The sequence below is a fragment of the Solwaraspora sp. WMMD937 genome (assembly GCF_029581175.1).
Taxonomy (GTDB): domain Bacteria; phylum Actinomycetota; class Actinomycetes; order Mycobacteriales; family Micromonosporaceae; genus Micromonospora_E.
In genome coordinates this window covers 5639637-5870322 of the sequence record NZ_CP120738.1, presented here as the reverse complement: position 1 = coordinate 5870322, position 230686 = coordinate 5639637, and the positions used below count along the sequence as shown (strand labels likewise).

The 230686-nt window shown below is 71.1% G+C and carries 208 protein-coding genes, 1 other RNA gene, 1 pseudogene and 3 CRISPR repeat arrays (2 of these 213 only partly in view); of the genes and pseudogenes, 122 read left to right on the top strand and 88 right to left on the bottom strand.

From position 1 onward, the window contains the following. The 6 genes from O7621_RS25865 to O7621_RS25840 form a co-directional block, all read left to right on the top strand. Positions 1 to 942, top strand: partial view of a bifunctional RNase H/acid phosphatase gene (locus tag O7621_RS25865; protein ID WP_282234733.1) — the 3' portion only. The gene continues 288 nt to the left of window position 1, outside the view; 942 of the gene's 1230 nt are visible here — the last part of the coding sequence; its start codon lies off the left edge, out of view; the stop codon is at positions 940 to 942. 76 nt (positions 943 to 1018) lie between these two features. Next, complete coding sequence (locus tag O7621_RS25860) at positions 1019 to 1780, top strand: sulfite exporter TauE/SafE family protein (RefSeq protein ID WP_282231634.1); 762 nt, start codon at positions 1019 to 1021, stop codon at positions 1778 to 1780. Between the two features lie 221 nt (positions 1781 to 2001). Further along, positions 2002 to 2616: a histidine phosphatase family protein gene (locus O7621_RS25855; RefSeq protein WP_282231633.1), complete on the top strand. Its 615-nt coding sequence runs from the start codon at positions 2002 to 2004 to the stop codon at positions 2614 to 2616. A 173-nt stretch (positions 2617 to 2789) separates the two neighbouring features. Next, positions 2790 to 3207, top strand: an RNA gene (gene rnpB, locus O7621_RS25850) — RNase P RNA component class A. Between the two features lie 99 nt (positions 3208 to 3306). Then, a complete protein-coding gene (locus tag O7621_RS25845) occupies positions 3307 to 3462 on the top strand; it encodes a hypothetical protein (protein WP_282231632.1) in 156 nt (51 codons plus the stop codon). A gap of 441 nt (positions 3463 to 3903) precedes the next feature. Further along, a complete protein-coding gene (locus O7621_RS25840; protein ID WP_282231631.1) occupies positions 3904 to 5331 on the top strand; it encodes a cellulose binding domain-containing protein in 1428 nt (475 codons plus the stop codon). A gap of 241 nt (positions 5332 to 5572) precedes the next feature. Here O7621_RS25840 and O7621_RS25835 read toward each other — a convergent pair whose 3' ends face one another. After that, complete coding sequence (locus O7621_RS25835; protein WP_282231630.1) at positions 5573 to 6229, bottom strand: dienelactone hydrolase family protein; 657 nt, start codon at positions 6227 to 6229, stop codon at positions 5573 to 5575. A gap of 234 nt (positions 6230 to 6463) precedes the next feature. Then, positions 6464 to 6907 carry a DUF1801 domain-containing protein gene (locus O7621_RS25830; RefSeq protein ID WP_282231629.1) on the bottom strand — a complete coding sequence of 148 codons (444 nt, stop codon included), beginning with the start codon at positions 6905 to 6907 and terminating at the stop codon, positions 6464 to 6466. A gap of 163 nt (positions 6908 to 7070) precedes the next feature. Between O7621_RS25830 and O7621_RS25825 the strand changes: the two genes are divergently transcribed. Beyond that, positions 7071 to 7559, top strand: coding sequence for an NUDIX hydrolase (locus O7621_RS25825; RefSeq protein WP_348775264.1), 489 nt, complete (start codon positions 7071 to 7073; stop codon positions 7557 to 7559). Between the two features lie 1282 nt (positions 7560 to 8841). Next, entirely contained in the window at positions 8842 to 9165 is a 324-nt protein-coding gene (locus O7621_RS25820) for a hypothetical protein (protein ID WP_282231628.1), read from the top strand. 251 nt (positions 9166 to 9416) lie between these two features. Here O7621_RS25820 and O7621_RS25815 read toward each other — a convergent pair whose 3' ends face one another. After that, positions 9417 to 9617 carry a DUF397 domain-containing protein gene (locus O7621_RS25815; RefSeq protein ID WP_282231627.1) on the bottom strand — a complete coding sequence of 67 codons (201 nt, stop codon included), beginning with the start codon at positions 9615 to 9617 and terminating at the stop codon, positions 9417 to 9419. After that, positions 9614 to 10495: a helix-turn-helix transcriptional regulator gene (locus O7621_RS25810; protein ID WP_282231626.1), complete on the bottom strand. Its 882-nt coding sequence runs from the start codon at positions 10493 to 10495 to the stop codon at positions 9614 to 9616. The genes O7621_RS25815 and O7621_RS25810 overlap by 4 nt, the downstream gene beginning before the upstream one ends. Before the next feature lie 354 nt (positions 10496 to 10849). Here O7621_RS25810 and O7621_RS25805 point away from each other — a divergent pair, with 354 nt between their 5' ends. Then, positions 10850 to 11230, top strand: a complete 381-nt coding sequence (locus tag O7621_RS25805) for a DivIVA domain-containing protein (RefSeq protein ID WP_282231625.1) — start codon at positions 10850 to 10852, stop codon at positions 11228 to 11230. A 296-nt stretch (positions 11231 to 11526) separates the two neighbouring features. On the opposite strand, the gene O7621_RS25800 is transcribed toward O7621_RS25805, so the two are convergent. The 4 genes from O7621_RS25800 to O7621_RS25785 all read right to left on the bottom strand — a co-directional run bounded on the left by O7621_RS25800 (position 11527) and on the right by O7621_RS25785 (position 15157). Then, positions 11527 to 12879, bottom strand: coding sequence for a cellulose binding domain-containing protein (locus tag O7621_RS25800; RefSeq protein WP_282231624.1), 1353 nt, complete (start codon positions 12877 to 12879; stop codon positions 11527 to 11529). Between the two features lie 122 nt (positions 12880 to 13001). Further along, positions 13002 to 13358: a hypothetical protein gene (locus O7621_RS25795; RefSeq protein ID WP_348775333.1), complete on the bottom strand. Its 357-nt coding sequence runs from the start codon at positions 13356 to 13358 to the stop codon at positions 13002 to 13004. 309 nt (positions 13359 to 13667) lie between these two features. After that, on the bottom strand, positions 13668 to 14285 hold the full coding sequence (locus tag O7621_RS25790; protein WP_282231623.1) for a DUF4232 domain-containing protein: 618 nt from the start codon (positions 14283 to 14285) through the stop codon (positions 13668 to 13670). Between the two features lie 17 nt (positions 14286 to 14302). After that, positions 14303 to 15157, bottom strand: a complete 855-nt coding sequence (locus O7621_RS25785) for a hypothetical protein (RefSeq protein ID WP_282231622.1) — start codon at positions 15155 to 15157, stop codon at positions 14303 to 14305. A gap of 533 nt (positions 15158 to 15690) precedes the next feature. Between O7621_RS25785 and O7621_RS25780 the strand changes: the two genes are divergently transcribed. Continuing rightward, entirely contained in the window at positions 15691 to 16209 is a 519-nt protein-coding gene (locus O7621_RS25780) for a hypothetical protein (protein ID WP_282231621.1), read from the top strand. Positions 16210 to 16304: 95 nt separating this feature from the next. On the opposite strand, the pseudogene O7621_RS25775 reads toward O7621_RS25780, so the two are convergent. Continuing rightward, positions 16305 to 16544, bottom strand: a pseudogene (locus O7621_RS25775) (heavy metal translocating P-type ATPase); the annotation flags it as partial. A 385-nt stretch (positions 16545 to 16929) separates the two neighbouring features. On the opposite strand from O7621_RS25775, the gene O7621_RS25770 reads away from it, so the two are divergent. The 5 genes from O7621_RS25770 to O7621_RS25750 all read left to right on the top strand — a co-directional run bounded on the left by O7621_RS25770 (position 16930) and on the right by O7621_RS25750 (position 24669). Then, positions 16930 to 19314 carry a tetratricopeptide repeat protein gene (locus O7621_RS25770; protein ID WP_282231620.1) on the top strand — a complete coding sequence of 795 codons (2385 nt, stop codon included), beginning with the start codon at positions 16930 to 16932 and terminating at the stop codon, positions 19312 to 19314. A 110-nt stretch (positions 19315 to 19424) separates the two neighbouring features. Beyond that, entirely contained in the window at positions 19425 to 20324 is a 900-nt protein-coding gene (locus O7621_RS25765; RefSeq protein WP_282231619.1) for a sugar ABC transporter permease, read from the top strand. After that, entirely contained in the window at positions 20321 to 21214 is an 894-nt protein-coding gene (locus tag O7621_RS25760; RefSeq protein WP_282231618.1) for a carbohydrate ABC transporter permease, read from the top strand. Before O7621_RS25765 ends, O7621_RS25760 begins: the two co-directional genes overlap by 4 nt. 25 nt (positions 21215 to 21239) lie before the next feature. Further along, positions 21240 to 22574: a sugar ABC transporter substrate-binding protein gene (locus O7621_RS25755; protein ID WP_282231617.1), complete on the top strand. Its 1335-nt coding sequence runs from the start codon at positions 21240 to 21242 to the stop codon at positions 22572 to 22574. A gap of 76 nt (positions 22575 to 22650) precedes the next feature. Continuing rightward, on the top strand, positions 22651 to 24669 hold the full coding sequence (locus O7621_RS25750; protein WP_282231616.1) for a beta-galactosidase: 2019 nt from the start codon (positions 22651 to 22653) through the stop codon (positions 24667 to 24669). 42 nt (positions 24670 to 24711) lie between these two features. Here O7621_RS25750 and O7621_RS25745 read toward each other — a convergent pair whose 3' ends face one another. Beyond that, positions 24712 to 25755, bottom strand: a complete 1044-nt coding sequence (locus tag O7621_RS25745; RefSeq protein WP_282231615.1) for a LacI family DNA-binding transcriptional regulator — start codon at positions 25753 to 25755, stop codon at positions 24712 to 24714. Positions 25756 to 25909: 154 nt separating this feature from the next. Between O7621_RS25745 and O7621_RS25740 the strand changes: the two genes are divergently transcribed. Both O7621_RS25740 and O7621_RS25735 read left to right on the top strand, forming a co-directional pair. Further along, on the top strand, positions 25910 to 26668 hold the full coding sequence (locus tag O7621_RS25740; protein WP_282231614.1) for an HAD family hydrolase: 759 nt from the start codon (positions 25910 to 25912) through the stop codon (positions 26666 to 26668). A gap of 197 nt (positions 26669 to 26865) precedes the next feature. Then, positions 26866 to 27069: a hypothetical protein gene (locus O7621_RS25735; protein ID WP_282231613.1), complete on the top strand. Its 204-nt coding sequence runs from the start codon at positions 26866 to 26868 to the stop codon at positions 27067 to 27069. Between the two features lie 11 nt (positions 27070 to 27080). Here the strand turns inward: O7621_RS25735 and O7621_RS25730 are convergent, their stop codons facing one another. Beyond that, complete coding sequence (locus O7621_RS25730; RefSeq protein WP_282231612.1) at positions 27081 to 27617, bottom strand: hypothetical protein; 537 nt, start codon at positions 27615 to 27617, stop codon at positions 27081 to 27083. A 10-nt stretch (positions 27618 to 27627) separates the two neighbouring features. Here O7621_RS25730 and O7621_RS25725 point away from each other — a divergent pair, with 10 nt between their 5' ends. The 3 genes from O7621_RS25725 to npdG all read left to right on the top strand — a co-directional run bounded on the left by O7621_RS25725 (position 27628) and on the right by npdG (position 30126). Then, positions 27628 to 27765, top strand: a complete 138-nt coding sequence (locus tag O7621_RS25725) for a hypothetical protein (RefSeq protein WP_281550792.1) — start codon at positions 27628 to 27630, stop codon at positions 27763 to 27765. Positions 27766 to 27866: 101 nt separating this feature from the next. Further along, complete coding sequence (locus O7621_RS25720; RefSeq protein WP_282231611.1) at positions 27867 to 29333, top strand: RNB domain-containing ribonuclease; 1467 nt, start codon at positions 27867 to 27869, stop codon at positions 29331 to 29333. A 97-nt stretch (positions 29334 to 29430) separates the two neighbouring features. Continuing rightward, positions 29431 to 30126 carry an NADPH-dependent F420 reductase gene (gene npdG, locus O7621_RS25715; RefSeq protein ID WP_281550790.1) on the top strand — a complete coding sequence of 232 codons (696 nt, stop codon included), beginning with the start codon at positions 29431 to 29433 and terminating at the stop codon, positions 30124 to 30126. Between the two features lie 59 nt (positions 30127 to 30185). On the opposite strand, the gene panB is transcribed toward npdG, so the two are convergent. Next, positions 30186 to 31088 (bottom strand): 3-methyl-2-oxobutanoate hydroxymethyltransferase, encoded by a 903-nt coding sequence (panB, locus tag O7621_RS25710; protein ID WP_282231610.1) that lies wholly within the window; start codon positions 31086 to 31088, stop codon positions 30186 to 30188. Between the two features lie 129 nt (positions 31089 to 31217). Then, the gene (locus O7621_RS25705; protein WP_282231609.1) at positions 31218 to 33029 is read right to left on the bottom strand and encodes an NAD+ synthase; all 1812 of its coding nucleotides are present in this window, start codon (positions 33027 to 33029) and stop codon (positions 31218 to 31220) included. A 340-nt stretch (positions 33030 to 33369) separates the two neighbouring features. On the opposite strand from O7621_RS25705, the gene glnA (O7621_RS25700) reads away from it, so the two are divergent. Both glnA (O7621_RS25700) and O7621_RS25695 read left to right on the top strand, forming a co-directional pair. After that, positions 33370 to 34722 carry a type I glutamate--ammonia ligase gene (gene glnA, locus O7621_RS25700; protein WP_123602782.1) on the top strand — a complete coding sequence of 451 codons (1353 nt, stop codon included), beginning with the start codon at positions 33370 to 33372 and terminating at the stop codon, positions 34720 to 34722. Between the two features lie 76 nt (positions 34723 to 34798). Continuing rightward, positions 34799 to 35224, top strand: a complete 426-nt coding sequence (locus O7621_RS25695) for a DUF350 domain-containing protein (RefSeq protein ID WP_282231608.1) — start codon at positions 34799 to 34801, stop codon at positions 35222 to 35224. A 110-nt stretch (positions 35225 to 35334) separates the two neighbouring features. Here O7621_RS25695 and O7621_RS25690 read toward each other — a convergent pair whose 3' ends face one another. Both O7621_RS25690 and O7621_RS25685 read right to left on the bottom strand, forming a co-directional pair. Continuing rightward, complete coding sequence (locus O7621_RS25690; protein WP_282231607.1) at positions 35335 to 35841, bottom strand: hypothetical protein; 507 nt, start codon at positions 35839 to 35841, stop codon at positions 35335 to 35337. A gap of 116 nt (positions 35842 to 35957) precedes the next feature. Further along, on the bottom strand, positions 35958 to 36869 hold the full coding sequence (locus O7621_RS25685) for an LD-carboxypeptidase (protein ID WP_282234730.1): 912 nt from the start codon (positions 36867 to 36869) through the stop codon (positions 35958 to 35960). 226 nt (positions 36870 to 37095) lie between these two features. On the opposite strand from O7621_RS25685, the gene O7621_RS25680 reads away from it, so the two are divergent. Genes O7621_RS25680 through mptB form a run of 3 tightly spaced genes read left to right on the top strand, consistent with a single transcriptional unit; the run spans position 37096 to position 42491 of the window. Then, positions 37096 to 37854, top strand: coding sequence for a type 1 glutamine amidotransferase (locus O7621_RS25680; protein WP_282231606.1), 759 nt, complete (start codon positions 37096 to 37098; stop codon positions 37852 to 37854). Positions 37855 to 37861: 7 nt separating this feature from the next. Then, positions 37862 to 40945, top strand: a complete 3084-nt coding sequence (locus O7621_RS25675; RefSeq protein WP_282231605.1) for a bifunctional [glutamine synthetase] adenylyltransferase/[glutamine synthetase]-adenylyl-L-tyrosine phosphorylase — start codon at positions 37862 to 37864, stop codon at positions 40943 to 40945. Then, positions 40938 to 42491 carry a polyprenol phosphomannose-dependent alpha 1,6 mannosyltransferase MptB gene (gene mptB, locus O7621_RS25670; protein WP_282231604.1) on the top strand — a complete coding sequence of 518 codons (1554 nt, stop codon included), beginning with the start codon at positions 40938 to 40940 and terminating at the stop codon, positions 42489 to 42491. Before O7621_RS25675 ends, mptB begins: the two co-directional genes overlap by 8 nt. A gap of 99 nt (positions 42492 to 42590) precedes the next feature. On the opposite strand, the gene glnA (O7621_RS25665) is transcribed toward mptB, so the two are convergent. Beyond that, positions 42591 to 44015, bottom strand: coding sequence for a type I glutamate--ammonia ligase (gene glnA / locus O7621_RS25665; RefSeq protein ID WP_282231603.1), 1425 nt, complete (start codon positions 44013 to 44015; stop codon positions 42591 to 42593). Positions 44016 to 44277: 262 nt separating this feature from the next. On the opposite strand from glnA (O7621_RS25665), the gene O7621_RS25660 reads away from it, so the two are divergent. After that, positions 44278 to 44622 carry an RDD family protein gene (locus O7621_RS25660; RefSeq protein WP_282231602.1) on the top strand — a complete coding sequence of 115 codons (345 nt, stop codon included), beginning with the start codon at positions 44278 to 44280 and terminating at the stop codon, positions 44620 to 44622. A 54-nt stretch (positions 44623 to 44676) separates the two neighbouring features. Here O7621_RS25660 and O7621_RS25655 read toward each other — a convergent pair whose 3' ends face one another. From O7621_RS25655 to O7621_RS25640, 4 genes are all read right to left on the bottom strand, one after another. Continuing rightward, on the bottom strand, positions 44677 to 45366 hold the full coding sequence (locus O7621_RS25655) for a DUF4191 domain-containing protein (RefSeq protein ID WP_282231601.1): 690 nt from the start codon (positions 45364 to 45366) through the stop codon (positions 44677 to 44679). 44 nt (positions 45367 to 45410) lie between these two features. Then, complete coding sequence (lipA, locus tag O7621_RS25650; protein WP_282231600.1) at positions 45411 to 46352, bottom strand: lipoyl synthase; 942 nt, start codon at positions 46350 to 46352, stop codon at positions 45411 to 45413. A gap of 122 nt (positions 46353 to 46474) precedes the next feature. After that, entirely contained in the window at positions 46475 to 47116 is a 642-nt protein-coding gene (gene lipB / locus O7621_RS25645) for a lipoyl(octanoyl) transferase LipB (protein WP_282231599.1), read from the bottom strand. Positions 47117 to 47167: 51 nt separating this feature from the next. Then, positions 47168 to 49030: a DUF2079 domain-containing protein gene (locus tag O7621_RS25640; RefSeq protein WP_282234729.1), complete on the bottom strand. Its 1863-nt coding sequence runs from the start codon at positions 49028 to 49030 to the stop codon at positions 47168 to 47170. 167 nt (positions 49031 to 49197) lie between these two features. Between O7621_RS25640 and O7621_RS25635 the strand changes: the two genes are divergently transcribed. Genes O7621_RS25635 through O7621_RS25625 form a run of 3 tightly spaced genes read left to right on the top strand, consistent with a single transcriptional unit; the run spans position 49198 to position 51604 of the window. Continuing rightward, a complete protein-coding gene (locus tag O7621_RS25635; protein WP_281550777.1) occupies positions 49198 to 50178 on the top strand; it encodes an ATP-binding protein in 981 nt (326 codons plus the stop codon). A 21-nt stretch (positions 50179 to 50199) separates the two neighbouring features. Continuing rightward, positions 50200 to 50592, top strand: a complete 393-nt coding sequence (locus O7621_RS25630) for an SCO5389 family protein (protein WP_282231598.1) — start codon at positions 50200 to 50202, stop codon at positions 50590 to 50592. Next, entirely contained in the window at positions 50582 to 51604 is a 1023-nt protein-coding gene (locus tag O7621_RS25625) for an LLM class flavin-dependent oxidoreductase (protein WP_282231597.1), read from the top strand. Before O7621_RS25630 ends, O7621_RS25625 begins: the two co-directional genes overlap by 11 nt. A 27-nt stretch (positions 51605 to 51631) precedes the next feature. On the opposite strand, the gene O7621_RS25620 is transcribed toward O7621_RS25625, so the two are convergent. The 3 genes from O7621_RS25620 to lpdA all read right to left on the bottom strand — a co-directional run bounded on the left by O7621_RS25620 (position 51632) and on the right by lpdA (position 55872). Next, entirely contained in the window at positions 51632 to 52534 is a 903-nt protein-coding gene (locus O7621_RS25620) for a TIGR01777 family oxidoreductase (RefSeq protein WP_282231596.1), read from the bottom strand. Between the two features lie 136 nt (positions 52535 to 52670). Further along, the gene (gene sucB, locus O7621_RS25615) at positions 52671 to 54464 is read right to left on the bottom strand and encodes a 2-oxoglutarate dehydrogenase, E2 component, dihydrolipoamide succinyltransferase (RefSeq protein ID WP_282231595.1); all 1794 of its coding nucleotides are present in this window, start codon (positions 54462 to 54464) and stop codon (positions 52671 to 52673) included. A gap of 19 nt (positions 54465 to 54483) precedes the next feature. Continuing rightward, positions 54484 to 55872, bottom strand: coding sequence for a dihydrolipoyl dehydrogenase (gene lpdA, locus O7621_RS25610; protein ID WP_282231594.1), 1389 nt, complete (start codon positions 55870 to 55872; stop codon positions 54484 to 54486). A 257-nt stretch (positions 55873 to 56129) separates the two neighbouring features. On the opposite strand from lpdA, the gene O7621_RS25605 reads away from it, so the two are divergent. Then, positions 56130 to 56465, top strand: coding sequence for a hypothetical protein (locus tag O7621_RS25605; RefSeq protein WP_278170383.1), 336 nt, complete (start codon positions 56130 to 56132; stop codon positions 56463 to 56465). Between the two features lie 57 nt (positions 56466 to 56522). Here the strand turns inward: O7621_RS25605 and O7621_RS25600 are convergent, their stop codons facing one another. After that, positions 56523 to 58112: a leucyl aminopeptidase gene (locus O7621_RS25600; RefSeq protein WP_282231593.1), complete on the bottom strand. Its 1590-nt coding sequence runs from the start codon at positions 58110 to 58112 to the stop codon at positions 56523 to 56525. Positions 58113 to 58247: 135 nt separating this feature from the next. On the opposite strand from O7621_RS25600, the gene gcvT reads away from it, so the two are divergent. Beyond that, positions 58248 to 59375: a glycine cleavage system aminomethyltransferase GcvT gene (gene gcvT, locus O7621_RS25595; RefSeq protein ID WP_282231592.1), complete on the top strand. Its 1128-nt coding sequence runs from the start codon at positions 58248 to 58250 to the stop codon at positions 59373 to 59375. A gap of 28 nt (positions 59376 to 59403) precedes the next feature. Here gcvT and O7621_RS25590 read toward each other — a convergent pair whose 3' ends face one another. The 3 genes from O7621_RS25590 to O7621_RS25580 form a co-directional block, all read right to left on the bottom strand. Beyond that, positions 59404 to 60708 (bottom strand): DUF2314 domain-containing protein, encoded by a 1305-nt coding sequence (locus tag O7621_RS25590; RefSeq protein ID WP_282231591.1) that lies wholly within the window; start codon positions 60706 to 60708, stop codon positions 59404 to 59406. Between the two features lie 178 nt (positions 60709 to 60886). Next, positions 60887 to 61684 (bottom strand): adenosylcobinamide-GDP ribazoletransferase, encoded by a 798-nt coding sequence (locus O7621_RS25585; protein ID WP_282231590.1) that lies wholly within the window; start codon positions 61682 to 61684, stop codon positions 60887 to 60889. Beyond that, positions 61681 to 63384: a bifunctional adenosylcobinamide kinase/adenosylcobinamide-phosphate guanylyltransferase gene (locus O7621_RS25580; protein ID WP_282231589.1), complete on the bottom strand. Its 1704-nt coding sequence runs from the start codon at positions 63382 to 63384 to the stop codon at positions 61681 to 61683. The genes O7621_RS25585 and O7621_RS25580 overlap by 4 nt, the downstream gene beginning before the upstream one ends. 167 nt (positions 63385 to 63551) lie before the next feature. Between O7621_RS25580 and O7621_RS25575 the strand changes: the two genes are divergently transcribed. Both O7621_RS25575 and O7621_RS25570 read left to right on the top strand, forming a co-directional pair. Continuing rightward, positions 63552 to 63752, top strand: coding sequence for a hypothetical protein (locus O7621_RS25575; RefSeq protein WP_123602758.1), 201 nt, complete (start codon positions 63552 to 63554; stop codon positions 63750 to 63752). A 1-nt stretch (position 63753) separates the two neighbouring features. Further along, positions 63754 to 64554, top strand: coding sequence for a site-2 protease family protein (locus tag O7621_RS25570; RefSeq protein WP_282231588.1), 801 nt, complete (start codon positions 63754 to 63756; stop codon positions 64552 to 64554). 106 nt (positions 64555 to 64660) lie between these two features. On the opposite strand, the gene O7621_RS25565 is transcribed toward O7621_RS25570, so the two are convergent. The 6 genes from O7621_RS25565 to nadA form a co-directional block, all read right to left on the bottom strand. Then, a complete protein-coding gene (locus O7621_RS25565) occupies positions 64661 to 65659 on the bottom strand; it encodes an aldo/keto reductase family protein (RefSeq protein ID WP_282231587.1) in 999 nt (332 codons plus the stop codon). 125 nt (positions 65660 to 65784) lie between these two features. Continuing rightward, positions 65785 to 67911, bottom strand: a complete 2127-nt coding sequence (locus O7621_RS25560) for a WG repeat-containing protein (protein ID WP_282231586.1) — start codon at positions 67909 to 67911, stop codon at positions 65785 to 65787. A gap of 218 nt (positions 67912 to 68129) precedes the next feature. Beyond that, a complete protein-coding gene (locus O7621_RS25555; protein ID WP_282231585.1) occupies positions 68130 to 68462 on the bottom strand; it encodes a hypothetical protein in 333 nt (110 codons plus the stop codon). A gap of 863 nt (positions 68463 to 69325) precedes the next feature. Continuing rightward, on the bottom strand, positions 69326 to 69943 hold the full coding sequence (locus tag O7621_RS25550) for a DUF3043 domain-containing protein (protein ID WP_282231584.1): 618 nt from the start codon (positions 69941 to 69943) through the stop codon (positions 69326 to 69328). 179 nt (positions 69944 to 70122) lie between these two features. Beyond that, positions 70123 to 71478, bottom strand: coding sequence for a UDP-N-acetylglucosamine 1-carboxyvinyltransferase (gene murA, locus O7621_RS25545; RefSeq protein ID WP_348650145.1), 1356 nt, complete (start codon positions 71476 to 71478; stop codon positions 70123 to 70125). 350 nt (positions 71479 to 71828) lie between these two features. Continuing rightward, complete coding sequence (gene nadA / locus O7621_RS25540; protein ID WP_281550760.1) at positions 71829 to 72998, bottom strand: quinolinate synthase NadA; 1170 nt, start codon at positions 72996 to 72998, stop codon at positions 71829 to 71831. Positions 72999 to 73067: 69 nt separating this feature from the next. Here nadA and O7621_RS25535 point away from each other — a divergent pair, with 69 nt between their 5' ends. The 3 genes from O7621_RS25535 (at position 73068) to O7621_RS25525 (ending at position 75934) form a co-directional block, all read left to right on the top strand. Then, positions 73068 to 74234 carry a glycerate kinase gene (locus tag O7621_RS25535; RefSeq protein WP_282231583.1) on the top strand — a complete coding sequence of 389 codons (1167 nt, stop codon included), beginning with the start codon at positions 73068 to 73070 and terminating at the stop codon, positions 74232 to 74234. A gap of 181 nt (positions 74235 to 74415) precedes the next feature. Then, positions 74416 to 74784: an iron-sulfur cluster insertion protein ErpA gene (gene erpA / locus O7621_RS25530; protein ID WP_278170370.1), complete on the top strand. Its 369-nt coding sequence runs from the start codon at positions 74416 to 74418 to the stop codon at positions 74782 to 74784. Positions 74785 to 74956: 172 nt separating this feature from the next. Then, positions 74957 to 75934: a carbohydrate kinase family protein gene (locus O7621_RS25525; protein WP_282231582.1), complete on the top strand. Its 978-nt coding sequence runs from the start codon at positions 74957 to 74959 to the stop codon at positions 75932 to 75934. Positions 75935 to 76097: 163 nt separating this feature from the next. On the opposite strand, the gene O7621_RS25520 is transcribed toward O7621_RS25525, so the two are convergent. Both O7621_RS25520 and O7621_RS25515 read right to left on the bottom strand, forming a co-directional pair. Continuing rightward, positions 76098 to 76298 carry a DUF397 domain-containing protein gene (locus O7621_RS25520; protein WP_282231581.1) on the bottom strand — a complete coding sequence of 67 codons (201 nt, stop codon included), beginning with the start codon at positions 76296 to 76298 and terminating at the stop codon, positions 76098 to 76100. A gap of 14 nt (positions 76299 to 76312) precedes the next feature. Continuing rightward, positions 76313 to 76771 carry a DUF5753 domain-containing protein gene (locus O7621_RS25515; RefSeq protein WP_282231580.1) on the bottom strand — a complete coding sequence of 153 codons (459 nt, stop codon included), beginning with the start codon at positions 76769 to 76771 and terminating at the stop codon, positions 76313 to 76315. A 79-nt stretch (positions 76772 to 76850) separates the two neighbouring features. Here O7621_RS25515 and O7621_RS25510 point away from each other — a divergent pair, with 79 nt between their 5' ends. Further along, on the top strand, positions 76851 to 77111 hold the full coding sequence (locus O7621_RS25510) for a hypothetical protein (protein ID WP_282231579.1): 261 nt from the start codon (positions 76851 to 76853) through the stop codon (positions 77109 to 77111). Between the two features lie 10 nt (positions 77112 to 77121). Here O7621_RS25510 and O7621_RS25505 read toward each other — a convergent pair whose 3' ends face one another. The 3 genes from O7621_RS25505 to O7621_RS25495 all read right to left on the bottom strand — a co-directional run bounded on the left by O7621_RS25505 (position 77122) and on the right by O7621_RS25495 (position 79568). Then, entirely contained in the window at positions 77122 to 77727 is a 606-nt protein-coding gene (locus O7621_RS25505; RefSeq protein ID WP_282231578.1) for a class I SAM-dependent methyltransferase, read from the bottom strand. Between the two features lie 240 nt (positions 77728 to 77967). Further along, positions 77968 to 78192, bottom strand: a complete 225-nt coding sequence (locus tag O7621_RS25500) for a sulfurtransferase TusA family protein (protein WP_282234728.1) — start codon at positions 78190 to 78192, stop codon at positions 77968 to 77970. Between the two features lie 62 nt (positions 78193 to 78254). Beyond that, the gene (locus O7621_RS25495; RefSeq protein WP_282231577.1) at positions 78255 to 79568 is read right to left on the bottom strand and encodes an aminotransferase class V-fold PLP-dependent enzyme; all 1314 of its coding nucleotides are present in this window, start codon (positions 79566 to 79568) and stop codon (positions 78255 to 78257) included. Between the two features lie 155 nt (positions 79569 to 79723). On the opposite strand from O7621_RS25495, the gene coxB reads away from it, so the two are divergent. Together coxB and O7621_RS25485 are read left to right on the top strand one after the other, a co-directional pair. Next, on the top strand, positions 79724 to 80563 hold the full coding sequence (coxB, locus tag O7621_RS25490) for a cytochrome c oxidase subunit II (protein WP_281555641.1): 840 nt from the start codon (positions 79724 to 79726) through the stop codon (positions 80561 to 80563). 9 nt (positions 80564 to 80572) lie between these two features. Beyond that, entirely contained in the window at positions 80573 to 80998 is a 426-nt protein-coding gene (locus O7621_RS25485; protein WP_123602747.1) for a cytochrome c oxidase subunit 4, read from the top strand. 543 nt (positions 80999 to 81541) lie between these two features. Here the strand turns inward: O7621_RS25485 and trpD are convergent. From trpD to O7621_RS25470, 3 genes are all read right to left on the bottom strand, one after another. Beyond that, complete coding sequence (trpD, locus tag O7621_RS25480) at positions 81542 to 82624, bottom strand: anthranilate phosphoribosyltransferase (RefSeq protein WP_282231576.1); 1083 nt, start codon at positions 82622 to 82624, stop codon at positions 81542 to 81544. Positions 82625 to 82714: 90 nt separating this feature from the next. Next, positions 82715 to 83122, bottom strand: coding sequence for a hypothetical protein (locus O7621_RS25475; RefSeq protein ID WP_278170359.1), 408 nt, complete (start codon positions 83120 to 83122; stop codon positions 82715 to 82717). 73 nt (positions 83123 to 83195) lie between these two features. Next, entirely contained in the window at positions 83196 to 84101 is a 906-nt protein-coding gene (locus O7621_RS25470; RefSeq protein WP_282231575.1) for a cytochrome c oxidase assembly protein, read from the bottom strand. Positions 84102 to 84208: 107 nt separating this feature from the next. Between O7621_RS25470 and O7621_RS25465 the strand changes: the two genes are divergently transcribed. The 5 genes from O7621_RS25465 (at position 84209) to O7621_RS25445 (ending at position 89127) form a co-directional block, all read left to right on the top strand. Further along, positions 84209 to 84808, top strand: a complete 600-nt coding sequence (locus O7621_RS25465) for a heme-copper oxidase subunit III (protein WP_282231574.1) — start codon at positions 84209 to 84211, stop codon at positions 84806 to 84808. 79 nt (positions 84809 to 84887) lie between these two features. Beyond that, complete coding sequence (locus tag O7621_RS25460) at positions 84888 to 85748, top strand: cytochrome c (RefSeq protein ID WP_278170356.1); 861 nt, start codon at positions 84888 to 84890, stop codon at positions 85746 to 85748. Next, positions 85745 to 86851, top strand: coding sequence for a Rieske 2Fe-2S domain-containing protein (locus tag O7621_RS25455; protein WP_282231573.1), 1107 nt, complete (start codon positions 85745 to 85747; stop codon positions 86849 to 86851). Before O7621_RS25460 ends, O7621_RS25455 begins: the two co-directional genes overlap by 4 nt. Next, positions 86848 to 88512: a ubiquinol-cytochrome c reductase cytochrome b subunit gene (locus tag O7621_RS25450; protein WP_282231572.1), complete on the top strand. Its 1665-nt coding sequence runs from the start codon at positions 86848 to 86850 to the stop codon at positions 88510 to 88512. Before O7621_RS25455 ends, O7621_RS25450 begins: the two co-directional genes overlap by 4 nt. Before the next feature lie 222 nt (positions 88513 to 88734). Next, positions 88735 to 89127 carry a peptidase inhibitor family I36 protein gene (locus O7621_RS25445; protein ID WP_282231571.1) on the top strand — a complete coding sequence of 131 codons (393 nt, stop codon included), beginning with the start codon at positions 88735 to 88737 and terminating at the stop codon, positions 89125 to 89127. Between the two features lie 147 nt (positions 89128 to 89274). Here the strand turns inward: O7621_RS25445 and O7621_RS25440 are convergent, their stop codons facing one another. The 5 genes from O7621_RS25440 to O7621_RS25420 all read right to left on the bottom strand — a co-directional run bounded on the left by O7621_RS25440 (position 89275) and on the right by O7621_RS25420 (position 94772). Beyond that, positions 89275 to 89562, bottom strand: coding sequence for an Lrp/AsnC ligand binding domain-containing protein (locus O7621_RS25440; RefSeq protein WP_282231570.1), 288 nt, complete (start codon positions 89560 to 89562; stop codon positions 89275 to 89277). A gap of 55 nt (positions 89563 to 89617) precedes the next feature. Then, positions 89618 to 90478, bottom strand: a complete 861-nt coding sequence (locus tag O7621_RS25435; RefSeq protein ID WP_282231569.1) for a sugar phosphate nucleotidyltransferase — start codon at positions 90476 to 90478, stop codon at positions 89618 to 89620. Further along, positions 90475 to 91062 carry an NUDIX domain-containing protein gene (locus tag O7621_RS25430; protein ID WP_282231568.1) on the bottom strand — a complete coding sequence of 196 codons (588 nt, stop codon included), beginning with the start codon at positions 91060 to 91062 and terminating at the stop codon, positions 90475 to 90477. Before O7621_RS25430 ends, O7621_RS25435 begins: the two co-directional genes overlap by 4 nt. A gap of 43 nt (positions 91063 to 91105) precedes the next feature. Then, positions 91106 to 92887, bottom strand: a complete 1782-nt coding sequence (locus O7621_RS25425; RefSeq protein ID WP_282231567.1) for an HD domain-containing protein — start codon at positions 92885 to 92887, stop codon at positions 91106 to 91108. 124 nt (positions 92888 to 93011) lie between these two features. Beyond that, a complete protein-coding gene (locus O7621_RS25420; protein ID WP_348775332.1) occupies positions 93012 to 94772 on the bottom strand; it encodes a DEDD exonuclease domain-containing protein in 1761 nt (586 codons plus the stop codon). Positions 94773 to 94958: 186 nt separating this feature from the next. On the opposite strand from O7621_RS25420, the gene O7621_RS25415 reads away from it, so the two are divergent. The 4 genes from O7621_RS25415 to O7621_RS25400 all read left to right on the top strand — a co-directional run bounded on the left by O7621_RS25415 (position 94959) and on the right by O7621_RS25400 (position 99219). Next, the gene (locus O7621_RS25415; RefSeq protein WP_282231566.1) at positions 94959 to 96353 is read left to right on the top strand and encodes an NYN domain-containing protein; all 1395 of its coding nucleotides are present in this window, start codon (positions 94959 to 94961) and stop codon (positions 96351 to 96353) included. A gap of 143 nt (positions 96354 to 96496) precedes the next feature. After that, positions 96497 to 96730 (top strand): hypothetical protein, encoded by a 234-nt coding sequence (locus O7621_RS25410; RefSeq protein ID WP_282231565.1) that lies wholly within the window; start codon positions 96497 to 96499, stop codon positions 96728 to 96730. Between the two features lie 108 nt (positions 96731 to 96838). After that, positions 96839 to 98098: a M48 family metallopeptidase gene (locus tag O7621_RS25405; protein WP_282231564.1), complete on the top strand. Its 1260-nt coding sequence runs from the start codon at positions 96839 to 96841 to the stop codon at positions 98096 to 98098. After that, a complete protein-coding gene (locus O7621_RS25400; protein WP_282231563.1) occupies positions 98095 to 99219 on the top strand; it encodes a glycosyltransferase family 4 protein in 1125 nt (374 codons plus the stop codon). The genes O7621_RS25405 and O7621_RS25400 overlap by 4 nt, the downstream gene beginning before the upstream one ends. Positions 99220 to 99275: 56 nt before the next feature. On the opposite strand, the gene O7621_RS25395 is transcribed toward O7621_RS25400, so the two are convergent. The 5 genes from O7621_RS25395 to O7621_RS25375 all read right to left on the bottom strand — a co-directional run bounded on the left by O7621_RS25395 (position 99276) and on the right by O7621_RS25375 (position 106212). Further along, complete coding sequence (locus O7621_RS25395; RefSeq protein ID WP_282234727.1) at positions 99276 to 100946, bottom strand: EAL domain-containing protein; 1671 nt, start codon at positions 100944 to 100946, stop codon at positions 99276 to 99278. 94 nt (positions 100947 to 101040) lie between these two features. Beyond that, positions 101041 to 101850: an SAM-dependent methyltransferase gene (locus O7621_RS25390; protein WP_282231562.1), complete on the bottom strand. Its 810-nt coding sequence runs from the start codon at positions 101848 to 101850 to the stop codon at positions 101041 to 101043. 177 nt (positions 101851 to 102027) lie between these two features. Continuing rightward, positions 102028 to 102696, bottom strand: a complete 669-nt coding sequence (locus tag O7621_RS25385; RefSeq protein ID WP_123602728.1) for a response regulator transcription factor — start codon at positions 102694 to 102696, stop codon at positions 102028 to 102030. Between the two features lie 7 nt (positions 102697 to 102703). After that, positions 102704 to 104344: a GAF domain-containing sensor histidine kinase gene (locus O7621_RS25380; RefSeq protein WP_282234726.1), complete on the bottom strand. Its 1641-nt coding sequence runs from the start codon at positions 104342 to 104344 to the stop codon at positions 102704 to 102706. 71 nt (positions 104345 to 104415) lie between these two features. After that, positions 104416 to 106212 (bottom strand): AMP-dependent synthetase/ligase, encoded by a 1797-nt coding sequence (locus tag O7621_RS25375; protein ID WP_282231561.1) that lies wholly within the window; start codon positions 106210 to 106212, stop codon positions 104416 to 104418. Positions 106213 to 106384: 172 nt separating this feature from the next. Between O7621_RS25375 and O7621_RS25370 the strand changes: the two genes are divergently transcribed. From O7621_RS25370 to O7621_RS25345, 6 genes are all read left to right on the top strand, one after another. Then, positions 106385 to 106846, top strand: a complete 462-nt coding sequence (locus O7621_RS25370) for an SRPBCC family protein (protein WP_278170342.1) — start codon at positions 106385 to 106387, stop codon at positions 106844 to 106846. Between the two features lie 77 nt (positions 106847 to 106923). Further along, positions 106924 to 107568 carry a hypothetical protein gene (locus O7621_RS25365; RefSeq protein ID WP_348775331.1) on the top strand — a complete coding sequence of 215 codons (645 nt, stop codon included), beginning with the start codon at positions 106924 to 106926 and terminating at the stop codon, positions 107566 to 107568. Between the two features lie 106 nt (positions 107569 to 107674). Next, the gene (locus O7621_RS25360; protein WP_282231559.1) at positions 107675 to 108622 is read left to right on the top strand and encodes an ROK family glucokinase; all 948 of its coding nucleotides are present in this window, start codon (positions 107675 to 107677) and stop codon (positions 108620 to 108622) included. Between the two features lie 24 nt (positions 108623 to 108646). Further along, the gene (locus tag O7621_RS25355; RefSeq protein WP_282231558.1) at positions 108647 to 109423 is read left to right on the top strand and encodes an endonuclease/exonuclease/phosphatase family protein; all 777 of its coding nucleotides are present in this window, start codon (positions 108647 to 108649) and stop codon (positions 109421 to 109423) included. Between the two features lie 37 nt (positions 109424 to 109460). After that, positions 109461 to 110864, top strand: a complete 1404-nt coding sequence (locus O7621_RS25350) for an NAD(P)-binding domain-containing protein (protein WP_282231557.1) — start codon at positions 109461 to 109463, stop codon at positions 110862 to 110864. Next, positions 110861 to 111679, top strand: a complete 819-nt coding sequence (locus tag O7621_RS25345) for an alpha/beta fold hydrolase (RefSeq protein ID WP_282231556.1) — start codon at positions 110861 to 110863, stop codon at positions 111677 to 111679. Before O7621_RS25350 ends, O7621_RS25345 begins: the two co-directional genes overlap by 4 nt. Before the next feature lie 23 nt (positions 111680 to 111702). On the opposite strand, the gene O7621_RS25340 is transcribed toward O7621_RS25345, so the two are convergent. From O7621_RS25340 to O7621_RS25330, 3 genes are all read right to left on the bottom strand, one after another. After that, the gene (locus O7621_RS25340) at positions 111703 to 113115 is read right to left on the bottom strand and encodes a trehalose-6-phosphate synthase (RefSeq protein ID WP_278170335.1); all 1413 of its coding nucleotides are present in this window, start codon (positions 113113 to 113115) and stop codon (positions 111703 to 111705) included. Positions 113116 to 113279: 164 nt separating this feature from the next. After that, positions 113280 to 114359 carry a DUF308 domain-containing protein gene (locus tag O7621_RS25335; protein ID WP_282231555.1) on the bottom strand — a complete coding sequence of 360 codons (1080 nt, stop codon included), beginning with the start codon at positions 114357 to 114359 and terminating at the stop codon, positions 113280 to 113282. 150 nt (positions 114360 to 114509) lie between these two features. Continuing rightward, complete coding sequence (locus tag O7621_RS25330) at positions 114510 to 118091, bottom strand: adenylate/guanylate cyclase domain-containing protein (protein ID WP_282231554.1); 3582 nt, start codon at positions 118089 to 118091, stop codon at positions 114510 to 114512. Between the two features lie 218 nt (positions 118092 to 118309). On the opposite strand from O7621_RS25330, the gene O7621_RS25325 reads away from it, so the two are divergent. Then, the gene (locus O7621_RS25325) at positions 118310 to 118504 is read left to right on the top strand and encodes a hypothetical protein (RefSeq protein WP_282231553.1); all 195 of its coding nucleotides are present in this window, start codon (positions 118310 to 118312) and stop codon (positions 118502 to 118504) included. A gap of 60 nt (positions 118505 to 118564) precedes the next feature. Here O7621_RS25325 and O7621_RS25320 read toward each other — a convergent pair whose 3' ends face one another. Next, positions 118565 to 119257 carry a Crp/Fnr family transcriptional regulator gene (locus O7621_RS25320; protein ID WP_123602718.1) on the bottom strand — a complete coding sequence of 231 codons (693 nt, stop codon included), beginning with the start codon at positions 119255 to 119257 and terminating at the stop codon, positions 118565 to 118567. Positions 119258 to 119615: 358 nt separating this feature from the next. Here O7621_RS25320 and O7621_RS25315 point away from each other — a divergent pair, with 358 nt between their 5' ends. The 5 genes from O7621_RS25315 (at position 119616) to O7621_RS25295 (ending at position 124774) form a co-directional block, all read left to right on the top strand. Continuing rightward, a complete protein-coding gene (locus tag O7621_RS25315) occupies positions 119616 to 120122 on the top strand; it encodes a polyadenylate-specific 3'-exoribonuclease AS (protein ID WP_282231552.1) in 507 nt (168 codons plus the stop codon). A 177-nt stretch (positions 120123 to 120299) separates the two neighbouring features. After that, positions 120300 to 121328 (top strand): 6-phosphofructokinase, encoded by a 1029-nt coding sequence (locus O7621_RS25310; protein ID WP_278170326.1) that lies wholly within the window; start codon positions 120300 to 120302, stop codon positions 121326 to 121328. Between the two features lie 137 nt (positions 121329 to 121465). Further along, positions 121466 to 122284 carry a pyrroline-5-carboxylate reductase gene (gene proC, locus O7621_RS25305; RefSeq protein ID WP_282231551.1) on the top strand — a complete coding sequence of 273 codons (819 nt, stop codon included), beginning with the start codon at positions 121466 to 121468 and terminating at the stop codon, positions 122282 to 122284. Between the two features lie 384 nt (positions 122285 to 122668). Then, positions 122669 to 123019: a DUF2203 domain-containing protein gene (locus O7621_RS25300; RefSeq protein ID WP_123602715.1), complete on the top strand. Its 351-nt coding sequence runs from the start codon at positions 122669 to 122671 to the stop codon at positions 123017 to 123019. Positions 123020 to 123175: 156 nt separating this feature from the next. Beyond that, positions 123176 to 124774, top strand: a complete 1599-nt coding sequence (locus O7621_RS25295; RefSeq protein ID WP_282231550.1) for a glycosyl hydrolase family 18 protein — start codon at positions 123176 to 123178, stop codon at positions 124772 to 124774. Positions 124775 to 124843: 69 nt separating this feature from the next. On the opposite strand, the gene O7621_RS25290 is transcribed toward O7621_RS25295, so the two are convergent. Together O7621_RS25290 and O7621_RS25285 are read right to left on the bottom strand one after the other, a co-directional pair. Beyond that, on the bottom strand, positions 124844 to 125644 hold the full coding sequence (locus tag O7621_RS25290) for an ABC transporter ATP-binding protein (protein WP_282231549.1): 801 nt from the start codon (positions 125642 to 125644) through the stop codon (positions 124844 to 124846). After that, positions 125637 to 126542, bottom strand: coding sequence for an ABC transporter permease (locus O7621_RS25285; protein ID WP_278170320.1), 906 nt, complete (start codon positions 126540 to 126542; stop codon positions 125637 to 125639). Before O7621_RS25285 ends, O7621_RS25290 begins: the two co-directional genes overlap by 8 nt. A 264-nt stretch (positions 126543 to 126806) precedes the next feature. On the opposite strand from O7621_RS25285, the gene O7621_RS25280 reads away from it, so the two are divergent. Further along, complete coding sequence (locus O7621_RS25280) at positions 126807 to 127478, top strand: TetR/AcrR family transcriptional regulator (RefSeq protein WP_282231548.1); 672 nt, start codon at positions 126807 to 126809, stop codon at positions 127476 to 127478. On the opposite strand, the gene yicI is transcribed toward O7621_RS25280, so the two are convergent. The 4 genes from yicI to O7621_RS25260 are packed head-to-tail and all read right to left on the bottom strand — an operon-like array spanning position 127444 to position 132910. Continuing rightward, positions 127444 to 129726, bottom strand: coding sequence for an alpha-xylosidase (yicI, locus tag O7621_RS25275; RefSeq protein WP_282231547.1), 2283 nt, complete (start codon positions 129724 to 129726; stop codon positions 127444 to 127446). The genes O7621_RS25280 and yicI overlap by 35 nt on opposite strands. A 22-nt stretch (positions 129727 to 129748) precedes the next feature. Further along, positions 129749 to 130603, bottom strand: a complete 855-nt coding sequence (locus O7621_RS25270; protein ID WP_282231546.1) for a carbohydrate ABC transporter permease — start codon at positions 130601 to 130603, stop codon at positions 129749 to 129751. A gap of 1 nt (position 130604) precedes the next feature. Next, positions 130605 to 131540, bottom strand: coding sequence for a sugar ABC transporter permease (locus O7621_RS25265; RefSeq protein ID WP_282231545.1), 936 nt, complete (start codon positions 131538 to 131540; stop codon positions 130605 to 130607). Between the two features lie 59 nt (positions 131541 to 131599). Then, positions 131600 to 132910, bottom strand: coding sequence for an extracellular solute-binding protein (locus O7621_RS25260; RefSeq protein WP_282231544.1), 1311 nt, complete (start codon positions 132908 to 132910; stop codon positions 131600 to 131602). A 313-nt stretch (positions 132911 to 133223) separates the two neighbouring features. Here O7621_RS25260 and O7621_RS25255 point away from each other — a divergent pair, with 313 nt between their 5' ends. The 3 genes from O7621_RS25255 to O7621_RS25245 are packed head-to-tail and all read left to right on the top strand — an operon-like array spanning position 133224 to position 136302. Continuing rightward, positions 133224 to 133832 carry a hypothetical protein gene (locus O7621_RS25255; RefSeq protein ID WP_282231543.1) on the top strand — a complete coding sequence of 203 codons (609 nt, stop codon included), beginning with the start codon at positions 133224 to 133226 and terminating at the stop codon, positions 133830 to 133832. 9 nt (positions 133833 to 133841) lie between these two features. Continuing rightward, positions 133842 to 135248, top strand: coding sequence for a 3-deoxy-7-phosphoheptulonate synthase class II (locus O7621_RS25250; protein WP_282231542.1), 1407 nt, complete (start codon positions 133842 to 133844; stop codon positions 135246 to 135248). A gap of 31 nt (positions 135249 to 135279) precedes the next feature. Beyond that, positions 135280 to 136302: a GntG family PLP-dependent aldolase gene (locus tag O7621_RS25245; protein WP_282234725.1), complete on the top strand. Its 1023-nt coding sequence runs from the start codon at positions 135280 to 135282 to the stop codon at positions 136300 to 136302. Here the strand turns inward: O7621_RS25245 and O7621_RS25240 are convergent. Together O7621_RS25240 and pknB are read right to left on the bottom strand one after the other, a co-directional pair. Beyond that, positions 136299 to 137189, bottom strand: coding sequence for a deoxyribonuclease IV (locus tag O7621_RS25240; RefSeq protein ID WP_282231541.1), 891 nt, complete (start codon positions 137187 to 137189; stop codon positions 136299 to 136301). The genes O7621_RS25245 and O7621_RS25240 overlap by 4 nt on opposite strands. Position 137190: 1 nt before the next feature. Next, the gene (gene pknB / locus O7621_RS25235) at positions 137191 to 139272 is read right to left on the bottom strand and encodes a Stk1 family PASTA domain-containing Ser/Thr kinase (protein WP_282231540.1); all 2082 of its coding nucleotides are present in this window, start codon (positions 139270 to 139272) and stop codon (positions 137191 to 137193) included. A 224-nt stretch (positions 139273 to 139496) separates the two neighbouring features. Between pknB and O7621_RS25230 the strand changes: the two genes are divergently transcribed. The 4 genes from O7621_RS25230 (at position 139497) to O7621_RS25215 (ending at position 142431) form a co-directional block, all read left to right on the top strand. Further along, entirely contained in the window at positions 139497 to 139892 is a 396-nt protein-coding gene (locus O7621_RS25230) for an Rv2175c family DNA-binding protein (protein ID WP_282231539.1), read from the top strand. Between the two features lie 5 nt (positions 139893 to 139897). Continuing rightward, the gene (locus tag O7621_RS25225; protein WP_282231538.1) at positions 139898 to 140338 is read left to right on the top strand and encodes a lycopene cyclase domain-containing protein; all 441 of its coding nucleotides are present in this window, start codon (positions 139898 to 139900) and stop codon (positions 140336 to 140338) included. Then, complete coding sequence (locus O7621_RS25220) at positions 140335 to 140727, top strand: lycopene cyclase domain-containing protein (RefSeq protein ID WP_282231537.1); 393 nt, start codon at positions 140335 to 140337, stop codon at positions 140725 to 140727. The genes O7621_RS25225 and O7621_RS25220 overlap by 4 nt, the downstream gene beginning before the upstream one ends. 315 nt (positions 140728 to 141042) lie before the next feature. Next, positions 141043 to 142431, top strand: coding sequence for an RNA-guided endonuclease TnpB family protein (locus O7621_RS25215; RefSeq protein WP_282231536.1), 1389 nt, complete (start codon positions 141043 to 141045; stop codon positions 142429 to 142431). A 22-nt stretch (positions 142432 to 142453) separates the two neighbouring features. On the opposite strand, the gene O7621_RS25210 is transcribed toward O7621_RS25215, so the two are convergent. Further along, a complete protein-coding gene (locus O7621_RS25210; protein ID WP_282231535.1) occupies positions 142454 to 143536 on the bottom strand; it encodes a polyprenyl synthetase family protein in 1083 nt (360 codons plus the stop codon). Between the two features lie 60 nt (positions 143537 to 143596). Between O7621_RS25210 and metF the strand changes: the two genes are divergently transcribed. Further along, complete coding sequence (metF, locus tag O7621_RS25205) at positions 143597 to 144514, top strand: methylenetetrahydrofolate reductase [NAD(P)H] (protein WP_282231534.1); 918 nt, start codon at positions 143597 to 143599, stop codon at positions 144512 to 144514. 41 nt (positions 144515 to 144555) lie between these two features. Continuing rightward, positions 144556 to 145233: a CDP-alcohol phosphatidyltransferase family protein gene (locus tag O7621_RS25200; protein ID WP_282231533.1), complete on the top strand. Its 678-nt coding sequence runs from the start codon at positions 144556 to 144558 to the stop codon at positions 145231 to 145233. A 17-nt stretch (positions 145234 to 145250) separates the two neighbouring features. On the opposite strand, the gene crtI is transcribed toward O7621_RS25200, so the two are convergent. The 6 genes from crtI to O7621_RS25170 are packed head-to-tail and all read right to left on the bottom strand — an operon-like array spanning position 145251 to position 150699. Next, on the bottom strand, positions 145251 to 146789 hold the full coding sequence (crtI, locus tag O7621_RS25195; RefSeq protein ID WP_282231532.1) for a phytoene desaturase family protein: 1539 nt from the start codon (positions 146787 to 146789) through the stop codon (positions 145251 to 145253). Positions 146790 to 146816: 27 nt separating this feature from the next. Continuing rightward, positions 146817 to 147992 carry a glycosyltransferase family 2 protein gene (locus O7621_RS25190; RefSeq protein ID WP_282231531.1) on the bottom strand — a complete coding sequence of 392 codons (1176 nt, stop codon included), beginning with the start codon at positions 147990 to 147992 and terminating at the stop codon, positions 146817 to 146819. Continuing rightward, positions 147989 to 148825, bottom strand: a complete 837-nt coding sequence (locus O7621_RS25185; protein ID WP_282231530.1) for a carotenoid biosynthesis protein — start codon at positions 148823 to 148825, stop codon at positions 147989 to 147991. The genes O7621_RS25190 and O7621_RS25185 overlap by 4 nt, the downstream gene beginning before the upstream one ends. Beyond that, on the bottom strand, positions 148822 to 149424 hold the full coding sequence (locus O7621_RS25180; RefSeq protein WP_282231529.1) for a GNAT family N-acetyltransferase: 603 nt from the start codon (positions 149422 to 149424) through the stop codon (positions 148822 to 148824). The genes O7621_RS25185 and O7621_RS25180 overlap by 4 nt, the downstream gene beginning before the upstream one ends. A gap of 13 nt (positions 149425 to 149437) precedes the next feature. After that, positions 149438 to 150214: a monooxygenase gene (locus O7621_RS25175; RefSeq protein WP_282231528.1), complete on the bottom strand. Its 777-nt coding sequence runs from the start codon at positions 150212 to 150214 to the stop codon at positions 149438 to 149440. Next, positions 150211 to 150699, bottom strand: a complete 489-nt coding sequence (locus tag O7621_RS25170; RefSeq protein WP_281550697.1) for a YbaK/EbsC family protein — start codon at positions 150697 to 150699, stop codon at positions 150211 to 150213. The genes O7621_RS25175 and O7621_RS25170 overlap by 4 nt, the downstream gene beginning before the upstream one ends. A gap of 108 nt (positions 150700 to 150807) precedes the next feature. Between O7621_RS25170 and O7621_RS25165 the strand changes: the two genes are divergently transcribed. From O7621_RS25165 to O7621_RS25155, 3 genes are all read left to right on the top strand, one after another. Next, positions 150808 to 151290, top strand: a complete 483-nt coding sequence (locus O7621_RS25165) for an NUDIX hydrolase (protein WP_282231527.1) — start codon at positions 150808 to 150810, stop codon at positions 151288 to 151290. Positions 151291 to 151663: 373 nt separating this feature from the next. Further along, the gene (locus tag O7621_RS25160; RefSeq protein ID WP_282231526.1) at positions 151664 to 152269 is read left to right on the top strand and encodes a hypothetical protein; all 606 of its coding nucleotides are present in this window, start codon (positions 151664 to 151666) and stop codon (positions 152267 to 152269) included. A 47-nt stretch (positions 152270 to 152316) separates the two neighbouring features. Then, positions 152317 to 152856, top strand: coding sequence for a GNAT family N-acetyltransferase (locus O7621_RS25155; protein WP_282231525.1), 540 nt, complete (start codon positions 152317 to 152319; stop codon positions 152854 to 152856). Here the strand turns inward: O7621_RS25155 and O7621_RS25150 are convergent. After that, entirely contained in the window at positions 152834 to 153718 is an 885-nt protein-coding gene (locus O7621_RS25150; RefSeq protein ID WP_282231524.1) for a diacylglycerol kinase family protein, read from the bottom strand. The two genes, O7621_RS25155 and O7621_RS25150, sit on opposite strands and share 23 nt — an antisense overlap. A 10-nt stretch (positions 153719 to 153728) precedes the next feature. Beyond that, positions 153729 to 154766 (bottom strand): EamA family transporter, encoded by a 1038-nt coding sequence (locus O7621_RS25145; protein ID WP_282231523.1) that lies wholly within the window; start codon positions 154764 to 154766, stop codon positions 153729 to 153731. A gap of 118 nt (positions 154767 to 154884) precedes the next feature. Between O7621_RS25145 and O7621_RS25140 the strand changes: the two genes are divergently transcribed. Genes O7621_RS25140 through O7621_RS25130 form a run of 3 tightly spaced genes read left to right on the top strand, consistent with a single transcriptional unit; the run spans position 154885 to position 157561 of the window. Further along, a complete protein-coding gene (locus O7621_RS25140) occupies positions 154885 to 155895 on the top strand; it encodes an ATP-binding cassette domain-containing protein (RefSeq protein WP_282231522.1) in 1011 nt (336 codons plus the stop codon). Then, positions 155892 to 156722 carry an ABC-2 family transporter protein gene (locus O7621_RS25135; RefSeq protein WP_282231521.1) on the top strand — a complete coding sequence of 277 codons (831 nt, stop codon included), beginning with the start codon at positions 155892 to 155894 and terminating at the stop codon, positions 156720 to 156722. The genes O7621_RS25140 and O7621_RS25135 overlap by 4 nt, the downstream gene beginning before the upstream one ends. Before the next feature lie 2 nt (positions 156723 to 156724). Continuing rightward, positions 156725 to 157561: an ABC-2 family transporter protein gene (locus tag O7621_RS25130; RefSeq protein WP_282231520.1), complete on the top strand. Its 837-nt coding sequence runs from the start codon at positions 156725 to 156727 to the stop codon at positions 157559 to 157561. A 13-nt stretch (positions 157562 to 157574) separates the two neighbouring features. Here O7621_RS25130 and O7621_RS25125 read toward each other — a convergent pair whose 3' ends face one another. Next, a complete protein-coding gene (locus O7621_RS25125; protein ID WP_282231519.1) occupies positions 157575 to 157892 on the bottom strand; it encodes a DUF2087 domain-containing protein in 318 nt (105 codons plus the stop codon). 432 nt (positions 157893 to 158324) lie between these two features. On the opposite strand from O7621_RS25125, the gene O7621_RS25120 reads away from it, so the two are divergent. Beyond that, positions 158325 to 158945, top strand: a complete 621-nt coding sequence (locus tag O7621_RS25120) for a C39 family peptidase (RefSeq protein WP_282231518.1) — start codon at positions 158325 to 158327, stop codon at positions 158943 to 158945. 68 nt (positions 158946 to 159013) lie between these two features. Here O7621_RS25120 and O7621_RS25115 read toward each other — a convergent pair whose 3' ends face one another. Continuing rightward, the gene (locus tag O7621_RS25115; RefSeq protein ID WP_282234724.1) at positions 159014 to 159271 is read right to left on the bottom strand and encodes an FCD domain-containing protein; all 258 of its coding nucleotides are present in this window, start codon (positions 159269 to 159271) and stop codon (positions 159014 to 159016) included. 11 nt (positions 159272 to 159282) lie between these two features. Next, positions 159283 to 160242 (bottom strand): intradiol ring-cleavage dioxygenase, encoded by a 960-nt coding sequence (locus O7621_RS25110; RefSeq protein WP_282231517.1) that lies wholly within the window; start codon positions 160240 to 160242, stop codon positions 159283 to 159285. A gap of 137 nt (positions 160243 to 160379) precedes the next feature. Here O7621_RS25110 and O7621_RS25105 point away from each other — a divergent pair, with 137 nt between their 5' ends. The 4 genes from O7621_RS25105 to O7621_RS25080 all read left to right on the top strand — a co-directional run bounded on the left by O7621_RS25105 (position 160380) and on the right by O7621_RS25080 (position 173508). After that, entirely contained in the window at positions 160380 to 161612 is a 1233-nt protein-coding gene (locus tag O7621_RS25105; RefSeq protein WP_282231516.1) for a hypothetical protein, read from the top strand. A gap of 65 nt (positions 161613 to 161677) precedes the next feature. After that, a complete protein-coding gene (locus O7621_RS25100; RefSeq protein WP_282231515.1) occupies positions 161678 to 162256 on the top strand; it encodes a hypothetical protein in 579 nt (192 codons plus the stop codon). A gap of 139 nt (positions 162257 to 162395) precedes the next feature. Next, the gene (locus O7621_RS29260; RefSeq protein ID WP_348775263.1) at positions 162396 to 173138 is read left to right on the top strand and encodes a LamG-like jellyroll fold domain-containing protein; all 10743 of its coding nucleotides are present in this window, start codon (positions 162396 to 162398) and stop codon (positions 173136 to 173138) included. Between the two features lie 7 nt (positions 173139 to 173145). Continuing rightward, positions 173146 to 173508, top strand: coding sequence for a hypothetical protein (locus O7621_RS25080; RefSeq protein WP_282231514.1), 363 nt, complete (start codon positions 173146 to 173148; stop codon positions 173506 to 173508). A 466-nt stretch (positions 173509 to 173974) separates the two neighbouring features. On the opposite strand, the gene O7621_RS25075 is transcribed toward O7621_RS25080, so the two are convergent. Both O7621_RS25075 and O7621_RS25070 read right to left on the bottom strand, forming a co-directional pair. Continuing rightward, positions 173975 to 174184 (bottom strand): DUF397 domain-containing protein, encoded by a 210-nt coding sequence (locus O7621_RS25075; RefSeq protein ID WP_282231513.1) that lies wholly within the window; start codon positions 174182 to 174184, stop codon positions 173975 to 173977. Positions 174185 to 174201: 17 nt separating this feature from the next. Continuing rightward, entirely contained in the window at positions 174202 to 175095 is an 894-nt protein-coding gene (locus O7621_RS25070) for a helix-turn-helix transcriptional regulator (RefSeq protein ID WP_282231512.1), read from the bottom strand. A 240-nt stretch (positions 175096 to 175335) separates the two neighbouring features. Between O7621_RS25070 and O7621_RS25065 the strand changes: the two genes are divergently transcribed. The 12 genes from O7621_RS25065 to O7621_RS25010 all read left to right on the top strand — a co-directional run bounded on the left by O7621_RS25065 (position 175336) and on the right by O7621_RS25010 (position 183701). Further along, positions 175336 to 175698 carry a zinc ribbon domain-containing protein gene (locus tag O7621_RS25065; protein WP_282231511.1) on the top strand — a complete coding sequence of 121 codons (363 nt, stop codon included), beginning with the start codon at positions 175336 to 175338 and terminating at the stop codon, positions 175696 to 175698. Positions 175699 to 175787: 89 nt separating this feature from the next. Continuing rightward, positions 175788 to 176426 carry a GPP34 family phosphoprotein gene (locus tag O7621_RS25060; protein WP_282231510.1) on the top strand — a complete coding sequence of 213 codons (639 nt, stop codon included), beginning with the start codon at positions 175788 to 175790 and terminating at the stop codon, positions 176424 to 176426. Further along, positions 176419 to 176799, top strand: coding sequence for a hypothetical protein (locus O7621_RS25055; RefSeq protein ID WP_282231509.1), 381 nt, complete (start codon positions 176419 to 176421; stop codon positions 176797 to 176799). The genes O7621_RS25060 and O7621_RS25055 overlap by 8 nt, the downstream gene beginning before the upstream one ends. A gap of 62 nt (positions 176800 to 176861) precedes the next feature. Continuing rightward, the gene (locus O7621_RS25050) at positions 176862 to 176993 is read left to right on the top strand and encodes a hypothetical protein (protein ID WP_278170260.1); all 132 of its coding nucleotides are present in this window, start codon (positions 176862 to 176864) and stop codon (positions 176991 to 176993) included. 100 nt (positions 176994 to 177093) lie between these two features. Continuing rightward, positions 177094 to 177687 carry a GNAT family N-acetyltransferase gene (locus O7621_RS25045; protein WP_282231508.1) on the top strand — a complete coding sequence of 198 codons (594 nt, stop codon included), beginning with the start codon at positions 177094 to 177096 and terminating at the stop codon, positions 177685 to 177687. 8 nt (positions 177688 to 177695) lie between these two features. Continuing rightward, positions 177696 to 178361, top strand: a complete 666-nt coding sequence (locus O7621_RS25040) for an endonuclease V (RefSeq protein ID WP_282231507.1) — start codon at positions 177696 to 177698, stop codon at positions 178359 to 178361. 204 nt (positions 178362 to 178565) lie between these two features. Next, positions 178566 to 179903: an acyltransferase gene (locus tag O7621_RS25035; RefSeq protein WP_282231506.1), complete on the top strand. Its 1338-nt coding sequence runs from the start codon at positions 178566 to 178568 to the stop codon at positions 179901 to 179903. Between the two features lie 188 nt (positions 179904 to 180091). Beyond that, positions 180092 to 180748, top strand: a complete 657-nt coding sequence (locus O7621_RS25030) for a hypothetical protein (RefSeq protein ID WP_282231505.1) — start codon at positions 180092 to 180094, stop codon at positions 180746 to 180748. Between the two features lie 40 nt (positions 180749 to 180788). Next, a complete protein-coding gene (locus O7621_RS25025; RefSeq protein WP_282231504.1) occupies positions 180789 to 181292 on the top strand; it encodes a sigma-70 family RNA polymerase sigma factor in 504 nt (167 codons plus the stop codon). Continuing rightward, positions 181282 to 182082: a PT domain-containing protein gene (locus O7621_RS25020; RefSeq protein WP_282231503.1), complete on the top strand. Its 801-nt coding sequence runs from the start codon at positions 181282 to 181284 to the stop codon at positions 182080 to 182082. Before O7621_RS25025 ends, O7621_RS25020 begins: the two co-directional genes overlap by 11 nt. Before the next feature lie 155 nt (positions 182083 to 182237). Further along, positions 182238 to 182780, top strand: coding sequence for a hypothetical protein (locus tag O7621_RS25015; protein ID WP_282231502.1), 543 nt, complete (start codon positions 182238 to 182240; stop codon positions 182778 to 182780). Between the two features lie 252 nt (positions 182781 to 183032). Beyond that, positions 183033 to 183701: a C39 family peptidase gene (locus O7621_RS25010; RefSeq protein WP_282231501.1), complete on the top strand. Its 669-nt coding sequence runs from the start codon at positions 183033 to 183035 to the stop codon at positions 183699 to 183701. Between the two features lie 142 nt (positions 183702 to 183843). On the opposite strand, the gene cas6 is transcribed toward O7621_RS25010, so the two are convergent. Together cas6 and O7621_RS25000 are read right to left on the bottom strand one after the other, a co-directional pair. Next, on the bottom strand, positions 183844 to 184671 hold the full coding sequence (cas6, locus tag O7621_RS25005; RefSeq protein ID WP_282231500.1) for a CRISPR system precrRNA processing endoribonuclease RAMP protein Cas6: 828 nt from the start codon (positions 184669 to 184671) through the stop codon (positions 183844 to 183846). A gap of 148 nt (positions 184672 to 184819) precedes the next feature. After that, the gene (locus O7621_RS25000) at positions 184820 to 186844 is read right to left on the bottom strand and encodes a cellulase family glycosylhydrolase (protein WP_282231499.1); all 2025 of its coding nucleotides are present in this window, start codon (positions 186842 to 186844) and stop codon (positions 184820 to 184822) included. 382 nt (positions 186845 to 187226) lie between these two features. Between O7621_RS25000 and O7621_RS24995 the strand changes: the two genes are divergently transcribed. The 5 genes from O7621_RS24995 (at position 187227) to O7621_RS24975 (ending at position 194297) form a co-directional block, all read left to right on the top strand. Beyond that, positions 187227 to 190751, top strand: coding sequence for a ThuA domain-containing protein (locus O7621_RS24995; RefSeq protein WP_282231498.1), 3525 nt, complete (start codon positions 187227 to 187229; stop codon positions 190749 to 190751). 165 nt (positions 190752 to 190916) lie between these two features. Next, entirely contained in the window at positions 190917 to 191453 is a 537-nt protein-coding gene (locus O7621_RS24990) for a YlcI/YnfO family protein (RefSeq protein ID WP_282231497.1), read from the top strand. 93 nt (positions 191454 to 191546) lie between these two features. Then, positions 191547 to 192392, top strand: coding sequence for a DUF4097 family beta strand repeat-containing protein (locus O7621_RS24985; protein ID WP_282231496.1), 846 nt, complete (start codon positions 191547 to 191549; stop codon positions 192390 to 192392). Positions 192393 to 192414: 22 nt separating this feature from the next. Further along, positions 192415 to 193437 carry an ATP-binding cassette domain-containing protein gene (locus O7621_RS24980; RefSeq protein ID WP_282231495.1) on the top strand — a complete coding sequence of 341 codons (1023 nt, stop codon included), beginning with the start codon at positions 192415 to 192417 and terminating at the stop codon, positions 193435 to 193437. Next, positions 193434 to 194297 carry an ABC transporter permease gene (locus O7621_RS24975; protein ID WP_282231494.1) on the top strand — a complete coding sequence of 288 codons (864 nt, stop codon included), beginning with the start codon at positions 193434 to 193436 and terminating at the stop codon, positions 194295 to 194297. Before O7621_RS24980 ends, O7621_RS24975 begins: the two co-directional genes overlap by 4 nt. A gap of 22 nt (positions 194298 to 194319) precedes the next feature. On the opposite strand, the gene O7621_RS24970 is transcribed toward O7621_RS24975, so the two are convergent. Next, complete coding sequence (locus O7621_RS24970; RefSeq protein ID WP_282231493.1) at positions 194320 to 197169, bottom strand: BTAD domain-containing putative transcriptional regulator; 2850 nt, start codon at positions 197167 to 197169, stop codon at positions 194320 to 194322. 253 nt (positions 197170 to 197422) lie between these two features. Between O7621_RS24970 and O7621_RS24965 the strand changes: the two genes are divergently transcribed. Genes O7621_RS24965 through O7621_RS24955 form a run of 3 tightly spaced genes read left to right on the top strand, consistent with a single transcriptional unit; the run spans position 197423 to position 207224 of the window. Further along, on the top strand, positions 197423 to 198388 hold the full coding sequence (locus O7621_RS24965; protein WP_282231492.1) for a 50S ribosomal protein L11 methyltransferase: 966 nt from the start codon (positions 197423 to 197425) through the stop codon (positions 198386 to 198388). Next, positions 198385 to 205635 (top strand): non-ribosomal peptide synthetase, encoded by a 7251-nt coding sequence (locus tag O7621_RS24960; protein ID WP_282231491.1) that lies wholly within the window; start codon positions 198385 to 198387, stop codon positions 205633 to 205635. Before O7621_RS24965 ends, O7621_RS24960 begins: the two co-directional genes overlap by 4 nt. Next, complete coding sequence (locus O7621_RS24955) at positions 205632 to 207224, top strand: MFS transporter (RefSeq protein ID WP_282231490.1); 1593 nt, start codon at positions 205632 to 205634, stop codon at positions 207222 to 207224. The genes O7621_RS24960 and O7621_RS24955 overlap by 4 nt, the downstream gene beginning before the upstream one ends. 96 nt (positions 207225 to 207320) lie before the next feature. On the opposite strand, the gene O7621_RS24950 is transcribed toward O7621_RS24955, so the two are convergent. Both O7621_RS24950 and O7621_RS24945 read right to left on the bottom strand, forming a co-directional pair. Further along, positions 207321 to 208181 carry a hypothetical protein gene (locus tag O7621_RS24950; RefSeq protein ID WP_282231489.1) on the bottom strand — a complete coding sequence of 287 codons (861 nt, stop codon included), beginning with the start codon at positions 208179 to 208181 and terminating at the stop codon, positions 207321 to 207323. A gap of 48 nt (positions 208182 to 208229) precedes the next feature. After that, positions 208230 to 208629: direct repeats of the CRISPR family, unit length 36 nt; unit sequence GTTTCAATCCGGTGCGGTTTTCGTGTGCTCGGGGAC. A 332-nt stretch (positions 208630 to 208961) separates the two neighbouring features. Continuing rightward, the gene (locus O7621_RS24945; protein WP_282231488.1) at positions 208962 to 210125 is read right to left on the bottom strand and encodes a hypothetical protein; all 1164 of its coding nucleotides are present in this window, start codon (positions 210123 to 210125) and stop codon (positions 208962 to 208964) included. A 322-nt stretch (positions 210126 to 210447) separates the two neighbouring features. Here O7621_RS24945 and O7621_RS24940 point away from each other — a divergent pair, with 322 nt between their 5' ends. From O7621_RS24940 to O7621_RS24900, 9 genes are all read left to right on the top strand, one after another. Beyond that, complete coding sequence (locus tag O7621_RS24940; protein ID WP_281550654.1) at positions 210448 to 211065, top strand: E2/UBC family protein; 618 nt, start codon at positions 210448 to 210450, stop codon at positions 211063 to 211065. Further along, a complete protein-coding gene (locus tag O7621_RS24935; RefSeq protein WP_282231487.1) occupies positions 211065 to 211598 on the top strand; it encodes a hypothetical protein in 534 nt (177 codons plus the stop codon). The genes O7621_RS24940 and O7621_RS24935 overlap by 1 nt, the downstream gene beginning before the upstream one ends. Further along, entirely contained in the window at positions 211586 to 212755 is a 1170-nt protein-coding gene (locus O7621_RS24930; RefSeq protein WP_282231486.1) for a ThiF family adenylyltransferase, read from the top strand. Before O7621_RS24935 ends, O7621_RS24930 begins: the two co-directional genes overlap by 13 nt. A 94-nt stretch (positions 212756 to 212849) precedes the next feature. Further along, positions 212850 to 213116: a CRISPR direct-repeat array (repeat unit 37 nt; unit sequence GTTTCAATCCGGCGCGGTTTTCGTGTGTCCGGGGACC). Positions 213117 to 213421: 305 nt separating this feature from the next. Next, a complete protein-coding gene (locus O7621_RS24925) occupies positions 213422 to 214330 on the top strand; it encodes a reverse transcriptase domain-containing protein (protein ID WP_282231485.1) in 909 nt (302 codons plus the stop codon). After that, positions 214327 to 215319 carry a CRISPR-associated endonuclease Cas1 gene (gene cas1, locus O7621_RS24920; RefSeq protein WP_282231484.1) on the top strand — a complete coding sequence of 331 codons (993 nt, stop codon included), beginning with the start codon at positions 214327 to 214329 and terminating at the stop codon, positions 215317 to 215319. Before O7621_RS24925 ends, cas1 begins: the two co-directional genes overlap by 4 nt. 5 nt (positions 215320 to 215324) lie before the next feature. Then, positions 215325 to 215603 (top strand): CRISPR-associated endonuclease Cas2, encoded by a 279-nt coding sequence (locus tag O7621_RS24915; RefSeq protein WP_282231483.1) that lies wholly within the window; start codon positions 215325 to 215327, stop codon positions 215601 to 215603. Next, the gene (locus tag O7621_RS24910; protein WP_278114760.1) at positions 215600 to 215890 is read left to right on the top strand and encodes a CRISPR-associated endonuclease Cas2; all 291 of its coding nucleotides are present in this window, start codon (positions 215600 to 215602) and stop codon (positions 215888 to 215890) included. Before O7621_RS24915 ends, O7621_RS24910 begins: the two co-directional genes overlap by 4 nt. Before the next feature lie 81 nt (positions 215891 to 215971). Then, positions 215972 to 216271 carry a type II toxin-antitoxin system Phd/YefM family antitoxin gene (locus O7621_RS24905; protein ID WP_278114762.1) on the top strand — a complete coding sequence of 100 codons (300 nt, stop codon included), beginning with the start codon at positions 215972 to 215974 and terminating at the stop codon, positions 216269 to 216271. Continuing rightward, the gene (locus tag O7621_RS24900) at positions 216268 to 216510 is read left to right on the top strand and encodes a type II toxin-antitoxin system RelE/ParE family toxin (RefSeq protein ID WP_278114764.1); all 243 of its coding nucleotides are present in this window, start codon (positions 216268 to 216270) and stop codon (positions 216508 to 216510) included. The genes O7621_RS24905 and O7621_RS24900 overlap by 4 nt, the downstream gene beginning before the upstream one ends. A 144-nt stretch (positions 216511 to 216654) precedes the next feature. On the opposite strand, the gene O7621_RS24895 is transcribed toward O7621_RS24900, so the two are convergent. Continuing rightward, positions 216655 to 216852, bottom strand: coding sequence for a DUF397 domain-containing protein (locus tag O7621_RS24895; protein WP_282231482.1), 198 nt, complete (start codon positions 216850 to 216852; stop codon positions 216655 to 216657). A 253-nt stretch (positions 216853 to 217105) separates the two neighbouring features. On the opposite strand from O7621_RS24895, the gene O7621_RS24890 reads away from it, so the two are divergent. The 7 genes from O7621_RS24890 to O7621_RS24860 all read left to right on the top strand — a co-directional run bounded on the left by O7621_RS24890 (position 217106) and on the right by O7621_RS24860 (position 220184). Continuing rightward, the gene (locus O7621_RS24890; protein ID WP_282231481.1) at positions 217106 to 217966 is read left to right on the top strand and encodes a helix-turn-helix transcriptional regulator; all 861 of its coding nucleotides are present in this window, start codon (positions 217106 to 217108) and stop codon (positions 217964 to 217966) included. A gap of 14 nt (positions 217967 to 217980) precedes the next feature. Continuing rightward, on the top strand, positions 217981 to 218175 hold the full coding sequence (locus O7621_RS24885; protein ID WP_282231480.1) for a DUF397 domain-containing protein: 195 nt from the start codon (positions 217981 to 217983) through the stop codon (positions 218173 to 218175). Positions 218176 to 218392: 217 nt separating this feature from the next. After that, a complete protein-coding gene (locus O7621_RS24880) occupies positions 218393 to 218719 on the top strand; it encodes a DivIVA domain-containing protein (RefSeq protein WP_282231479.1) in 327 nt (108 codons plus the stop codon). 73 nt (positions 218720 to 218792) lie between these two features. After that, positions 218793 to 219011, top strand: coding sequence for a hypothetical protein (locus O7621_RS24875; RefSeq protein ID WP_278114772.1), 219 nt, complete (start codon positions 218793 to 218795; stop codon positions 219009 to 219011). A gap of 36 nt (positions 219012 to 219047) precedes the next feature. After that, positions 219048 to 219305, top strand: coding sequence for a hypothetical protein (locus O7621_RS24870; protein ID WP_282231478.1), 258 nt, complete (start codon positions 219048 to 219050; stop codon positions 219303 to 219305). A 139-nt stretch (positions 219306 to 219444) separates the two neighbouring features. After that, positions 219445 to 219900, top strand: a complete 456-nt coding sequence (locus O7621_RS24865) for a hypothetical protein (RefSeq protein WP_282231477.1) — start codon at positions 219445 to 219447, stop codon at positions 219898 to 219900. Then, positions 219900 to 220184, top strand: coding sequence for a hypothetical protein (locus tag O7621_RS24860; protein WP_282231476.1), 285 nt, complete (start codon positions 219900 to 219902; stop codon positions 220182 to 220184). Before O7621_RS24865 ends, O7621_RS24860 begins: the two co-directional genes overlap by 1 nt. A 212-nt stretch (positions 220185 to 220396) precedes the next feature. Here the strand turns inward: O7621_RS24860 and O7621_RS24855 are convergent, their stop codons facing one another. The 3 genes from O7621_RS24855 to O7621_RS24845 form a co-directional block, all read right to left on the bottom strand. Then, the gene (locus O7621_RS24855) at positions 220397 to 221236 is read right to left on the bottom strand and encodes an IS5 family transposase (protein ID WP_282230447.1); all 840 of its coding nucleotides are present in this window, start codon (positions 221234 to 221236) and stop codon (positions 220397 to 220399) included. Positions 221237 to 221330: 94 nt separating this feature from the next. Then, a CRISPR array of direct repeats spans positions 221331 to 221589; the repeat unit is 36 nt; unit sequence GTTTCAATCCGGCGCGGTTTTCGTGTGTCCGGGGAC. A 615-nt stretch (positions 221590 to 222204) separates the two neighbouring features. After that, the gene (locus O7621_RS24850; RefSeq protein WP_282231475.1) at positions 222205 to 223482 is read right to left on the bottom strand and encodes a helix-turn-helix domain-containing protein; all 1278 of its coding nucleotides are present in this window, start codon (positions 223480 to 223482) and stop codon (positions 222205 to 222207) included. Positions 223483 to 224261: 779 nt separating this feature from the next. Then, positions 224262 to 224468 (bottom strand): DNA-binding protein, encoded by a 207-nt coding sequence (locus tag O7621_RS24845; protein ID WP_233605958.1) that lies wholly within the window; start codon positions 224466 to 224468, stop codon positions 224262 to 224264. 135 nt (positions 224469 to 224603) lie between these two features. Between O7621_RS24845 and O7621_RS24840 the strand changes: the two genes are divergently transcribed. The 4 genes from O7621_RS24840 to O7621_RS24825 all read left to right on the top strand — a co-directional run bounded on the left by O7621_RS24840 (position 224604) and on the right by O7621_RS24825 (position 225830). Then, positions 224604 to 224885, top strand: coding sequence for a DivIVA domain-containing protein (locus tag O7621_RS24840; protein ID WP_282231474.1), 282 nt, complete (start codon positions 224604 to 224606; stop codon positions 224883 to 224885). 113 nt (positions 224886 to 224998) lie between these two features. Then, positions 224999 to 225247: a hypothetical protein gene (locus O7621_RS24835; protein WP_282231473.1), complete on the top strand. Its 249-nt coding sequence runs from the start codon at positions 224999 to 225001 to the stop codon at positions 225245 to 225247. Continuing rightward, positions 225244 to 225435: a hypothetical protein gene (locus tag O7621_RS24830; RefSeq protein WP_282231472.1), complete on the top strand. Its 192-nt coding sequence runs from the start codon at positions 225244 to 225246 to the stop codon at positions 225433 to 225435. The genes O7621_RS24835 and O7621_RS24830 overlap by 4 nt, the downstream gene beginning before the upstream one ends. 266 nt (positions 225436 to 225701) lie before the next feature. Next, positions 225702 to 225830: a hypothetical protein gene (locus O7621_RS24825; protein WP_278114792.1), complete on the top strand. Its 129-nt coding sequence runs from the start codon at positions 225702 to 225704 to the stop codon at positions 225828 to 225830. Between the two features lie 545 nt (positions 225831 to 226375). Here the strand turns inward: O7621_RS24825 and O7621_RS24820 are convergent. After that, positions 226376 to 227509: an SAVED domain-containing protein gene (locus O7621_RS24820; protein ID WP_282231471.1), complete on the bottom strand. Its 1134-nt coding sequence runs from the start codon at positions 227507 to 227509 to the stop codon at positions 226376 to 226378. A 157-nt stretch (positions 227510 to 227666) separates the two neighbouring features. On the opposite strand from O7621_RS24820, the gene O7621_RS24815 reads away from it, so the two are divergent. Beyond that, positions 227667 to 230126 (top strand): hypothetical protein, encoded by a 2460-nt coding sequence (locus tag O7621_RS24815; RefSeq protein WP_282231470.1) that lies wholly within the window; start codon positions 227667 to 227669, stop codon positions 230124 to 230126. Between the two features lie 30 nt (positions 230127 to 230156). On the opposite strand, the gene O7621_RS24810 is transcribed toward O7621_RS24815, so the two are convergent. After that, positions 230157 to 230686, bottom strand: the end of a protein-coding gene (locus O7621_RS24810) for a TIGR03986 family CRISPR-associated RAMP protein (RefSeq protein WP_282231469.1). Its footprint extends 2044 nt past the window's final position; only the last 530 of its 2574 coding nucleotides appear in the window; the start codon falls outside the window, past its right edge; it ends in the stop codon at positions 230157 to 230159.

The window sequence follows — 230686 nt, the reverse complement described above, 5'->3', positions numbered from 1 at the left end:
GCGCAGGCCGCCACACTGGTCCGCGAGTTTGACTCGGTCAGGTTCAGCTGGATCCCCCGGGAGCAGAACAAGCGCGCCGACACCCTCGCCAACCAGGCGATGGACCAGGCCGCCGGCAAACCGGCCAGGGCCACCAAGGCTCCGCCGGCACCGGCCGCGTCGGCTGCGTCTGCGGCTCCGGTCGCTTCGGCTGCCGCTGCGGCCCCAGCGGCCTCCGTCGGGTCGGTCGTCGAGGTCCAGCCGTCGATGTTCGCCGTCGCCGGGGCCGGTGACGCGCCGGCCGCCTCCTGGGAGCCGCCGACCACCGCCACCGCCACCCGGCTCATCCTGGTCCGGCACGGCGAGACCGGGCTGAACAAGCAGAGCCGCTACTCCGGTCGCGGCGACGTACCGCTGTCCGAGCAGGGCGCGGCGCAGGCCACCGCCGCCGCCGCGCGGATCGCGGTGATCCGGGCCAAGGTCGACGTCATCGCCTGCTCACCGCTGTCGCGCTGCGTCGACACGGCACGGGCGATCGCCGCCGAGGTCGGCGACCCGCTGGTACGCCCCGAAGCCGACCTGATCGAGTGCGACTTCGGCGAATGGGAGGGTCGCACCTTCGCCGAGGTACGGGAACGCTGGCCGGCCGAGTTGACCGCCTGGCTCGCCTCCACTGAGCTGTCCCCGCCCGGCGGGGAGTCGTTTGCTCAGGTCGCCGGCCGGGTCCGTCGGGTGGTGCGGGAACTGCTCACCACGTACCAGGGAAAGACCGTCGTGGTGGTCTCGCACGTCTCCCCACTGAAGATCATGCTGCGGGACGCGCTCGGTGCCGGGGACGCGCTGCTGCACCGGCTCTACCTCGACCCGACCGGCATCTCGGTGATCGACACCTGGCCGGACGGCGGCGTGGCGGTGCGTACCGTCAACGACACCGCCCACCTCGCCGGCATCGCCACCCCCTGACGCCGGGGTCGCCGCTGCTGGCGTTGGCCTGGCCACCGCCTGACCCGGGCGGCCGGTGCGCCGCTAGCCTCGCAGGATGGATCTTCCCGCGCTCGCGTTGCTGGTCGGGGCCGGGCTGGCGGCCGGCACCGTCAACGCGGCGGCCGGCGGCGGCTCGTTGATCACCTTCCCGGCGCTGATCGCCGTCGGGCTGCCGCCGGTGTCGGCGAACGTCACCAACGCGATCGCGGTCTGCCCCGGCTACGTGGCCAGCACCGTCGGCAGCCGCGACGACCTGCCGCGCCGCCGCGGACTGTGGCGCCTCGTCCCGACCGCCGTCGCCGGGGCGGTCCTCGGCTGCGTCCTGCTGCTGATCACCCCGCCCCGGGCCTTCGAGCTGATCGTGCCGTTCCTGGTGATCAGCGCGGCGGCGGTGCTCGGCTTCCAGAACCAGCTGCGGCGTGTCGTCGGTGAACCCCGCGACCTGCCAGCCGGGCGCGAACAGATGTCACTGCAGGCGATGACCTTCTTCTGCGCCGCGTACGGCGGATACTTCGGTGCCGCGCTCGGGGTGATGCTGGTCGCCGGCCTGGCCTTGGTGCTCGACGAGGCGCTCAACGGCGTCGTCGCGCTGAAGAACCTGCTGTCGGCGGCGGTCGGGGTGACCACCGTCGCCGTGTTCGCCGTCTTCGGCCCGGTCGACTGGGTCGCGGCGGTGACGGTCGCCCCGGCCACCATCGTCGGCGGCTACGTCGGCGCGCGGGTGGTGCGCAAGCTGCCGCCGACCGTGCTGCGCTTCGGCATCGTCGCCTTCGGCGTCGGTATCGGCGTCCTGCTGCTGGCCCGCGCCCTGCGCTGACCCGCTCTCGGCGCGCTCACCGCCGGGTCTGCTCGTCCTGCCCGCGCTGACCGCTGAGCCTGCTTTCTCCTGCCCGCGCCGACCGCCACTCCGCCGGATCCGCGCTCGAGTTGAAGGCCAGATACCCTCTCTGCCGCCGGTAAGGTTGCTGACCTTCAACTCGTGCGCGAACTCCTGCGGCCCGGGCCCACTGACGGCGACGGGGCCGGGATGATGATCGGATGGCGCGGACGCTGCTGTACCTGGTCCGGCACGGCGAGCAGGACAGCGACGAGACCGGGTCCGACCCAGGCCTGTCGGAGCTCGGCCGGCGCCAAGCGCGCCGGCTCGGTCAGCGTCTGCGTGCTGTGCCGTTCCACGCCGTCCACCACGGTCCGGCGGCGCGGGCCGCGCAGACCGCCGAGGAGATCGCGGCTTTCCTACCGGGGGTCCCGGTGCACGAATGTCGGTTCGCCGCCGACGTGACGCCGGTGCCGGCTCCCGGGCGCGCCGACCAGGCGGTGCCGCAGCGGTACGCCGATTTCGTCGACGCGGTCCCGGAACAGGAGCGCGACCCCGGCGCGGTACGGGCACAGGCAGCGGTGAACCACTGGGGGCGGGTCGGCGACGTCGACCGGCACGAACTGGTGGTGACGCACAACTTCGTGATCGGCTGGGCGGTCCGGCATGCGCTGGACGCGCCGTACTGGCGGTGGCTCGGGCTGAACCAGTTCAACTGCGGCTTGACGATCGTGCAGTGGCGCAGCGACGCTCCGCCGACCCTGGTGAGCTTCAACGACATCGGCCACCTGCCGCCGGGCGAGCGCGGCCAGCCACCGGTGGAGTTGCTGACCTGAGCCGCCTGGCTGTTGCCTGGCTGCGGGCATAGGTCATGCGGTGGATTTAGAAGGATTTGGCCGGTATATCGACCATAATCCTTCTAGATCACTGTTCTGGGCTGGTCGTGGTGGCCTGCCGGGCCTGCGGGCGGGAATGATCGTGGGCTGCGTACGATTGATCCTCGGACGGACGAGTCGACCGGGCGGCCGCGTCAGCGGGGGACATGTCCCCTGTTGCCGAGGAACGTCCGGACTCCACAGGGCAGGGTGGTTGCTAACGGCAACCCGGGGCGACCCGCGGGACAGTGCCACAGAAAACAGACCGCCGGGCGGTGAAACGCCCGGTAAGGGTGAAACGGTGGGGTAAGAGCCCACCAGCATCCCGGGTGACCGGGATGGCTCGGTAAACCCCACCCGGAGCAAGGCCAAGAGGGCCGGTGTCGCGAGACGCCGACCTGCGCAGGCGTTCGAGGGCTGCCCGCCCGAGTCTGCGGGTAGGCCGCTGGAGCCTGCCGGCGACGGTAGGCCTAGATGGATGGCCGCCCCCGCTGCGCGACCGGGCAACCGGCGCGTACGGGACAGAATCCGGCGTACAGGTCGACTCGTCCGTCCCACTCAAGTTCGGCATAGATCGCACCATATGCGCTCCGCCGGCTGCGTCAACAGGGCGGGCGTTGGCGTTCGTGCCAGAGCCCTATCGTCGGTGGGGTGTCCGACATCCTGCAGATCGGCTCCCTCGCCGTCCCCGTTGGTGCCCTCGTCGTCTACGCGGTCGGGTTCGTCTTCCTCTACTGGGTCATTCGCCTTGCTGTCCGGCACGCCATCCGAGACGCCGACCGGCGTCGGTCAGGCGACCGGCAGTAGCTCCGAGAGGTGGATCGGTCGGCCGGGGCTGTTACCGAGTGGCTGGAACTGCTTGACGATCGACGTCGCCGCAGTTAATCTCCTTCATAGCTGAATATCTATGCGCCGTGTGATCTGTGCTTCGTTGAGGGCATCCGTCGGCCGGTGACCGGGCCGCCGTTCCGACGGTTCACGGCTGTGTGTTCAGCGCGAACGGAACGGTATGCGGCCCACCGCTTCCGGTTGGCTTTCGGTGCCACAGGGCCGGGATCGCCAGCGCATCCGAACGGCATGGGCATTGCCGACGGATCTGTGTACCTCGGGAACTGTGTTCATCTGAGTCAGACTTCGCTGACTTCTGGCCGCGTCCATCGCAGTAGAACCAGGAGGCACTTCGTGAAGAACGTTGGGACCAGCGTTTTCACAACACGCCGTCCACCAGGTATGACGACCGTGCTTGGTGTGGCTGTCACCCTCGCCGCTGTCGGGGCACTCGCCGTGTCCGGCATGTCGGCTGCCGCTGTTCAGGCCCCGGCCGACGAACCAGCGGCATCAGTGTTGGCAAGTTGCGATGACCGGCTGTTCGGCTGGGCGTCAGTGTCGGCGAACGGTGTCGCCACGACGACCGGCGGCGGCAACGCCACCCCGCAGACGGTGACATCGCTTAGCGACCTTCGGCAGTACGCCAACGACTCGACCCCACGCGTGCTACGGATATCCGGCACGATCAGCACTGGGTCGTCGGCCGTGGAGGTCGGCAGCAACAAGACCCTGATCGGCGCAGACTCCAACGCGACGATCCGTGGTGGCATCAACATCAACGGCGGTAGCAACATCATCATCCGCAACTTGAACGTGCAGGGCGGCGGCCAGGGCAGCAGCCCGGCCGACACGATCGCCGCGCGTAACGCCCACCACCTATGGTTCGACCACCTGAACCTGTGGGACGCCAGCGACGGGTTGCTGGACCTCACCCGAGGCGTCGACTACATAACGGTGTCCTGGGTCAAGTTCTGGTACACCAACAGTTCCCACTCGCACAGGCTGGCCAGCCTGGTGGGTGGAGGCTCGACCCACGGCGACACCGACAGCGGAAAGCTGAACGCCACCTACCACCACAACTGGTTCGCTGATCTGGTTGACCAGCGTGGACCACGAATGCTGTTCGGCAAAGGCCACGTCTACAACAGCTACTACAATTCCCCCGGGAACGCGTACGCCATCGGCACCGGATCGTACGCCTCCGTCCTCGTGGAGAACAACTACTTCAAGGACATACGGGACCCGCACCGGTTCCAGGACTCGAACCCCACGTACATCACCGCGCGGGGAAACGTCTACGACAACACCAGCGGTCGGCGTGACACAGGTGCCCAGGGTAGTGGCGTCACTCCGTTCACGAACCCGCCGTACAGCTATTCGCTCGACGCGGCAAACGACGTCCCCGGCATTGTCACCGCCTGCGCGGGCCCGAGACTGTCCGGGACGCCGCTGCCGCCCACCACAGCGCCGCCCACCACGGCACCGCCGACGACGGCGCCGCCCACCACGCCACCACCGACGACCGCGCCACCAACCACCGCGCCACCAACCACAGGTGCCTGCAGCGCCTCTTACCAGACCGTCAGCTCGTGGCCCGGTGGCTTCCAGGGCGAGGTGGTCGTACGAGCAGGAAGCACAGCGATCAACGGCTGGACCGTCCGCTGGACCCTCGGCAGCGGGCAGACCATCAGTCAGCTATGGAACGGTAGCCTCAGCACCAGCGGTTCCAGCGTCACGGTACGTAATGTGGACTACAACGGCACGCTGCCGGCCGGTGGCACCGCGACCTTCGGGTTCCTCGGCTCCGGCTCACCGTCTTCGCCGTCGCTGACCTGTTCCAGCCCGTGAGATGCCGCTGGGCCAGGTGCCTTCGGCCCATGCCTCTGCCCGAGGCCCTGGCCCAGCAGCGCTCCGCCGGTCACGGACCGTTCGTCCGCGTCGCGTCAGGAGCCGTACGGGGCAGCAGGTGATCGAGTGCCGCGTTCGCGCAGGTACGCCGGACCCGCCGTCTCGAGGACGGCAACCGGGTCTGCTGAGCCCGAGTCGATCCGGACGGGTGCCAGCTTCGATCAGTGCTGGTCAGTGCTGGTCAGTGCGGCAGGAGGTGCCGGGTGAAGAACCGTACCGTGCTGTCCAGCTCGTGTTCCGGGAGCCGGTCGGCGTGCCGGCCCGGGTTGGCGTGCAGCGTCTTCTCGGTCGAGCCGAACGCGTCGAACAGGGCCAGGCTCTGCTCCCGGGGCACCCGTTCGTCGTCCCACTGGATCAGGAACTCGACCGGCACGGTGACGCGAGCCGCAGCTTCCAGCGTGGATGAGGCGGCGGCACCGCCGAGACCGAGGACCGCCGCCCGCACTCGCGGTTCGGTGGCGACGAACGGTACGCCGAGCCCGCAGCCCAGCGAGACTCCCCAGTAGCCGACCGGCCCGGCGTCGAGGTGGTCGAGGACGGCCTGCCACTCGGAAACGGTCTGCTCGGCGACCAGGGCGTGGAAGTCGGCGAGCAGCGCGGCCAGGTCGCTGCCGGAGCTGGCAGCGGTCTGGATCTCGGTGGCGATGCGCTGGTAGCGCTCGTCGGTCGGACGGTCGCCGTGGTTCGGAGCGTCCATGCAGACGGCGGCGAAGCCGCTGGACACGAAACGGTGGGCGCGGTGCAGGACGCCGGGAGCGGTCTTGTGCTGGCCGCCGCCGTGGCCGATGACGATCACCGGCGGTCGGTCGGATCCGCTGCTGGCTGAGGTCCAGAGCACAGCGGGTACGCCGTCGACGGCGAAGTGTTTTCCTGGATGTTGTGCATGCGCGGTACGCGCCTTTCGAGAGCCCTGTGCGGGCGCTCCCTAGACCATGCGGGGGAGGGAGTCCCGACCTGTCACAGCGTTGATCGGACTCACCTCCTCGGGCAGCAGTCATGCACGGCGCAGCGATCGTACCGCAATCCACCCCGTCACCGGCGCTCCGCTTTCGGCCGAAGGCGTACCTGCACGTCAGCTCACGGCCTTTCTGACAAGGGTGGCGATGGTCTCTGCGGCCTGCTCGCTGAGCTGGGCGACGGCGAAGGACGTCGGCCACAGGCCGCTGTCGTCGGCGAGGTTGGCGGCAGCGGTGCAGCCAAAGGTGGAGTAGGGCTCCTTGTCCGCGTGTCCGCTACGGAAGAAGCACACGACCTTGCCCTTCCTCGCGTACGCCGGCTGGCCGTACCAGAGCTTCGGGGACAGGTCGGGGGCGTTGGTGGTGACGATGGCGTGGATGCGTTCGGCCAGTGCGCGGTCCGACGGTTCCATCTGGACGATCTTCGACAGCACGTCGAGCTCCTCGGCGGCTGCCTTGCTGCCACGACCGCGGGTCGTCTCCTTCTTGAGTTCTGCGGCGCGTTCCTTCATGGCGGCGCGCTCGCCCTCGGAGAAACCGTCAGTGCCTGCCTTGCCCATCGTGTCGCTCCTTGTCGTTGTCGGGTGTGACCGAGGGTCACGCTAGCCGTGCTGCAGCGGCTGGTGCTTCTCGATTCCTGATCGGTACGGGCGGCCCGGCGCCATGAGCCCTGCCGGGCGGAAGCCGCCGTCAGCTGGACATTGAGGCGGTTAACCTCCGGTGGTGAGCTCCCCGCCGGACGATTACACAGCGACGTTGCCGCGCAAGCGGATGGGTGCGGCCGTGCTGCTGCGCGACCGTGACGGTCGGATCCTGCTCGTCGAGCCGACGTACAAGGACTACTGGGAGCTGCCAGGTGGGGTGGTGGAGGCCGACGAGTCGCCGTACCAGGCGGCGGTCCGTGAGCTGGCCGAAGAATTCGGCCTGACGGTCGCTCCCGGCCGGCTGCTGGTGGTCGACTGGGTGCCGCCTCGCACCGGCCGCACCGAAGGGGTCATGTTCGTGTACGACGGCGGTGTCCTGGACGCATCGCAGACCGACGCGATCCGGCTTCCGCTGCAGGAGTTGCGCAGCTGGGCGTGGTCGACCTTGCCGCAGGCGCAACAGCGGCTCTCGTCGCTGCTGGCTCGGCGGGCCGCCGCCGCTCTCGAAGCGGCGACGGACAGCGGGACTGTCTACCTTGAGGGCGGGAATCAGGTCGGGGGACCGTAGGGCGCGCGGAGCAACGTCGCGCAGCCCGATCGGTAGAGGCTGTCATGGACTACTCCTCACGGCGCAATCCGACACTCCGCAGGAGGTCCGCTACAGTCCTCGGCCACAGAGCCTCATCCGCGACCTGCTCGCCCCCGACACGCGGAACGCTCTGCCGGGCATCAGGGAAATCGCCACTCACGTCGGTGTGGTTCCCTGATAGGGCGGCGTCAGAGAGGCGATGGCCGCCACCGAGGGCCGAGCATTCCGACCCTCACGAACGATTTGTTGCTGAGGACATCGCTGTCATGCTGTCATGAAGGTGTCAGGAAACTTGCTCAAGTTTTGCCATTCGCTTGTATTAATTAGACCCTTACCATCTGGGGTAAGGAATATCCTTCGTCAAGATTGAGGTGTGATGCGTAGGTTAAGTGTAGTTTCTGCTTTTACAATCATGTCGTTGCTCACCTTTTTGGTTGCGCCAGCGCATGGCCAAGAGTTGAATCCTAGGGATCAATTTAGTCAGGAGATTAAGAATGATCAGTGCGCTGTCTCTGAGGATTTCAGAGAGGGGGCTTGGTTTTGCCCTTCTCCGGTTAGCTCTAGAGCGTTGAGGATGAAAGCGGAAGCTGGCAATGGTCTATCTGTTGCCAATGGGGTTTGTGCTGCGATTGGGTGCTGGTATATTGGTACCGCCACATATGCGTACTTTGTTGGAAGTGGATCATATGGGTATGGTGGAACGAAGCTCGGTGACACGGACTTCTATATCGAAGACCATTTGATAGGGGGCGGAAATACGCGATCAAGGCCGTTCAGATTCGAATCGACCCGCGCGGTTTACCGCGTTCTCGCAGAAGGTGAACGACTGTACTTCAGTTCGGCCCAGCCTCAGGGTGCTCCAGTAAGTGGAGGTACGTATAATCAGTGGGGATGGTCTGGACCGTATGCTGCGAATCAACTTGTCCAGTGCTTTGGTTCAGCTGGGTATACCGCGTATGAAGCTACTGTTGCCCATGGCGGTATTGTTCATCAGTACAACTGGTCCGATACACAGTACCCCGGCCGATACTACCTGTGGGTCAAAAGCCCTAAGTTCCATCGCCAGAGCAATGGTAACTATCGGTTCGACAGCACTCCGCAGATGGGGTTGAATTGGTATGCATCTGGCTGGAGTAGTTGATACGCTTGTCGTTGCTTCGGTCGTCATTGATCTGAATAATCGCGGCGTCCGTAATATCTACTCCGAGTGAAGGTGTCCAAGTGGCTTGACTTCTCGGTATATGTGTGAGATACCTGGTGCGTGGAGAAGAAGGTGCGAAGAGCGTTCGCTGACTATCTGCCGGAAGACCTGCGGGGGGTTGAGATTGATTCGGCGCTACCAGTTGGGCGACCACGTATTGGTCATGGAATCGTCTACGTCTATCCGCCGCAGCCGGGTAGCAAAGAAGTGGCCTGGCACGCAATGTGGTCGGATCAGTTTCTCGATCCTGACGGGACCGGCAACATCGTAGGGCAGTTGGCAATCGAAGGCGACAGGTTAGTGGTTATTGAATGGGCTCAATCACAACCGGCTGCCCAGAAGTTGGTCTTTTCGGTTGAAGATGGAGAATGGGTAGATTTGTAGAAACAGATTTTGCTGGGTCGCCACATATCGAGCCAGAATGTGGGGATTAGCGAGGTGGTCGAGCATGGCCTCCCAGCCGGATTTCGCTCGGTCTCCGGTGCCGGCCGGAGTATCGATGGGGCGGTACGGGTCCGAGATGTCCGGCGGCGAGCCGGGGCACACTGCGGCGTACAGGGCAGTGGCCATGGCTGGCGTTGGCGTGACCGCGCCGGATACCTGGCGCGGTCACGCATCCGCAACTCGGGCTGGTCTCACTCGCCCCGCAGCGACGTGGTGAAGGACGCCCAAGCGGTGGGGGAGAATGCGAGCACGGGGCCGGAACGGTCCTTGCTGTCCCGTACCGCGATGGCGGCTGCCAAGTTGTCGGCGACCTCAACGCAGTTCCCGTTGCCGCCGGAGCGGCTGCTCGTGCGCCACTCGGCCTTCTCCAGTTGCCAGTTCTTCATCGTCATCTTCCCTTCTCGTCCATGCGGTCGATGGACTTCTTGATCATCCTGACCGACCCTGCTGGGTCGACCGCTGCTGCGCGGAGGTACTCGAACAGCGAGCTGTAGCTGGCGATCTCAGACGGACTCTCCAGGAACATCGCGTTGACCCGGTTCTCGATGTAGACGAGCTCCGGATCATACGGGTCGGGAAAGTCCATCAGGGCGAACGCGCCGTGCATGCCAGCGTGGGCACCAACCTCGTACGGCAGCACCTGGAGGGTGATGTGGGGTTGCTTGGTCATGTCGGCGAGGTGGCGTAGCTGGCCGCGCATCACGTCGACCCCGCCGACCTGGCGATGGATCACGCCTTCGTCGATGATCGCCCAGAGCTTCAGCGGCGTGTCCTTGGTGATCGACTCCTGGCGTTTCATCCGAGCCTCGACGCGATGCGCCACGTCGGATTCGCTGCACTCGGGCAGCACTCCTGCGGTGACGGCTCGGGCGTACTCCTCGGTCTGCAGCAGGCCTGGCACGAACAGCGGCTCGTAGTTGCGGACGCTGCGGGCCTCGGCCTCGAAGCTGATGTAGGCGCTGTACTCGTCCGACAGGACTTCCTCGTACGCCTGGAGCCAGCCCAGCTGGTTCGAGTCCTTGAGCAGGTCCAGCAGCTCTGTGCGCTGTTGCCCGTCGCTGATGCCGTAGAGGTCGAGCAGGGCGAGGACGGTCCGCTTCTGCGGTCGCACCTTGCCGGTTTCGATCCGCCACAGGGTTGCGCTGTTCATGTGGGTCTTCTCGGCGGCGTCTTCGCGGGTGAGCCCTGCGTCGCTGCGCATCCCGCGCAGCTGGTATGCCAGGCGGCGCAGGCGAACAGTCGGCAGGTGCTTGCGCGCGGCCACGTCCATGCTCCCCTCACTCCCTCTCAGTGTGCGGGTCCCGCGTCGGCAGGACAACATCAGGGCATCCTCAAGACTCTCGAAAGCAAGTCTTGCATACGCGACCCGTGCTGAGGCAGTATGACACCCGGTAGTCGCATCATGGAATGTCGATCTACTGACCTGCGGCCGGTGCTCTGGAACCTGAGCAGGTTGTAGGGACGCACATCCCCACCCACCTGGGCACCGGCCGGCGTCGCGGCAAGGCGGCCGGCCGGCGCCCCGACCGAAGAGGGGGTAGGTCCTCGTGGAAGTCGGTGCGCTGGTCGGCGCGGTCCTGCTGGGATTCCTGGCTGGACTGTTCGCCTTCAAGGTGAAAGTCAGATGGTGTCCCTGGTGCGGCCGGACGACCTGGCCCGGACCGCCGCCACCGGAGGGAGAAGCACTGTGACCAGGTCATTCGGCCGGCACCGGCCGCCGGTGGTCAGCGTCAACGGCGAGACGTACGAGGGGGACGCCGCGCCGGTCCCGCTGACCGCCGAGCAGGTGGCCCGGGTGCGCTTCCGTACCCGCTGGCGGGGCCTCGACCCACGGCACGTCGCGGCGTACGTCGCCCAGGTCGCCGCCGAGCTACGCCGCCGCGACCAGAGCATCGCCCAACTCGTCGACGAGTTGTCGCTGCTCAAGCAGGCGCTGCGGGACTGGCAGAGCGATCAGGCCCGGCTGCCGTACGTCGGTGAACTCGACATCGACCCCGGCACCTGAGCCGGGTGACGTGCTGGCGATCGGGCCGCCGCCAGCGTCCAGTTCGCTGGTGACCGGGGCTTCCGGTTCCGGGTCACCGCCGTCGACAAACGCTGGACCTACGCCGACTGGGTGTGGCTCACCGGCTACGTGCTCGACCGCGACGGCACAGCCGTCGACCGACGGGAGATCTTCGTGCAGCGGGACGGGCTGCGCCTACTCTACCGGCGGAAGCGGTGAGCGCCGGTCCGGGGCGACGACGGCCAGTTGTTGTCGTCGCCCCGGACCGTTCAGTCGCCCTGGACCGTTCAGTGGGATCAGGGACTGGTGCAGGTCACTGTGGACGGCGTCGACGGCGATCCGGAGCCGAGGAAGCCGAAGGTCGCGGTGCCGGCGGCCGGCAGCGAGCCGTTGTACGACACGTTGCGTACCGTCACGGCGGAGCCGCTGGTGCTCAGCGTGCCGTTCCATATCTGGGTGATGCTCTGGCCGCTGCCGAGACTCCACCCGACGGTCCAGCCGTTGATCGCCGAGCTGCCGGCCCGGACGGTCACCTCACCCTGGAAACCACCCGGCCACGACCCGATGGTCTGGTAGGTGGCAGTGCAGGCACCCGACGGCGGGGCCGTCGTGGGTGGTGCAGTCGTCGGGGGAGCGGTGGTCGGTGGCGCCGTCGTCGGTGGCGCGGTCGTCGGCGGTGCGGTGGTGGGGGACGGGGACGGCAGGCCCGGCGGGACGAGCGGGCAGGTGTTGCGGTACTGCAGCACCCCGGAGGAGTCCATCAGTGGGCAGAGGAACTGGGTGTACCGCAGGTCGTTGTCGAGGAAGATCTTGACCCAGGGGATCATCGTGCGCATCAGCAGCGTGTTCGGCCGGGTCGGGAAGCTGTGGTCCAGCCCGGCGGCCTCGATGTACGCACCTTCGGTCGTCGACGGCAGCCCGTTGTAGAGGTTGCTGACCGACGACGGGGTGGTGACCGTGTCGTATTGTCCGGAGTAGAGCAACGCCGGAACCTGCATGTTGGTCAGGTTCTGCGACGGGGAGAACGGCGTGAAGCCGACCGCGGCCTTCAGTGCTGGCCGCCGCAGCGCCGCGCTGAACGCGCCGCCGCCGCCCATCGAGTGACCCGCGACGGCGAGCCGGTTCGGGTCGACCCGGCTGCGCACCGAGCTCTGCCCGGTGAGGTAGTCCAGCGCGGCCAGCAGTTGGGTGCCCCGGGCGGTGTCGAAGTCGTTGCGGTCGTTGGTCTCGATGCCGATGACGACGAAGCCCTGCGAGGCGAGCCGGGGCCCCATCCAGGCGAGTTCGACGGAGAACAGCGCGGTGTAGCCGGGGGAGATGGCGATCGCGCCGAAGGTGCCCTGGCTGGTGTCGGTCGGGTAGTAGATCATGCCGCCGTTGAAGCCGTACCCGGGCGGGACGCTGACCTGCGCGGTGGCGAACGGTCCGTTGGGTGCGGCGACGCTCGCGGGGGTCGGGTCCGGACCCCGCTGGTACGGGTTGTCCGCCGCGACCGCCGCCGGACCGGCTGCCACGATCCCGACGGCTAGCCCGAGGGTGGCCGCTGCTGCTGCGGCGAGCAGTGTGTACGGACGTCGGCGGGCCAGCCGTCGGCCGGTGGGTACCCGGCCGTCGGTAGGCGGCGGATGGGCGGTGCCTGATCTGGACATCGGATGTCTCCTTGACCGTGTGGCGTCATCTCAACGATGAATATCGATGTGAGCGGTCACATTACCCACCACGTGAGCTGGTCATCAATCGTCGATCGGCCCAGGTCCAATTCCGACATTTGTCAGAACGAGGTCTCGCCGTCCAGAATCTGGCACAGAAATTTTTCGTCAGACATCCAGTTGCTCGCGGCCAGGGTGCCGAGCAGCCGCAGTGCCTCGGCGCTGCGACTGCTCGGCTCGGCGCGGTACCCGATCGGCTGCTGACCACGGGCTCCACGCACATCGAACGCGTGGTACGTCAATGTCAACTCACCGACCACGCTGTGCCGGAACGACTTCGCCTCATGGGTCTTGCCCCGCACGTCGTAGCGCTGCCACAGCCGGCGGAACTCCGCGTTGCCCGCGCCCATCTCCTCGACCGGGTCGTGGGCCCGCCGGTCGTGCGGGTCGTGACCGAGGGCGAGGCGCAGGTTCGCCAGGATGCCTCGGCGGAGCGAGCCAGTCGACGAAGAAGGTCCTGCCGGCCCCGTCCAGGAACGTCATCCGCCAAGCTGTCCGGCTCGGTGTAGTCGGCGTAGAACGCGTCGGCCGGATGGTCGCGGGCGTCGGTGTCCGGGTCGAGCGCCCTGGCAACGGCGTCCAGCACTGGCGCCGACGGGTGACGCTCCCGGCCCTGCTCCAGCCGGGCGGCTGGTCGACGTCGACATCGACGAACTACGCCGTACGGTGACCGCCTCCCGCGACGCGATCCGCCGGAGGGTTGCCGGGTAGCGGCGACCTGAACTCGGTCACCAGGCGACGACGCCCTGGGTGGACGGCTGGATCGAGCCGATCTGCACGTCGGCGACCGGCAACTCGCCGACTGCCTCTTCGCCGTCCAGACCGACGGTCCGGGCGACCACCGTCGTGCTGTCCCCGGGCGCGCCGACCCGGACCGTGGTCGCCACCGCGCAGTCGGTCGACGCCGGGTCGCAGGTGGCCCACTTGACGCCGGCGAACGCGGACTCACCCGGGTCCAGGTCGGTGGCGACCGGCGGCCCCGGCTGCTCCACCTGTCGCTGCGCCACGTCGACCGGGCTGCGGTCGGCGCGCTCGAAGGCCAGCGTCACCCAACCGTCGAGCTGACACGGTGCCGCTGAGTCGTTGGTCAGCGTCAGCATCGCCACCCCGGCCTTCTGGAAGATCACGTCGACAGCCAGGTCGGTACTGGCGCAGGCCGCCGTGCCGCCGTCATCCGGAGCGTCGGATCCGGCACCGGACGGGTCCGCTCCGACGGTCGGCGCCGCGCTGGCGGTCGGCGCCGTGTCGGTGGTCGGCTCCGCGTCGGGTGCGGCGTCGCCGCAGGCGGCGAGGGTCAGTGCGGCGGGGATCAGACAGGCCACAGCGGCGGTACGGGCAACACGCATGGAGGGCTCATTCCTGCTCACATGTCCGGGTAGCACCACGATGCCAGATGTGCCAGGTCCTTCGCTCCGCCGGTGGACACCCGCTCCGGCGCGGGCCGACCGTCGACAGGCGCAGCGATGTCGCGGGCGATCCGGCGTACCCCGGTGGTGGCGTCCAACCGCGACGTCCACATCTGCCAGCGGTCCGACCCACGGCCGCGTAGCCGCCGGTCGACGGTCCCGTCCACTTCGGCGGCGGTCGGCTGGGCGGTGAACCCTCCGTCGAGGAACTCGACCAGGCCGTAGCGGCACCCGCCCCGGTCGTCTACCCGATGGCAGTACGCCAGCACCCAGGCGTCCTCGCGGCAGCGTACGGCGTACAGGTCGCCGGCGCGGGCCTCACCGCGCAGCGCCACCGGCAGCGGCGCCGACCGGGCACCACGCCGCGCTGACACCGGCTTCGCCGACGCTGAGGTCGGTGCCGGCGGCCGGTCAGCTGGCCGGGGGAGGTGTCCGAACAGTCGCCGCACCAGCGACTCGGTCACCCCGTCGGCGGCCCGCCAGAACGACAGCGGCGCGTCCACCTCGACCCGGCTGCTCGGCCGCCGATCCCGCTCACGGGCCGTGGTGAACGCGGTCAGCATCCCCGGATGGTCCGCCGCCTGCAAAACCCCGACGAAGGCAAGATCCTCCAACAGCGACCGGTACGCCCACTTGTCGGCTCCGGGTAGCAGCCCGGCGGCCCGGAGCGCCTGCACCGCCCCGCCGGCCCGGGTGGTCGGCGGCAGCGACCGGATCACGTCGAGGATCTCGTGCAGCACCCACACGTCGTACGGCTGCGGTGCCGGCAGCGGCGGGGCCGCCGACTCCAGGGCGAGCAGGTAGCCGCACACGTCGACGGTACGCGGTGCACGTGTTGCCCGGCGTCGTCGACGTGGCTGTTCGCGGCGGCGTACACCCTGCCCAGAAACCCGATGATCTCGCCTTGGTCCACGCGCCCCGAGGCTACCGCCGCCCCGCCACCGATCGATCGCCGACGCTGGTGCAAAAGTGCACCGCCTTCAGGTGGGCTGCAGGACACCCACCCCTGGAGGCACCCCTGTGAACCGCGCTACGTCCATGTCCCACCACCCTTCAACGGGGCTACGTCATGGTCAGACGGGGCCGCCACCCCAAAAAGGAGATCGCCGATGCGCTGCGCAACGCTGAGCAGGCCGGTCTGCGCGTCACCGAGGTGCACCGTGGCCATCGGTGGGGCGAGGTGAGGTGCGGTGTCTGTCAGGACAGCCGGGGCGTGTGGGCGACACCCCGTGACCCTGCCACGCACGCCAAGCAGATCGACCGCTTCGCCGCAGGTCACCATGGCTGCAGCGCGTAGATTGGGTCGGTATGGCGGGGCCGGTCGGCCCGGATGTGGAGTACGACGATGACCATGCATACCTTCACCCTCGTGCTCGATCGAAGTCCGACAGACGACGAGGTCGATGCCCTGTTCGTCGCCGGATGTGACGACGCGGCCTTCGGCGTCGAGGGCGGACTCCCCGTCGCGGAGTTCGACCGGCAGGCGGACACCATCGCGGACGCGATCGCGACAGCGGTTCGAGCCGTCGAGTCGGTCGGCCTCACCGCGCTGCGGCTGATCGACCAGGACGTGGTGACGCTGGCGGACATCGCGCAGCGGGTTGGCCAGAGCCGGGAGTCGATCCGTCGGTACGTCACCGGTGAGCGTGGCCCCGGCGGTTTCCCGCCGCCAGTCAATCCGGCCCGCGACCGCGCGCTGTTCTACCGGTGGAGCGAGGTCGCCCCCTGGGTCAGCCGGCACCTCGGAATCAGTGTGCCGCAGGTCGACCCGTCGCTCGTCGTGGCCAACCTGGTGCTGCAGGCTCGGCAACACCGTGGCCAGGTGCCGCACATGGCGGCGCTGGCGGATCTGTTGGCGGCCTGAACCAGGGTCATTGCCGACCTGGGTCACGGCGTGCCGGGTGACGACGTGGCGGGTCGGCGGCGGCCGGGGCGCAGCGCGCGCAGCGTCGGGGCGGTCAACCGCAGGCCCCGGTCGCCGGCGGCCCGGACCACCGCGCCGGCCAGTACGTGCGGGAAGAGCTGTTCCACCGAGGCGGCCAGCCGTAGCAGCTCGGTCGGGTCGGCTCCGTCGCCGGTGACCACGTCGGCGGTCTCCGGCCGACCTGTGGTCAACGTCCCGGTCTTGTCGACCAGCAGGGTACGGGCGTGGCCGAGCTGCTCCAGCACACCGCCGTCGCGGACCAGCACGCTGCGACGACCAGCGCGGCGTCCGGCGTCCGGCGGTCGGCTCGTCGTCCACCAGGCCAGTCTGCCGGCCGGCGGGCCTGGCGGTGGGCGGTACGCCGGGAACGAACACGCGGGTGACCGGGGCCCCGTCCGGTCACCCGCCGCCTGACCGTAGTAAGCCGTCGCTACCCGCGAACCCGCGTGGACCAGTACATCGGCCGGCATCCTCTCTGTCCGGTGTGCATCCGTACACGTTCAGGGTGCGTTGTCGACCGGGGGCAGGAGGGTGATCACGATCATCTCCGTACATCGGCGTACATCGACTAGCATCCGCTGCGGAGCGGGTCGTCGCACGGCGGGTCGCCACAGTGCTGGCTGACCAGTGAGGGTCGTGAGAGTCGCGATGGTGCATAGAGTGGACACGCGGCCGCCCGACCGGCTGGTACGCGACGCCGCCGGGGTACGGACAGTGGACGACCTCGCCGCGTTGCTGAGGGCGTTGCGGCGGCGGCACGCCCGCCGCGAGGGCCAGCGGGTGCTGTCCTACCGGGTGCTGGCCACCCGCGCCGGCTGGTCGCACACGGCGGTGGCGGAGTATCTCACCGGGAAGACGCTGCCGCCGACGGACCGGTTCGACGTGCTGGTCGGGTTGCTCGGTGCCAGTCCGATCGAGCGGGGGGTGCTGGCCAGCGCCCGGGACCGGGTCGACGAGCGCCGTCGCGTCACCGTGCCGGCGGAGCCGGCGGTCGACCCGGTGGTCCGGGTGGTGCCCCGGCAGCTACCGCCCGCGCTGGGTCACTTCAGCGGCCGCCGTACCGAGATGGCTCAGCTTGACCGGCTTGCGCCGGACACCGGGCCGGCGCGGCGGACCGCCCCGGCCGGTACGGTCCGGATCGTGGCGGTCAGCGGCACCGCCGGGGTCGGCAAGACGACCCTCGTCGTGCAGTGGGCGCACCAGGTCGCCGACCGGTTCCCCGACGGGCAGCTCTACCTGAACCTGCGTGGGTTCGACCCGGACGGGGCGGTGACCGAGCCGGCGACCGCCCTGCGGCTGCTGCTCGACGCGCTCGGCGTACCGCCGGCCCAGGCGCCGACCGATCTGGACGCTCAGGCCGCGTTGTACCGCACCACCTTGGCCGATCGTCGGCTGCTGATCGTGCTGGACAACGCCCGTGACAGTGCTCACGTACGGCTGCTGCTGCCCAGCTCGCCGCAGTGCCTGGTCGTGGTGACCAGCCGGAACCAGCTCACCGGCCTGGTCGCCGCGCACGGTGCCCAGCCGTTGTCCCTCGACCTGCTGCATCCGGTGGACGGGGCGGAGCTGTTGCGGCGGCGGATAGGACAGCAGCGGTGCGCCGCCGAACCGGCGGCGGTGGACGAGATCGTCGCCCGGTGCGCCGGCCTGCCGTTGGCGTTGGCGGTGGTTGCGGCGCGTGCCGTCATCGCGTCGCAGATCCCGTTGGTGGCACTCGCCACCGAGTTGCGGGCCGCCCAGCATCGCCTTGACGCGTTGGCGCCGGACGACCCGCAGCTCGGGGTACGTGCCGTCTTCTCCTGGTCCTACCAGGCGCTGAGCCCTTCGGCCGCGCAGTTGTTCCGGCTGCTCGGCGTCCATCCCGGTCCGACCGTGTCGGCCCCGGTGGCCGCGAGTCTCGCCGGTCTGCCGGTGGCGCGGGTGCGACTGCTGCTTGCCGAGCTGGTCCGGGCGAACCTGCTCAACGCGTACCCCGGTGGACGTCACGGTCTGCACGATCTGCTGCGGGTCTACGCCGCAGAGCGGGCCCGGCAGCTGGAAACCGGGTCGGCGCTCGACGCCGCCCTGCGGCGGCTGGTCGACCACTATGTCCACAGTGCCTATCATGCCGACCGAACCCTGCAGCCGAACCCCGCTCCGCCGGTGCCCGGTCCGGCCCGCCCCGGCGTCGTCGCCGAGTACCCGGCGGACAGCGAAGCGGCCCTGAACTGGTTCACCATCGAGCAGACCAACCTGGATGCGGTCTTCGACGCGGCTGTCGTCGCCGGGCTGGGGGCCGAGGCGCTGCACCTGACTCAGGTGGCGTACACCTATCTGGACCGGGGTGGGCACTGGTCGGCGCTGACCGTCATGCAGCGGTCCGCGTTGCAGTTGGCTCGGCGGGTCGGCGACATCGCCGCGGAGGCGGTGGCGAATCGCAACCTGGCCCGCGCGTACCTGCGGACCAACCGGCACGCCGAGGCGCATCATCACCTTGAAGCTGCCTTGGAGCTGGAGCAGAGCCGGGGGGATCTCGCCCGGCAGGGGCTCACCCACCTGCACCTGTCGTTGCTGCGGGAGCGCCAGGACCGGCACCGCGACGCGTTGGCGCACGGGCGGACGGCGTACGAGTTCTACGCGGCGGCCGGCGACCGGCGGGGGGAGGGCAAGGCCCTCAACGTGGTCGGCTGGCAGCACGCCCAGCTCGGCGAGTTCGCCGAGACGCTGGACTGGTGCGGTCGGGCGTTGCGCCTGCTGCGGGAGTTCGGGGACGGACCCGGGCAGGCGACCACCTGGCACAGCCTGGGGTACGCGTACCAGCATCTCGGTGACCCGGACGAGGCCGCTGTCTGCTACCAGGAGGCGCTGGAGCTGTTCCGTCGGCTCGGTGACCGGCATCTGGAGGCGCTGGTGCTGAGCAGCCTGGGTGAGGTCGGGCACGACACCGGGGACCTGGCGGCGGCCGAGGCGTGCTGGGGTGCGGCGGTGCGCATCCTGGACAGTCTGCGGCATCCGGACGCCGAACCGGTCCGCGCCCAGCTGAACGGGTTGACCGGCCGGGGTTGACGCGGGGCCGGGGCGGTGCAAACATCGGACCCCGATGTTTGCGCAAACATCACGTGGCTGTGGTCGATGTTTGCGCAAACAACGCCTCCGGCTACCAAAGGTTGGGCGTGATGACCATTCCTCAGGCGCGACCCCGCAGGCTGCCGCGCCGGCGCTCGCTGGCCGGCTGGCAGTTCGTCGCGCCGTTCATGCTGGTCTTCGCGCTCGTCTTCATCGCGCCGATCGGCTACGCGATCCACCTCAGCCTCTACCGGCGGCAACTGATCGGCGGCAACTCCTTCGTCGGGCTGGACAACTACCAGCGGGCGCTGACGGACCCGCAGTTCTGGTCGGCGCTCGGCCGGGTGGCCGTCTTTCTCGCCGTCCAGGTGCCGATCATGCTCTTCCTCGCGCTGCTGGTGGCGCTGGCCGTCGACAGCGGCCGGTTGTACGGCAGGAGCTTCTTCCGGGTCGCGGTCTTCCTGCCGTACGCCGTACCGGCCGTCGTCGCCACGTTGATGTGGGGCTTCATGTACGGCACCCGGTTCGGGCTGGTCGGCAACATCAACGACGCGCTCGGCGTGACGCTGCCCGACCCGCTGCACCCCGACCTGGTGCTGCTGTCCATCGGCAACATCGTCACCTGGGAGTTCGTCGGTTACAACATGGTCATCTTCTATTCGGCGCTGCGTGTGGTGCCGACGGCGCTGTACGAGGCGGCCGAGGTCGACGGCGCCGGTCAGCTGCGGGTCATCCGCGCCATCAAACTGCCGGCCATCCGGGGCGCACTGGTCGTCGCCACCATCTTCTCCATCATCGGCAGCTTCCAGCTGTTCAACGAACCGAGCATCCTGCAGCACCTGGCACCCAACGCGATCACCACCTACTTCACCCCCAACCTGTACGCGTACTCGCTGTCGTTCTCCGGGCAGCAGTACAACTACTCGGCAACTGTCGCCATCGTGATGGGTCTGGTGACCATGGCGATCGCGTACCTTGTCCAGCTGCGCGGCATCCGGGAGGGGCAGTGACGCCCGGCCCCGCCCGGGTGCGGCGGCCCGCCCCCACCCGGGAGCGCAGACCCGGACGTAGCCTGACCCTGACCGCGCTGACCGGGATCGTCCTCGTCTACAGCCTCGTCCCGCTCATCTGGCTGCTGGTCAACGCCACCAAGTCGCAACAGGGCCTGTTCTCGTCGTTCGGTCTGTGGCTAGCCGACGACCTCGCACTGTGGGACAACGTCGTCGAGACGTTGCGCTACGACGACGGGATCTTCCTCCGCTGGCTGGGCAACACCCTGCTGTACGTGGTCGCCGGGGCCGGCGGCGCCACCCTGCTCGCCACCCTCGGCGGGTACGGCCTGGCCAAGTTCGACTTCGTCGGCCGACGGGCGGTCTTCGCGATCGTCATCGGCGCGGTCGCCGTGCCCGGCACCGCACTGGCCGTGCCGACCTTTCTGATGTTCAGCCGTCTCGGGCTGACCAACACGCCATGGGCGGTGATCATGCCGTCGCTGATCACACCGTTCGGGCTCTATCTGATGTGGGTCTTCGCCGCCGAGGCGATCCCCGACGAGCTGCTGGAGGCGGCGCGCTGTGACGGGGCGAGTGAGATGCGCACCCTGTTCCAGATCTGCCTGCCGCTGCTGGCTCCCGGCATCGTCACGGTGCTGCTGTTCAGCATGGTCGCCACCTGGAACAACTACTTCCTGCCGCTGATCATGCTGAAGGACCCGGACTGGTACCCGCTGACCCTCGGCCTGGACGCCTGGAACGCCCAGGCCGCCACCGCCGGCGGTCAGCCGGTGTTCCACCTGGTCATCACCGGGTCGCTGCTGACCATCCTGCCGCTGTTGGCGGCCTTTCTGCTCCTGCAGCGCTACTGGCAGTCGGGGCTGGCCGCCGGCGGCGTCAAGGAGTGACCACCCATCACCGAAGGGACACCCCATGAACGGCACCACTGTGCGGGCGGTCGCGGTCGCCGCGGCGGTCACCCTGGCGCTGGCCGGTTGCGGCTCCGGCGACGACCCGACCGGCTCCGCCGGTGACGAGCAGGTCTCCGCCGCCGACGTGCAGGCCGCCCTGGAGGCCGGCGGCGAGTTGACCGTCTGGGCCTGGGAGCCGACCCTCGCCGAGGTCGTCACCGACTTCCAGACCGCCTACCCGAAGGTGACCGTGGAGCTGGTCAACGCCGGCACCGGCGACGACCAGTACACCGCCCTGCAGAACGCGATCGCCGCCGGCGACGGGCTGCCCGACGTCGCCCAGATCGAGTACTACGCGCTGCCGCAGTTCGCCCTCGCCGGGTCGGTCACCGACCTCACCGGCTACGGGGCCGGCGACCTGGCCGACACCTTCACCCCCGGACCCTGGTCGTCGGTGACCACCGGCGGCGGCGTCCACGGCCTGCCGATGGACTCCGGCCCGATGGCGCTGTTCTACAACCAGGAGGTGTTCGACGAGCACGGCATCGACGTGCCGGCCACCTGGGACGAGTACGTCGACGCCGCCCGTGAACTGCACCGGGCCGACCCGCAGGTGTACATCACCAACGACGTCGGCGACGCCGGCTTCACCACCAGCCTGATCTGGCAGTCCGGCGGTCAGCCGTTCCAGGTCGACGGCACCGAGGTGCGCATCGACTTCACCGACGACGGGTCGACCCGGTTCGCCGACACCTGGCAGCAGCTGATCAGTGAGGACCTGCTCGCCCCGGTCAGCTCGTGGAGCGACCAGTGGTACCAGGGGCTGGCTGACGGGACCATCGCCAGCCTCGCCACCGGCGCCTGGATGCCGGCCAACCTGATCTCCGGCGTCGCCGACGGTGCCGGCAAGTGGCGGGTCGCCCCACTGCCGCAGTGGGACGCCGGTGGCACCGCCAGCGCCGAGAACGGCGGCAGCTCACTGGCCGTCCCGTCGGCTGCGGCGAACAAGGCCCTCGCGTACGGCTTCATCGAGTACGCCAACGCCGGCGACGGGGTGCAGATCCGGGTCGACGGCGGTGCCTTCCCGGCCACCACCGCGCAGCTGCAGTCGCCGGAGTTCCTCGGCGCCGAGTTCGCGTACTTCGGCGGGCAGCAGGCCAACGAAATCTTCGCCGAGTCGGCCGGCAACGTTGTCGACGGCTGGTCCTACCTGCCGTTCCAGGTGTACGCCAACAGCGTGTTCAACGACACCGTCGGGCAGGCGTACGTGTCGGACAGCCCGCTGACCGAGGCGCTCGACGCCTGGCGGGACACCTGCGTCAGCTACGGCACCGACCAGGGCTTCACCGTCAGCTGACCCGGCGCGGCCCGGCACCGCCGCGATGGCCGGTGCCGGGCCCGCGCACCCACCCCCCGGAAGCGAGGAGACGTACGTGGCATTCGGTGGCGACTACCGCTGGCTGCGCTGGCCGGGCAACGGCGGCCCCCGGATCGGCTACGGTGCCGACTACAACCCCGAACAGTGGCCCCGGTCGGTCTGGGACGACGACGTGGCGGCGATGCGCGCCGCCGGGGTGAACATCGTCTCGCTGGCCATCTTCTCCTGGGCACGGCTGCAGCCCGGCCCGGACGAGTTCGACTTCGCCTGGCTCGACGACGTGATGGACCTGCTGCACGCCAACGGCATCGCCGTCGACCTGGCCACCGCGACCGCTTCGCCGCCGCCGTGGCTGACCGCCGCCCACCCGCAGATCCTGCCGGTCGACCGGCACGGTGCCACCGTGTGGCCCGGTGCCCGGCAGCACTGGCGGCCCACCTCGCCGATCTTCCGGGCGTACGCGCTGCGCCTGGTCCGGGCGATCGCCGAGCGCTACCGTGACCACCCGGCGCTGGCCGCCTGGCACGTCTCCAACGAACTCGGCTGCCACAACGTGTACGACTACTCCGACGACGCCGCAGCCGCGTTCCGGACCTGGCTGCGGGACCGCTACGGCGACATCGACACGCTCAACCACGCCTGGGGTACGGCGTTCTGGTCGCAGCGGTACACCGACTTCACCCAGATCCTGCCGCCCCGGCAGGCCGCCTCCTACCCGAACCCGACCCAGCAGCTGGACTTCAAACGGTTCTCCTCCGACGCGTTGCGGGAGCACCTGCGCGCCGAACGCCATGTGCTGCGGGCCGTCACCCCGGGCGTGCCGGTCACCACCAACTTCATGGTGATGGGGGAGTCGTCCGGGATGAACTACGCCGACTGGGTGAGTGACGTCGACTTCGTCGCCAACGACCACTACGTGCGCCCGGGACCGCAGGCCCTCGACGAACTGTCCTTCTCGGCGAACCTGACCGGCAACCTGGCCGGCGGACGGCCCTGGTTCCTGATGGAGCACTCCACCAGCGCCGTCAACTGGCAGCCGGTCAACCTGCCCAAACGCGCCGGGGAACTGGCCCGGGACTCGTTGACCCATGTGGCGCACGGCGCCGACGCGGTCTGCTTCTTCCAGTGGCGCCAGTCGGCGGCCGGGGCGGAGAAGTACCACTCGGCGATGCTGCCGCACGCCGGGGCCGACAGCGACCTGTTCCGCGCGGTCGCCGAGCTCGGCCGCACGCTGTCCGACCTGGCCGGTGTCGCCGGCAGCCCGCGCACGCCGGCACCGGCGGCGATCCTGTTCGACTGGGAATCGTGGTGGGCCTGCGAGCAGGACTCCCATCCGACGTCGCGGCTGCGGTACCGGCAGGAGGCGCTCGACTGGTATTCGGCGTTTCTCGCCCTCGGTATCCGGACCGACGTGCTGCCGGTCGCCGCCGATCTCTCCGGGTACCGCCTGGTGGTCGCCCCGATCCTGCATCTGGTGGCGGCGGCGCTCGCCGACCGGCTGCGCGGTTACGTCGCCGCCGGTGGTCACCTGGTGACCACCTACTTCTCCGGCATCGTCGACGAGCACGACCACATCTGGCTGGGCGGGTACCCGGGGGCGCTGCGGGATCTGCTCGGCCTGCGCATCGAGGAGTTCGGCCCGCTGCCCGACGGCGCACAGGTGCTGCTGGACACCGGCGCGACCGGGCAGCTGTGGACCGACCGTGTCACGGTGACCGATCCGCAGGTCGAGGTGTTGGCGGCGTACCGCACCGGCGAGTACGCCGGTCGGCCGGCGGTCACCCGCCGTACGGTCGGTGCCGGTTCCGCCGGCTACGTCTCCACCCGGCTCGGGGTGTCCGATCTGGCCGGTGTGCTGGCGCGGTTCGTGGCGGCCGCCGGGGTGCGCAGCGACCTGCCGGAGCGGCTGCGTGGCCGGGTCGAGTTGGCCGTCCGGGGCGAGCACTGGTTCCTGATCAACCGGACCGACGAGCCGGTGTCGTTGGCCGACGTGGCGGGCGTACCGCTGGTCGGTCCGGCCGAGACGCTGCCGCCCCGGGGGGTCTCGGTACGGGCGGTGCCGACGGCGCACTGACCGGTCGTGGGATCCGGTCAGTGCGCCGTCGGCGCCGCTGGGTCAGCGTGCCGTCGGCGGGGCGGCGGTGCTGGCCCGGACCACCAGGCGGGTCGGCACCAGGGTGGTGCCGGTCTGCGCGGTGCCGGTGCGGACCTGGTGCAGCACCGCCTCGACGCAGCGCCGGCCGACCTCGGCGAAGTCCTGGTGGACGGTGGTCAGTGGCGGGATGAACGAGCCGGCCTCGGCGATGTCGTCGAAGCCCACCACGCTGACGTCGCGGGGCACCACCCGGCCGCGGTCATGCATGGCCCGCAGCACCCCGAGCGCCATCTGGTCGTTGGCAACGAAGATCGCGGTGCAGTCCGGTTCGTCGGCCAGCTCGAGACCGGCCCGGTAGCCGGCCTCGGCCGACCAGTCGCCGCGGCGCAGCGCCGGCACCTGGCGGCCGGCCTGCGACAAGGTGGTACGCCATGCGGCCGCCCGCCGCTCTGCGGCGTACGACTCCGGCGGTCCGGCGACGTGCCACACCGTACGGTGGCCGAGGTCGAGCAGGTGCCGGACGGCCTGCCGGGCACCGTCGGCCTGGTTGGTGTCGACCACCCGGTAGCGGTCACCGGCATCCGAGTCGACCACGACGAGGTGCACGTCGGGAGGCAGCAGCACGGTGCTGGTGTCGAGCAGGTGCACCTCCATGATCACGATGACCGCGTCGACCGCGAGTTCGCCGAGCCGGGTGAAGGCACCGAGCACCCGGTCCTGGGTGGGAGCGGCGACCGGGATCAGCGTGATCACGTAACCCTCGGCTGCGGCGTGGGTGGCGATCGCCTCCACGGTGTGGCTGTTGCCGGTGGTGGACAGGGTGAAGGTGATCACGCCGATGGTGCGGAACTCGCCGTACTTGAGTGCCCGGGCGGCGCTGTTGGGTCGGTAGCCGAGCTGCTGCATCGCGGCGACGACCTGCTCGCGGGTGCTGGGGACGACCCCCGGGTGCCCGGTGGACACCCGGGAGACGGTCTGGGTGGAGACCCCGGCCAGCCGGGCCACGTCGGCCATCGACACCCGGCGTCGGCGACGCCCCGGCGGGTCGGGTGCGGTCGAGCTCATCGGGCGTCGACACCTTCCTCTCCCGGTGTTGGCGATGTCCGGTGCCGGGGGTACGCCGGAAGCCGTGCTGACACTAGCAGTGCTCGCTATGTTTGCGTAAACATGGCGGGATCCGGAGTCGCCGGCGAGCCCGCCCGCCGGGGATGATGGTCGGATGCTGCCCACCCCTCGCGCCCTGCTGCTCGATTTCGGCGGTGTCCTCGTTGACGCCCCGTCCATGGCACCGCGGCCGGTCCACCTGGTCGACCGGCTTCGCGCGCTCGTCGGCGACGCGTTGTCCGCCGAACGGATCACCCGGTCGCTGATCGACGGGCAACGCGAGTACGCCGCCTGGCGGGACCGGGTCGGCGAGCAGGACCGCCCCCGGGAGTACGGCCACGAACAGGTCTGGCGGGAGTTCATCACACCCGGCTGGCCGGCCCCGGCCCGCGACGCGGTGCTGCGCGAGGCGACCGCGTTGAGCTACGCGTGGACCCGGCGAGCGGACTGGGCGGTACGCCCCGGTATCCGTACCGCGTTGGACGTCGCCGCCGACGCCGGTGTGCCGCTGGCGATCGTCAGCAACACGTTGTGCGGTGCCGCGCACCGCGACTTCCTGGACGCCGTCGGTCTTGGCGACCGGTTCGCCGTACAGATCTACAGCGACGAGGCCGGGGTGCGTAAACCCAACCCTGAGGTCGCCTGGCTCGCGGCGCGGGCACTCGGCGTACCGGTGGCGGACTGCTGGTTCGTCGGGGACAGCCCGGCCCGGGACATCCCGTGCGCCCGGCGGGCCGGTGCCGGTGCCGCAGTGCTGATGGTCTCGGCCCGCACCGGTCGGGAACGCGGCCAGCCCGACGGGGTGCCGGACGTGACCGTCGATGACGGCCACGGGCTGCGGCGGCTGATCGAGACCGCGTTCGCGACCGGTTGACCTGGCTCGGTCTCCGCGACGGCACCGGGTCCGCTCCGCCCAGGATGGACTCGGCGCGGGCTTTGCCGGCCTTTCGTATCGAGCCGTCAATTGCCGGCATGGGAGCCGGCAGCAATGGCGCACGTCTATTATGGAGAAGCAGCGACATTTTGGGCGAAACGGTGGCGCTTTGCCGTTTTTCCGTGCACAGTGTTTTCATGAGCGACAGCGGACCTGATGGCGAGTACTTCTGGTGCCTCCGTCATCAGCGCGTGGAGTCCGGGGCGGACCTGTGTGCCGCCAAGTACCGGCTCGGTCCCTACGCCTCGAAGGCCGAAGCTGAGCAGGCGCTGCAGCGGGTGTCGGAACGTAACGAGGAGTGGGAGACCGAGGACGCCCGCTGGACCGGGGAGCAGGGCTAGGCCGGTCCGGCCTACCTGGGTCGGATTCCGGAGACTCCACTGTCTCCATAGGGGACAAATCTATTGAAAGTCCGCAAGGAGGAGAAAGCCATGGTTGCTGGCACCAAAGCCGCGACCCGTCCCGCCACCCGGCGGGCGTCGAGCACCGCCACCACGAAGACGGCGGCGAAGAAGACAAGCCCGGCAGCGAAGAAGACGTCCGCACGGAAGGCGTCCGCGACGGCGGCAAAGAAACCCGCTACGAAGAAGACCAGCCCGACGGCGAAGAAGGCAGCGGCAAAGAAGACCAGCCCGGCGGCGCGCAGGACGACGGCCACCGCGCGCAGGACCAGTCCAGCCAAGAAGGCGACGGCCACAACGCGCAAGACCACTCCAGCCAAGAAGACGACAGCCACCGCGCGCAAGACCAGCCCGGCGAGGAAGACCGCGACCGCAGGCAAGAGTACGGCCGCGAAAACCACGGCGACGACGACCGCGACCAGGTCCACGCCGGCCAAGGGCACCACCGGCCGGGCCGGGAAGAAGGTCGCCGCCGCGACGAAACGCACTGCGGGCCGGGTGCAGCGAGCCACTTCACCGAAGAACGCCACCCCCGCCCAGCGGGGTACCGCCAAGAAGGCAGCGGCCACCCGGAAGACCGCGAAGAAGACCACCAAGAAGGCCGGGACCCAGACCGCCCGCAAGGCCGGCCGCTGACCCGGGGGCGCATACCGGCCACCGCATCCGCGCACCGTGTCCGGCCGGCCGCCGCCGTACCACCGACGCGTCACGTGGCGGCCGGCTGGTAGGAATGGTCCGTGCCGTTGCCCCGCCTGACCGCGCCCCGGATCGACTTCGGCGCGTTGCGCCGCGAGCTGGAACTGCCCACCGCGTTCCCGCCCGCGGCGCAACGCGAGGCGGACGAGGCGGCGTCGCGCGTACCGCCGCCGGAGGCCGACCTCACCGACATCCCGTTCGTCACCCTCGACCCGCCCGGGTCACGCGACCTGGACCAGGCGATGTGCCTGACCGACCGGGCCGGCGGCGGCTTCCGGATCCGGTACGCGATCGCCGACGTCGCCCGGTTCGTCACCGACGGCGGCCCGCTGCAGGCCGAGACCTGGCGCCGTGGACAGACCATCTACCTGCCCGACGGAACCATCCCGCTGCACCCACCCAGCCTCAGCGAGAACGCCGCCAGTCTGCTGCCCGACGCCGTCCGGCCGGCCGTCGTGTGGACGCTCGACCTGGCCGCCGACGGCGCACTGGTCGACACCCGGCTGGAACGCGCCCGGGTCCGCAGCCGGGCGCAGCTCGACTACCCGACCGTGCACGCCGCACTGACCGCCGGTCGGCTCGCTGAGCTCGCCGAGCCGATCGCCCGGCTGCCGCGCATCGGCGGGCTGCTGAGCGCGCGGGCGGCGGCGCGGGGCGCGGTCGCGCTCCCGCTGCCCGACCAGGACGTCGAACCAGCCGGCCACGGCTGGCGACTGGTGCTGCGTCCACCGCTGCCGATCGAGGAGCACAACGCCCAGATCTCGCTGCTCACCGGAATGGCTGCCGCCGACATCATGCTGCGGGCCGGCGTCGGTCTGCTGCGTACCATGCCGGCACCGCAACCGGCGGCGGTGGCCCGGCTGCGGGCGGCGGCCGGTGCCCTGGGTGTCTGGTGGCCGCCGGGCGCGGCCGTCGGTGAGGTCACCGCCGGAGTAGACGCGGCACAGCCGCGCGGCGCCGCGTTCCTGGACCACGCCGCCGAGCTGCTGCGCGGTGCCCGGTACACCGCGTTCGCCGGCCAGCCGCCGGGAGAATCCGGCCACGGCGGAGTCGGTGCCCCGTACGCCCACGTCACCGCGCCGTTGCGGCGGCTTGCCGACCGGTACGCCACGGAGGTCTGCCTGGCGGTGACCGCTGGCCGGGAGGTACCCCCGTCGGTCGCCGAGGCGCTGCCCCGGCTGCCGGAGGTGATGGCCGGCACCGACCGGACCGCCAGCGCGGCGGCCCGCGCCGCGATCGACTTGACCGAGGCGGTGCTGCTGGCGAACCGGGTCGGTGCGGAGTTCGACGTCGCGGTGCTGGACGCCGACCCGGGCACCGCGAAGCGGGCGCCGCGCGGCACCGTCGCCCTCGACGAGCCGGCGGTCATCGCCCGCTGCACCGGCGCTCCACCGGTCGGCGAACGGGTCCGGGTCCGGCTGGTCACCGCCGACCCGGCCAGCCGGCGGGTGATCTTCCGGTACCCGGCCGACGAGCCCGGGCCGGTCCCCGTCGCGGACGGCGGCTGACCACATCTCGGAGCAGGTGGTGGCCGGTGCGGAACCGGGTGGTGGTCGACGTCACGGTCCGGTCCCGTGCGGCCGTGCGGTGGGTGAGGATGAGCGGATGGGATATGACGCCAGCACACTGCCCGACGTCTCCGGCCTCACGGTCGGCATCATCGGCGGCACCGGCGACCAGGGACGGGGCCTGGCGTACCGGCTCGCCCGCGCCGGTCAGCCGGTCCGCATCGGGTCCCGCGACGGTACCCGGGCCGCCGCCGCGGCCAAGGAGATCGCCGCCTTGCCCGGGGTCGCGGCCGGAGTGATCAGCGGCGGCGGCAACGACGAGGTGGCCGGCGGGTCCGACCTGGTGATCATCGCGGTGCCGTGGGAGGGTCACGAGGCGACCGTCGCCGCACTGCGCGACCCGCTCGCCGGCAAGATCGTGGTCGACTGTGTGAACCCGCTCGGCTTCGACAAGCAGGGCCCGTACCCGTTGCCGGTGGCGCAGGGCAGCGCCGCACAGCAGGCCGCGGCGCTGCTGCCCGACTCGCGGGTCTGCGCCGCCTTCAACCACCTGAGCGCGCCGTTGCTGGCCGACCCGAAGATCGAGCGAATCGACCTGGACGTCCTGATCTGCGCCGAGGACCGGGAGGCGGCGGCGGTCGTCGCCGCGCTCGCCGCCCGGATCCCGGACATGCGGGGCATCTACGCCGGCCGGCTGCGCAACGCGCACCAGATCGAGGCGTTCACCGCCAACCTGATCGCCATCAACCGCCGGTACAAGGCGCATTCCGGGGTGCGGGTCACCGATCTGTGAGCTCCGCCCAGTCCCGGCGGATCTCGCGATCCGCCGGGCCGGACGGTGACGGCGGTCGGTCAGAAGGTGTGTGCGGCGGTGGGGAACCGGCCGGCACGGACGTCGTCTGCGTACCGGCGGGTCGCGTCGGCGAGCACCCCGGCGAGGTCGGCGTAGGGCTTCACGAACCGCGGGGTCGGGCCGGACCGCATGCCGGACATGTCCTGCCAGACCAGCACCTGCGCGTCGGTCTCCGGGCCGGCGCCGATGCCGACCGTCGGCACCGGCAGGTCGTGGGTGATCCGCTTGGCGACCACCCCCGGCACCATCTCCAGCACCACGGCGAACGCGCCGGCCTCGGCGACCGCGTGGGCGTCGGCGATCACCTCGTCGGCGGCGTCGCCACGGCCCTGCACCCGGTAGCCGCCGATGGTGTGCTCCCGCTGCGGAGTGAAGCCGACGTGCGCCATCACCGGGATGCCGGCCCCGGTCAGCGCGGCGATCTGGTCGGCGACCCGCCGGCCGCCCTCGAGTTTGACCGCGCCGCAGCCGCCTTCCTTCATGAACCGTACGGCGGTGCGCAGCGCCTGCGTCGGCCCCTCCTCGTAGGAGCCGAACGGCAGATCGCCGACGACCAGCGCGCCACGGGTGGCCCGGACCACGGCCCGGACCAGCGGCAGCAGTTCGTCGACGGTGACCGGCACGGTGGTCTCGTGGCCGAACACGTTGTTCGCCGCGGAGTCGCCGACCAGCAGCACCGGGATGCCGGCCCGGTCGAAGATCGCGGCGGTGTACTGGTCGTACGAGGTGAGCATGGCCCACCGTTCGCCGCGTTCCTTGGCGGCGGTCAGGTCACGGGTGCGGACCCGGCGGCTGACCGGTCCGCCGTACAGTGCGACGGCCTCGGCCGGCGTGGCGGGATCGGCCGGCCCGGTGGACGTGGCTGCCTGGCTGGGCCCGGCGCCCGGCGTGGATCGGGACATCGTCGTCTCCTCTCACCCTCGTGGCCGCGGTCGCGGTCCCCGGGGTACGTCCCGATGGTGCCACCGGTGGCACCGGCGCGGAGAGGCTTCAGTGCAGGAATTCACACCTCACCCGGCACCCGGTGGGTCTCATCCGTCGCCGGGCTCCCGCCACCGGTTGGTGATCGGCAGCCGTCGATCGCGGCCGAATGCCTTGATCGATATCTTGGTGCCGGGCGCCGACTGCCGCCGCTTGTATTCGGCGAGGTCCACCATCCGCAGCACCCGGTCGACCAGCGCCGGATCGTGCCCGGCGGCGACCAGGTCGTCGCGGCCGGCATCGCCGTCGATGTAGCCGGTGAGCACTCCGTCGAGGAGCGCGTAGTCGGGCAGCGAGTCGGTGTCGAGCTGACCGGGCCGCAGCTCCGCGCTGGGTGGTTTGGCGATCGAGTTCTCCGGGATCGGTGGTTCGTCGCCGCGTCGCACGGCGTCGTCGTTGCGCCACCGGGCCAGCGTCCACACCAGCGACTTCCAGACGTCCTTGATCGGGTTGAAGCCGCCGACCGAGTCGCCGTACAGGGTGGAGTAGCCGACCGCCAGTTCGCTCTTGTTGCCGGTGGTCAGCACCAGGTGACCCTCCTGGTTGGACAGTGCCATCAGGATCACCCCGCGTACCCGGGCCTGCAGGTTCTCCACGGCCAGCCCGGAGAGCGAGATGTTGGCCAGGAACGGGTCCACCATCGGTTGGATCGGCTCGATCCGGTAGTCCAGGCCGGTCCGTTTGGCCAGTTCGGCGGCGTCGGCCCGGGAATGTTCGGAGGAGAACTGACTGGGCAGCGAGACGCCGACGACCCGGTCCGGGCCGAGCGCGTCCACCGCGATCGCAGCCACCACCGCCGAGTCGATCCCGCCGGACAGCCCCAGCACCACCGAGGAGAAGCCGTTCTTGCGGACGTAGTCGCGCAGCCCGAGCACCAGCGCCGACCAGATCTCCGCCTCGGTCGGCAGCGGCTCGGCGACCCCGCCGCTGACCGGCCCACCCGTCGGGTCGACCGGCCGGTCACCGACCACCACCCGGTCGACGGTCATCTGGTCCGGGCCGTCCGGGGTCTCCGGGGTGGCCGTCGCGTCGGCGGTCTCCGGGGTCGCGGCGCGGTCCTGCGCCGGGGCGTCCGCGGCCGGCAGCGTCAGGTCGTGCAGCAGCAGATGCTCGACGAACTGCGGCGCACGGGCGAGCAGTGTGCCGTCCGCGGCGACGATCATCGAGTCGCCGTCGAAGACCAGTTCGTCCTGGCCGCCGACCAGGTTGACGTACGCCACGGTGGCGCCGGCCTCGGCGGCCCGCCGCCGCACCAGTGGCAGCCGGGCGTCGTCCTTGTCCAACTCGTACGGCGAACCGTTGACCGTGACGACCAGGCCGACGCCGGCGCGGCGGGCGGCGGTGAACGGTCCGCCGGCCTGCCACAGGTCCTCGCAGATGGTCAACGCCACGTCGACCCCGCCGACGCGCACGACGGTCAACGCGGTGCCCGGCACGAAGTAGCGGTCCTCGTCGAAGACGCCGTAGTTGGGCAGGTGGTGTTTGAAGTAGGTGGCAGCCACGGTGCCGCCGTGCAACACGGCGAGGGCGTTGCGCGGACCCCGGCCCGGGTCGGCCTCGGCGCTGATCGCGGCCGGCCCGTCGGCGTCGAGGTAGCCGACCAGCACGGGTACGTCGCCGAACCCGTCGGCGGCCAGGTCGGCGGCGAGTTGCCCGACGCCGGACCGGGCGGCGGCGACGAACGACTCCCGGAACACCAGGTCCTCCACCGGGTAGCCGGTGAGCATCATCTCCGGGAACACGACCAGTTGCCCGCCGGCGTCCACCGCCGTACGGGTGTAGTCGCGGACCAGCCGGGCGTTGCCCGGTAGATCGCCAACGGTGGGGTTGACCTGGGCGAGGGCGATGCGCAGCGTCGGCATGTCGCTATCTTCCCCCAGCGCGACCCCGACCACCCCGCCGGTCGCCGACGCATTGCGGAGGGGACCGGTCAGGTGACTGTGCGGACATGCTCCGGTGCGCCCCGGTGATCGTGGTCTAATATCCCCTTCGTGACGGTTGGCAGTAAAGAGCCGGAATGGTATGGACTGTCGGCTGGCCCCGCCAGGTGCGCGACCGGAGCGGTCCCGTAACGTCGGTGTAACGAGGTCGGTAAAGACTGGGCAGCTCAGGTGGGAGCCGACAGCACCTGGTCCTGCGCTGGAGGGCAGCAGCGCGGAGAATGGAACCGGTCCGGGCAGACCAGTGTCACGAGGGGTAGACGTGGACCGTCAGCAGGAGTTCGTGCTCCGTACTCTGGAAGAGCGCGACATCCGTTTCGTTCGGTTGTGGTTCACCGACGTGCTCGGCACGCTCAAGAGCGTCTCGGTCGCGCCGGCTGAGCTTGAGGCAGCATTCGAAGAAGGCATTGGCTTCGATGGCTCCGCCATCGAAGGGTTCGCCCGGGTCTTCGAGTCCGACATGGTCGCCATGCCGGATCCCACCACATTCCAGGTTTTCCCGTTCGAGGGCGGCGTCAGCGGCGAGAGCGCCCGGATGTTCTGCGACATCCTGCTGCCCGACGGTACGCCGTCCTGGGCCGATCCCCGGCACGTGCTGCGCCGGGCGTTGTCCCGGGCGGCCGACAAGGGCTTCACCTTCTACACCCATCCCGAGATCGAGTTCTTCCTGCTGGAGAACAGCCCGGCCGACGGGTCCACCCCGGTGCCGGTCGACTCCGGCGGCTACTTCGACCACACCACCCACGCGGTGGCCCGTGACTTCCGCCGCCAGGCGGTGCTCGCCCTGGAGCGGATCGGCATCTCGGTCGAGTTCAGCCACCACGAGGTGGCCCCCGGCCAGCAGGAAATCGACCTGCGCTACGCCGACGCGTTGACCACCGCCGACAACATCATGACCTTCCGCCACGTGGTCAAGGAGGTCGCCCTGTCGCACGGCGTCGCGGCGACCTTCATGCCCAAGCCCTTCACCGACCAGCCGGGCAGCGGGATGCACACCCACCTGTCGCTGTTCGAGGGCGAGCGCAACGCCTTCCACGACGCCGGCGATCCGATGAAGATCTCCAAGGTCGCCAAGGCGTTCATCGCCGGACTGCTGGTGCACGCCCGCGAGTACACCGCGGTCACCAACCAGTGGGTCAACTCCTACAAGCGGCTGTTCCCGCAGGCGCTGCCGGACCGGATCACCGAGTCCCCGGCGTACGTGTGCTGGGGGCACCTGAACCGGTCCGCGCTGGTGCGGGTCCCCGCGTACGGCAAGCCGAACTCGGCCCGGGTCGAGGTCCGCTCGCTGGACTCGGCGACCAACCCGTACCTGGCCTTCGCGGTGATGCTCGGCGCCGGCCTCAAGGGCATCGAGGAGGGCTACGAGCTGCCGCCGGGCTCCGAGGACGACGTGTCGGCGCTGTCCGCCGCCGAGCGCAAGGCGATGGGTTACGAGTCGCTGCCGGAGAACCTCTCCGAGGCCATCGAGGTGATGGCCAGCTCGGAGCTGATCGCCGAGGTGCTCGGCGAGCACGTCTTCGACTTCTTCCTGCGCAACAAGCGCTCCGAATGGGAGCAGTACCGCCGCGAGGTCACCCCGTACGAGCGTCGCCGCTACCTCGGCGCGCTCTGAGCAGGCTGGCGCCGCCACGCTATCGTCCCTCCCGACACTCGCCGCCCCCGCGGCGACCCGATCGGGAGGAACGTGCGTGCTGGAGGATCTGCTCACCGGAGCTTGGCAGAGCATCGTCTTCGGAGCGGTCGGCGTCGCTCTGATGGCGGCCGGCTTCGTGGTGGTCGACTGGCTCACCCCTGGGAAGTTGCGCGAGCTGATCTGGGTGCAGCGCAACGGCAACGCGGCGCTGCTGCTCGCCGCCAACCAGCTCGGCGTCGCCGGCATCGTCTTCACCGCGATCCTGACGAGCTACCCGTCGTTCACCAAAGGGCTCGCCTCGACCATCCTCTTCGGACTGATTGGGCTCGGCATCATGGCGTTGGCCTTCACCGTGCTCGACTGGCTGACCCCCGGCCGGCTCGGCGCGGTGATCTGCTCCGACGAGCCGCACCCCGCCGCCCGGGTCAGCGCCGCGTCGCACTTCGGCGCCGCCCTGATCATCTGCGCCTGCATCGCCTGAGCCGGCTCGTCGTCCCCGGCCGCCGCCGGCCGGCGCGAAGACGATCCTGGCGCCGGAGCAACCCCGCGAAGGGTGTTCCGGCGCCAGGACCTTTCGGGGACGGGAGCGGGTCAGGTGCCGTCCGGCGACTCGGCGGCGTCCGGCTCCTCGTCCGTACCGCCCATCGGGCCGCCACGGCCCGGACCACCGCCGCGTCCGGGGCCGGCGAGCACCCCTTCCTCGTACGCCTTGAGCGCCGCGTCGGCCTCGGCCCGGGTGAGCTTCCCATCGGCGACCGCCGCGTCGAGCCGCTCCTGCAGCGCGGCCTGCCGGTCGGCCGTCCCCTCCGGCCGATCTCCGCGTTCGGGCCGGTCGCCGGCCCGCTCCTCACGGATCTTCTCCAGGGCGGCGGTGACGTCGTCGGCGGAGACGCCGAGTTCCGCGGCCAGCGCGTCAGCCAACTCGGTCGTCTTCGCCGCCCGGCGCTCCTCGCCGGTCGATCCGTCGGCACTGGCACCTGCACTCGGCTCGGCGCCCTCCTGCGCGAAGGCGATGGTCGGCGCCGCGATCCCGACGCTGAGCACGCCCGCCGCAGCCAGGCCGGCGAGCGCCCGCTTCCTCGTGATCCTTCTGGACAAAGCGACCTCCGGATGTCGTCTCGGTGTGGTGCGATGACCTGACCGACGGTGCCCGGCTGCCCTCAACGCAACCCGTGCCGAAGCTGTCAGTGGGCTGAGAGTCCGGCCAGCTCAGGTCAGCGCACGGCGGGGGAGACCGTGAGGGTGCCGGCGGCGGCGTCGAGGGTGGCTGGTACGCCGAGGCCGACGGTGCGTGGGGTTTGCCCGTGCCCGAGCGGCAGCCCACCGAGCACCGGTACACCGAGGTCGCCCAGCCGCTCGCCCAGCACCTGCGCGACGTCCACCCCGTGCCGGTCGGCACAGTCGGTGAACTGGCCGACCGCGACCCCGGCCAGGTGCTCCAGCGCACCGGCCCGGCGCAGCTGGGTGAGCAGCCGGTCCACCCGGTACGGCGGCTCGCAGATCTCCTCTATCAGGATTATCGCCCCGGTCAGGTCCGGCAGGTCGGCGGTGCCCACCGAGGCCGCGAGCACGGTCAGGTTGCCGCCGAGCAGGGTGCCGTCGGCCCGACCCGGCACCAGCACAGTCGCGCCGGCCTCGTCCGGTGACCGGGTGAGCACCGTCGGCACCGGCTCCATCAGAGCCCGGCGCAGCGACCCGGCGGACACCGCCGGGGTCCGCTCGTCGTCCCAGGCCGCCACCGGCCCGTGCAGCGTCGCCAACCGGGCACCCCGCCACAGCGCCAGGTGCAGCGCGGTGATGTCCGAGTAGCCGCAGACGACCTTCGGATCCCGGCGTACCGCCGCCATGTCCAGCAGGTCCACCACCCGCTGGGTGCCGTAGCCGCCCCGGGCGCAGACGATGCCCCGTACCGCCGGATCGGCGAACGCCTCGGCGAGGTCGGCGGCCCGCTGCCGGTCGGTGCCGGCCAGGAAACCGTGCCGGCCCAGCGCGTGCCGGCCCAACCGGGGCCGCAGCCCCCAGCCGGCCAGCACGGCCATCCCCCGCTCGACCGGCTCCGCTGCGACCGGCCCACCCGGGGCCACGATCCGGACCTCGTCGCCGGGGCGCAGCGCGGGCGGGTGCAGCGTTGCAGCTCCAGGCCGGACCGGCTCAGCCGCTGGGGAACGCGGCTCACCACCTCGGCGGTCGGCCGGTCGCGGGTCGGTCACCGGCGCGAGACTACGCGAGGTTCCCGGTCCGAACGAGCAGATTCGGTGCCGGTCCGAGCGAGCAGATTTTACGAGTACGCAACCGCGAGCACGCAGGCACCACCTACGGTCACCGCCCCGGCCGATTGGATAGCCTCGACACGTGGGCAGCGCTCTGGTGATCGAGAACGACCCGACCGACGACCTGCGGCGGCTGGGGGAGTGGCTCGCCGAAGCCGGCCTGCCGATCGAGGTGTGCCGCCCGTACGCCGACGACCCGGTCCCGGCCGACCTGGCCGACCGACCGGCGGCGATCGTCCTCGGCGGCCGGCCGTCCGCCGTCGGTCCCGACCCGGCCGCCAGCTGGCTGCCTGCGGTCGAAGGGCTGCTGCGTAAGGCCGTCCGCCACCGGATCCCGACCCTCGGCATCGGGCTCGGTGCCCACCTGCTCGCCACCGCGCACGCCGGTACCGTCGAACGCAGCGCCGCCGGCCCGGAGATCGGGCCCGCGCTGGTCGGCAAGCGCGACGCCGCCGCCACCGACCCGCTGTTCCGGTTTGTGCCCCTCGCACCCGACGTGCTGCAGTGGCACGTCGACGAGATCACCGAGCTGCCCCACGGCGCGGTGCTGCTCGCCGCCTCCACGCACTACCCCCACCAGGCATTCCGCCTCGGTGACCGGGCCTGGGGGCTGCAGTTCCACATCGAGTGCGACCGGGACATGGTCAGCACCTGGGCGGCCGGGTCCACCATCCTGACCGAGCTGCGCCTGCCCGCCGACGTGGTCGTCGACGCCTGCGTCGAGGTGCTCGGTGACATCGAGGAGGTCTGGCAACCGTTCGCTGTCCGGTTCGCCGCGCTCGCCCTCGGCCAGCTGCCCGACTCGGACATCCCCCGGACCCTTCCGCTGCTCGGCAGTTAGGCCCCCGATGACCAGACCGACCAGTGCCACCGGCCGGCTCGCCCGGTACGGCTTCGACGTCAGCGGTACAGACACCGTCCGGGCCGCCGACCTGCTCGGCCCCGACGGGCTCGGGTTGTGGCAGGTGCAGGCGCAGCAGCCGGTCGACCCGCCGGCCGCCGAACTGTTGACCGCGCTGTCCCGGGCCGCCGACCCCGATCTGGCGCTGCGTCAGCTGCACCGGCTCGTCGAGGCGCAGCGGCGCGACGCCGCCGCCGGCGGTAGCGGGGTCGGCGGTGATAACGGTGCCGGCGGGTCGCCGGTGCTCGACGCCCTGCACGCCGACCCGGGGCTGCGACGGCGGCTGATCGCCGTCCTCGGTGCCTCGTCCAGTCTCGGCGACCATCTGGTCGCCAACCCGGACCAGTGGTCGGTGCTCGCCACCGAGAACGGGGTGGCCCCCGCCGCCGACGGTGTCCTCGACGTCGCCCCGGCCATCACCGATGCCGACGCCGCGTCGACCCCGCTGGTCGGCGCGGCGGCAGTCTCCGCGCTGCGCCGGGCGTACCGGTTGGCCCTGTTGCGGATCGCGGCGGCCGACCTGACCGGCGGGCGGTGTCTCGAACAGACCATGGCGGCGTTGTCCGCGCTGGCCGACGCGACCCTGTCCGCCGCGTACGACATCGCCGTCGCCGAGCTGCCCGACGGCAGCGGCCCGCCCTCCCTCGCCGTGGTGGCGATGGGCAAGTGCGGCGGCAACGAGCTGAACTACGTCTCCGACGTGGACGTGATCTTCGTCGCCGCCGACGACGCCGACCTGACTGTCGCCACCACTGTCGCCACCCGATTGATCCACATCTGCGGGTTGGTGGCCTGGCCGGTGGACGCCGCGCTGCGCCCGGAAGGCAACCGGGGGCCGCTGGTCCGTACCCTCGCCAGCCACCTCGCCTACTACCAGCGGTGGGCCCGGACCTGGGAGTTCCAGGCGTTGCTCAAGGCCCGGCCGGCGGCCGGCGACCGTGACCTCGCGCAGGAGTGGATCCGGCTGCTGTCGCCGCTGGTCTGGCACGCCGCCGAGCGTCCGGAGGCGGTCGAGGACGTGCGGGCCATGCGCCGCCGGATCATCGAGAACGTCCCGCCCCGCGAGCTGGAACGCGAGATCAAACGCGGCCCGGGCGGGCTGCGCGACATCGAGTTCGCCGTCCAGCTGCTGCAGCTGGTGCATGGTCGGGTCGACGAGACGCTGCGGGCCCCCGGCACGCTGCCCACCCTGCGGGCCCTGGTCGCCGGCGGGTACGTCGGCCGCGCCGACGGCGAGGCGTTGCTGCGTGGCTACCGGTTCCTGCGCGGCGTCGAGCACCGGCTGCAACTGCAGGGACTGCGCCGTACCCACACCGTGCCGGCCGACCCGGTGGCGCTGCGCTGGCTCGCCCAGGCCCTCGGCTACGCCTCGACCCCCGAAACCGACGTCGTCGAGGCGTTCCGGGCCGACTGGGTCAGTCACGCCACCGAGGTACGCCGGCTGCATGCCAAACTGCTCTACCGGCCGCTGCTCGAATCCGTCGCCCGGGTGCCGGCCGAGTCGCTGCGGATGACCCCGCAGGCCGCCCGGCGCCGGCTCGAGGTGCTGGGCTTCGCCGACCCGGCCGGCGCGCTGCGGCACCTGGAAGCCCTCACCGGCGGCGTCTCCCGGACCGCCGCCATCCAGCGCACCCTGTTGCCGGTGCTGCTGCAGGAGTTCGCCGACGCCCCCCAGCCGGACCGAGGGCTGCTGAGCTACCGGCAGGTGTCCGACAAGCTCGGCAGCACCCCCTGGTATCTGCGGCTGCTGCGCGACGAAGGCCTGGTAGCCGGCCGGCTCGCCCGCACTCTCGGGCTGTCCCGGTACGCAGCCGACCTGCTGGCCCGCGAGCCCGAGGCGCTGCGGATGCTGGCGTCCGACGCCGAGCTCACCCCGCGCGACGCGGCGGTGCTGCGCACCGGCTTCGACGCCGCCGCGGCCCGCCACCTCGGCAGCGGTGGCGGCGAGCCGCCGGATCCGGTCCAGGCGGTCCGCGCGGTGCGGGCCCTGCGCCGCCGCGAACTGCTCCGGCTGGCCTGCGCCGACGTGCTCAACCGGGCCGGCGCTCTGGCCCCGGCCCGGGAGGCCCGGGGCCGGCTCGACGTGGCCGCCGTCGGTGCCGGGCTGTCCGCCGTGGCCGACGCCACGCTCGCCGCCGCGCTGCGGGTCGCGGTCGAGACCGTGCCGCCGCCGGGCGGTCTGCGGTTCGCGATCATCGGCATGGGCCGCCTCGGCGGGTACGAGATGAGCTACTCCTCCGACGCCGACGTGCTCTTCGTCTACGACCCACCGCCCGGCCTCGCCGACGACGAGGCCAGCGCGGCCGCCCGCGCGGTCGCCGAGGAGCTGCGCCGACTGCTCGGCATGCCGGCCCCCGACCCGCCGCTCGGGGTGGACGCCGACCTGCGCCCCGAGGGCCGGCAGGGGCCGCTGGTGCGCAGCCTCGCGGCGTACGCCCAGTACTACGCCCGGTGGGCGAAGGTGTGGGAGGCGCAGGCGCTGCTGCGGGCCCGGTTCGTCTGCGGCGACCCGTCGCTGGGCGAGGAGTTCGTCGCCGTCGCCGACCCGGTCCGCTACCCGGCCGGCGGGTTGAGCCGGGAGCAGGTCGTCGAGATCCGCCGGATCAAGGCCCGGGTGGAGACCGAACGACTGCCGCGCGGCGCCGACCCGGCCACCCACACCAAGCTCGGCCGGGGCGGGCTCGCCGACGTCGAATGGGCGGTGCAGCTGACCCAGCTGCGGCACGGGCACGCGGTGCCGGCGCTGCGTGAGACCCGTACCCTGGTCGCGCTGGCCGCGGCCCGTGACGCCGACCTGGTCGACCGGGCCGACGCGACCGCGTTGCGCGACGGTTGGGTCCTCGCCTCCCGGGTCCGCGACGCGTTGATGCTGGTCCGGGGCCGGGCCACCGACCAGCTGCCCCGGCACGGTGCCGAGCTGGCCGGGGTGGTCCGGTTGCTCGGCGGCACCGACCCCGGCCAGTTCCTCGACGACTACCTGCGGACCGCCCGCCGCTGCCGGGCCGCGGCGGAGCGGGTCCTCGGTGCCTGACCGCTGCGGCGAGCCCGGGACGCGGTACCACCTCATCCGCTACGTCGGCCTGGCCGGCGCGGTCGCCCTCGCGGTCGCCGCCAACCTGGGCGGCGCGCTGCCCGAACCACCGGCCGCCGGCTGGGCGGTCTTCACCAGCGGAACCGGCGCGCTCAGCGTGCTCGCCTGGGCCGGCGGCACCGGCGCGATGACGTGGGCCTGGTGGTCGGCCCAGCACGGCGTGCCGTCGGTACGGTGGGCGTTGACCACCGTCGGCCTCTGGGTGGTGCCGCTGCTGGTGGCACCGCCGCTGGGCAGCCGGGATGTCTACTCGTACGCCTGCCAGGGCTGGATCCTGCGCGACGGCGGCGACCCGTACGCCGGGGTGACCGGGCAGGGCTGTCCCTGGGTCGACGCGGTCGCCCCGCTGTGGCGCGACACCCCGGCCCCGTACGGGCCGCTGTTCGTCTGGCTCGCCGGGCTGGCGGTGGCGGTCGGTGCCGGCCTGACCGGCGCCCTGCTGGCGTTGCGGTTGACCGCCGTGGCCGGGCTGGTGCTGGTGGCGGTTGCGCTGCCCGGCCTGGCCGCCAGGTGCGGCCTGCCGGCCGGCCGGGCGCTGTGGTTGACCGTCGGCTGCCCGGTGGTGCTCATCCACCTGGTGTCGGGGGCGCACAACGACGCGTTGATGGTCGGCCTGCTGGTCACGGCGCTGTGGGTGATCGCCGCCGGATCGGCCCGCCAGTCCGGCGGCGGGACCGGCCGGGCGGGTGCCGGGACCGGCGGCGTCGGTGGTGTGTCGGTGGCGGCCGTCGCCGGTGGGCTGCTGCTCGGGCTGGCCGTCGCGGTGAAGGCGACGGCCCTGGTGGTCGTACCGTTCGCGGCGGTGCTCGCGGTGGCCGGGCCGCGCCGACCGGCCGCCCTGGTCCGGGCCGGGGCGCTGGTGGTGGCGGGGGTGGTCGGCGCGGTCGCGGCCACCACCGCGCTGTCCGGGCTCGGCCTGGGCTGGGTGGCCGGGCTGGCCCGCAGCGGCGACTCACGGCAGTGGATTTCGCCGCCGACCGCCGTCGGGCTGCTGATCGACTACCTGGGGCGGCTGGTCGGGGTGCGACTGGACGCGATCGGGGCGGTCCGCGCGGTAGGCCTGGCGCTGCTCGCCGGTTTCCTCGTGTGGCTGTGGTGGCGGGTGTGGCGTGGCGGTGGTCCGTTGACCGGCTGGCGGGGCCCGGACAGTCGCGCTGTGCCGGTGGCGGACTCCGTCGGCCCACCGCAGACCTGGGACCGGGGGACCGTGGTGTTCGGGGCGGGGCTGGCGTTGGCCGCCACGGTGCTTGCCGCGCCGGTCGTCTACCCGTGGTATCTGAGCTGGCCGTTGGCCTTGCTGGCCGCCGCCGCGTACCGCACCGGGTGGTTCCTGCTGCCGGTGGCGGTCGCCGGTTTCCTGGTCCTGCCGGACGGTTCGGGGGTCGCCGCGCTCACCAAGGCGCCGGGCACGGTCGCCATGTGCGCGCTGATCGTGGTGCTGGTGGTGCGGGCGGTCCGGTCCGCCCGGCGCCCCGGCGCGAGCTGACGGGCGGCTGGAGGAGGTCCGGGCAACGAAACGGCGGTGGGGGCGGGCCTAGGCCCGCCCCCACCGCCGTCGCCCACTGCTGGACCGGCGCGGCCGGAATCAGCAGTCGAAGTACATCGCGAATTCGTGCGGGGTCGGCCGCAGGCGGACCGGGTCGACCTCGTTGGACCGCTTCCAGTCGACCCAGGTGGAGATGAGGTCCGGCGTGAAGACTCCACCCTCGAGCAGGAAGTCGTGGTCGGCCTCCAGCGAGTCCAGCACGGCCGGCAGCGAACCCGGCACCTGCTTGACGTTGCCCCACTCCTCCGGCGGCAGGTCGTACAGGTCCTTGTCGATCGGCGTCGGCGGCTCGATCTTGCTCTTGATGCCGTCCAGGCCGGCCATCAGCATGGCGGAGAAGGCCAGGTAGACGTTCGCCGACGGATCCGGCACCCGGAACTCGACCCGCTTGGCCTTGGCGTTGCTGCCGGTGACCGGGATCCGGGTACAGGCGGACCGGTTGCGCTGCGAGTACACCAGGTTGACCGGTGCTTCGAAGCCCGGCACCAGCCGACGGTAGGAGTTGACCGTCGGGTTGGTGAAGGCCAGCAGCGACGGCGCGTGGTGCAGCAGACCGCCGATGTACCAGCGGGCGGTGTCCGACAGGCCGGCGTAGCCGGTCTCGTCGTAGAACAGCGGCTCGCCGTTGAGCCAGAGGCTCTGGTGGGTGTGCATGCCGGAGCCGTTGTCGCCGAACAGCGGCTTCGGCATGAAGGTCGCGGTCTTGCCGCTGGCCCAGGCGGTGTTCTTGACGATGTACTTGAACAGCTGCAGCTGGTCGCCGGCGTGCAGCAGGGTGGAGAACTTGTAGTTGATCTCGGCTTGGCCGGCGGTGCCGACCTCGTGGTGCGACCGCTCCACGGTGAAGCCGGTGTCGATCAGCTTGCGGACGATCTTGTCACGCAGGTCGGCGTAGTGGTCGACCGGCGGCACCGGGAAGTAGCCGCCCTTGTAGTTGGTCTTGTACCCGCGGTTGCCGCCCTCTTCCTCGCGACCGCTGTTCCACCAACCCTCGATCGAGTCGATGTAGTAGTAGGCCTGGTTCGCGGAGGTCTCGTGGCGGATCGAGTCGAAGATGTAGAACTCCGCCTCGGGCCCGAAGTAGGCGGTGTCGGCGATGCCGCTTGCCGCCAGGTAGGCCTCCGCCTTCTTGGCCACGTTGCGCGGGTCCCGGGAGTACGGCTCCCGGGTGAACGGGTCGTGGATGAAGAAGTTGAGCGCCAGCGTCTTCTCGATCCGGAACGGGTCGATGAAGGCGGTGGCGACATCCGGCAGCAGCAGCATGTCCGACTCGTGGATCGCCTGGAAACCACGGATCGAAGACCCGTCGAAGGCGAGGCCGGTGGTGAAAATGTCCTCGTCGACCGACTCGACCGGCAAGTTGAAGTGCTGCATCACGCCGGGCAGGTCACAGAAGCGTACGTCGACGAATTTCACGCCCTCGTCTTTGAGGTACCGCAGTAGTTCCTCGGGATTGGCGAACACACGTCCTCCTGGCACGTCGCACTGATGGCTATGCTGGTCGCGACGCTATGGCCGCAGGGTTGCCCCACCATGTCTCTAATGTTTCCGCCGTGTTACGTCCGGTGCGGAGCGTGATCCCGACCAATCGTCCCCCGCAGGATACGGCAGACGGCCCAGACTAGTCTGGCCGTTCGTGGGTATCGGAAGGGGGAGCAGCGTGGCGGCTAGCGCAAACGCGGCTGCGGGTGGGGCGACGGACGGCCCGGCGGGGTCGGGTGCCAAGGTGTCCAGCCTACTTCGCCGCACCGGTGCCCTAGTGATTGACTGGCTACTCTGTGTGCTTATCTCCAGCCTGTTTGCCGACCCGGCCCGGTCCGGCTGGCCACCGGTAGTGGTGCTGATCGCCGAGTACGGCATCTTCCTCGGGCTGTTCGCCCAGACCCCGGGAATGTGGCTGGCCAGGATCCGGTGCGTCTCGGACGCCGACGGCGGCCGGATCGGCGTACCCCGGGCACTGCTGCGCGGGCTGCTGCTGGCCCTGGTGATCCCACCCCTGGTGATGGACGGGCGGCGGCGCGGCCTGCACGACCGGGCCGCCGGATCGGTCGTCGTCGCCGTCCCCAGCTGACCTACGACCGCACCGCCAGCCCGCGACCCGGGCCGTCAGTGCGGCGACCGGCGGTCAGCGGCCCCGGGTCTGCCGGAAAGCGCCCTTCGGCGGTCGCATGTTCTTCGGAATGGCGCCCTTCGGCAACTGCGGCCGGGCCGACAACGCGGTCAGCCGCTTGTCCAAGGCGTTGACGTCCTTGCCGGTCAGGTTGCGCGGCAAGCGCATCAGCGTCGTACGCATCTTGCGGATCGACAACTCGCCCTCGTCGGTGCCGATCACGTAGTCGTACAGCGGCGCACTGCCGATCACCTTCGCCAGCCGCCGCTTCTCCTGACCGAGCAACCCCCGGACCCGCTGTGGGTTGCCCTCGGCGAGCAGGATCACCCCGGGCCGCCCGATCACCAGATGGACCATGTCCATCTGGGTGGTCGAACTGACCGCCGGCGTCACCCGCCAGTCACCGCGCATGTTCTCCAGCAGCGAGGCCGCCGCACCCGGCTGGCCCTCGGCGACGTTCATCATCGCCGTGTTCGACCGCAGGTTCAGCACGATCAGTACGGCGAGCAGCGCCACCAGGATGCCGACCGGCAGCCACATCCACCCCAGTCCCAGCGATACCGGCACGGTGATCGCCAGCGGCAGCACGACGGCGGCCACCGCCAGCGGGACGAACCACTTGTCGCGCTTGGCGGTGAACGAGAACACCATGCCGATCTGCTTCAGCCGCTGGCCGAACGACACCTTCTCCTGGGGTTTCGCCATGCGAGGGAGTCTAGTTGCCGGGGGCGAAGCCGTTCACCGGGCGGTCAGCCGACCAGCGGCTGGGCCTCACGCTGGCGCAGCGCCTGCTGGTAGAGCCGGCCGGCGCGGTACGACGAACGCACCAGCGGGCCGCTCATCACCCCGGAGAAGCCGATCTGTTCGGCCTCCTCGCGCAGCTCGACGAACTCCTCCGGCTTGACCCAGCGCTGCACCGGGTGATGCCGCGGCGTCGGGCGCAGATACTGGGTGATGGTGATCAGCTCGCACCCGGCGGCGTGCAGATCGCGCAGCGCCTGCGACACCTCGGAGCGCTCCTCGCCGAGGCCGAGGATCAGGTTGGACTTGGCCACCAGGCCGGCCGTGCGGGCCCGGGTGAGCACGGCGAGCGAGCGCTCGTACCGGAAGGCCGGCCGGATCCGCTTGAAGATCCGGGGCACCGTCTCGACGTTGTGGGCGAGCACCTCCGGTCGGGCGGCGAACACCTCGTCGAGCTGGCCGGCGTCGCCGTTGAAATCCGGGATCAGCAACTCGACGCCGCAGCCGGGCTGCAGCGCGTGGATCTGCCGGACGGTCTCGGCGTACAGCCAGGCACCCCCGTCGGGCAGGTCGTCGCGGGCCACCCCGGTGACCGTGGCGTAGCGCAGACCCATCGCCGCGACCGACTCGCCGACCCGGCGGGGCTCGTCGGCGTCGAACTCGGCCGGTTTGCCGGTGTCGATCTGACAGAAGTCGCAGCGCCGGGTGCACTGGTCCCCACCGATGAGGAAGGTGGCCTCCCGGTCTTCCCAACACTCGTAGATGTTGGGGCAGCCGGCCTCCTGACAGACGGTGTGCAGCCCTTCCCGTTGCACCAGCCCACGCAGCTCGGTGAACTCCGGCCCCATCCTGGCCTTGACCTTGATCCACGGGGGTTTGCGCTCGATCGGGGTCTCGGCGTTGCGGACCTCCAGGCGCAGCAGGCGTCGTCCCTCCGGAGCAATGGTCACCCTTGCCAGCCTACGCCGGCCGATGCCCGCTCGGGCGGCCGGGCGAGCGTGCGGCCGTCGCTCCCCGGGTGAGTTGGCTCACCCGAGGCATCGATCGGCCGGCTGGCCCGGAAGCGGTCGGCTCAGCCGAGCGTGGGCAGGTGCCGTTCGACGACCGGCAGCACTTCGGCGACGGTCACCGGCCGGCCAAGCTCGGCGCTCAGCGAGGTGACACCGACGTCGCGCAGACCGCACGGCACGATCCGGTCGTACGCCGTCAGGTCCGGATCGCAGTTGATCGCGAAGCCGTGCTGGGTGACCCCGCGGGCCACCCGGATGCCGATCGCCGCCACCTTGCGGGCCGGTCCACGGTCGTCGGCCGGCACCCAGACCCCGCTGTGGTTCGGCCCGTCGAGGCGGGTGGCGGCCAGCCCGAACTCGGCGCAGACGTCGATCAGCAGTTGCTCGACCCGGCGTACGTAGGCGACCACGTCGATCGGTTCCGGCAACCGGACGATGGGGTAGCCGACCAGCTGCCCCGGGCCGTGCCAGGTGATCTTGCCGCCCCGGTCGACGTCCACCACCGGGGTGCCGTCCACCGGGCGGTCCCACGGTTCGGTGCGCTTGCCGGCCGTGTACACGCTCGGGTGCTCCAGCAGGAGCACGGTGTCCGGCTCCTCGCCGGCGACCACGGCGGCGTGCAGTCGACGCTGCTCCGCCCAGGCGGTCTGGTAGTCGACGACTCCGGCTCGGACCCCGCGCGCGCGGGGAAGGGTGCTGGTCACGCCGTCCAGCCTAGTCCGTCATCGGTTGGTCGGGCCGGTCCGTGGTCCGGCTCACCAGCCCCCCTCCGGCGCCGGCCAGAGCCAGACGTCGGTGATCCGCTGCGGCGGGCCGAGCAGTTCGGTGGTCGCGGTCAGCAGGGCCTCGGCGTCGACCGGGAACTTCGCCCCGTGCACCCGGTCGGCGAGCACCACCGCCTCGGCGTTCCAGTACCGCAGGTCGGCGCGGGCGGCGGCCCGGTCGGCGTCGGTGATCGGCGGCACCACGCCGGTGCGGGCGACCTCGTGCAGCAGCCCGTCGGTGGCCCGGGGGACCGGTCCGATCCGGCCCCGGCCGTCCGGTCCGCCGGGGCCGAGGAAGAAGCCGGAGGGGATGGCGAACTCGCCCTGCCGGTGCGCGAACGCGTACGCCTGCCAGCGTTGACCGTCGGGGAGCACGTCGAGGGTGAACGGCACCGGGGCGAGCACCCCGCCCTGGCTGACGTGGTCGCGCCAGGCACCCGAGGTGATGAAGTCCGGGATCGGCTCCCGTTCGATGGTGAGCAGACTGACCGGGGTCAGCGGCAGCAGCGCCGCGACGAACGCCGCGGCCCACCACCGGCCGTACCGCGCCTGTCCGGCCGCCCGACGGGTGAGTAGCAGGCTCAGCGTCAGCGCCAGCAGGATGCCGATGACCGGGGTGACCACCATGGCCAGCCGGGCCGGCAGCGCGGCGTTGAACACCGGTGCGCCGGCCAGCGGGGCGTACGGCAGCGGGATGTCGGTGATCGTCCCGCCGATCTTCAGTCGGGGGCCGAGGGAGAGCACCGCGAACACGGCGGCGGTGACGGCGAGGGCCCGCAGCGTCGCTCGCCGACCGGGATCGGCGGCCCGCCAGAGCAGCACCAGGCAGCCGACGGTCAACATCAGCAGCGGTACGCCGAAGAAGCTGTTCTCCTCGGTCTCGTTCGGCGCCAGCCCGGTGCCCAGCCCGGCGACACCGGCGAGCGAGCGTTCCGGGAACGCCCCGTAGGCGAGAATGTCCTCGCTGTGCACCCGGGCGTCGAAACCGGTGCCGTGGAACACCTGCGGGCCGAAGAAGTGCAACCACAACGGGTACGCCAACAGTGTGGTCGCCACGACCGCGGTGAGCGCCAGGCCGCGCAGCAGCCGGGGGAGCGCGTCGCGGACCTCGGCGGCGCGGCTGCGGTCCAGCGCCCAGACGCCGAGGAACACGCCGCAGGCCAGGGCGGTGAAGAACAGGCCCTCGGCGGCGATCGAGAAGGCCGCCGCGACGGCTACGCCGAGGATCAGGCCGTTGCGCACCCAGCCGCCCCGGCCCAGCGGCCGGGCTCCGGGGCGCCCACGCAGCGCGAGGACCCGCCAGACGATGATCGGCACCAGCCAGCCGGCGGTCCAGTTCAGGTGGGCGTTGGCGTGCGACACCATGGCCGGCGCGAAGCCGCAGAACAGTCCGCCGACGGCGGCCGCCAGCCGGGACGGCACGAACGGCGCGCCGTCGTTGCCGGTGGGTAGCCGGGACAGCAGCCAGTACCAGGCGAAACCAGTGCCGGCCAGGTTGAGGGTGAGGATCACCAGGAAGGTCGCCGGTGGCCCGATCAGGAAGGTCAGCGGCGCGAACAGCACCGCGTACACGGTGATCGAGGTGTTGACCGCGAGATTCACCCCGTCGGGAGCGTTGAGCAGGTACGTGAACAACGGGTTCTCGCCGTGGGTCAGCGCGTAGGCGCCATAGCCGAGCAGCCACTCGAACAGCGCCTGGTCGCTGGAGTTGACGGTGATCGCCCGGCTGTCCGGACCGGCCCACAGCCCGCTGGTGACCCAGCCGGCGAGGACCACCGCGACCACCGCGACGACCAGGTCGGCGCGCCACCGGGCCGGGCCGCCGGCCCGCCCTCCCGGACGGCCGCTGGTCACCGGCCGGGTGGTCGCGGCGCTGTCGGGCAGTGGGGACGGAGCGGTCGGCACCGGCGGATAGTACCAATTTCGCCCGACACGCCCGTGCCGTACCTAGGCTTGACGAAGTTATTGGAAATGACTTCCAATGTACGCGTACCTGTTGAGTTGTTTGGGAGAGATCCACGGTGAAGATCTGTTTTGTCGGTAAGGGTGGCAGTGGCAAGACCACCCTGGCGGCCCTGTTCGCCCGCCACCTCGCAGCCACCCCGGTCGGCCCCGACGACGGCCCGCCGCCGCTGCTCGCGGTCGACGCCGACATCAACCAGCATCTCGCCGCGGCCCTCGGCGCCAGCGACGACGAGGCGGTGCTGCTACCGGCGTTGGGCGACCACCTGGCCGACATCAAGGAGTATCTGCGCGGCGACAATCCCCGGATCGGCTCGGCCGCGGCGATGGTCAAGACCACCCCGCCCGGGCGAGGCTCGCGGCTGCTCACCGTCGCCGGGGCCAACCCGATCTACGACGCGCTGGTCCGCGAGGTGGCCGGTATCCGGCTCGCCGTCACCGGGCCGTTCGCCACCGACGATCTCGGCGTCGCCTGCTACCACTCCAAGGTCGGCGCGGTCGAACTGCTGCTCAACCACCTGGTCGACGGTGCCGGTGAGTACGTGGTCGTCGACATGACCGCCGGGGCCGACTCGTTCGCTTCCGGGCTGTTCACCCGGTTCGACGCCACCTTTCTGGTCTGCGAGCCGACGGTGCGCAGCGTCGGCGTCTACCGGCAGTACGTCGGCTACGCCCGCGACTACGGCGTCCGGGTGCACGTCGTCGGCAACAAGATCGACGACGAGTCGGACGTTGACTTCCTGCGCGAGCACGTCGGCGCGGATCTGCTGACCTGGATCGGGCGATCGGCCTTCGTCAAGGCGGCCGAGCGGGGCCGGCACCAGCCGATCACCGCGATGGAGCCGGCGAACCGTGACGCTCTGGACATGATGCGCACAACCGTCGATGCTTGTGGCAAGGACTGGGCCAACTACACCCGGCAGGCGGTGGAGTTCCACCTACGCAACGCCGCCGCCTGGGCCAACGACCGGGTCGGCGAGAACCTCGCCGACCAGGTCGACCCGGAGTTCGTACTCGGACCAGACCTGCTGGTCCGCTGACCGTCAGCGTGAGGAGAAAGCATGTCCCTCGACGTACCTGCCGCCCTGCTGGAGCGGGCCGAATCCGGCCGGGTCGACGACGCCGAGTTCGTCGACTGCGTACGCCAGTCCCTGCCGTACGCCTGGTCGGTGGTGTCCCAGGTGGCCGCCGAGGCCCAGAGCGGCACGGCCGAGTTCGCCGACCACGCGGTGCCGCCGCCCAGCGAGGCCGAGCGTGGCCAGCTGCTGCGGGCGCTGGCCAGCGACGCGATCCGGGGCGGCCTGGAGCGGCACTTCGGCGTCAAGTTCGCCTTCCAGAACTGCCACCGGGTGGCCGCCTTCAAACTGTCCGCCGTCGGCGGCGAGACCTACCAGGAGTTCATCTCCCCGGTGGCCCAGCTGCGCAACCAGTCACCCGAGCTGCGTGACTGCTGAGCCGACCACCACGACGGCGGCCGGCGACCTGAACCAGCCAGCGGTGGACCTGTTCCTGCTGGCGGCGCATGGTCTGCCGGCCACCGTCGGCTACGCACGCGCCGCCGAGGCAGCCGGCCTCGGCGGCGTGTGGCTTGCCGAACACCACTTCGTCTCGTACGGGCAGTGCCCGTCCGCCACCACTCTGGCCGGCTACCTGCTCGGCGCCACCCGTCGGATCGCGGTCGGCACCGCGGCGGCCGTGCTGTCCAACCGGCATCCGGTCGCGCTCGCCGAGGAGACGGTCCTGCTCGACGCGGTCTCCGCCGGCCGGTTCCGGCTCGGGGTCGCCCGCGGCGGCCCGTGGGTGGACCTGGAGGTCTACGGCACCGGCCTGGACCGGTACCGGGACGGCTTCGCCGAGTCGCTGGACCTGCTGGGCCGCTGGCTCTCCGGCGCGGCGACGGTCGGCGCCGACGGTGGGTTCTTCGCGTTCCGGGACGTGCCGGTGGTGCCCCGACCGGCCCGCCCGATCCCGGTCTGGGTGGCGGCGACCTCGCCGGCGACAGTCGACCTGGCCGCCGCCCGTGGGCTTCCGCTGCTGCTCGGGGTGCACGACGACGACGCGGCGAAGGCCGCCCTGCTGGCCCGGTACGCCGACGTCGCCGCCGAGCGCGGGCACGATCCGGCCGCCGTGCCGCACGCCTCGGTGCATCTGATCGGGCTCGCCGACTCCCGGGCCGCCGCCGAACGGGCGCTGCGCCGGACCCTGCCACCCTGGCTGGCCACCACCCGGGAGTACGTCCGGATCGACGGTTCGGCGCCGGCCCACCGGGACCTCGACGCGTACGCCGAGCACCTGCTGCGAATCCACCCACTGGGCAGCGCGGCCGAGTGCGCCGCGCGGCTCGCCGCCAGCGCGGCGACCGTCGGCGCCCACCGGCTGGTGCTGATGGTCGAGGGCGTCGGCCCGGCCGCCACCGGCGAGCTGATCAGCGCCATCGGCACCGATCTGCTCCCGGCCCTGCCCTGACCGCTCTGGACGCCACCCGGCGCCGGGTCACCCCTGCGTCAGGGCGGCGTGCAGCGCGTCCGACAGGTCCGGGTACCGGTACGTGAAGTCGGCCTCGGTCAGCGCCCCGGGCAGCACCCGGGAGGAGCGCAGCGCCTCGGTGGCGAACTCGCCAAGTGCCACGTGCAACGCGAATGCCGGGATCGGCAGCAGCGCCGGCCGGTGCACCGCCGCCCCGAGCGCCTTGCCGAACGCCGTGTTGGTCACCGGCGCCGGCCCGACCACGTTGACCGGGCCGGAGATGTCGTCGTGGTCCAGCAGGAAGGTCACCGCCCGCAGCCAGTCCTGCATGGCGATCCACGGGACCCACTGCCGCCCGCTGCCGAGCTTGCCGCCCAGGCCGAGCCGGAACGGCAGCAGCTGCGGCTTGAGCAGACCGCCGTCGCGGTGCAACGGCAGACCGGTGCGCAGCCGGACCACCCGTACGCCGGCGGTCTCGGCCGGCCCGGTGGCCGCCTCCCAGACCCGGGCCACGTCGGCCAGGAAACCCTCACCGGCCGGTGCGTTCTCCTCGACCGGCTGGTCGCCGGTGTCGCCGTACCAGCCGACCGCTGACGAGTTCAGCAGCACCGCCGGCCGGTCCGCTGCCGCGAGACCGGACATCGTGGTGGCCAGCGTGGTGGTGCTGTCCACCCGGCTGGACCGGATCAACGCCTTGTAGCCGTCGGTCCAGCGCTTGTCGCCGACCCCGGCACCGGCCAGGTTGATCACCGCGTCGATGCCGGTGAACACCGCCGGGTCGAGCTGCCCGGCCGACGGCGACCAGCTGAACTCCGCTGGCCCGCGCGCCGGCCGGCGGACCAGTTGTACGGTCTCGTGTCCGCAGCTGTGCAGGTGGTCGGTCAGTCTGGTGCCGAGGAAGCCGGACGCGCCGGCCAACAGGATGCGCATGCGGACATCTTCGCTGATCGCGGTGGTGCCGGCTGCGGACCACCGCCATTGGGTGCAGAACGGCGGGTGGGTGCCGGCCGGGATCGGCCGGCACCCACCGCTACGGCGACCGGGGTCGCTCGGTCGTGGAACGCCGTCAGGACAGGCCGAGCTCGCCTTCGAACGCACCGGCCTCCAGCCGCTCCTTGACCGCGCTGAGGAACCGGGCGGCGTCCGCGCCGTCGACCAGCCGGTGGTCGTAGGACAGAGCCAGGAAGACCATCGACCGGGGTGCGATGATCTCGCCGAGCTCCGGGTCTTCGACCACGGCGGCGCGTTTCACCACCGCACCGGTGCCGAGGATGGCGGCCTGCGGCAACGGCACGATCGGGGTGTCGAACAGCGCCCCACGGCTGCCGGTGTTGGTCAGCGTGAAGGTGGCACCGGACAGCTCGTCGGGCCCGATCTTGTTGGTCCGGGTCCGCTCGGCCACGTCGGCGATCCGCCGTGCCAGCCCACCGAGGTTGAGATCGCCGGCGTCGCGGATCACCGGCACCAGCAGACCCCGCTCGGTGTCCACCGCCACGCCTAGGTGCTCCCCGTCCGGGTAGGTGATCGTGCCGGCCTGCATGTCGATTGATGCGTTGACCACCGGGTGGGTGCGCAGTGCCTCCACCGCCGCCAGCGCGAAGAACGGCAGGAACGACAGCTTGACGCCGTGCTTGGCCTGGAAGTCGCCCTTCACCCGGGCCCGCAACCGGGCGATCTTGGTCACGTCGACCTCGACGACCGTGGTCAGCTGGGCCGAGCTCTGCAGCGACTCGTGCATCCGCTTGGCGATGACGGTCCGGGTCCGGCTCATCTTCTCGGTCCGGCCGCGCAGCGGGCTGGGTTGGGCCTTGGCCGCCGTCGGCGCCGTGGCCGGTGCCGACGGCTTGGCCTGTTCGGCCTTGGCCCGCTCGGCGGCGGCCCGCGCCTGCTCGGCCGCGGTCAGCACGTCCTGCTTGCGGATCCGCCCGCCGACCCCGGTGCCGCGCACCGAGGCCAGGTCGACCCCCTGCTCGGCGGCGAGCTTGCGGACCAGCGGGGTGACGTAACCGCCGTCACCGTTGGCGCTGGGCGGCGGGGCCGCTGGAGCGGTCTGCTGTGCCGGCGGTGCGGCCTGCGCTGGCGAGGCGGACTCGGTGGCCGGGGCCGGGCTGGCGTACGAGGCGCCCGGCTGGGCCGGCGCGGGAGCGGCCGGCTCCGATTGTGCCGCCGGCTGCGGCTGGGCGGGCTCGGCCTGCGGTGCGGCGGCCGGCTCCGGTGCCGTCGGCGCCGAGGCCCCACCGGGGCTGCCGACCAGGGCCAGTTCGGCACCGACGTCGGCGGTGTCGTCCTCCGGCACCTTGATCTCCAGCAGCGTCCCCGCGACCGGCGACGGGATCTCGGTGTCGACCTTGTCGGTGGAGACCTCCAGCAGCGGTTCGTCGACCTCGACGGAATCACCGACCTGCTTGAGCCAGCGGGTGACGGTGCCCTCGGTGACGCTCTCGCCGAGGGCCGGCATCCGGACCGCGGTGGCGTCGCCACCGGTCGCCGGCGGGGCGCTGTCGGCCGCTGGTTGGGCCGGCGCTGCGGCCGGCTCCGGCTCGGCGGGCTGTTCCTGCGACGCGGGCGCGGCGTTCTCGGCGGGGGCGGTCTGTCCGCCGTCGGACTGCCCGGCGTCGTCCTGACCGCCGTTGATGACCGCGAGTTCGCTGCCCACCTCGGCGGTCTCGTCCTCACTCACCACGATCCGGGTGAGCACCCCGGCCGCAGGCGACGGGATCTCGGTGTCGACCTTGTCGGTGGAGACCTCCAGCAGCGGTTCGTCGACCTCGACCCGGTCGCCTTCCTGCTTCAACCAGCGGGTGACGGTGCCCTCGGTGACGCTCTCGCCGAGCCGGGGCATGGTGACCGATACCGGCATATCTACAAGACTCCTCTAGTCAGGCGTGTGCGTGCAGCGGCTTGCCGGCCAGGGCCAGGTGGGCCTCGCCCAGCGCCTCGCCCTGGGTCGGGTGAGCGTGTACGAGTGGTGCGACGTCGGCCGGGTCGGCCTCCCAGTTGTAGATCAACTGCGCCTCGCCGATCAGCTCGCCGACCCGGGCACCGACCAGGTGCAGTCCCACGACCGGGCCGTCGACGACCCGGACAAGCTTGACGAAGCCGGTGGTCTTGAGGATCTGGCTCTTGCCGTTTCCGCCGAGGTTGTAGTTGTAGGTCTTGACCTTGTCGGCCCCGTACTGCTCCTTGGCCTTCGCCTCGGTCAGCCCGACCGAGGCGAGCTCAGGGTCCGAGTAGGTGACCCGGGGGATGCCGCTCTCGTCGATCACCGCAGGGTTGCGGCCGGCGATCTCCTCGGCGACGAAGATGCCCTGCTGGAAACCGCGGTGGGCCAGCTGCAGGCCAGGCACGATGTCGCCCACGGCGTAGACGTTCGGCAGATTGGTCCGCAGCCGCTCGTCGGTCAGCACGAAGCCACGGTCCATCTTCAGACCCTGCTCCTCGTACCCGAGGTCGGCGGTCACCGGCCCGCGCCCGACGGCGACCAGCAGCAGCTCGGCCTCCAGGGTCTCGCCGCCGGCGATCGTCATCCGGACGCCCGAGTCGGTGCGTTCGACCTTCTCGAACGGCTTGCCGGTCTTGAACCCGATGCCGCGCTTGCGGAACGCCCGCTCCAGCGCCTTGGACGACTCCTCGTCCTCGGCGGCGACCAGCCGGGGCAGCGCCTCGACGATGGTCACGTCGACGCCGAAGGAGCGCCAGACGCTGGCGAACTCTACACCGATCACCCCGCCGCCGAGCACGATCGCCGACGATGGCACCCGGTCCAGCTCCAGCGCGTGCTCGCTGGTCAGAATCCGCTCGCCGTCGACCTCGATGCCGGGCAGGCTGCGCGAGTAGGACCCGGTGGCCAGGATCACGTTGCGGCCGGTGTAACGGGCCCCGTCGACCTCGACGGTGTCCGGGCCGACCAGCCGGCCGGTGCCGGCCACGTAGGTGATCTTCGAAGACTTGATCATGCCCTGCAGGCCCTTGTACAGCCGGCCGACCACGCCGTCCTTGTAACTGTTCACTCCGGCCATGTCGATGCCGACCAGGTCCGCCTTGACGCCGAACTGCTCGGACTCGCGCGCGTTGTCGGCCACTTCGGCGGCGTGCAGCAACGCCTTGGTGGGGATGCAGCCACGGTGCAGGCAGGTGCCACCGACCTTGTCCTTTTCGATCAGGGCTACCGACAGATCGAGTTGTACGGCGCGCAGGGCAGCCGCATAGCCTCCACTACCGCCGCCGAGGATGACCAGGTCGAAGGTCCCGCCGTTCGGCTCACTCACAGTTCACTCCCAGGTCACGTCGCTGCACAGGAGGGCCGTCCCCTGCGTCGTCCCATGGAACGGGCAGACTTTCCCCGGTCATCTTGTCACTTGTAGTGTCTGAACGCTCAACGAGGTGCCCAAGGACACGTGGTCGCAACGTAGGCTTGCCCTGTCCGTCTATGCGCGCGGGCGTTGGACAGCCGGGCCGGCCCGACCGCACCAGGCCGCCCAGACGGCACCTGCGCGGTCTTGTCAGCTGGGGGAGGGGAACGCCGGTGGCGTGGTTTCGTCGGCGCAAGCAGTCGAGCGGGGCACCGGGAGGACGGCCGGCGAATCGGGCCGATCTCGACCATCTCGAGGAGTTCGTCCGCAGCCGCCGCGGGGTCGAGGCGTTCATCGAGCCCCGGACCACGGTTACCGAGACGACGGTGATGCTCATCGCGTACGACGGTGAGTGGACCCGTCGTCGGGTCGACGGCCCGGACACCGCCCGTCGCTTCGCGCACAAGATGGCCATCCCGATATACGACGTGGCGCTGGTCGGCTACCCGCAGCGGATGCGGGACTTCAACGAACGGCGCAAGCGGGCCGACCGGGCCGACCGGGGCTGACGTCCCCGCGTGGGTCGGGTGCCGGCCGGCACCCGACCCACGTCGGGCTGTGACGGGTCAGCCGTTGGCCGCGATGTCCTGCACCAGGTGCACCAGCGTGCGCACCGGTACGCCGGTGCCGCCCTTGCTCCAGTAGCCGAACGGCTCGCCGGAGTGGTAGGCCGGGCCGGCGACGTCGAGGTGCGCCCAGGCGACCCCCTCGCTGACGAACTCGCGGAGGAACACCCCGCCCTGCAGCATGTGGCCGGCCCGGTCCATCGCCGAGTTCACCTGGCAGATGTCCGCCACCTCCGACTCCATGCCCTTGCGGACGTCGTCGGGCAGCGGCATCGGCCAGGCAGGCTCACCCACCGCGTCCCCGCCGGCCCGCACCCGGGCGCACAGCTCGTCGCTGCCCATCACCCCGGCCATCCGTTTGCCCAGCGCGACCACCTGACCGCCGGTCAGCGTCGAAGTCTCCAGCAGGTAGTCGCAGCCGTCCGCGCAGGCCCGGGCCATCGCGTCGGCGAGCACCATCCGGCCCTCGGCGTCGGTGTTGAGCACCTCCACCCGCTTGCCGTCGAACATGGTCACCACATCGCCGGGCCGGTACGCCGTACCCGACGGCATGTTCTCCGCCATCGGCAGGTACGCGGTGACCGGCACCGACGGCCGCAGCGCCGCGATCGCCAGCATCGCCGCCCCGACGGCGGCCGCACCGGCCATGTCCGACTTCATCTCCCACATGCCCTGCGCCGGCTTGATCGACACGCCGCCGGTGTCGAAGGTGATGCCCTTGCCGACCAGCGCGACCCGTGGGGCGTCCGGGGCCGCCTCCGGCGGGGTATAGGAGACGATCACCAGCCGGGGCGGGGCGGCCGAGCCGCCGCCCACGGCGAGGATCCCGCCGTAGCCCCCGTCGACCAGCGCCTGCTCGTCCAGCACCTGCACGGTCAGCCCGGCGGCGACCGCCGCGTCCCGTACCGAATCGGCGAACGCCGGCGGCCGCAGCTCGTTCGGCGGGGTGTTCACCCAGTCCCGGCAGGCGATCACCGCCGCGGCGACCGCCTCCGCCCGGGCCACCTCGGCCTGCACCGCGGGGTCGGCGGCGTCGGTGACGTGCAGGGCGATCGAGGCGACCGGTGCCCGTCGGCCCGGCTGCGGCTGGGTCTTGTAGCCGGCGAACCGGTAGCTACCGAGCAGCGCGCCCTCGGCGACCGCGCGCAGTGCCGCCGGTCCGTCCGCGTCATCCGGGACCGGCAACGCCACGGCGACCCGCGAAGTGCCGGCGAGTGCCCGTATCGCCGCGCCGGTCGCTCGGCGCAGGGTCTCCGGGGCGGGCGCCGCGCCGGTCGGCTCCGGACCCAGCCCGACCGCGACCAGCAGCGGCGGCCCGACCGTACCGAGCGTGGCCAGCTTGATCACTTCGCCAGTGGCGCCGGTGGCGCCGAGCAGACTGAGGGCCTCGGTCAGTCGACCCTCGAACGCGACCGCGATGCTCTCCGCCCCGGTCGCCAGTAACAGGGCGGGCGTCGTGCCCGGCGCGCCGTCCGCCGCCTGGTCTGCGTCTGGCTGGTCCTGACTGTGTACGCCGATCACCAGCGCGTCCACGGCCAGCTCAGCGGGGTCGGTGTCGACCAGGTCCAGGGTTGTGGTGGTTGATGTCACTCGGCGTCTCCGGCAGCTGGGCCGGTTGCCTTGTGGGCGACCGGCGGGTTGGTCTCCGGCGCAACTTGCTCCGCCGGACGGGGTGGTGCCCCGCCGATGCTAGCCACCTGCGGGTCCGCCGGTAAGTTGCCTCCCATGACCGAGGTGACCATGACCGGGGACGGCGCGCCGCGCAGATCCCCGCTGCACGACCGGCACGTCGCGCTCGGCGCGAAGTTCGCGGCCTTCGGTGGCTGGCAGATGCCGCTGGAGTACGCCGGCGGCGGCGTGCTGCGCGAGCACGAGTCGGTGCGTGACACCGTCGGCGTGTTCGACGTGTCGCACCTCGGCAAGGCCCGGGTCACCGGACCCGGCGCGGCGGCGTTCGTCAACTCCTGTCTCAGCAACGACCTGGACCGGATCACCGCCGGCTCGGCCCAGTACACGCTCTGCTGCGACGACGCCACCGGCGGCGTCGTCGACGACATCATCGCCTACCGGTACGCCGACGACCACGTGTTCCTGGTGCCCAACGCGGCCAACACCGGCGAGGTGGTCGGCCGGCTGCGGGCGGCGGCGCCGGGCGGGGTCACGGTGACCGACGAGCACACCGGGCACGCCGTACTGGCGGTGCAGGGACCTGCCTCGGCCGGACTCCTCGCCGGACTGGGGCTGCCCACCGGGCATCCGTACATGAGCTTCGCCGCCGGTCGGCTGGCCGGCACCGACCTGGTCGTCTGCCGCACCGGGTACACCGGCGAGCACGGCTACGAACTGGTGGTGCCGGCCGAGGCGGCGGGCCGGGTGTGGGACCTGCTGCTGGCCGCCGAGACACCGGTCGCCGCGCGGGCCTGCGGGCTGGGCGCGCGGGACACGCTGCGCACCGAGATGGGGTACGCGCTGCACGGTCAGGACCTGACGGTGGCGGTCACCCCGGTGCAGGCCCGGCTCGGCTGGGCGGTCGGCTGGCGCAAACCGGACTTCTGGGGTCGGACCACACTGCTGGCGGAAAAAGCAGCCGGGCCGGCCCGGCTGCTGCGCGGTCTGCAGTCCGTGCAGCGGGCCATCCCGCGACCCGGCATGGCCGTGCTGCTCGACGGAGCGCAGGTCGGTGCGGTGACCAGCGGTACCTTCTCGCCGACCCGCAAGACAGGTGTCGGCCTGGCTCTGCTGGACACCGCCGCGGTGCCGACCGACGGTGTCGAGGTGCAGGTCGACGTGCGCGGCCGGCACACGCCGATGCGGGTGGTGACTCCGCCGTTCGTGCCGTCGTCGGTGCGTTGACTGCCAGCTGCGCTGCCTGCGTCCCGGCTCAGCGCCCGGTCGGGCCCCGGTCGCCCTGATCGAGCACCGATTCGGTCCAACCACCCTCCACCATCCGGTCCCCGCTGATCAGCGCCCAGTCGACCACGTCCGCGGCGTCCACCTCGACCGGGCTGCCGACCCGTACGGTCGGGTCGCAGACCGCGTCGACCGTGCTGGCCGCGTGAATCCGGCCGGGATGCGGCCAGCCGGTGACGCTGGCCCACACGTACTCGTGGCCGTCCGGCGCGGTGAGACCGTACTTGACCAGCAGTTGACCGCCGAGCGCGCGGGCGAGGAACCGGGCCCGGACCTCGCCCAGCGACCGGCGGGCGGTGGTGATCGCCTGCGCCATCGCGTCGCTCTGTCGAGCGTAGTGGATCTCCGGCTGCCCGGCGCCGAAGAGCTCGCCGCAGACCTGGGTGAAATAGTCCCCGGCGTCGCTGTCGGCCACCTGCGGCGGCGGACGGAGGGTGAGGAAGGAGTCGGCCTCCGGATCGGTCGACGGGTCCAGCACGATCCGCAGGAGCGCAGAACCCGCCGAATCGTGCCGGTCCTGGTTGCCGTACGCGACGGCGATGTCGTGGCCGGACACCGGCAGGTTCACCGGCAGCTGGACGAAGGCCGGCGGCTCCGGTTCAGCCAACGCCTCGGTCCAGATCCGCAGCAGCCGTCGGGCGGTCCCGGTCATGATCGCCCCCCAGGCCCGGACGAATCTCGGCGGCACCTGCTGCGCCTGCAGCTCCAGCAGCCCGAACCGACGTAGCCCTTTTGTGGTGAACCAGAGCCCGTCGTCGTCGGGGGAGTAGGGCACCAGGACCCAGTCGACCAGGCGGATCCGTCCGTCGGCGTCGGGCAGCGACCGCAACGCGCCGGCCGGGTCGAGGAACTGCAGCCCGAACAGGTCGATCAGGTCGACGTCGAGCGCGTCGGCCAGCGCCGCGCCGACCGCCCGCGCGGCCCACTCGTGCGCCGGCGGCCAACCCGGCCGGTAGCTGGCCTGGACCACGACACAACGCTGTGCGGTGCGGAGTCGGGCCAGCTGACCGCCGGTGGCCCCGAACGCGGCAAGCAGATCCGGCGGCAGCTCCGGCAGCCGGTCGACCGGGCGGGTCTGCACGGTCATCAGCGGGCTGCCGAGCATCTGCCGGGTCAGGTCACGTACCGGCCGGGACAGCCGGTCACCGAGCCGGTCCACCGCGTCCAGCGCCTCCGGTACGGCCGCGTCCGGCGGTACCACCGGGACCAGGTAGGTGGCGGCCAGCGACTCCGGCACCGGCACCGGCAGCAGCAGGTCGTCCGAACTGGCGGCCATAGGTGCTCCCTGCTCCCCGGGTCGTGCGTCGCTGGCGAGGTGAACGCTACCCGGCACCGGGCCCGTGGCGGCCGAGGTTGCCGATCGCCGTGGCCCGCCGCCGGCTGGCCGGGGTGCGGCTGGTCGGGGCGAGGCCGGCCGGCACGGTCACCAGGTCATCGCGGCGTCGGGCACCAGGTCACCGTACGGTCACCAGGCCCAGGTAGACGGCGGCGGTGGTGAATTCGACCCCGGCGCCCAGCACGTCACCGGTGATTCCGCCGAACCGGCGGACCAGATGGTGCAGCCAGGTCAGCCACAACAGCACCGCGCCCAGCACGACCAGCGGCCCCTGCCAGGGGCGGTCGGGTACGGCGGCGACCGCCACGGCGGCGACCAGGACCGTGCCGGCCGCCACCGCCGGCCACCGCTGGGTGCCGGCCACCAGCGCGCCGAGCCCGTCCGGTCGGGCGGCCGGCACGGCCTGGCGGCAGGCCCAGGTGACCGCGAGCCGGCCTGCCGCGACTGCGGCGGCGACCGTCGCCAGGACCGCCGGCCACGACCGGCCGGCCGGTAGCGACCCGAGCGACGCCGTCTGTGCCAGCAGCACGACGACCAGGGCAACCACGCCGAACGGACCGATGTCCGGCCGGCGCATCACCGCCAGCGCGCCGTCGGCGGGCCGGTGTGAGCCGAGCGCGTCGACGGTGTCGGCCAGTCCATCCAGGTGCAGCCCCCGGGTCGACGCTGCGGCCAGGCCCGTCACGAGCGCTGCGGCGACCAGCGCCGGGGTGCCGGCGGCCGAGAGCGCGAGCAGGGCCATTGCGAGGAGCACGCCCAGCCCGAGGCCGACCACCGGGGCGACCGACATCGCCACGGCCGCCGCCGCCCGGTGCACCGCGCCGGGCCGCAGCGGAAACACGGTGAAGGTGGTGACGGCGAGCCGGACGCCGGCGGAGACGGTGTGCACCGCACCGGTGGGCCGCGCGCCGGTCACCGCACCGGGTCGGCAGCGGCCGGACCGGGGCCGGCCGGCTCCGGTTCGGCGAACGTCGGGTGCTCGTCGAGCGTGTCGGCCAGGGCGAGCGCCGAACGCAGCAGCGGCAACGCGGCCAGCGCGGTGGTGCCCTCACCCAGGTCGAGCCGCAGGTCCAGCAGCGGGGTCAGGCCGAGTACGTCCGCCGCGTGCCGCACGGTCGGCTGCCGACCATGGTCGGGCAGCAGGCACCAGTGCCGGGCCTGGCCGGCGAGATCCCGGCTGACCAGCGCGGCGGCCACCCCGACCGGGCCGTCCAACAGCACCGGGATCCGGTTGGCGGTCGCACCGAGCAGCACCCCGGCGGCCACCGCGACGTCCCCGCCGGCGTACTCCGCCAGCACCTCCCGGGCACCACGGGTGCCGCGCCGGGTGCGGTGCAGCGCGTCACGTACCGCGGCGCACCGTGACATCCACGCGGCGTCGTCGACCTTTCCGTCCGCCGCCGGCACCCGGCCGAGCAGCGCCGCCGGCTCCGCGCCGGTGGTCGCCGCGACGACGGCGGCCGCTGCGGCGGCACCGCCCGCGCCGCAGGCGGCGATGACGATCGCCGCCACGCCGGCCCGGCCGGCCCGCTGCGCCACCTCCCACCCGGTCGCCAACGCGCTGTCCACCTCGTCGGGGGTGAGCGCCGATCGGTGTTCGATCGGGGCGGCGACGGGGGCGGCGACGACGTCGACGACCGCACCGGCGGTGGCGGCCAGCCGCGCCAGCGCCCCGTGGCCGGCGCGGGCCTGGTCGGCCCGGCGCGCGGAGTCCTGCGGGCTGTCGCCGGCGGCGACTCCACCTTCGTGGTCGCCGTGGATCAGCACCACCTGGACCGGGTCCCACGGTCGCGGGCTGACCGCGTCCTGCGTACCGGCGGCGAACCCGATGACGTTTTCGAGCGCGCCGAACCCGGCGCCGGGCAGGTCCAGCCGGCCCAGCCGGGCGACGCCGGCGGTCCGGGTCCGCTCCGCCGGCATCGGCAGGGTCATCCCGGGGGTGATCTGCGCCGCCGTGCCGGAACCAGCGGCCGCCGCCAGCTCCGGGCCGGCCTGCTCCGGGCCGCTCGCCGGCCTAACCTGCTCGGTCTGCTCCGGCCTGGCCTGCTCGGTCGGCCCGGTCGCGGCCAGCCCGGTCGACTTCAGCTGCACCGGCTGTCCGGCCACGACCAGCACCACCGCGTCGGCCACCTCGGCCAGCAGTTGGTTGGTCAGGCCGAGCGCATCCGCGAACGCCCGGCCGACCGGTGTGGACGGCACCAGCGCCAGCCCCACCTCCGGGCTGACCAGCACCAACCGGGCGGGACAGGACCGCACCGCGGCGGCGAGCTCAGCGATGGCGGCCCGGTCGTCGGCCGGTTGCCGAGACGGATCGAGCAGCGCGGCGACCCAGCCGCCCACGTCGTCGACGAGCAGCGTCTCCTCCGCGCGGGCCGACGAGATCGCCTCGATCAACCGGCCGGGATCCCCGGTGGCCTCGTCGGTGTGCCAGTCGGTCGGCCGGCGTGCCCGGTGCTCCTCGATCCGGGCGAGCCATTCGGCGTCGGACGGATCCGCCGCTCCCGTCGCCACGTAACGCACCACCGGATCCCCGGTGACCAGGGACTCGGCGTAGTCGGACTTGCCGGACCGGATTCCACCGAGCACGAGAATGGACTGCCACCCGCCAACGGACATGCCCGTACCTTACGGCGGGCCCGGCCGGCCGTGACCTGCCGGGGCGGTGCCGGCGGTGCTCCGGTGCGGTCGGATGTCACCGGTCGCGGCTAGGCTTGCGGGCATCCATCGCCGAGGGTAGAAGCGCACTGGGTTCAAGCGCACTGAAAGCTAACGGGAGCAGCGATATGCCATGGAGTTGGCGGTACGTGGACGCGGAAGGTCAGCCCGCGCAGGGGCCGACCGAGACGTTCGGCACCCAGGCCGACGCCGAGTCCTGGATCGGCCAGGCCTGGCGGGAGTTGGCCGCGGCGGGCGTCGCCTCGGTCGAGCTGCTGGAGGACGACCGCACCGAGTACCGGATGAGTCTGCTGCCGGCAGGCAAGTGAGATGCGGCCGGAGCCGTCCGACGGGCCGTCGGGTGGCCCGCTGGCCGGTCGGCCGCCGACGAGCCGGCGGCCCAGCCCGGTCTTCCTCGTCCTGGTCGCCCTGGTGGCCGGCAGCGGCGCACTCGCCTGGTCAAGTGAGCGGTACGCCCGGTTGGCCGTCTTCGTGCTGGTGGTCAGCGGCTGGCTGGTCTCACTCTGCTTGCACGAGTACGCGCACGCGCTGGTCGCCTACCGGTTCGGTGACCGCAGCGTGGCGCACCGGGGCTACCTGACGCTCAACCCGTTCAGGTACACCCATCCGCTGCTGTCCGTCGCGCTGCCGGTGCTGGTGGTCCTGCTCGGCGGGATCGGCCTGCCCGGGGGCGCGGTCTGGGTGGACCGGCACCGGATTCCGGGCCGGCTCCGGCACACCCTGGTCAGCCTCGCCGGTCCGGCGGTCAACGTATCCCTGGCCGTGGCACTCACGGTGCCGTTCCTCGTCGGCGTGGATCCGGGCGGCCGACAGGAGTTCTGGGCGGGCATCGCCCTGCTGAGCTTCCTGCAGTTGACCGCCAGTGTGCTCAACCTGCTGCCGGTCCCCGGACTGGACGGCGGCAACATGATCCAGCCGTGGCTGCCGCCGGCCTGGCAGCGCGGTTACCAGGTGCTCGCGCCGTTCGGCTTCATCGGCCTGTTCGCGTTGCTGTGGGACGACCAGATCGGCGGCGCGTTCTTCCAGGCCGTGTTCCGGCTCGGCGACCTGCTCGGGCTGCCCGCCCCGCTCTACAGCTACGGTCTGGCGCTGATCCGGTTCTGGTCTTGACGGCTGCCTGGTCCGGCGGCGGGGTACCCGTGCCGGGCCGAACGCGTCGGCCGGTGTGTCATGCCGCTGCGGTGTGCCGCAGCGGCATGACCTGGCACGGCGCCGGCTACGGCCGACTGGCCGGGCTGACGGTCCGGCCCGGGTCCCGCTCGACGATCGGCTCCAGGATCTCGTCGATGGCCTTCATCAGACCACCGTCCAGCTGGACCCCGCTGGCCTTGACGTTGTCGCGCACCTGTTCGGGCCGGGTGGCACCGATGATGGCCGACGAAACGTTGGGGTTCTGCAGCACCCAGGCGAGGGCCAGCTGGGCCATCGACAGGCCGGCCTGCTCGGCCAGTGGCTTGAGCTGCGCCACGGTGCTTAGCGTCTGGTCGGTCATGAACCGGGCGATGAACGTCGCGCCCCCGGACTGGTCGGTGGCCCGCGAGCCGGCCGGCGGTGGCTGACCAGGCTGGTACTTGCCGGTGAGCACACCCTGACCCAGCGGCGAGAAGACGATCTGCCCGACGCCGAGTTCCTCGCTGGCCGGAATCACCTCGGCCTCGATGACCCGCCACAGCATCGAGTACTGCGGCTGGTTGGACACCAGCGGGATCTTCAGCTCACGGGCCAGGGCGTGGCCCTGGCGGATCTGTGCGGCGTTCCACTCCGAGACCCCGATGTAGTGGGCCTTGCCGGAATGCACGATGTCGGCGAAGGCCTCCATCGTCTCCTCCAACGGCGTGGCGTAGTCGAACCGGTGCGCCTGGTAAAGGTCGACGTAGTCGGTCTGCAGCCGGCGCAGCGAGCCGTTGATCGACTCCATGATGTGCTTGCGGGACAGTCCCCGGTCGTTGCGCCCCTCGCCGGTCGGCCAGAAGACCTTGGTCAGGATCTCCAGCCCTTCCCGGCGTTCGCCACGCAGCGCCCGGCCGAGCACCTCCTCGGCCCGGGTGCCGGCGTACGTGTCGGCGGTGTCGAAGGTGGTGATGCCGACGTCCAGCGCGGCGCGTACGCAGGCGTTGGCTGCCTCTTCCTCCACCTGCGATCCGTGGGTGATCCAGTTTCCGTAGGAGATCTCGCTGACGAGCATGCCGGAGCGGCCTAGGTGTCGGAATTCCATGCCTCAACCCTAGTCGGCCGTCGGCCCGCCGGGGCGTTCGGCATGAGCTTGCGTACAGCGGTAAATCGATCTCGCGATGGTGCCGACGGACCAGTTGTCCGGTACGGGTGCCGAGTACCGCCGCGTCACAGCAGCGGTTTGGTGTCGGCCAGCAGCCGGTCGATCTCGTCCATCACATCCGCGCGGCTGGGCAGCACCGGGTCGATCAGCGGTTCCCCGCGCCGGTCCAACGCCCCCCAGTGTCCGTCGGGGGCCGCGACGAGGAACGCCACCGGATGGATCGCCATCGCCGGATGCACCGGTGGTACGACCATCCGTCCGGACCGGTCGACCACGCCCTTGCGCCCACCCGAGTCGATGATCGCCAAACCCTCGTCGGTGAAGCCGTCGATGTAGCGGCCGTCGGTGAGTGCGGTCGGGAAGCCGCCGAACCGGGGCGGGAGCAGCATCCGGCCGGTCTTGTCGACCGCGCCCCAGCCCCCGCGCCGGACCACCGCGACGCCGCGCCGGAACGGGCGTACGTCCTCGAAGCCGGTCCCGATCACCACGGTGTTGTTCCGGTCGATGGCGATCCAGCTGCCGGTGCCGTCGGCGGTGACCCAGGCGAGTCCGTCGGAGAACGAGCCGACCCCGATGTAGCCGGCGGTCGGCGCGATCACCGTTGTCCCCGACTCGTCGATCAGCTCCCACCACTTGGCCTCCGGCCGGCGGACCCAGGCCACCCCCTCGTGGAACGGCTGGACGTCGGCGTAGCCGGGAGCGATCACCAGCTCGCCGTCGACCCCCGCGTACCCCCATTGCTGGGCCCGGTCGTTGAAGGTCGGTCGCGGCGGACGGTGCAGCCGCAGGATCTCCTCCCGGTCCCGGGGGTACGGCCCCCAACCGTTCTCGGCGACCTTGGCGAACACCGCGTCCAGCGCCAGTTCGGTACGCGCGATCAGGTCCGGATCCTCGACCTTGCGCAGCTCAAGCGCACGTTCGAAGTGGTTGCACGCCTCCATGTAGCGGCCCTGGTCGTAGCAGGACCGGCCGGCATGTTCGTGCATCGTGGCCCGGAGCCGGTCCGGTAGCTCGGCCGAGTTGGCCTCCTCGAACAACCGGTCCGCCTCGGCGAAGTCACCCCGCCACTGCAGCACGTGCGCCAGCCGCGCCTGGGCGATCGCGACCCGGCGTAGCTCCCCGGTCGCCTCGGCGTGCGCCAGGGCCAGTTTGGCGTCGGCCAGTGCCTTGCCGAGGTCGCCGAGGATCCGGGAGACGACCGCCCGCAGACTCAACAGCCGGGCCCGGGTGGCGTTGTCGGTCGCCGGTTCGATCTTCTCGGTGAGCCGGTCCCGGATGGCCCGGAACTCGTCGGGATTGTCCACCAGCTCACGCAGCGTCTCGTGGTGGAAACGCCAGTGGTACGACGACAGCATCTGTTCGGGGTCGCTGAGCTGGGGCTCGGTCTCGTCCGGTGCGGTCTCGGGATCCGGCGCCGGGTCGGGTTCGTCGGCCGGCTGGTCCGGCTGTACGAGCGGGGCCAGCATGGTGGGTGCGCCGAGCGCCGTGGCCGAACCGGCGGCGGTCCCGGTGACCGGTAGGACGGTGTCCGGACTGGCCGGCGGCCCGGCAGGGCCGGAGCCGGACCCGCCATCGTTGTCGTCCGGGGCGGTACCGATCGGATCGTCGGTGAGTCCGGCTGCCGGCTCGGTGGCCGCCGGCTCGGTGCCAGCCGGGTCGATATCGAGTTGGTCGGGCAGCTGAGACGGTCCGCCGTCGCCGTCGCCGTCGCCGTCGCCGTCCGCGGCAGCGGAGGTTTCCGCAGCGGGCGCTGTGTCCGGCCGGGGCAACGCGTTGGCTGGTGGTGCCGGGACGTCCGACAGGACCGGGGCCTCGGCCGGGACCGGGGCCTCCGACGGGACCTGACCGGACGGTGCGGCGGTGGGAGAGACCGTCGGCGGCTCAGCCACGGGTACCGCCGGGGAGACCTGTACCGGTCGCGGCGGTGCTGGCTGGTCCGGCTGCGGGCGCACGATGTACGGCGGCGGGGCGTGCCGCGGCTCGGCCTTGGCCCGCACCACGAACTCCGGTTCGGCGGCATCCTCCCCGCGGGGAACCGGCCGGATCTGCGGGTGCTCGCCGGTCGGCGTCTGTACCCGGAACTCCGGGGGCGGCCCGGCCGGGGCGGAGACCGGGATCGGCAGTTGCTCGCCGGTCTGACCCGGATCCGGTCGGTGGATGCGGCCGTCGGGGCCCGCCCCTGCCGTGGGCATCCGACCCGGCGGTGGCGGGACCGCGCCAGGGATCGGTCGCGTCGGACGCTCCGGGGGCGCTGTGGGACGGGACGGGGCGACCGGATCGGCTGGCCGGGGCGGTGCCGGCGGAGACGTAGGTGCCAGCGTCGGAGTGGGCGTCGGCGGGGGTGCCTGGGCGGCGGGCTTGACCCGGTACACCTCATCCGGTCCCGGCTGCCGGGCGGGCGGCCGGCCGGTCACCCGGCGATCCGGTGCCGGTGCCGGCTGTGCAGTCTGTGCCAGCGGCGGCGGGGGCGCGGGTGCCGCCGGTGGTGGCGCATGCCAGCGCTGCGGTGTGCGGCGCGGGTCGGCGTCCGAGGGCTGCTGTCCGTCCCGGCGAGGGCCGTCCGGTGGGCCTGCCCGGTGGTGCGGATCCCACCGGGACACCGGACCGTCCGGCCGCACCGGGGGCCGTTGGTCACGAGGCTGCGGCCGGTCCCGGTCGAACGGCTCAGCCGGTTGCCACTGGGGCCGGTCCCGATCGACGGGTGGACCACCACGGCGTCGCTCCGGTGGGTGCGGGCGCTCATGGAAGACAGCGTCCGGATGCCGGCGGCGTTGGTGGAACACGTCGTCGGGATGCTGCCGACGGCCGGTCCCATCGGTGTGGGACGGCTGTTGCTGGCCGCCCTCGGCGAACCAGCCGGCGGCCCCGGCGGCTTCCGACGCAGGTTCGTTCGGGCGTGGTGCCTCGCGGTGACCGTCCCGCCGGGCCCGGTCGGCGTCAAACTGCGGCCTGCGGGCCGAGGGCTGGTCTGTCCGGTCGCCGACAGGTGCCCGCCCAGTTCCGGAACCGGACTGGTAGACGTTGGCCCGCCCACGGCTGACACCGCGGCTGGTCGGTTCCCGCTGGGCTGACCGACCCGCGCCGTTGTCGCCGGGGTACCGCTGGCCCGGCAGCGGCACCCATTCGTTGGTCGGATCGGTGACCCAGCCCGGTTCCTGCGGCCGATGGTCCCGCGCCCGGCGCATCGCTTCCCACCGGTCGTCGTCGTCCCAGCTGACGTCGCGATGTCCGTCGGCCGAACGGTCCGGTGCGCCGTCGTCCTCCCACTGCCAAGATTGCCAACGGCGGTCGAAGTACCCCTCGGTCACGCCGGCACCTCGCCGCAGGTGTCGTTACGGGCGGCCCGCCGGGCAGGCGAGAACCGTGTCAGCGGTCCGTGTGGCTCGCTCACGGCGTGTCACCTCGTCGAATACTCGCTGAGCGACCGTGGCAACCCGATCGGGTCCCCCCGGCCCAGTGGCGGCGTGGTTGCGGATGGAGGGTAGCCGCGCGGGCTCGGTCGACGCCACCGAACCGCCCGTACTGAATCGAAACAGTGTCTTTTCCGCCCCGCCGAGGTGCTCCGACTCTCGGGTGCCGTAGCCCGTCCAGCGCCTGCCGGGCAGGTCAGATTCTGTCGCCGAGCTCCACCCGGGGGATCGGGGTGCGCATCCGGCGGAACGTCATCGCGCGCATGATGGCGTAGAAGTACAGGCCGCCCATCCGCTGGTCCGACTTGGGGAACCGTTCCCGCACCAGTTTGCGGATCCGGCGGGAGATCAACACCGAGTCGACGACCACCAGAACGGCCAGCGTCACCCAGAGCAGGTTCGACGCCAGCTGCACCGCCGGTGGCATCGTCGGGCCGGACCCGATCAGGACGAGCAGCGCGCCACCGAAGAACCAGGTGCCGACCGTACGCCGGGAATCCACCACGTCGCGGGCGAGCCCGCGCTCCGGAGCACGGTCGCGCGGCCCGCCCTCGCGGCGGAACTCCTCCGAGATCGCCGCCCGCCTGGCCCGCCGCTGCTCGCGGGCCTCCTGCTTGGTCAGCGGCTTGGTGCTGCCCGCCGGTCGGCGGCCGGCACCCGGCCGCTTCGGGGTGACCACACCGAGTTCCTTCTTGCTCGGCGTGTGGCTGCGGGCACGGGCGGACCCGGCCTCGTCCTGCGACGGGGGAACATCGTCCTCCGGCAGGTCGGCTTCCACGACATCGGCGGACTTGCGGCGAAACAGCGACGGCACGCGTGAAGGGTAGCCAACCAGGTGCGTTACCCGCACCTCGCACCCGGTCGTCGTTCACCGGCCGGCGAACGACGACACCGGACGCCCCGGCCCGGTCCGCTCCGCGAGGGCACGAACCGGGCACGGGTACGTCAGACCCGGGCGAGGACGCGTCGGGTCGGCGACTGGACGCGTTCGGATCAGGGGCGTTCCACGTGGGCGCCGAGATCGGCCAGCTTGGCCTCGAAGTCCTCGTAGCCGCGGTTGATCAGGTCGACGCCGTACACCCGGGAGGTGCCCTCGGCGGCGAGCGCCGCGATCAGGTGGCTGAACCCGGCCCGCAGATCCGGGATGACCAGGTCGGCGGCGTGCAGCTTGCTGGGCCCGGCGATCACCGCCGAGTGCTTGAAGTTGCGCCGACCGAAGCGGCACGGGGTCCCGCCCAGGCACTCCCGGTAGACCTGGATCGTCGCGCCCATCGTGTTGAGCGCCTCGGTGTAGCCCAGCCGCTGCTCGTACACCGTCTCGTGGACGATCGACAGCCCACGGGCCTGGGTCAACGCGACGACCAACGGCTGCTGCCAGTCGGTCATGAAGCCCGGGTGCACGTCGGTCTCCAGGGCCACCGCGCGCAGTTCGTTACCCGGGTGCCAGAACCGGATGCCCCCTTCTTGGCCGGCGCTGCCGACGCGCGGTGGGCGGGCGTCGGTGACCTGGTACGCGCCACCGACCGACCGGAACACGTTCAGGAAGGTCATCATGTCGGCCTGCTGCGCGCCGAGCACGTTGACGTCGCCGCCGGTGGCCAGCGCCGCCGCCGCCCAGCTGGCCGCCTCGATCCGGTCCGGGATCGGCCGGTGCGAGTAGCCGCCGAGCCGGGGGACGCCGTGGATCTCGATCACCCGGTCGGTGTGCACCTTGATGATCGCGCCCATCTTCTGCATGACACAGATCAGGTCGACGATCTCCGGCTCGACCGCGGCGTTGCGCAGCTCGGTCACCCCGTCGGCGAGTACTGCGGTCAGCAGTACCTGCTCGGTGGCGCCGACGCTCGGGTACGGCAGCTCGAACTTGGTGCCGTGCAGACCGTTGGGCGCGGTCAGGTGCAGCCCTTGCGGGGTCTTCTCGACGACCGCGCCGAACTCGCGCAGCGCCTGCATGTGGAAGTCGATCGGCCGGGGGCCGATGTGGCAACCGCCGAGGTCCGGGATGAACGCGTGACCGAGCCGGTGCAGCAGCGGGCCGCAGAACAGGATCGGGATCCGGCTGGAGCCGGCGTGCACGTTGATCTGGTCGAACGAGGCGCTTTCCACATTGGCCGGATCGAGCACCAGCTCGCCGTCCTCAACGCCGTCGCTGACCTTGACTCCGTGCAGTTCGAGCAGGCCCCGGACGATCTCGACGTCGCGGATCCGCGGTACGTCGTACAACCTGCTCGGCTCGTCGCCGAGCAGGGCGGCCACCATCGCCTTGGAGACGAGATTCTTGGCGCCTCGGACCCGGATCTGCCCGTGCAGGGGAGTGCCGCCGTGCACGATCAGGACGTCGTCGGTCAAGGAAACCTCCAGCGCGTCGATGCTGCCGTCTTGTGGGGTGGAGCTGGCCCGGCGAGATGGGATCAACATGTCCCGACCGGCGGTGGGTGAAACCGGACGACCCGCGTACGGAGCCGGCGGTCGGTGGACCTCGGGTGACATCCGGCTACCGGCTGTCACCGGGGAGCATCGAAGATCCGCGCTGCCCGTTCGTCGCCTGAGGCAGCATAGCGCTCTGTGATGAAAGTGGGATCCCGCAGCGGCTGCGATTGGCACGAATTCGGGAACGACGGCACGTATACGTAGGAGCTAGATTACGTTGGGTGATCCGGTGATGCGGTGTCCGCTATCCGATCAGGGAGCCTGTCCGATCAGGGCAGTGCCAGCATCTGGTCCAACGCGACCCGCGCGAAGTGCGCCGTACGCGGCTCGACCGTGATCTGGTTCGGCACCCGGCCGGCGACCAGCTCTTCCAACGCCCACACCAGGTGCGGCAGGTCGATCCGGTTCATCGTCGAGCAGTAGCAGACCGTCCGGTCCAGGAACATGACCTGCTTGTCCGGGTGGGCCAGCGCCAACCGGCGGACCAGATTCAGCTCCGTGCCCACGGCCCACGCCGATCCGGCCGGGGCGGCCTCGATGGTCCGGATGATGTACTCCGTCGAGCCGATCTGGTCGGCGGCGGTGACCACCTCGTAGCGGCACTCCGGGTGGACCAGCACGTTGACCCCGGGCACCCGCATCCGTACCTCGTCGACGCTGCTGCGGGTGAACCGGCCGTGCACCGAGCAGTGCCCCCGCCAGAGCACCATCTTCGCCTCGCGCAACTGCTGCGCGGTCAGCCCACCACCGGGCTTGTGCGGGTCGTAGAGCACACAGTCGTCGGCGTCCAGCCCCATCTCCAGCACCGCCGTGTTGCGGCCCAGATGCTGGTCCGGCAGGAACAGCACCCGCTGACCGCGCTCGAACGCCCAGGTCAACGCGCGCTTGGCGTTCGACGAGGTGCAGACCACCCCGCCGTTGCGGCCGACGAAGCCCTTGATGTCCGCCGACGAGTTCATGTACGTCACCGGCACAGTCGAGTCGGCCGCGCCCGCGTCGGCCAGCGCCTCCCAGGCGGTCTCCACCTGGCCGAGGGCGGCCATGTCCGCCATCGAACAGCCGGCGGCCAGATCCGGCAGCACCACCCGCTGCGCGTCGCCGGTAAGGATGTCGGCGCTCTCCGCCATGAAGTGCACACCGCAGAAGACGATGAACTCGGCCGACGGCCGTGCGGCGGCCTCCCGGGCCAGCTTGAACGAGTCGCCGGTGACATCGGCGAACTGGATGACCTCGTCGCGCTGGTAGTGGTGACCGAGCACGAAGACTCGGTCGCCGAGCGCCGCCTTGGCGGCGGTGGCCCGGGCGACCAGATCCGGATCGCTGGGTGCCGGGAGCTCGCCCGGGCAGTCGACGCCGCGCTCGCTGGCCGGGTCGCTGCCCCGGCCGAGCAGCAACAGAGCGGTCGCGGTGCTGGAAGGCTCAACCCACGTCGAAGTCACGAGATCCATGCTCGCACAGGTCCGCCCGCCTGCGACCAGCCCAAGTGTGGCCTGCCACACTGCCAGACCATGCGGGTCCTGATCTGTCCGGACAAGTTCGCCGGCACCCTGCCCGCCGCCGAGGTGGCCGCCGCCGTCGCCACCGGGTGGCGGGACCGGGCGCCCACCGACGAGCTGGTGCTGCGCCCGTTGTCCGACGGCGGTCCGGGATTCCTCGAGGTGCTGGCCGAGTCGACCGCCGGCCGGCGGGTCCCGGTACCGACGGTCGACCCACTCGGCCGACCGGTACCCGGGGAGATCCTGCTGGTCGACGGCCCGGGGGCCGGGGCGACCGTGACCGCCGGACCGACCGCGTACGTGGAGAGCGCCCAGGCGTGCGGCCTGCACCTGCTCACCGAGGCCGAACGTGACCCGAAACACACCACCTCGTACGGCCTGGGGCTGCTGCTGGTCGCGGCGGTCGAACACGGTGCCCGTCGAGTGGTCGTCGGGCTGGGCGGGTCGGCCACCAACGACGCCGGGGCCGGCATGCTCACCGCGCTGGGGGTCACCCCGCTCGACGCCGCCGGCTACGCCCTGCCGTACGGCGGCGCGGCCCTCGCCGGGGTCGACCGCCTCGACGGCGCACCCCGGCTGCGCGGGGTCGAGCTGGTCGCCGCGACCGACGTCGACAACCCGCTGACCGGGCTGCACGGGGCCAGCAACGTGTACGGGCCGCAGAAGGGCGCAGACCGGGCCGACGTACTGCTGCTCGACGCCGCGCTGCAGCGGTTCGCCGGCATCCTGGTCGCGGAGCTGCCCGGCTGCCCGCCCGAGCTGGCCGCGCTGCCCGGGGCCGGCGCCGCCGGAGGCATCGGCGCCGCGCTGCTCGCCCTCGGCGGGCGGTGCGAGTCGGGCATCGACCTCGTCACCGCGTTGATCGGGCTGCCCGCCGCGCTGGACGCCGCCGACCTGGTGATCACCGGTGAAGGGTCGTTCGACCACCAGTCGCTGCGCGGCAAGGTGGTCGCCGGGGTGGCCGGCGCGGCCCGGGACCGGGGACTGCCCTGCGTGGTGGTTGCCGGCCAGGTGTCCACCGGTCGGCGGGAGTCGGCCGCAGCCGGCGTCACCGAGGCGTACGCCCTGGTCGACCACTTCGGCGGGGAGACCGGCGGTGGGCTGGCGCAGGCGCTGGCCCAGCCGGCGGACGGGCTGCGTGGGATCGCCGCCCGGCTGGCCGGCCAATGGAGCCGCTGACGGCGTGCCGGCGGCCGGGGAACGGTGAGTTCCCGGTGATCTTCCGCTGGTGATCTTCCGGATGGTGGGATGCGCGGCGGATCACGTACGGATTGTGGCCACCCGGATTGGGAATCGTCGCCCGGCCGGTTAGCGTTACCTGATACGGACGAATTCGCACCGTCGCAGGGGAGACCTTCACGTGAGCACATCAGCGCAGTCCGAAACGGCCGAGACCGCCGCCTCGACCACCGTCGTCCTCACCGACGTGGCGGCCGAGAAGGTCAAGGCACTGCTCGACCAGGAAGGCCGCGATGACCTGCGGCTGCGGGTCGCCGTCCAGCCCGGCGGCTGCTCCGGCCTGCGGTACCAGCTGTTCTTCGACGAGCGGTCGCTCGACGGGGACATCGTCGACGACTTCGGCGGCGTCGAGGTCGTGGTGGACCGGATGAGCGCCCCGTACCTGACCGGCGCGAAGATCGACTTTGCGGACCGGATCGACGCTCAGGGTTTCACCATCGACAACCCGAACGCGCAGAACTCCTGCGCCTGCGGCGACTCCTTCCACTGATCCGATCGGTCCGTTCCGGTGCCGTCCGGGGCAGACGTCAGTCCGGCCCTGGGCGGCAGTCGGTCGGTTGTGTGCTGAACGTGCATAGTTGAGGCAGGTGCGGGGTACGGTGGCCCCCGCCCCGGTAAGCTGGCCCGCGCACGATTCCCCACCCCGACACCCGAGGGCCGACATGAAGATCGCCGTCACCGGCTCGATCGCCACCGACCATCTGATGCACTTCCCCGGCCGGTTCGCGGGTCAGCTCATCGCGGACCAGCTGGACAAGGTGTCCCTGTCGTTCCTCGTCGACGACCTGGTCGTCCGCCGGGGCGGGGTGGCGGCGAACATCGCCTTCGGGATGGCCCAGCTCGGTCTGCGTCCGGTGCTGCTCGGCGCGGTCGGAGCCGATTTCGCCGACTACCGTTCCTGGCTGGAACGCCATGGCGTCGACTGCGACTCGGTGCATGTCAGCGAGTTGGCGCACACGGCTCGCTTCGTCTGCACCACCGACGACGACCTGTGCCAGATCGCGTCGTTCTACGCCGGTGCGATGAGCGAGGCCCGCAACATCGAGTTGGCACCGGTCGCCGCCCGGGTGGGCGGCCTCGAACTGGTGCTGGTCAGCGCCAACGACCCCGAGGCGATGCTCCGCCACTCGGCTGAGTGCCGCGACCGGGGCTACCGGTTCGCCGCCGACCCGTCCCAGCAGTTGGCCCGGATGAGCGGCGAGGACGTCCGCCAGCTCATCGACGGTGCGGAGTATCTGCTGACCAACGAGTACGAGCGGTCGCTGCTGGAGAGCAAGGTCGGCCTCACCGGCGACCAGGTGCTCGACCTGGTGACGGTACGGGTCACCACGCTCGGTGCCGACGGGGTGGAGATCACCGGCCGGGGCATCGAGCGGATCCACGTACCGGTGGCCCGTGACGTGGTCGCGGACGACCCGACCGGTGTCGGCGACGGTTTCCGTGCCGGCTTCTTCGCCGCCCTCGGCTGGGGCCTCGGTCTGGAGCGCGCCGCGCAGGTCGGCTGCCTGCTTGCCGCGCTGGTGCTGGAGACCACCGGACCGCAGGAGTACGCCGTCAAGCCGGACATCTTCCTCAAGCGGCTCGCCGACTCGTACGGCGACGCCGCCGCCGACGACGTCCGCCCCTACCTGCCGGCCTGACCAACCGTCTCTCCTGCCGACTGACTGCACCGCCGACCGGCCCGCCCACGACAGCGTCGGCTTGCGCACCCACGACAGCGTCGGTAGCCAAGATCAGGTGAGCGCCATGGACCTCACCTCGCGGTTGAGACGTCCACAGCGCTCACCTGATCTTGGTCTCTGCTCAGCTCACCCGCCGCGCGGTCAGCTGGGTGACGAAGGTGGTCCATTGGTCGGCGGAGAAGTGCAACGTTGGTCCGGTGCTGTCCTTGCTGTCGCGGATCGCGACGGCGTCCGGAAGTACGGCGCACTCGACGCAGTCGCCATTGTTGGCGCTGCGGCTGCTGGTGAACCAGCGGGCGGTGGTCAGGTCGGGGGTGGGCATGACAGCCTCCAGCGCTATGCCGCGTCGGCCAGGTGCCGCAGTTGCGCGCGCCTGGTCTTGTCGCCGTTGACCCGTAGCCGCAGCGCCGCCTCGCCGATCACCGCGTGCAGCGTCAACGGCTCGTCGTCGGTGAGCCGGCGGGCTCTGGCCTGACGGAAGGACACGAACCGTTCAGCGTGGTCGGGCCGGACGAACCCGGTGCCGAGGGTGAGCGCCTGGGCGTACTCTTCGGTCTGGAGCAGGCCGGGGAGCACCATCGACTCGAAGACGAACGCGCTGTCGGCCAGCCCTTCCAACCCTACGTAGGTCCGGAACCAGTCGGGCACGACGTTCGCCCAGGGAGCCCACCAGGTCTTGGCGTCCGATCGTCCGGCCAGCGAGGTGAGCCGCTCGATCGTCGGCTGGTCGGCACCGCAGGTCCGCAGCACCTTGGCGATGTCGTCCGGGAACTGCTGGTAGCGGCCGGTTTCCATGTGCCCGAGCTTGGGTTTGCCGATCCCCGTCTCGGCGGACCGTGTAGTGGGCGGGAACGAGGAGCGAGGGTCGTCGGGGATGGATGACGAGCAGCGCAGGCTGCTGGAAGTCCTGCACGGGGAGCTGCCGGCGCGCTTCGCCATCTGTGCGGAGACCGAGGCCGGCGGTGGAGTGCTCGGCTGGGGGCTGGCGTTCGACGACGAAGCCGTGGTCGTACCGACCAACGGCGGCCTGCCCAACCCGTTCAGCGGCATCAAGGCAGCACTGCGGCTCTACGGGATGGTCCACCCCGTACGGCTGGTGTGGGTCGACCCGCCCGACAGTCGCCAGCTGACCTGAACCGCGGAGGTCAGGCCGGTCGCAGCACCGCGACCAGGAAATCGGAGTCGTCGCGGTACGGGCGCAGGTCCCAGGTGGCCAGCAGCAGGTCCTCGACCAGATCGGCGGCGTGCATGTCGGCCAGGAAGTCGGTGACCGGGTAGCCCCGGTCGGTGCCGAACCCGACCACGATCCGGCCACCGTCGCGCAGGTGCAGCCGCATCCGGCGCAGCACCTCCTGGCGGGTGTCCGGCGCCAGGAACGTCATGACGTTGCCGGCGCTGACGATCGCGTCGAAGCCGTCGGTGATGCCCTGGGCGGGCAGGTCCAGCTCGGCCAGGTCGCCGACCAGCCACCGAGGGCCGGGGTGGTCCTGCCGGGCGGCGTCGATCAGTACCGGGTCCAGGTCCACGCCGACGACGTCGTGACCGGCGGCGGCCAGCGCCGCGCCGACCCGGCCGGGTCCGCAGCCGGCGTCCAGCACCCGTGCCGTACGGGGCAGCATCGCGTCGACCAGCCGCGCCTCACCGTCGAGGTCGGCCCCGTCGCGGGCCAGCGACCGGAACCGGTCGACGTACCACTGTGAGTGCCCAGGGTTGGACTCCAGCAGCTTGCTCCACCCGTTCTGCACGCTCACGCCCGCCATCCTCGCACGCCGGCATCCGGCTGGGCCTGGTGCCGTGGACCAACAGGCCTGGCCGAGCCGGCACGACGTGCGCTCCGCCGGAGGGCGGTTGAGGTGTATCTCGAAGAGGTGTCTCAACCGGCTGTCGAGGACACGCCGATGTGAGGCTGAGATACGTATCAACGAGCAGGTTCGGTATCTCAGCCTCACATCGGTGGCGCCACCATTCGCGCAGTGGGTGCGGCGGACAGCTCAGCTGGTGCGGCGGACGTCGAAGGCGGGGGAGTCGGCGACGGTCGACGCGGCGACGAACTCCTGGCCCCGGATCCGGCACCAGGCCGGGATGTCCAGGGCGGCCGCCGGATCGTCGGCCAGCACCCGGACCACCGACCCGACCGGCAGCTGCGGCAGCCGCCGGGCCAGCGCGATCACCGGCAGCGGGCAGCGCTGACCCAGGCAGTCGAGAGTCTCCGCCACCTCGCTACCAGGTGGCTGCGCCGTCTCGCCGCCGGAGGGCTGCGGTGCCGCGTCGTCGCCGGTCACAGGCCGACCACCCCGGCCTCGGCCCGTAGGTCGGCCACCACCTGCGGCAGCTCGGCCAGGAACCGGTCCACCTCCGCGTCGGTGGTGTCCCGGTGCAGCGACACCCGGACGTTGCCGTGCGACAGCACCCCCATCGCTTCCAGGACGTGTGACGGGCGCAGCGTGGACGACGTACACGACGAGCCGGAGGAGACGGCGAAGCCGCGCCGGTCCAGCGCGTGCAGCAGCGCCTCACCGTCGACGTACAGGCAGGAGAAGGTGACCAGGTGCGGCAGCCGGTCGGTCGGGTCGCCGACCACCTCCACATCGGGCACCGTCGCGGTCACCGTCGCGCGGATCCGGTCCACCAGTGCCGACAACCGGGCGGCCTGCGCGTGCGCCTCGGCGGCCGCCGCGCGCAGCGCCGCCGCCGACGCGACCACCGCCGGCAGGTTCACCGCTCCGGGCGTACGGCCGAATTCCCGCTCGTCGGCCGGGTAGGGCGACTCCCACCGGGTGCCCTTGCGGACCACCAGTACCCCGACGCCCGGCAGCCCGCCCCACTTGTGAGCGCTGGCCGTCAGCACCGACCAGCCGTCCGGCACCGGCATCCGACCTACCGACTGGGCGGCGTCGACGTACAGCGGCACCTCGTGCGCGGCGCAGGCCCGGGCCGCCTCGGCGACCGGTTGGACCGTACCCACCTCGTGGCTGGCGCTGATCAGTGCGGCGAACGCCACACCCGGCCGGGCCACCGCCGCCGACCAGGCGGCCATATCGAGCCGGCCGAGCCGGTCCACCGGCACCGACACCGCCTCGCCGCCGTCGGCGGTGTGCCGCTGCCCGGCGTGCAGCACCGCCGAATGCTCGATCGCCGAGTGCACCAGGTTGCGCCCGACCCGACGCCGCCCGGCGAGACCGCCGAGGACGGCGGCGTGTGCAGCGACCGTACCGCTGGGTGTGAAGGAGATCTCGTCGGTGCGGACCCGCAGCACGTCGGCGGTGACCTCCCGGGCCGCGTCGAGGAGCTGACCGGCCCGGCGGGCCCGGGTGTACAGCTTGGCCGGGTCGGCCCAGCCGTCGGTCAACGCCGCCGACAGTGCCTCCCGGGCGACCGGGTGCAGCGGTGCGGCGGTCGCGGCGTCGAGATAGTCCACAGCCGTCGACGGTACCGGCCGTGGGCTGGCCCGCCGGTGGTCGTGGCGGGTGACAAACCAGACCCCACGCCGATGGTGACCCGTCGGGTCGAGTAATCTGCGACCGTCGGTGACGCCTTTGATCGCCGATGTCGTCACGCGTGGCCAGGTCGATCCGGTTGCTACAGGTGGCATCGGTGGCACCGCGAGGAAGGCAGGACCAGGTGGTCGCAAGCGATTCAGCAGGGCAGCCGTCGGCCGTCGGCCGGCAGCCGACGCACGCACGGCGCGCGCCCGGTCGGCGACAGCTCCGGTTCCGGGCCGCTGGGCTCGGTCTCGGCGGCGCGGCACTGCTCACCCTGCTCACTGGCTGCGACGTCGGGGAGGCGTTCGGCGGCTTCGGCTGGCCGCAGGGCATCACCCCGCAGGCCCACCGGATGTACGACCTGTGGATCGCCTCGGTGATCGCGGCGCTCGCGGTCGGCGTCTTCGTCTGGGGTCTGATCTTCTGGTGCATCATCCGGTACCGCAAGCGCGGCGACCAGTTGCCGGTGCAGACCCGGTTCAACATGCCGATGGAGTTCCTCTACACCATCGCGCCGATCCTGGTCGTCTCGGTGCTGTTCTACTACACGGCCGTCGTGCAGACCGATGTCGACCGGCTCAGCGAGGACCCGGACGTCACCGTCGAGGTCGTCGCGTTCAAGTGGAACTGGCAGTTCAACTACCGCGACGGGGTCGGTGAGGACGCCAACACGGTGGCGTCGACGGTCGGTTCCTCCGACATCATCCCGGTGCTGGTGGTCCCGTCGGAGCGGACCATCCGGTTCGAGGAGACCAGCACCGACGTGATCCACTCGTTCTGGGTGCCGGAGCTGCTGTTCAAGCGGGACGTCTTCCCGGGCAGCATCCGTAACCAGTTCGAGGTGACCATCGAACAGAACGGTGCCTACGTCGGCCGGTGCGCCGAGCTGTGTGGCACGTACCACTCGATGATGAACTTCGAGATGCGGGTGGTCGACCCGGAGCAGTACGACCAGTTCATCGCGGCCAAGCAGGCCGGTAGCTCGACGCCGGACGCGCTGGCCGCGATCGGGGAGGAGCCGTACGCGGTGACGACCTTCCCGTTCGACACCAAGCGTGACGCGCAGAACTTCGGGAACGCGAGCGCCCAGGGCGCGGGAAGCTGAGGGCCGGTCATGAAGACCGAGTGGCGACTGTTCGGCATCGTCGCGGCGTTCCTGCTCGTCGTGTCCGGTGTCTACCCGGCGTGGACCTACGGGCAGCTCGGGCACGTCGAGTGGATCGGCACCACGGCGCTGATCCTGTCCTTCCTGCTCTGCACGATGTGTGGCGGCTTCTTCTGGTTCGTGTCGCGCCGGATCGATCTGCGACCCGAGGACCGGCCGGACGCTGAGATCTCCGACGGAGCGGGCGAGGTCGGCTTCTTCAGCCCGGGCAGCTACTGGCCGTTCGGGGTGGCGCTGGCCGCGACCGTCGCCGGTCTCGGCCTGGTCTTCTGGCAGTGGTGGCTGCTCATCTTCGGGCTGCTCTCGGTGATCGCCACCGCAGCCGGTCTGCTGTTCGAGTACTACACCGGCACCCGGCGTACCGCCGAGCACTGAGCCGGTCGAGCACTGAGCCGACTGTCGCCGGCGTCGGCTGAGCCGGCCGTCGCCGGTTGTTGCGGCGGCGCAGCTTCGCCCCCCAGCCGGCGACGGCGACCAGCGCCGTACCGATGGCGAGGGAGATCGCGCCGACCAGCCCGACAGCTGCGGCCGGTGCTCCGGTGACCGGAAGGTCCTGACTGGCGGACACCGCTCCGGCGAGGACCAGACACAGCGGTCGACGGTGGGTTGGCGGACGGCCTTGACCGCCGCGTGGACGAAGATCACCCGGTAGATCACGTCGGCGACCATGATCAGCGGGAGCAGGAGCAGCAGCTGCCGGTGGTGTAGCCGCCAGGCGGACAGCACCCAGTGCAGGATCAGCAGCAGGTACGCGTAGTCGAAGGTGTTGACCTGCCGCCCCACCCGGTGACCGAGGATGCCCTGAAAGGTGCCCCAGAGCCAGCGCAGATTCTGCTTGTACCAGTCCCGCAGCGAGGTCGGGTCCTGCAACAGCGCGGTGGCCCGGGGCGCGTAGACGACAGGAGTCGCAGCGGGCGGTCAGCCGGCGGTGGTACCCGCAGCCGACTGGGCCACCTGCACCCACCGGTCCAGCAACGCCGCCGCCGCCCCGCTGTCGATCGCTTCGGCGGCGCGACCCAGCTGGGCGCGCATCGTGGCGAGCAGCGCGTCGGCCGGCGCGGCACCGGTCTGTACCGCCTGAGCGGTCAGCGCCGCCGCCGCGTTGACCAGCACCGCGTCCCGGACCGGACCGGTCTGGCCAGCGAGCAGCCGGCGGGTGACATCGGCGTTGAAGGCGGCGTCCCCGCCCCGGAGATCACCGGGGGCGCTGCGGGCAACCCCCAGGTCCTCGGCGGCGTCCACGACCATCGCGCGCACCACGCCGTCGGCGGCGAACCAGACCCTGGTCGGGGCGGCGGTGCTGAGCTCGTCCAGCCCGTCCTCACCCCGCATCACCAGCGCGGTGTCGCCCCGGCTGGCGAACACCTGCGCCATCACCGGCGCCATCCGGGTGTCGAAACAGCCGATCGCCCCGGCCCGGGGCCGGGCCGGGTTGGTCAGCGGGCCGAGGAAGTTGAAGGCAGTCGGTACGCCGATCTCCCGCCGGGTCGTCCCGGCGTGCCGCATCCCCGGGTGGTACCGGGCGGCGAAGCAGAACCCGATGCCGACCTCGGTCACGCACCGGGCCACCCCCTCGGGGCCCAGGTCGAGCGGGATGCCGAAGTGCTCCAGCAGGTCGGCGGCGCCGCACGAGGACGAGGCCGCCCGGTTGCCGTGCTTGACCACCCGGGCACCGGCGGCCGCCGTGACGATCGCCGCCATGGTGGAGATGTTCACCGTGTGGGCCCGATCGCCACCGGTGCCGACGACGTCCACCGTCTCCGCGCGCAGCCCGTCCGGCAGCCCGACCGGCACCGCGTTGGCGAGCATCGCCTCCACCAGCCCGACCAGTTCGGCCGACGTCTCGCCCTTGGCCCGCAGCGCGACGGCGAAGCCGGCGATCTGCGCGGGTGTGGCGGAGCCCGTCATGATCTCGCCCATCGCCCAGGTGGTGTCGGCGGTGGAGAGCTGCTCGCCGGCGAGCAGCGCACTGAGCAGATTCGGCCAGGACCGTTCACCCATGGGGTCTCTCCCAGGTGCGATGGGGCGTGCGTGATGCGGTGCGGGGCGGTGCGGCGGAACGTGGACGGTGCGGCCCGGTGCAGGGGTGGGTCAGGCGGCGGGCAGCTTGCCGGACCGGCCGCGCAGCATGCCGGCGACGGTCTGGCCAGTGGTCACCGGGTCGAGCGGGTGCATCAGGGTGGCGTCGACCTCGGCGAACGAGGCCAGCCAGCGGTCGGCGGCGCGGGCGATCACCACGCAGGTCGGCGGCGCGTCGGCGCGGTCGTCCTTGATCTGTCGGGCGATGCCGAGCCCTCCGCCGGGGGTGGCCTCACCGTCGAGCAGCATCAGGTCGATCTCGTACTCGTCAACCAGCCGGACGCAGCCGGCGTAGTCGGACGCCTCGACGAACTCGACGGTCAGGTCGGTGGCGGGGCGGGTGCCGACGGCCAGCCGCATCCGGTCCCGTACCTGCGGGTCGTCGCTGTAGAGCAGGACGGTGTGCACGCGCTCGGTCATCTTCTCGCTCGACTCCCACCTCGTAGCTGCGCGCTGATCGTACCGTCCGTCCGGGTCGCGTCCGGCGAGCGGGTCAGTCGGCGGCGGCCACCGCGCGGGCCTGTCGCGCCTCCTGACGGTCCAGTTCCCGGTCGATGCGCCGGGCCTCCCGCTCGGACTGGCGCATCCACTGCACCACCAGCACGGCGAGCATGGTGACGCTGACGAACTCCCCGCCGGCCCACAGGATGCCGCCGGCCACCTCCTGGTCGGCCCACGGGTCGGCCCAGGTCAGCCCGAGCGACGGGTACCAGTCGCCACCGAACAGGGTGCTGCTCTGCATGACGGTGAGCCCGAGCACGGTGTGGAACGGCACGGAGAGCACCATCAGCAGCGCCCGGGCCGGGTACGGCCAGCGGCCGGGCAGCGGGTCGAGCCCGACCAGCGGCCAGAAGAACAGGCAGCCGGTCATGATGAAGTGGGCGTGGACGAACTCGTGGGCGAGGCTGCTCTCCAGGGTCAACCGGTACAGATCAGTGAAATACAGCACAAATGGGTTGATCACGAACAGGCCGAAGGCGACCAGCGGAAAGGTGACCACCCGGGCGAACCTGCTGTGCAGGACGGTGAGCAGGCGGCGCCGCGGGTCGCCAGGCAGGGTGCGCAGCGCCAGGGTGACCGGTGCACCCAGCGCGAGGAAGATCGGCGCGATCATCGACAGCACCATGTGCTGGACCATGTGCACCGAGAGCAGCGTGGTGTCGTAGGCGCCGAGTCCGCTCACCGTGACAGCGGCGATGCCACCCAGTCCGGGGCCGAGGAACAGTACGGTGCGTGACACCGGCCAGCGGTCGCCGCGCAGTCGTAGCCGGTGCACCCCGTACAGATAGAGGCCGGCGGCCACGACGAGTGTCAGCGCCAGCCAATTGGTCAGTTGGATCTCGGTGAACAGGGCCGTGACCGTGAACGGCGGGACGGCCATCGCAGCGACATCTGCCACATGACGAGGCTAGGCCAGCGGCCTCGGTCGAGGTTATCCGGCCCACCGGCGGGTCGGGTTTGCCACCCCGCCGTCCGTGGGCACTGACCGGCAGCAATAATGACCGCGTGACTGCGGCCCCAGCGATTGACAAGAGCCGGATCCACTCGCTGACCCGACCGAACATGGTCAGCGTCGGGACGATCGTGTGGCTCTCCAGCGAACTGATGTTCTTCGCGGCGCTGTTCGCGATGTACTTCTCCATCCGTGCGGCGGACTACAGCATGTGGGAGGAGCACACCCCACAGCTGAACATCCCGTACGCGACGGTCTTCACCGCGATCCTGGTGGCCTCCTCGGTCACCTGCCAGATCGGGGTGTTCGCCGCGGAGCGGGGAGACGTGCACGCGCTGCGGCGGTGGTTCACGATCACCTTCGTGATGGGCCTGATCTTCCTGCTCGGCCAGGTCAACGAGTACCGGGAGCTGGTCCACCACGGCATCAAGATCAACGGCGACGGGTACGGCTCGGTGTTCTACCTCACCACCGGCTTCCACGGCCTGCACGTGGCGGGCGGCTTGGTCGCCTTCCTGATCTACATGGTCCGTACCACGATGGGGCGGTTCACCCCGGCCCAGGCGACCTCGGCCATCGTCGTGTCGTACTACTGGCACTTCGTCGACGTGGTCTGGATCGGCCTCTACTTCATGATCTACTGGCTGCAATGATCATCAAGCGGTCACTCACCGTGATGGTGCGGCGTCGTGCCGACCAGGCAGGTCGCAAAACCGACAAGGATTCAGGTCAATGACATCTGACACCCCCGCCGACCGGCGAGCCGACCGCGGACGCGGTCTCCTCGCCCGGCTGCGCAGCGGGCGGGCCACGCCGCGAGGCCGGGGCCGCCGTCGGCTGGGCACCGCGGTCCGGTTGCTCGCCGCGCTGTTCCTGGCCGGCGGTGCGTACACCGTCTTCGCCCCGGGCCTGCAGGCGCAGGACACCCCGCAGCTGTCCCAGGCGGCCGAGGACGGCAAGGCGCTGTTCGACCAGAGCTGCATCTCCTGCCACGGGCGCAACGCCCAGGGCGTCGAGGGACGCGGCCCCAGCCTGATCGGTGTCGGATCGGCGTCGGTGGAGTTCCAGGTCGGCACGGGCCGGATGCCGATGGCCCGGCAGGAGGCCCAGGCCGAGCGCAAGCCGGTGGTCTTCACCGAGGAGGAGATCCGCCAGCTCGGCCAGTACATCCAGGAGCTGGGTGGTGGCCCGCAGCTGCCGGACGGCGAGATGCTGCGTACCGGCGGTGACATCGCCGTCGGCGGTCACCTCTACCGGATCAACTGCTCGTCCTGCCACGCGTTCAGCGGTGGCGGCGGAGCGTTGTCCTCCGGCAAGTACGCACCGAGCCTGGATCCGGCCACCGACCGGCAGTTGTACGCCGCCATGCTGACCGGTCCGCAGAACATGCCGGTCTTCGGGGACAACCAGCTCACCCCCGAGCAGAAGCGCGACATCATCGCCTTCGTGCAGGAAGGGCTGAAGACCGACGGTGACCCCGGCGGGCTGGCCAACCTCGGCCGGTACGGTCCGGTGACCGAGGGCATCGCCATCTTCCTGGTCGGCATCACCGCGCTGGTCTTCGCCAGCCTGTGGATTGCGGGGAAGTCATGAGCACCGACATCGACACCACTCAGCAGCATCGCCAGCCGGCGCCGGTGAGCCTGGACGACCCGCGGCTGACGTCGTTCGACGTACTGCGCGAGGGCGCCCGGCGCGACGACATCGAGATCGTCCACTACGAGCCGCCATTTCCGGTGCCCGGCACCAGGGCGGAACGGCGGATCAGCCGGTTCGTCGCCGGGCTGTTCCTGCTCGCCGGGCTCACCGCGACCGCGTTCCTGGTGGTGTACATCTGGTGGCCCTGGGAGTACGAGCTCGGTGCCGGGATCAGCAAGTTCTACACTCCGCTGCTCGGCGTCAGCCTCGGGCTGACCTTGCTGGCGATCGGTGTCGGCATCCTCACCTGGGGCAAGAAGCTGCTGCCCCACGAGGTGGCGATCCAGGACCGGCACGACGGCCCGTCCAGCCCGGACGACCGCAAGATCACCGGGGGCACGCTCACCTACATGGTCGACGAGCTCGGGGTGAAGCGCCGGCCGCTGCTCGGGGTGTCGCTGCTGGCCGGGTTGGCTCCGGTCGCCGCGGTCGCGGCCGCTCCGCTGGTCGGCGGCCTGATCCGGGATCCGCACACCGACAACCAGATGGCCACTACCGGCTGGGAGCCGGTCGAGACGGTCGGTGGCGGCACCGAGCTGGTCCGGCTGACCAGGGAGGACGGCTCGCCGATCCGACCCGAGGACGTCAGCGTCGGTGGTCAGATGACGGTCTTCCCCGGAATTCCCGGCGGGCACACCAACCGGTACGCCGACTCGCCGACCCTGCTGATCCATCTGCGGCTGGACGACGCCCGGACCGCCCGGGAGAACAACGAGGCGGTGGGCAAGCCCGACTACATGTGGGGCAACTACATCGCGTACTCGAAGATCTGCACCCACGCGGGCTGCCCGGCGAGCCTGTACGAGCAGCAGACCAACCGGCTGCTCTGCCCCTGCCACCAGTCGCAGTTCCTGATCACCGACAACGCCAAGCCGGTCTTCGGCCCGGCCAGCCGTCGGCTGCCGCAGCTGCCCATCTCCGTCGACGACGAGGGCTTCTTCGTCGCCACCTCCGACTACACCGAGATCGTCGGACCCGACTTCTGGGAGCGGCCATGAAACGCCGTAAGTTCGACGCCCGGGCGCTGCCCGGCCAGGCCGCCGGGCAGCTCGACGACCGGTTCCAGGCAGCCACCCCGCTGCGCAAGCTGTTGAACAAGGTCTTCCCGGACCACTGGTCGTTCCTGCTCGGCGAGATCGCGCTCTTCTCGTTCGTCGTCGTCCTGCTCACCGGTGTCTACCTGACTTTCTTCTTCGACCCGTCGATGGAGGAGGTCGTCTACGACGGCAGTTACGCCCCGCTGCGCGGGATCCCCATGTCGGCGGCGTACGCGTCGACGCTGGACATCTCGTTCGACGTCCGGGGCGGCCTGATCATGCGGCAGATGCACCACTGGGGGGCGCTGCTGTTCATGGCGTCGATCGTGGTGCACATGCTGCGGGTGTTCTTCACCGGCGCGTTCCGCAAGCCGCGTGAGGCCAACTGGATCATCGGCTCGCTGCTGTTCTGGGTCGGCTTCCTCGCCGGCTTCACCGGCTACTCGCTGCCCGACGACGGCCTGTCCGGCACCGGGCTGCGGATCGCCTCGGCGATCATGCTGTCCATCCCGGTGATCGGGTCCTGGGTCACCTCGTCGATTTTCGGCGGCGAGTTCCCGGGCACGATCATCATCAGCCGGTTCTACATCGCCCACGTGCTGCTGATCCCCGGGCTGCTGGTGGCGCTGATCAGCGCCCACCTCGGCCTTGTCTTCAAGCAGAAGCACACCCAGTGGCCCGGCCCGGGACGAACCAACGACAACGTGGTCGGTGAGCGGATGTTCCCCCGCTACGCGATCAAACAGGGCGGCTTCTTCATGATCGTCTTCGGGGTGGTCGCCCTGATGGCGGGGGTCTTCCAGATCAACCCGGTGTGGTTGTTCGGCCCGTACGAGGCCGCCGTCGTCTCGGCGGCGAGCCAGCCCGACTGGTACGTCATGTTCCTGGACGGCTCCACCCGGTTGATGCCAGCCTGGGAGTTGACCATCCCGATCGGTGACGGGTACGTGATCCCGCCGCTGTTCTGGCCGACCGTGGTACTGCCCGGCATCCTGGTCATGCTCTCCCTGGCGTACCCGTTCCTCGAAGCGCGGTACACGAAGGACAAGGCCAGCCACAACCTGCTGCAACGGCCCCGGGACGTGCCGGCCCGGACCGCCGTCGGCGCGATGGCCGTCACCTTCTTCATCGTGCTGACCATCTCCGGCGGCAACGACGTGTTCGCTGACAAGTTCTTCATCAGCCTGAACGCGATGACCTGGGCCGGTCGGATCGGATTGATCCTGCTCCCGCCGTTGGCCTACTACGTCACCTACCGGATCTGTCTCGGTCTGCAGCAGCACGACCGGGAAGTGCTGGCGCACGGTGTCGAGACCGGCATCATCCGACGGCTGCCAGACGGCCGCTTCGTCGAAGTGCACCAGCCGCTGGGACCGACCGACGAGCACGGCCACGGCAAGCTGGAGTACGTCGGCTGGGTGGTGCCGAAGAAGATGAACCGGCTCGGCGCGCTCGGCCCGGCGGTCAAGGGCTTCTTCTTCCCGATCGAGAAGCCGGTGCAAGTCCCGCCGCCGGCCCATGTGGCGATCGACCCAGCCGAGGAACAGCCGGCCGAACTGCGGTCGGCTGACAAGGAGAAGCAGCCGGCCGACCGCGAGGAGATCAGCAGCGGCAGTCGCTGACCACCGCGCACCCGGAGTCGACAGAGGCGTCCGCCGAGCAGATCGGCGGGCGCCTCTGTGATCTCACACCTGTACCGGCCGCCCCACAAGCCCTGTCGCCACGGTAGTAGCGGTATCCCTAAGAGACCGCGGTATTCCATTGGTGACGGTTTCTTCTCGACGTAGCGTCATGGTCGACAGCGATCGATCAACCGCAAGGTAGTCGCTCGGAGGAGGAGCTACGTGAAGCTGGCAAGGAAGTTGCTGACGTGGGCCATGGGCGCCACCATGGCCCTGGTAGTCGTGACGCCGTCGCCTGCGCAAGCCGCGTACTGGGACTGTCCGGCCAACGCCATGTGCATGTGGGAGCACAGCGGAGGTAACGGCCTGATGGTCTGGGTATCGGTCAACACCGGCAACCAGCCGGACCTACGGGCATGGAGCTTCGACGACAAGATCAGCTCGGTCCGGAACACTTCTGCCCGGGGCGTCTGCCTTTATCCCGACCTGAACTACGATGGCAACTGGTACATCTTCGTCCCGCCGTACAGCGGCGGTGGCAACGTCGATCCGCTTGCGAACGATCAGATCACTTCGTTTCGCTGGGCACCGTCGACCTCACCGCCCGTCTGCTGACGGGTAGTCGACGTAAGACACCGTACGGTAACGCGGCTGGTCGCCAGGGGTCTGCGGCCCCGACGACCAGCCGCGTCGTTATGGCTCCTGGGCGGCTCTGCCTGCGGCTGCTGCGAGTTCCCGCTGTTGGCTCAGCGTTGTCGCCGGTCAGTCCGCGTCGGCCAGCCCGATGGCGAAGGCCGATTCCAGATCGTGCTGCGAGTAGGCGCGAAAGGCGATGTGCGACTCGGTGCTGAGTACACCCGGAACCTTCGAGATCCGCCCGGCGATCACGTCGGCGATCTGGTCGAACTCCCGCACCCGGACGATCGCGATCAGGTCCACGTGCCCGGCCACCGAGTAGACCTCGCTCACCCCGTCGAGACCGGCGAGCGCCTCGGCCACCTCCGGGATCGAGTCCGTGGCGCAGTCGATCAACACGATGGCAGTGATCACGCAGGTCCTCCGTTTCTCACCGGCGTCCGCCGCCGATGTTACTCAAGCCGGGTGCTCAGCCGGCGGACACCGTCAGATCGCTGCCCACCCGGATCGCGTCGGTCAGCCGTTCCCCCGCATGCACCTGCGCGCCGGGCCACACCACCGAGCGGACCAGCGTCCCCCGTACCACCGCGCCGGCGCCGACGACGGAGCGGTCGACCGGGCCGGTCACCGTGGCCGACGGCTCGACGAGGCTGCGGCCACCCGCCGCGTGCAGATTGGCCGCGAGGTAGTCCGGTGGTGTCCCGGTGTCCAGGTAGGTACCCGGATAGTTGATCACCTGCAGTGCGCCGGCCGCCTCCGCCGGCCGCCACACGGTATGGACCAGCTCGCCGGGGGCGGCCGCTAGTTCGCTGACGTAGCGCCACGGCAGCAGCGAGAAGCCAGCGAACCGGTGCCCGTCGAAGCCGCCCCGTGCGGCCGGGTCGGTGAACCGCTTGCCCAGCAGCCGGACGGTCTCGCCGTCCCAACCGTCGAGCAGTGTCGCGATGTCCGGCCCAGGATCGAGATCTGGATGGGCGAGATAGCCGTCGACATTGCCGACCAGCACACCGCGACCGCCGATCCAGTCGCGTAGCCGGCCGACGCCACCGGCGGTGCCCAACGGGTCTCCTGGCTCCACGGAAAGCTGTGCCCGGTCTCCGACATGGGTCACCACCTGCCGGCCGAGGTAGCAGGCGTTGACCGCGACCGCCGCCGGCCCGGTGAAGCCGAGGGCACCGACTCGGGCGAGGGCCCGGTCCAGCAGCGGTACGTTCCCGACCGGGCAGAGCGCCTTCGGGACGAGACCGGTCAACGGCCGCAGCCGACGGCCCTCTCCGGCGGCGAGGACCACTGCGCAGATCCGGTCCGGTCCGACCACCGGTGCGCTCACCCCGGCTCCTGGCCCGCAGGCGGCTGCCCGGCCGCTGGCGGGCCGGTCTCCGCTGGTACGTCGCTCTCCGCTGGCACGACGAGCGGACCGATGCCGTAGTGCGCCAGCAGCCGGGCGGTCGCCGGGGTCAGCCGGGGCAGGTCGTCGAGCCGGTGCCAGGCGGCTTCGTACACCTCGGCCCCGTCGACCACCAGTTGGGTTCGTGACGCCGCCACAGCGGCTTCAAAGACCACGTCCACCCAACCCTTGGCGTGCACCACGGCGTTCGGCACCGCCGGGCGTAGCTGGTCCGGGGCCAGTTGGATGCCGGTCTCCTCGGCGAGCTCCCGAGCCGCACCGACCACCGGCGCCTCGCGGTGTCGCAGCAGACCGGCGGGCAGTGTCCAGCCCCGGCCGGGTGGCTGGCGCAGCAGCAGTAGTCGGGCGGGTGCCGACGGACCGACTTCGGCATCGGTCACCAGCGTCACGGCGCCGACGATGTACTTCTGCACGGCGAGCCGGACCAACCGCCTACGGACCGGGTGCGGCAACCGGTAGAACACGCCGTACAACAGGGCGCGTGCGGGGGATCGGCGGGTGATCATACTGATCAGGCTAGAGGTAGCCGGTCACCGGCGCCGGGTCAGGTCAGCCGGGCTGGTCGACCAGGGCGATGAGCTGGTCGACGACGGCCTCGGGCTCGATGGTCCGGTCCACCACCGCGACCAGCAGGGTCTCCATGTCCGGGTACTTGAGGTTCTCCGCGAGCTGGCGCAGTGGTTTGTCGTTGGACAACGCCCGGTCGTGTTTGCGCAGAATCAGGCTGACGGTGGCGCGGCCGAGGCGTACCTTGTCGCTGATGCTGATGCCCGGTTCGGAGTGTTCGGCGAACCAGCGGCTGATCTGCATCTGGGCCTGCGGCGACTTGACGAAACCCAGCCACTCCTTTCGTGGCCCGGCTGACGTCGGCGCCGTCCCGGTCGGCTGGTCGTCGCTCTCGGTGAAGATCTCGACCACGTCGCCGTCGGCCAACTCGGAGGCCAGCGGTGCCAGTCGGCCGTTGATCCGGACGGCGAGACAGTGCGCGCCTTTGCGTGGATCCAGCTCGTACGCGAGGTCGACCGGCGTCGACCCGGCCGGCAGCACGATCGGCCGGCCGTCGGTGAAGACCTGGATCTGGGCGTCCACCAGGTCGCAGCGCAGCGAGTGGACGAACTGGTCGGCGTCGATGGTTTCCTGTGACCAGTCGATCGCCCTGCGTAGCCAGGCCAGCTCGTCGGCTCGGGCGGCGGCACGACTGCGGCCGGGCTTGGGGAAGTGGTACGGCGCGGCGATGCCGAACTCGGCAGAGCGGTGCATCGCGTCGGTCCGGATCAGCACCTCGAGTGGACGCTCGTCCGGGCCGATGACCGTGGTGTGCAGCGAGCGGTAAAGGTTGTTCTTCGGCGCCGCGATGAAGTCCTTGAACCTGCCCGGTACCGGTCGCCAGCGGCAGTGGATCGCGCCGAGCGCCGCGTAGCAGTCGGTGTCCGGCCCGGTGACCACGACCTCGATGCGGGGCAGGTCGAACGGTGCCCGGTGGCCCCCGGCGACGGTGTCCTTCCAGATCGAGTAGCGGTGCCGGGGCCGGGCTGCGACCCGGGCGGTGACCTTCTCCCGGCGTAGCGTCACCCGTGCCTGTCCGCAGACGGTGTCCAGGTACGTCGCCCAGCCCGGTCGGTTGGCCAGGTGTTCCTCGATCTGCTGGTAGGCCTCCGGCTCCAGGTGGAACAGGACGATGTCGTCGAGTTCCCGTTTGAGTTTCTGGATGCCGAGCCGGTCACAGAGCGGGACCAGCACGTCCAGGGTCGCCTTGGCGATCCGGGCCCGGGAGGCAGGGGAGCGCACGCCGAGGGTCCGCATGTTGTGCAGCCGGTCGGCGAGCTTGATGACCAGCACCCGGACATCCTTTGCCGCAGCGATGATCATCTTTCGGATGGTCTCGGCCTCGGCGGCCTTGCCGTAGAACGCCTTGTCGAACTTGGTCACCCCGTCGACCAGATGGGCGACCTCGTCGCCGAAGTCTGCGGCCAGTGTCGGCAGGTCGTACGTGGTGTCCTCGACGGTGTCGTGCAGCAGTGCGGCCACCAGGGTGGTGGTGTCCATGCCGAGCCCGGCGCAGATCTCCGCGACGGCCAACGGGTGGGTGATGTACGGCTCGCCGCTCTTGCGGTACTGGCCGGCGTGCATGCTGTCGGCGATCTGGTAGCCGCGGCGCAGCACCGCCGGGTCCGCCGACGGGTGGATCGACCGGTGGACCCGGATCAGCTCGGCGACCGGTTCCGGCGCGCCGGGTGACCAGGACAGCCAGGCCCGCAGGCGGGCGGACAGGGGTGTCGCGGTGGGCAGGAAACGTCCGATGGCGGCGCCGGGACCGGCGTCGACGTCCACGCGGAGACACCTCCTCACCCATCGCCCGGCCGGTCGACCGCCCGGACGCACGCCACGAATCGGGCGTTGGCTGACAGGACTGCACTTCTCTAACAGCCTAAGCGAGCGAGCGTAGTACGATCGGCTACTTGCGGGTGATCGATCGGTCGAGTCTTTGGTCCGCTTCGTCGGCGCCGGCCGTCGTCCGGGCGGCTTCCTCGGCCTTGACCAGCAGATGGTGGAATCGGCCGGCGCCGCGGACCGGCGAGGTCCAGTCCCCGCTCACCCTGACCAGTCGGGTCTGGTCCGGCTCCAACCAGGACAGGATCCGCTCGCTCTCGGCCGCGCTCGCCCGGGGCACCGGGCCGTGCCCGGCCGGCACTGTCTCGGCGGTGGCGCACAGCAACTCGATGGTGGCCCGAGGGTGCTGCCGTGGGGGCGACACGCCGGCGGCGGCGAGCCGACCGTGCCGGACGATCGCCAGCTCCCAGCCGCCGTGCCCGGCCCGTCGTGCCGCGACCAGCTCGGTGATGCGGGTCAGCGCGGTCAACCGCTGCATCCGGACGGTCGCCCGCAGGAACGCGGCCAGCCGGCCCCGGACCACCGCCGCCTCCTCGAACCGCTGCCCGGCGGCGAGCCGGTCGATCCGGGCGAGCAACGTGTCGACCAGTGGCTGCGGGTCGGTTTCGAGGGCCGTACGCAGCGGGGTGACGGCCAGTTCGGCGTACTGCAGCGGGTCGATCCGGTGCTCGCACGGTGCCGGACAACGACCCAGCTCGGCCAGCGCGCAGGCCGGGGTCCGGGTCCGGGTGGACAACCGGTGGGTGCACTGACGCAGTGGCAGCGCGTCGTGGATGCCGGCGGCGGCCAGCTCGGCCGCCCGGCGGGAGGCGAACGGCCCGAGCACGGTGGTGTCGGCCGGTGAGATCGCCCGGACCGCGGACAGCCGTGGGTAGACCTCGTCGGTGACCTTCAACCAGACCATCCGCTCCGGGAACTTCGACCTGCGGTTGTACGGGGGTGCGTGGGCGGCGATCAGCCGCAGCTCACGTACCTCGGCCTCCAGCCGGTGGGCGCATTCGACCGCATCGACCCGCACCGCGGCGGCCAGCATCTCGGACATCCGCGCCCGCCGTTCGGCGGCGGTGAAGTAGCTGCGTACCCGGGTCGCGACGTCGCCCGAGGTGCCGACGTACAGCGGCCGGTCGTCGGCCGCCCGGAAGATGTACACCCCGGGGGAGCGGGGCAACCCGTCGGCGAGGTGCCGCTTGCGTCGCTGGACGTCGCTGACCGCCCGGCTGAATTCGACCGCGTCGCCGATGCTCGTCACCTGGTGCCCGCCGAGCCGGGCGATCAGCCCGTGCAGCACGTCCACGGTCGCTTGGGCGTCGGCCAGTGCCCGGTGGGTGGGACGCCGAGGGGTGCGGAAGTAGCCGGCGAGGGTGCCGAGTTTGCGGTTGGGCACCTCGTCGCGGGTCAGCACCCGGCGGGCGAGGGCTGCGGTGTCCAACACCGTCGGCGCCGGCCAGGGATAGCCGTGCCGGGCGCACGCGGCCTTGAGGAACCCCACGTCGTACGGCGCGTTGTGCGCCACCAGCACCGCGCCGCCGAGAAATTCCAGCAGGCTGGGCAGCACCTGCTCGATCGGCGGCGCGGGAACGAGCATCGCCTCGGTGATGCCGGTGAGCACGGTGATGAACGGCGGCACCGGCCGGCCCGGGTTGACCAGCGTGGCGAAGACGCCGAGCTCCTCCCCGCCGCGCACCTTGACCGCGCCGATCTCGGTGATGCCGCCGCCGTCCGGCGCGCCGCCGGTGGTCTCCAGATCCAGCACGACGAAGGTGGTCTCCCGCAGCGACCGGTCCGCGCCGGTCGACAGCGACTGGCCCGGCCCGGCTGACAGCAGCGAGTCGATCGAGCCCTGGGTGTAGGCCGGTCGAGGTGCGGGGTCAGGCGGTGCCACGTCGCAGACGATAGGACTTGGGTACGACACAGCCGTCCCATGGGTACCATCGGTAACGATCCGATCGACTCTGCGAGATCATTCTTCCTGTCGGGCACGCGGCGGCCACCCGGTGGGAGACTGGGGTGCATGGCCGCACCGGATCCGACCGACGCTCGTCCCGAGGGGGCAGCGCCGACGACCGGCGCCCTGCCCCTGTCCGCCGACCAGCCGGCCGGTGGTCCACCCGCCGAGCCGGTGCTGCCGGAGCCGGTGCGGTCGCGCATCGTCGTGCTCGCCGCCGCCGCGCTGCCCGAGATCCCGACCGACGAGATGCCACCCCAGCTACGCAAGGTCGCCAAGTTCGCGCCGAACCGGCGGGCCCGCTACGGCGGCGCGGCGATCGCGGCAGCGCTCACCAACGATCCGTCGTTGCGGCAGCGGGTGGCTGCCCGCGCGCTGACCGAGGCCGGTGAGCTGGGCACGGCGGTCAGCGAAGGGGTCTCGCCCGCGGCGGCGGACCCGGTCGAGGTCGCCGCCCTGGCGTACCTGATGCGGCCGGCGGGCTGGCGTGAGCTGGTCGACGCCGCCGGTGCGGCGGTCCGGGCCGAGGCCGACCGGGCCGCCGTCGCCGAGCTGATCCGCGATGCCGAGGCCCGCGCCAACCGGGCCGAACATGACCGCACCGTCGCCCGGGTCGAGGTGGAGAAGCTCCGCGACGAGCTGGCCCGGGTTCGCGAGGAGCTGGGCCAGCTCCGCGAGGAGTCCCGGCAGCTGTCCCGCACGCTGCGCGAGGCGCAGGCGCAGCAACGGCGGGCCAACGAACTGCTCGCCACCGAACGCGGCCGCGCCGCGCGGGCCGCCGCCGACCACGACGCGGAGCTGCGGCGGCTGCGCGCCAAGCTCGCCGACGCGGAGCTGACCGCCGGCGCCGCCCGGCAGTCGGCGAAGGAGACCCGGGCGGTCGACGACGCCCGGCTGTGGCTGCTGCTGGAGACGATCGGGCAGGCGGCCCAGGGGCTGCGGCGGGAGCTTGCCCTGGACCCGGCCGACCGGTTGCCGGCCGACTACGTCGCCGACGCGTTCACCGACCGACCGGCGGCGGCGACGTCGACCCGGGCCCGCGACACCGACGACCCGGCCCGGCTGGACGACCTGCTCGCCCTACCCCGGGCGCACCTCGTCGTCGACGGCTACAACGTGACCAAGCGGGGCTTCGGTGAGATGCCGCTGGAGCAGCAACGCAAGCGGTTGATCACCGGGCTCGGTGGGATCGCCGCGCAGACCGGGGACGAAGTGACCGTGGTCTTCGACGGCGCTGAGCGGATGCACGGGTTGCCGCCGGCCCCACGCGGCGTACGGGTGCTGTTCTCCCGCAAAGGGGAGACGGCCGATGAACTCATCCGTCGGCTGGTCCGGGCCGAACCGTCCGGCCGGGTGATCGTGGTGGTCTCCTCCGACCGGGAGGTGGCCGACGGGGTCCGGCGGCACGGCGCGTACCCGATGGGCGCCGACTCGCTGCTGCGTCGACTGGCTCGGTCCTGAGCCGACACCCGGTCGCGCGGAACTGTCGTACCTGATGCTTATCGTCGATGTCACTGGCGGTGGCCGGTCGGCGCTGCTGCGTCGTACGGGGGCCGGTCACCGCCGGCCACTGTCCGATCGCACCGTCACGTGAGGAGACGACCATGCTGATCGACTGTGACACCTGCGCCGTCGAGCGCGGCCCGAGTTGCCGGGGTTGCCTGGTCAGTGCCCTGATCGACAGCCCGGACGCGGTGACCAACCTGGACGCCGGCGAGCGGTACGCGATCGAGGTGTTCGCGCGCGCCGGGTTCGACGTCGAGGTGCTCGGCGGGGCGACGGCCGCGCCGCGTGGCCGCCGGCAGCGCCGGCCCCGGTCCCGAAGACAGGTCGCCTGAGCGATCGACCGGTCCACCTGACAGGATCCGGTCTGTCGCCCGAGTGCGGCCCGGGACCGCGCCGGCACACCTAGGATGGTCGGGCGACCGGCCGGCGGAAGGAGCCCGATGACGCCTCGCGCATGGGCGCTGGTCACCTTCACCGTCCTGGTGGTGGCGGTCGTCGTCGCGGCGGCAGTGCTGGTGCCGTGGCAGCGGCCGCCGGTGCCCCGCGCCGACCAGCTCGCCGCCCTGCGTGAGCTGCCCGTCGACCAGGTCGAGCGGGGGCGGGCCCTGCGGGCGGCGTTGCGCCCGGGTCGCTACGGCGCGATGCTGGCCGGCCTGCTCGTGGCGCTGCTGCTCGGGTTCACCCCGGTCGGTGCCCGGCTGGTGGAGGTCGCCGGCCGGCCGTTCGGCGGCCACTGGGCCGCCCAGGCGTTGCTCGGCGGGCTGCTCGTGGTGTTCCTGGCTGACCTGCTGACCCTGCCGTTCGCCGCCTGGCGGCACCGGATCCTGACCGAGCACGGGCTGGCCACCCAGGGCTGGGCCGGCTGGGGGCTGGACCTGGTCCGGTCGTACGCGGTCGGCGCGGTCATCGCGACGGTGGCCCTGCTCGGCTTCTACACCGTCGTCCGGCTTGCCCCCCGCTGGTGGTGGGCGCTGGCCGCGGCCGGTGCGGCCGCCCTGGTGGTGCTGCTGTCGTTCGTTCTTCCGGTGCTGGTCGAGCCGGTGTTCAACAAGTTCACCCCGATGCCGGACGGTCCGGTGCGCACGCAGCTGCTGGAGCTGGCCGAGCGCGACGGCGTCCCGGTGCGGGACGTGCTGGTCGCCGACGCTTCCCGGCGTACCCGCGCGGTCAACGCCTACGTGTCCGGGTTCGGCCCCACCCGGCGGATCGTCGTCTACGACAACCTGCTGCTCGAGGCGCCTCCGGCGGAGCTGGCCGCCGTGGTCGCCCACGAGCTGGGCCACGCCCGCGCACGGGACGTGCTGACCGGCACCGGGTTGGGCGCGCTCGGCGCCGCCGCGACCGTCGTCGGCCTGTACCTGCTCGGCAGCTGGCGGCCGGTGCTGCGGGCGGCCGGCGTCGCCGACATCGCCGAGCCGCGGGCGATTGCCCTGCTGCTGGCCGTGGTCACGCTGGTCGGCCTGGTGGCGACACCGGCGCAGGCGCTGGTGTCGCGTCGGATCGAGGCCCGCGCCGACGCGTACGCGCTGGCGCTGCACGGTGACCCGGCGGCGTACGCGGCGGTGCACCGCCGGCTGTCCGCGATCAATCTCGCCGATCCGGACCCGCCCCGCTGGGAGTACCTCTACTCCGCCACGCACCCGTCGACCGTGGAACGAATCGCGGCGGCCCGCAGGTACGCCGACCGGGCGGGCCGATGAACCGCACCCTGCTGGTCACCAACGACTTTCCGCCGCGGCCCGGCGGCATCCAGTCGTTCGTGCACAATCTGGCGCTGCGGCAGCCCGCGCAGACGATCGTGGTCTACGCGTCGAGCTACGACGGTGCCGAGCGGTTCGACGCCGACCAGCCGTTCGAGGTGGTCCGTAACCCGACCGGCATGCTGCTGCCCACGCCGGCGGTGGCCCGGCAGACCGCCGCCCTGGCGCGGGTCCGGGACTGCGACACCGTCTGGTTCGGGGCGGCCGCGCCGCTCGGCCTGCTTGCCGACGGCCTGCGCCGGCGGGTCGGGATCAGCCGGACGGTGGCCCTGACCCATGGGCACGAGGTGGGGTGGGCCGCGCTGCCCGGCGCGAGGTCGATGCTGCGTCGGATCGCCCGCGCCACCGACGTGGTGACCTACCTGGGGGAGTACACCCGGGTCCGGCTGGACCGCGCGATCGGCGGGCTGACCGAGCTGCGTCGGCTCGCCCCAGGTGTGGATACTGATGCCTACCATCCGGGCGTCGACGGCGGCGAGGTGCGCCGCCGGCACCGGTTGTCGGACCGGCCGGTGGTGGTCTGCGTGTCCCGGCTGGTGCCGCGCAAGGGCCAGGACACGTTGATCCGTGCCTGGCCGCTGGTACGGCGTCGGGTGCCGGGCGCCGCGTTGCTGATCGTCGGCGGCGGCCCGGACCGCAGCCGGTTGCAACGACTCGCCCGGCGCGCCGGGGTGGCCGACGAGGTCACCTTCACCGGGGCGGTGCCCTGGGCGGAGCTGCCGGCGCACTACGCCGCCGGGGACGTGTACGCGATGCCCTGCCGCACCCGTCGCGGCGGGCTCGACGTGGAAGGCCTGGGCATCGTCTACCTGGAAGGATCGGCAACCGGGCTGCCGGTGGTGGCCGGGGATTCCGGTGGCGCGCCGGATGCGGTCCGCGACGGCGAGACCGGGTACGTCGTGAACGGTCGAGACCCGAGCCAGCTGGCTGACCGGCTGGCGGGCCTGCTGGCCGACCGGGAGCTGGCTCGGCGGATGGGGGCGGCCGGTCGGGCCTGGGTGGAGCGTGAGTGGCGGTGGGACACCCAGGCGCAGCGGATGGCGTCGCTGCTGGCCGGCTGAGCGGCCTGACCCCCGGCGGCGTCGCCTGGCCCTGCGGTGGGCGGCCGCTTGCGGCGTCAACCGAGTCGTTCGGTGATCCCGTCGGCTGGTCCGGGCCGGCCGAAATGCCAGCCCTGGGCGGCGTCGCAGCCGATCGCCCGGAGCCGCTCGGCCTGCCCGGCGGTCTCCACTCCCTCGGCGGTGACCGTCAGCCGTAGCGTGTGGGCCAGCGTCACCAGGGTGAGCAGGATGCTCTCGTCGGTGCGGTCGGTGCCCGCCGGGGCACGGAGCCCTTCGACGAACTTCCCGGCCAGCTTGAGCTCCTGCACCGGCAGCGAGCGGAGGTAGGACAGATTGGAGTAGCCCGTCCCGAAGTCGTCGATGGCGATTCGTACGCCCAGATCGGCCAGCTCTCGCAGGGTGCGGACCGGTCCGTCGGCGGTGCTCATCAGGGCGCTTTCGGTGATCTCCAGCTGCAGCCGGTCGGCTGGTAGCCGGGTGTCGGCGAGCACCTCGGTCACGTACCGCACCAGACCGGGGTCGTTGACCTGCCGGACAGCCAGGTTGACACTGACGAACGGGGCGTTCGCGCTGCGGTCCAGCCAGCGCCGGGCCTCCCGGCAGGCTTCCGCCAGCACCCACGATCCGAGCCGGACGATCAACCCGGAGTCCTCGGCGAGGGAGATGAACCGGTCCGGCCCGAGTACCCCCATCGCCGGGTGCCGCCAGCGGACCAGCGCCTCGACGCCGAGCAGTGCGCCGCCGGCGAGCGCGACCAGCGGCTGGTAGTCCAGGTAGAACTCGCCCCGGTCGAGAGCGGCGGGCATCGCCGCGGACAGCGCGTACCGGGCCAACTGGTGGTCGTTGCGCACCGGATCGAACAGCGCCCACCGGCCCTTGCCCGCCGATTTCGCCCAGTGCAGAGTGACGTCGGCGGCCCGCATCACCTCGCTCGGGGTGGTGCCTGCGACCAGGCGTTCCACGATGCCGATGCTGGCGGTCACGGTCAGTTCGTGGCCGTCGACAACGACCGGTTCGCCGATCGCGGCGAGCGCGGCCTCGGCGACCTTGAGCACGTCGTCGGTGCAGGTGGTGTCGGCGACCAGGATGACGAACTCGTCGCCACCGATGCGGGCCACCAGGTGTTCGCCGACGCCCCGGCGTAGCCGATCGGCGACGGAGACCAGCAGCAGGTCCCCGATGTGGTGGCCGAGGGTGTCGTTGACGATCTTGAAACCGTCGAGGTCGACGAAGCAGACGCCGAGTCGGCGTCCGTCCCCGCCGGTACGCCCGGTCGTGCTGAACACGTCGTCCAGCCGCTGGGTGAACAGGCTCCGGTTGGGCAGATCGGTGAGCGGGTCGTGGGTGGCCCGGTGCCGGTACCGGGCCTCGCTCTCGCGTAGCGCGATCTCGGCCTGCTCCCGGGCGACCAACGCCGCGCGGCGGATGGTCTCCTGCTCGTCCAGGGTGCGGTCGCGCAGCGCCCGGGTGTAGCCGGTGGCGATACCGCCGAGCAGTCGCGCCATCCGGTCCGGCATGTCCGGGTCGTCGATGTTGAGGTCCCGCAGTAGTCGCAGGTCGAGTACCTCGATGGTGCGGCCGAGCCCTTCCGCCGAGGCGATGTGCGCGGCGACCAGGTCCGACCCGACCTGGTAGCCGACCCGAATGGTGAACGGCTCGGCGCGCAGCGCTGTGACGAGCCGTACGGTCAGGTCGCCGAGAAACGCCTCCAACTGCTCCTGGGTCATCGGCAGGTAGCTGGTCCCGGTTACCGCCTTGGCCCAGGCCCGGGCGACGGCGGCGACGCCCGGTGGCCGGCCACCGGGCGGATCGGCGGCCGGCTCAGCCACCGAGTCGGCCTACCCCGCCGATGAAGACGGCACGCTCGGCGTCCTCGGCCGCCTCGGGCGACTCGGGGCGCCACTGCGGCACCCAGACCACGCCCGGCGGTAGCAGGTCGAACCCGTCGAAGAAGCCGGTCAGCGCGGCCCGGGACCGGATGTTGAGCGGGTTGTCGGTGCGCCGGTAGATCTGGTCCGCCTCGCGGCGTTCCTCGTCGCTGCGGCCGTCGTCGCTGGCCTGGGACAGGACCAGATGGCTGCCGGGCGCGAGCGCGGCGCGCAGCTTGGCCAGGATCCCTGCTGGATCGTCGGAGTCCGGAACGAAATGCAGGACCGCGACGATCAGCACCGCGACCGGCTGGTCGAAGTCGAGTAGCTTGCGCACCTGAGGATCGTGCAGGATCCGTTCCGGGTTGCGCAGGTCCTCCTGCAGGATCGTGGTCCGGTCGTTGCCGGCGAGGATCTCCCGGCTGTGTGCGACGGCGACCGGATCTACGTCCACGTAGGCGACCTTCGATTCCGGTGCCAGCCGTTGGGCGATCTCGTGCACGTTGCCCACAGTGGGGATCCCGGAGCCGATGTCAAGGAACTGCCGGATTCCCGACTCGACGAGGAATTGCACGACGCGGCGCATGAAGGCCCGGTTCGCCTGGGCCATCAACGGGGCATCGGGAACGGCCGTGATCATCGCCTGGGCGGCGGCCCGATCGGCGGCGAAGTTGTGTGAGCCGCCGAGGTAATAGTCGTACATCCGGGCGACGCTCGGCCGCTCGACGTCGATGCTCTCCGGTGCCCAGTGCGGCCGATCCATTTTCGCCCCTTTTGTCCCTGTCTGGCCGTTTGCTGGCTGGCTGCTGGCGCTAGCCATTGTGCCCGCTGCGTGCCCGGGCATCCAGAGCGTCCGAACCGGGAGGCTCCCGCCGCGCCGATCAGAGTCGCCACGGTCGACGTGGGCCGGCCCACCCGTCGCCGGCACCACGTGACCAGGTCAGAACTTCGGAGCGTCCGGCGCCTCGAGCAGACCGAGTCGTAGCGCCGTCATCAGCGCCTGGGCCCGGTTCGCCGCGCCGAGCTTCTCGTACAACTTCGAAATGTGCGTCTTCGCCGTCGACTCGCTGACGAACAACTGCTTGGCGATCCCGGCCACGCTCATCCCATCGGCGAGCAGGCGCAGCACCTGGCCCTCCCGGGGGGACAGTTGCGGTCCGGACGGCGCGAGCCGGCGTTTCATCGCCTCGGCCAGGTCAGCCGCGGTGAATGCGCTCGGCGACGAGGCCGCGTGCCGGGCCGCCGCGACCACCTCGTCCGCCGGTGCGGTCTTCGGCACGAACGCGCTGGCCCCGGCCTCGAGCGCGCCGAACAGTTGATCGTCTCCGGCGTACATGGTCAACACCACGATGCCCATCGTGGAGCTGGACTTACGCAGCGCCCGGGTCGCTTCAAGGCCGCTGCCGTCCGGCAGCCGCAGGTCCATGATCACAACATCTGGTTGCAGGGCGCCCGCCTGGCGTACACCCTCGGCCGCCGTCGCGGCCTCACCGACGACCTCGAACTGGCGGTCGCGCTCGAAAGCGTGCCGCAGGCCCTTCCGGATGAGGTCGTGATCATCGACAAGCAGGACCTTGGTCCGGGTGGTCGGTGTGGGGCTGGTGGTCATGCTGTGGCTACTCCCCTTCTGGTGCTGTCACGCTATCGCGCACGCTATCGCGCCGGGGCGAGGTTCCGAGCACCACTGCCACGGTCGTTCCGCTCGGGTGTCGTGGCCTGATCTCCAACCGGCCCCGGATACGTTCCGCTCTCTCTGCCATGATCGCAAGACCGTACCGCCCGTCCGGACGCTGGTCGGCGATCCCCTGACCGTCATCCGACACTTCTATTTGCGCGTACGGCGGGTCAATGTCGCACGTGACCCACAGATTCGCGGCACCGGCATGCTTGCGCGCATTGGTAATCGCCTCCTGTGCGATGCGCAGCAGTTCCGCCTCGGTGGCCGCCGGCAGCCGGGCCCCGGACTCGTCCAGCGACAGGTGCACCCGCAACCGGCCGGACGATCCGACGGTACGGGCGTACTCGGCGATCGCGGCCGCCAGCCCGCCGTGCCGGTCCACCTCACTGCGCAGCTCGAACAGGCTCAGCCGCAGCTCGGTGATCACCCGGGTGACCTCGCCGCGCAGCGTCCGCAGGTCCTCGGCGGTCTCGTCACTGCCCTCCGGCAGGGTGGCCAGGGCGTTGTCGATGCCGTACCCGACCATTACCAACTCCTGGGCCACCCCGTCGTGGATCTCCCGGGCCAGCCGTTGCCGTTCCTCGTTGGTGGCCAGCGACCGAACCTCGTCGAACAGCAGCGCGGCCTCCAGCCGCAGCGCTGCCGGGCGGGTCAACGCGGTGATCCGGGCAACCACCGGCGGTGGGTAGGCGTTGGCGCTGTCCGTCTCCAGAATCACCAGACCGACCGTGCGCACCCCGGCGACCAGCGGCACCACCAGCGCCGACACGTCACCGCCGGGGTGCGACCGGGCCTGGGACCGGGCCGCGGTCTGCGGCAGTTGGCTGGCCCAGGCGTCGGCAATGGCCGAATCCGCGTCCAGGGTCGTCTCCCAGTCGACCCGGTCCAGACCGGCCTGGGCGAGCACCACCAGCCGCCCCCCACCGCTGCCGGAGAGCACTGCGGTGCGACCGGTCGGCGCCACCGCGCGCAGCTCCTCGATCAGATGCTCCGAGATGCTGCCCGGGTCGAGCGTGGCACCGGGCAGCTGCCGCGCGACGCTGCGCAGCTGGGTGAGCAGCCGGGTGGCCTCCGCGTACGGGGCGGGCTTGCTCTCCCCACGGGCCTGCATCACCTGCTGCAGTGTGCCGGCGGCCAGGATGCCGAGGCTGGCCAGGATCAGCCACTGGGTGCAGACCGCGACGTAGCCGAGCTGGGCCAGCTGCGGTCGGCCGTCGATCGTGGTGAACAACCCGCTGAGGGCCAGGGTGAGCGCGGTGACGCCGAGCAGCGCGGTCGCCTCGCGGGTCCGCCGTTGCAGCACCGCCACCGTCAACGGCACCGACAGGTACGGCAGCATCGCCGACGCGCCCAGCCCGGCGCCGATGGAGCCGCGCACGTTGGCGGCGGCGGCGACCTCGCTCGTGGCCAGGCCGACGATGACGACCTCGGCGAGGCGGCCGAGCAGGGCGATGACCGGGTGACGGGGGACGAGCACCGCTGGGGCGCCGGCGACCGCCAGCAGCGCCACCCAGCGCAGTTCGCCGAGGTCCCGGGTGGTGATCAGGGTCAGCACCGCGACGAGCGCGAGCATGACCAGGCGCGCCACCGCGGCGAGTGGATGCGGACGGGGCGCGTCGGATGTCGGTGCGGACACGTGACGGATGGTAGTCAGCCCCCGTAGATTTCGGCGATCTCGGCTTCGTAGTTGGCGTGCACCACCGCCCGTTTCACCTTCAGCGACGGGGTCAACTCGCCGCTCGCCTCAGTGAAGTCGCGGGCCAGCACCCGGAACCGCCGGATTGATTCGGCGGCCGAGACGGCGCCGTTCGCCTCGTCCACGGCCTGCTGGAGTTCGGCCAGCAGCGTCGGATCGTCGCGCAGCTCGGCGACTGTGCGACCGGCCGGGTGACCGTTGCGGTCCAGCCAGCCCGGCCAGGCGTCCTCGTCGACGGTGAGCAGCGCGGCGATGAACGGCCGTCGGTCGCCGACCACCACGCACTGGCTGACCAGCGGGTGGGCGCGCAACTGGTCCTCCAGCACGGCGGGTGCGACGTTCTTGCCGCCGGCGGTGACGATCAGCTCCTTCTTGCGACCGGTGATGGTCAGGAATCCGTCGTCGTCGAGCTGGCCGAGGTCGCCACTGCGGAACCAGCCGTCGTCGGTGAGCACCTCATCGGTCTGCTGCCGGTTGTTCCAGTAGCCCTGGAACACCAGGTCGCCGCTGATCAGCACCTCGCCGTCGTCGGCGATCCGGACGCTGACGCCGGGCAGCGGCCGACCGACGGTGCCGATCCGGATCGCGTGTTGCAGGTTGACCGACACCGCCGGGGACGTCTCGGTCAGCCCGTACCCCTCGTAGACGGTCACCCCGACGCCGCGGAAGAAGTGCGCCAACCGGGCGCCCAGCGGGGCACCGCCGGAGATCGCGGTGCGGCACCGGCCGCCGAGCGCGGCCCGCAGCTTCCGGTAGACCAGCCGGTCGAACACCGCGTGCCGGGCGCGTAGCCCGAGCCCCGGCCCACCGGGGGTGTCCAGCGCCTCGCTGTAGGCGACGGCCACCTGGTCGGCCCGGTCGAAGATGGCGCCCTTGCCGCCGTCGTAGGCACGCTGCCGGGCCGCGTTGTAGACCTTCTCGAAGACCCGGGGTACGGACAACACGAACGTCGGGCGGACGCTGGCCAGGTCGTCGACCAGGTTCTTCGGGTCGGCCGCGTGGGTCATCGTGGCCCGGGCGTGCACCGCGCCGATCTGGATCAGCCGGGCGAATGAGTGCGCCAGCGGCAGGAACAACAGGGTCGACGCGCCCTCGTGGAACAGGTTCGGCAGACCGGGGATCGCGTTGGCGATGTCGGCGTACATGTTCCGGTGGCTGAGCACACAGCCCTTCGGCCGTCCGGTGGTTCCACTGGTGTAGATGATCGTAGCGATGTCGTTCGAGGTCAGTTGCTGGCGGCGGTGCTGCACCTGGGCGGGGTCGACGGTCCCGCCCCGGGCCAGGATCTCGTCGAGACCGCCGGTCTCCAACTGCCACACCTCGCGTAGCGCGGGCAGCCGGTCGCGGACCGAGGCCAGGGTGATCGCGTGCCCGTTGGTCTCCAGCACGCAGGCGACCGCCCCGGAGTCGGCCAGGATCCAGCTGACCTGTTCGGCGCTGGACGTCTCGTACACCGGCACGGTCACCGCGCCGATCGACCAGATCGCGTAGTCGAGCAGCGTCCACTCGTACCGCGTCCGGCTCATCAGACCGACCCGGTCGCCGGCGTTGATTCCCGCGCCGATCAGGCCGCAGGCGACCGCCACCACCTCGTCGCGGAACTCCCGGCAGGTCACCTCCTGCAGCCCGTCCGGTCCGGGCCGGGTGAACTGGACCGCGTCCGGTGCGGTCTCGGCGTTGTCCCAGACCGGATCGGTCAGGTTGGCGGCATCACCGACCGTGACGACCGGTGGTACGGAGAACTCGCGCACCTGCACTCCTTGTGCTCGCGGGCTGAGGCGGACCGGACCGGCGGTGCACGTCCGGCTACCCGCAACCTACCGGGCGACCGATGACCTGCGCGGTCAGCCCGCTGCCGGCGGCGGCCGGACGGTTGTCGGCCACTGGCTTGATCTTGGCCCGGCACCGGGTAGCCTGCCCCACATGGCGGAGTCCTCCACCAAGTCGATCGTCGTCGCCGCGCCCGCGTCCCGGGTGACGGCGGTGATTTGCGACTTCGTGCGCTACCCCGAGTGGACCGAGGCGCTGGACCGGGTCGAGGTGCGCCAGGAGTACGAGGATGGATACGCCCGTGAGGTCCGCTTCGTGCTTGACGCCGGAGTGCTCGCAGACGAGTACACGTTGATCTACGAGTACTCCGAGGACCTGTCCCGGATCGAGTGGCGGCTGGCTGAGCCGTCCCGGATGCAGCGCCGGCAGGACGGCGCGTACGACATCGAGGACAACGGGGACGGAACCACCACGGTGACCTACACGCTGGAGGTGGAGCTCTCCGTCGGGATGCTCGGGATGTTCCGTCGCAAGGCCGAAAAAATGATCATGGATGCCGCCCTGACACAGCTCAAGCACCGAGTGGAACAGCTCGGTGCGACGGAGACAGGCTAGGGGGCGGGCCGACGGTGGGAACAGATCCTCGCTCCGCGCGGGCGGAAGCGGAACGGTTGGTGGCGACCGCGTTGGCGATGGCGCAGCTGGCGGCGCGCGGCCAGCGGCTCGGTGCTGGCGCCGCCGGCGGCCTCGGCCTGCTGCGTGACCTGCTGGGCGGCACCGGGCCGGTCGCCACCGGCGACCCGGCCTGCTGCGTCTGCCCGGTCTGCCGGGCCATCACGGCACTGCGTGACCCCAGCCCCGAGCTGGCCGACCGGCTGGCCGCCGGTGCCGGGGACTTCGCCGCCGGAGTCGCCAGCCTGCTGCGTGCCCTGGCCCCCGACCGTCCGGCCGACTCCGCCGGGCAATCGGATCGTCCGGCTGACCCCGCCGCGCCGCCGGAGCCGGCGGCCGGTTCGCCGGCTGCGGATCCCGCCGGCCCGCCGCCGAATCGGTACGATCCGCCGACCGGCCGGATGACCTCGGACGACGAGGTCTGGCGCCAGGCCACCTGGACCATGGATGATTCGGACTCAGCGGGTGATCGGGACGTCTGGTCGGCCGCGACGAACGCCCCCGTCGACGTCGCCGGGACAGGCGCACCACCAGCCCAGGGCCGCTCCGGCGGTCCGGCGGTGACCGCCCCGGCGACACCCGGCGCGGATGCCGCCGGGGCGGAGCCGGACCAATCGGGTGCCACCCGGCCGGACCACGGCCGGCCGGGACCTGATCCGGCCTGATCCGGCACCGTCCGGCCGGACGACTGCCCCGGCGGTGGACAGCCGCCGGACCTGACCCGGTGCGGACACCGGCGCGCGAAGAGCACAGCAGAGGGGAGCGGCAGCGGTGACGCTGACCATCGGAGTCGACATCGGTGGCACCAAGGTCGCCGGCGGGGTCGTCGATCCGGACGGAAAGGTCCTGGCCCGGACCCGGCACGAGACGCCGGCCGACGACGTGGCCAAGACCCGAGACGTGATCATCGAGGTGGTGCTCGAGCTGGCGGCGAACCACCCGGTCGGGGCGGTCGGTATCGGGGCCGCCGGATGGATCGATGCACGTCGATCAACCGTGCTGTTCGCCCCGAACCTCGCCTGGCGGGACGAACCGCTGCGGGACTACGTGAGCGCGGCGGTCGACCTGCCGGTGATCGTCGAGAACGACGCCAACGTCGCGGCCTGGGCAGAGTTTCGGCACGGCGCCGGCCGGGACGCCGCCGACTCGATGGTCATGTTCACCGTGGGCACCGGCATCGGCGGCGGCATCGTGTACGGCGGCGAACTCGTCCGCGGTGCGCACGGCATCGCCGCGGAACTCGGCCACATGCTGGCGGTCCCGGACGGACATCAGTGCGGCTGCGGCCGGCAGGGCTGCATCGAGCAGTACGCCAGCGGCAACGCCCTGGTCCGGTTCGCCCGTGCCGGCGCCCGGCAGGAACCGGACCGGGCGACCAAACTGCTCGCCCTGGCCGGCGGCGACGCCGAGGCGGTCACCGGGCCGATGGTCACCACCGCGGCCCGGTCCGGTGACCCGGTCTCCTGCGAGGCGTTCGCGCAGATCGGGCGTTGGCTCGGCATCGGCTTGGCCGACCTGGCGCAGATTCTCGACCCCGAGGTGATGGTGATCGGCGGCGGCGTGGTCGACGCGGGTGAGCTGCTGCTCGGCCCCGCTCAACGGGCGTACACCGACGCGCTGGCCCAGCGGGTCCGCATTCCGGTGGCCGAGGTGCGGCCGGCCGAACTGGGCAACGCCGCCGGTGTGGTCGGTGCGGCCGACCTCGCCCGGCGAATCTGAGCCCATCGGGCCGAGGAGGAGACTGTGACGGCTGACCAGACGACCGCGCCGCAGCGGCCCGGTGTGCGGCTGCGGGTGCTCACGTACAACATCCACGGCCAGCGTGACGACCGGGCCGCGCTGGCCGAGGTGGTCCGCCAGATCGCACCGGATGTGGCGATCCTGCAGGAGGCACCGCGTCGGTGGCGGTGGCGGACCAGGTCCGCCGCGCTGGCGAACGCGTTCGACATGGTCGTCGGATCCGGTGGGCCACCGCCGTTGGGCAACCTGGTGCTGACCACGCTGCGGGTACGGGTGGAAGGCAGCTGGTCGGTCCGGTTCCCACTGACGCCCGGCCGGCACCTTCGCGGCGCGGTGTTCGCCCGCTGCGCGGTCGGCCCGGCCCGCTTCGTGGTGGTCGGATCGCATCTGTCCACTGATCCGACGGAGCGGCCGGCGCAGGCCCGGCTGCTGCGCCAGGCCTGCGCCGACGTCGACGGGCCGGTGATCCTCGGCCTGGACGTCAACGACCGGCCGGCGGAGCCCGACGACCCGTCGGGCGACACCGGTGCGGCGTGGCGGTTGGCCGCCGCCGGGTTCACCGACGCCGCTGCCGCCGCCGGGGCGGGCCGGGCCGGCACGTTCCCGGGCCGCGACCCGCGCCGCCGGATCGACGCGATCTTCGTCGATCCGCGCATCGAGGTGGCCGGCTGCCAGGTGGTGGACACCCCGGCGGCGCGGCGGGCAAGTGACCATCTCCCGGTCGTTGCCGATCTGGTGCTCACCGAACCGGCACCGGGACTGGACAAGCGGGGCGGCTAGCCGGCACGATTTCGCAGCCGTACGAAGGAGATTGCCGGTGTCTACTTCCGCTGACTACGACAGCCCCGCCACCGGTGACGACCGGTGGCGGGACGACCGCCCGATCTCCGAACAGGGTGAGAACGTCTGCGTCATCGGTGCCGGGGCGAGCGGGCTGTGCGCGGTCAAGAACCTGCGCGAACAGGGGTTCGGGGTCGACTGTTACGAACGGGAGACGGGCGTCGGCGGTGCCTGGAACTGGCGCCACGACCGCAGTCCGGTCTACGCCAGCACCCACCTGATCTCGTCGAAGCCGTTCAGCCAGTACCCCGACTTCCCGCTGCCGGACAGCTGGCCCGACTACCCGCACCACAGCCAGCTGCTGGCCTATCTGGAACGCTACGCCGACCATTTCGATCTGCGCCGGCACATCTGGTTCGGCACCGAGGTGGTACGGGTCGAACCGGTGCCGGGGGACCGGTGGGACGTGACGACCCGCAGCGCCGGCGGCAACGGTGCCCAACGCACCCAGCGCTACGCCGCCGTGGTCGTCGCCAACGGACACAACTGGGCACCCCGGCTCCCCGACTACGAAGGATTGTCCGATTTCACCGGGCAGGTGATCCACGCGTCGGCCTACCACGACGCCACCCAGCTGCGCGGGCGGCGGGTACTGGTGGTGGGCGGCGGCAACACCGGCTGCGACATCGCCGTCGAGGCCGGGCAACAGGCGGCCCGCTGCTGGCACTCCACCCGTCGCGGCTACTGGTACACCCCGAAGTACCTGTTCGGCCGGCCGAGTGACCAGGTCAACGCGGGGCTGCTCGCCCGGCGTCTGCCGCGCTGGCTGCGCCAGGGAGTTCTCCACCGGCTGCTCCGGTTGGTCGTCGGTGACCAGACCCGGTTCGGGCTACCGGCTCCGGAGCATCGGGTGTTCGACGCCCATCCGGTGGTCAACAGCCAACTCGTCCTGCACATCGGGCACGGTACGGTCCGCCCGGTGCCCGACGTGGCCAGGTTCCGCCGGCACACCGTGGAGCTCACCGACGGCACCGAGGTGGATCCCGACCTCGTCGTGCTCGCCACCGGTTACCAGCCCCAGTTCGACTTTCTCGATCCGCGGGTGCTCGGCGTCGACGCGGACGGTCGGCCCCGCCTGCACCTGCACGCCTTCGCCCCGGGACACCCGACGCTGTCGGTGGTCGGGCTGGTGCAGGCGGAGTTCGGGGTCTTCCCGCTGGTCCACTGGCAGAGCGTGGCGGTCGCCCGGTGGCTGCGCGCCCGGTCGGCGGATCCGGCGGTCACCGCTGCCCTGGCCGGCCGGATCGAGGCCGGCGCGGGACGGCCCTGGCACGACGCCAAGGTGACCGATCCGGCCCGGCGCTGGTTCGAGGTCAGCCACGACACCTACCTGCGCGCGCTGCAGGAGACCTTGGACAGTCTGGAGGTGGCGGCCCGATGAGCCGTACCCTTGCGGCCCCCCGCATCGTCCGTACCCGGGAGTGGGCCAGACCGGTCCCGGCGGTGCGTCGCGAGGTGCTGCACGCCGACGTGTCGCGCGACGAGGGCCGACCCCCGCTGCTGTTCGTGCCCGGGTTCGGGCACGGCGCGTGGGTGTTCGCCGAGCACTGGCTGGAGCGGGCCGCCGAGCGCGGGTTCCCGGCGTACGCGGTCAGTCTGCGCGGGCACGGGGACAGCGGGACGGCGCCGCGGGCCGACCTGCGGGCGTACGTGCACGACGTGGTGCAGGCCGCAGCCGGCCTGCCCCGGCAAGCGGTGCTGATCGGGCACGGCGCCGGGGCGTTGGTGGTCGGTCACGCGTTGGCCCGCTATCCGGCGCGGGCCGCGGTGCTGGCCGCCCCCGTGCTCGGTGGCTGGTCGCTGCTCGGCGCGGCGCTGCGGCGCAATCCGTTCGGCACCCTGCCGGCCGTCTTCGGCGGGGCGTTGCGGCTGCGCGCCGGTCAACTGTTCAGCCGGGAGCTTCCGGAGGCCGTCGCGCTGTCCTACGTGGATCGTTTGGGGCGCGCGTCGGTCCGGGCCCAGTGGCAGCTGCTGGTCCGCCAGCGGGTCGAGCCGCCGGTCGGCGATCCACCGGTGCTGGTCCTCGGCAGCCCCGACGACCGCGTGGTGCCGGCTGCGGTGTTGGACCGCGCGGCCCGGCGGTACGGAGGCGCTCCGTTGCTGTTCCCAGGGATGGGTCACGATCTGATGCTCGACGCCCGCTGGACGGAGCCGGTCGACGCGATCCTCGACTGGCTGGACAAGGGCGCCGGCTGACCAGCGACGGTAGACCGGTGGGGTCAGGCGGTGAGCCGGGCGGCCAGGGAACCGGTGCGGTCCAGCGCGGTGAGGTAGCCGTGTACCCAGGCTCGGATGTCGTGGGTGCGCAGATGCTCGCGCATGGAGCGCATCCGGTCCGCCACGTCGGTCGGTGATGCCTCCAGCGCGTGCATCAGCGTCAATTTAAGTCCGTCGAGATCGTGCGGGTTGACCAGGTACGCCTGCTGGAACTCGGCGGCGGCACCGGCGAACTCGCTGAGCAGCAGCGCACCGTCGTCGTCGACCCGGGCGGCGACGTACTCCTTGGCGACCAGGTTCATCCCGTCCCGCAGCGGGGTGACCGCCATGATGTCGGCGACCCGGTACAGCGCAGCCAGGTCGGCCCGGCTGAACGACTGATTGAGGTAGTGGATCGCTGGTTCGCCGACCCGGCCGAACTCGCCGTTGATCCGTCCGACCTCGCGTTCCACCCGGTCGCGCAGGATGCGGTACTGCTCGACCCGTTCCCGACTGGGCACCGCCACCTGAACCATCACCGTGTCGCGGACCTTGATGTGCCCGTCGGCGATCAGTTCGCTGTACGCCTTTAGTCGTTGCTCGATGCCCTTGGTGTAGTCCATCCGGTCCACACTGAGGATGACGTGCTGCGGGTCACCGAGGTCGGACCGCAGCTGACGGGCCCGTTCCAGCACATCCGGCCGGCCGGCGAGAGACTCCATCTCGGACATGTTGATCGACACCGGGAAGGCGCCGATGCGCACCACCCGGTCGTCGATGGCAATTCGCCGGTCGGTGGCCGGCACCTTGAGCACTTTCGTCGCCAGCTGGGCGAAGTTGTGCGCGGCCTGGGCGCGTTGGAACCCCACCAGGTCGGCGCCGAGCATGCCGAGCATCAGCTCGGCCCGGCGCGGCAGCTGCATGAACAGCTCCGGCGGCGGGAACGGAACGTGCAGGAAGAACCCGATCAGCAGGTCGGGCCGCAGCGCCCGGAGCATCCCGGGCACCAACTGCAGGTGGTAGTCCTGCACCCAGACCAGCGCACCCGGCTCGGCGGCGGCCGCCGCCGCCTCGGCGAAGCGCTGGTTCACCCGCTGGTACGCCTCCCACCACCTGCGGTGGTACGCGGGTTGCTCCACCGAGTCGTGGTACAGCGGCCAGAGCGTGGCGTTGGCGAACCCCTCGTAGTGGTCTCTGATGTCCTCCTGAGACAGAGCGACGGTGTGCATCCGTACACCGTCGATGTCGGGCAGGCTCGGTGCCGGGCCGGTACCACCGGCCCAGCCGACCCAGGTGGCCGGGGTGTGCTGCAGGATCGGGTGCAGGGCGCTGACCAGACCACCGGGGCTGCGACGCCATTCGCACGCGCCGTCGCGCGCGACGCTGTCGTCCACCGGCAGCCGGTTCGCCACCACGACGAGAGAACTCTGACGCATGAGGGGACCTCGTTTCGCTGCGGCGGTTGCCGCGCATGGCGAGTGATCACGAACTCGTGGGGGATCGGCTACGAGAATTATTCCTACTGAGACCAAGTTACGCGAGTGTTACAGAGTGACCACAGTCGTCAATGAATCCGGATTTTCGCCATCCGTTGGTCAGTTCAGACGACCGCGCCGTCGTCCAGATCGTCATCCTCGTCGTGATCCGGCCGCAGCCGCCAGATCAGCGTGACGAACCCACCGACCACGCCAGCGAAACCGAGCAGGATGGCCAGTCCACGATCCACCGGAAGCACCGTCGGGAAGACGAAGAGGATGAAGCCGGCGATGATCGCCAGTACCCCGAGGACCGCAGCCGACGACAACCGGGGCAGCGGAGGCGGTAGGGGAGGCGTGTAACCCTCCTCCGGCTCGTCGGGCAACCGGGCACCGAAGGTGTCCAGCCCATCCAGTAGGGACGGCTCGTCGTCCCGCCGTCCGACGGAGATGTTGGTGTAGCCGACCGCCCACGGCAACGGGTCCGGCGTGCCGGTGGCCGTGATCTCCGGCTCGGCGCGGCCGTGAGCATCGTCGCCGGCCCGGCTGTCGCTGTCCCGGCTGTCGCCGGCCCGATCCGCCGGGCCTCGCTCGGTGGCGTCCCGGCCGATGGCGTCCCGGCCGTCGCCCTCCCCTGCGGTCCCGTCCCGGCCCGGACCGTCGGCGAGCGGATCCCGGCCGGTCGACCGGCCCTCTGCCGGAAGGTTCTCGACCCGCGGCAGGTTCTCGGCGGCCGGCCAGGGCGCGGCGGTGGGGTCCGCCGGAGCCGGAGCGTGGTAGTTGGCGATGATGCCGGCCCAGACGGCGTCGACATCGGTGTCCCGACCGGCCGGCTGCCCCGCGTCGGCCGGAACAACCGGGTCCGACGCCGGCGACGTGGTCTGCCCGGACCCGGCCGCCGGGGACCCGGAGCGGCTGCCCGGTGCGACCGGGCCGTCCTCGGCCAACTGCACCAGGTAGCCCCGGGCGGTGTCCAGGTGCGCCCGGTCGACGAAGAGCCGGTCCACCGGCCGGGCCGGCACGGTGGTCGTGCGGGTCACCGGATTGACGTCCGACGACGGCTGCAGGTAGGCCGCGATCCCACCGGCGGCGAGCACGTCGAGCAGGTGTTCCCCGACCCGTGGGTCGACGTCGCCGGCCACGGCGTACTCGGATGCGTCGAGGCCGTTGTCCCGCCGCCCTCGACGCGCGCCACCCGCAGACACCGAATCAACTCCTCACCGGCCGCCGTCGGGCCCTGTCCGCCGGCGGACCCCCGGCCGGGGGCGTGCCGTGCCCTTGAATCGTGACACGCCGGTAGGTGGTTGTGGGAGTGCGTTGTGCGGTGCCGTGCCCGTGAACCTCGCCGCCTGCGGTCACGACGCCAGGGTCGGAGACCAGCGGTAGCCGCCCGCGTCCTGATCGCCGAGGTGCAGCAACCCGGGTGCCTTGTTGCGCAGCGCGAAGCTTCGCACCTCGGCCAGCGCCGCCGCGTCGGCATCGCGGTCGCCGCCACGCCGCCACGCCGCCACGGCCAACGCCAACGCGATCATCCGGTCGGTGGTCGCGTCGATGTCGGCGAAACCGGCCGCTGCGGCGGCGTACAGCTCACCTGCCGCGCGGTTCTCGCCGTCGGCCGCCGCCACCGCCGCGGTCACCGTCCGCAGCGCGGCCTCGGCCCACGGGGTGCGATGCTGCACCCGGTCGAGCATCGCCCGGACCTGCACCGCCGCGCCACGCCCGGCGACCGCGGCGGCGAACGCGGCGGCCGCGATCCACTCGCCGCTGGCCAGCGCGGGCACCTTCGACCAGGACCGGTCCAGCTCGTCGAGCAGCGCGGCAGCCTCCACACCCCGTCCCTGCAGCGCCCGGCACAGTGCGCCCAACCCGAGGCTGTTCCAGTACGGCCGACGGAAGCCGCTGTCCCGGGCCGCGCGCACCGCGTCGGCGACGTCGTCGACCCCGCTCTGGTCGGCCATCGGCACCGGATCGCCGCGCAGCACCCGCAGACACGCCCGTAGGCCCCGTACCTGGATGTCCCACCGGCCACTGGGCGTCGCGACGAAGGCGTCGGCCGCAGCGAGGAAGGCGGCGAAGTCCCCGGCGAAGTAGGCACGCATGGCTTCGCCGGAGTATCCGGTGCTCAGCCCGGAGCCGGAGGCGGCACCGGACATCAGCTCCTGGGCGCCGGACCAGTCGCCCTCTTCGCACAACGCGTACGACAGGTTCTGCAGTGCCCGGGGCAGCGCGAGCAGTTGGTGCTCGCGACACATCGCGGTGGCCGCCCGCAGCTCGTCGAGCCCGGACCGGTCCCCGGACTGGTACCGGGCCATGGCAACGGTGATCCGGGCGTTGACCAGCGTCTCGGTCAGCCCCAGCCGGTCGGCGATCTCGGCCGCCGCGCCGGCCGCAGCGACCGCCGGATCCCGTTCCAGGTTGAGCATGTGCAGCCGGCCCAGCTCGGCGTACGCGTCGGCCTTCTGATCGGTGTCCGGCAGCGCGTCGAACAGCTCCACCGCCCGGTCCAGGCAGCGCAGCGCCTCGTCCCGGTCGGTCCGCAGCCAGGCGGCCCGCCCGAGCAGGGTCCAGGCCCGGGCCGCGCACCCCTGATCGTTGACGTCGGCCAGCTGGTCGGCGAGCGTACTCAGCCGTTCGGTGCCCCCGTCGGCGAGGAAACCCGGGCCGTCGCGCAGAAACGCGAGCTCGGCACCGAGCAGTTCGAGCTGCAGCCGCTCACCCAGCCCGTCGGTGCCGGCGACGGTCACCAGGCGCAGCGCGCGTTCCACGTGCCCGCTCGCCACGTCCAGCGCGTGCAGGGCGTACGCCCGGCGGGCCGCACGGTGCAGGGCGTCCCGGGCGGCCCCGGCGTACCCGTGGGTCTCCAGACCCAGCGTGTCCGCGATCTCGTGCGCCGCCCACCGGTGATGGGCCAGCACCTCGGCCAGGTCGGTGTCCCGGTCGCCAGCGAGGGTGTCCAACCAGTCGGCGGTCCGGGCGTGCCGGGCAACCCGTTCGTTACGGGGCAACCGCTGGTAGCAGACGTCGCGGACCAGCACGTGGCGGAACCGGAACTCGGGTTGCTGCGCCATCGTCGAATCCGGCTGTTCGTGGACGAAGTCGCGCTGCTCCAACCGGCGCAGCGCCCGGTCGACCAGCTCCACCGGCTGGCCGAGGGCGGCGGCGACCGCGCCGGGCCAGAACTGCACCCCGACCACGGCTGCGGCGAGCAGCACCGCCCGGTCGGTGGCGTCCAGCAGATCCATCCGGTTGGCGATCACCCCGTGCACACTGTCCGGGATCGGCAGGCGATCGCTGCGGGTCAACGCCCAACCACGGCCGCTGCGCCGCAACGCCCCCTGCTCCATCAGCATCCGCACGTACTCGTGGGCATAGAGCGGGTTGCCGTCGGCCACCTCGATCAACGGGCCGAGCAGATCGGCCGAGAACGGCGCCGCACCGAACATGTGCGCGTACAGTGCGGCCACCCCGGTGTCGCGCAGCGGCGGCAGGGTGACGGTCAGCGCGCCCGGGGTGGTGCCCGCCCAGGCCGGCTCACGGCTGGTCAGCTCGGGTCGGGCGGTGCACAGCAGCAGCAGTGGCACCTGCCGGGCGGAGGCGCCGAGCAGCTCGACGAAGCGCAGCATCGCCTCGTCGGCCCAGTGCAGGTCCTCGAAGACCAGCACGGTCGGCTGCCGGGCGGCCAGGGCGAGCAGGAAGCGCCGCCACGCCGACTCGGTCTCCTCGGCCGGCAGGTTGCGGTGCGGCAGCCCGACCAGTGGGCGCAGCGCGTCGACCAGCCGGTCCGCCTCCGGCCCGACCAGGGCCTGGACCCCGGTGGCCAACTTCTGCTCGGCGACGGTGGCCAGGTCGGTGTCGAGGATGCCGGCCTCGGCCTTGACGATGTCGGCGAGCGCGGCGAACGTGACGTTCTCCCCGAACGGCGGGCACCGCCCGATCCGCCAGGTGACCGGCTGGTCGACCAGCCGTTCGGTGTGCCGCAGCAGTTCCCGGACCAGTCGGCTCTTGCCGATGCCGGCCTGGCCGAGCACGGTGAGCACCTGGGGCCGCTGGTCGCGGATCGACCGGTACAGCGCGTTGACCAGCAGCCCCAGTTCGTGTTCGCGGTCGATCAGCGGGGTCGCGTCGGTCTGCCGGTCGGCCGGCACGGGACGCAACGGGGCCAGCGCCAGCCACACCTCGGTCGGCGACGACCGTCCGCGCAGCGTCACCGCTGGCTGCGGGTCGTAGCGGATCGCCTCCTTGGTCAGTCCGTGCGTGACACCGCACACCAGCAACCCGTCGGCCGGTGCCACCGACTGCATCCGGGACGCGGTGTTGACCACGTCGCCGGCCAGGAACGCCTGGCCACCGTCGCGGGCCGCGCCGGTGTCGACCAGTGCCTCGCCGGTGGCCACGCCGATACGGAACCGGAGTCCCTCGCCAGCGGAAGCGGTGAACTCGGTCAGGGCGCGGCGCAGGTCGAGCCCGGCCCGGACGCAGCGCAGTGCGTCGTTCTCGGTGGCCACCGGCGCACCGAACAGCGCCATCACCGCGTCGCCGATGTACTTCTCCACCACCCCGCCGTACTGGCCGACGACCCGGCGTGCGATGGAGAAGAAGTTCGTCTGCATCCGCCGGACCTGCTCGGGATCGACCCGTTCCACGTACGGCGTGAAGTTGATCAGGTCGATGAACAGGACGCTGACCCGACGTCGGTCCTCCTGACTCGGCTCGGTCGGTCGTCGGCCGCCCTGCGGCTGCCCACAGGAGGTGCAGAAGCTCGCGTCGGCCGCCAGCGGGCGGTCGCAGTGCGCGCAGACAGGGATGAGCGCCGTACCGCAGCCGCCGCAGTAGCGGTCGTCGTCGGCCGCGGTCCGGCCACATTTTTCGCACGGGGCAGCGATGCCAGCCTCCTCGCGGGAACGTCGAGTCGGGAGCCTACTGTCGCATCTGGCCACCTGCCCTGGCCAGCGGCTATGCCCGGCCGGGCGTGGCGGTGCCGGACCCGACCTGCCGGGGTGGCCGGACTCGCAGGTCACGGCGGGTGCGTCAGCCCGAGTATCGCCGGTACGGTCAACTGTCCATAACCGGGCTGTTGGTTAATGGACAGTCCATCTACCGGTGGTACCGGGATACATTCATCTGGCCAGATCAGACCGAGCAGGGGAGTCCTGACATGGTGTACGTCAAGTTGGAGAAGGACTGGACGGACTCGTCCGGGGTCAGCCATGGCGTGGGGGAGATGATCGATCTCGACGCCGGCACGCTGGCGAAGCTGCAGGAGGAGGGGGTCGTGGCCGAGGAGTGGATCGGCCCGACCGGGGAGAAGGTCGGCACCAACTGGATCGGCCCGACCAGCACCCAGCCCTGACAGCCGGCAGACGTCAGGCCCGGCGGTACGCGCGCCACGCGCGTACCGCCGGGGTCGTCCTCATCGGTCGGCCATTCCGGCCCGGCGGCGCAGCGCGGCCACGTCGGTCACCACGATCCGCCGACCTTCGGTACGCAGCCAACCTCGGTTGCTGAACGATCCGATCGCCTGATTGACGCTCTGCCGGGAGCCACCGGCCATCTCTGCCAGCTGGCTCTGGTTCAGCTCGATGGTGATCATCGGGGCCTGGCTCTCGCCGGCCAGCCGGACCAGCGTCTTGGCCACCCGACCGGGCAGATCGAGGAAGACGTGATCGGCGTTCTGCTCGGTGAGCCGGCGGATCAGCGCACCGAGTGAGCGCATCACCGCGTCGAGAATGCGCGGGTTGGAGTGCACCAGATCCATGAACGCGCCCCGGGACAACGCCAGCGCGGTGCAGTCCTCGATGGCCTCGGCGGACGCCGACCGGGTCGACGCGTCCAGCAGCGACACCTCGCCCAGCACGTCGGGCGGGCGGACGACGGACAACACCGCACGTTCGCCGGTCGGCGCGGTGCGAAAGACCGCGACGGCGCCCCTTTTGAGCACGATGAGCGACTCGCCCGGGTCGTTCTCGACAAAGAGCAACTGACCCCTGCGGTAGGTGCGGGGCACTGCGGCAGCGATGACCCGTTGCCGGACCTCGGGTTCGAGGCCGGCGAACATGTCCACGCCGGTGAGCGCGTCACCCGGCTCCGGCAGGCGCATCTCCACGGTCCAACCCCTCCCCACCAAGGGCACCATCCCACCGGGGGCACCATCGTGCCCGTCCGGGGTGCATCACCCGACCCAGGCGAACATGAAATAGATACCGTTCGGAGAACGGTGTCAACATCAGATCATGGCTGCCGTGTCGCGTGGTGTACACCCCCACAATCATTTCTGTGACAGTCCTGTGCCCGACAAACCGGCAGGCTAGCGGCCAGATCCACCGGCGGGTGGGGGCCGACACGGGGGCCCGGCGGATCCGGCCGTGGGGATGCGGTACCGGTCGGAGCGAGCCGGTCGACGGCGACGCTCCGGCCGGTACCCCGATGGGGGTCTATCTCCGGTATCGGCGAGGATGGCGGTGATGATCTACCGCTACTTCTACGACTGCGAGTTCATCGAGGACGGGCGCCTCGTCGACCTGGTTTCGATCGGTGTCGTCGACGAGCACGGCCGGGAGTTCTACGCGGTCTCCACGGAGTTCGACGGTGCCCGGGCGGTGCCGTGGGTGCGTCGGCACGTGCTCGACAAGCTGCCGTCACCGGCCGATCCGGCCTGGCGGTCCCGGGCGCGGATCCGCGACGAGCTGTACGCGTTCCTGGTCGCGCCGCTGCGCGACGGTTCGGCCACCGAGTTGGAGCTGTGGGCCTGGTACGCCGCGTACGACCATGTGGCGCTGGCCCAGTTGTGGGGGGCCATGCCGGCCCTGCCCCGGGAGATTCCCCGGTTCACCAAGGACCTGCGGCAGCGGTGGGACGACGCCGGTCGGCCGGATCTGCCGGCGTCGGCCGCCGACCGGCACGACGCGCTCGTCGACGCACGCCACAACCTTGCCCGCTGGCAGGTGATCAGCCGGGCCTACCGGCGGTGACCGGGCCAGCGACGGTCCGGTGATCCTCGGGGTCTGCTCGCCCGGGCGCCGGTCGGGCCGATAAAGTGCGCACTGACGGCCCGCCCCGGGCCGGCAACGATGCCGACGGTCTGACCGGACTTCGTTCCTGGGGCTCGAGTGGGTCTACCGCACAGTTTCCTGGAGGATGAGCGGATCATGCGTATCGGCGTGCTCACCGGCGGCGGCGACTGCCCCGGCCTGAACGCAGTGATCAGAGCGGTGGTGCGCAAGGGCGTCGCCAGCTACGGTCACGAGTTCATCGGATTCCGCGACGGCTGGCGCGGACCGCTGGAGGGGCTGAGCCGGCCTCTCGGTATCGACGAGGTACGGGGCATCCTGCCCCGCGGCGGCACCATCCTCGGTTCGTCCCGGACCAACCCGTTCAAGATCGACGGCGGGGTCGAGCGGATCAAGGAGAACCTGGCGTCCCAGGGCGTGGACGCCCTGGTCGCGATCGGCGGCGAGGACACTCTCGGCGTCGCCACCAAGCTGCACGAACTCGGCGTGCAGGTGGTCGGCGTGCCGAAGACGATCGACAACGACCTCGGCGCCACCGACTACACCTTCGGCTTCGACACTGCGGTCAACATCGCGATGGAGGCCATCGACCGGCTGCACACCACCGCCGAGAGCCACCATCGCACCCTGGTGGTCGAGGTCATGGGCCGGCACGCCGGCTGGATCGCATTGCACGCCGGACTCGCCGGTGGGGCGAACGTGATCCTGCTGCCGGAGCGCGAGTTCGACGTCGAGCAGGTCGCCACCTACGTCGAGAAGCGGTTCCAGAAGCAGTACGCCCCGATTGTGGTGGTCGCCGAGGGGGCCCACCCGATGGAGGGCCAGATGGTCCTGCAGAACAAGGAGCTCGACTCCTTCGGCCACGTCCGGCTCGGCGGCATCGGCCAGTGGCTCGCCGAGCAGCTGGAGGCCAAGACGGGCAAGGAGGCCCGGACCGTCGTGCTGGGTCACATCCAGCGCGGCGGCACCCCCACCGCCTTCGACCGGGTGCTCGCCACCCGGCTCGGCCTGCACGCGATCGACGCCGCCAACGACGGCGACTGGGGCAAGATGGTCGGTATCCGGGGCACCGACATCGTCCGGGTGCCGCTGGCCGAGGCGACCCGGGAGCTCAAGACCGTGCCACTGGAGCGCTACACCGAGGCCGAGGTCTTCTTCGGCAGCTGACGACCGGTTTCGGGCCGGGATGGGCGGCTCTCGCCAGGGCGCCGCTCCGCCCGGTCCGGCGCGGTCCGGTCCGGTCCGGTCCGGTTCTGGTTCGTCGCGGTTCGGTTCGGACCGGTTCGAGAGAGGATGACGTACGGATGCCTCCCGGCGCGCACAAGGTGGCCGTGATCGGTGCCGGCAAGATCGGCGAACTGGTCCTGTCCGGCCTGTTGCGGGCCGGCTGGCCGGCAGATCAACTGCTGGCGACGACCCGGCGGCGGGAGCGGGCCGAGGACGTCGCGGTGCGCTACGGCGTGTCGGTGGTGGACAACCACACCGCGGTGGCCGAGGCGGAGGTGCTGGCCGTGGCGGTCAAGCCGCAGGACGCCGCCACCCTGCTGGACCAGATCGGCCCCAAGGTGCCGGCGGACAAGCTGGTCGTCTCGCTCTGCGCGGGACTGCCGACCGAGTTCTTCGCCCGCCGCCTACCGGACGGCACCCCGGTGGTACGGGTGATGACCAACACCCCGGCGCTGGTGGATCAGGCGATGACCGCCATCTCCGCCGGCCGGCACGCCACCGCCGAGCATCTGGCCCTCGCCGAGGAGATGTTCCAGCCGCTCGGTGTCACGATCCGGGTGCCGGAGACCCAGCAGGACGCGGTTACCGCGTTGTCCGGCTCCGGTCCGGCCTACTTCTACCTGCTGGTCGAGGCGATGATCGACGCTGGAATCCTGCTCGGTCTGCCCCGCCAGGTGGCGCACGACCTGATCGTGCAGACGGCGATCGGTTCGGCGGTGATGCTGCGGGACTCCGGCGAGCATCCGGTCAAGCTGCGTGAGGCCGTCACCTCGCCGGCCGGCACCACCATCTCGGCCATCCGCGAGCTGGAGAACCACGGGGTTCGGGCGGCGCTGCTCGCCGCCCTGGAGGCGGCCCGCGACCGCGCCCGGGAGCTGGCCGCGCAGCACGGCTGAGGTATTCATTCACGCTCACCCTCTTCCGCTGAACGTGTCGGTGTGGCTACCGTTTGCGACATAGGCGGTCGTAGGTGGCTCGACGGGAACGAAGTCCGCCGGCACTGGGCGACCGCCGTACCGGCGTCGTATCGTGACTTCCCCTGCGGCGACGTCGACAGCCGGCCCTGGCTGCCCCCCTGCGGCCGGCTGCCGGGCGCGTTCCGCCGACGCGCCCAGTGCCGCCGCCGGCGCACGGCGACCGGCGGCGGCCCGGGGCAGCCGTCCGGGTCAGCGGCCGCGCCGGGCGGTCGGCCACAGTCCAGCGGCCTCGCGTGACGGTCGGCCGCAGTCCTCCGGCGACCGGTCGACCCCGACGGGTGGTGATGGACCATACTGGCGAACGTGTTCACCCTCGCCCAGGCCCGCCACCTGATGGCAACCCTCCGTCCACGGATCGACGAGTTGGTCCTGCTCCGCGCGGACCTGGCTGAGTTGCGGGCGGATCTGGCCGCCGGATCGGACAGCCCGCACGGGGGTCTGGCCGAGGTGAAAGGGCTGGAAGCGCGGATCTACGGGATTCTCGACGAGCTGAACGAGCAGGAGATCCAGGTCAAGGGCGTCGCCCCGGTGCTGCTCGACTTCCCGGGCGAGCTGGACGACCGTCCGGTCCTGTGGTGCTGGCTGGAAGGCGACGGCGAGATCCGCTGGTACCACCGCCTGGAGTGCGGGTTCTCCGGCCGACGCCGGATCTGAGCCCGAGCTCGTCCGCGCGGTTCCCCGGTGCTGCCGGACGACGCCTGGCCGGGGTCGCAGCCATCGAGATATCGACATCTTGACGAACTGGCCGATGTGTGAGTAGCGTCTCAGGCACTTTATGGAAAGTTTCCTAACTAAATGGGGAGACGCCTGATGAGAAGATCACTGCGCCGCGCCGTCTGGGCCGGGGCGCTGGCCGTGGTGACGGCCGCGGCGGCGGTGCCGGTCACCGCGGCGTTCGGCGCCGGCACCATCTCTGCCAGCTTCGTCGCCAGCTCCGACTGGGGTACCGGGCACGAGGTCCGGGTGACGGTCGCCAACGGCTCCGACGCCACCGTCGGCACCTGGCGAATCGAGTTCGACCTGCCGGCCGGCACCACCATCAGCAGCTTCTGGGACGCCGACGTGACGCGCAGCGGCAACCGGTACACCGCGGTGAAGAAGAGCTGGGCCGGTGGCCTCGCGCCGGGAGCCTCGTTCAGCTGGGGCTACATCGGCACCGGCGCCTTCCGGGCACCACAGAACTGCACCATCAACGGGGTCTCCTGCGCAGGCGGCCCGGCCCCGACCACCGCGCCACCGCCGACGACGGCGCCGCCCACCACGCCACCGCCGACGACTCCGCCCCCGCCGCCCGGTGGGCAGAAGGTGGTCGGCTACTTCACCCAGTGGGGGGTCTACGCCCGCAACTACCACGTGCGCAACATCCACACGAGTGGGTCGGCGTCGAAGATGACTCACATCATGTACGCGTTCGGCAACACCGCCGGTGGGCGCTGCGCCATCGGGGACAGCTACGCCGATTACGAGAAGGCGTACACCGCCGCGGACAGCGTCGACGGGGTCGCCGACACCTGGGACCAGCCGTTGCGGGGCAACTTCAATCAGCTGCGCAAGCTCAAGGCGATGTATCCGCACCTGAAGGTGATCTGGTCGTTCGGCGGCTGGACCTGGTCCGGCGGCTTCACTCAGGCTGCGCAGAACCCGGCCGCGTTCGCCGAGTCCTGCTACAACCTGGTCGAGGACCCGCGCTGGGCGGACGTGTTCGACGGTATCGACATCGACTGGGAGTACCCCAACGCCTGTGGCCTGACCTGCGACTCCAGCGGTCCTGCGGCGTTCCGGAACCTGATCTCGGCACTGCGTGACCGGTTCGGGTCGAGCGCGCTGGTGACCGCGGCGATCACCGCGGACGGCAGCAACGGCGGCAAGATCGACGCGGCCGACTACGCCGGAGCGGTCGGCGACCTGAACTGGATCATGCCGATGACGTACGACTACTTCGGCGCCTTCAACGCGCAGGGACCGACCGCCCCACACTCGCCACTGACCTCGTACCCGGGAATCCCGCAGCAGGGCTTCTGGTCGGACGCGGCGATTCAGAAGCTGAAGAGCAAGGGCATCCCGGCGAGCAAGCTGCTGCTCGGCATCGGCTTCTACGGTCGGGGCTGGACCGGCGTCAGCCAGAGCGCTCCGGGTGGCACTGCCACCGGTCCGGCACCGGGCACCTACGAGCAGGGCATCGAGGACTACAAGGTGCTGAAGAACACCTGCCCGGCGACCGGCACCGTCGGCGGCACCGCGTACGCCAGGTGCGGCAACAACTGGTGGAGCTACGACACCCCGGCGACCATCGGCGGCAAGATGAACTACGCCAGGGGCCAGGGCCTCGGCGGGGCGTTCTTCTGGGAGTTGTCCGGCGACACCGGCAACGGTGAACTGGTCACCGCGATCCGCAACGGTCTCGGCTGAAGCTGGAACCACCACCCGCACGGGTGTCCGGGGGCGGCGGGTACGCCGCCCCCGGACGCCCGGCTCGGGTCACCTGCGGTTGGCGTACTCCTGGTAGGCCTTGACCACCTCGGTGCTCGGCCCGTCCATGCGGATCACGCCGGACTCCAGCCAGATACTGCGCTCACAGGTGTCCAGGATCGACTTGTTGCTGTGGCTGACCAGGAAGACGGTCCCGGCCTCGGCCCGCAGCTCACGGACCCGTTCCTCGCTGCGCCGCTGGAACGCGGCGTCGCCGGTGGCCAGCGCCTCGTCGATCATCAGCACATCGTGGCTCTTCGCCGCGGCGATCGAGAACCGCAGTCGGGCCGCCATACCCGACGAGTAGGTCCGCATCGGCAGCGACGCGAAATCGTCCCGTTCGTTGATGCCAGAGAACTGGACGATCCCGTCGTACTTCGCCCGCACCTCCGCCGGGCTCATTCCCATCGCCAGGCAACCGAGCACGACGTTACGCTCGCCGGTCAGGTCGTTCATCAGGGCGGCGTTCACCCCGAGCAGGGACGGCTGACCCTGGGTGTAGACCTTGCCCCGGCGCGGCGGCAGCAGGCCGGCCACCGCACGCAGCAGGGTCGACTTGCCGGAGCCGTTGCTGCCGATCAGCCCGATCGCCTCGCCACGGTGCGCCACGAAGCTGACGCCGCGAATGGCGTGCACCTCGCGTACCGTCGGGGCCTGCTTGCGGGTCGCGATCCGCCGCAGCGCCGCGACCGGGCTGTTGCGCCCGCCGCCGCCGGTGTTGATCCGGTAGACGACGTGCAGGTCGTCGACGATCACGGTGGGCACCCGGGTGTCGGCCCCGGAAGCCGGTGCGTCCAGCAGGTCAGCCACGGCCGTACTCCTCCTCGGCACGCCAGAAGTAGATGAAGCCCACCACACCCATCAGCACGGCCCAACCGCCGGCCGCCGGCCACAGGTACCCGGGCGGGCTGCCCATCGAGTCCATCAACGCGTAGCGGACCAGGTCGATGTAGACCGCCATCGGGTTGAACTGCAGCACGGTGACCACCCAGCCGGGCAGGTCGCCGGTGAACCGGTCGATGCTGTAGAACACGCCGGATGAGTACAGCCAGGTCCGCATCACGAACGGCAGCAGTTGGGAGAGGTCACTGGTGCGCGCCGCCCAGCGGGCCACCATCATGGCCAGCCCGCCGCTGAACAGCGTCTGCAGCAGCAGCGCCGGGATCAGCAGCAGCCAGCTGAAGTCGATCCCCTCACCGGTGGCCAGCATGATGACCGCCAGCACGGTCATCGACGGGGCGAGTTGCTGCAACTGCACCAGCACCGAGGTCAACGGCAGGCTGGCCCGGGGGAAGTGCACCGCCCGGATCAGGTTCATGTTGTCGCCGATCGACCGGGCCGAGGTGGTCACCGCCTGCTGGGTGAAGGTGAAGATGAAGATCCCGGTGCAGAGGTACGCGATGTAGTTGTCGATGCCGCGGTCGGTGCCCAGCAGCAGCCCGAAGACCAGGAAGTACACCCCGGCGTTGGCCAGCGGGGTGATCACCTGCCAGATCTGGCCCAGCCGGGCGTTCGTGTACATGGCGATCAGCCGGGCGTTGGAGTACGCCCAGATGAAGTGCCGCCGCGACCACAACTGCTTGACGTAGGCACCCAGCGACGGGCGGGCACCGCTCACCGCCAGGCCGTGTTGTCGGGCCAGCTCGGCGAGGGTGGGCCCGCTGTCCGGTTCCAGCGTCACGGTCGTGCCACTGGTTGGCTGCCGCATCCGATCTGTCCTTCCATCAGCCAACGCTGCCGCTCGTGCACACCCGCGCCCCTCTCCGACGGGTACCTCTCGTCCCGGACGCCGCGACGACGGTGCCGCGCGACCCGCTGGCACGGGTGGTGCCGGACCGGTGAGGCCGGTTCATGCCCGGCTCCTCATCTTCATGTCCGATGGCACGGAACGATACCGTCGCGTCCTGACGGAAACGGTAGGGGAGGCAACGACGATACGCAACCGTATCGTCGTGCGGTTACACTGGCTCGAATGCAGGGCGACGGAAAGCGACCGCCGGCGGGCGCGGCGGTACTGCGGGAGGACGTGACGCAGGCGATCCGGGCTGCCGCGTTGCAGGAACTGGCCGCAGTCGGCTATGGCAGGATGTCGATTGAAGCGGTGGCCCGCCGGGCCGGGGTCGGCAAGACCGCCGTCTACCGGCGGTGGGGTTCAAAACTGGAGATGGTCATCGGGATCGTCTCCGAGGTCGCCCTCGGGGTGACCGCCGTGCCGGACACCGGCACCTTGCGCGGTGACCTCGAGCTGGTGCTGACCATCGCGGCCCGGGCGTTGCGTCATCCGTTGGCCGGGCAGATCGTGCCGGACCTGCTCGCCGAGGCGGCCCGCAACCCGGCGATCGCGCAGACCCTGCAGGCAGCCCTGCGGGACAACCAGCGGGGGATCGGCACCCTGGTGACGAACCGGGCGGTGCGGCGGGGGGAACTGCCCGCCGACACCGATCCCGACTTCGTCGTCGACCTGATGGTCGGCCCGCTCTACTGGCGGCTCGCGGTGGCCCGTACCCCGCTGCCGCGCGGCTACGTCGCCCGGCTGGCCGCCTCGGTCGCCGCCGCACTCACCACCGGGGCGGCAACCGACCCGGCGGGCAGCCGGGCGGCCAATCCGGCTACCGGTCCGTCAGCTCCCCCTGCCACCGGCTGATGTCGGCGGCCACCTCCCGGACCTCGCCGTGGCCGACCAGCTGCACCCGCCACGGCAGGGCCGGCCCGGCGACCCGGTCCGCGGTGACCGCCGTGCCGTGCCGGGCGACCACGAACCGGGCGGCCTCGGACCCGTCCAGCGCCGGCACCGACACCTGCACCTGCTGCCCGTCGGCGAGCTGGTACACCGCCAGGGTCACCCCATCGGCGAACGAGTAGTCCGGTCGGTCCGCGTTCGCCCCGAGCGGCAGCACCGTACCGGGGCGCACCAGCACCGGCACCTGGTCGAACCCGACCGTCCGGCGCACCCAGCCCGGGCCGGTGATCTCCTCGCCGGTCTGCAGGTGGGTCCAGGTGCCGGCCGGAAGGTAGAAGTCGACCTGCCCGTCGGCCCGGAACACCGGCGCCACCAGCAGGCTGTCCCCGAGCAGGTACTGCCGCTCCAGGTGGGTCACCGCCGGGTCGTCCGGGAAGTCGGCGACCAGCGGACGCATCACCGGGATCCCCTCGGCGTGGGCCAGTACCGCCTGCCCGAACAGGTACGGCATCAGCCGTGCCTTGAGCCGGGTGAAGATCCGCAGCACGTCGACCGCCTCCTCGTCGAACGTCCACGGCACCCGGTAGGTCTGGCTGCCGTGCAACCGGCTGTGCGAGGAGAGCAGCCCGAACGGGATCCAGCGCTTGAACACCTCCGGTGCCGGCCGGCCCTCGAAACCGCCGATGTCGTGGCTCCAGAAGCCGAACCCGGACATTGCCAGCGACAAGCCGCCGCGCAGGCTCTCCGCCATCGACTCGAAGGTGGATTCGCAGTCACCGCCCCAGTGCACCGGGAACTGCTGCCCGCCAGCGGTCGCCGACCGGGCGAACAGCACCGCCTCGCCCTCACCGCGGTGCTCCCGGAGCAGGTCGAACACCGTTTGGTTGTACAGGTGCGTGTAGTAGTTGTGCATCCGTTCCGGGTCGGCACCGTCGTGCCAGACCACATCGGTCGGAATTCGCTCCCCGAAATCGGTCTTGAACGCGTCGACGCCCATGTCCAGCAACACCCGCAGCTTGTCGGCGTACCAGCGTCGGGCGTCCGGGTTGGTGAAGTCGACCAGACCCATCCCGGCCTGCCAGAGGTCGCACTGCCAGACGTCGCCGTCGGCGGTCCGGACCAGGTAGCCCCGCGCCGCCCCCTCGGCGAACAGCGCCGACCGCTGCGCGATGTACGGGTTGATCCACACGCAGACCTTCAGGTCCCGCTTGCGTAGCCGCTCCAACATCAGCTCGGGTTCGGGAAAGACCCGCGGATCCCATTCGAAGTTCGACCAGTGGAACTCGCGCATCCAGAAACAGTCGAAGTGGAACACCGACAGCGGCAGCTCCAGCTCCGCCATGGTGTCGATGAACGAGCTGACCGTCTGCTCGTCGTAGGAGGTGGTGAACGAGGTGCTCAGCCACAGCCCGAACGACCAGGCCGGCGGCAGGGCCGGCCGGCCGGTCAGGGCGGTGTACTTGCGCAGGATCTCGTGCGGCGTCGGGCCGTAGATGACCAGGTACTCCAGGCTCTGCCCGGCGACGCTGAACGACACCCGGGAGACCACCTCGGAGCCGACCTCGAACGAGACCAGCCCGGGGTGGTTGACGAACACCCCGTAGCCGCCGGTGGTGAGATAGAACGGAACGTTCTTGTACGCCTGCTCGCTGCTGGTGCCGCCGTCCTCCTGCCAGATGTCGACCACCTGGCCGTTGCGAACCAGCGGGCCGAACCGCTCGCCGAGTCCGTACACCGTCTCGCCGACGCCGAGGCTGAGCTGTTCCCGCACGTACGACCCGTCGTCGGTGTCCAGCGCGGCCATGCTCTTGTAGCCGCTGCCGGTGAGCACCCGGCCGTCGGCCACGAACTCCAGCCGCCAGCCGTCGCCCCGGGCGAACCGGGCGGTCAGCCCGCCCGAGGTGATGCTGGCGTACTCGGCGTCGTCAGTCACCTGGACCTCGGTGCCCGGCTCGCTGGCCAGGACGAAGTCCGGATGCCGGGGCCGCCGGCCGAGGAAGTGCCCCACCCGGACGGATACCACGTCGGGGGCGGGGGCGGTGCAGCGTACGGTGAGCAGCGGCTGGTTGAGGGTGTCGCCGCGACCGGTGATCCGCCGGGTCGGGGCGTAAACGGTCAGCGCCGTCGGCTCGACCTCGACGTCGTGCACCTGCGCGGGATAGAGCGGCCGTACGCCGTCACGCATCCGCCAGTATCCGTTGCTGAATTTCATCGAACCTCTCTCGGGTCAGGTCCTACTTGACCGCGCCGGCCAGCACACCCCGGGTCAGGGTGCGCTGGAAGATGAGGAAGAACAGCACCGCCGGCACGATGCCGAGCAGCGCCGACGCGCTGGTGGTGGTGGCGTCCATCATCCGGTCTCCCTGCAGTACACCGAGCGCCACCGGCACCGTCTGCTTGTCGTTGGAGATCAGGAAGATCAGCGGCAGGAAGAATTCGTTCCAGGTCCAGATGAAGAAGAAGGTGAACAGCACCGACAGGGTCGGCCAGCTGGTCGGAACGACTACTTTCCACAGCACCCGCCACTTGCCCGCCCCGTCCATCGCGGCGGCCTCCAGCAACTGTCGCGGGAAGTCGCGGAACACCGAGGAGAGCAGGTAGGTGCCGAACGCCGCCTGGATCGCGGTGAAGATGATGATGACGGCGATCCGGCTGTTGTAGAGGCCGACCTGTTTGGACAAATAGTAGAGCGGGTAGACCAGCGCCTCCTGCGGCAGCAGGTTGGCCAGTAGGAAGAACATCAGGAAGGCGAGGCGTCCGCGCATCCGGCCGATGCCGATCGCGTACGCGTTGAGCACCGAGATCACTACCGCGCCGACGGCGACCGTGGCGCTGATCAGGAAGCTGTTCCACAGCTTCTCGCCGAAGTCGACCCGGAACCAGAAGTCGACGATACCGCGCAGGTAGAGCTCGCCGGGCAGGGCGAGCGGACCGTTGGCGGCGTACTCGGCCGGCGCCTTCACCGCGTTGAGCGCCACGACCAGGAACGGTGCCAGCACCAGCAGGGTGAGTACGGTCAGGCCGATCAGGACGGTCGAGGCGGTCAGCCGGCCGCGTCGACCGCGCCGGGCAGTTGTGGCGGCGACCATCTCAGCTCCCTTCCAGGCGCTCGTCGCGGGTCTGGATCCGCAGGAACAGGTAGGTCAACACGACGATGATGGCGGTCAGTACGGTGGCGATCGCCGAGCCGTATCCGGCGTCGGCCTTCTCGAAGAAGTTCTGGTAGGCGAAGTACGACGGCACCAGGGTGGCGTTGCCCGGGCCGCCCCGGGTCAGCACGAAGATCTGCCCGAAGATCTTCAGCGCGGCGATGGTCGTGGTGACCAGTACGACGTAGATCTCCGGCCTGATCTGGTGCACCGCGATGCGGGTGAACCGCTGGAACCATCCGGCGCCGTCGAGGTCGGCCGCCTCGTAGAGCTCCGGATCGACCCGTTGCAGACCGGCCATGAACATCACGACCGGGTAGCCGAGCTGGAACCAGACCATCACCGCCATGACGCTGAGCAGGGCGTACGCCGGGTCACCGAGCCAGTTCTGAGCGAGGGCACCCAGACCGACGCGGTCCAGGATCGAGTTCAGCGCACCGTAGCTGGGGTGCAGGATCCAGCCCCAGACGATGCCGGTCACCGCGACCGGCAGCACCTGCGGCAGGTACAGTCCGGAGCGGAACACGCTCGCCGTACGCGGGCCGATCCGCTTGGCCACGTAGTCGAACAGGACCGCGGCGAGAAACAGGCCGAGCAGCGTCGGCAGCACCGCCATCGCGAGGATGATGAAGCCGATGTTGCGAAACGAGACCCAGAAGTTGGTGTCGTGCAGCAACCGGTCGTAGTTGTCGAACCCGATCCACTCCGGCGTCCCGACGCCGGACCACCGGGTGAAGCTGATCCCGACGTTCATCAGCAGCGGCACGACGATCACGGCGAGGAACAGCACGATCCCGGGGAGCAGGAAGGCTACGTATCCGTAGTCTGCTTTCCGGTGACGGGAACGGGGGTGGGGGCGGGTGAGCGGCTTAGCCATGGAACCTCCCGGAGCGGACCGTGCGCCGGGGACCGGCGTCCCCGGCGCACGGTCGTCGCTCACTCGCCGATGCTGGCCAGGTTGTCGTTGTACGGCTTGGCGATCTCGTCGAGCACCTCGTCCGGCGACTTGCTGCCGTTGATCAGCTGCTGGACCCCGGCGACCAGGACGTCGTAGTAGCCCGGTGCCGGCCAGTCCGGGTAGAAGGCCAGCCCGTCGGAGTCGTTGAGCGTGTTGAAGTTCTCGATCAGCTCCTTGGCCTTCGGGGTGGTGATCGCGGCCGGGTCCGCGGCCAGCGGCACCCCGCCGGACTCGCCGAGCAGGTTCTGGATGTCCGGCTGCATGGTGATGTCGATGAAGTCGTAGGCGAGGTCCTTGTTCTTGGCGTTGCTCGGCACCACCCAGATGTTTCCGCCGGAGCCGGGGTGCAGGTCGCTGCCGGGGAAGAGGAAGGTGCCCCACTCGAAGTCGGTGATCTCGTCGCTCATCCGGCCGTACCACCAGCTGCCGGAGATCATGATCGGGAAGCTGCCCTGGGTGAAGGCGACGCCCATGTCCTCGGCCTTGATGCCGGCGGAGTCGGCGCCGATGTAGCCCTTGTCGACCCACTCGGCGAACGTGGTGGCCGCGTAGCTGAACTCCGGACCGTGGAAGTCGACCGGGTTCGCGTAGAGCTGGAAGTCGTCGACGAAGGACCGGTCGGCCCGGGTCAACGCCAACTCGTAGAGGATCTGCTGGGCCGGGTACTCGGCGCCGCCGACCGAGATCGGAGTGACGCCGTTGTCGACGAAGGTGTCCAGGACGCCTTCGAACTCGGCGAAGGTGGTCGGCACCGACAGGTCGTACTCGGCGAACATGTCCTTGTTGTAGTAGACCATCACGAATTCGCCGTAGTTGGGGATGCCGTACCAGGTGTCGCCACCCATCACCCCGTTGCCGTCGTACCGGCAGGTGGTGGCGACGCTCGGCGAGATCATCTCGTCCCAGCCGCGTTCGGCCACCACGTCGCTGAGGTCGGTGAGCAGTCCTTGCTTGGACAGCAGGCCGGCGGTGGCGTTGCCCTTGTTGTACTCCAGGATGTCCGGTCCCTGGTCGGAGTTGAGGATCATGCCGGCGTTCTGCCGGATCTGCTCGAAACCCTTCTCCTCGTAGACCACGGTGACGCCGGGATGGCTGGCCTCGAACTGCTTGATGGCTTCGGCCCAGGCGATGCCCATGGCGCTGTTGGCGCCTTCGTAGTGCCACAGGCGCAGGGTGCTGCCGTCGCCGCTGTCGTCGGCATCGGCGCCGCAGGCCGACAGGGTCAGGGCGGTGGCGGTGAGTACGGCGGCTATCAGGGTGCGGGTGCTTGTTCTCTGTTGACGGAACATATTCCAGCCTCCTCGCGGGTGTGCCGCAGGGGCGGCGCGGTGCAGGCGCCGCCACGGGGACAGGGGTCGGATGATGGTCACGGACCGCGGTGAGGCTGCCCGCTGGCGGCGGGGTCTCGAACGCGGCTGATCGGTGAAGCGGAGCCGAATGAGGTTGTCGAAACGCTTCGACGAAGCGATTCGACAAGGAAGCTACGACTGTGTTGACGGCATGTCAATCCCATGACGGATCAGTTTCCGCCGGTCGGGTCGTACACTCGGCGCCTGGTGGTGGTGGCCGGCGGCGGTGGCCAGCGGGCACGGGAGGGACGGAATGCGAACCAGCGCGCTGCGGATGCGGACCCGGGCGCTACCAGCCTGCGGCATGGCCGTCGGCGCCCTGGCCCTGCTGACATCGACGGCCACCGGCTGCACCGTCAGCCCGCAACCACAACCGGAACCGACCGGGACGGACGTGCCTATTGGTGCCGAAGAGTCCCGGCGGCTCGTGCAGGACTACCTCGACGCGATGGTCGCCAAGGACCTCGACAAAGGGCGCGCCCAACTCTGCGCCGCAACTCAGGAGATCTTCGACGCGAGCGCCACCGGCCCCAACGGCGACTTCGCCGAGTCGTTGATGGTGGAGCAGGGGGAGATCGTGGCTTCCCGGCCGGTCCCGGTCGGCCACGAGGTCACCGCCACCGTCACCGCTGCCGTCGGATCCACCACGCTCCGGGCCGGGTCGGAGACGCTCCGGGTCAGTCTCGTGTTCACCGTGACGCCGGCCGGCAGCGGCGACGGCGGCTGGTGCATCCACGACGAGACCGCGACGCCAGACCAGCCCGGCGACACCGGTCCGGGTGACGTCGACGTCGATGCCGCTCCGGCAGGTGCGCCGGGTACCGCCCCGGCCGGCGGGTCCGTCGCCGCGGCGCCGGACTAGGCTTTGGCCATGGGCCAAGAATGGCATCAGTTGCGCTATCCGTCGGTCGGGCACCCGAGCCTGCAGACCAGCCGTCCCGCCGCCGACTCGGTCGAGGACGAGGCGTTCGGGCTGGACCGGTGGCGCGGCCTTCCCCGGGCGCAGACACCGCCCTGGCCGGATCCGGCCGCGGTCGACGAGGTGTGCCAGGTGCTGGGCAACGTCCCGTCGGTGGTCGCCCCGTACGAGGTCGACCAGCTGCGGGAGCGGCTGGCGCTGGTCTGTGACGGCAAGGCCTTCCTGCTGCAGGGCGGCGACTGCGCCGAGACCTTCACCGACAACACCGAGAGCCATCTGCTGGCCAACGCCCGCACCATCCTGCAGATGGCGGTGGTGCTGACGTACGGCGCGTCGTTACCGGTGGTCAAGGTGGCCCGGGTCGCCGGTCAGTACACCAAGCCCCGCTCGTCGCCGACCGACGCGCTCGGGTTGCCCGCGTACCGCGGCGACATGATCAACTCGCTGGACACAACGGCGCAGGCCCGGGTCGCCGACCCGCAGCGGATGATCCGGGCGTACGCCAACTCCGCCGCCGCGATGAACATGCTCCGTGCCTACCTCGCCGGTGGGCTGGCCGACCTGCACGCGGTGCACGACTGGAACAAGGGGTTCGTCAAGCGGTCCCCGGCCGGCGAACGCTACGAGGCGATCGCCCGGGAGATCGACCGGGCGCTGGCGTTCATCCAGGCCTGCGGGATGACCGACGACGAGGCGTTGCGGACCGTCACCCTCTACTGCTCGCACGAGGCGCTCGCGCTGGAGTACGACCGGGCGCTGACCCGGATCTCCGGCGACCGCCCCTACGGACTGTCCGGGCACTTCCTGTGGGTCGGCGAGCGGACCCGGCAGATCGACGGCGCGCACATCGACTTCATCTCCCGCATCGCCAACCCGATCGGCGTCAAGCTCGGCCCCGGCACCAGTCCCGAGCAGGCTCTCGAGCTGTGCGAGAAGCTCAACCCGGACAACATTCCCGGCCGGCTCACGCTGATCAGCCGGATGGGCAACCACAAGGTCCGCGACGCGCTGCCGCCGATCGTCGAGAAGGTCACCGCCGCTGGCGCCCGGGTGGTGTGGCAGTGCGACCCGATGCACGGCAACACCCACGAGTCGTCCAACGGCTACAAGACCCGCCACTTCGACCGGATCGTCGACGAGGTGCTCGGCTACTTCGAGGTGCACCGGGGCCTGGGAACCCACCCCGGCGGTCTGCACGTCGAGCTGACCGGCGAGGACGTCACCGAGTGCCTCGGCGGCGCCCAGGCGATCGAGGACATCCACCTGCCGGACCGGTACGAGACCGCCTGCGACCCACGGCTGAACACCCAGCAGTCCCTGGAGCTGGCCTTCCTGGTCGCGGAGATGCTCCGTGGCTGAGCCGACCCCGGCCGGCAGCGCCGTCCGGCCGGTGGTCGATCTGCGGTCGGACACCGTCACCCGGCCGACGCCGGGGATGCGGGCGGCGATGGCCGCGGCCGAGGTCGGCGACGACGTGTACGGCGAGGACCCGACGGTCAACGCGCTGGAGGCGCAGGTCGCGGCGATGTTCGGCCACGAGGCCGCGCTGTTCGCCCCGACCGGTTCGATGGCCAACCAGATCGCCCTGCAGACCCTGGTGCCGTCCGGCGGCGAGTTGCTCTGCGACGCCGACGCACACGTGGTCACCTACGAGGTCGGGGCCGCCGCCGCGTACGGCGGGATCTCCTCACGGACCTGGCCGGCCGCTGGCGGTGACCCGGACCCGGACCTGGTCGCGGCGATGATCCGGCCGGCCGGGTACGGCGCGGTGCCGACCCGGGCGGTCGCCGTCGAACAGACCCACAACCGCTCCGGCGGGCAGATCATCGGGCTGGACGTGCTGCGTGGGCTGCGGGCGGTCACCGCCGACGCCGGGGTGGCGCTGCACTGTGACGGTGCCCGGATCTGGCACGCCCACGTCGCCGACGGCGTGCCACTGGCCGATTACGGCGCGTTGTTCGACACCGTCTCGGTGTGCCTGTCCAAAGGGCTCGGCGCACCGGTCGGCTCGGTGCTGGTCGGCAGCGCCGAACGGGTCGCGGCCGCCCGCGTCCTGCGTAAACGGATGGGCGGCGGGATGCGTCAGGCCGGGGTGCTCGCGGCCGCCGGGCGGTACGCCCTGGCACACCACGTGCACCGGCTCGCCGACGACCACGTGCGGGCGGCCCGACTGGCGCAGGCGTTGGAGCCGTACGGTGTGGTGCGCTCGGACCAGGTGCGCAGCAACATCGTCGGTCTCGACCTGACCAAGACCACGCTGGACGCCCCGGCGTTGGCCGAGGCGGCCCGGGCCGGCGGGGTGCTGGTGTCGGTGCTCGGGCCGACCGCCGCCCGGCTGGTCACCCACCTGGACGTCGACGACGCGGCGGTGAACCGGGCGGGCGAGGTGCTCGGCGCCATTCTGCGCCGCTAGCGCACAGTCGCCGCCTCGGCCAGGCGACGCAGCGTCGCGATGTCGGCGGCGTGCCCGACGTGCTTCTCGCTCGGCGTCTCGACCAGCACCGGCACGCCGGCAGTGGCCGGATGCCGCATCAACTCGGCGAACGCCGCCTCGCCGATCATGCCCTCGCCGATCGTCTCGTGCCGGTCCCGGGTGGACCCGCAACCGTCGCGGGAGTCGTTGGCGTGCACCAGCCGCAGCCGGTCCGCCCCGACGGCGTCGACCAGCGCGTCGATCGTCGCCGTCATGCCACCCGTGCCGGCCACGTCGTGCCCGGCGGCCCACGCGTGGCAGGTGTCGAAGCAGACCCCCATCCGGGGATGCCAGTCCACCGCGGCGAGGTACGGCCGCAGATGCTCCACCCGGGACGCCAGCGACCGGCCGCCGCCGGCGCTCGGCTCGACCAGCAGCATCGGTCCGTCGGCGGCCTCGGCGGCGTCCAGCAACGGCAGCAGCGCCTCGCGGACCTGCCGCATAGCGGTGTCGGCGTACCCGTCGTCGACGGCGCTGCCGGCGTGGAAGACGACCGCCTCGGCGCCGATCGCCCGGCCCCGGCGCAGCGCGTGCGCCAGGGTCGCGGCGGAGCGTTCCACCGTGGCGGTCGTCGGCGAACCGAGGTTCACCAGCAGCGAGGCGTGAATGTACGCGCGCAGCCCACGCTCGGCGCAGCCGTCGCGGAACGCCACGTCCTGGGCCGGGTCGCCGTCGGGCATCGCCCAGCCGCGCGAGTTGCCGACGTACACCTGCACCACCTCGGAGGCGGCCGTGTCGGCGTACGGCAGCGCGGCTCGGGCCAGCCCGCCCGAGGTGGGCGTGTGCGAGCCGACCGGCCGGTGCCCGGCGGAACCGTCGACCGGCATCTCAGAGACAGCCGATCACGATCTCGGTGCCGGGCGGCACCTCGGACCCGTCGTTGGGGCTCTGGTAGCGGACCGTGCCGTTGGGGTTGAAGTCGACCCGGACCGGGAAGCCCAGGCCCTGCAGTTCGGCCAGCGCCTCCTGACAGGGCCGGTCAATCATCCTCGGCACGACGACCGCCGGCGGGCCCTCGCTCACCCTGAGCTTGATCTCCGTACCCTCTTCCACCCCGGCGCCGTCCGCCGGCTCCTGACCGATGACCTGGTCCTTCGGCTTGTCCGACTCCTCGGAGGCGACCAGCGGCTCGAGCTTGAGCTCCTCCAGCATCCGCCGGGCCTCGTCGACGTCGAGCCCCACCACGTTGGGCACGGTGATCGGGGCCCGGCCCTTGCTGACCGTCACCTTCACCACGTCGCCGGCCTGCACCTCGGTGCCGACCGGCGGGTCGACGGCGGCCACCACGCCGGCGGGCAGGTTGTCGTCGTACCGGTCGGCCGCCTGCTCCAACACCAGCTGCGCCTTCTCCAGGTCGACCCGGGCCAGGTCGAGCGTCTTGCCGACCACGTCGGGCACCGCGTAGCGCTCGGGACCGAGGGAGAAGGTCAGGGTGATCTCGCCGCCGCGGACGATCCGGCCGTTGCCGGGCGGATCCTGGGCCAGCACCAGATCCCGGGCGACGTTCTCGTCGTGCCGGGGGTCGGCGACGCTGATCGTGAGGCCGCGCTGCGCGGCCAGTGCCTGTGCCTGCGCCTGGTCGAGGCCGACCATGCTGGGCGCGACGGTGTACCGGCCGGCCCCGAGCCACCAGCCGCCGACCCCGAGCAGCAGCAGGAACACCAGCGCCCCGGCGATCGCCGCCAGCCGGGCCCGCGGGTTCTCCACCAGCCGGTCCCGCAGCCCACCCAGGCCTGCGCCGCCGGGCTGCTCGGTGCTCTTCGCCCGGCTCCGCTCGGTGCTGCGCCGCCGGCCGGGAGCCGGGTCGGCTCCGCCGCTGGCCATCACCGGTGGCCCACCGGCGGCGGCCGAGCGGACCACGGTGCTGGAGGCGGCCCGTCGGCGCGGTGCCGACCGGTCCCGTCGGTCCTTCGGCTCCGGCAGTCGGGCCCAGGACGGGCGCTCGGCCTCCGGCACCGGCGAGACCGCCATCGTGGGCTGCGCCAGTTGGCGCAGCACCGCCGTGTTGGCGCTCGCGTTGCCGAGATCGTCGCGGACCACCTGGACGTCGGACAGCAGCGCTCCGGCGTCGGTGGGGCGTTCACCCGGATCCCGGCGGGTTGCCCGCACGACCAGGTCGTCGACCATCGCCGGGACACCCGGCACCGACTGCGACGGCGGTGGCACGTCCTGGTCGACGTGCTGCCAGGCGACCTCCGCCGGGCGGTCACCGTCGTAGGGCACCCGACCGGTGAGCATCTCGAACAGCACGATGCCCGCCGAGTAGACGTCGGTACGCGGATCGGCCCGGCCCTGGGTGACGAGCTCCGGCGCCACGTACGCCACGGTGGCCATCAGTTGACCGCCGCCGGCCTCGGCGCTGGCCTGCACGGCCTGGGCCAGGCCGAAATCGGCGACCTTCACGACGCTGTCGATCAGGTTCCCGGCGCCGCCGGTCGGCGCCTCGGCGACCAGCACGTTCTCGGGTTTGACGTCGCGGTGCACCAGGCCGGCCCGGTGGGCGGCACCGATCGCTGCCAGCATCTGCTCCAGGATCGCCAGCGCCTCGCCCGGGTTGAGCCGCCGTCGCTCGGCCAGCACGTCGCGCAGCGTCCGGCCCCGGACGTACTCCATCACCAGGTACGGCAGCCCGAGGTGGGTGCCCTGGTCGTAGACGGCGACCACGTTGGGGTGGGTCAGCCGGGCGATGGTCTTGGCCTCGTCGGTGAACCGGTCGAGGAACCCGGCATCGCGACCCTGCACGTCGTTGAGCTGGGTCGGATGGATGATCTTCAGCGCGACGGTGCGCTCGAGCCGTTCGTCAGTCGCCGTGTACACGGTCGCCATGCCACCCCGCGCCACCCGGGCACGGATCCGGTACCGCCCGTCGATCAACGAGCCCAGCAGCGAGTCGGCGACCTGTGTGTCCATCGGCAGGCAGTCTATGCGGCCGCAGGGGGAGGGCAGAACTCCGATCAGGCCGGGTCCGCCGAACCGGGCCAAACCGTTACCTGCCGGCAGCGCACGGCAATCAACTGGCAACCCGCCAGGCCCACCGAACGGCGACCCGTCGCGGCGCAACCGGACGGGCTCACCGGACGCGTCAGGACGGGGTCAGTGGTGCCGGCAGGGCCGGTGCGTGGCAGGGTGGTGACGTGACAGATCCCGCCTCGACCCCAGCGCCGCCGGCCTCCGGTGGGACCGGGCCGGTGACCGTCGGCGAGCCGGCCGGTTGGCTGACCCTGCCCGATGTCGCCGAACGCCTCGACGTGACGATCAGCAAGGTCCACCAGATGATCCGGGACCGGGAGCTGCTCGCCGTCCGGCGCGACGGGGTCCGCCGGGTGCCGGCCGAACTGGTGGCCAACCACACCGTACGCAAGCACCTGCCCGGCATCCTGACCCTGCTGCACGACGCCGGATTCTCCGACGAGGAGATGCTGGGCTGGCTGTACCGGCCGGACGATTCGCTGCCCGGCACCCCCGCGACTGCCCTCGGCGGGGACCGCGCCCGCGAGGTGAAACGTCGGGCACAGGCCGAGGGTTTCTGACCGGCATGGGTCAGCTCAGCTACCTGGCGGTGCTGGCCGGCTGCCTGTTCGCCGCGATCTGGCTGGAGCCGGTGCTGCGGGTCAACGTGCTCCGCCGGTGGCGTCGGCTGTCCCTGACCCTGCTGGCGGTGGTGGTGGTCTTCGCTGCCTGGGACCTGGCCGCGATCGCCGCCGGACACTGGAGTTTCGACCCCGCCCAGACGACCGGGGTGCTGCTGCCCGGCCGGTTGCCACTGGACGAGCTGCTGTTCTTCGTGGTCGTGCCGATATGCACGGTGCTGGGGTTCGAGGCGGTCCGCGCGGTGCGCACCCCGCCCGGCCGCCCACGCCGGCCCGACGGCCGCTGGTCGGCCGGCGACGAGGCCGACCACCGGCCGGCGGGCGACGAGGCCGACCGCAGTCGGGGCGGCGACGGGGCCGATGCCGGCCGGCGGCGAGTCCGGTGAGCTACACCGTCGCCGCGCTGCTCGGGGTGGTGGCCGCCGTGCTGGTCGACCTCGTGGTGCTGCGCACCCGACTGGTGCTGCGGGCGGTCTTCTGGACGACCTACCCGATCATCGTCGGCTTCCAGTTGCTCTCCAACGGGATCCTGACCGGCCGTGCCATCGTGCGCTACGACCCGGCCGTCATCGTCGGGCTGCGGATCGCGTACGCGCCGGTCGAGGATCTGCTGTTCGGTTTCGCGATGGTGCTGTTCACCCTGTCGGTGTGGGTGTGGCTGGGGCGACGCGGTGTGCAGCGCAGCCCGGCGGCCGGCGAGGGCGACTGGCTGCTCGCCCGGCTGCGGCGGCGTCCGGGGCGCCGGCCCGGGGACACCGGCAGAGACGAGCACTGACCGGAAACTGCTATGCAATTCAACCGATTTGTTCACGGCAAAATCCGTCGCGATGTGATGCATTGATTTGCGTCATCTGATCGATTACCGTCCGTACCACGGTCGCGCGAACCTACCTATACCCCAGTTCTGTTCTGCCCGAAGGGGAGAAATCTATCATCGGATGCCTTCCGTGGATACTCCGGCGTTGCGGCCGGGGAGGAAACGGAACTCCTGCGGAGCAGGACAGGGAAAGCCGATCCGCCGCCAAGGCGGATCGGCGTCCACCCCACACGCGACCCCACGGCTCACGACCGAATCGCTAGACTGTGGACTGTGTCCAGGACCGTGAAGCGGGCGTTCAAGTACCGCTTCTACCCCACCCCTGGGCAGGCCGCCGAGCTCGCCCGGACGTTCGGTTGTGTCCGGCTGGTCTACAACCTGGCGCTGGCCGCCCGCAGCGAGGCGTGGACCCTGCGTCGGGAACGGGTCACCTACAACGCCACGTCGGCGATGCTCACCGGGTGGAAGAAGACCGACGACCTGGCGTTCCTCAACGACGTCTCCTGCGTCCCTCTGCAGCAGGCGCTGCGGCACCTGCAGACCGCGTTCGCCAACTTCTGGGCGAAACGGGCCCGGTACCCGACGTTCAAGTCGAGGAAGCGGTCGCGGCGGTCGGCGGAGTACACCGCCAGCGCGTTCCGGTGGCGCGACGGTCGGCTGACCCTGGCGAAGATGTCCGATCCGTTGGACATCGTGTGGTCCCGACCGTTGCCGGAGGGTGCGGCGCCGTCGACGGTGACGGTGTCGCAGGACCCGGCGGGCCGCTGGTTCGTCTCCCTGCTCTGCGAGGACCGGATCGAGCCGGCCCCGGCCACCACTGCCGTGGTGGGGGTCGACGCCGGCCTCGACAGCCTGTTCACCCTGTCCACCGGGGAGAAGATCCCCAACCCGAGACATGAACGCCGTGACCGCGATCGGCTGGCCCGCGCCCAGCGGAACCTCGCACGCAAGGCCAAAGGTTCGGCGAACCGGGCCAAGGCTCGGCTGGCGGTGGCCCGGGTTCATGCCCGGATCGCCGACCGCCGCCGCGATCACCTGCACAAGTTGACCACTCGGCTCGTTCGTGAAACCCAAACGATCGTGATCGAGGACCTGACCGTCCGCACCATGATGGCCAACCACCGTCTGGCCCGCGCCATCTCCGACGCGGCCTGGCGGCAGTTCCGCAGCATGCTGGAGTACAAAACGGACTGGTACGGCCGCGATCTGGTGGTCGTGGACCGCTGGTTCCCGTCGACCCGACTGTGCTCGGACTGCGGCGAACTGGCTGGCCGGATGCCGTTGGCGGTCCGGTCGTGGACCTGCCGGTGCGGGCAGGCCCATGACCGGGACGTACGCGGCCCGCAACATTCTCGCGGAGGGGCTCTCCGTGATTGCCTGTGGAGGCGGTGTAAGACCTCACCGGGAGTCCTCCTCTCGGACGGGGCGGTCGTCGGCGAAGCAGGAACCCCCTGGGGCGACCCAGGGAATCCCCGTCCCTTAGTGCGGGGAGGATTGTCAAGGGAAAGGTTCGACATGTTCGCCAACAGCTACCGGCTGCGGTTGCCCAGGGACAACATCTCCACCTGCACCGTCCCGTCCGGGTACACCTACGACCTGGTGACCAACCGGCTCAACACGTGCAGCCCGAACAACTTCGCCAACAGTTACCGGCTGAGCTGAGCCGGTCTGGCGTGGGCGGCGGTCAGCCGGTACGGGTGGTCGCCGCCACCGCCAGCTCCCGGAGCACCTGCCCGGCCTCGGGCTCGACCGGCACCGGCGCCAACGCGGTCAACGCCCGCTCGGTCAGCTCGGTGATCCGTGCCTCGGTGACGGCCAACGCGCCACTGGCGACGATCACCTCGCGCAGCCGTTCGATCCCGTCGGCGTCGAGCGCCGGATCACCGAGCCGGTCGTCCAGCAACCCCCGGCCGGCCGGCGACGTCGTCCGGTACGCGGACGCCACCAGGAAGGTACGTTTGCCCTCCCGCAGGTCGTCGCCGGCCGGCTTGCCGGTGAGCGCCGGATCGCCGAACACCCCGAGTACGTCGTCACGCAGCTGGAACGCCTCACCGAGCGGCAACCCGTACCCGGAGTAGCCGGCAGCGACGGCGGCCGGCGCGTCGGCCAACGCCGCGCCCAGCAGCAGCGGCCGCTCCACGGTGTACTTCGCCGACTTGAGCCGGGCCACCTGGGTGGCCCGGTGCACCGAGGTGTCGCCGGTGAACTGGGTGAGCACGTCCAGGTACTGCCCGACGGTGACCTCGGTGCGCATCTCGTCGAAGACCGGCCGGGCCCGGCGCAGCATCCCGTCGGTCAGCCCGGCACCGTGCAGCAGCTCGTCGGACCAGACCAGGCACAGATCGCCCAGCAGCACCGCCGCCGAGGCACCGAAGCCGTCCGCCGGCCCGCGCCACCCGCTGCGCCGGTGGTGCGCGGCGAACCGCCGGTGGATCGACGGCTCGCCGCGCCGGGTGTCCGAACCGTCCACCAGATCGTCGTGGATCAGGGCGCTGGCCTGCACGAACTCCAGCGCCGCCAGGGCCGCGACCACCTCGGGTGAGTCGCCGCCGCCGGCTCCCCGGTAACCCCAGTAGCCGAACGCCGGCCGCAGCCGTTTGCCGCCGCCGAGCACGAAGTCCTCGATCGCCGCGGCCACCGGCAGCAGTGCCTCGTCGACGTCGCCCAGCCAGCGTCGCCGGCCCTGGAGGAAGTCGGCCAACGCCCGGTCGACACGTCGACGCAGGTCGGCCCGGTCGGTCGGCGCGACCGTGATGCTGTCTGCCACTCCCTGACGCTATCGGCTGGTCGATGCGCCGCCCGCAGGCCACCCGGTACAGTCGGCTGCGTGGCTCTCGGTCTACCGTCCGTACTCCCCGGCTCGCAGCCGTCGATCGGGGAGCTGATCCGCGCCGGCCAGCCGACCTTCTCGTTCGAGTTCTTCCCGCCGAAGACCCCCGCCGGCGAGCAGTTGCTCTGGCAGGCGGTCCGCGAGCTGGAGCCGCTGCGGCCGTCGTTCGTGTCGATCACCTACGGCGCCGGTGGCACCACCCGGGACACCACGGTCGACCTCACCGAACGGATCGCCACCGAGACGACCCTGCTGCCGATGGCGCACCTGACCGCCGTCGACCATTCGGTCGCCGAGCTGCGCAACGTCATCGGCCGGCTGGCCGGTGCCGGGGTGCGCAATGTGCTCGCCGTGCGCGGTGACCCGCCCGGTGACCCGACCGGGGAGTGGGTGGCCCACCCGCAGGGGGTGCGCTACGCCGAGGACCTGGTCCGGCTGGTCCGCGAGTCGGGTGACTTCAGCGTCGGCGTGGCCGCTTTCCCGTACAAACATCCGCGCTCGCCGGACGTCGCCACCGACACCCGGTACTTCATCCGCAAGTGCCGGGCCGGTGCGGATTTCGCGATCACCCAGATGGTCTTCGACGCCGACGACTACCTGCGGCTGCGGGACCGGGTCGCGGCGGCAGGCTGCGACACCCCGATCCTGCCCGGTGTGATGCCGGTCACCAAACTCGCCACCATCGAGCGTTCCGAGCAGCTGTCCGGGGCCCCGTTCCCGCCGGCGCTGGCCGCCCAGTTCGCCCGGGTCGCCGACGACGCCGACGCGGTCCGCCGGCTCGGCATCGACCAGGCCAACCAGCTCTGCCAGCGGCTGATCGACGAGGGCGTGCCGGGCCTGCACTTCATCACCATGAACCGGTCGACAGCCACCCGTGAGGTGTGGCTCAACGTCGCCGCCGGCACCCGGGCGTGACCGGCCCGCCACCCGAGCCGTCCCGCAGCGGTTGAGCTGTCGTGGAGACCCGGCTCAACTGGCAGGACTACGCCGTCACCTGGGCACGGCTGCACGGCGGTTTCGACCCCCGCACCGCCACCCCGGTGGTGCGGTACTGGCTGCGCGCCGCGCACGCCGTCGCCGACCTGCTCGGCCGGGCCAAGGTCGGCCCGACCGCGGTCACCGCCGCCGGAGTGCTGCTCTGCCTCGGGGTGCCGGTGCTCGCCCCGCGCGGCGGGCCCGGTCTGCTCGCCGCCGCCGGTCTGGTGCTGCTGGCCGCGGTCGCCGACACCGTCGATGGCGCGTTGGCCGTGGTCACCGGCCGGACCACCCGGCTGGGCTACGTCTACGACTCGCTCGCCGACCGGGCGGGTGAGGCGTTCTGGCTGCTCGGTTTCTGGCTGGCCGGCGCCCCCGGCCCGCTGGTCGCCGCCGCCGGCACGCTGTCCTGGCTGCACGAGTACCTGCGGGCCCGGGCGGCGGCGGCCGGCATGCGGGAGATCGGCGCGGTGACGGTCGGGGAGCGACCGACCCGGGTCAGCATCGCCCTGGTCGGCCTGCTGCTGGCCGGCGCCGCCGCGCTGATCGCGCCGGATCTCGCCGCCGGGGTGCTCACCCTGGCCACCGCAGTCTGGGTGCTGCTCGGCCTGTTCGGGCTCAGCCAACTGTTCACCGCTGTCCGCCGCGCCTTGGCCTGACGGTCCTGGGCGTTGGTTCAGCGGCCGGCCGGGCCGATCCGGTCGGCGACGATCTGCGCTGACAGGGTCACCATCGGCAGCCCGCCACCGGGGTGCACCGACCCGCCGACCAGGAACATTCCGGCCGCCGGTGCCCGGTTCGCCGGCCGCAGTAGCCCGCCGGCCGTACCGTAGATCGACCCGCCCGGGGTGCCGGTCGCCGCGGCCAGGTCCGCCGGCGTGCGTACCTCGCGGAACAGCAGCCGGTCCCGCACGTCCACCCCCCGGTCGGCCAGCACCCGCAGCACCTGATCGGCGTACGCGTCGGCCAGACCCGGCCGGTGCCAGTCCACCCCGGCCAGCGACAGGTCCTGGCGGGCCGCGTTGACCAGCACGAACCACGCCTCGTGGCCGTCCGGGCGGGCCGCCGGATCGTCGGCGACCGTCACGAAGATCGTCGGGTCGGTGGCCGGCCGGGCCGGCCGACCCCGTCCCGGATCGCCGAACACCGCGTCGAACTCGGCGTCGTAGTCGCGCGGGAAGAACACCGTGTGGTGGGCCAGCTCCGGGGTACGGCCGCGCACCCCGAGCAGCAGCACGAAACCGCCGAGGCTGCGGTCGGCCAGTCGGGTCAGCCGCCGGGCGTGCGGCAGCAGCTCCCGGTAGACCCGCGACGCGTCCACGTTGGCCACCACCACGTCGGCCGGCACCGGACGGGTCTCGCCGGCTACCCGGACGCCGTGCACCCGGCCGCCGGCCGCGTCGATCGCGGTGACCGTCGACCCGGTACGCACCACCACGCCCAGGTCCAGGCAGCGGGACAGCAGCGCGTCGGCGAGCGCCCCCAGCCCGCCCCGCACGTACCAGCCGCCGAAGGTCAACTCGGCGTACGGCACCGCGAGCAGCGCCGCCGGCGCCCGCCGTGGGTCCGCGCCGGTGTAGGTGGCGTAGCGCTCCAGCAGGGTCCGCAGCCGCGGGTCGCGGACCTCGCGACGCAGCATCCCGCGCAGGCTGCGGCCGGGCGCGACCGCCGCCAGGTCGCCGAGCCGGTACGCCATCCGCGCCATCGCCAGCGGCGAGCCGACCTCCCGGCGCAGTACGTCCCGCCAGGAGGCGTCCCAGATCCGTCGGGCCCGCCGCCACACCCGCTGCCAGTCGTCGGCGGCCCCGTCGCCGAAGGCCACCGCGATCCGTTCGGTGAACGCCGCCGGGTCGGCGCACGAGTCGAGCCAGCGCGGGTCGGGCCGCCCGCCCAGTCCGCCGGGCCCGCCCGGTCCGCCGGGCCCTGCCGGGAACCGGTGCCGCACGATCGGATCCAGCTCGACCAGATCCAGCACCTTCTCCAGTGGTTCGCCGGTGCTGTCGAACAGGTCGGCGAAGACCTGCGGCAGGGTCAGCAGGCTCGGCCCGGTGTCGAAGGTGAACGCACCGGCGGGGGTCTGCCGGGTCCAGCGGGCCAGTTTCCCGCCGACGGTGTCGGCCTGTTCGATGACGGTGACGTCGTGCCCGCCGTGGGCCAGCCGGATCGCGGCGGCCAACCCGCCGACCCCGGCGCCGATCACCACCACCCGGCTCATCGGCGCTCCTCCTCACAGCAGTTTCGGTCAGGGCAGGGCCACCGGGCGACCGCGCCAGGCGAGGCGCCGTCGCTTGCGCAGATAGTAGGACCGGATCACGAGCCAGCCGAGCAGCGCGACCGAGATCGGATGTGCCAATCCGTCCGGCATCGCCCGGCCGCCGGTGGCCCGGGCGGTGAGCGCCCGTCCGGTCACCCCCAGCCCGTACCCGACGGCACCGGCCGCGACCAGCACCGTCGCCGCCGGACCGGCCCCGGTGGCCAGCCCGGCCAGCCCGACGACGCAGAGCACCGGCGGGGCCGCGTACAACGCCAACAGTCCGGCCACGACGGCGGCCGCGCCGGCCGGCGACGGCAGCGACGCCCACAGCGACTTGGTGTAGCCGGCGGACAACTCCCGCCAGGACCCGTACATCCGGCAGGTCGCCAACGCCGAACCGTCGGCCAGGGCGATCCGCCCACCGGCCCGCTTCACCGCCCGGGCCAGCCCGACGTCCTCCAGCACCTGGTCCCGCACGGCGGCGTGCCCGCCGGCCCGCCGGTACACGTCCCGGTCGACCAGCAGGAACTGCCCGCCGGCGGCGGCCAGTGAGGTACGCGGCGAACGTTCCATCGCGCGCAGCGGCAGGAACGTCAACCAGCTCCACTGCAGCAGCGGCTGCACCAGCCGCTCGCCGACCGACCCGGCGACGATCCGCGGGTACGGGCTGAGCAGCTGCGCCGGCATCGACCGCAGGGTGCCGACGGCGGCGGCCACCGCCCCAGGGGCGAGGACCACGTCGGCGTCCACGAAGACCAGCACCCCGGCCGGTGCGGCGGGGACCGCGTCGGCGAGCTGCTGGCAGGCGTGCGGCTTGCCGAGCCAGCCGGCCGGCAGCGGCGCGCCGGTGATCAGCCGTACCCGGGGGTCGTCGCCGGCCACCTCGGCGACCACCTCGGCGGTACCGTCGGTCGACCCGTCGTCGAGCACCACGATCCGCCAGTCGGTCAGCTGCCGTTGGGCGAGCAGCGCCCGCAGGCACGGAGCCACCCGCTCGGCCTCGTCACGCAGTGGCAGCAGAATCGACACCGGCTCGGTCACCCGGGCTGCCGGGCCGGGCCGGCGCAGCCAGCGCAGCGTGTTGACCAGCGTCGCCGCGGTCAGCGCCAGCAGCACCGCGACGATGCCGAGCGCACCCGCCGTAGCCGCCGTCCACCAGGTCATGTCGCCCGCCGTGGCGGGCGTCCAGCAGGTCCAGCCGCCTGCTTCGGCGGGCGTCCAGCAGGTCCGGCCGCCCGTCGCGAGCGGATCAGTGTCACCGCGAACGGCACCGCCACCAGCCCCATGCCGAGCCCGCCCCAGCCGGCCGAGGCGGGCAGTCCGAGGAACACCGCGTGGGCGAGCAGACTCGACGCGTACGTCCACAGGTACAGCGCGTACATCGGGGCGTCCACCGGCCCGTCGGCACAGTGGGCGGCGACCCCGGCGGTACGCTGCAGCAGCGTCATCATCACCGCTGCCACGGCCAGCCAGCCCAGGTAGTTGCCGACCGGGACGTCCGGCACCCCGGGCAGCGCAGGGTCGGTGTCCAGCCAGGTCCAGTGGCCTTCGGCGACCATCTGCGGGTCGAGGAAGAGGTCCCAGGCGGCCAGCGCGACCGCGCCGACGGCGATCCTGGCCACCACCGGGCGGACCAGCCGCACCGCGACCAACCACGCCGGCCAGGCCATCCAGGTCCAGGCCAGCGGGATGACCACCGGTACGCCGAGCAGCTTCGGCCCGAGCGTGCCGGCGTAGTCGTAGCCGCCGAACGGGAACCCGGTCGCCACCCCGCAGGCCTCGACCGCCAGCCCGCCGCCGGTGGCGACCAGCAGCAGCGCGGCGGCGGTGCGCGGCCCCCGGGTCAGCCACGCGTGGCCGACCGACAGGACGAAGCCGATCACCACGGTGGCGACGGTCAGCCCGGCCCGGGTGCCGCCGCCGGTCAGCGGGTAGCCGATCTGGGCCAGCACCAGCAGCGCCAACATCGCCCAGGGCAGCACCCGTCGTGCGCTCATGACCGGCGCGGCTGCGGGTCCGTCGTCGGTCCGGCCCCCGCAGCCGGTGCTACCTGCGGGTGGGGCAGCGGGAGGGTGCGGCCGAGCACCGCGAAGGCCCGCTCGTCCCCGGGGAAGTGGAAGTTGCGCAACACGTCGACGTAGCCGAACCGCCGGTACAGCCGCCAGGCCCGGGACCGCTGCTCGTCGGCCTCCGGGGTGGACAACAGGGTGGTCGCTCCGGCGGCCATCCCGAGCAGGGTACGCAGCTGGTGCGCGCCGATTCCGTGCCCCTGCGCCTGCGGGTGCACGTGCAGCTCCACCACTTCGAAGCAGTCGGTGAGCCAGGTGCCGCGGGCGGTTCTCGGCAGCGCGCCGCGTACCTGGTCGTGCCACCACTGCCCGGCGGCCGACCGGTAGCCGTAGCCGAATCCGGCGAGCGCGCCTTCGGCGGTGAGCGTGGCGACCGCCCGGAATCCGGGGCGCCGTACGTGGGTGGCGATGTAGCCCCGGCGTACCTCCAACAGCTCGGCCCGGTAGTTCATCGCCTCGCCGTACACGGTGACCACGTCGTCGAGCCGCCGCAGCAGGTCGTCCGGCAGCCACGGCACCAGCCTCATCGGGGTCCGCCTCTCATCCGCCGCCAGCACCGCATGTCCCATCCTCGTCCTCTCCGGCCCAGCCCAGCACGGCCCGGTCGCCGGCGACACCGAGCACCTCGAACCGGGCGAAGAGCTCCTCGGCGTACCACTGTGTCACCGGGGTCCGGGTGATGGCCGCCCGGTGCTGCGGGTGACGGTACGCGAACCGGGTCAGATCCGCCGTGTCCCGCCACACGCTGACGGTGCCCTGCCAGCCGAGCGGTGCCTCGCCGACGCCGAACCGGCAGCGCAACCCGTCGGCGTCGGCCAGTGCGGCGGCGACCGGCGGCACCGCCCGCCAGAAGGTGACCGCCTTCGCGAGCCGCAGCCGAGCCCGGGTCAACGCCAGCACCGGTCGCCCGGCGCCGGGCTGCCCACCGCCCGGCCCACCACCCGGCCCACCGAACGGGGCGACGCCGGACCACCGGCCCCGGCTGTGCAGCGGCCGCAGGTCGACGCGGACCCGCGCGTCGGCGATCCGTCGCCACGACCGCCCGACCGGCGAGTTGTCGAACCCGGCCGCCGCCGCCGGGTCGTCCCAGACCACCAGCGCCGCCCACCGGGTCGGGTCGACGTCGGTGGGCCCGAACCCGGTGCCGGTTCCGGTGCCGAGCAGTTTGGCGAACCGTACGCCGTCGACGCGCCGCAGCCGGCGGGCGTCGACGGCCATCCGGGCCAGCACCCGCGGCAACCGTCGCCGGGGGACCCGCCAGGCGTGCAGCGTGACCAGCTCGGGCACCGGGGCCGTACGGCCGACCGGGTCGTTCACGCCACCTCGGCGGCGGTGCCGGCGGTGATGCGTAGCAGTTCGGCGTAGGTGGTCGGGAAGACCGCCCGGGGTACGCCGCCGGCCGCCCAGATCTCCGGGTACTGCTGCAGCGCCACGTCGACCAGGGTACGGACCGGCTTGGGATGGCCCAGCGGCGCGACCCCGCCGATCGGCTGCCCGGTGTGTTCCCGGACGAACTCGGGGGTGGCCCGGCGGAGCGCGTCGATGCCGAGGTCGGCGGCGACCTTCGCGGTGTCCACCCGGTGTGCGCCCGAGGTGAGCACCAGCAGCGGCTCACCGTCCGCGTCGAAGATCAACGAGTTGGCGATCTGCCCCACCTCGATCTCAAGGGCGGCGGCTGCCGCGGCGGCGGTGTGCACCGCGTCGGGCAGCAGCCGCACCCGGCAGCTGGCGCCGGAGCCGTCCCGGGCGTCGGCGGTGTTCAACGCGTCCTGCACCGCCTGCACGTTCGGATGTGTCTGCATGGCCTCTATCTTGCTCGTGGCCCGGATCGTGCCGCCGCCCGGATCATTTACACCCTATTTGGGGTGGTTATGCTCCTTGTGGCGGATCTAGCGCGGAGGAATGCGAGCATGACTGCCCACCGGCTTCGGGTGGCCGCCTATGCGGTCTGTGTCGACCAGGGGCAGCTGCTGCTGGCCCGCTACGTCTCGCCGGGCGGCTCCCGGCGGCACTGGACGCTGCCCGGCGGCAAGGTCGAACACGCCGAGGACCCGGTCGACGCGGTGGTCCGCGAGGCGGCCGAGGAGACCGGCTACCAGGTCGAGGTGGAGTCGCTGCTCGGAGTCGACTCCCGTACGGTGCCCATGCAGCGCCGGCTGCCCGGCCGCAGCGAACGGCACAACCTGGGGGTCTTCTACCGGGTACGGGTCGTCGGCGGCGCGTTGCGGCCCGAGGTCGGCGGCTCCACGGACCTGGCACAGTGGGTGCCGCTGTCGCAGGTGCCGCAGCTGACCCGGGCGGTGATCGTCGACGTCGGTCTGGAGCTCGACCGCACCCGCCCGCCGAGCGGCCACGTCACCCCGGTCCCGGTACGCGGCCTGCTCCGCCACTGAAACCAGCCGATCACCCGCCGCACCGCACCGCCCCGCCTCGCTCCGTCTGCACGCCTGCCCGCTGCGGCATGAGCCGAACACCAGATACCTGATCGACGCCGGAACAGGTGTCTGGTGTTCGGCTCGTGCTGCGATGGATCTCGGCGCCGGTCAATCAGTCGGATGGGTACGGCCGGCCCGCGCGAGCGGAGTGCCCCGTGCCGGCTCCCGGGGACCCAAGGCGCTTCCGCAAGCTTGATGCCGCAGGTGCATCAAGATGCACCTGCGGCATCAAGCCCGACCGGCACCCCAGGGCCGATGAAGGTGACGATGCGTCCGCTGCACGCAGCCACCGTTGTCTTTGACTGATCGGCGTTGCGACTAACCTGGTCCGGTGACGGCGGAGGGGCGGCTCATCGATCTCGACTGGCCGACCAGCGCGACGGCGCCCGGGGCACCGGCTGGCGACGCGGCGCGGCGACGCTTTCGCGGACCGGGCCGGCTCGTCGGTGTGCTGCTGGCCGGCGTGGCCATGGGCGGCCTCGGCGGCTGGCTGCTCAACGACTACCAGCAGCAACGAGCTGCGGCGGCCACCGCCGGTTCGATGGTGGCGTTCGCCGGCGAGGTGTGGAGCATGGGCGACGGGCAGCTGAACGCCAAGGTGACCGTGGTCAACACCGGAACGCAGCAGGTCAACGTACGGGTCCTCGACACGGAGTCCCCCGGCCTGGCAGTGGCCGACACGGGCGGGCAGACCCGCGTACGGCCTGGAGGAGTGGGATCCGTCGACGTACGGGTCACCTTCGACTGCGACACGATCATGCACCGGTTGGCGGCGCCACTGCCGATGCGGTTCTCGGCGACCACCGACGCCGGCCGGACCGTGGAGGTCACCTATCCGGTGGCGGTCACCGGCCGATGGCTGCAGGGCACCGGCTTGTCCTGCCAGGAGGGGCCGGTCGGCGGCGGCCGTACGGTGATCCTCCTGCCCGGCCGGTGATCGGGCTCGACGATCTCGGCGTGCGGCACTGGCGCTACAGTGCCGCCATGGCGGAGTTGACCACGCCGCGCCTGGCGCTGCGGCACTGGCGCGGGTCCGACCTGGAGCCGTGGGTGGCGATGAACGCCGACCCCCAGGTGCGGGAGTTCTTCCCGGGCCTGGCGACCCGCGAGCAGAGTGCCGCCACCATGGCCCGCTGCCAGGCCGGCCTGGACCAGCGTGGCTGGGGCTGGTGGGCGGTCGAGGTGGCGGCGACCGGTGAGTTCACCGGCATGACCGGCCTGAGCCCGGTGGAGGCCAACATGCCGTTCGGCGGGGTCGAGGTCGGCTGGCGGCTGCGCCGCGACGCCTGGGGCCACGGGTACGCGACCGAAGCCGCCCGCGCCTGCCTGGCGTACGGCTTCGACACCCTCGGCCTGCCGGAGGTCGTCGCGTTGACCGCCGTCGGCAACCTGCGTTCGCAGGCGGTGATGCGGCGGATTGGGATGACCCGCGACCCGGACGGCGACTTCGACCACCCGAACGTGCCCGACGGCCCGGTGCGCCGCCACGCACTCTTCCGGATCAGGCCGGGACGCAGACCGTGATCGCGGCGGGCACCACCCGTACCTTCATCTTCTTGGCCTGACCCCGGGCGCCGCCGTCGAGTTCGTACGTCATCGGCTCGGCCAGCCGGATGTCGACCCGCCTGGCGCGGGTCATCCGGACGAACGGGGAGCGCTCCGAGCGCCCGACCGCCATCCGACCCAGCGTGCGCGCCCACTCGGCCGCCCCCTGCGCGGTGGTCACCCCGACCTCCAGCCAGCCGTCGTCGGGCCGGGCGTCGTCGAAGGCGTGGATGCCGCTGGTGATCCGGCCGACGTTGCCGACCAGGACGCAACTGGCCGACTCGTCGAACCAGGTGGTGCCGTCGACCTTGATCCGGGTCCGGGGGGTGACGCCGCCGACGTGGCGCAGACCGGTCCAGACGTACGCGAGTTTGCCGGCCCGGTCCTTCAGGTCCCGGTCGGCGTCGCGGATCAGCCGCCCGTCGAAACCGGCCCCGGCCATGACGGCGAAATGCTCGCCGTTGATCCTGCCGAGGTCGAGCCGGCGCCGTTCGCCCTGGAAGCCGATCCGGACCGCCTCGCCGAGGTTCTCCGGTACGCCGATGTTGCCCGCCAGAAGGTTCGCCGTGCCGGCCGGGATGATCGCCACGGTGGCATCGCGGCCGGCCAGCGCGTCCAGGCAGCGTTGCACCATCCCGTCGCCGCCCCACACGAAGACCAGCTCGGCGCCCCGCTCGACGGCCCGGCGGGCCTTCTTCGGTGCCTTGCGGCTCTTCGGCACCTCGTACCAGTCGATGTCCTCGGCGCCGTGCCCGGCGATCGCCGCGCGCAACTCGTCGAGGCCGCCGCCGAGGGTTTTCTTGCGGTGCGCGACGACGGCGACCCGTTTCGGTGCACTCATACCGCTGTTCCTACCCGCCGCCGCCCGCCACTACGCCAGCCGCCGGCGGCCGGCCGTCCGGCAGCTGTGGTCCGGGGGGCAGCGGCCCGTCGGGTGCCGGCGGTACGGCGGGCGGCACGCCGGCGCCGGTCCGGGCGGTCTCGGCCAACGCCACCCCGGTCAGCACCAACGCGCCGCCGGCCAGTTGCACCGGGGTCAACGTCTCACCCGAGCCCAGCACCACCCAGGCCACCGTAGCGGCGAACACCGGCTCGACCATGCCGACGATGCCGACGCTGGTCGCCGGCAGGTGCCGCAACGCGCCGGTGATCATCAGGTACGGCACGATCGAGCCGAGGACCACCACGTAGCAGCAGAGCAACGCGACCGGCATCCCGCCCTCGGTACGGGTGAGCAGCGGCTGCCAGCCGTCCAGGCCGGCGGTGGCGGCGCGGACGATCAGCCCGGCGATCGCCGACGCGCCGAACGCCCAGGTGGTCAGGGACAGGGTGTCGCGGTCCTGGACGCCCCGGGCGCCGATCAGGAAGTACGCGGCGAGCATGACGGCCGCGCCCAGCCCGGCGGCCACCCCCAGCGGGTCGAGGGTCAGTCCGCCCCACACCTGCGCCACGCAGGCCAGCCCGAGCAGGCTCAGCGCCAGCCCGGCCCACAGTCGGGACCGCACCTGCTGGCGTTGCACGGCCCAGGCCCAGACCGCCACCATCAGCGGCGCGGTGTACTCGAACAGCAGCGCGATGCCGACCGGCAGCCGGGAGATGGCCACGAAGTAGAGCATCGGGACCAGGAAGAACCCGGTCAGCCCGTACGCGACGAGCAGCGGAACCTCGCGGCGCCGCAGCCGCACCCGGCGGGCACCGGGCCGCAGCACGACGCTGAGCACCAGCAGCCCGGTGAAGGCGCCGACCGCCCGCAGCACGGTCAGTTGCGGGGCGTCCAGCCCGGCTCGCAGCACCAGCTTGGAAACGGTGCCGTTGATTGCGAACAGGGCGCTGGCCCCGACCACCATGGCCAGGCCGAGCGCCGGTCGACGGGCGAACGCAGTCGTCACGGCGGTGAGGCTACCCTCGCCGCTGTCAGCGCCGTACCCGATATCGGCCCTTACCGCATGGTGGTCCGCCGGCCGAAATTCGGTGGGCGGCGACGCACGGGTACGGCACCATTCGGAGATGGCCTTCATCGAAGCTGATGGCTTGACCAAACGGTTCCGCCGGCCGGTGAAGGACCCGGGCCTGCGCGGCGCGCTGAAACACCTGGTGGTACGCCGGTTCGCCGACCATGTCGCGGTCGACGGCGTCGATCTGCGGGTCGAGGCGGGTGAGGCGGTGGCGTACGTCGGGCCGAACGGCGCCGGCAAGTCGACCACGGTGAAACTGCTCGCCGGCATCCTGGTGCCGACCGCCGGGCAGGTCCGGGTCGGCGGGGTGGTGCCGCACCGGCAGCGGGTCGCCAACGCCCGGCAGATCGGTGTGCTGTTCGGCCAACGTACCCAGCTGTGGTGGGATCTGCCGGTCCGCGAGTCCCTGGCTCTGCTGCGTGACCTGTACGACGTCGACAAGGCCACCTACCGGGAGCAGCTGGAGCGCTTCGACGACGTACTCGGGCTCGGTGAGCTGCTGCCGGTGGTGGCCCGCAAGCTCTCCCTCGGTCAGCGGATGCGGGCCGACCTGGCTGCCGCGCTGCTGCACCGTCCCCGGGTGGTCTACCTCGACGAGCCGACCATCGGGCTGGACATCGCGGTCAAGGACCGGGTCCGGGCGTTCCTGCGGGAGCTGCGCGCCGACGGCACCACCCTGATCCTGACCACCCACGATCTCGGCGACATCGAGGACCTCTGCCAGCGGATCGTGATCATCGACCAGGGGCGGATCATCTACGACGGCCCGCTGGCCGGGGTGAAGGACCAGTTCGCCCGGCACCGCTCGATGCACCTGCACCTGGCCGACCCGGTGGAGCTGGACACGGTCGCCGCCGCCGTCGGCAGCGCACAGGTCGCCGCCGGCGCGACGCCGGGCGAGTTCACCGTCCGGTTCGACCGGTTCGCCGTCACCGCCGGCCAGGTGATCGCGGCCGTGTCGGCGGTGTCCGAGGTACGCGACCTGCGCATCGACGAGCCGGCCATCGAGGACGTGGTCCGCAAGGTGTACGCCGGTGAGCTGCGGCTGGTGCCGGCACCGTGACCACGGTCGCCGCCACCGACGCCCCGGCCCGGTCCAGCGGTGTCCGGCCGTACCGGGCGCTGGCCCGGGTGGCGGCCCGCAGCGCGGTCGCGTACCCGTTGAGTTTCGTCCTCGGCATGGCCGGGGTGCTGCTGCAGCTGCTCGCCATGCTGTCCATCTGGGCGGTGCTGCTCGGCTCCGGGACGAGCGTCGGCGGGTTCAGCTGGCCGCAGATGAAGGCGTACCTGCTGATCGCCTATGTCACCGGGTCGTTGATGTCGTTCGGTGACTGGGAGATGGCCGCCCGGATCCGCGATGGCATGGTCGCGGTCGACCTGACCCGCCCGGTCGACTACCAGCGGGCCCGGTTCGCCGAGACGCTCGGCATCGCCGCCGTCGAGGTTGCCTTCTCGCTGGCGGTCTGCGCCGTGGTGCTGGCGGTCACCGGGCCGGTCCCGGTGCCGCCGCCCGGCCAGGCGGCGCTGTTCGCGGTCAGCGCGCTGCTGGTGCTGCCGTTGCGGTTCACCACCGTCTACCTGACAGCTCTGCTGTGCTTCTGGACGCAGAACATTTTTGGCGTGTCGTTGGCCCGGGGAGCGATCACCAACCTGTTCTCCGGGGCGCTGGTGCCGTTGACCCTGCTGCCCGGCTGGCTGCAGGCGATCGCCGCGGTGCTGCCGTTCGCCGGGATGACGTTCACCCCGGCGACGATCTACCTCGGCCAGGCGACCGGATCCGACGCCTGGCTGCTGATCGGCATTCAGGCGGTGTGGACGGTGGCGTTGTGGTGGGGAGCCCGGCTGGCCTGGCGGTCGGCGGTGCGCCAACTGACCGTACACGGGGGTTGATCATGCAATCACGGACCGGCCTGCGCCGGGGGTTGCGGCTCTACCGGCGCAGCCTCGGTGCCCACCTGCGGTCCACCCTGGAGTACGAGGCGGACTTCTGGATCCTGGTCGCCGGGTCGGCGCTGACCCAGCTCGTCGGCCTGGCATTTCTCGGCGCGGTCTTCTCCCGGGTGCCGCAGGTCAATGGTTGGACGTTCGCCGAGGTGGTCCTGATCTACTCGATCGTGGTGCTCTCCGACGCGGTCGGGCCGCTGCTGTTCGAGGGCGTGTGGCGGCTGCCGTGGCTGGTCAACAAGGGGGAGCTGGACTACAAACTGGTCCGGCCGTACCCGGTGGTGCTGCAGGTGCTCAGTGACGACGTCGGTATCAACGGGCTGGGCAACCTGGTCACCGGTGGGGCGATGTTCGGTTGGGCGCTGTGGCGGGTCGACATCGCCTGGACCCCGGCGCTGGTCGTCGGCGGGTTGGGGCTGTTCGCCAGCGGCATGGCGGTCAAGCTGTCGATCAGCCTGGCCACCAACTCGTCGGCGTTCTGGCTGCAGAGTCCGCATTCGATCTTCGCGTACGCGGTGCACCAGATCGGTGACCTGGCCCGCTACCCGGTGTCGGTCTACACGTTCGGGGTGCGGCTGGTGCTGGTGGTCGGGCTGCCGTTCGCCTTCGTCGGATTCTTCCCGGCCAGCGCGGTGCTCGGTGCCGGTGGTGGCGATGCCGCCCGCGCCGGGGTCGGTCCGACCTGGCTGGGCTGGCTCACCCCGCTGATCGCCGCCTACTGCGTCGGCGTGGCGGCGCTGATCTTCCGATCCGGTCTGCGCCGTTACGAGTCCGCCGGCAACTGACGGCCGGGTCGGCTCAGCTCAGGCCCATCGACTCCACGTACCGCTCTGCGGTGTTCGGGTAGGGCAACGCCAGCGCGTTGCGGCAGTACCGGCCGTCGGCCCGGGCCATCAGCTCGGCTTCGATCAGGTATCGGCGGACCGTCACGTGGTCCACCGCACCGCCATCACACCAGCGGCGTAACCGTTCGTCGACCGTCGACTCGTCGTAGACCACGTCGCGTTCGAAGCACGCCTGCGCGGTGTGCGCCAGCACCGGGCGGCGGCGCGCCTGCCGGGCCGGCAACGAGACGAGACGTCCCTCGCGGATGAACGGGCTCAACTCGGCGCTCATGCCGCCGGACGGTACGCAACCCGCCGCCAAGGTCGCCATCGGTTTTCGGGTGGACGCAGGACACCGATGGGCGTCAGGCGCCGTTTGCGAGGTTCGGTGTGGCGCGGCGGGCGGGTGGCTGAGGTGTCGGGCGCGGGGGAACATCGGCCGGCGGGGCGGCGTTGGATCCTGGCGTTGGACCGAGTAGGCGAGCGCCCGTGGTGCGGGGTCGCCCGGTCCGCCCGGTGCGGAATGTCGGGCAGCCCCGGGTGGTTGTATCTGGTGCGCCGGTGAGACCGCCCCCCGCCTGGACCGGCGGGTGTGCGCGGGTCGGAGCGCGTCGTTTGAGTTCGACTTTCTTGTGCGTGTTCTTGTTCTGTCCCGTTCGTGACCGGTCATCGACCCGGTGTGGTCTGGTGTCCGGTTCATTCCCCTCGGAACGGAGATTCTGTTATGAACACGATTTTCCGTAAGTCTGCTCTGTCGGTTGCTGGTGTGTTGACCGCTGGTGGTGTGGTGGCTGCTCCTGCGGTGGCGGCGCAGGCGGCTGGTCCGGGTGCCGCCGATGGTGGTGCGCGTGAGGTGGCGGTGCAGTACGAGGCGCAGCCGAATTTCTACTACTGCGGGCCGGCGGCGACGCGGATCGCGTTGACGGCGCAGGGTCATGCTCCGTCGCAGGATGAGGTGGCGGGCAAGTTGGGGACGACCGAGGCCGGTACGGATTCGGCGGAGGAGACGACCCGGGTGCTGAACGAGGTGACCGGTGGCGACGAGTACGAGACGGTGTCGATCGGTGCGGCCGCTGCGAGGCCGGAGCATGTGGAGAAGTTGAAGGCGGATGTGCGTGAGGCGGTGGACGACGACCGGGCCGTGGTGGCGAACATCATGGGTACGGCGTCGGATGTCGACGGGGTGGCGCATTCGTATGAGGGTGGGCATTACCTGACGGTGACGGGTTACCGCGATGGTGGTGACACGGTGAAGATCGCTGACCCGTACTACGAGGGCCAGGAGTACTGGATGGATCTTGAGGTGCTGGCGGACTGGACCGCCAAGCGCGGCTACTCCGCCTGACCGATGACAGGTGCGCTGGCCGGGTTCCCGTACGGGAACCCGGCCAGCGGCATGTCGGGGGACCGGCCCTACCGTTGCAGCCGGACCGGTTCGCCGGGTCCGCTGCGGCGGACGAGCCAGGCTTCGGTGATGTGCGTGAACATCGCCGCTGCGGCGCCTTCCGGGTCGTGCGCGGCGATGCGTTCGTAGATCCGCCGGTGGCTGCGGTTGGATGCCACGCAGAACTGGTGGTCCGGGACTGGAAATGCAGCGACCTGCCGTACGACGGTGGCATCGGCTACGGGGTGGCGAAGCGGACGACGGTGGGGCGGCTGACCCGGCGGCAGTACGTGGCAGGTCAGGACGGCATGCCGCTGGGCGGTGCCCCGCCGGGCCCACCGCCGGCCGGTCCACCACCGCCGGGAGCGGCGCCGCCACCGGTCGGTGCCGTCGTGGTGTCGACCGGCACGGCCAGCGCCGCCGCGTAGCCGGCCGAGACGTCACCCGTCACCGTGGCCAGCTGGCTCGCCCCGCCGTCGTCGCCGAAGACGTTGTCGGTGTCGAGGCTGAGCTGGGCGAGGTTGGTGACCGATGAGTCGTAGGCGGGTTCGGCGTACACGGTGTCGCAGACGTCCTGGGGGAGGGCGACCTGGGAGGTGGCGATGGCGTTGCCTGCGTCGGTGATGCTGGCCTCGTCGGGGTAGACCTCGAAGTGGATGTGTGGCCAGCGGCCGGTGTAGCAGCCGGGGAAGACGGTGGCGAAGGTGACCTTGCCGTCGGCGTCGGTGATCTGAACGCCGCGCAGGTAGTTCTGGTCGGTGACGCCTTCGGAGTACATGGAGTAGCGGCCTTCGCGGTCGCAGTGCCAGACGTAGACGGCGACGCCGACGAACGGAACGCCGCCGTTGGCCAAGTCGGTGACGGTCAGCTCCAGGGTCAGCGGCACCCCTTCGGCCGTACCGCTGGACTCGCCGAAGCTGGAGCGGATGTCGCTGCGGACGACGCCGCTCTTCTCGAGGACGTCGGGCCCGTTGGAGCCGTCACCGGGGTACGGCCCGGCGGTCTCGTCCGGGATCTCGCCGGTCGCCGCGGCGGCCGCGGCCGCCGCCGAGGTGCCGCCGCTGGCGCCCGTGTTCGCGCTGCAGGCGGCGAGGCCGATGGTCGCGGCCCCCAGGCCGAACGCCCGCAGCACCTGCCGGCGACCCAGCAGGGTGCCGAGGTCGAAGCCGAGGCCCTGGTCGACAATTTCCTCGTCGGGACGGGCCAGCGGACGTCCCTGGTAGCGCGGGGTGGTGTCCCGGCGGGAGTCGCGTCGCATCCGTTTCTCCGTTCGTCAAGAGGGCTCACTGTCGGGTGTCGTGCGGATCTGCGACCAACCCTCACCGCCGTTGCCCGCAGCCCGCTGGATCCCAGCTGGAAGTTGGCTGTGCCAGTCGGTACGCCAGGATGGGGAACGTGACGACGATGCCGGTACGGGACAGGGTCGAGGCGACGCTGCGGGCGTGGGACGGCTACGAGCGCCGACGTGGTGCCACCCCGGTGATCGACTACGACTGCGCGCCGCTCGACCCGGCCGCCCCACCGCCCACCCCCGCGACCAGCCGGTTCGCCGTACTGGCCGGACTGACCGCCGTCGCCGACGAACTGACTGCCGTCGCCGACGAGCCGGACTGCCGGGCCGACGAGCCGGACTGCCGGGCCGACGACCGGCTGCGGGCCCGGGTCGACGCGGACATCACCTACCTGCGGGCCATGCTCGGCGAGCGGCTGCCGCTGACCGACTACATCCGGCGGACCCAGGGCTGCGGTGCGGCGGGCTGGCCGGACGACCACCTCGCGGCGGTCGGCGACCGGGCCCGCGCGAGCCTGGCCGACCTCGGCGTCGACTGGAACGACGGGCTCCCCGGTCAACTGGCCCGTGCCGAAGGGATCCTGCGCCGCCAGGACGTCCCGGACGCCATCGAGCAGGCGGTGGCCGAGCTGGAACCCCTCGTACGCGCGGCGACCGGCACCGCCGCGCCGTACCAGTTGACAATCGAACGGGTCGACGTCGACGCCTACTGGTCGTACTGGCTGGACGGGGCCGGCTCCGCCGCCCGGCTGCGGCTGAACCGGCAGCGCGCCGAGTTCACCGAGACGCAGGCCCGGGTGTTCGCGCTGCACGAGGTGCTCGGCCACGCTCTACAGTCGGCCAGCTGGTACGCCCAATGGTCGACCGTGGACGAAGGTGCGGTACGCCTGCTGTCGGTGCACACGGACACCCAGGTGCTGCTGGAAGGCTTGGCGCAGGCGCTGCCGCTGTTCGTCACCGGCGACGACGCGGCGGCGGTGGCACGGGTGCGGGTGACGCACTACACCCAACTGGTCCGGGCCGGGCTGCACCGGGCGGTCGACGACGGCGTGCCGGTCGCCGACTGCGTGGCGTGGGCCCGGCAGCGGGTGCCGTTCTGGTCCGACGAGGAGATCGGCGACGCGCTGACCGACCGCGGCGTCGACCCGCAACTGCGGTCGTACCTGTGGGCGTACCCGGCCGGCGTCGACTGGTTCGTGGCGCTCGCCGACCGGGGCGACCCGCAGAGCCGTGCGGCGGTGCTGCGGGCCGCGTACCAGGGCCCGCTGGCCCCGGCCGACCTGGCGGCGCTCTGGCCGACCGGACCGACCATCGGCGGACCCGGTGCCGACAGCTGACCCAACAGCGCGGATCAGTGTGGACGGTACGTCCCGACGTGTCCCGGTGCGGGTAGGGTGCGACCGTGACGAAGCGCAAGGGCGGTCGGGACGGACAGCGGACGCAGGACCACCAGGATGGACAGCGGCGCAAGCGGATCGCCCTGCTGACCGGCGGTGCCGGGCTGGTCGTCGTCGTGGCGGTGCTGCTGACGGTGGTGCTGTGGCCGGACGATCCCGAGGAGCCCCGCGCCCGTGAGTACCGTGACGTCACCGCCTGCCTGCTCACCGGATCCGCCGGGGTGACCGACCCGGCCGCCGCACCGGTCTGGGCCGGCATGCAGGACGCCTCGTTGCAGACCCGGGCCAGGGTGCAGTTCCTCGAAGTCAACGGGCCGCAGACCGCCGACAACGCCGCCGGATACCTCGCCAGCCTGGCCGGCAGCCAGTGTCAGCTGGTCCTGGCCGTCGGCGAGGCGCCGACCGCCGCGACGGCCGGGGACGCCACCCGTTACCCGCAGGTCGACTTCGTACTCGTCGCCGAGGGCCAGCCGGCGGGCGACGCCGGCAACGTGACCGTGGTGTCAGACGCCGATCCGGCCGCTGTCCAGCAGCGGGTACGCGACTTGGTCGCCGCAGCGGTCGGTGACCCGGCCGACGACTGAGCCCGGGATGAAATCGCCGAGGGTTGATCTAAGTCAACCCTCCGTACGGACGCTTGTGCGCTCCGCTCATGTCGTCGGAGACTGTCCGATGTCGGCGTGATCGACGTCGGACAGTCTTTGTACACGGGGGAGGGCGGCCATGCGCCGTGCCATCAGTCGTGCGTCCCGCCGGATCGCGACCCTGACGCTGCTGCTCTTCGGGCTGACCGTGGTGGTGCCGGCCGGTGCCGTACCGCCCGACTCCTGGCCGACGTCGTGGCTGTGGTCGTGGGCGGTCAACCGTCCGTTGTGGTCGGCAGCGGCAGCCGCCCTCGGCGCGCCGGTGATGGCCGGCCCGGCACCGTTCACCGGCGAGCACCACGTGCCGGCCGGGGAGACCACCGCGGCCGGCGGCGCGGGCCGCCGTGTCAGCCAGGCAGCCGACACACTGCCGCCGTACCAGCCGCACGACCCGACGGCACCGACCACCCCGACCGGTGTCGCCGAGCCCGGATTCGACGCGGCGACCAGCCGCCGGGACGCCGACGAGGCCACCGCCCGCACCGACGTCTACGACAACGCCGACGGTTCCACGACGGTGCGCACCTACAGCCGACCGGTCAACTACCGGGCCGCCGACGGTAGCTGGCGCCCGATCGACACCGACCTGGTCGAGCGCCGCGACGGGCGGCTGCACATGCGGGCCAACAGCCTGCAGGTGAGCGTCGCCGGCAGCACCGGCGACACCGACCTCGGGGTGCTGGCACTGCCCGACGGAAAGCGGGTCGCCTACGAACTCGACGGTGCCGCCGACGTCGCCGCCGAGACCGACGGCAACACCGCCACCTACCGGGACATCCTGCCGGACACCGACCTGGAGTTGATCACTTTCGACGCCGGGCTCAAGGAGACCTTGATCCTGCACTCACCGCAGGCCCCGTCGACCTGGATGTTCCCGCTCGACCTGACCGGGCTGACGCCCCGGCTCACCGCAGAAGGCTGGGTGGAGCTGGTCGACGCCGACGGCACCGCCCGGGTCTGGTTCCCGCGCGGGTTCATGGAGGACAGCAACGTCGACCCCCAGTCCGGCGCGCCGGCCCAGTCGCCCGACGTCGACTTCGAGCTGGTCGACCAGCCCGGCGGCGGCCAGGCGCTGAAGGTCACCGCCGACCGGGCCTGGCTGGACGACCCGGCCCGGGTCTACCCCGTCCGGGTGGACCCGACCGCCACCACCGGCACCACCGGCGACGTGTACGTCGACAGCGACAACCAGACCACCAACCACAACGGTGACAACCTGCCGGTCGGCACCTACGACGGCGGCGGCGTCAAGGCCCGCTCGTTCATCCACTTCGACGAGTTCGACGACGACGGGTTCATCGGCAAGCGGATCACCGCCGCCAAACTGAAGCTCTACCTGACCTGGGCCTACAGCTGCTCCGAGCATCGGGCCTTCTCCGTGCACCGGGTCAACCAGGCGTGGACGGTGGCGAACCTGTCCACCGCCAGCCACCCCGGCCCGGCGATCTCCAGCTCGATCGGCTCGCTGACCGTCACCGACAACTATCCGTCCTGCCAGAACACCTCCGGCGACCGCAGTGTCGGCAAGTGGGTGACCGTGCCGCTGAACGTCGCCACCTTCAACGACTGGTCCACCGGCGGGACCAACCACGGACTGGCGCTGACCGCCTCGGAGACCGATTCCAACGGCTGGAAGCGGTTCACCTCGGCCAACTACGGCGGCGGCGCCTACAAGCCGTATGTCGAGCTGACCTACACCGACAACGTCGCGCCGCAGGTCAACGTCCGCTACCCGGCGAACAACGCGGTGACTCCGACGCTGACCCCGGAACTGCTGGTCCGGTCCAAGGACCCGGACGCCTGGCCCAACCAGGGGCTGCGCCACCAGTACGTCGTCTACGACAGCACCGGCACCACCGTGGTGGCCAACTCCGGCTGGGTGACGAGCCCGTCGTGGCGGGTACCGACCGGCACTCTGGCCTGGAACAAGACCTACCTCTACACGGTCCGGGTGCACGACCAGGTGAGCTACAGCGCCGTATACCCGGCGTACGCGTTCACCACCGGCGTGCCGCAACCCACCCTGGCCGGCAACCTCAGCCAGAACGCCGGCAAAGGATACGACCCGGGCATCGGCAACTACACCACCTCGGCGACTGACGCGACGGTCGCCACCGTCGGCCCGTCACTGAGCATCACCCGCAGCTACAACAGCCTGGACACCCGGCGTACGTCGGCGTTCGGCACCGGCTGGTCGAGCCTGCTCGACGTGCGGGCCACCGCTGTGCCGGACGCCACCGGCAGCGTCCAGTCGGTGCTGGTCACCTATCCGACCGGGCAGGACATCGCGTTCGGCCGCAACGCCGACGGCACGTTCACCGCACCGTCCGGCCGGTTCGCCACCTTCGCCGAGACCCGCAGCGGCACCACCCTGACCGGCTACACGCTGACCGACAAGGACGCCTCCGTCTACACGTTCGGGCAGTCCGCCGGCGGCGGCGTGTTCCGGCTGACCGCGGTCACCGACGCCAACGGCCGCACCCTGACCGTCGACTACACGGGCGGGCTGGCCAGCCGGATCACCAGCGCCGCCGGCCGGTCGCTGTGGCTGACCTGGGACACCCCGACCGGGTCGGCCCACCCGCACGTCACCACCGTCGCCACCGACCCGGCCGATCCGGGCATCCCGGCCAGCGCCGAAACCTGGCAGTACGGGTACGGTCCGGACGACACCCTGACGCGGGTCTGCCCGCCGACCGGCCCGAGCGCCTGCCACGGCTACAGCCACACCACCATCTCCCCGTACGCCAACACGGTGCTGGACACCGGGCCGTACTCGTACTGGCCGCTGTCGGAGCCGTCTGCGGCAACGGTGGCCCGCAGCGCGGTGCTCACCAACGCCGGCATCGACAACGCCCGGTACGCCGCAGTGACCCTCGGCCAGCCGGCTGCCCGCCCCGGCTCGACCGCCACCGTCGCCGCCTTCGACGGCACCTCGTCGTACCTGCAGCTGCCGGGCGACCTGGTCGCCGACGGCCAGTACCAGACGGTCAGCATGTGGTTCCGCACCACCGCCGTCAACGGCGTGCTGTTCGGCTACAGCGCCGCGCCGGTCACCGCCGGCACCACACCCACCACCTACGTGCCGGCGCTGTACGTCGGCAGCGACGGCAAGCTGCGCGGCCAGTTCTGGCAGGGCAACGCCGCCGCCGCGATCACCACCGCCGCGCCGGTCAACGACGGCGACTGGCACCACGTGGCGCTCGCCGGGGCCGGCAGCACGCAGACCCTCTACCTCGACGGCGTCGCCCAGGGCAGCCTCGGCGGCATCATCATGCAGCTGCCCGACAACGCCGACAACATCCACGTCGGCGCCGGCTTCATCGGCGGCAACTGGCCCGGCCACCAGAACAGCGGGGTCAGCCCGGCGGCGGCCAGCTACTTCTCCGGCTCGATCTCCGACGTGGCGTTCCACAACCAGGCGTTGCCGGCGGCCACCGTCGCCGCCCTGCACGCCGCCGGCACCCGTACCCATCCGGTGCTGTCGACGGTGACCCGGCCGACCGGCGGCGTCACCGCGCAGGTCACCTACCAGGGCACCACCGGCCGGGTCGCCACCGTCACCGACGAGAACGGCGGCGTCTGGACGATGGGCACCCCGACCGTCGCCGGCAGCGCCGACGTGTACGCCGCGTCGGTGCTCGGCGCCAAACCGGCCGACTACTGGCGTCTCGGCGAGGTGGCGGTGACCGAGGCGGTCAACCAGGTCGACGGTGGCGTCGCCACCTACAACCAGGTGACCCTCGGCGCGGACGGCCCGTTCGCCGGTGCCACCGCCGCCTCCTTCAACGGCACCAGCTCGTACGTCGAGTTGCCACCGGAACGCATCGGCGGCACCGATCCGGCGTCGGTGTCGATGTGGTTCCGGATGCCCACCGGCGGCACCTCCAGCGGTGTTCTCTACAGCTTCCAGACCAACTCGATCACCAGCGGTCTCGTCGCCAACGAGCGGATTCCCGCGCTGTACGTCGGCGCCGACGGCAAACTGCGCGGCAAGTGGTGCTGGTGCGGCAACACCCATCCGCCGATCACCACCACCGGCAGTGTCCGTGACGGCAACTGGCACCACGTCGCGATGACCCTGTCCGCCAACACCCAGCGGCTCTACCTCGACGGGAACCTCGTCGGCACGCTCAACTACGGCGGCCAGACCACCCCGGCCGCCTACGCGTACCTCGGTACCGGCTTCACCCCGAGCACCTGGCCGTCGACCTCCGGGGACATCAGCTACTTTCCGGGGCAGATCGCCGAAGCGGCGTTCTTCACCAGCGAGCTCAGCCAGGCGCAGGTCACCGCCCACTACGCGGCGTCGCAGCAGACCGCCCCGGTCGCCGTCACGATGATCTCGGGGGTGGCCACCGCGATCCCGATGCCGGTGTCCCAGGTCGCCGTCACCGGCCCCACCGGCGAGACCGTCTCCTACAGCTACGACCTGGTCAACGGCGGCCGGCCGGTGGCGCAGACCGACGCGCTCGGCAACGTCACCAAGTTCGGCTACGACGTCGGCGGCTACAACAGCCTGGTCTACGACCCGCGCGGAGTGTGGACGCAGACGTTCCAGGACGTGCGCGGCAACACCAAGCAGAGCGTCAGCTGCCAGGACCAGTCAGCCGACAAGTGCTCGTCGGTGTACTACACCTACTACCCGGACGCGACGACCACGACGCTGACCCCGGACGCCCGCAACGACCTGCTGCTCACCGTCCGCGACGGACGGTCGGCGTCGGAGACCGACGACACCTACCGTACGTCGTACGGCTACGACACCAGCGGCAACCAGACCACCATCACCGACCCGCTGGGCCGGGTCACCACCACCGGCTACACCGACGGCACCAGCACCGCCGCGTACGGCGGTGGGATCGCCCCGGCCGGCCTGCCGACCCGGGTCACCACCCCGGGCGGCGCGGTGCAGACCGTCGACTACTACGCCAACGGCGACGTCGCCCAGGTCACCGACCCGAGCGGCAAGATCGACCGGTTCACGTACGACGGGTTGGGTCGCACCCTGACCGAGACGGAGCTCAGCGACACCTTCCCGGCCGGGCTGACGACCACCTACACCTACGACGCGGCCGGGCGGGTGGCGACCGAGACCGGGCCGGCGGTCACCAACCGGGTCACCGGCGCGGTGCACACCGCCCGCACCACCTACACCTACGACGACGACGGCAACGTGCTCACCGAGACCGTCGCCGACCTGACCGGCGGCGACGCGTCGCGCACCGAGCAGCACACCTACAACCAGTACGGCCAGCAGGCCACCTCCACCACCCCGGGCGGCACGGTCACCACCCTCGGCTACGACCCGTACGGCCGGGTGGTCACCGAGACCGACCACGACGGCGGCGTCACCACCAACACGTACGACGCCGAAGGCAACCTGCTGACCACGACGGTGGTCGGCTTCACCGGCGACCCGGACGACCCGCAGCCCGCCACCGACGTGCTGATCTCGGCGAAGTCGTACGACCCGGCCGGGCGGCTGGCCGCCGAGACCGACCCGATGGGCTGGACCACCGAGTACACGTACACCGACAACGGGCTGATCGCCGACGTCACCCGCACCGACGGCAGTTCGTCGTTCGTCGTCGAGTCGAACGAGTACGACGCGGCCGGCAACCTGGTCCGCGAGGTCACCGACGACGGCGCGACCGTCGTCACGTACGCGTACGACGCCGCCGGCCGGCAGACGTCGACCACCGTCGACCCGGACGGGCTGAAACGCACCACCCACTACGGCTACGACGCCGACGACAACGTGGTCACCGAACGGCAGACCGACGCCGGCGGTGCCACGGTCGGCTTCAGCGAAACCCTGTACGACCCGGCCGGCGAGGTGCTCGCCGAGACCGAGTACCCGTCGATCGCCGACCCCACCCCGGTGCTGCGCTGGCGGCTCGACGAGACCGCCGGGGTCGCCGCCGCCGACTCCGCCGGTAACAGCCCCGGCACGGCCGTCCCCGGCATGTGGTGGACCACCGGCAACGGCGGAGCCGCCGGATTCAACGGCATCAGCTCGGTCATCGAAAGCGACGGCCCGGTCATCGACACCGGACGCAGCTTCACCGTGGCCGCCTGGGTGTACCTGACCGACAAGGGTGACCTGCGCAAGGCGGTCGCCGCCAACGGTGAGCAGCAGACCCCGTTCGACCTGGCCTACGACAAGGCCGCCGACCGTTGGCGGCTGCGGACCAGCACCCTCGACGCGCCGGACGTGACGCAACCGGTCACCGTCGTGTCCACCAGCACCCCGGCGCTGAACACCTGGACCCACCTGGCCGGGACGTACGACGCGGCCACCGGCACCATCAGCATCTACGTCGACGGCACCCTGGAAGGCAGCCAGGGCGGCGCGAAACCGTTCACCGCCCGCGGCACGTTCGTCGTCGGCGCCGGCATGTGGAACGGATCCCGGGGCAACTTCTGGCCCGGTGAGATCAGCGACGTGCAGGCGTACCAGAAGGCGCTCAGCCCGACCGAGGTCGCTGCCGTGCACGGCGGCACCGCACCGGCGGCCGACGCCCACGTGGTGCGGGAGAGCTACCAGGTCGACGACAACGGCGAGGTCGTCGCGGCCACCGACGCCAACGGCGACACCACGTACATCACCTATGACGAGGGCGGCAACGCGGTCAAGACCACCGCCCCGGCGGCGTACGCCCAGTCGGTCGACAGCCCGTCGCCGGTGCTGGCCAACGCCGCCTCCTGGGTCGGCTACAACACCTTCGACGAGGTCACCGACACCCTCGACCCGTCCGGCAACTGGTCGGTGACCAGCTACGACGCCGACGGCCGGGTGGCCGGTGAGCAGCTGCCGGCGTACACCCCGCCGGGGTCGGCCACCCCGGTCACCCCGGAGATCACCTACAGCTACGACGCGTCGGGGCAGGTGGCCTCGGTCACCGACCCGTTCAACGAGACCACCGAGTACACCTACGACCAGCTGGGCCGGCTGACCAAGGTGGTCACCCCGAACGACGGCACCACCCGGTACGCGTACAACCTGGCCGGGGACCTGCTGACCACCACCGACCCGACCGGCGCGGTGGCCAGATCCACCTACGACTACCTGGGCCGGCAGGAGACCAGCACGGACGTGGTCCGGCAGACCGGCACCAACCACACCACCACGTACAGCTACGGCCCGGGGGGCCGGCTCGCCCAGGTGACCGACCCGACCGGGGTGACCACCGCCGCGACGTACAACGCGGTCGGGCAGCCGCTGACCGTCACCGACGGGGCCGGCAACACCACCGAGTACACCTACGACGGTGCCGGCCGGATGACCCGGACCACCCTGCCCGACGACAGCTACAGCAACACCCACTACGACCTGACCGGCCGGGTCCTGGCCACCGAAATGTACGACGCGGCCGGCGTGCAGCTGGTGCGGGAGACCACCAGCTACGACCGGGCCGGCAACGTGACCGCCGCGACCGACGGGCGCGGCACCACCGCCACCTTCGAGTACGACGCCACCGGTGCGCTCACGAAGCACACCCAGCCGATCTCCGGCTCCGACGACATCGTCACCACGTTCGGCTACGACCTGTCCGGCAACCGGACCCGGTTCACCGACGGGCGCGGCAACGCCTTCTGGACCGGGTACAACCCGTGGCATCTGCCGGAGAAGCAGATCGAGCCGTCGACCACCGCGCACCCGGCGGCGGCCGACCGGACGTTCAGCGTCGCCTACGACGCCGCCGGCCGACCGGTGACCCAGTTCCTGCCCGGCGGGGTGACGATCAGCAGCGAGTACGACGAGATGGGCCAGCTGCTGCGTCAGGAAGGCTCCGGCGCGGAGGCAACCACCGTCGACCGGGTCTTCGACTACGACCTCGGCGGCCGGATGACCGAGTTCTCCGGCGGCGGTGGCACCAACACGATCAGCTACGACGACCGGGACCTGCCGCTGTCGATCAGCGGCCCGGTCGGCAACTCGACGTTCACGTACAACGGCAGCGGGCAGCTGGCCAGCCGGCAGGACGCGGCCGGCACCACCAGCTACGGCTACGACACCGCCGGGCGGCTGGCCAGCCTGACCAACCCGACCGCCGGCGTGACGATGGGCTACGCGTACAACAACCTGTCCCAGGTCTCGCAGATCACCTACGGCGGCACCGGCAACCGTCGGGAGTTCACCTTCGACGACCTGCACCGGCTCACCGGCGACACGTTGAAAACCTCCGGTGGTACGCAGATCGCGGCGATCGGCTACGGCTGGGACGAAAACGACAACCTGACCTCGAAGACGACCACCGGGTTCGGTGGTGCCGCCGTCACGAACACCTACAGCTACGACCTGGCCGACCGGTTGACGTCGTGGAACAACGGTTCGGCGACCGTGGTGTACGCGTACGACAAGGCCGGTAACCGGGTGCAGAACGGCGCCAAGCTGTTCAGCTACGACCAGCGGAACCGGCTGCTGACCGCCGACGGGACGGCGTACACGTACACCGCCCGTGGCACCCTCGCCGCCGCCGGCACGGTCGCCACGACCGCCGACGCGTTCGGTCAGGTGCACAGCCAGCAGACCGGCGGTGGTGGGCCGGCGCGTACGTACGACTATGACGGGTTGGGTCGGGCGGTGCGGCCGGGGTTCGCGTACACCGGGGTCGGTAACGACCTGGCGGCGGATGACACGGCGACGTATGTGCGGGGGCCGTCGGGTGAGGTGGTGGCCGGGACGGCGGGTGGGACGCAGCGGTTGGTGTGGACGGATCTGCACACCGACGTGGTGGGTCAGTTCACGACGACCGGGACGACCCTGGCCGGGGCGACGACGTACGACCCGTTGGGCAAGGTCCTCGCCAGTACCGGGATGGTCGGGAGTCTGGGTTACCAGTCGGAGTGGACCGACGCGGTGACGTCGCGGGTGAACATGCACGCCCGCTGGTACAACACCGACACCGGGCAGTTCGACACCCGCGACTCGGCCGCCAACAGCCCGGTGCCGGACTCGATCGCGGCGAACCGCTACCAGTACGGCGATGGCACGCCGTTGACGACGATCGACCCGACCGGGCACTGGGGCAACCCGTTGAAGGCGGCGGCGAAGCTGGCGTCGAAGGCGACGTCGAAGGTGTCCAGCGTCACCCGCCGGGCGGTGTCCAGCGTGTCGAGTTACGGCAGCGCCGCCTACCAGAAGGCGAAGAAGGTCACGAAGACCGCGGCGAGGAAGGTCACCACCGCCGCGAAGAAGAAGGTCAACCAGGTCAAGGCCAAGGCCGCGAAGGTCAAGAACAAGGTCAAGAAGACGTACGCCAAGGCGAAGAAGACGGTCAAGAAGAAGGTCAACCAGGCGAAGAAGTACGTGGCGAAGAAGGTCGCCAAGGCGAAACAGAAGGTGAAACAGAAGGTCGCCCAGGTGAAGCAGGCGGCGAAGAAGGTCGCGGCGAAGGCGACCCGGGTGGTGAAGAAGACCGTCAGCGTGGTGAAGGATGCGGCGAACGCCACCAAGAAGTGGGTGGTGGAGCACAAGGACACCATCCTGGAGGTCGCCGCGATCGCCGGCGCGGTCGTGGCCGGGTTGGCGTGTACGGCGGTGACCGCCGGTGCGGGCGCGGTGGCGTGCATGGTGGGTGCGGGTGCGTTGATCAACCTGGCGAAGGATGTGGCGCAGGGCGACATCCACTCCGTCGGTGACGCGCTCGGTTCGCTCGGTACGGGGGCGATCATGGGCCTGGCCGGTGGTGCCGGTGGGGCGATCGCGGCGAAGGTCGGTACGGCGATCGCCGCGAAGGCCGGCTCGGGGGTTACCGCCCGGTTGGCCAGTGACGCGGTGGAGAACGGCATCTCCGATGTCATCTCCCAGGCCGCCACCACCGGACGGGTCGACCTCAGAGCCGCCGCCCTCGGGTCGGTGCCGGGACTCAACCTGATCGGCCGCAAGGGCGGCGGTGCAGGCCCCGCGCGCGCTCCACCGGGACGCGGCGGCAGCACCGCCGGTCCGTCCGCCTCAAGTGGTCGTGGCGGGTCGGGTCCGGGATGCCGTACGCACAGCTTCGCCCCCGACACCCGGGTGCTGATGGCCGACGGCACCACCCGCCCCATCGCCGACATCAACGTCGGCGACCAGGTCATAGCGACCGACCCGGTGTCCGGCACATCGCTGCCGAAACCCGTCACCCAACTGCACCGCAACACCGACCGCGAACTCACCGACGTACGGGTCCGCACCAGCGACGGCACCTCCACCGTGGTGGAGACGACACCGAACCACCCCTTCTGGGACGACAACCGGCAGGCATGGGTCAACGCCGGCGACCTCAAGCCGGGTGCCAAGCTGCGGGTGGCGGGTCGCGGCGAGGTCACGGTGGTGTCGGTCCAGACACGCCGCGACCAACGGGAGATGCGCGACCTGACAGTCGCCCACACCCACACGTATCATGTACTTGCCGGCGACACGCCGGTTCTTGTACACAACTGCAACAACGCAGTTCTCGGCATTAACGAACATGGTGAGAAGTTGGCGAGCCAGCTGAGGGGCGAAGGTCTGAGTAACGTAAGAACCTTCAATGATCCGGGCTTGAAGCCGGTTGATCCCGAAAGTGGCATGGCTGGCTGGCAGATGGCTGTGAAGGATGCTATCAGGGATGAGGATACGACGATCCATGTCGCACTTGACGGTATGGATGGCGCTACGCATTCAGAAAGATTCATGAATGCCTATAATGCCGGCAGAGGTGGCAATTTTGGTGCTACTGACTGGGAAATGGCTCAGCTTGGTCTAGCTGTTCGACGAGAAGTCAGGACTTGGAGTAGCATCAAGTTTTATTACGCCGGCGCGCGAGTGGACCTTGCGAAACCCAATTGGTAGGGATCTAATGGAAGTTTTGTTCGAGTCTTCTCGCCAATTCAAGCTGTGGCGCTACTCCGTGAGTCATAAGGTTCTGCTTCTGCGTAGTTCGCGCGACGAGGATAATTCAACCAGGATCGACGTCCTTTTTCAGCAGGTGGCTCGCATGCAGCTCGATACAGTTTTCGAGAGCCTGACGATTGGCAGGGCTAATGGAGGCGAGCGGTCAGAAATTGAATCGCAAGCTGGCCGCGAATTTCCTGGAGGGACTGAGTTGTTCATTGTTGGAGGTGAACTCGCCAACTATGTGCTCTCTGGTCCTCTCGCGTGGCATGAGGATGAGGGAACGTATCGAGATCCTTCGTTCTTTGAGAAGATTCTGTTGCTGTAGTTCGCTAAATGATGATCTGTCCTCTGCCGTTAGGAAAAGTTTGTGCCCGGTAGGTGTGGACGGATTTCATTTCACAATATACATGAACGACGAGGGCTCTTTTCTTGCTGGTCGCGACGCATCGGTATTTCGCTATGCTGAATCGGTTCAAGGATTGCTGAGGGCTATGTTTGATGGGTCTCGCCCCACGAAGATTGCCGATTGGGTGATTGACTAGAATCTGGTTGCGGCCGCTACGGGCTGGGGGTCCAGATCGACCGCTGATCGTCTTCTCGGGCCGCAATTCGCGCTGGATCTCGCTGGGCTCGGTCCCAATCGGTGACGCCAGCATTGCTGAGTAAGTAAGGACGGCAGATTGTTGCCAGCAGCGAAGGTGGAGACGCTGGCAGGTGCGAGCCAGCCGATGGCGTGGCTGTTCGCCGTACCTGGCGGAGGTGTCTGCGGGGTAGGCGGTCGCAGGTTGCGGTCAGAGCTGGCGGAACTCGCCCTTTTCTGCGCCGTCGAGGAAGCAGTCCCACTCCTCGGGGGTGAAGATCAGGACCGGACCGTCCGGGTTCTTGGAGTCGCGGAGCGCGTACGCCTGACCCAGGTTGGCGACCTCGACGCAGCCACCGTTCGTGGATGACTTCCTGCTCTTGCGCCAGACGGCAGCGCTGAGGTCGAGGTCGGGGGTCACGTGCTGCTCCTCGTCGGTCAACCCGTGGCGCGGGTCAGGGCGGTGATCAGCTTGGCGCTCTCGGGCGGGCTGAGCGCGGCGGCCGTGATGTGGTTGTACGCCAGGTTACACCGGCGCAGGTCCGCGTCACGTTCGAGATAGAGGCCGCCGGCCTGGCCTTCCACGTAGACGACGGGGGAGTGGATGTCCTCCTCGAAGTCGAAGATCGTGAACGCGCCGAGCTCACCAGGGTAGCTGCCGTGGCTGTACGGGACGACCTGGAGGGTGAGCCAACGGTTGGCCTTGACGGTGTCGAGGATGTGGGTGAGCTGGGCGCGCATGGCGTCGGTGCCGCCGACCCTGCGGTGCAGGACCGCCTCGTCGAGGATGATCCAGGTCTGCGGCGGGTCGGCGAAGATCCGCTCTTGGCGGGCGCGGCGGATCTGCACCTGCCGTTCGATCTCATCCGGCGTGAGCCCAGGCGTATGCGTCGAGACGATCGCGCGGGTGTAGTCCTCGGTCTGCAGGAGTCCGTGGACGATCAGCGGTTCGAAGACGCGGATGCTGGTCGCCGAGGACTCCAGGCTGAGGAAGGTCGCGAACTGCTGGGGCACCATGCCGAACTTGGACCACCAGCCGCGTTCCTTGCCTCGCTTCTGAAGCTCGATCATGTCGTTGCGGGCGGCCTCGTCGGTGACGCCGTACATGTCGAGCATGACCATGAGCTCGGCGCGGTTGGTGCCGACGTAGCCGGCTTCGACCTTCTTGATCTTCGACTCGGAGCAGCCGAGTTTGTCGGCGACGACTGCCTCGGTGAGGTTGGCGGCGCGGCGTAGGCGGGTGAGCTCCTCGCCGAGCTGCCAGCGCGGGATGGTTGGACCGACGACCTTGGGCACGTCTGCCTCCACAGTGGGTGAGGTGGATTCCGCCATCTTGGACCATCCATGCTTGTCAGCGCAACCAGGCTAGCGCAATCCATCTTGATCATTAAGGCCGACCGATCGAGATGGTCTCAACATTTTTCCATGGAAGAATTGACGGACCAGATTCGGCGTGCCACTGTCGATCCAAAGCGAGTTACTGGATCGCGACGATCTGTGATCTTCAGCCCTCTGTGCCGGTGGCACCCGTTCCGTCGCCGGTCAACCTCGTGCACCCGTAGGAGTCCTTCGATGCCTTCGCTGCGCTCTGACCTGCCCGAAGACGGCCAACCAGTCGGGGAACCCGAGCGCGGCGACACGTCCGACCGGTGGCCGCTGCGTGGGGTCCTGATGTGCGCGGCGTGTGGGCGGCGGCTGCAGCCGTTGCGGACCGCTGACGGTGGGCGGGCGTACCGGGGACCGTGTGGTTGCCGGCTGGGCCCGGTCGACGCGGGCCGGATCGAGCGGCTCGTCGGCCTGTCCCTCGCCCGCCGCCGCCCCGACCTGGCCGCTGTGTCGCCGCCGAGCACCGACGCCGACGTGATCGGCGAGGCCATCGATCAGGTGTACGTCGGTGCCGACGCCGACGACCTGCTGATCGTCTGGCGTACCTGAGCCGCCGCCCGTCGTCGCTGCCGAGGTGGGCGTGGCGGCGGGCGGCGTTCCACACCCTTGTCTGCGCACTTTGCCGAGGAGTCTGCCGAATGTCCACACACCCGCTGGCCGACGACCTGTTCCGGATGGCCCACCACCGGCTGCACGGCCGACCGTTGCTGCACCCCCGCGCGCTCAGCCACGGCCTGGCCGCCGCGCTGCTGGCCGAACTGCTCTACCCGCAGCGGATCGCCGTGCGCCGCGGCCTGGTCGTCGTCGGCGCGACCGTCGCCCCGCCCGACGACCTGGTGCACGGCATCCTCGCCCAGATCAGCGCCGCGCCGACCCCGCAACCGGTGAAGACCTGGGTCGGTCTGCTCAGCGAGACCGCGGTCCGGCAGGTCGCCACCCGACTGGCCCGCGCCGGCCACGTACGCCGGGAAGTGACCCGCCGCCGCCTCGTCGGTCGCGGCGAACGGTGGGTGCCCACCGACATGAACGCCGCCGGCTGGCCCGCCGTCCGGCTGGCCACCGCGCTGCGCGCCCGCCGCCGTCTCCACGTCACCGACCAGGGTCTGGCGGCGTTGACCTGGGCCTGCGGCCTCGACCGGCACATCCTCAACGGTGCGCCGCCGCACGCCTACGACGACCTGCGCACCCTCGTCGACCACGGCTGGCCGCCGATCGTCGACCTTGCCCGGCAGACCCGTGCGGCACTCGGCCGCACCGTCGCCGCACACCGTGGCTGACCGGCGGCGGCTGATGATGGTCGACTACCCCGATCCGGCCGGATACCCACTGGCCGCACTGATCCACTGTGCGGACTGCCGGACCCCGATGACCCCGGCCGTCCGTGCCGCCACCCGCGTCTACCGGTGCACCGGTGCGTGCCGCAACGAGATCGACGCCCTGCACGCCGAAACCCTGATGTGGGACCGGGCCGCCGCCCGGCAACCACAGCTGGCCCGGCCGCACCTGCCGGCCGACCGGCGGCGCGAGGTCTTCGCATCCCTGCTGACCGAGGTGTACGCCCGAGGCCCGTCGAGCTGGCTGTCCCTGCGTGCCTCCTGGATCGACCGTCGGCGACGGGTTGCCGGCCCGACGCCGCCCCCGGCCCGGTGACCTGAGCCGTCGCCGCCGAGACGAAGTCATGTCTTGCCCGCCCTGGAGAGAAGGAACAGGTTATGGATGTCTGCGCGTTGACCAGCGCTGCGGTGCTCGGCTACCTGGCCGGGCTGTTCTCGTTCCGGGTCAAGAGCCGCTGGTGCCCCAAGTGCGGCGAACTCACCACCACCCCGCCACCGCCGAGCGTCTGAGCCCTGCGGTCAAGCTGGTCGGGTGGCACAACGACAGGGCAGGGGAGAGGCGGTGGGCGAGCTGGCGGATACGGATCGCCATGCCGCGTAGTCTGCCGACGTGCCTGAGCTGATCACACCCACCATCGAGCTGTACGCGTCGTGGCTCGCCGCCCGCGACGAGTGGGGGCGCGGCACCCATCAGGACGGCAGTGGGCTGCGGCCGTCCGACGACGTCGACACCGCCGCCGGGTTCGCCGCCTGGGTCGACCGGCTGCGCCGCCAGGGTGACGAGTCGCTGCCCGCCGACGAGGGGTGGGTGCACACCACCCACCGGTGGATCGTCGAGCAGGACGCCTACCTCGGGGCGATCTCGCTGCGGCACCGGCTCAACGACTTCCTGCGCCGCGCCGGCGGGCACATCGGCTACGGCGTACGGCCGTCGGCGCGTGGCCGTGGCATCGCGACCTGGGCGCTCGGCGCGATGCTGCCGTTGGCCGCCGCCCGTGGCCTGGACCGGGTCCTGATTACCTGCGGCGACGGCAACGCCGCGTCGGCGCGGGTCATCGAACGCCACGGCGGGGTGCTGGAGGACGTACGGGACACCGAGCTCGGCCGTACCCGCCGCTACTGGATCGACCTGGGTGGACAGCCGCACCCGCCGACGTATCCGTTGCCGGTTCCGCCGGCCACGCACGGGACGGGGAAGCGGTGACGGCGGCGATGCCGCGTACCGAGCGGGAGGCCGTCGAGATCCAGCGCGAGCTGGCCCGCCGGGTCCGGGTCGACCAGCCGATGCCCGTACCGCCGAGGTTCGTCGCCGGTGTCGACGTCGCGTACGAATCGGACTCGTCGGCGGCGGGCCGACTCGCCGGTGCCGTCGTCGTGCTCGACCTGGCGGACAACCTGTCCGTCGTGGCCAGCGCGACCGCGACCGGCGTCTGCGACTTCCCGTACGTTCCCGGCCTGCTTGCGTTCCGCGAGGTTCCGGTCCTGCTCACCGTCCTCGAGCGGCTCACCGTCCGCCCGGACCTGCTGGTCTGCGACGGGTACGGCGTCGCGCATCCGCGCCGCTGCGGCCTGGCCAGCCACCTGGGCGTGGTCACCGGCATCCCGGCGTTCGGCGTGGCCAAGACGGCGTTCGTCAGCACCCACGGCGAGGTGCCACCCGAGCGCGGCGGCTGGGCCGACCTGGTCGACAACGGTGAGGTGGTCGGCCGGGTGCTGCGCACCCGCACCGGCGTCAAACCGGTGTACGTGTCGGCCGGGCATCTCATCGACATCGCCCAGGCGACCGAGATCACCCTGCGCCTGACGCCGCACTACCGGCTGCCGGAGACGACCCGCCTGGCCGACCGCGCGTGCCGGGAAGTTTCCCGGCACGGCTGATATCGAACGGCCTTTCATGTTAGTCAACCTGCTTCGTCGGAGAAAGGCATGTCGTTCTTGGAATCGAGTCCACTCGTCAGTCTGTGGGCATTAAGGTTCTTTCGGTAAGGGGACGACCTGATTGTCCCCGTGTCGGGGTCGTCGTGACCAGCGGGAGACCCCGGCCTTCATCAATGAGGCGGTCCGGCCTTGAGGAGATCCGTGTTGAGTGCGCATGCGGCGATGTGTCGCGGTCTGCCGAGCCTTGCCGACCGGTACGTGCCGGACAGTAATTCGTTCGGGCTGATCCGCCTGGCCCTGGCCCTTGGTGTCCTCGTGGCGCATGCCTGGCCGCTGGGCTACGGCGCGGCGAGCCTTGGCTACGGGATATCGGCTGGGCAGAGCGAGCTCGGTTCGCTGTCGGTCCAGGGATTCTTCGTGGTTTCCGGATTCTTGATCACGGGAAGTGCGCTCAAGCACTCGGTCCTGCGGTATTCCTGGCATCGGGTGCTTCGGATTTTTCCCGGCTTCTGGGTGTGTCTACTGGTCACCGCATTTGTGGTGGCGCCGCTGGTCGCTCTGTACGAGAACGGTACGATGCGAGGGTTCTGGAGTCATCCTCAAGGTCCATTTTCCTACCTGGCGGTCAACTGGTTCACCGCTATGGAGCAGTACCCGATATCGGGACTGTTGTCGTCTACTCCGTTCGGTCAGATGATGGGTGGGCCGAGCGCGTTCGATGGATCACTGTGGAGCTTGCGGTACGAACTTGTGTGCTATGGCCTGGTCGCCGTCCTCAGTGTGACTTCGGTCCTGCGCCTGGCCCCGCGGGCATTGCTGGCAATCCTGATATTCGGCTATGCACTGATTATTCGTGACATTTCGATTGCTTCGACATGGGCATTCCGGCCAGCTCCCGTCGGGGCGGTCGGCCCGTTTCCGCTGATCGGCTCGTTCGCCTCTGACTGGCTACTGTATCTGACTTTCCTCTTTGTGCTGGGCGCCGCCGTCCGCTGCTATATGCATCGCATACCGATGGACGGCCGGCTGGCTGTGTTGGCGGCCGTCCTGCTCGCGATCAGCCTACTGTGGGGCGGATTCGTCGTTGTCGGACTGCCAGCCTACGCGTACCTGCTCATATATCTGGGTGTTGCGCTTCCGCGACGGCTCGGACGGGTCGGTCGTGGGCGGGACTACTCGTACGGAATTTACATCTATGCTTTCCCGGTGCAGCAAGTTCTGGCACTGGTCGGCGTGGCCGAGTACGGCATGTCATCGTACATCCTGTTGTCGGTAATCGGCACGATGCTGTTCGCTGTACCGTCGTGGCATCTTGTCGAGAAGCCCGCGATGAGATTGCGGGCCCTCGACGTCGCCCGCCTGCCCCGGCCCGCTCGCCCTGCCCCGGCCAGGCCGGCGGCCGCAGGAGGTCCGGCGGGCGTACGGTCGTCCGTACTGCCACAAAGCGCCTACCAGGGCGGTCGTAATGCCTATTCGGCTGCGACGAACGGCACCGCGGCAGGTGACGGAGACGGTGGCCAGGTGCCAGCTCCGCGCGGCTGACGGACCGGTGCGGGGAAGGCTACGCACATGCCAGGTCCCCGCAAGTCCATGTGCACGGCTGAAACCGGGCGCCGCCGCCACACGTCTGGGGGTATGTCGGTCGAATCGAGAACATCGACCGGACCCGGCGGCGGTGGGTGGGTAGCCGTCGCTGCCGGGTCACCGACAGTCGGATGAGGGTGAGAACCGTGGTGACGAGCCGATGGATCACAGGTCTGGGAATCGCCGTGCTGGCCGGCGCGGTGGCGGCGTGCGGCACGAACGCACCGGCCGGTGACGCGACGCCGACGTCCGACCCGGACCCGACGACGGTGACCGGGATTCCGACCGCCAGCCTGGCACCGCCGCCGGAGCCGACGGCACCCACGGGCGGCCTGCCGCAGGTGCTGTCCGGCACCCGGCAGGTCAGCATCGTGCGGGCCGAGGCGTTCGAGTCCGGGCTGTCGATCACCGACGACGGACGGTTGGCCGAGGTCGACGGCGACGAGGGCCGCCAGTTGTTCGTCGTGGTCCCGTTGCAGGGGCGGCTGTTCCTGATCGAGTCGTACCAGGCGACCGGCGGCGGCCCCGGTGCCGGTGACCCGGTCTGCTGGCGGGTGCGCAACCCGGGAGACGGGGGATCGCTGTCGGTCGAGGGTGCGGCCTGCGACGCCGGGGACCCCCGGCAGCGGTTCGCGATCGTCGCGGTCGACACCGGCGCCGACGACACCTTCATGATCAGCAACAGGTCGGCGTACCTGCGCACGTCGGCCCGCTCCGGGCTGATCCTGGAGGAGCAGGGCGACGGTTCGCCGACCCCGGACGGGTTCCGGTTCACCGACAACGGGCCGGCGCCGACCCGGTGACCGGTGCAGGAACGACCAGGTGACGGGTGGAGCACGACGGATGCGTGACGCCGACGAGTTCGACGCCTTCTACGCCGCGTCGGCCCAACGGGTGCTCGGACATCTGTCCGTGGTGCTCGGCAACCGGGCCGACGCCGAGGACGCGGTCGCGGAGGCGTACGCCCGCGCGTGGGACCGGTGGCGGTCCGTGCGCGACTGTGACAGCCCCGAAGCCTGGGTACGCACGGTCGCGTACCGGATCGCGGTGAGCTCCTGGCGTAAGGCGGTGAACCGACTGCGCGCCCACCGCCGCGACGCCAACGGCCACCAGGTCGACGAGGTGTCGGCCGACCACGTCGCGATCGTCGCCGCGTTGCGCCGGCTCGGTGTCGACCAGCGCCGGGCCGTCGTGCTGCACCACCTGGTCGGCCTGAGCGTCGCCGAGATCGCCGCGGAGACCGGCACCAGCCCGAACACGATCAAGACCTGGCTGGCCCGGGGCCGCAAGGCGCTGGCCGTACACCTGACCACCAGCGGCGACGAAGGGCGGAGCCGTGCCGTCTGACGACCGATTCGACGAGACGCTACGCGACGTGGCCCGGCGGGCCGGGCAGATTGGCCGGCTCGCCCCGGCGGCGGACATCCGGCGGCGCGGCGAGACGCTGCGCCGACGCCGACGTGCCACCACCGCCGCGCTGGCGGTGACGCTGGTCGGAGCCGTCGGCGCGGGCGTCGCTGTGATCCAGTTGTTGACCGCCGCACCGCAGCTGCCGGTCGGGCCCGCCGGCCCGACAATGAGCGTGCCGTCCGGATCGCCGACCGGTGCGCCGACCGGATCGCCGTCCGGATCGCCGACCGGTGCGTCGACTGGATCGCCGACCGGGGCGCCGGCCTCCGTCGGGGACGATCCGCTGCTGTCCGGGGACCGCCAGGTCGCGATCGTGCGTACCGACGCGTTCGAGTCGGCGGTGTCGTTGCTCGACGACGGCCCGCTGGGCGAGGTCGACGGGACCGAGGGCCGGCGGCTGTTCGTCATTGAACCGGCCGGGGCGGACACCTTCCGGATCCGCGCCGCCGAACCGAACCCGGACGGCTCCGACGCGTGCTGGCAGGTCAGGTCGTCGGGGGCGGACCCGTTGACCGTCGTCGCGGCGGACTGCGTGGCATCCGAGCCAAGGCAGCACTTCTCGGTCAGCGCCGTGGAACGGGACGGTGGGGAACCGTCGTACGCGATCAGCAGCGCCTCGGCGTACCTGCAGCACTCCGCCACCCGGGGGCTGATCCTCGAAGAGCTGGGCGACGCGACGCTGACGACATACTTCCGGCTAGTCGACAATGGTCCTTCGCCGGGGTGAGCCGCCCGGCCCGGCGGTTTGACGGTACGGCTGACTGTCGCGCTTGTACGTACTGCTCTCGCCGCTGGGCTTCGTCGTCGAATACCGTCGAGGTGCCGATCGATCAGTCGGCATCCGATGGTCTGACGACAAGATTTGCGGGTCAGGTGGTCACGGTGAACACAAACTCTGCCGGTGCGTTGGCGAAGTCCTTCCAGTTTGTTCACAAGAATCTCGACGGGTTCAAGATCAAGGAAAAAGTCGACTCGATGGGGATCAACGGCTACATCAACTACTGCGCCGGTCTGGCCGCCGGCACCGGCGCCGCTGCCGGGCTCGGCGGCGGCGTGACGCTGGCCCTGGGCATCCCCGCCGACCTCGCCAACACCATCGCCCAGCAGTTCCGGGTCACCCTCGCGGTGATCTACTACCGGACCGGGCGGTACGCGGTCAGCTTCCCCGAGTTCATGAAGATCGTCGGACTCTCGATCGGGGTGAGAGTGGGCATCAAGGGCGTCGAGTTCCTCGCCCTGCGGGTCGCGCAGGAACTGCTCAAACGGCTCACGGCGCGCACTCTGGGCAAGGCGGTGCCGATCGTCGGAGCGGTGGTCGGCGGAGGGCTGAACTTCGCATTCATCAAGGCTGTCGGCTCGACGCTGCTCGCGTTCGAGGACCAGATCTTCAACGATGTTGCCGAGCGACCGGCTATCGGCGGTTGATCTCCGGTTGATTGGCGGGACGGCGGAATGTCGGCCGCCCCGCTGCGGTTGTTACCCGGTGCGTCCCGTGGCGTACGCGTCGTTGTGATTTCCGCACGCGGGGCGTTGGGCGCGGTCGGGAATGGGCGTGGTATCAGCCCTGACCGCCGCGCTGGGCACCGACTGACCGAAAGTCCCGTTCGCGGGGTCCGGGTCGCTGCCAGACGATCAGTGCCCGGATCTTCCGCACCCTCCCGGAACGGAGATCCGCAGATGACCACCGTTCTTCACCGATCCGCACTGTCCGTCGCCGGTCTGCTGGTAGCCGGCGGTGTGGTGGCCGGTCCGGCTGCCGCAGCCCAGGCTGCCCCGGCCTCGGACACCACGAGGTTCACCACTACTGCCGCCAGTTCCGACCAGGGCGGGTGGTCCGGCGAGGGCCGGCTGCTGGACATCCGCTACGAGCGGCAGCCGAACTTCTACTACTGCGGTCCGGCGGCGACCCGGATCGCGCTGACCGCGCAGGGCCGCGAACTGTCGCAGGACGAGGTGGCCAGCAGGCTGGGCACCACCGTGGCCGGCACCGACTCGGCTGAGGACACCACCCGGGTGCTCAACGAGCTCACCGGCGACGACAAGTACCGGACCACCGCGATCGAGGCGTCCAGGGCGAGCCAGGCGCAGATCGACCAGCTGCGCGACGACGTGCGGGCGACCGTGGACGACGGCCGGGCCGTGGTGGCCAACATCATCGGTACGGTGAGCGACGTCGACGGCCGGACCCACTCGTACCCGGGCGGGCACTACGTGACCGTGGTCGGCTACGGCGAGGGCGGCGACGCTGTCAAGATCGCCGACCCGGCCTTCCTGGGCGCCGAACACTACTGGGTGAGCACCGAGACCCTGGCGCACTGGATCGCCACGCGCGGCTACTCGCACTGACGTCCTGACCTCGCCCTGACCATGTTGGCCGGGTTTGCCGCGTACGCGGCAAACCCGGCCAACGGTCGTCACCGGCTGGCCTTGATCCGCCGCGGTTCATCGACCCGACACGCCGGGCGGCAGTCCGATGAGCCGAAGTGGATCACTGCTGCGGTGGCGGGCTGAGTCTGCGCCGGACGTGGCCCATGCCCATCGCGGTCCGGTCACCGAAGCCGGCGTAGCTGGCGAACGCCGCCAGGGCGTCCACCGCCCGCCGCGCGTCGCCGGGCACCCCCGACGCCTCCGCCAACTGGAAGGTCACCGAGCCGACCGTGCCCCGGCGGAACCGGTGCTGCGGGTTACGCTGCCCCGGCTCCACCAGGTGCGTGACCATCCGCAGTTGGGCGTCGACCACCTCAAGATGGTCGACGACCGCCGGCTCCGCCGACGTCGGCAACGCCACCTCCCCGGCGAACGCGTCCCAGCGCCGGGTCAGGTTGGTGAACACCCGCTCCGCGTCCGGCCAGGGGCGCTGGCGGCGGGCACCGTCCCCGCGTCCGGTGGCGAACCCGACCGGGGTCAGCAGGTCGTACGCCCAGGTGTTGGCGGCCGGGTCGGCGCCGGTGGCCAGCTCGGCGTACGACACCGCGTGCACGGCGACGTCGACGGTGCGGTACCGGGTCTGTGCGATCTGATGCCCGGCGGCGTGGTGCAGCGCGGCGAGCACCGGGGCGGCGTACGCGTCGATCAGCAGGCCGGCCACGATCCGGGCCGGCTGCCCCGGTGCCGACGGTGGCCGGCCCTGCTCGTCGAGGACCGGGCTGAGGGTGAACGGCTTGTACCGGGGGCTGTCGTGCATGATCGCGGACAGCTCCGGGTCGACGGCGCGGACCGCTTTGAGGAACGCGGCGTAGACGGCCGGGCCGGTGTGCGGCGGCGGGACCGCCGTGGCGGCGGTCGGCACCAGGGAGACGACGATCTGGGTGGGCATCGGGCCGGCGTACCCTCTCGGTCTGGTGTGGTCGGTGAGTGCCCCCCACTCAAGCAGACCGGCGCCAACGGGCCGGGGGATCCGCTGCCCGACCCGGTCGGGGTCGGGCAGCGGATCGGGTCCGGATTCGGTCCGAATTCGGGTTTGCTCAGGACGCGGTGCAGCTCAGGTCGGTCGGCGTGGTGCCGGGCCCGGAGCCGACGAAGCCGACCGTGGTGGCGGCGTCCGGCGCGAGGGCCCCGTTGTACGGCTCGTTGCGTACCGTGTTCACCCCGCCGGACGTGGTCAACCGGCCGTTCCACAGCGACCCGATCGACGTACCGCTCGGGTTGGTCCAGGTGAGCGTCCAGCCGGAGATCGCCGAGGTGCCGGTGTTGCGCACCTCGATGCCGCCCTGGAAGCCGCCCTGCCAGCTGCTGGTCACCGTGTACGTCGCGGTGCAGCCGTCGTCGCCGGGGCCGCCGTCGTCGACCGCGGTGGTGACCGTCCGCGCCGGTGAGGCCGGCGAGACGTTGCCGGCGGCGTCGCGGGCCCGCACCGTGAACGTGTAGCTGGTCTCGGCGGTCAGGCCGGACACGGTGTACGTGGTGCCGGAGACCGTGGCGACCAGGGTGGCCGGCGCACCGCCGGTCGACCGCAGCACCTGGTACGAGGTGACGCCGACGTTGTCGGTCGACGCCGCCCAGGTCAACGTCACCGAGTCGGCGGTGACGTCGCTGGCGGTCGGCTGGCCGGGCGCGGTCGGCGCGGTCACGTCGTCGTCCCCGCCGCCGTCGCTGTAGCGCTGCGCGAGGCTGATCCCGGTGGTGGAGCCGGCCCCGCCGAGCGGCACCTGGTGGTCGAGGCTGACGAACTTGCCGTCGTGCTGCCACAGTGCCGGCTTGAGCACCTCGTTGTACTTGACCTCGTCCCAGCTGGTCCAGTCGTCGAGCAGCAGGCCGCCGGTGTCACCGGAGTTGGGGTTCAGCGACCAGAACGTGTGGTGGATGCCGTAGTCGATCATCAGGTCGCGCAGGGCGTGCAGCCACTTGTCCTGCCGGGCGTCCTGGCCGTACCGGCCGCCCCATTCGCCGATCAGCAGCGGCGCGGTGTCGTCCTCGTGGATGTAGAGCCAGTTGGGCCGCCACACGTCCTCGGTCAGCGACGCCTTGTCGAACTCGCCCTGGAACCACGGCTGCTCGTAGACCAGCGGGCCGTAGTCGTGCGGGGAGTAGACCAGCTGGTCCTGGTTTGCGCCCAGGTCGACGGGGTGCTCGGCGACGCCCCGCAGGTTGCCGCCCCACCAGTTGTAGAAGTAGTTCGGGCTGCGGTCCGGGTTGGTGTTGGGGGAGTCCCAGTCGGCGTGCGGGCGCGGGTAGACCTCGATGCCTTCGCAGAGGATCAGCAGGTCGGGGTTGATCGCCAGGATCCGCCGACCGGCGGTTTCGCAGGCGTGCTTGAAGTTGTCCTGGTCGGTCGACGAGTCCCACTTGGCCCGCTGCGGGTCGTTCGGGGTGCCGTGCGGCTCGTTCTCGATGTCCATCGCGACGATCGTGTCGTTGTCGCGGTAGCGCTCGGCCACCCACTCCCAGCCCTGGTAGAAGTCCTCCGGCGTGATCGAGCCCTTCCACCACATCGGGTACGTGTGGCCGGAGTTGTCCGCTTCGGCGCTGTGCACGTCCAGCATGACCTTCAGGCCGTACTGTTCGCACAGGTCCAGCCAGTAGTCGAAGATCTGCAGGTTGTTCAGCCCGTCCAGCTCCGGGTTGACGTACGCGTTGATGTTGGGCCGGGCCAGCGGCTGGCCGGCCTTCCACTCCAGCAGCAGCTGGGTCGAGATCGGCACCCGGACGATGTTGATGCCACGCTCGGACATCGCGCGGGTGACCGCCTCGATGTTGGCCGACCACAGGCCGTGGAAGACCCGCTCGGTGGCGTTGTAGCCGAACCAGTTGGCCCCGGTGAGCCACACCTGGTTGCCGGCCTCGTCGACGATCGTGTTCCCATCGGTGTGCAGCCAGTCGTTCGCCGGTACGGCCTGAGCGGCTGGGGCTGATTCGGTGGCGGATGTGCCGGTGAGGGCAGCCGGTGGGGCGGCGGCTGCCGTGGCGGGGGCGGTCGGGACGGCGGCGACCGCTCCGAGCAGCAGGCCGGCCGCCGCTGTGGCGGCCCACCATGTCCGTATCGACGGCATGTAGAGGTTCTCCTGTCATGGGTTGGGCGGTCGTGGGAGCGCTTCCATCGACAGAGACTACGATGCGCCAAGGTCGTAATGGAAGGAGGTGATGGCGATGGGTGTACGGCTGGGCCTGTCCGGGCCGCTGCAGATCCATTGACTTCCATTTTGGGGCTCCCGTAGGGTCGTAACGACAGCCTTCGATGGCGACGCGGTGACCTGGAGCCGGCATCGTGTTCGCCCCGGGCGAAGGCGAGCAGGGCCGCCCTGGCGAGCCCGCCCGTGGTGCGCGCGTGGCTCGAGCCTCGCCAGCCAGCGTCCCCGCTCCAGTCGATCCCCCTGCGGCGTGATTCGGCGCACGCCTGTCCGCACCTCACGACAGAAAGCGAGCCCTCGAATCATGTTCCGAAGATTGGCCTTCGGCCTGGTCATGGTGTTGGCCACGATCAGCTTCAGCGCCGTGCCGGCCCAGGCCCAGGCGGACTTCACCGTCCTGGTCTTCAGCAAGACCGCCGGGTTCCGGCACGACTCGATCCCGGCCGGCATCGCCGCCATCGAGCAGCTCGGCGCGCAGCACAACTTCACCGTCGAGACCACCGAGGACGCCGGCCAGTTCACCACCGCCAACCTGTCCCGGTTCCAGGCGGTCATCTGGCTGTCGACCACCGGGGACGTCCTCAACGCCAGCCAGCAGTCGGCGTTCGAGAGCTTCATCCGAGGAGGCGGCGGCTACGCCGGCATCCACGCGGCGGCCGACACCGAATACGACTGGCAGTGGTACGGCAACCTGGTCGGCGCGTACTTCGCCAGCCACCCGGCGAACCAGAACGCCACCGTACGGATCGAGGACAGCTCGCACCCGTCGACCGCCGGGCTGCCGACCGCGTGGAACCGCTACGACGAGTGGTACAACTACCGGACCAACCCACGCTCGGACAACCACATCCTGGCCACCGTGGACGAAAGCACGTACACCGGCGGCACGATGGGCAGCGACCACCCGATCGCCTGGTGCCGAGGCTACGACGGTGGCCGCTCCTGGTACACCGGCATGGGCCACACCAACGAGAGCTTCAGCGACGCGAACTTCCGCAGCCACGTGCTGGGCGGCATCCAGTACGCCGCGCAGGGCACCGGCAACTGCTCGACCAGCCAGACACCACCCGGCTACAGCCAGGTCACCCTGGCCAAGGGCGTCGCCGAGGTCGGCGAGCCGATGGGCATGACCGTGCTGCCCAACCGGGGCGTGCTGCACACCTCCCGCGAAGGCACCATCCGCTACACCGACGCGGCCGGCAACACCAAGGTGGCGCTGACCATCCCGGTGTACACCCACGACGAGGAAGGGCTGCAGAGCATCGAGGCGGACCCCGACTTCGCCACCAACCGCTGGGTGTACGTGTACTACTCGCCGCCACTGAACACTCCGGGCGGCGACGCGCCGTCGACCGGCTCGGCGTCGCAGTTCGCACCGTTCGACGGCTACAACCGGCTGTCCCGCTTCACGGTCAACGCCGACCACACCCTGGACCGGTCGTCGGAGGTGACGGTCCTGCAGGTCCCGACCAGCCGGGGCATGTGCTGCCACGTCGGCGGTGACATCGACTTCGACGCGGACGGCAACCTCTACCTGTCGACCGGAGACGACACCAACCCGTTCGACTCCAGCGGCTACACGCCGATCGACGAACGGTCCAACCGCAACCCGGCGTACGACGCGCAGCGTACCGCCGGCAACAGCAACGACCTGCGGGGCAAGGTGCTGCGGATCCGGCCGAGTGCAAACGGTGGGTACACCATCCCGGCCGGCAACATGTTCCCGGCCGGCACGGCGAACACCAAGCCGGAGATCTACGCGATGGGCTTCCGCAACCCGTTCCGGATGTCCGTGGACAAGGCGACCGGCGTCGTCTACCTCGGCGAGTACGGGCCGGACGCCAGCACCGCCGACCCCAACCGCGGGCCGGCAAACCACGTCGCGTTCGAACGCATCGCCCAGCCCGGCTTCTACGGCTGGCCGTACTGCTCGAACTACAACACGCCGTACATCGACTTCACGTTCCCGTCCGGCCCCTCCGGCGCACCGTTCAACTGCTCCGGCGGGCCGGTGAACAACTCCCCGAACAACTCCGGCATCACCCAGCTGCCCCCGTCGCAGCGGGCCTGGCTGCCGTACGGTGGCGAGCAGAACCCGCCGGAGCTGTGCTGCGGCAGCCTGTCACCGATGGACGCCGTGGTCTACAACTACGACGCCTCGCTCGCCTCCGACGTGAAGTTCCCGGCGTCGATGGACGGCAAGGTGTTCATCGGCGAGTTCGGCCGGCGGTGGATCAAGACGGTCACGGTCACCGGCTCCGGCGGGGTGGGCACGATCGACCCGTTCCCGGACTACACCGGCACCCAGGTGATGGACCTGGAGTTCGGCCCGGACGGCGCCCTCTACGTGCTCGACTACGGCACCGGCTGGGGCAGCGGTGACGCCAGCTCGGCGGTGTACCGCATCGAGTACAGCTCCGGCGGCGGCCGATCGCCGATCGCCGCCGCGTCCGCCGACCCGACCACCGGTACCGCGCCGCTGACCGTGCAGTTCAGCTCGGCCGGGACCAGCGACCCGGACGGTGACGCCATCACGTACGCATGGGACTTCACCACGGACGGCAGCACCGACTCGACGCAGCCGAACCCGTCGTACACGTACACCAGCAACGGCGAGTTCACGGCGACGCTCACGGTGCGCGACAGCACCGGCCGCAGCGCCACCGCGAGCGTGGTGATCGGGGTGGGCCGGCCGACGGTCACCCTCGACCTACCGCGCAACGGCCGGCTGTTCGACTTCGGGGACGCCATCCCGTTCGAGGTGACGGTCACCGACCCGGACGCGTCGACGATCGACTGCAGCCGGGTGAAGGTCAACTATCTGCTCGGGCACGACAGCCACGCCCACGGCATCTCCAGCGCCACCGGCTGCTCGGGCACCCTGCAAACCACCGAGGACGGCGAACACGACCCGAACGCGAACATCTTCGGAGTCATGATCGCCGAGTACACCCCGGCGGGCGAGACCATCCCGGTGACCTCGGCGCAGACGGTGCTGCAGCCCCGGACCCGCCAGGCCGAGCACTACGGCGACCAGCAGGGCACCACCCTGGTGGATAAGGCCTCCGCACACGGCGGTAGCGCGGTCGGCTACATCGAGAACGGCGACTGGATCTCGTTCACCCCGTACAACCTGGCCGGAGCCACGTCGTTCACCGCCCGGGTCGCCTCCGCCGGCTCCGGCGGCACCATCTCGCTGCGGACCGGCTCGGCGTCGGGACCCGTCATCGGTACGGCCACCGTGAGTCCGACCGGCGACTGGGAGACCTGGACCACCGTCACCGGCACGCTCACCCCACCCAGCGGTACGCAGAACCTGTTCCTCGTCTTCACCGGTGGCTCCAGCTACCTGTTCGACGTCGACGAGTTCACCTTCCGTGGCAGCGGCACGACCCCGCCGCCCACGACGGCGCCACCGACCACGGCACCGCCCACCACAGCGCCACCGACCACCGCACCGCCGACGACCGCGCCGCCGACCACGGCCCCGCCCACGACGGCGCCACCGACCACGCCGCCGCCCACCGGGCCGTCGTGTTCGGTGACGTACTCGGTGATCGGCCAGTGGCAGGGTGGCTTCCAGGGTGAGGTGCGGGTCACCGCCGGATCGACGTCGATCAGCGGCTGGACGGTCACCTGGACGTTCAACGGCGGGCAGACCGTCAGCCAGTCCTGGAGCGCGACTGTCACGTCGAGCGGTGCCAACGTGACCGCACGCAATGTCTCCTACAACGGGTCGCTCGGCGCCGGAGCCAGTACGACATTCGGCTTCATCGGCTCGGGCAACAGCGGAGCCAACGTGTCTTCGCTGAGCTGCACCGCCAGCTGATCAACGAGGCTGCGCGGCGCCCACCAGGTGGTGGGTGCCGCGCAGCTTTCGTCTGCCGGCCGCAGCGTCACTCCTTCGGATCAGGGTGCCGCGAGGTGCCAGAGTGGCATCACAGTGATGCCAAGATGGCTTGCTGGTGGTGCCATCCTGTGCCATGATGGCGTCATGGACCTGACGTCGTACGTGAGCAACCTCGGGCGGGAGTTCGCCACCCTCGCCGAAACCGGCGGAGACGAGGCGCGGGCGCTGGTCGAGCGCCTGACCGGGTCGCTCGAGTCGGCGATCCGGATGACCCTGCTGGACGCGCTGTCGGCCGCCGCCGACGAGATCACCCGCGACCTGGCACCCGGCTCGGTGGAGTTGCGGCTACGCGGCCGCGACCCGCACTTCGTCGTCACCACGCCACCCGCCGAACCGACCGGACCCGCCGGCGGGGACGCCTCGGCGGCGACGGCCGACGGCCCACCCGACAACGACCTGCTGATCACCGAGGACGGCCCGGTGACGCGGATCAACGTACGCCTGCCCGAGCAGCTCAAGGCCGCGGTCGAGGAGGCCGCCGCCAAGGAGGGGCGCTCGGTCAACGCCTGGCTGGTCCGGGCGGCAGCCGCCGGTCTGCAGCGGCCCGACCGGGACCGGCGCCGCGACGAACGCGGCACCGGGAAACGGAGCACGCAGACCTTCACCGGTTGGGTGCGCTAGCCGCACCGCCCCCTCCCACTCACCGTCCACCTTCCACACCTCGCGTCCCCGACCTGCGGGGACGGCCCACCAACCCATGATGCGGGGACAACCATGCCTACTTTCGACACGCCCGAACCGATCTCCGTCACCGTCGAACTCGGCAGCGGCAACGTACAGATCGCCGCGACCCAGCGCACCGACACCGTCGTCGAGGTCCGCCCCAGCGACGCAGCCGACGACTCCGACGTGGCCGCCGCCGCCCGGGTACGCGTCGACTACGCCAACGGCACCCTGCGGGTCACTGCCCCGAAATCACCCGCCTTCGACTTCTCCCGCCGGACCCGGTCCGTCGAGGTGTTCATCGAACTGCCCAGCGGCTCCCAGGTCTCCGCCGAACTGCAGCTGGGCGACGTCCGCTGCACCGGACGGCTCGGGCAGTGCCGGGTCAAGACCGCCGCCGGAAACGCCTGGCTGGAGCTGACCGGCCCGCTGCGGGTGGACACCGCGGCCGGTCACGTCACCGTCGACGGCGTCACCGGCGACGCCCGGATCGCCACCGGCTCCGGCAAGATCCAGCTCGGCGAGATCGACGGCACCGCCGTGGTCAAGAACTCCAACGGCGAGACCACCATCGACGCGGTCACCGGCGACGTACGGGTGCGGGCGGCCAACGGCGACATCCGCGTCGAACGGGCCGGCGCCGGCGTCAACGCGAAGACGTCCAACGGCAGCATCCGCCTCGGCGAGGTGGCGCGCGGCTCGGTCGTGCTCGGCACCGCCATGGGCAACCTGGACGTCGGCATCGCCGAGGGCACCGCCGCCTGGCTGGAAGTGAAGACCGACTTCGGGCAGGTTCACAACCTGCTGGAGACCGCCACCCGGCCCGACGACGCCGACGAGACCGTCGAGGTACGCGCCCGCGTCTCCTACGGCGACATCACCATCCGCCGCTCCTGACCCACTCGAAGAGAGGGACACCATGACCTCCATGCATCCCCGGCCGGCGATCGCCGCTACCGGGCTCCGCAAGGCGTACGGCGATCACGTCGTGCTCGACGGCATCGACCTGCACGTACCGGCGGGAACGGTCTTCTCGCTGCTCGGCGCGAACGGCGCCGGGAAGACCACCACGGTCAAGATCCTGTCCACGTTGATCCGACCGGACGCCGGGGACGCCCGGGTCGCCGGGCACGACCTCACCCGCGACCCCGACAAGGTACGCGCCGCGATCGGCGTCACCGGCCAGTTCTCGGCGGTGGACAATCTGCTCACCGGCGCGGAGAACCTGCGGCTGATGGCCGACCTGCACCACCTCGGCCGGGCCGACCGGCGGCGGCGCGTCGCCGGACTGCTCGACCAGTTCGACCTGACCGAGGCGGCCGGCAAACCCGTGTCGACCTACTCCGGCGGCATGCGGCGGCGGCTCGACCTGGCGATGACCCTGGTCGGCGACCCCCGGGTGATCTTCCTCGACGAGCCGACCACCGGGCTCGACCCGCGCAGCCGGCGCACCATGTGGCAGATCGTCCGGGACCTGGTCGCCGACGGCGTCACCATCTTCCTGACCACCCAGTACCTGACCGAAGCCGACGAGTTGGCCGACCGGATCGCGTTGCTCGACCACGGGCGGGTGGTCGCCGAAGGGACCGCCGAGGAGCTCAAACGCCGCATCCCCGGCGGGCACATCCGGCTGCGCTTCGCCGACCAGCGACGCCTCGACGCGGCCACCCGCGTGCTCGGCCAGACACCCGCAGTGCTTGGCCAGACACCCGCAGCGCTCGGCCAGGCATCCCACTCACTCGGTCAGGTCGCCCGCGACCACGACCCGCTCGCTCTGCGGGTGCCCAGCGACGGCAGCCTGCAGGCGCTGAAGACCCTGATCGGTCGGCTCGACGACCACGCTGTCGAAGTCGACGAACTGTCCGTACACACCCCCGACCTCGACGACGTCTTCCTCGCCCTGACCGGCGACCCCACCGACGACAAGGTGACCACCCGATGAGCGCCTACGCCCTGACCGGCCCGACCACCGCCGCCGCCGGCCGGCGTACCCACCCGCTGCGCGACTCGGTGACGATGCTGCGCCGCAACCTCAGACGCATGCTGCGCTACCCGTCGATGACCGTGACCCTCGTCGGGATGCCCGTCGTCTTCCTGCTGCTGTTCGTCTACGTGTTCGGCGGCACCCTTGGCGCCGGGCTCGGCGAGCTCGGCGCGACGATGTCCGGCGGGCCGCTTCCCGGCGGCGGGGCCGGCGGGCGCGCCGCGTACGTCAACTACGTGGCACCGGCGATCATCCTGATGACCGTGACGGCCACCGTCCAGGGGACGGCGATTTCGATCGCCATGGACATGACCGAAGGCATCGTCAGCCGATTCCGTACGATGCACATCGCCCGCGTCTCGGTGCTCACCGGGCACGTCCTGGGCAGCATGATCCAGGCGGTGGTCAGCCTGGCGGTCGTCATCGGCGTGGCGCTGCTGGTCGGCTTCCGGCCCACCGCCGGGCCGGTCGGGTGGCTGGCCGCCGCCGGTTTCCTGCTGGTGGTGACCTTCGCGCTCGTCTGGCTGTCCGTCGCGCTCGGCCAGGTGAGCCGCAGCGTCGAGACGGCCAGCAACCTGCCGATGCCGCTGATCCTGCTGCCGTTGCTCGGCAGCGGGTTCGTCCCCACCGACTCGATGCCCGCCGGGCTGCGCTGGTTCGCCGAGTACCAGCCGTTCACCCCGATCATCGAAACCCTGCGCGGCCTGCTGATGGACGAGCCGGTCGGCAGCAACGGGTGGATTGCGCTCGCCTGGTGCGCGGCCATCGCGCTCGGCGGATACCTCTGGTCGAAACGGCTGTTCAACCGCGAGCCCTGACCCCTGGCCGGCCGGCCAGGGGTCAGGCTGGGCGGGTCGTCGCGTCATGCGGCGCGAGAAGCCGCCGGACCTGTGCGGCTTCGGACCGCATCCCGAGGCTCAGGAACAGGCCCAGCGCCTCCTGCCAGTCGTACCGGGCGGCGGCGGACTGGCCGAGCAGGTGCAGGACCAGGCCGGATTCGCGGAGGCTTTCAGCCAGGCTCTGCCGCCGGCCCAGTTCACGCAGGACGGCGGCTGCGGCGCGCTGGTCGGTCAGCGCCTCCTGGTAGCGCTGCTGGAGGCGGCGCACCATGCCCCGCTCCAGGTGGACCTTGGCCTGGCCGAAGCGATCGCCGACGCTGTGGTACGTCTCCAGACACTCCTGCAGTACCGTGACCGCTACGTCGTAGCGCTCGGTGTCCCGGTAGAGGCTGGCCAGGTTGGTGAGCCCGATAACCTGCCCGTAGCGGTCGCCGAGCTCCCGGAAAAGCTCCATGCCGCGCTCATGGGCGCGCTGGGCCTCGTCGTACCGGCCGAGCAGACGCCACACCAGGCCCATGTTGCCCAGGTTCATGGCCTGGCCGCGCAGGTCGCCCAGCTCTTCGTTGGCGGCCAGGCACCTCTGGTAGCACATCAGCGCCTCCTGGTTGCGTCCCTCGGCCTGGTGGACGTTGCCCATCAGCGCCAGCGCCTGGGCGTGGCCGTGCCGGTCGCCCATGGCGCGGTGCCGGGCGATCGCTTCCCGCAGGTGCTCGGCGGCCTCGTCGAACCGTTCCAGCTGGCACAGCGCCGCGCCCATGTCGGTGTGGGCGACGGCCAGCGCGGAACCGTCGTCGCTGCGTGCGGCCACCTCCAGCACCAGGTTGTTGATGGCCGACACATCGCCCCAGGAGTTGCGGACCCGGTGGAAGGCGTACAGGCCCTGGCCGAGCTGGATCACCAAACTGGCCGGCACAGCCGGGTTCGCTGCGGCCTGGCGCAATGCCACCAGGTGGTTGCCGCGCTCGTCGTCGAGCCACCGCAGCGCCGAGCCGGGGTCCGGGAACGCGGTGGCGTCGCCTGTCCACCGGTCTCCCACGGTCTCCGGGCGGCGGTCTCCGGGGCGCAGCAGAGGGTAGGTCCCCCAGACCGTGCCGACGTACCACCCGATGGCCCTGGTGAGTGCCGCGGCCCGCTCGGCGCCACGCAAGGAGATGGTGGCCTGCTCACGGCCGTACAGGCGAATGAGGTCGTGGTGGTGGTAGCGGCCGGGCACCTCGCTGTCCAGCAGGCTCGCGTCGACGAGTCGGTCCAACGCCCGGGTGGCCACAGTCAGGGGCCGGTCCATGAGCCGGGCGGCGAACATGTCGCTGACGTCGGGCCCGTCCCAGATGCTGAGTGTCGCGATCGCGGTCGCGGCGTCCCGGTCGACGGTGTCGGAACTGCCGCGCAGTTCCCGGTGGGACAGGGCGATGCTCGCGCGGACGCTGAGGTCGGCCAGCTCCAGTTCGTCGAGGCGGCGCTGCTCGTCGGCGAGCCGGGCGGCGAGGTCCCGCACCGTCCACCCGGAGTGGGCCGCCAGTCGCGCGCCCGCGATGCGCAGCGCCAGCGGGAACCGGCCACACCAGTGGACCAGCTCCCGCGCGGCCTGCGGATCGGCGGCGATGCGCTCGTTCCCGACGGTCCGGGTCAGCTGGGCGAGGCCCTCCTGCTCGGTGAGGGGTTCCAGTTGGATGTGGTGCGCCCCGTCGAGGGCGCTCAGCATCCGGCGGCTGGTCACGATCACGCCGCATCCGCCGCCGCCGGGCAGCAGGGGCGCGACCTGGGCGGCGTCGCGTGCGTTGTCGAGCACGACGAGCAGACGCAGGTCGGCGACCGCCGAACGGAACATCGCCGCGGCCTCGTCGGCATCCATCGGCAGCCGGACCGGTGCGGCGTCGAGCGCCCGCAGGAACCGGTGCAGGGCTTCGAGCGGGCTCACCGGGGCGAGACCGGCGGTAGCGCCGCGTAGGTCGGCGTAGAGGACCCCGTCGGGGAACCTGTCGGCGAACCGGTGGGCGGCGTGTACGGCCAGGGCCGACTTGCCGATGCCGCCGACCCCTTGCAGTGCGACCACCGCCACGGGACCGGTGGCGCCGGTGCCGAACAGCCGCCGTATCGTGGCCAGCTCCTGGTGACGGCCGGTGAAGGTGGGCACGTCGCGGGGCTGTTGACGCGGTCGCGGGCGCGGCCCGGCGGCGGTCGACGCTGGCGCGTCCCGCAGTGCGGCCTGGTGCAGCGCCTGCAGCGCGGCGCCCGGCTCGAGGCCGAGCTCGGAGACGAGGCGGTCGCGAAGCTCCCGGTAGGCGTCCAGAGCCTCGGCACGCCGGCCGGCGTGGGTCAGTGTGGTGATCAGCAGCCCGGCGAACCGCTCCCGGAACGGGTGCTCGGCGACCAGTCGGCGCAGCTCCGGGACGAGCCGGTCGGCCTCGCCACGGGCCAGCTCGCGCTCGATGCAGTCGGCGTGCACACAGAGGCGCCGCTCGTCGAGCCCGACCGCCTCCGCATCGAGGGTCCCGCCCCGCAGGCCGGCGAGTGCGGGGCCCCGCCACAGCGCGAGCGCCTGCCGGTACATTGCGACGGCGGTCGCGTCGTCGGGTGCCGTGGCGGCCTGCCGGACGAGGCTGTCGAACGCGAGGGCGTCGACCTGCTCCGGCGCGACCCGCAGCAGATAGCCGGCGGTGAGGGTGTCGACGGCACCACCTGCGCGGGTGAGCGTGGCCCGAAGGCTGGCGATGCGGTTGAGGACCTGTCGGCGGGCGGTCCTCGGCGGATCGCCGTCCCATGTGGCTGCGATCAGCGCGTCAACCGATACCGGGCGGTTGGCGTTGAGCAGCATCGCGGCCAGCAGCCGCTGGGACCGAGGCCCGCCCACTGGTATGTCGCGGCGATCGGCGCATATCTGGAGCGGGCCAAGGATCCGGTACTCCACCTGGCATCCCCCCGAAGCGCCAAAGTGGCGACACGTTATCTATCCCTTGTGAACAAGTCAACACTTCCACCGATGACGCAACAGTGCACCGTCGATGTTACCGCCGTCGATGCTGAAACGGTCCGTCACGGAGGAGCGGTGGCCGCGGTCCGGCTCCGGCATCCCCGTGTCAACGTCCGATCCCACGGAGGGGCCGATGAGCCGCCTTGTCGACGTACCGTTCACCACCGATCTGCACCTGCGCCTGCTGCTGAGCGTCGATCGTGGTCACAACGTGCAGCGCGCGGTGCGGGCGGCGACCCGCCCCGGCGACCTCGTTCTCGACGCCGGAACCGGTAGTGGTCTGTTGTCGTTCGTCGCCCTGCGGGCCGGAGCTGTCAGCGCGGTGGGAGTCGACCGGCAGCACCTGGAGCTGGCCCAGGCGGTGGCGGAGAAGAACGGCCTGGCCGACCGGATGACGTTCCTGCAGGCAGACCTGATGGACCTGGATCTGCCGCCGGCTGTCCTCGAAGCCCGCTTCGACCTGCTGCTGGCCTTCATCTACACGAACCATCCGCTGATCGACGAGGCCCGCTCCCGCATGGTGTTCGAGCTGCGGGACCGATTCTGCGTGCCCGATGCCCGCATCGTGCCGGGGGCGGTGCGCTACAGCGTCGCCGCGTGCGAGCGCCTGGACTGGGACCTGTTCACCGAGCGGGCCGACCTGGACGCCTCCGCCGACGTGCTCCGCAGCGTGTACGGGTTGGACTTCCAGCCGTTGATCGACAGCACCAAGCAGGAGTTGCCGATCAAGCGGAGCCGACCTACCGATCCGGCCGCGACGGCCTGGCGGCCACCCACCTCGATGGCGTCGGTCCGCTTCGACCGGCGTAACCTGCGGCTGCTCAGCGACACCGACACCTTCCACATGATCGACTATTCGGCGCCGTCGTTCACCGGCTTCCCCGGCGAGGCACGGCTGCGAGCAGCGGTACCGGGACGGGTTTCAGGTCTGTTGTGGACGCAGGAGCTGCTCTACGACGGGCAGCCGGTGTGGACCACGGAGACGTACAGCCCCCTGGCGGCACCACTGGCGGTCTCGACCGGCGACACCATCGTGGCGCGTACCGGCGAGCAGTGGCGGGCCACCAACACCGTGCCTGCCCAGGTCGAGCGCGGATGAGCGTCGCCGTCGCACGCACCGACGTCACCGCGACGGCCGGCCTGAGCCACCACACCGGCTGCCCCATCGAATGCGTGCTCGGCGCTGTCGCCGCCATCGCGGCCGGCGCCGAGCAGGGCACCGAGGCGGCCACGGTCGAGGCGACCGTCATCACCGGTAACCTGACCCACCGGCACCGCTACCGGCTAACCGGCGCGCCCTCGCCGCGGGCGCTGCTGGCGCAGCGCGGCACGCGCATCGCCGAGGGCGTCGACGCGGTGCCGGTCACTGTCGAGGTGCGTGACGACGGCGACCTGCTGTACGCCACCGCCGGCACGCACGGGCCGGAGCCGGGCTGGCTGTCGCGGCTGCCGGTACTGATGCGCGGCTGCGCAACGAGCCCTGACCTCCCGATCGACTCGTTGAGCCTGCTCGACGCCGACGAACGCGCGCTCGTCGAGGACAAATGGAACGACACGGTGCGGCCGTACCCGAGCGACACCACGGCATCGCACCTGATCGCGGCGCAGGCCCTGCGCACACCGGCCTCCGTCGCGCTGATCTCCGGCGACGAGACGCTGACCTACCGGCAGCTCGACACCGCCGCGCACCGACTCGCGGACCGGCTGCGCCGTACCGGTGCGGGACCCGGTGACATCGTCGGCGTGCATCTGCAACGCGGGATGCTGCAGGTGGTCGCCATGCTGGCGGTCTGGAGGGCCGGTGCGGCCTGGCTGCCGCTCGACCCCGCCTACCCCCACCGGCGGCTGGAGTTCATGCTCACCGACAGCGGCGCCACGATCGTGCTCACCGACGCCGAAACATCCACCCCGCCCGCCGGGCTGCACGCCGGCCGGGTGCTGCTGCCTCTCCACCACGATCTGCTGCACAGCGACCCGGACCGCGACCCGGACCGCGACCCGGCGGCGGGCCATGAGCGCGACGCCGCCCCGGGCGGCACCGCGTACCTGATCTACACCTCCGGGTCGACAGGCGCGCCGAAGGGCGTCGACGTGCCGCACTCGGCGCTGCTCAACCTGCTGTACGGGGCCGTGGAACTGATCGGCCTCGGTCCAGCCGACGCGCTGCTGTCGGTGACGTCGCTGTCCTTCGACATCGCCACGCTCGAACTGCTGACGCCCCTGCTGGTCGGCGGACGGGTGGTCATCGCCGGCCCGGACGACGTGCGCGACGGCGCCCGGCTCGGGCAGCTGCTGCGCCGCAGCGGGGCCGGCGTCATGCAGGCCACCCCGACGACCTGGCAGATGCTGCTGGCTGCGGACCCCGACCTGCCGCCGCTGATCGCGCTCTGCGGCGGCGAGCCCATGCCGCCGGCGCTGGCCCACCGGTTGGTGGTGCGGGCCCGCACGGTGTGGAACATGTACGGACCGACAGAAACGACGGTCTGGTCGACCGCGGCCCGCATCGGAACCCAGGACGCCGACCGCCCGACGATCGGCCGCCCGCTGCCGAACCAGAGCGTCTACGTCACCGACACCCACCTCCGGTCGGTCCCGGTCGGCTGGGTCGGCGAGCTGTGCATCGGCGGCGCCGGGCTCGCCCGGGGATACTGGAACCGCCCCGAACTGACCGCGCAGCGGTTCTGCGTCGACGCGGCCGGACGCCGGCTCTACCGCACCGGTGACCTGGCCCGCCGGTTGCCGGACGGCCGACTGGAAATCCTCGGCCGGGACGACCAGCAGATCAAGATCGCTGGATTCCGGGTGGAGCCCTGGGAGGTGGAGGCGGCGCTCGCCGGGCTGCCCGGCGTCGAACGCGCCGTGGTCACCGCCGTGGACGGGCCGGACGGCACGAAGGAGCTGGCCGCCTGGGTCGTGCCCGCCGACGGCACCGTCACGGTCGCCGACATCCGGACTCGGCTGGCGCGGGTCCTGCCGCCGTACCTGGTGCCGTCCCGCGTGACCCTCAGCGCAAGCCTGCCGCTGCTGCCCAACGGCAAGATCGACCGTCCGGCACTGCGCCGTACGCCGGTGACCACCGCGTCCCCGGCGGAGGTGCAACCCCCAGGCACCGTGTCCCCGGCGGAGGTGCAACCCCCAGGCACCGTGTCCCCGGCGGAGGCGCAACCCGCGGCGGAGGCCGATGGCCCGGCGGCGCACCCCGCCGCGCCTTCCGAAGCCCGCGACCACGACGACACTCTGCACACCGCCATGGCCGCCATCTGGGCCGACGTGCTGGGCGTCGACCCGGTCGACCCGGACGACGACTTCTTCGGCATCGGTGGATCGTCCCTGCGCGCGGGCGAACTGATCAACCGTCTCCAGCGGATGAACCCCGCCGGCGATGTGCTCTACGTACGCGCCCTGTTCGACGCCCCGACCCTGCGCGCCTTCTGCACCTACCTGGCCGCGCAGTACCCGGCGCTGGCGGCCCACCTCGCCGGTGCGCCGCAGACCGCCACCACCAGCCGCCCGGACACGGCGATCACCGGTGCCGACCTGCGACGGTTCCGCGCCATCGTCACCGGCGCCGAGCCGGCGCCGGCCGCCGGACCGACACTGCCCCGCGCAGCCTTCATCCTGTCCGCCCCACGGTCCGGGTCCACCCTGCTGCGCGTGCTGTTGGCCGGCAGCAGCCGGCTCTTCGCCCCGCCGGAACTGGAACTGCTCGGCTTCGACACGATGGCCCAGCGCACGGCCGCGCTCGGCGGCAGCCACCGGTACGCCACCGAAGGTCTGCTGCGCGCCGTCATGGACCTCGACGGCGGCACCGCCGCCCAGGCAGCCGAACGCCTCGCCGAACTGGCCGACCGGCCGGTCGGTGACACCTATCGCTACCTGCAGTCCGGCGCGCGGGGCAGGCTGCTGGTCGACAAGACGTCCACCTACGCCGTGGACGCCGCAGCGATCCGCCGCGCCGAGACGCTCTTCGACCAGCCGTACTACATCCACCTCGTCCGGCATCCGGGCGGCATGATCGACTCGTTCCTGCGGGCCCGGATGGAGCAGGTGTTCCGCCACCCGCACGCGTTCACCCCGCGTGAGCTGGCCGAGCTGACCTGGCTGACCGCCAACGACAACGTCACCGCCGCACTCGCCGACGTGCCGGCCGACCGACGCATCCTCGTCCGCTACGAGGACCTCGTCGCCGACCCGCAGGAAGTGCTGACCCGGCTCGCCAACTTCCTCGGCGTACCCCTCGAACCGGCCATGCTGGACCCGGCCGCTGCCGCCGCCGGTCGGACGACCAGTGGCCTGCACCCGCAGTCGCGCATGCACGGCGACCCGACGTTCGACCCGGACCGCGGCGTCGACGCCACCGCCGCCGGGCGCTGGCGGCACGCGTTCGACCCGGAAACGCTGTCGCCGGCCACGACGGCACTGGCCCGCGCCCTGGGGTACCGGCGTGAGGACCGGCCCGCCGAGCCGCGGACCGCACCGCTGAGCACCCACCAGCGCGGCATCTACCTGCACGAACAGATCAGCGGTGTGCGTACGCTCTACAACATCTGCAAGGCGTGGCGCCTCGTCGGCGACCTCGACCCCGCCATGCTGCGCGCCGCCGTGCAGCGCGTCGTCGACCGGCACGAGGCGCTGCGTACCGCCGTGACCGATGTGGACGGCACGCCGACGCAGCGGGTGCGCACCGACGTGGCGGCGTCGTTCACCCAGCGGCGGCTGCCGGCTGCTGCCGGACCCGACGGACTGCGGGCCGCGCTGGAGGAGTTCGCCGCGCAGACCCTCGACCTCGAAACCGGGCTGGTGCTGCGCGCGGTGCTCATCGGGCTTGGCCCTGGCGAGTGGGCGTTCGGGCTGCTCGTGCACCACGCGATGGTCGACGGCTCGTCGCTGGCCGCCGTGCTGCGCGACATCTCCGCCGAGTACGCCGGAGTCCTGGCCGCCCGCGCGCCCACCCCGGCACCGCCGGCACACTTCATCGACGTGCTGCCGGACCCGGCCGGACCCGGCCCCGACCCGGCGGACGTGGCCTACTGGCGCCACACGCTCGACGGCGCGCCGGCGCTGCTGCCGCTGCCCACCGAACGGCCCCGGCCGGCCCGCAAGGCGTACCGCGGCCGCCGGGTGCCGGTGTCGTTCGACGGCCCGGAGTGGCAGCGGGTCGGCGAGTTCGCCCGCCGCCACGGCGCGACGCGGTTCATCGTCCTGCTGGCGGTCTTCAAGACGTTGCTGCTGCGCTACGTCAACAGCGCCGACTCGCCGGGGATCGGCGTGGGCACCGCCTTCGTGCAACGCCCCGAGGACGAGGACCGGGACAATCAGGTCGTCGGCATGTTCACCGGCAACCTGCCGCTCTACACCCGGCTCGCGGGTGACCCCACGTTCGCCGACTTCCTCTCCACAGTGCGGGAAACCTGCCTGGAGGCGTTCGAGCACCACCGGATGTCGTTCGAGGACATCGTGCGGGAGCTGGGCGTGCCACGCGATCCCGGATACTCACCGCTGGTGCAGGTACTGTTCACCTCGGAGCCGCCCGAGGCGCAGCAGCTCCGGCTCGCCGGAGTGGAAGCCGAGCGCCTGGACGTGCAGTGGCGTACCGCGAAGTACGACCTCACGGTCAGCCTGATCACCGCTGACGAGGCGCTCGGCGGCTGGTGGGAGTACGACGCGGACCTGTGGGACGAGGCCCAGGTCCAGGGCATGGCCCGGCACTTCGTACGGCTGCTGCGCCAGGTCGTGCGCGATCCCGGCCGGCCGCTCGGCGACTACCAGCTGCTCGACGACGCGCAGACCGCCGAACTGCTACGCGCCGGCGCCGGCCCGGCACAGCTACGGCGCTTCCTGCCCGTCGAAGCAGCCGTGCGCCGGCACGCCCAGGAGCGCCCGGACGCCGTCGCCGCCCGCGACGGCGACACGACGCTCACCTACGCCGACCTCGACGCGCTGTCCGACCGTTGGGCCGGCCAACTCATCGAGCAGGGCATCGGCGCGGAAACGATCGTCGCCGTGCTGACCGGTCGCACCCCGAACTTCGTCACCGCCTGCCTGTCGGTGATGAAGACCGGCGCGGCGTACCTGCCGATCGACGCCGGCACCCCGGCGGAACGCATCCGGTTCATGCTCCGCGACAGCGGCACCGCCGCTGCGCTGGTCACCACGGCCACGGCCGACCTGGTACCGGCCGACGTCGCCACCCTGGTCATCGACGGACCGCAGTCACCCGGGGAAACTGAGGCACCGGCCCGAAAGCGGGACATCGAGCCGGCCGACCTCGCCTACGTCATCTACACGTCCGGCTCGACCGGGCAGCCGAAGGGCGTGCTGGTCGAACACGGCGCGCTGGACAACTTCGTGGCCTGGTTCACAGAAGAGTACGGACTCGGGCCGCAGGACCAGTGCACACAGACGGTCAACGCCGGCTTCGACGCCTGCGTGATGGAGCTGTGGCCGTGCCTCGCCGTCGGCGCGACACTGCACTTCGCCCCCGCCGCTGTCCTGACCGACCCGGCCGGCATGTGGAACTGGCTGCGGGACATCGCCGCGACCGTGAGCTTCCTGGTCACCCCGCTGGTCGAGACGATGCTGGCCGAGCCGGTGCCTGACGGCCTGGCCCTGCGGACCGTCATCACCGGCGGGGACCGGCTGCATCGGCAGCCCGCGCTGGGCGGGTGCGGCTTCACACTGATCAACGGGTACGGCCCGACGGAGAACACGATCCTGTCGACGGTCGCCGTCGTGCAGCCGGACGACCCGTACGACCGGCAGCCGCCGATCGGGCGACCGGTGCCGGGCACCACCGCGTACATATTGGACGACCGGCACCGGCCGGTGCCGCCCGGCGTCGAGGGCGAACTCTACGTCGGCGGAGTACAGGTCGCCCGCGGCTACCTGAACCAGGACGAGCTGACCCGCGACCGTTTTCTGCCCGACCCGTTCGGCCCACCCGGCGGGCGGCTCTACCGGACCGGTGACCGCGTACGCCAGCGCGCCGACGGGCAGATCGACTTCGTCGGCCGGATCGACGACCAGGTCAAGATCCGCGGGTTCCGCATCGAACTCGGCGAGATCGAGGCGGCACTGCGGCAGCTCCCCGCAGTCGCCGACGCCGCCGTGGTCGTCACCGGCACCGGCACCGGCCGTCGGCTGACCGCCTTCGTCACCGGCGCCGTCGGGTCCGCCAGCACGGTCGGCGAGCACCTGCGCCGCACCCTGCCCGGCTACATGGTGCCCAGCGTGACCATCGTGCTGGACAGCCTGCCGTTGACCCACAACGGCAAGGTCGACCGCCGGCGGCTGCGGGCGCAGGCGGACGACGGGCCCGCCCACACCGTCACCGAGCCGGCCACGCCGCTGGAAGCTCAGCTGCTGCCGCTGTGGCGACGGGTGCTGGGCACCGAACAGCTCGGCGTCACCGACTCGTTCTTCGAACACGGCGGCCACTCGCTCAACGCCATGCGTCTGGCGTCGGTGATCCGCCGCGAGACCGGCCACCACATCCGGCTGCCGCTGCTCTTCCAGGCCCCGACCGTCCGCGACATCGCCCGGGTGCTCACCGCCGAGCAGGACACCCGCCGGCATCTGATCCGACTGCAGGCCGGCGGCGGTCGTACGCCGCTGATCTGCGCACACACCTCGGACGGCACGGTACTGCCGTACGCGCCGCTGGTTGGCTTCTGCGGGCCGGACCGGCCGGTCTGGGGCGTACAGGCCGAGCCTGTGCCGCCCGGCGGGCACCGGTCGCTGACCGAGATGGCGGCCGCGTACCTCGACGAACTGCGCACCGAGGGTGTGCCCGGCCCCGTCGACCTGCTGGGCTGGTCGTTCGGCGGGCTGCTGGCGTACGAGATGGCGCGACAGGCCGTCGCGGCCGGCACGCCGGTGCGTCGGGTCGTGCTGCTCGACGCCGAGCCGCTGACCGGCGACGTGATCACCGACGAGGAGGCCATGCTGCGGGAGTTCACGCTGCAGCTGCGCCGCCGGGCCGGCGCGGCCGACACCGGTGAACCACCGGGCAGCTGGCCCGAGCTGGTGAGCGCCGCCCGACGGCTCGGATGGATCGATGCGGAGGTCGCCGAGCAGGAGCTGCGGGCCACCTACGACACGTTCCGCACCCACGTCCGGCTCGGCCAGGCGTACCGGCCGGAACCCGCCGACCTGCCGCTGCTGCTGGTCACCGCCACCGACCGCGCCCCGGACGTACGACGCGCGCAGGTCCGGGCCTGGCGGCAACTCACCGGACGGGACATCGAAGTGGTCGAGATTCCCGGCGACCACTTCGACATGGTCGGCGCCGCAGCGCTGCGCCGCGTCGCCCAACTGCTGAACATTGAGGAGAGGCTGGCCCCGTGACCACCGCAGAGACCGGGTCGACCGCCCAGCAACAGACATCGACACGCGCCTGGCTGGGCCTCGCCGTGCTGCTGACCGGCACATTCGTGGCCCAGGTGGACTTCTTCATCGTCAACGTCGCGATCCCGAGCGTGCAGGCCGACCTCGGCGCGACCCTGTCGCAGGTGCAGCTGATCGCGGTCAGCTACGGCGCCGCCTACGCCGTCGCGGTCATCACCGGCGGCCGGCTCGGCGACCTGTACGGCCGCAAACGCATCTTCATGATCGGCGTCACCGGCTTCGCCGTCGCATCCCTGCTGTGCGGCACCGCCACCGACGCCTGGGTGCTCATCGGCGCCCGGGTCGTCCAGGGAGCGGCGGCCGCGCTGCTGATGCCACAGGCGATCGGATCGCTGCACGCGATGTTCGCCGGCCAGGCCCGGGAGCGCGCGTTCGCCGTCTTCGGCGTCTCCATGGGAATGGCCTGGGTCAGCGGCATCGTGCTCGGTGGCCTCCTGCTCAGCGCCGACATCGCCGGGCTCGGCTGGCGCGCGATCTTCCTGATCAACGTGCCGCTCGCCGCCGTCGCCCTCACCGGCGCCGCGCTGACGCTCACCGAGTCACGCCGCCCCGCCGCCCCACGACCGGACCTGCTCGGCATGGCGACCCTGGCCGTGCTTCTCGGCCTGCTCATCGTCCCGCTGATCCTCGGCCGTCAGGCCGGCTGGCCGGCCTGGAGCATCGCCGGGTTCGCCCTCTCCGCAGTGGCCACCGTGGTCTTCGTGGCCGTGGAACGGCGCGTCCTGCGCCGCGGCGACGATCCGGTCCTCTCGCCGGACCTGTTCCGCGACCGCACCTTCCGGCTGGGCCTGACCGTCATCGTGGTGTTCTTCCTCGGCCCGCCCGGATTCTTCCTGCTCACCACGCTGTATCTACAGGTCGTCGCAGGATTCACCGCGTTGCAGGCCAGCCTGAGCCTGCTGCCGTTCGGCGTCACCTTCGTGCTGACCTCGCAGTTCATCAACCGGGTCAAACGCCGCCTCGGCGATTGGACGATCGTCCTCGGCTGCGGTGTGATGGCCGTCGCCGTCGCCGGACTCGCCACCGTCGTGCACACCACCGGGGAACAGATCACGCTGGCCGCCCTCGTCCTGCCGGTGCTGCTGCTCGGCACCGGCCAGGCTCTGGTCACCACGCCGCTGTACGAGATGCTGCTGCGCAACGTCCGCCGAGAGATCGCCTCGACGGCGTCAGCCGTGTTCACCACCGTGCAACTGGTCGCCCAGTCGCTGAGCGTCGTGATCGTCACCATCATCTTCGCGGCGTTGGCGCAGGCCAGGCTGGATCAGGCGCTGCCTGCCGACGGCGACGGCGAGGGCGCCACGCGGCCGGCCGTCGTCGCCTGCGCCGATGAGGGCTTGACCGACTTCACCGCCGGCACCCGCGTCAGCTGCCCCGACGCGCCGCCGACGACACGCACGGCGGTCGAGGCCGAGGCCCGCGCGGTGACCGCCGTGGCCGCCCGGCAGGCGTACGTCGGCACGTTCGCCTTCAATCTGCTGGTGCTGGTGGTGAGCGGCGCCGTCGTCGCCCGCCGTGCCCGCCGGTGACGTTGCGCTCTGGTCGGCGGACGCCGTGTCACCTCACCGGGTCGGGATCACTGGTCGAGCTTGATGCCTCAGGTGCATCAAGATGCACCTGAGGCATCAAGCCACGGAAGCATCATGGGTTTCCTGGCTCGGGTACGCGGCACCTCGCTCACAGCCGGTCGCCGGCGTTCGCGTCGGTGGTGCGGTGGCGATGAGGGTCGCGGTGACCGTGAGCAGCCCGGCCAGCCACGCCATCGGGCGCAGGCCGACCATCGTGAAGCCGAGCCACGGCGGCGCCCACGGGTCGCCGCCGGTGATCGCCGCATGGCTGGTGGCCAGCCCGCCCACCGCCAGAGCGGGCAGGCTCAAGACGGCGGCAGCCCCGAGCAAGGAGACGGTGACGGCTCGGACCCAGGCGCGTCCTGTGGTGTGCGCATCGAGCTGCCGGAGGACAAACAACGTGGCGATCAGGGCGACGAGGAACCCGGCGACCGCCAGCGGCCAGACCCACCACGGCCGCGCGCGGCCAACGTCGATCACGAAGCTCGTGGCGTCCCGCGCAGACAGCCGCACGGCGACACCGTCCCGGGTCGCCGTGAAAGCGTCGTAGTCACCTCGGGCGCGGAATCGCCCGGCATCCCAACCGGCAGCCGTGAGCCGGTCGACCGCCTCGCTGACCAGACGGCCGTCGGCGGTTGACGCCGGACCGAACGGCAACGGCACCCTGACGGTCCCGGCGACGTAGCCGTCACCTCCGACGAGCAGGGTCCAGTCACCGTCGACAGCCGGCGGAAACCCGTGCCGGTCACCGTTTCGGGTTGGCTCACCCGCCTCGACGCCGGGAAACGCGACAGCGGCCACCTGTCGGGCTGCCGCCGTGTCGGTGGTCGGCCCTGCCGTCTGCCAGCCCAGCCACGAACCGAATACGGCACCGACAAGGCCGGCCAGCGTCGCAAGAATCAGATAAGCGATCTTCACCTTGTGTCCAGCGGGTAGAGGCGCAGGTCAATTAGATTTGGTGACCAAGTTTCAGTCCGGTGCGGTTCCGTTTGTCCGGGGACAGGACGACAAGGGCGAAGAGATCGAGGACCCCGGGTTTCAGTCCGGTGCGGTTTTCGTGTGCTCGGGGACCTCAGGCGGGTCAGCTCACAACGAGGTGTGATTGGCCCGTTTCAATCCGGTGCGGTTTTCGTGTGCTCGGGGACCAGGGGGTCGCATACGACCCCCGCGTGTACGGGAGGTTTCAATCCGGTGCGGTTTTCGTGTGCTCGGGGACATGGCCAAGGAAGAGAAGCCGAAGGCCGAGAAGCCGAAGGTTTCAATCCGGTGCGGTTTTCGTGTGCTCGGGGACACGCCGTTGATGGCCTCGCCTCTGAGGGGAAGAAGGTCAGTTTCAATCCGGTGCGGTTTTCGTGTGCTCGGGGACCGTGTCCGGAATGTCGGGCGGTCTGACCTGCGGAAACAAGGGCTCTCGGGGGCAACCTCCTGTTGATCATGATCTTGGGAAGCTGCTAGATGATCTCTGGCGGGCATGTTTTCGCAGCTCAGGTTTACTTTGGGATCTTTCCGCCAACCTACCCCGGATCCCGGGCGTGTCGGGGGTTGTCGCAACGGGCATTCCGGACCAATCACCTCCCTGGGTGGCCCTGGTGGGTCTGCCACGCTCCAGTCTATTCGCTCGTCCACAGTGACGGAATAGGGGAGTGGGTGGGGCGGCGGTGGGTTTCCGCCGCCCCACCCACTCCCCGGATACCCGGGCTATCCGGGCGGTTCCGATAGGAGATCGTCCAGCCACTCGACACCGGCACCGGCGACGAGGACCGCGAGGATTTCCAGCCGCCTACGGGCTGTGTCGGCCGGCAGCCGCAGTCGTCGTGCGCAGGACTTCTCCAGATCGACGGCGGACCGTTCGAGCGCGACATCGCACATCTCGGCGAGCAGCTTCGGCAGCCCGCTGCGGCGTACGGCCGGGTTGGCCAGCAGCCGCAGCAGCACCTGGCGGCGGCGATGCCGTCGGGGAGTGTCGCCGGGGTCGGCGTACCGCTCGGCCGGGTCGCCCGGGGCGGTGCCGCGGATCGGCCGGGCACCCGGCAGGTCGTCGCACGGGTCGAGTCGATCGGCGCGGCGGTGCAGTGCGGCGGCGACGTTCGCCTCGTAGAAACTCGGGTTGATCTGCCGGAGCAGGTCGACGGCCGCCGTCAGACGCAGGCGTACCTGCTGGTCGGTGAGTCCGTGCTTAGCCGCCGCGTGCGGGATCCGCCACGGGTCGGCGACCTGGTCGCGCAGCCCGATCACGAAGCTGATCAGCAGGTCCAGGCCGACCGGGTCGGCGGCCAGCGGCGCTGCCCAGCGGGCGGTGGTCAGGTCCCGTTCGGGGCGGGCGTGCATGCCGCGCGCGGTCGCCGACCTGCGGCGCAGTTCGGCGATGGCCTGGCGCTGGTCCTGGTGCACGAACTGCCAGTAGACGGCGCGTAGCCACGGAGCGATGTCGGCGTTGGCCCGGTCCGGGTGGTGCGCGTAGCGGAGCAGGTCCGCACCGGCGGCGTCCGGGTCGACCCTCGACGCCTGTGGCCCGTAGAGGAAGGACACCACCTGGTTGATCTCCTCGATCCGGGTCGGGCCGCCGACGCCGGTGCCGCCGACGCCGGTGCCGGCGGTGCCGCCGGCGGTGCCGTGGTCGCTGGCGTTGCGCCGTAGTCGGTCGAACTGGCGGCGGATGTGCTCGTCGCGTACGTCGGCGCAGTTGGCGCACAGGTGCAGCCACCGGTTGGCGGCGCGCGGGCTGTCGACGCAGTGGCTGGTGCCGTGCACGGTGCGGGCGATGACCATCCCCAGGTGGTGGGTCATGGCGCGGACGACGGCGAGGAAGAAGAAGGCGTACGTGTCGTTCGGGTCTTCCGGTGAGCGCAGTGCGGTGTCCATCGAGGTGCCTCCCGTTGCGACGCAGGAGAACAGCGGGGTGGATGAGCGGGCGGGCTGGGTGCCCGCCGGACGACACCGGTGTCGTGATGTGGTGGGAGCGACCGCCCAGGGCGCCGGCCCGCGGGCCGTGGACGATGGTCGCGGCAACCAGTGAGTCTAACTCCTGGTGTTCATGCGAATACCATACGTGTGGTTACTCGATGGTAGCAACTGGAGGTCGATCCGAGGCCGGTGACCGTCCACACACGTCCACCTGGTGGACTGCGCTGCCACTTCGTCCATCTGCTCCAGGTAGGAGCAACCCCGGCAACCGGAGGACGACATGGGCAAGACGATCAGGATCAACGGGGTCGACGTACCGGTAATCGACGACATGCTGTCCGGCCGCGACATCAAGCGGGCGGCCGGCCTGCCGCAGGAGCGGGTCCTGGTCCGCCAGGACGACGACCGCAACGTCATCGTCCCCGACGACCAGCGGATCCGCGTCGCCGATCAGCAGCAGTTCACCCACCACGCCCGGCACTCCAAGGCGATGACCACGCTCGACCCGAGGCGGCTGCGCATCCGCCACGAAGCCGCCCAGCTCGCGTACGCGTACCCGGGGCTGACCGTCGCCGACGACGAATCCTGGCTGCACATCCCCGAGTTCCGGCTGCCGCCGCACTGGGAGCCGGACCGCACCACCGTGCTGATCGTGCCACCGGCCACCTACCCGGAGACCGCCCCGGACGGCTTCTTCCTCGGTGACCATCTGCGCCGCCGTGACGGCCGCGCGCTCGTGCAACCCGCCCACTACTTCTCGGCGTACAAGAACCGTTACGCCGAGCTGGGCTACCGCTGGTACTGCCTGGAAGACCCCGAACGCAACTGGGATCCGCGCTTCGACTCGCTGGTCAGCTACGTCGAGGCGATCCGCACCTACCTCGGCACGGTCGACTGATGACCTGCGTGCTGCGGATCAGCCACGACACCTGGGACACCGTACGGCGGCATCTGCGCGACAGCGACGACGAACGCGGCGCCTACCTGCTGGCCCGCGCCGGCCGGTGGACCAACCCGTGGGGCACCGGAGCCGTCACCGACCTGCTGGTCACCCGGGCCATCCCGATCCCGGACGACGCGCTGTCGGTGCAGAACGGCGTACGGATCGAAGTCGCCGCCTGGCTGACCCGGGAGGTGCTGATCGCCTGCTTCGAGACCGGCCTGTCCCTGGTCGACGTGCACAGCCATCCGTTCGCCGACGACACCGTCAGATTCTCCGGCCTCGACGTGGAGAACATGCGCCAGACGCACACCGAGTTCCTCGACCGGATGCCGGCCGCGCCGCCGGTCGGGGTGGCGTCGCTGGTGCTCGGGCAGGCGTCGGTCGCCGGCGCGTACACCGACCCGGACGACGGGACGCTGCGGATGCTCGACCGGTTGGTGCTGCTCGGCGACGACGACCTGACCGAGGTGAAACTGTGCCGATTCTGACCACACCGATCCTGACCGCACCGGCCGGTGGGCCGGACCCGCAGGCCGGTGCCAACGGGCCGACCCCGGCGGACCGCTACGACCGGCAGGTTCGGGCGTTCGGTCCGCACACGCAGCGCCGGCTCGCCGAGCTGACCGTCGCCGTGGTCGGTCTTGGCGGCGTCGGCAGCCAGGTCGTCCAGTCACTGGCCCACCTGGGGGTGGGTGGGCTGCTGCTGGTCGACCCGGACACGGTCACCGCCACCAACCTGAACCGTCTGGTCGGTGCGAAGCCGGCCGACGTGGCGCGGGCGGCGACCAAGGTCACCGTCGCGGCCCGGACGGTCCGGACCATCAACCCGCAGGTACGGGTACGCGGCATCGCCGGCAGCATCCTCGATCCGGTCGTCTGGCAGCAGGTGCGCCCGGCCGAGGTGATCGTCGGCGCGGTCGACGGGCACGCGCCACGCTGGGCGGTGAACCGGCTGGCGGTGCAGTACGCCCGCTGCTATCTCGACGTCGGGGTCGAGCTGGGACCGGCACCCCGGCCGGAGCCGCCCGACGACCACAACCAAGAAGCCAATTCCCGGGTACGGCTGGAAGCCGGCGGGCATCTGGCGGTGGTCCGCCCCGGTGGCCCGTGTCTGCTCTGCCTGTCCGGCTACGACCCGCGTCTGGTGGACGCCGAGCTTGACCCGGGGTTGGCCGCTGCGCGCCGGGCGGCCGGATACCGGGTCGACGATCCGGCCGAGCCGACGCCCAGCGTGGTTTTCCTCAACCAGATCATCGCCGGGTACGCCGTCGGCGAGCTGCTGAACTATGTCTCGCCGTGGCGGTCACCGGTGCGGTACCTGTCGGTGGACGCGACGGCGAACGAAACGACGGTGCTGGACGCCGACCGCGACCCGGAGTGCCTGGCCTGCGGGCCGGACTCGCCCACGCGGGCTCAGCGACGCCGCGGGCCCACCGTCCGTGGCCCGGACGACCGCGCCTCCAGCGGCCCACGACGCTGCCGGAGCATCACCGAGCCCGAACACCCAGCCATCCCGATATCCGTCACCCGGCGAGCCAGGCCCGCGCAACGAGTCCCGCCACCACGACACCTGATCCCAGCCCGGCTAACGCCGGCTCTCGATAGAACCGATGCGATTTCGCGTGATCCCGTCACGGGATTCTGATCCCCTGACGGGATCACGCGCTGCCGTGCACCAAGGATCAATGCTGCACCGTCGTGGTACGCCACTCGCTGACACCCCGACAGGCATTTTGCTTGCCCAAATCCGGCGCGGTTTTCGTGTGTCCGGGGACCCACGGCGATCCCGGCGGCGCTCTTCACCTGGCAGCGCAGGTTTCAATCCGGCGCGGTTTTCGTGTGTCCGGGGACCTGGGAAAGTATCAGTTTTACCCGACCGCCCTGGGGGCGGAGTTTCAATCCGGCGCGGTTTTCGTGTGTCCGGGGACCTTCCGGAATAGCTTATTCCAAAACCCGCTTCCGGGTGATCGTTTCAATCCGGCGCGGTTTTCGTGTGTCCGGGGACCCGTGTCCGAAATGTCGGGCGGTCTGAGCTGGGCAACATGGTGCTCCGGGGGCAACCTCTTGTTGATCATGATCTTGGACGAGCCTTAGGTGATCTCCATGGGGCATGTTTTCGCAGCTCAGGTGCACTTTGGGATCTTTCCGCCAACCTACCCGGGATCCCGGGCGTGTCGGAGGTTGTCGCAAGGGGCATTTCCGGACATAAGCTCCTGTTGATCTCGGCGGTGACGTCGATGCCACCGATTCTATCGGAGTTCGTCCGTCCGATCTCGGCATGAATACCTCTCCTTCCCGGCTGTTGAGTCGGATGTCTGACCAGCCGACGTTGTGGGCCGCGTGGTCGCGGGTCGCCGCCGGCACCGCACTCGCCGGAGCGGACGGCGTGACCGTCGCCGAGTTCGCCCACCACCTCGGCCCACGACTGGAGTCGCTGTCCGCGCTGCTGCGCAGCGGCGAATACACCCCGCAACCCCTTCGACTGATGACCGTCACCCGTGGTGGCGAGCGCCGCGACCGGGGCATTCCGACCGTCGCCGACTGGGTCGCCCAGCGCGCTTTCCTGCACGTCGCCGGCGACCGGTGGGAGACCCGCCGCGCCGAGGTCAGTTTCGCGTACCAGCGGGGTCGTTCCTGGGTGGACGCGTTGACGATGGCTCTCGCGTACCGGGACAAGGGGTTGCGCTACGTGGTCCGCGCGGACATCGCCGATTTCTTCGCGAGCGTTGACCACCAGCTCCTGCACGAGATGGTCAGCGGCAGGCTCGCCGACCCGGCGGTCAGCCGGATCGTACGCGGCTGGTTCACCGCGCCGATGCTGACCGCCGCCGGTCTGCGTACCCGGGTCCGGGGTGTTCCCGAGGGCGCGCCGATCAGTCCGACCCTGGCCAATCTCTACCTGCGTGAGTTCGACGCCCGGGTCGACGGCCGGCACGGCCGGCTGGTGCGTTACGCCGACGACCTGGCGCTGTTCTGCCTCGACCTCGACGCGGCGATCAGCGGCGCCCGGCAGATCGGCGCCGAGCTGGCCGCGCTCAACCTGCGGCTGCACCCGGACAAGACGCAGATCACCACGTTCGACGCCGGGTTCAGCATGCTCGGCTGGGTGTTCGACGGCGAGCACGGCCGGCCCGAGCAGCCCAACGCGGACTGGACCCACCCGCTGCTCAACACGCCGCAGCGGGGCAAGCTGCCGGCCAGCAACGGGAGCCGGCGATGATCGGCAAGGCGTTCCACGTGATCGGCCCGGACTGTGTCCTCGGCCGGCGCGACGGCCGGCTCGTCGTGCACCGCGACGGTGTGCTGCGCGCCTCCGCGCCGCTGACCATGGTCGGCGAGGTCGTCACCACCGGCCGGGTGACCGTCACGCCGCACGCCATGCACAGCATGCTCGCCCACGACATCCCGCTGATCCTGCTCAGCCGCACCGGCCGCCCGCTGGGTCGGCTCGAACCGCCCACCGCCGGGCACATCGCCGCCCGGCTGCGTCAACTCGACCGGCACCGCGACCCGGCCGCCCGGCTCGACCTGGCCCGCGCCGTCATCCCTGCCAAGATCGCCAACCAGGCGACGCTGCTGCGCCGCCGCGCGAAACGCAGCGGCGACCCGGCGACGGTGTGGGCGGCGGTCACCCGGCTCGCCGAGTTCGAGCAGGCCGCCAGCGCCGCGACCGACCTGGCACAACTGATCGGCATCGAAGGAGCGGCGGCCGGCGCGTACTTCCGGGCCATCCGGGTGATGACCCCAGCCGAGTACGGCTTCGCCGCCCGCGACCGCAGCCGCCGCGACGTGACCAACGCGCTGATCAACTACTGCTCGGCGCTGCTGCGGGAAACCGTGCACGGGGCGATCCTCGCCGCCGGGCTCGACCCGTACCTGTCGTTCCTGCACACCCCGAGCCGGGGCCGGCCCACCCTCGCCTTCGACCTGATGGAGGAGTGGCGGCCGGCGCTGCTGGAAAGCACCGTACTGGCGATGCTCGGTCTGCGTACCGTGACCGACGCCGACTTCGACGGCACCCACCTGACACCCGGCGCGACGTCCGCGCTGATCTCGCGGTATCAGGCCCGGCTGGCCATGCCGGCCCGCGAATGGCCGGCCCCCGCCGACCAGCCGACCTACCACCAACTGGTACGCCGCCAGGCGCTGCGGCTGCGCGGCTGGCTGCTCGACGAGCAGGCGCAGTACCGGCCGTTCCGTTGGAGGTGACCGTCATGCAGCCCAGCTGGTGGACCATCACCTTCGACCTGCCCGACGACCGCGACCGCCGGCAGCTGACGACGCTGCTGCGCCGCCACGGCGTACGGGTGCTGTACAGCGTCTTCACCATCCACATCGGTGACGCGCACCTGGACCGGCTGCTCGCCGCCAGTGCCGAACGGTTCACCGGCGGCGGGCACCTGCTGGCCCTGCCGTCCTGCCCGGACTGCGAAACCGCCGGGTACGGCGTACCGCTGGAAGTCCTCCCCGAGCAGGGCTGGGCCGGCTGGTGAACCGGCCGGTGCTCGTCGTCTACGACATCGTGAACGACCGCCGCCGCGCCGAGGTACGCGCCCGGCTCGGCCCGATCGCCGACCGCTTCCAGTACAGCGGGTGGCTGGTGCCACCGGAGGTCAACCTGACTGCGGCGCGGGTCGTCGCCGACCTGGCCGCGGTCGCCGGCCCGGCGGACCGGATCCACGGCCACGCCCCGTGCCCCGACTGCGCCCGCCGGGCCAGGTGGCTGCCGGCCCGCCAGCCGCACCGCCTCACCCGCCAACCCGGCTGGACCGCCCACTGAACGCGAACAGCCGCCCGAAAACGGGACGGGCACATCTCGCCAATTAAGAGGCGGCACGGTACCGCGTGGTACAGTCCGTGCATGGAGAGGATCACGCTGCGGGAGTTCCGCGATGGTGCGGGCCGGGTGCTGGAGTCGGTCGAGCGCACCCGTGAGCCGGTCGTCATCACCAAGTACGAGCGGCCGGTGGCCGTACTGGTGGGGATCGACGAGTGGGAAGAGCTCGAAGCATTCCGGGACAGCAAGGACGCTGCGGTGATTGCCCGCTCCCGTGCCGAGGGGCAGTTCGTGCCGCTGTCGGCGGCGTTGGAATCGCTCGGGGTCGATCCTCGTGAAGTCGAAGCGTTGCTGGCCGATCGCACCGACGGTGCGGCGGCGTGAAGGTTCAAGTCGACCGGGACGTGCTGGTCTGGCTGCACAAGCAGCCGCGCAACGTCTTCCTGACGGTCCTCGGCGCGATCCTTGACCTGGTGTCCGATCCTCTACCGCAAAGTTCGACCGAGCTCCGTGACGGATCGGGCCGACGGCTGCGTGTTGGTGACTACCGGGTCCTTTACCGGATCGACGGCGACGACCTGATCATCCATGCGGTCGGCCACCGCAAGGATGTCTACTCCTGAATCAGCCTGACAGCGGGTACGCCGCCATCGGCCGCGACGGGGTCGGGACCGATGGCCGGTCGGGCAGCACCTTCTGCGGACAGGTGCGGCCGAGTAACTTCCGGCTGTCTCGACCGCCGATCGCCGTACGGGCGCAGGGTTGCTTCAGGCGTTGAACCCGTCGGTCTTGACCGCGCGGATGAAGGCGCTCCATCCGGTGGTGGTGAAGGTGAGGACCGGGCCGGTGTGGTCTTTGCTGTCGCGGATTGCGGTGGTGGAGGGCAGGCTGGCGACCTCGACGCAGGCGCCGCCGTTGTTGTCACTGCGGCTGGACTTGCGCCAGATGGGGTGCGGCGTGTTCATGATCAGCCTCCGGTGTCGTCAGCGATCCGTTGGATGAGGGTGCGGGACTCGACTGGGCCGAGGGCGGCGGAGGTGAGTCCTTCCCAGAGCCGAGTGTATGCCCGGACCGCGTCGGGGCCGTCGGGGTAGGCGGCGTCGGCGAGGGTCTTCCACGTTGAGGTTCCTGGGTGTCGGTTGACCGTGATTGGCGGTAGGTTCGCTCGTTGCCGAGTGGTGGAACATTGCTGGTAGGTGGAACGGATGGGGTGTGGGGTTGAGTAGTCCCTTGGTGCGTCGGCGTCGGTTGGCGAAGGAGCTGCGGCGGCTTCGGGAGGAGGCCGGGCTGACCGCCGAGGAGTTGGCGCGGGCGGCGAAGATGTCGCGGCCGAAGCTGTCCCGGTTCGAGACGGCGGATCGGGTGCCGTCGGTGTCGGATGTGAGCGCGATCCTGGGCGCGTTGTCGGTTGACGGTGAGCGGTGGCACGAGCTGGTGCGGATGGCGAACGACGCCGCCGAGCGTGGTTGGTGGGAGTCGTACGGGTCGGGGATGGGTCGGCGTCAGGCGGTCTACGCGAATCTGGAGCACGGTGCGGTGAGCATCCGTGAGTATCAGTCGTTTGTGGTGCCGGGGTTGTTGCAGGTGCCGGCGTACACGCGGGCGCGGTCGGAGTTGGCGTTCAAGCAGGCCCGGTTGCCGTCGGCCGACCTTGATCGGACGGTGGAGGCGAAGATGATGCGGCAGCGGATGTTGGCGCGGCCGGACGGTCCTCGGTATGAGGTGGTGGTCGAGGAGGTCGCGGTGCGGCGGCCGGCTGCGCCGCCGGAGGTGATGCGGGAGCAGTTGCTGCACCTGGCGACGTTGGCCGAGGGGTCCGGGCGGGTGTCGGTGCGGGTGTTGCCGCAGGGCGCTGAGCTGCGGGATTACTGGTTGCCGAGGTCGCCGTTCACGGTGTACCGGTTCGGTGGTGGTGATCCGGACGCGGTCGCGGTGGACACCGAAACGGTCGACCTGGTCTATACCGAGCCGGATGAGGTGGCGCCCTATGCGGATCTGTTCGGTCGGGTGTGGGAGTCGGCGTTGCCGGCTGAGGACAGCGCCGGGCTGCTCCGGGGTGTGGCTGGGGCGGGTCGGTGAGGAGAATCGGGAGCATGAGCAGCTTTCTAGCCACAGGTTGGCGCAAGTCCACGCGGTCCGGCGGCGACGACAACTGCGTGGAGGTGAACGTCACGGATGTTCGGGTGGGCGTCCGGGACAGCAAGGCGGGTCCGGCGGGGCCGGTCCTTGATTTCAGCCGTACGTCGTTTGCCTTATTGATCCACAGTCTGCGTGCCGGGCGGGGGTGACCTGCGCTAACGCAGCTGGCTGAGGCCACACCGAGCGGTGTCCGGGTTATTCCGGGCACCGCTTTCGTCTGTCCGGGTGGGGGAGACGGTGGTGGATGCCTCTTGCATCGGGTGTCCGCCGGATGCATCCTGTAACAGTGCCGATGCTGGAACATTCCACAGATGCGACACTGTTTCGCGGTCCGCCGTCGTTTCGTCCGCGAGACGTGGTCGGTAGGTGGCGGTCGCGGTGACGGCGGAGAGCGGTGCGACAGCCGGGCGGGCCGAGTCGTGGCGGGTCAGGGCGGTCCGGTTCAGCCGGCGGTGGCGCGGGTTGGACCCGCAGGAGGTGTACGCGTACCTGCACCAGGTCGCCGATGAGCTGGATCGGCTGGCCGGTTTGGCGGCTGGTGAGCGGGTCGAGGCCGAACGCATCCGCGAAGGTCTCCGGCAGTGGCGCCAGCGGCACGTCGGCTGCCGGTTCAACGACCCGCCGCCCCGGCCGGATCCGTCGGCGGGCAGCGCCGGTCAAGCGCGCTACCCACCGAATCGGGGGCGGTGGTGAGCGTCGAACCCTGCCCCGCATGGGTGCGCCCCGGCTCACGTCATGTCCCAGGTCCAGTTTGGAGGAGGTTCGGATGACGCTGCATCGTCCCGTACGCCCGACCTGGATGTGCGCTGGTTGCGGTTTGCCGTGGCCGTGTCAGACGCGGCGGCGGGAGCTGTTGGCCGAGTACGCGGGTGCGGTGGTGTCGCTGTCGGTGTACATGGCGACGTGTCTGCTGGACGCGATGGCGGACCTGCCCGACTACCGGTGCGGCTATCTGTACTCGCGGTTCATCGGGTGGTGGCGCTGATGCCGGTCATCCGGCCCGGAACCCACCGCAGCGGCGGTGGCGACGGCGGTCGATCTCATCGCCGGGCTGAGCGCCACTGCCCTTGTTGAGCTGGGGTCGGGCCGCTGGCGGCAACCACCGGTCCGACCCCTACCCCCGCACTGCTGCGAGAGAAGGCAGACGATCATGGACATCTGCGCGTTGACCAGCGCCGCGTTGCTCCGGTTCCTGGCCGGGCTGTTCTCGTTCCGGGTCAAGAGCCGCTGGTGCCCCAAACGCGGCGAACTAACCACCACTCCACCGCCGCCGCACTGACGTCCTCGCACCGACTCCCTTCTGATGGCGAGTGTCGAGGGGGTCGTGGCTGCCTGACTGGCGGCCAAGTAGGAGACGACCTAACCGATCCACATAGGAAGTACGAAGAGGATTACTACGCGCTCATCCAGGAGGGAACGTGACCGGGAACCAAGGCCCCGCCAGCAGACACCATCTGCCCCCGTACGTCAGGGTCAACTCTGGTCCGACGCCGGATCGGCCGCCGTTGCCGCGACGGACGCCGGGGCAGACGGACATCGAGCGTGATCCGCGCTTCCGGTTGCTGGCCGCTCGTGGGGTGGCGGCACCTGACGGTGATCCACAGCGGGCGCCCTTGGACGGTGTGGCGGCGGCGATGCGGAACCGGCCCGACGCGGATGCGTTGGACCGTGCGCGGGAGACGGTAGCCGGGCACATGCCGAGTCGGTTGGCCGAGTGTCGGGTGTGTGACGTGGCGGCGTTCTGTCCGCCGTTTACCAGCGCGTTGGCCGTGCTGGACCGCTGGGATCAGGTCAAGGCGCGTCGGGTGCGGGCGGTGTTGCAGTACGCCGGGCTCTGGCCGGACGGGTACGTCCACGACGGGCGGGACGACTGATGACCGACCGCGATCTGATCCGGGTGGGCGACACGCTGCATCTCGGTAAGGCCGACTGGATGTTCGGCGACCGGTCGATGACGGTCCGGGTCTCCGACATCCGGTACGGCCTCGACGACGCCGATTCTCCGGTGGTCGGGATCCTGGCGACGATCACGTTGGCGGGGAGGGACGGGCGGATGGCCGCGATCGGCGTCTACAAATCAGCGCTGACCCGCCCCGGTGTGGTGCAGCGCCGGCAGCCGCCCAACGGCGCCGACTTCCCGGCCACCGAGCAGCCGTAGACCCCCGGGGCGCGTAACCGCCGTAGCCCTGGTGGGCGGTTGGGCACCGGGCACCCGACGGGCGGTGACGCCCCCGCGTCTGCCTCCGAGCACGCGGACGGCCGCTCGGCCCAGTGCCCTACCGCCGTCTACACGGCCACTCCACCGCCACCGCGCTGACACTCAGCCCTGAATTCGACTCGGGTGCTCTCAGAGGGTGTTTGCGATAGGTGTCAGTCGGGCCAGTCGTAGGCGCGGCGTTGTTGTCGGCGGGCCGGGCCGCCGCGGGTCAACCGGCGCAGCATCTGGTTGATCGCCGCCCACCGGACCATCGCCTCCGACACCGCCGGATCACGCTCGTAGTCCCGCGCCAACCGGCGATGCGCCGTCAACCACGCCAGACTGCGCTCGACCACCCACCTGCGCGGATGCACCACGAATCCCCGCTGCCCGGCAGGCTTACGCACAATGTCCACCGTGGTCGACACCACCCGCCGCGCCCACTCCACGAACCCGCCGGCGAAGCCCTGATCAGCGAACACGTACCGCATCGACGGCACCGCCGCCACCGCCGCGACCAGCGCACCCCGACCACCATCGCGGTCCTGCCACGACGCCGCCAGGACCCACACCGTCACCAGCAGCCCCATCGTGTCGGTCACCACAAACCGCTTCCGACCGTTGATCTTCTTCCCCGCGTCGTACCCACGGCTGTCGGACCCGACGGTGTCCGCGCCCTTCACACTCTGCGAGTCGATGATCCCCGCCGACGGGTCCGGATCACGCCCGGCCTGGAGGCGGACCTCCTCGCGCAGCCGGTCGACGATCCGCTCGGTCACCCGCCGCTGTTCCCACTTGCGGTACTGCCCGTACACCGTCTCCCACGGCGGGAAGTCCGCCGGCAACTGCCGCCACGAGCAGCCGGTCCGCACCACGTACAGGATCGCGTCGACGATGTCCCGACGCGGATGCTTCGGCGGGCGACCGGGCTCCTTGATCAACGGGAGCATCGGCTCGATGATCTCCCACTGGGCGTCGGTCAGGTCCGAGGGGTAGGTAGGGGTTCGCGCCACACCAGGTAGATCGACCCAACCCCATCCCCACCAACGGACACGCCGTCCGACACACCTATCGCAAACACTCACTCAGTCCTGACGTCTTTGGCTGCTTCTATTCCGGCGCGGTTTTCGTGTGTCCGGGGACCCGGGGAGATCGAACCGCAGATACTCTTTGCGGGAGCTTTCGTTTCAATCCGGCGCGGTTTTCGTGTGTCCGGGGACAAGAAGTAGGTAGCCGCCGCTAGTAGACGGCTACAGGTTTCAATCCGGCGCGGTTTTCGTGTGTCCGGGGACCCGGGCGTACCGTGTGCCCTGCACCCGGGGTGTTTGTTTCAATCCGGCGCGGTTTTCGTGTGTCCGGGGACCCGTGTCCGAAATGTCGGGCGGTCTGAGCTGGGCAAACAGGTGGCTCGGAGGGCAACCTCATGATCACCATGATCTTGGTGGCGGCTCAGTTGATCTCTGTAGGGCGAGTCTTTGCAGCTCGGGCGCGCTTTGGGATCTTTCCGCCAACCTCCCCCGGATCCCGGGCGTGTCGGAGGTTGCCGCAATCGACATTTCGCCGCAACTCCGGCACCGAATCTTGCGTACATCGATGTTCTGCCCGTCCTCGATGGAGGCCGCAGTGCTCGGCGTGGCTGTCTCACCTCCCGTCCGGTAGTCGTCGACAGGCCGATGTGGAAATTGTCGCTCACCGGGTCGGATCCGGCAAGAGGAAACGACTCGTCCTCGGGCAGCGGATCAGCGGACCGTACGTCGTGCTGCTGTGCAACGAGATACGGGTCGGGAGCTGCTGGCCAGGCGTTGATCGGCCACAGATGCTCCGAGTCGGGAACTTCAAGCAAGCTGTGTCAGACAACCGACGTTGGTGGAGTCGGAAAGACGGGACCAGAGCAGAGCCTGTCGGCTCCCGTTGTGTCGCAGTACGTCGACGGCGGCGTTCGATCATCACCCCGGCTCGTGCAGTGCTTCGGCTCGGCGTGCTACGCGGCGAGCATTTCTGCCAGCCCTCGGGCCTCCGGAGCGGACCGAATCGGGCCAGGCACCTTGCGGTAGAAGTCGACGGCGCGGCTGCGAGTGAGGCCGGTGCGCTGGTGGGCGGGGGCGTCGGCGAGTGCAGCGGCTGCCGACTGGCAGGCGCCGATGGTGTCGCCGTCGCGGTGCTGGCAGGTGGCGGCGTCAATGCGCAGCAGAGTGCGGGTGAGTGTGCTGGTCGGGGCCGACAAGGCGAGCGCGTACGTCTGGCTTTCGCGTGCGCGGCGGGTCTCGCCGAGCGCGCTCAGGGCGTGGGACAGGTGGACGTGGTGCTTCTGCTCGCAGTGGCCGAACCAGGAATCGGCTCGCTCCGATTCGGGCAGAGTGTCGGCGAGCTGGTCGGCGTCGCGCAGTGCCGAGTTGGCTTCGTCGCGGCGTCCAGCGAGGGCGTAGGCGCGGCCGGCGACGGCTGCGGCCAGGGTCGCGGCGGCGGTCGGTCCCTGGCCGGCGGTCCGGCGTGCCTGCTCGGCGAGTTCGGTTGCTGCCTGCGGCGCGCCGAAGTTGAGCGGAACCATCGCCTTGCGGGCCAGGACCCAGGCGTGCAGCGATCGGTCGCCGGACTCTGCGGCGGCGTGGGTCGCGGTGCCGAACCAGGCGTACGCCTCACGCCGGTTGCCGAGATCGTGCAGCACGACTGCCGTCATCCCGCCGAGTTGCCCGGTGATCCTGGCCAGCGCGACCCGGGTGGTGGCCGGCTGCGGACGCTGGAGCAGCTGGGTGACATCGGCGAAGTCGGTGAGCAGGTCGGCGAGGACGTCGGTGGGGACACGTCCGCCGTACCCGAAGCTGTGCTGCTCGGTGGCCGCTTCCAGCCGCGAAAGGTCGGCCGGGCCGCCGACGGACAGTGCGCGGTCGGCGACGGCCAGGACGTCCGCGACATGGTTCAGCGGGGCAGCGGTCAAGCCGGCGGCGAGGGCCGTACGCAGAAGCTCACGGCGGTACATGGACTCATCCTCCCTCGCGGAACGTGTTTCTGCCGCGATGTCGTTGGCGTCGTCCTCCCAGGATCGGGCAGCGAGGCCGAGCATGGCACCGGGGATGCGGAGGCCATCGGCGATACGTTCGATGGTATCGATGCCGGTGACACGGCCCTCGCCTCGTGCGATCAGGCTGACCCGCTCGGCCTTCAGGCCGGTGGCGGCGGCGATGGCGTTGAAGCTGAGCCCTGCTGCCTTCGCCGCGCTGAAGACGGTGCTGAAGGTACGGGTTGCGAGAGCTTCCACCATGCGCCGGTCACCGAGCAGACGGCGCGGTAGCCCACGAGGCGATGTCGACGGATCCACGCGACTCCTCGAAATGTGATCATGCCGATCGATGCACTATATCGCTTCTCGTGATATTGGGTGACCCCCCGTAGTGAGAGCCCCATCGTGGGTTACCTGCGGTGAGGTTGGTGCTGTCTAGTTTCTGTAGTCGCAGCCAGGCCAGGTGGAGTCCTCCGGTTGTCCTCCCGGTCCTGCCGTCCGTGACTGATCTCGAAGGCACGAAACGCAACCGCCGGCCGCACCGCTTCGCAGTCTCGGTCGACACGCACTTCTCGGTCCGAAAGCGCCCCGACGGTCCTTCCCGCGAAGGAGAGAAGCTTGAACAGGAACCAGGTTCCCGACAACAGGTACCAACGGACCCGACAGCCCATGGTCAACGCGGGTCCGACACCGGACCGGCCGCCGTTGCCGCGACGGACGCCGGGGCAGACGGACATCGGGCGTGATCCGCGTTTCCGGTTGCTGGCCGCTCGTGGAGTGGCGGCGGCATCTGGCAAAGACCCGCAGCGGACGCCCTTGGACGCGGTGGCGGCGGCGATGCGGAACCGGCCGGACGCGGATGTGCTGGCCCAGGCGCGGGAGGCCGTTGCCGGGCACATGCCGAGCCGGTTGGCCGAGTGTCGGGTGTGTGACGTGCCGGCGCGCGCCGCCGACAGGTTACGACGTACATGGAAGGGCGTAGATCAATACATCGCGCGAGACGGCCGGGTCCGCGCTGCCGATTCGGAGGGCGGAGAGGGCTACTCGTCGGCGTCCGGGCGCGGCGGCCGGTTGTGCTTCGCCCACTCGGTGATCTCGGCAGCGAGGTACACCTTCATGCCGCGTAGCTCCTGGTAGGGCTTCGGAAAGCCGGGTCGGCGAGCGATCTGTTGGAACCGCTGCCGAGACACGCCGAGGTACTCGGCGATCTCGTACGGACCCATCAACTCGCCCGGTCCTCCGGTCATGAGCCGAACGGTAGGCATGTTCGGGTCTACCCAATCGGACCTACCCTATTGACTACTCCTGCAAGTGTGGCTCATGATTCGCGTGTGCCTGCAGGGACCGGGAGACGCGGGATCGGGGTTGCAGTGTTCGAGGGCGTGAGGCATCAGCTCGAACCGCACCAGGTCAGGGCGGTCCGGTTCGGGTCGCGGTGGCGTGGGCTGGACCCCGACGAGGTGTACGTCTATCTGGGGCTTCTCGCCGACGAGCTGGATCGGCTGGTCCGACAGAGCGATGCCGCTCGGACCGAGTCCGAACGGCTCCGGGAAGGACTGCGGCAGTGGCGGCAACGGCACATCGGCTGCCGGTTCGACGACCCGCCGCCGGCATCGGGTGATCCGGAGCCCGGTCCGCAAGCCCGGAACAGGGGTCGGTGGTGAGCCCCGGAGTTCGCTGGACGATCCACGTACCCACCCCTGGCCAGACAAGGCGGCCCCGAGCGGCGCGGACACGCCAACCCGGGGCCTTGATCGGACACGGGAGGTCCGACCCGATGAACAGTTTCCCCGCCCCACCGGACGAACCCGCACCCGCCCGGCTGATGGCGCTCTACCCGCCCGGCAAGAGCCCTGTCATAGACCGGGTGGAGAACGCCCTCCGGGCGTTCGAGGCCACCGACCGGCCCAGCGCCGAACGTCTGCTGTCCATGTGGGCACACACTCCGGAGCTGTCTCGCCGGGAGCGAGCCGCCGTGCTCGCCCGGTTCGATCCCACTGGTTCGAGCGGAGGGCGTACGTCGTGACAATCCTGGTGATCGGCCCGCGTGAGCTGCCGAAGACGGACACGGTGGAGGTGTGGTGTGACGCGGGTTCCGGCGGGACGGGGCAGCGCGTCATGGTCTCCGTGAAGCTGCTGACCCTCTCCGGGCGCGACCGTGGGGAGGGCCGAACGGCGCTGTACGAGTACGAGTCGTACTACTGCCGGCAGTGACCGAACCGGGCCAATTTCTGGCCGGGGGTTCCGTCGTCCGTGTGGGCCAGGTGGCCGGATCTGGCTCGGGCGGTTACGTCGTACGGTGCCCCGGCTCCATGGCCGGTCACTGGTGCCTAACGCCTACGCCGAGGGCGTCGTACGGCTGGGCGTGCTCCAGGCCTTTCGTTCCGCTTGGGCGACCCGGCGGACCTCGGGGGTCGGGCCGGTGGCGGTAACCACCGGCCCGACCCCACCACCCTCATTCGTAGGGAAGGCAGAGGGTCATGGACATCTGCGCGCTGACCAGCGCCGCGTTGCTCGGCTTCCTCGCCGGCCTGTTCTCGTTCCGAGTCAAGAGCCGCTGGTGCCCCAAGTGCGGCGAGCTGACCACCACTCCACCGCCACCGCGCTGACACTCAGCCTCGAAATTCAGCTCAGGGCTTCTCGTTCCTCGCGTCTTGGGGCCGGGTTCAACCCGGCGCGGTTTTCGTGTGTCGGGGGACAGTATTTGTCCGCTTATGCACAAAGAGAGAAGGGAGGTTGTTTCAATCCGGCGCGGTTTTCGTGTGTCGGGGGACTAGCCCGAATGTTAGACACGCGCTGGCAGCCGCTGGCGGTTTCAATCCGGCGCGGTTTTCGTGTGTCGGGGGACCGTGTCCGAAATGTCGGGCGGTCTGAGCTGGGCAAACAGGTGGCTCCGAGGGCAACCTCATGATCATCATGATCTTGGTGCCGGCTCAGATGATCTCTGTGAGGCGCGCTTTGGGATCTTTCCGCCAACCTCCCCCGGATCCCGGGCGTGTCGGAGGTTGCCGCAATCGACATTTCGCCGCAACTCCGGCACCTAATCTTGCGTACATCGATGTGTCGTCCGTCCTCGATGGAGGCCGCTGGGCCCGGCGTGGCTGTCTCACCTCCCGTCCGGTAGTCGCCGACAGGCCGATGTGGAAATTGTCGCTCACCGGGTCGGCTCCGGCAAGGGAAACGGTTGGTACGAGTGGGTGTCCCGGTCGAACGAAAAGACCGTCCACCGCCCCGGATCCGGTGCCGCCAGGCGGGCACCCAACGCCAACGAGATCGCCACCGAGCCGCTGAGGAACACCGCGTACCGGCCGGTGCGGGCGGCACTCGGCAACGCGGCGGCCAGCCACTCCCGGCGGGCCTGCTCCACCACTCCGGTATAGGTGGCCGCGTCCTCGGTCAACAACGAACCCGCGCTGCGCAGCACCAGCAGGTGACCGATGCCATGTTGTCGGCAGGTCTCCCGTACCGGATCGGCGAACTGGCGCCCGAAACCCTGCAGATCCAACGCGAGCGCCGCCCGCGACGGATCCCCGCCCGCCACGACCTCCAGGCTCGCCGACAGCGGAGCCGCCGCCGACTCGGTGGCCCGCAACGCCGTCGCCGCGAAATACGGGGGAGACCCGTCGGCCTGGCGGACGGCGTGGACCCGCACCTCACGCGAATGGGTGTGACCCAGCCGGGCCCCGAACCAGAACGCCAGATGCAGCGGCATCGTCGGGATCAGATTGACCCGGGTGGCCTCCGGGGTCAGCCGCTGCGCCAGCATCAACGCGTTGAACGTCTCATCCGCCAACTCCTCGACCCGAGACTTGTCCACCACCGGATCACCGGACAAGGTGACCGCCGTCGCCACCGTCACCGCACACGTCGACCGGCTGAACTCCTCGGCCTGCTGCTCGTACTGCCGGGCCCTGGCCAGCCCGCGCCCGACGTCGCGCGCGGTCACCACGATCCCCACCTGCACCTGCCTGTGCGCCCGCTCCCGCAGCCCGAACCCGGCCACCAGCAGCGCCACCCCGGCCACGCAACCCACCACGAACCACCACCGGCCGGCCGCCTCACCGACCATCACCGACTTGGCCGCCTCGACACCGAACCCGCCGGCAAGCGCGCCGCCGACCGCCACCGCCGCCGTCCCGTCCGACAACGCCGCCCGCAGCCCGCCCGCCCAGCCGCCCCGGTCACCGCCCGACCCGCCGCCGACCCGGCCCGCCCGGCCCGCCCGGCCGCCACCGGTGGCCGAGCCGAACACCGTTAGCCCCGGTCCGTCCCACCGATCGTCCGTCACCGTGCCATCATCGACGCCGACCGCGCCACTGTGGAACCCGCCGCCGGGGCAAGGTCGCCATCGGATACCCGACACCGCCGGCTCCGCGACAGATCCACTGAGTAACGTTGATCGGCTCGGCACCATCCCCGCGACCACCCCCTCGATTGGACGGGCCGTGTCCCCTCGCGTTTCCTTCGTGCTGCACGCCGTCGGGCACGCCGACCTCGGCGTACCCCCACCCGACAGCGCCGGCGCCACCGACCTGCTGCGGCTGCTCGACGAGCGGCCCGACGACGATGACCAGACCCGGCGGGTCCTGCGGCTCCGCACCCCGGCGCAGACCACCGGCGACACCGCGCCGCTGGCCGCCGCACTCGCCGCCCTGCACGCCGACCCCGACACCGCCGGCACCGCCGGCACCGCCGTACACCTGATCCTCGCCACCACCGCCCGGGTCGCCGCCATCGCCGCCATCGCCGCCGCGATCGACCGCGCCGTCCGCCGCCTGCCCGACCTGTACGGCGGCACCATCGCCGCCGTCACCGTCATGCACGGCGACAGCCTCGACGAGACCGACATCGCCACCGGCGTCACCCGTACCCTCGACACCCACGCCGACCCGGGCACCGACCGGGCGTACGTCGTCTGGGGCAGCGGCTCCACCCAGACCGTCCTCGGCGCGCTCGACGCGGTGATCACGTCCGGCCTGCCGTGGTCGTTGATCCGGATCGGGCCGACCGTGGCGCCCCGGCACGCCGTCTACGACCCGACGGCCGGGTTGCCGGTCGACCCGGTGGTGCCGTTGCTGCGTCGCTGGCGCTACCACGATCTGCTGCGGGCTCTCGCCGACGCGGGCCAGCTGAGCCTGACGGTCGAGCAGCGGCGGGTCGTCGACGCGGAGGCTGATCACTTCGGGCAGGCGTACGTCGCGCCGAACGCCGACCGGATGCGGGCCGTGATGGCCGCCGCGTTGATGCGCGGCGACGGCAGCAGCGGATTCACCGTCCGCGCCTACGTCGTCCAGCGCTACCACGAGCTACGCGCCGCCGACGGCTCCCCGCTGGACCTGCTCACCTGGGCCGAAGAGCACGCCAAACGAACCCCGGTCACCCTCGGGGCGATGCTGCGGGTCATCCGCGAGCAACGCGCCGGGCACGCAGACCCGGCGGTACGGGCGGCGAAAGCCGCGCCCAGCGGCCGGTGGCTCGCCTCGCAGATCGTCCACCAGCTCAACGAGATGGGCAAAGCCAGCGCCCACGAACTCAAACCACCGGACCCGCCGATGCTCGACGCGCTGCGCCGACACCTGCGCCAACACGACAGAACCCCGACCGCCACCGGTGGCGGTGGCGGTGGCGCGACCGCAGCCGGTGACAACGCGCCGGCCGGGCTCGGGCCGCTGCCCCTGGTGCCCGGCGACACCGCCTGGTACCTCAGCGTCGTCGGCAACCCGTCGCGCGACGGCAGCCCGTACATCGTCGAACAGGTCGTCGAGGCCGCCGCCGACCCCGACCGGCGCGACGACCTCGACTCGGCGGTCCGCACCTACCTCGGGGTGCCGGCCGGCCAGCCGGTGCCGGTCAAGGCGTTGATCCTCGGCACCGCCGCCGGCACCTACCCGCACGCCCGCCAGGCCGCCGACCGGCTGCGGGCCGCCGGGCACACCGCCGTCGCCGCCCCGATCGCCGACCTCGGCGTCGCCGCCGACGACCCGGCCGCGTTCACCGAGCCGGTCGCCGCCGAACTGTTGCGCCAGCACGTCGGCCCGGACACCGGGGCGATCGTGCTCATCCCGACCGGGCCGAAGGAGCATGTGCTGACCCTGCTGGCCGCCGGGCAGCAGGCCGCCGCCGTACGGGGAATCCCGCTGTTCGTGCGTCAGCTCGTCACCCGCGACCGGAGTGTGCTCGACGCCGGCACCCACCGGCTGCCGCTGCGCTTCGGCACCGACCTGGCCATCCTCGCCGCCGCCAGCCACGCCCTGGACGTCGCCGAACTCGACACCGCCGCCCGACTGCTCGGCACCCTCGCCACCGGGCAGCCGCTGAGCGCCCGCGCGGTGAGCCTGTCCGACGCGCTGCGCTGCGCCACCCGGCGGCTGCGCCGCTGGCCGGTGCCGGTGCAGGCCGGCGTCACCACCACCGAGGACTGCACCCTCCGGATGATCGGCGAACGGATCGACGTGTGGGCCGCGCTGCCCGACGTCGACCGGGACGCCGCCACCGGGATGCGCGCCATCATCGGCGCCTGCGCCAGCACCGAACACTCCATCGACGCCAACCGGCTGAAGGAAGCCACCCGGCGGCAGGTGCTGCGACCGCTGTACGAGATCCGCAACCGGCTGCCGATCACCCACGGCCGCAGTCGCGCCGACGGCGACACCCCTGAGCCGCTCAACCTGGAACCGCTGATCGTGGAGCGCACCGGGGGAGCGCAGCACACCGTCAGCGGGCTGCTCACCGCGATCGCCGCCGCCGCCCGCAGCACCTTCGGTGACCGCCCCGGCACCGGCCCCCGACTGACCGACCTGCTCGCCGAGCTGCGCGACGACGTACGCCGGCTGCGCGACACCGAACACGCCGAGCTGGCCTGGCGCGCCGAACGGGCCGGTCAGGCCGGTGCCGGGCTCCGGTAGCGGGACCTCTACCGGAACCCGGCAGCCTGCTCACCGGCGTCCGCCGCCCCGGCCGCGGTCGTCGTACCGGTGGCCGTTGCCGCCGTGTCTCCGGCGGCCACCCATCTTGCGGCGTCTGGGGCGCGGAGGACTGTCCTGCGGCTCACCCGACCGTTCGCCCGATCGGGCACCTGTGGGTTCGCCGGGTCGACTGCCGGTGGATCCGCCCGGCTGGCCGCCCTTCGGTTTCCCCGGCCGGACGCCGGTCGGGTCGTACGGCAGCGGCAACGAGCTAGGGTCGGACAGTTCACCGAGCGACAGCCGCCGCCCGTACACCTTCCCGGCCTGTTTGCCGATTCTGTCGTTGGCCACCCACCAGTCGTAGGTGGTGTTGCGTGGTGCGGCCGGCACGCCCGCCGGTGAGTGGTCCGCCATGCGTGGGTAGTGGACCGGGGCGCCGACGAACCCGTACGCGGCGTTGAGGAACTCCTCCCGCACGTCGGTCAGATGCTCACGCAGCACGTCGTCGTAGCTGGCGACGAGTTGGCGGGCCGCGTTCAGGGCCGCGTCAGCGGGCGGCG

What these genes read in the sequence shown, in the direction of transcription:
- O7621_RS25860 (WP_282231634.1), top strand. Translation starts at nt 1,019, where the DNA reads ATGGATCTTCCCGCGCTCGCGTTGCTGGTCGGGGCCGGGCTGGCGGCC.
- O7621_RS25855 (WP_282231633.1), top strand. Translation starts at nt 2,002, where the DNA reads ATGGCGCGGACGCTGCTGTACCTGGTCCGGCACGGCGAGCAGGACAGC.
- O7621_RS25830 (WP_282231629.1), bottom strand. Translation starts at nt 6,907, where the DNA reads ATGGGCAAGGCAGGCACTGACGGTTTCTCCGAGGGCGAGCGCGCCGCC.
- O7621_RS25815 (WP_282231627.1), bottom strand. Translation starts at nt 9,617, where the DNA reads ATGACGATGAAGAACTGGCAACTGGAGAAGGCCGAGTGGCGCACGAGC.
- O7621_RS25810 (WP_282231626.1), bottom strand. Translation starts at nt 10,495, where the DNA reads ATGGACGTGGCCGCGCGCAAGCACCTGCCGACTGTTCGCCTGCGCCGC.
- O7621_RS25805 (WP_282231625.1), top strand. Translation starts at nt 10,850, where the DNA reads ATGGTGTCCCTGGTGCGGCCGGACGACCTGGCCCGGACCGCCGCCACC.
- O7621_RS25800 (WP_282231624.1), bottom strand. Translation starts at nt 12,879, where the DNA reads ATGTCCAGATCAGGCACCGCCCATCCGCCGCCTACCGACGGCCGGGTA.
- O7621_RS25790 (WP_282231623.1), bottom strand. Translation starts at nt 14,285, where the DNA reads ATGCGTGTTGCCCGTACCGCCGCTGTGGCCTGTCTGATCCCCGCCGCA.
- O7621_RS25780 (WP_282231621.1), top strand. Translation starts at nt 15,691, where the DNA reads ATGACCATGCATACCTTCACCCTCGTGCTCGATCGAAGTCCGACAGAC.
- O7621_RS25765 (WP_282231619.1), top strand. Translation starts at nt 19,425, where the DNA reads ATGACCATTCCTCAGGCGCGACCCCGCAGGCTGCCGCGCCGGCGCTCG.
- O7621_RS25755 (WP_282231617.1), top strand. Translation starts at nt 21,240, where the DNA reads ATGAACGGCACCACTGTGCGGGCGGTCGCGGTCGCCGCGGCGGTCACC.
- O7621_RS25745 (WP_282231615.1), bottom strand. Translation starts at nt 25,755, where the DNA reads ATGAGCTCGACCGCACCCGACCCGCCGGGGCGTCGCCGACGCCGGGTG.
- O7621_RS25740 (WP_282231614.1), top strand. Translation starts at nt 25,910, where the DNA reads ATGCTGCCCACCCCTCGCGCCCTGCTGCTCGATTTCGGCGGTGTCCTC.
- O7621_RS25735 (WP_282231613.1), top strand. Translation starts at nt 26,866, where the DNA reads ATGAGCGACAGCGGACCTGATGGCGAGTACTTCTGGTGCCTCCGTCAT.
- npdG (WP_281550790.1), top strand. Translation starts at nt 29,431, where the DNA reads ATGGGATATGACGCCAGCACACTGCCCGACGTCTCCGGCCTCACGGTC.
- panB (WP_282231610.1), bottom strand. Translation starts at nt 31,088, where the DNA reads ATGTCCCGATCCACGCCGGGCGCCGGGCCCAGCCAGGCAGCCACGTCC.
- O7621_RS25705 (WP_282231609.1), bottom strand. Translation starts at nt 33,029, where the DNA reads ATGCCGACGCTGCGCATCGCCCTCGCCCAGGTCAACCCCACCGTTGGC.
- O7621_RS25675 (WP_282231605.1), top strand. Translation starts at nt 37,862, where the DNA reads ATGACCAGACCGACCAGTGCCACCGGCCGGCTCGCCCGGTACGGCTTC.
- O7621_RS25655 (WP_282231601.1), bottom strand. Translation starts at nt 45,366, where the DNA reads ATGGCGAAACCCCAGGAGAAGGTGTCGTTCGGCCAGCGGCTGAAGCAG.
- O7621_RS25630 (WP_282231598.1), top strand. Translation starts at nt 50,200, where the DNA reads ATGTCCCTCGACGTACCTGCCGCCCTGCTGGAGCGGGCCGAATCCGGC.
- O7621_RS25620 (WP_282231596.1), bottom strand. Translation starts at nt 52,534, where the DNA reads ATGCGCATCCTGTTGGCCGGCGCGTCCGGCTTCCTCGGCACCAGACTG.
- sucB (WP_282231595.1), bottom strand. Translation starts at nt 54,464, where the DNA reads ATGCCGGTATCGGTCACCATGCCCCGGCTCGGCGAGAGCGTCACCGAG.
- gcvT (WP_282231592.1), top strand. Translation starts at nt 58,248, where the DNA reads ATGACCGAGGTGACCATGACCGGGGACGGCGCGCCGCGCAGATCCCCG.
- O7621_RS25590 (WP_282231591.1), bottom strand. Translation starts at nt 60,708, where the DNA reads ATGGCCGCCAGTTCGGACGACCTGCTGCTGCCGGTGCCGGTGCCGGAG.
- O7621_RS25580 (WP_282231589.1), bottom strand. Translation starts at nt 63,384, where the DNA reads ATGTCCGTTGGCGGGTGGCAGTCCATTCTCGTGCTCGGTGGAATCCGG.
- O7621_RS25575 (WP_123602758.1), top strand. Translation starts at nt 63,552, where the DNA reads ATGCCATGGAGTTGGCGGTACGTGGACGCGGAAGGTCAGCCCGCGCAG.
- O7621_RS25570 (WP_282231588.1), top strand. Translation starts at nt 63,754, where the DNA reads ATGCGGCCGGAGCCGTCCGACGGGCCGTCGGGTGGCCCGCTGGCCGGT.
- O7621_RS25565 (WP_282231587.1), bottom strand. Translation starts at nt 65,659, where the DNA reads ATGGAATTCCGACACCTAGGCCGCTCCGGCATGCTCGTCAGCGAGATC.
- O7621_RS25560 (WP_282231586.1), bottom strand. Translation starts at nt 67,911, where the DNA reads ATGCCCACGGCAGGGGCGGGCCCCGACGGCCGCATCCACCGACCGGAT.
- O7621_RS25555 (WP_282231585.1), bottom strand. Translation starts at nt 68,462, where the DNA reads ATGAGCGCCCGCACCCACCGGAGCGACGCCGTGGTGGTCCACCCGTCG.
- O7621_RS25535 (WP_282231583.1), top strand. Translation starts at nt 73,068, where the DNA reads ATGCGGGTCCTGATCTGTCCGGACAAGTTCGCCGGCACCCTGCCCGCC.
- O7621_RS25525 (WP_282231582.1), top strand. Translation starts at nt 74,957, where the DNA reads ATGAAGATCGCCGTCACCGGCTCGATCGCCACCGACCATCTGATGCAC.
- O7621_RS25520 (WP_282231581.1), bottom strand. Translation starts at nt 76,298, where the DNA reads ATGCCCACCCCCGACCTGACCACCGCCCGCTGGTTCACCAGCAGCCGC.
- O7621_RS25515 (WP_282231580.1), bottom strand. Translation starts at nt 76,771, where the DNA reads ATGGAAACCGGCCGCTACCAGCAGTTCCCGGACGACATCGCCAAGGTG.
- O7621_RS25510 (WP_282231579.1), top strand. Translation starts at nt 76,851, where the DNA reads ATGGATGACGAGCAGCGCAGGCTGCTGGAAGTCCTGCACGGGGAGCTG.
- O7621_RS25495 (WP_282231577.1), bottom strand. Translation starts at nt 79,568, where the DNA reads ATGCCACCTGTAGCAACCGGATCGACCTGGCCACGCGTGACGACATCG.
- O7621_RS25485 (WP_123602747.1), top strand. Translation starts at nt 80,573, where the DNA reads ATGAAGACCGAGTGGCGACTGTTCGGCATCGTCGCGGCGTTCCTGCTC.
- trpD (WP_282231576.1), bottom strand. Translation starts at nt 82,624, where the DNA reads ATGGGTGAACGGTCCTGGCCGAATCTGCTCAGTGCGCTGCTCGCCGGC.
- O7621_RS25475 (WP_278170359.1), bottom strand. Translation starts at nt 83,122, where the DNA reads ATGACCGAGCGCGTGCACACCGTCCTGCTCTACAGCGACGACCCGCAG.
- O7621_RS25460 (WP_278170356.1), top strand. Translation starts at nt 84,888, where the DNA reads ATGACATCTGACACCCCCGCCGACCGGCGAGCCGACCGCGGACGCGGT.
- O7621_RS25455 (WP_282231573.1), top strand. Translation starts at nt 85,745, where the DNA reads ATGAGCACCGACATCGACACCACTCAGCAGCATCGCCAGCCGGCGCCG.
- O7621_RS25450 (WP_282231572.1), top strand. Translation starts at nt 86,848, where the DNA reads ATGAAACGCCGTAAGTTCGACGCCCGGGCGCTGCCCGGCCAGGCCGCC.
- O7621_RS25430 (WP_282231568.1), bottom strand. Translation starts at nt 91,062, where the DNA reads ATGATCACCCGCCGATCCCCCGCACGCGCCCTGTTGTACGGCGTGTTC.
- O7621_RS25415 (WP_282231566.1), top strand. Translation starts at nt 94,959, where the DNA reads ATGGCCGCACCGGATCCGACCGACGCTCGTCCCGAGGGGGCAGCGCCG.
- O7621_RS25410 (WP_282231565.1), top strand. Translation starts at nt 96,497, where the DNA reads ATGCTGATCGACTGTGACACCTGCGCCGTCGAGCGCGGCCCGAGTTGC.
- O7621_RS25405 (WP_282231564.1), top strand. Translation starts at nt 96,839, where the DNA reads ATGACGCCTCGCGCATGGGCGCTGGTCACCTTCACCGTCCTGGTGGTG.
- O7621_RS25400 (WP_282231563.1), top strand. Translation starts at nt 98,095, where the DNA reads ATGAACCGCACCCTGCTGGTCACCAACGACTTTCCGCCGCGGCCCGGC.
- O7621_RS25395 (WP_282234727.1), bottom strand. Translation starts at nt 100,946, where the DNA reads ATGACCCAGGAGCAGTTGGAGGCGTTTCTCGGCGACCTGACCGTACGG.
- O7621_RS25390 (WP_282231562.1), bottom strand. Translation starts at nt 101,850, where the DNA reads ATGGATCGGCCGCACTGGGCACCGGAGAGCATCGACGTCGAGCGGCCG.
- O7621_RS25385 (WP_123602728.1), bottom strand. Translation starts at nt 102,696, where the DNA reads ATGACCACCAGCCCCACACCGACCACCCGGACCAAGGTCCTGCTTGTC.
- O7621_RS25370 (WP_278170342.1), top strand. Translation starts at nt 106,385, where the DNA reads ATGGCGGAGTCCTCCACCAAGTCGATCGTCGTCGCCGCGCCCGCGTCC.
- O7621_RS25365 (WP_348775331.1), top strand. Translation starts at nt 106,924, where the DNA reads ATGGCGCAGCTGGCGGCGCGCGGCCAGCGGCTCGGTGCTGGCGCCGCC.
- O7621_RS25345 (WP_282231556.1), top strand. Translation starts at nt 110,861, where the DNA reads ATGAGCCGTACCCTTGCGGCCCCCCGCATCGTCCGTACCCGGGAGTGG.
- O7621_RS25340 (WP_278170335.1), bottom strand. Translation starts at nt 113,115, where the DNA reads ATGCGTCAGAGTTCTCTCGTCGTGGTGGCGAACCGGCTGCCGGTGGAC.
- O7621_RS25325 (WP_282231553.1), top strand. Translation starts at nt 118,310, where the DNA reads ATGGTGTACGTCAAGTTGGAGAAGGACTGGACGGACTCGTCCGGGGTC.
- O7621_RS25315 (WP_282231552.1), top strand. Translation starts at nt 119,616, where the DNA reads ATGATCTACCGCTACTTCTACGACTGCGAGTTCATCGAGGACGGGCGC.
- O7621_RS25310 (WP_278170326.1), top strand. Translation starts at nt 120,300, where the DNA reads ATGCGTATCGGCGTGCTCACCGGCGGCGGCGACTGCCCCGGCCTGAAC.
- proC (WP_282231551.1), top strand. Translation starts at nt 121,466, where the DNA reads ATGCCTCCCGGCGCGCACAAGGTGGCCGTGATCGGTGCCGGCAAGATC.
- O7621_RS25295 (WP_282231550.1), top strand. Translation starts at nt 123,176, where the DNA reads ATGAGAAGATCACTGCGCCGCGCCGTCTGGGCCGGGGCGCTGGCCGTG.
- O7621_RS25285 (WP_278170320.1), bottom strand. Translation starts at nt 126,542, where the DNA reads ATGCGGCAGCCAACCAGTGGCACGACCGTGACGCTGGAACCGGACAGC.
- O7621_RS25280 (WP_282231548.1), top strand. Translation starts at nt 126,807, where the DNA reads ATGCAGGGCGACGGAAAGCGACCGCCGGCGGGCGCGGCGGTACTGCGG.
- yicI (WP_282231547.1), bottom strand. Translation starts at nt 129,726, where the DNA reads ATGAAATTCAGCAACGGATACTGGCGGATGCGTGACGGCGTACGGCCG.
- O7621_RS25270 (WP_282231546.1), bottom strand. Translation starts at nt 130,603, where the DNA reads ATGGTCGCCGCCACAACTGCCCGGCGCGGTCGACGCGGCCGGCTGACC.
- O7621_RS25265 (WP_282231545.1), bottom strand. Translation starts at nt 131,540, where the DNA reads ATGGCTAAGCCGCTCACCCGCCCCCACCCCCGTTCCCGTCACCGGAAA.
- O7621_RS25260 (WP_282231544.1), bottom strand. Translation starts at nt 132,910, where the DNA reads ATGTTCCGTCAACAGAGAACAAGCACCCGCACCCTGATAGCCGCCGTA.
- O7621_RS25255 (WP_282231543.1), top strand. Translation starts at nt 133,224, where the DNA reads ATGCGAACCAGCGCGCTGCGGATGCGGACCCGGGCGCTACCAGCCTGC.
- O7621_RS25250 (WP_282231542.1), top strand. Translation starts at nt 133,842, where the DNA reads ATGGGCCAAGAATGGCATCAGTTGCGCTATCCGTCGGTCGGGCACCCG.
- O7621_RS25240 (WP_282231541.1), bottom strand. Translation starts at nt 137,189, where the DNA reads ATGCCGGTCGACGGTTCCGCCGGGCACCGGCCGGTCGGCTCGCACACG.
- pknB (WP_282231540.1), bottom strand. Translation starts at nt 139,272, where the DNA reads ATGGACACACAGGTCGCCGACTCGCTGCTGGGCTCGTTGATCGACGGG.
- O7621_RS25225 (WP_282231538.1), top strand. Translation starts at nt 139,898, where the DNA reads ATGGGTCAGCTCAGCTACCTGGCGGTGCTGGCCGGCTGCCTGTTCGCC.
- crtI (WP_282231532.1), bottom strand. Translation starts at nt 146,789, where the DNA reads ATGAGCCGGGTGGTGGTGATCGGCGCCGGGGTCGGCGGGTTGGCCGCC.
- O7621_RS25190 (WP_282231531.1), bottom strand. Translation starts at nt 147,992, where the DNA reads ATGACCTGGTGGACGGCGGCTACGGCGGGTGCGCTCGGCATCGTCGCG.
- O7621_RS25185 (WP_282231530.1), bottom strand. Translation starts at nt 148,825, where the DNA reads ATGAGCGCACGACGGGTGCTGCCCTGGGCGATGTTGGCGCTGCTGGTG.
- O7621_RS25180 (WP_282231529.1), bottom strand. Translation starts at nt 149,424, where the DNA reads ATGAGGCTGGTGCCGTGGCTGCCGGACGACCTGCTGCGGCGGCTCGAC.
- O7621_RS25170 (WP_281550697.1), bottom strand. Translation starts at nt 150,699, where the DNA reads ATGCAGACACATCCGAACGTGCAGGCGGTGCAGGACGCGTTGAACACC.
- O7621_RS25165 (WP_282231527.1), top strand. Translation starts at nt 150,808, where the DNA reads ATGACTGCCCACCGGCTTCGGGTGGCCGCCTATGCGGTCTGTGTCGAC.
- O7621_RS25155 (WP_282231525.1), top strand. Translation starts at nt 152,317, where the DNA reads ATGGCGGAGTTGACCACGCCGCGCCTGGCGCTGCGGCACTGGCGCGGG.
- O7621_RS25150 (WP_282231524.1), bottom strand. Translation starts at nt 153,718, where the DNA reads ATGAGTGCACCGAAACGGGTCGCCGTCGTCGCGCACCGCAAGAAAACC.
- O7621_RS25140 (WP_282231522.1), top strand. Translation starts at nt 154,885, where the DNA reads ATGGCCTTCATCGAAGCTGATGGCTTGACCAAACGGTTCCGCCGGCCG.
- O7621_RS25130 (WP_282231520.1), top strand. Translation starts at nt 156,725, where the DNA reads ATGCAATCACGGACCGGCCTGCGCCGGGGGTTGCGGCTCTACCGGCGC.
- O7621_RS25125 (WP_282231519.1), bottom strand. Translation starts at nt 157,892, where the DNA reads ATGAGCGCCGAGTTGAGCCCGTTCATCCGCGAGGGACGTCTCGTCTCG.
- O7621_RS25120 (WP_282231518.1), top strand. Translation starts at nt 158,325, where the DNA reads ATGAACACGATTTTCCGTAAGTCTGCTCTGTCGGTTGCTGGTGTGTTG.
- O7621_RS25110 (WP_282231517.1), bottom strand. Translation starts at nt 160,242, where the DNA reads ATGCGACGCGACTCCCGCCGGGACACCACCCCGCGCTACCAGGGACGT.
- O7621_RS29260 (WP_348775263.1), top strand. Translation starts at nt 162,396, where the DNA reads ATGCGCCGTGCCATCAGTCGTGCGTCCCGCCGGATCGCGACCCTGACG.
- O7621_RS25080 (WP_282231514.1), top strand. Translation starts at nt 173,146, where the DNA reads ATGGAAGTTTTGTTCGAGTCTTCTCGCCAATTCAAGCTGTGGCGCTAC.
- O7621_RS25070 (WP_282231512.1), bottom strand. Translation starts at nt 175,095, where the DNA reads ATGGCGGAATCCACCTCACCCACTGTGGAGGCAGACGTGCCCAAGGTC.
- O7621_RS25065 (WP_282231511.1), top strand. Translation starts at nt 175,336, where the DNA reads ATGCCTTCGCTGCGCTCTGACCTGCCCGAAGACGGCCAACCAGTCGGG.
- O7621_RS25060 (WP_282231510.1), top strand. Translation starts at nt 175,788, where the DNA reads ATGTCCACACACCCGCTGGCCGACGACCTGTTCCGGATGGCCCACCAC.
- O7621_RS25050 (WP_278170260.1), top strand. Translation starts at nt 176,862, where the DNA reads ATGGATGTCTGCGCGTTGACCAGCGCTGCGGTGCTCGGCTACCTGGCC.
- O7621_RS25040 (WP_282231507.1), top strand. Translation starts at nt 177,696, where the DNA reads ATGCCGCGTACCGAGCGGGAGGCCGTCGAGATCCAGCGCGAGCTGGCC.
- O7621_RS25025 (WP_282231504.1), top strand. Translation starts at nt 180,789, where the DNA reads ATGCGTGACGCCGACGAGTTCGACGCCTTCTACGCCGCGTCGGCCCAA.
- O7621_RS25010 (WP_282231501.1), top strand. Translation starts at nt 183,033, where the DNA reads ATGACCACCGTTCTTCACCGATCCGCACTGTCCGTCGCCGGTCTGCTG.
- cas6 (WP_282231500.1), bottom strand. Translation starts at nt 184,671, where the DNA reads ATGCCCACCCAGATCGTCGTCTCCCTGGTGCCGACCGCCGCCACGGCG.
- O7621_RS25000 (WP_282231499.1), bottom strand. Translation starts at nt 186,844, where the DNA reads ATGCCGTCGATACGGACATGGTGGGCCGCCACAGCGGCGGCCGGCCTG.
- O7621_RS24995 (WP_282231498.1), top strand. Translation starts at nt 187,227, where the DNA reads ATGTTCCGAAGATTGGCCTTCGGCCTGGTCATGGTGTTGGCCACGATC.
- O7621_RS24990 (WP_282231497.1), top strand. Translation starts at nt 190,917, where the DNA reads ATGGACCTGACGTCGTACGTGAGCAACCTCGGGCGGGAGTTCGCCACC.
- O7621_RS24985 (WP_282231496.1), top strand. Translation starts at nt 191,547, where the DNA reads ATGCCTACTTTCGACACGCCCGAACCGATCTCCGTCACCGTCGAACTC.
- O7621_RS24980 (WP_282231495.1), top strand. Translation starts at nt 192,415, where the DNA reads ATGACCTCCATGCATCCCCGGCCGGCGATCGCCGCTACCGGGCTCCGC.
- O7621_RS24975 (WP_282231494.1), top strand. Translation starts at nt 193,434, where the DNA reads ATGAGCGCCTACGCCCTGACCGGCCCGACCACCGCCGCCGCCGGCCGG.
- O7621_RS24965 (WP_282231492.1), top strand. Translation starts at nt 197,423, where the DNA reads ATGAGCCGCCTTGTCGACGTACCGTTCACCACCGATCTGCACCTGCGC.
- O7621_RS24960 (WP_282231491.1), top strand. Translation starts at nt 198,385, where the DNA reads ATGAGCGTCGCCGTCGCACGCACCGACGTCACCGCGACGGCCGGCCTG.
- O7621_RS24945 (WP_282231488.1), bottom strand. Translation starts at nt 210,125, where the DNA reads ATGGACACCGCACTGCGCTCACCGGAAGACCCGAACGACACGTACGCC.
- O7621_RS24940 (WP_281550654.1), top strand. Translation starts at nt 210,448, where the DNA reads ATGGGCAAGACGATCAGGATCAACGGGGTCGACGTACCGGTAATCGAC.
- O7621_RS24935 (WP_282231487.1), top strand. Translation starts at nt 211,065, where the DNA reads ATGACCTGCGTGCTGCGGATCAGCCACGACACCTGGGACACCGTACGG.
- O7621_RS24925 (WP_282231485.1), top strand. Translation starts at nt 213,422, where the DNA reads ATGTCTGACCAGCCGACGTTGTGGGCCGCGTGGTCGCGGGTCGCCGCC.
- cas1 (WP_282231484.1), top strand. Translation starts at nt 214,327, where the DNA reads ATGATCGGCAAGGCGTTCCACGTGATCGGCCCGGACTGTGTCCTCGGC.
- O7621_RS24915 (WP_282231483.1), top strand. Translation starts at nt 215,325, where the DNA reads ATGCAGCCCAGCTGGTGGACCATCACCTTCGACCTGCCCGACGACCGC.
- O7621_RS24905 (WP_278114762.1), top strand. Translation starts at nt 215,972, where the DNA reads ATGGAGAGGATCACGCTGCGGGAGTTCCGCGATGGTGCGGGCCGGGTG.
- O7621_RS24895 (WP_282231482.1), bottom strand. Translation starts at nt 216,852, where the DNA reads ATGAACACGCCGCACCCCATCTGGCGCAAGTCCAGCCGCAGTGACAAC.
- O7621_RS24885 (WP_282231480.1), top strand. Translation starts at nt 217,981, where the DNA reads ATGAGCAGCTTTCTAGCCACAGGTTGGCGCAAGTCCACGCGGTCCGGC.
- O7621_RS24875 (WP_278114772.1), top strand. Translation starts at nt 218,793, where the DNA reads ATGACGCTGCATCGTCCCGTACGCCCGACCTGGATGTGCGCTGGTTGC.
- O7621_RS24860 (WP_282231476.1), top strand. Translation starts at nt 219,900, where the DNA reads ATGACCGACCGCGATCTGATCCGGGTGGGCGACACGCTGCATCTCGGT.
- O7621_RS24850 (WP_282231475.1), bottom strand. Translation starts at nt 223,482, where the DNA reads ATGGTGGAAGCTCTCGCAACCCGTACCTTCAGCACCGTCTTCAGCGCG.
- O7621_RS24845 (WP_233605958.1), bottom strand. Translation starts at nt 224,468, where the DNA reads ATGACCGGAGGACCGGGCGAGTTGATGGGTCCGTACGAGATCGCCGAG.
- O7621_RS24835 (WP_282231473.1), top strand. Translation starts at nt 224,999, where the DNA reads ATGAACAGTTTCCCCGCCCCACCGGACGAACCCGCACCCGCCCGGCTG.
- O7621_RS24825 (WP_278114792.1), top strand. Translation starts at nt 225,702, where the DNA reads ATGGACATCTGCGCGCTGACCAGCGCCGCGTTGCTCGGCTTCCTCGCC.